Raw genomic sequence first — 227853 nt, 5'->3', positions numbered from 1 at the left:
TGACGACGGCTGAGTCGTACGGGTGGTCGAGGGCCGCCACGACGTAGCCGCGGCTGGCCAGTTCCTCGGCCCAGGCGGTGCTTTGGGTGCGCACACCTCCGAGCCCGGGCGAGAACAGGACCACGGGGAACCGGCCGCCTCCGGCGGCCACCGGGGTGTCAGGCGCTGAGCGCGTGCGGGCGCGTGCCGCCTCGTCGAGGATGAAGCTCGGAAGGCCGAGATAGTCGGCCTCGCCGCGGGCGACGAGCCGTGCCTCCTGCGCCGTACGGCCCGAGTACCACGCCCGCCGGGCGGCAGGATCGGGCTGCGCGGGATACCAGAGCTGGACGACGACCGTCCGCTTGTCATCGGCCCGGGACGTGGCGGTTTCCGCTCGGTCGGGGTCGGTCCACTGCACGACGGTGGTGCCGACGGCGTGCGCGCCCGATGGCGTGGGGAACTCGGGCCGGGGTAGCGCCCACGCCGCCGCCGCGCCCGCGAGAATCAGAGCCAGACATGCCGCCGACCCCGGCAGGGCCAGCCACCACCGAGCCCGCCGTGCGGGCCGTCCGGCACGCCGCCTCGGCAGGGAGGGAACGGCGAACGTCAGCGCGACGGCCCCGCCCGCGAGGACGGGTATGAGCTGCCAGCGGATCCCGATCACGGCCAGCACGATCGCGGACACCGCGAGGGCTGCCGCACCAGCCCACGTCGAGGGCCGGCGTGCGCCGGGCGGCAACCAGCGGGCCACCACCAGCACGACGGCGGCCGCCAAGGCCGAGAGCTCTGCGAGGGACAGGCCGAAGAACACGGTCACAGTCATGTTGATCACCGTGGCGGAGTGACCTCAGCCGGACAACGGCCGCAATGTGGAGAGCTGTGCGCGACCTCGGTATGACCTCTCGCGACCGGTCTGCGACCGGGGTCGTAGGGCCCGGCAGTCCTGGCGCCTCCGGACGGACACTCGCCCGTCCTCACCTGGCGCCCAGGGCGCGTGGCGGGCTGGCACCACTCGGCCGGGAACGACCCACCCGAATGCGGCTGCAGCGCCACCCTCACCGTCGCCGCCCGCACCCGGCCGGCACCCGGCACCTTCCCGCAACCGGCGCTCGGCCTCGTCCTCGACACCCGCACAAACGCATCGGCGCCAACGCCATCACCACCCTCAACCCCCTGGCCACACCCAGCCTCCCTGCCGGTCGATGAGTTCTGGGCGCCGGCGGGGACGACGGGATGTCGGTGTCTCCGTCGTAGACCGCGTGTTGGAACCTTCGGTCTCCGCCTGGGCCCACCGGATCGAGCAGGACCCTGCACAGCGCGGAGTGGTCGTGGGCGTCGAAGTAGCAGCCTTCGGCCGAGTACTGGCCGCGTCGGCAGCGCTGTGCACGGGGGAAGAGGAAGTCGTCGATGGTCGCGCGGATGACGTCGCGGTCCTGGGCCCGCAGGACGACGGCGAGCTCGTCGGCCAGCATGGTCTTGCCGGCGGCGGGCGGCCCGTCGATGGCGACCCGCAGCGGGTGCACGGTCGTGATTGACCTGATCGCCTCGGCCAGCCAACTGATGAGCTCGTCGCGGGCCCCTTGCTCCATAGCTGCCTCTCTCACGGTGTGTCTCTGCTCAACACCGCGCGTCAGGCCGCGGTCGCTTTCTCGCGTTCGACGACTCCGCGACTGCCTCGGAATAGGCGGTTTCCGAGGTTGCCAGCACTCGCCGAGACTGCGACGATCCTCTGAATGAGCCCGATGAGATTGCTCGAAACCGCGTCCGGGAAGTTCTCACTGCTGCTGGACGCGGGAACGACCCAGGTGGACGAACTTATCGAGGAGTCCGGTCACGAGCCGAACGGATACTTCTGGGAAGGCGTCGCGCGTTTCCTCGTGAGCACGGAGGCACCGTCGCTCGAGGCACGATTCCAGTACGACTCGGAGGGCGGCATGTTCTGCGCCTACGGCACCGATCAAGAGGAACTGCGGCATCTGGGCGAGCTGATGAGCGCGGTCGCCACGGATGGCGACCGGGTGCGCGCGCTTGTCGCCGCGGCCGAGGCCGCGGGTTTCGAATTCGACGACTGATCCGCACACCGCCACGCCCCGGCGCCTCAACCTCCTTGGCGGCGACGATGTCCCCCTTCGCCTGCTCCGTAGCGGTGCTGGCAGGCGACTGAGCGCGAGAGCAGCTGGATAAAAGTGTTGATCTTGTTCACGGTGATGGCTGCCAGAACTCTGCGCGGACAACTTGCCGTGGCGGAGGAAGCACCACGGCCTCTGTCCATCACCCGCGAAACAGCCCTGGCCCTGTCCGCCCGCGACGACGAGCGCGAGGCGAAGGCCGTGCAGGGCGATCCAGCGCAAAACGAGAGGGGTCCATCGAGGCGGTGACGCTGCCGCCGCTGCGGGGTTCGCCGACAGACGGTGGCGCCGCCGGCCACTGCTCAGCGGCCGATGCGGGTCCGGGATGTGGTGGTAGCGCTGGACCAGCGGGACGATCGAGGGAAGGTCAAGTCGATGCGGTCGCGGCTGCTACGGCCGGCTGCCGACGGGTGGCCGGTGCGCTGCGAGGACGGCGCCCACGCGATCGCCCCGGGCGTGAACGGCAACGCCCCGGCTTGGGAGGGGAGTGAGCGGGTGGCCCCGTAAGAGCAGGGCGCTGCAGGCCCACCACACTGGCCCCACGCCCAGGCGGCTACATGCCGGCCACCGCGTACGCGTTGAGGACGATGGCGGCCCTGGCTCGCACCTGCTCCTCGGAGTCGTGTGCCTGGATCCCTTCCAGCAACGGCTTGAATTCCGGCCACTCGATGTAGACGACGGACGAGACGGCGATGTCCCGAACCCGGTATTCGCCATGTTCACGGGCAGCCTTGGCGAAGGCGGTGAAGAATTCCTGGTCGAACTCGCGCGGCGCCCCGAACGCGGCTCGTACCAGGGACTGGGCGAGGTGGCGCGGATCCTCGGCGTCCTGAATCGCTGCCAGCAATTCGGCGACGCTCTCGATTTCACCCTCCAGGTCGTCATCCATTTGCCGGATGACCCGCTCGGCGAGCCCGGAGTCCTTGCCGACGGCGACGATGCAGCAGTCGTTGGAGATGTGACCCTCTAGGTAGCCGAGCACCACGTCCCGCGTCACCCCCCAATTCACCTCGCGACCCTTGCCACGGTCGAAGTTCCGGTCGGCTTCGTACACGACAGGCCAGCCGTACGACTGCGCCAACTCGTTGATTTCGTCGGCCATCGGGGAGTGCCGTAGTACTCGCCGTCGTGTCCGGTAGATCATGTCCTGCCCCTTGCTTCGTTCCCGCAGCCATGTCCTCACTGTCCGTAAGGTCTTCCGTCTTCGCCCCAGCCGCCGGCAAGGTAGGAGACCCGGATCCACGGCTCACCGTACTTCTTCACGATCGCCGCCCCGCCCGTCGTGCCCTCCGGGAGGGCCGCCCTCTCGGAGCGGCCCAGCGAGGCGCGGAGCTCCCCTTGCAGAGCGGATCCAAGCACAGGCGGCACCATGGTTCGGCCGCTGGGTGAGCGGCTCGTTGCCGGGTGTCGGTGAGGTCGATCGTGGCGGGCCGGCCGGTCCGCGCTGGTGGAGGCGGTCGAAGCGGGGGCAGGTCAGCGATGGGGAGGCGCCTGCTGCTGTGACCCCCACAGCCCGACCTGAAGGCCGGCGAACTGCCGAGGATCTGCCACCAGCACACCCTCACCGTCCGCGAGGACGACCTCGGCCACCTCGACAAGTTCCGCCAGGACGTGGCCTACCTCGGTCCTGCCTGGATCGGCACCTACAAGTCCGTCCGAGCCAACACCGAGGGCCACAACGGCAGGCTCAAGGGACACCACCTTGATCTCGGCGACCCGAGAACCGACTCGCCCACATCCTGGGCGCGTTGCTCGTCGCGGTCGCCAACGACCACTTCCTCGATCAGTGGCGCCCCCGCAGGCCAGAGCAGGCCACCACCCCGCCGCAGAGCCTCGCTCACCGTCGGCTTCGCCATGCCCAACGGCCGGATCTCGGTCCTCCACCGGCGACCTGACACCGTCCGGGCCTTCCCAGACACCCGCCCCGCGGTCCCCAACCAAGGCGAACCCGATTCAGAAACCCCCGAAACGACAAGATCCCGCCTGATCTCACGATCAGACGGTCCCGTCAACTTCAGTCCAGCCGTTTCAAGAACGGCCCCCGGTGGGGTGTTCACGAGAGCCGATCACCTCGCGGAGCGGGCGAGCCTGAAGATCGCTTCCCGTGCGAACGTTGATCGTTTCCCGGCAGGTGTCAGGTCCAGGTCGCCGAATCCGGGTCGATGCCTCGATCGCGGGCATTGGCGTCGATGATGTCACGCAGCCAGATGGTCAGGCCCGGCTCGATTGCGTCGTAGTAGGCCGTGAAGCCAGGATCGGCGGCGTACTTCCTTCCCAGGCAGACCTGCATCGAAAGGGTGCAGTCGAAGTACGCGTCCATGGAGGCCCTGTGTCGTTCCGCCAGGGCGTTGGCTTCGGCGCTGCCTGGCCTGACGCCGGCGCGCTTGGCTGCTGCCAGGTCGTGCTCGAACACGGTGATGTTGTCGGCGATCTGCTGCCAGTCCTCGGGGGTCCTGCCCGCGGCGCGCTCGGCGTACTGCGCCCATTGAGCTGTGTCGCCCCACCGTTCACGTGCGCCCACGATCAGTGACGGCTGCCAGCGCTGCCCGAAGATCGCGACTTGTTCCTCCGGGGAGAGCAGGATGCCGGCGCGCACTGCTTCGATCATGCGATCGACCGCGTCGACCATTGCTTGCAAGCGGGAGATGCGATCGAGGAGTTGGGCGCGCTGTTGTCTCAGCGGCACGGTCATGTCGCTCGTCGGAGCATCGAGAAGTTCACCGATGTCGTCGAGCGACAGACCGAGCTCGCGGTAGATGAGCACCCGGTGGATGCGTGCGATGTCGGCCGCGGAGTAGAGCCGGTAACCGCTGGCGGTTCGCCCGGACGGGCGGACGAGCCCGACCCTGTCCCAATGATGGAGGGTACGGACGGTGACGTCCACGTGCAGTGCCGCAGCCCCGACGGTCAGCCCGCCGGGTTCCGCGGCATCGTCCATCGCGGTGTCGGTCACGCCGTCGAGTCTGACATGCGCGTCTGACATGCGCGTCTGACCTCCCGGTTTCACCCCTTGGGAAGCGTGAAGCCGTTTGCTTCGAGGTAGCGTGCCTCGGCACTGTCGAGGTCAAGGGGGCGAGCCGCTGTCATGATCACGCAGGCGTTCTCCGGCGTGATGACCTCCAGTTCCACGGTGTTCCATGGCGTCTGTCGCGGTCCCGTCGTGCATCCGGGCACCAGCGCGGTGCACGCCTGCGCGATCTCATCAACCTGGCTCAGAACGCAACTGACGCCGATGCTCACCGTTGCGGGGGCCGGCAGGGCGTCGGTCGGGACGAGCAGGACGTCTTGGAACGCCCACCGTCGAAGGTGTGTGACCTGGCCCGGGACGGTGAACAGGTCGATGAATCCGAGCCCGCGGGTCCAGAAATTTACGGATGCGGCCAGGTCCGGCGTCGGCACCCTCACGAACAACGGCATGCCGTAGATTCCCCGGTAGATCTCCGGTGGCGTCGCGTCGGGCCCGGGCGGAGGGACAGGACTGATCTCGAATGCCTCGTAGTAGTCGGCCATGTGATTCATCGTGGGCCCTGACGCAACGTCAGGGTCAAATCCGAATCAGCACTTGAACGCCATCGCACGAGCCCCATCGGGGTCTTCACGAGCTGGATGACTTGGCAAGCCAGGCCCTCTTGAGATCGCTCCCCGGCGTCCGGACGATGGCCTGACTGCGCCCGGCGATTCCGGGAAACGATCACTCCTCGCGTGAGAGGCGGTCTTTGGACGCTCCTGTTCCGCCTGGTCATCCGCTCCCGTGAACGCCTCAGGACGAGCAGGCGGTCTCAGACGTCCATGGCGTGCTCCGGCAGCAGGACGGTGATGTTCAGTCCGGCCGAACTCGCGCTCCCAGATCGGCCACTTGTCGCGCCCCACCTGGCCTCACGCCGGCCACAACCCGGTCCTGTTCCTCAACGCCAAGGGCGACGGCTGGCCGCCCGCGCCGCCCGCGGCATCATCGCCGCTGATGAAAGGAGGACCAGGCATCGACGGAGATCGACCTGGAGGATGCCGCCGTGGCGCGTACAGAGCCCAAGGACTCCGGCAGGGAGCTGGTCGAGCAGGCCCGCGCCGACGGGATGGAACTGGTCGGTGAGAACGGGCTGCTGGGCCGGCTGACCAAACTGATGCCTTGAGCGCTTTCGAAGGCCCGCCTGACCCCGACGCGCCGCCTGGGACCTCGGCAACACCGACACCCACCCAGACCGCGCTGCTCTCCGGCTCCGGCGTGCCCATCGAAGCCATCTCACGCCTGGTCGGCTACCGCACCACCACCGGTGACGGACAGCCCGCCCAGTTGGTCATGTGGCAGCGAAAAGGGCCGCTTCCACCACCCAGGAGCGGCCTTCGTCCTGGGTGAGTCCAATGGACGACCTGCTAAACGCGCAGTGCACGTGGTTCACCTGACGGGTGTCCCCCCACGGCCAGTACATCGGCCAGCAGTTCCGGAAGTCCCACGGGTCGTAGAGACTCCGTGCTCTCGGCTGCGACCAGTTCGCCCAGGGACCACCATCGGTGATCTGCAATACCCTGCTCTTCGCCCGGCTCCAGATAAGCACGGCTGATCGGCTCCGCACTGCGCATCCGCGCAAGGAAATACCGTTCGTGCATGTGCACAGGTTCACCGTGCCACAGGACGTCCGCATCGAGGGTCCACAGGCATGGTCCCCACTCGGCCTCCGTCAGCCCGGTCTCCTCCAGCAACTCTCTACGAGCGGCCTGCAGGAAGTCCTCACCCTCCTTCAACCCACCGCCCGGGGGGACCCAGAACAACGCCCTGACCGGAGACCCCGGGACCACGATGGCGCCATCGTCCCGGTGCTGGATCATCAGAACTCGATCGGCCTGGTCCAGCAGAACAACCCGGGCACCTCGTCGGGTCCGCATCGTCGGCTCCCATCCGGCGTAGTCACTCAGTTAGTCACTCGGCAACGCAAAAAGCCGCTCCCGATCACTCGGAAATGGCCTTTGACCCATGTCTAGAAGATCGCTTCCCGTAGCGAGAATAATCGTTTCCCAGGGCCAGGTTGTGGTGATCTGCGCAGCTCCGAGGCCATCCCACCGCTTATCTGGGGTTCTTGTCCTCTCCTCGCAGGTCAAAACGAGATGGTCTTTCCAGGCACATGAGGCACGTGGAGATCTACCGAGGGTGTCAGGTTCAGTGGCTGGTGAAGCGGATAGTGGCACCGGCTTCCCGCGCCGCCTGGTCGACAGGCTCGGCGGCCATGTCCTGCACGAGGGCAGGCCGCCCGCATCACCGCGAGCAGGCCGTCGGCCCGCCTCGCACCGTCAGGCTCGGCTCCCATGAGCCGGGCGGTTACCTGGCCATGACATGTCGGATGTAACCCCTTTGCTGGTTCTCGCCAAGTAGAGGCGAAATCGACGAAGGGAGCATGAGCGGTGCGTCGTAAACGGGCGGAGATCGCCACAGATCCTGTGGCCTTCGAGGCCTTCTACCGGCGGCACGTCGATGCGCTCACCCGCTTCCTCGCCCGCCGCGTCGACGACCCGCACACCGTCGCCGACCTGGTGGCCGAGGTGTTCGTGGCGGTGCTCGACTCGGCCCACACCTACCGGGCCGAGCTGGGCACCGAGATCGCCTGGCTCTACGGTGTGGCCCGCAAGACGCTCTCCGCCGAGCGGCGCAGAGCGTACAAGCAGTACCAGCTGACGGGCCGGGTGAGCGGGCGGCGCACGCTCGACATAGACGACATCGCCGAGCTGGAGCAACGTATCGACGCGGAGCGGCGCGCCAGGCAGGCGTTCGAGGCCATGGCCGAGTTGCCGGAGGGAGAGCGCGCGGTACTGGAACTGGTCGTCATCGATCAGCTCACGGTCACGGAGGCCGCGCTCGCCCTCGGCATCCGGCAGGGCGCCGCCAAGGTGCGCCTACACCGCGCCCGCAAGAAGCTCCAGAACCTGCCCTTCGTCATGAGTGGAGCATCGGAATGAAATACGAGGAGCAACTGCTGATGGAACTCAAGGCCGAGATCACCGACCGCGTCGAGCGCCGCCGCCGCCTCACCCACCGGCTCTACGCGGGCGGCGCGGCGGTACTCGTCGCCGCGGCGGCCGCGTTCGCCGTCCCGATGCTGACCGGGACGGAGAGGCCCGCGTACGCCGTAACCAAGAACACCGACGGCACGGTCAGGGTGGAGATCAACGAGTTCAAGGACGCCGACCAGCTCGAACGGGACCTGGCCGCGGCGGGCATCAAGGCCGACATCACCTATGTCCCGGCCGGCAAGCAGTGCAAGGCGGGCAGAGGACAGACGGGCGGCACGGCGCTGGGCGGCGAGCCGGGCTCCGGCGCGTCCTGGATGCGCGACGGCGGGGTGGAAATCGATCCGCGGCGCATCGGCGCCGACCGGACGCTGGTGCTGGAGTTCGCCGGAGACCATCAGGAGACGGCCGAGACGAAGGAGCGTCCCCTGCTGTGGCGGCTGACGGGTTCTCTGATCGTCGGCCAGGTTGCGCCCTGCACAGTGATCGATGACTCATCGTGGGAAGCCGGCGGCGGGAGCTGACGACCCCACGAGCCGGCGGTGGGGGATCGCGGGCCGGATCGGCCGCAATCCCCCACCGCCGGTTCAAGCGTTCTTCCGCGCTCTCACAAGCGCGATCGATTCCGTACAAGATCGCGAGCGCTCTACGATCGAGCTCGCCGCAGATCTCGCCCCGGCTCGTCCACCAGCCGCCGCATCATCGTCATCAGCTGCGCCAAGCTCGGCCTCGACCGTCCACCCCGTGGCCCTGGCAGTAGGACAAGCAGAGGCGATCGGGCCCGCGTACGTCTTCTCCGTGTTGAACGCCCGGCCCGCACCCCGCAGCCCCGCCAGATGCGCGCACGCCTCGACGTGCAGCTCCAGGTCCTCATCGACCACCACCCGCGACACCGACCCGTCAGCGGCCACCGCCCGCTCCGTCCGGAAGTAGTACCACCCGCAGGCCAGAGCAGGCCACCAGCCACCCCATAAGCCGCAAGACCCGCCACCCTGTCGCAGCGCCCCGCTCACCGTCGGCTTCGCCATGCCCAACGGCCGGATCTCGGTCCTCCACCAGCGGCCTGACATCACCCGGGCCTTCCCGGACACCCGCTCCGCGGCTCCCAAACCAGGACGAATCCGATTCGGAAACCCCTGAAACGACAAGATCCCGCCTGATCGCGATGATCAGACGGGATCCCGTCAACTTCAGTCCAGCCGTTTCAAGAACGGCCCCTGGTGGAGATGAGGGGATTTGAACCCCTGACCCCTTCGATGCGAACGAAGTGCGCTACCGGGCTGCGCTACATCCCCAAGGACTCGTCCAGATTAGCAAACTTCTGACGGTCCTCGCGCCATCTCAGTCCCCCACGGCGCGCTTCGGTGGTTCGGCGTACTGGTCGAACAGGACGTCCGGGTGCATCGGGGTGAGTTCGATCACCTCGGCGTCGGCCTGTTCGGCGGCGCGCTGCCGCTCGCGGGCCCGGCGCAGGCGCTCGGCGCGCGCCCTCCGGGCGCGTTCGCGGCGGTCCCTGTCCACCTGTACGGCCACGCGCAGGAAGCCGACGTACGTCAGCATGACGACGACGGACGGCGCGACGCCCCACCACGGGATCACGTCGACGGCGGCGGTCACGACCGAGGCGAGCACCAGCAGCGCCGTGAAGAACAGCAGGCGGCGCCGGCGGGCCACGATGATGGCGCGGCGTCGCAGCCGGAACTGGCGGACGTCGACCCTCTCGACGGCCTCGCCGGGGACGCCGTCCTCGGTCTCGCCGTGGGCGGACAGCTGGTCGAGGTCGGGGATCTGGTGCTCGCCGGTGTAGTGCTCTTCGAGTTCGGCGAGTTCGGCGAGGTTCGTCTTGTCTCTGCGCAGCCACATCGGGATGAGGACGCAGAGCCACATGACGACGATGGCGAGATAGAGGAGGACGCTGCTCACGACCACCTCCGCGCAGCACAAAGACGCGTTGGTGTTCGTCGCGCCTTGGATGTGCTCACGTCACGCACCGTAAGACTGTGTGTCACTGATTGACGAGCATTCAGTGCGGTGTGTCGCGAGATCGTCAAACCTCTTCGATGGGAGACCCACCGTGAGCTGCTGACTCACGCGCGCGACGCCATCGTACGAGCAGCCCGCCGGGGACGTCCTCGACGGTCAGCGCGTAACAGATGTGGTCGCGCCAGGCCCCATCGATGTGGAGTTGGCGCCGCCGAATGCCTTCTTCCCGGAATCCGAGCTTCTCAACCACTCTTCTGCTGGCGTGATTCTCCGGCCTGATGTTCGCTTCGAGGCGGTGCAGGCCGGTGGTGAAGAAGCAGTGGTCGACGGCCATGGCGAGGGCGGTCGGGGTGATCGAGCGTCCGGCGAGCGCGCCGTCGATCCAGTAGCCGACCTGGGCGGAACGCGCGGAGCCCCAGACGATGGCGCCGACGGTGAGCTGCCCGGCGAAGCGGCCGTCGTAGGTGATCACCCACGGTAGCGCCAGCCCCTGTCGCGCCTCGCGCCGCAGGGTGCCGACCATGGAGACGTACGGGCCGAGGCCGGTACGGAAGAGCGGCGTCTCCGGGTTGCTGGGCTCCCAGGGACGCAGCCAGTCTGCGTTGCGCAGGCGCGTCTCGCGCCAGACGCGAACATCGCCCAGCCGCAGCGGCCGGAGGCCCACCGGGCCCTCGGTCAGGGTCGCCGGCCAGCCACGAAGTCGATCCACCCCTTCATCATCCCCCCATCGGGCTCGCTGTCGCCACGAGAGGGGCGGAATCCAGGTCAGCGGGGGTGGTCGCCGCCTCTGATCTGGTCGACGGCGTGCCGCAGCACGGGGGCGAGCACGGCCACGCCGTCGCGTACGCCGCCGGAGGATCCGGGCAGGTTCACGATCAGCGTGGAGCCGGCCTGCCCTGCCAGCCCGCGGGACAGAACCGACGTAGGGACTTTTTCGCGATTTGCCAGCCGGATGGCCTCCGCGATGCCGGGGATCTCCCTGGAGATCACCCGGGCGGTCATCTCGGGGGTGAGGTCGGTCGGGGTCAGCCCGGTGCCGCCGGTCGTCACGATCACGTCGTACGCCGCGGCGACCCCGTCGCGCAGCGCCTGCTCGACGGGCTCACCGTCGGGCACCACCACCGGGCCGTCCACCGCGCACCCGGCCTCGCCGAGCAGGTCGGCCAGCAGCGGGCCCGACTTATCCTCGTACACCCCTGCCGAGGCGCGGTTCGACACGGTCACCACGAGCGCCCGGATCATGCTGGCTCGTCCCGCGTCCAGCGGCCGGTCTTGCCGCCCAGCTTCTCCTCCACCCGCACGTCCGTGATGACGGCGGCCGGGTCGACCGCCTTCACCATGTCCACGAGCGCCAGGGCGGCCACCGACACCGCGGTCAGCGCCTCCATCTCCACGCCGGTGCGATCGGCCGTCTTGACCCGGCAGGTGATGGCGACGCCCCAGTCCTCGACGTCCAGGGTGACCTTGACGCCGTGCAGCGCGATCGGGTGGCACAGCGGGATCAGGTCGGGGGTGCGCTTGGCCCCCATGATCCCGGCGATCCTGGCCACGCCGAGGGCGTCGCCCTTCGGCGTCTCGCCCGAGCGCAGCAGCTTCACGACGGCGGGCGACAGCAGCACGCGTCCGGTGGCCGTGGCGCTGCGCGCGCTGACGTCCTTGCCGGACACGTCCACCATGCGCGCCGCGCCCGTCTCGTCCACATGGGTGAGCTCGCTCACAGCCTGATCACCTCCACGGCGCCGCCCTCGGGCACCTCGGTCACGTCCTCGGGCAGCACGATCAGCGCGTTCGCCGCGGCCAGCGCGGCGAGCTGGTGCGAACCCTGCCCGTGCACCGGCGCCACCACGCCGTCGGCCCCGAGCACGCCGCGCAGGAACGAGCGCTTGCCCGCGGGCGAGCGCAGCGGCGCGGCGGTGCGCGCGGCGACCGTCGCGGGCGGACCGGGCGGCAGCCCGCGCATCCTGTCCAGCGCCGGACGGACGAACAGCATGAACGACACGAACGACGACACCGGGTTGCCCGGCAGGGCGAAGATCGGCACCCGGTCGTCGCCGAGGACGCCGAACCCCTGCGGCATGCCCGGCTGCATGGCCACCTTCTCGAAGCGCACCGTCCCGAGCGGCGTCAGCGCCTCCTTGACCGGCTCGTACGCCCCCATGGAGACCCCGCCGCTGGTGACGACCGCGTCGGCGCGGACGAGGTGGGTGTCGAGCGTGTCGAGGAACGCGGCCGGGTCGTCGCCCACGGAGCCGACGCGGAAACCGTCGGCGCCCGCCGCGCGCACGGCGGCCGACAGCGTGTAGCTGTTGGAGTCCCAGATCTGGCCGGGGCCCAGCGGGTTGCCGGGGTCCACCAGCTCGGCGCCCGTCGAGAGCACGACGACGCGCGGCCTCGGCCGCACCGTCACCCTGCGCCTGCCGACCCCGGCGATGATGCCGAGCTGCGCCGGCCCGATCACCGTGCCCGGCTTGAGCACCACCTCACCCGCCTGGACGTCCTCGCCCGCCCTGCGGATGGCGTTGCCGGCCGCCGCCGAACGCTCGATGCGGACGGACGCGGTGCCGCCGTCGGTCCACTCGACCGGGATGACCGTGTCGGCGCCCGCCGGCACCGGCGCGCCCGTCATGATCCGTACGGCGTGGCCGGGGCCGACGGCACGCAGCTCGTCCGACCCGGCCGCCACGTCGTCGATCACCGGCAGCGTGACGGGGACCGCCGCGACGTCGGCCGCGCGGACGGCGTACCCGTCCATGGCGGAGTTGTCGAACGGCGGGAGCGGCACCGGCGAGGAGACCTCCTCGGCCAGGGTGGTGCCCAGCGCCCCCTCGAGGTCGACCTCGAGGGGCGCCAGCGGACGCACGGTGGCCAGGATCTCGGCCAGATGCGCGTCAACCGATCTCATCGAGGAACTCCCGCAGCCACGGCACGAACTCGGGGGCCAGATCCTCCCGGTCCGCCGCGAACTTCACCACCGTCCGCAGATAGTCGAGCTTGTCACCGGTGTCGTACCTGCGGCCTCGGAACAGCACGCCGTGGACCGGGCCGCCCTCCTCCGAGCCGCGCCCGGCGAGGGTGCGCAGCGCGTCGGTCAGCTGGATCTCGCCGCCGCGCCCCGGCGGGGTGTTCTCCAGCACCTCGAAGACCGCGGGGTCGATGACGTACCGTCCGATGATCGCCCAGTTGGACGGCGCCTCGTCCGCAGGTGGCTTCTCCACCAGGTCGGTCACGCGGACCACGTCGTCCTCGTCGGTCGCCTCGATGGTGGCCACGCCGTACAGGGAGACCTGCTCCTTCGGCACCTCCATCAGGGCGATCACGCTGCCGCCGTACGTGTTGCGCACCTCGATCATGCGCTTGAGCAGCAGGTCACGGCGGTCGATCAGGTCGTCGCCCAGCAGACACGCGAACGGATGCTCGCCCACGTGCTGCTTGGCGCACAGGACCGCGTGCCCGAGCCCCCTCGGCTCGCCCTGCCGCACGTAGTGCAGCGTGGCGAGCGACGCGGGCTCGCGAACCTGGGACAGCCGGTGCTCGTCGCCCTTCGCCTCGAGTGCCTCCTCCAGCTCGAACGCGCGGTCGAAATGGTCCTCGATGGACCGCTTGTTCTTGCCGGTCACCATGAGGACGTCGAGCAGGCCCGCCGAGGCGGCCTCCTCGACGACATACTGGATCGCGGGCTTGTCGACGATGGGCAACATCTCCTTGGGTGTCGCCTTGGTCGCCGGGAGGAACCGGGTGCCCAGACCCGCGGCGGGCACGACGGCTTTCGTCACAGGGTCGAAGTCAGCCATGAGTAGACCCTAGTGGAGGTACCTGTGGACAAGGTGAACCTGCGTCGCCGGTTGGCGTCGGCGCGCGCGTCGCTCTCCCCCGAGCAGCTGCGCGCGAACGCCACCAGGGTCCGCGAGACGCTGCTGGAGCAGCCGTGGGTCCAGATGGCCGGCCTGGTGGCCTGCTACTGGTCCGAGGGGCACGAACCCGCCACGCACGGCCTGGTGCTCGCCCTGTGGAAGCACGGCGCGACCGTGATGCTGCCGGTGCTGCGCGACGACAACGACCTCGACTGGGCCGTCTACGACGGCCCCGACAGCCTCGCGCCAGGACGGTTCGGGATCATGGAGCCCGTCGACACGCGGCGCGGCGTCGACGCGATCCGCACCGCCGCCCTGGTCATCGTGCCCGCCCTCGCCGTCGACCCGGCCACCGGCGTGCGGCTCGGCCGCGGCGGCGGCTCGTACGACAGGGTCCTGTCCCGGGTGGGTCCGAACGTCCCCACGGTGGCCCTGCTGCACGACGGTGAGCTCGTGGAAGGGGTGCCGGCGGAGCCCCACGACCGCCCGGTCCGCTTTGCCATGACCCCCTCAGGACTCACTAGTCTTATGTAACCGCAGGGACGAGAGGGGGCCAGATGACGCTTGATGTCTGGCTTCTTCTCGGCGCCGTCATCGTCATCGCGGCCATCGTCGCCGTCCGCGTCGCGCACCGCAGCGGCCTGCCCAGCCTCCTGCTGTTCCTCGGCTTCGGCCTGCTGCTGGGCGACGCCGGTCTCGGCATCCAGTTCGCCGACCCGCAGGTGGCCCAGCAGATCGGCCTCATCGCGCTCACCGTCATCCTCGCCGAGGGCGGTCTGACCACCAACTGGTCGCACGTACGGCGCTCGGTGCCGCTCGCGATGGTCCTGGCCACGATCGGCGTCGCCGTCAGCATCGTCGTGGTCGCCGTCGTCGTGCAGGCCCTGCTCGGCATCGACAGGAACACCGCGCTGATCCTCGGCGCGGTGCTCGCCTCCACCGACGCCGCCGCCGTCTTCTCCGTGCTGCGGCGCCTGCCGCTGCCGCCCCGCCTGGCCGGCGTGCTGGAGGCGGAGTCCGGGTTCAACGACGCCCCCACCGTCATCGCCGTCGTGCTGCTCAGCAGCGGCACCGCCTCGACCGCCTCCATCGGAACGTTCCTGTTCGAGACCGCCGTCGAGCTGGTGATCGGCGCCGCGGTCGGCCTGGCCGTGGGCCCTGCCGGGGCGTACGCGCTGCGCCGCATCGCGCTCCCCGCCTCCGGCCTGTACCCCATCGCCGTCCTCGCCCTCACCTTCGCCTCGTACGCGGGGGCCGTGCTGCTGCACGGCTCCGGATTCCTCGCCGTCTACCTGTCGGCGCTCATCCTCGGCAACTCGCGCCTGCCGCACCGGGCCGCCACCAGAGGCTTCGCCGAAGGAGCCGCGTGGCTGGCGCAGATCGGGCTGTTCGTCATGCTGGGCCTGCTGGCCAGCCCCAAGGAGATGCCGTCGGCCGTGGTCCCCGCGCTGATCGCCGGGAGCGTCCTGGTGGCCGTGGCCCGTCCGATGTCGGTCATGGTGAGCGCCGCCGTGGCCAGGGTGCTGCGGCTCGGCCGGGTGACATGGCGGGAGCAGGCGTTCCTGTCATGGGCCGGGCTGCGGGGCGCCATCCCGATCGTGCTCGCCACCATCCCGTGGGCCGCCGGCGTCGAAGGCTCCAAGGAGATCTTCAACCAGGTCTTCGTGATCGTCATGGTGTTCACGCTGATCGGCGGGCCCACGCTGCCGTTCGCCGCGCGCACCCTCGGCGTCTCCGCCCCCGGCGAGGCCCACGACCTGGAGGTGGAGTCGGCCCCGCTGGAGGAGCTCAACGCCGACCTGCTGCAGGTCAAGGTGCCGCAGGGCTCGAAGCTGCACGGCGTCGAGATCTTCGAGCTGCGGCTCCCCTCGGGAGCCGCCGTCACCCTCGTCGTACGCGACGGCAAATCGTTCGTGCCCGCCACCACCACCCGGCTCAGGATCGACGACCAGCTCCTCGTCGTCACCACCGCTGCCTGCCGTGACCAGGTCGAACGCCGCCTGCGCGCCGTCAGCCGCAGCGGCAAGCTTGCCGGATGGTACGGCGAGCGGGGGTTGGAATAGGCGTTTGAACCAATCGGTTACCATTAGCAGTCGCATCGCTCGAGTGCCAGAACCTGAAGGAGGAGCGCGTGCCGACCTACCAGTACGCCTGCAACGACTGCGGTGAGCAGCTCGAGGTCGTGCAGAAGTTCAGCGACGATGCGTTGACCGTCTGCCCCAAGTGCGAGGGCAACCTGCGGAAGGTCTTCTCCGCCGTCGGCATCGTGTTCAAGGGGTCCGGCTTCTACCGGACCGACAACCGCACGTCCTCGTCCTCCACCTCCTCTTCGACCTCTTCGTCGTCGTCGAAGTCCTCGGAGAGCAAGTCCTCCTCCGACTCTTCGTCCTCGACGACGTCGTCGTCGGCCCCGGCCCCCGCCGCCGCGTCCAACTGATCCGGCCCGGCGGGGCGCCCCACCACCCCGCCACCGGCCTCACCGGCCCATAACCGCCAGGCGTCCACGGCGCCTCACGACGTCGTCCTGACGGCAGCGCGATGCCGCCGAGCCGCGCCAGCCTGCCCGACGCCCACCACGACCACCGGACACTGGCCGCCACCGGCCCGCGCACCCTCACGGACGGGCAGCCGGACCCGCAGCCCGTCAGACGTCCAACGCGCCCCACAACGACGTCCAGACAGCAGCGCCATGCCGCCGAGCCGCGCCAGCCTGCCCGACGCCCACCACGACCACCGGACACTGGCCGCCACCGGCCCGCGCACCCTCACGGACCCGCAGCCCGCCAGGCGTCCACGGCGCCCCACGACGTCGTCCTGACGGCAGCGCGGTGCCGCCGAGCCGCGCCAGCCTGCCCGACGCCCACCACGACCACCGGACACTGGCCGCCACCGCGCCGGCCGCGGCGATCGCCTTGCTCGTCACGCCCACGGACTGGAACGGCCCCTGGCCAGGGTGCTCACAGCCTCGCTGCGTCTGGCCGCGTTCGCCCTCACCCAGGTCATGACCTGTCGGCCCGGCCGCCCCCTCGGTTACGCGGTACGGACATGGCCAGGAGCAGCGCCAAAAGGCACGGGAGCCTCTTGGGGGTCCCCGCACCAATGGCAAGGCAGAACGCCTCAACCACACCCTGGCCACGCATGGGCCGACCGGCGGCCCTACACCGGCAACCAGCAGTGCGCCCAAGCCCTCGATCCATGGCCGGAGCACCACGACACCGCCAGACCTCAGCCCTCGGCCGACCGGCCACCCACACTCAACTGCCACCAAGGGCATGACCCCGTACCACTAGGGCGGCCGGTCGCTGTCCACGCCCAGGAACTGGGGTGCGATGCGGTCGCAGAGCTGGTCGAGGCGTGGGTCCGGCCCCCAGTCCCCGACGAGCCTCGCCAGCCCCTCGCGCGAGCAGGCCAGCAGCCGCAGCGCCACCTGCTCTCCTTCCGGCGTGAGCCGCAACGACTCGCCGTCCTCGGACCGGTGCGCCAGCCCGTCGGCCACCAGCCGGTCGGCGTACGGCCGGCCGTACTCCCTGCTGACCCTGGCCCGTTCGGCCAGTGTGTCCGCTCTGACCCACCCCTCGCCACCGAGCCTGGCGATGATCCACACGGCTTGGGGCGGCAGGCTGTCCAGCCCGGCCAGCGCCCCGAGCCTGGCGTAGTAGCCGCGCCGCAGGTCGGCGTCGGCGAGCCTGACCAGACCGCGCTCCACCTCTGCCAGTGACGACCGCTCCGCGGACGCGGCCCCCAGGCTTTCGCCCAGGTCGGCCGCCTTGGTCGTCTCCCTGAGCCGCGTCTGCGGGATGAACCAGCTCAGCACGAACGCCGCGAACATGATCGGCGCCGCCACGCGGAACACGGCGGCGATGGCGGAGGCGTACACGTGGATGAACTCGCCCGCGAGGGCGGGCGGCAGCCGGCCGAGGACGGCGGGATCGCTGCGCACCCGCGCCGGGTCGAACCCGGGCGGCAAGCGCGCTCCCGCGAGCACCCGCTGGAGTTCGGTCCCCAGCGTGGCGGTGAAGACCGAGCCCAGCGTCGCGACGCCGAACGATCCGCCGATCGACCGGAAGTACGTGGCCCCCGACGTGGCCACCCCCAGGTTCTCGAAGCCGACGGCGTTCTGCACCACGATCACGAGCACCTGCGTGGTCATGCCGAGCCCCACGCCCAGCACCAGCAGGTACGCGCCCATGGCGAGCAGGCTGCTGTGCTCGTCCATCGTGGACAGGAGGAGCATGCCGCCGGTGGCGACGCCCGTGCCCGCGATGGGCAGGTACCGGTACTTTCCGGTCCTGGTGATGATCTGCCCGCTGACGATGGACATCGTCAGCATCCCGGCCATCATGGGCAGCAGGTACAGGCCGGACACGGTCGGGCTCACGCGGTGCACGACTTGCAGGAACAGAGGCAGGTAGGTCAGCGCGCCGAACATGCCGAACCCGACCACGAACCCCACCACCGACGCCATCGCGAACGCCCGGCTGCGGAACAGCCCGAGCGGCAGCACCGGCTCGGCCGCCCGTCGCTCGGCGAGCACCCATCCGGCCAGCAGCGCCACGGCCGCGATGGCGAGCCCGGCGATGACCGGGTCGCCCCAGGGGTAGAGGGTGCCGCCCCACGTGCTCACCAGCACGAGGCAGGAGGTCGCTCCGCCGAGCAGGACGACGCCCGCGTAGTCGACCCTGGGCCGGTCGATCCGTTGCCTGCCTGCCCTGCGGTCGGCGGGCAGCACCGCGGCGATCACGAGCAGCGCCACGGCCCCCAGCGGCAGGTTGACGTAGAACACCCAGTGCCAGGACAAATGGTCGACGAACAGGCCTCCGAGCAGCGGGCCGACGATGCTGGCCACCGCGAAGACGCCGCCGAAGAACCCCTGGTACCTCCCCCGTTCCCTCGCGGAGACGACGTCGCCGACGATGGCCTGCGCGAGCACCATGAGCCCGCCGCCGCCCAGCCCCTGCACGGACCTGAACGCGATGAGCTGCCCCATGTCCCCGCTCAGCCCGCACAGCGCGGACCCGGCGAGGAAGATGACGATCGCGCCGACGAACAGCCTCTTGCGGCCGTACTGGTCGCCCAGCTTGCCCCACAGCGGCGTGGAGACCGTCGAGGCGAGCATGTAGCCCGTCACCACCCAGGACAGGTGCTCCAGCCCGCCCAGGTCGCTCACGATGGTCGGCAGGGCCGTGGACACGATCGTCTGATCGAGCGCCGCCAGCAGCATGCCGAGCATGAGCGCGATGATGATGAGGCCGAGGCCCTTCTGCCGCATGCGGCGATCCTACTCTTCGAACTGGTGTGCTCACTCTCCGCAGTCGAGTTATCCACAGAATGGGGTTCTGGTTCGCGGGCCGCGCCTGCCGGGCGGCTACTCTCTGCGCCATGGTCACTCGCGCAGACATCGGCGTCATCGGCGGTTCCGGCTTCTACTCCCTCCTCGACGACGCGGAGGAGATCGAGCTCAGCACCCCTTACGGGCCCCCGAGCGACGTCGTCACCGTGGGCCGCATCGGCTCCCGTTCCGTGGCGTTCATCCCCAGGCACGGCCGGGACCACCGCTTCCCGCCGCACCGCATCCCCTATCGCGCCAACCTCTGGGCCCTGCGCTCCCTGGGCGTCCGCCAGGTGCTCGCCCCGAGCGCCGTCGGCTCGCTCCAGGCCCAGTACGGCCCCGGCGCCATCGTGGTCCCCGACCAGCTCGTCGACCGCACCTCCGGGCGGGCGCAGACGTACTACGACGCCGGCGGCGCCGTGCACGTGTCGTTCGCCGACCCGTACTGCCCCTCGGGCCGGGCCGTGGCCGTGTCCGCGGCCCGCGAGGGCGGCTGGCACACGGTCGACGGCGGCACCCTGGTCGTCATCGAAGGGCCGCGGTTCTCCACCCGCGCGGAGTCCCAGCGGTTCGCGCGCAACGGGTGGACGATCGTGGGTATGACCGGCTTCCCCGAGGCCGTGCTCGCCCGCGAGCTGGCGCTCTGTTATACGTCCCTGTCGCTGGTCACCGACCTCGATGCGGGCGTGGAGGCGGGGGAAGGCGTCACCCACGACGAGGTGCTGGAGTTCTTCGCCCAGAACGTCCACCGCATGCGCACCCTGGTCGCCGACGCCGTGCAGGCTCTGCCCGAGGCTCGCATCTGCCCGTGCGCGTCGGCGCTCGACGGCATCAAGCTCCCCTTCGAGCTACCGTGATCCGCGCCTGGCTGGCCCGGTGCGGCCGTCGCCGCCGCCTCGTCGCGGCGGCGCTGGCCGCCGTCGCGGTGCTCTGTGGGTACGCCGCCGCGCGCCCCGCCCGCGGGCCCCAGGTGCTGGTCGCCGCGCGCGACCTGGCTCCCGGCGTGCTGCGGCCCGGCGACCTGCGCGCGGTGGCCCTCGACCACCCGCCCGACGGCGCGCTGCGCTCGGGCGCGGTCGGCCAGGTGCTGGCCACCGCCATGCGCAGGGGCGAGCCGCTCACGGATGTCCGCCTGCTCCGCTCCTTCCGGCTGCCGCCTGGTGCGATCGCCGCGCCCGTACGCATCGCCGACCCCGACGCCGCGCAACTGGTCTCCCCCGGCTCCACCATCGGCGTCCTCGCCGCGTGGGACGACCGGCCGGCCGAGCTCATCGCCGACGACGTCACCGTGGTCACCGTGCCCCCGGCCGAGGACGACCACGGAGCCCTCGTCGTGCTGTCGGCGACCCCCGAGCAGGCGGGCCGGCTCGCCGCCGCCCAAGCCGGAGGGCGTCTGTCGATCACCATCAAATCTCACTCACAGTGATCATTCAGATACGATTCCTGCCCGTGAGCGGATTCAAGAAGTTCCTCATGCAGGGGAACGTCATCGACCTGGCCGTGGCCGTCGTCATCGGCGCGGCCTTCACCTCGGTGGTGCAGTCGTTCGTGGCCGACCTCCTCACGCCGCTGATCTCGGCGTTCGGCGGCCTGCCCGACTTCTCGTCGCTGAAGGTGACCGTCGGCCGGTCCGACTTCATGTACGGCAGGTTCGTCAACGCGGTCCTGGCGTTCCTGATGGTCGCCGGGGTGGTGTACTTCCTGGTCGTCAAGCCGTACACGCACCTGCGGGCGCGTACGGCGGCGAAGGTCGAAGTCACCACCAAGGAGTGCCTGGAGTGCCTGTCGGAGATCCCGAAGGCCGCCTCGCGCTGCGCGTTCTGCAGCACCCAGGTGGCCGCCGCCTGAGCGCCGTCAGCCCTGGGTGTCGAGCTTCGGGTCGTACTCCCAGTGCCACGGCTCGAAGGGGCTGCTGTACGCCCACGCGGGGTGGAACCACCCGTACCGCTTCGAGTTCTGCTCCATCCACACGAACTCGGCCGAGCGGAACCGCTCCACGCCGCCACACAGGTCCACGGCCAGGCCGAGGCCGTGGTTGCTGCGGCCGGGCACGGCGGCGAACCCCGGCCGCCGGTAGTACACCGCCTGCTGCTCGGCCAGGCTGCGGTAGGCGTCGGTGACGCACATAGGTCTCCCGAACCGTCTGCGGTAGGCCTCGTTCAGGCTGACGAAGGCGATGGCCGAGTCCGCGCGGAGACTGAACCCCTTCTGCTGCAACGGACAGAGCATGCTCTTCGGGATCAGGCCGTTCGGGTACTGCGTGGCGGTCGCCGCCCGGAGCGGGTTGCAGCTGAGCGCGGCCCGCCCCACCTTGTCGATCTTGATGCCCAGCTTGACCAGGGCCGCGGTGAGCGACTTCACGATCTTGTCCGACCGCTCCCTCAGCGAGTCGATCTGCACCGACATCTGGGCCTCGGCCAGCAGGTTCGACGCCCGCAGTTCCTGCGCCTCGCCCGCGATGCGCTCGGCGTCCTTGTACAGGACCCTGGTCTGCTCCACCGCCTGCTGCCGTACGGCGACGATCTGACTGACGTCGGAGAGCGCCCGCAGCGTGCCCACGTTCGCGTCACCCGACAGGAACGGCGCGACGCCGTCGGCCCCGATCGGCTGCTGGTACAGCAGTTGCGCCATCTGCGACACCGGCTGGCGCATCACCGCGAGCTTGCGCTCCAGTTCCTGCAGCGCGGTCAGCTTCTCCTTGAGCTGCTTCTCGGCGGCGGCGATGGCGGCACGGCGCTTCTCCAGCGCCTTGGTCGCCTCCTCCAGCTCCCGCGCCGACTGCTCGGCCTGCCTGCGCAGCTCGGTGAGGTTCTTCGGGTCCGGGGCCCGCTCGGCGTCGGCCCGTGCCGGCATCAGGAAGAGAGAAGCCAGCATCATGACAACCGCGATCAGACCCGCTGATCGAGGGGCTGCCACGTTCGACTCCTCCGTTTGCACACTCGTTACCCGGGTCAGGCACGCACGTTACTACAGCCCCCTGAGTGTCCGGACCGAAGTCGGGACACCCGCTATGAGAGAAAAAACGCACTATGTACGCCCAGCCCCCTCCCCACCGAGGAGGCACACATGAGGCACCACGCCCACCACAAGCAGGGAAATCCGGGCAGTAACCACTGCGGGAGGCATCACAAGAGAACCAACGAGGGCAACGCGGGGCGCGAGGGACTCCTAGACACCTTTGCCCGACAACGCGGCCGAGTACCCGGTCGATGTGACATCGAGGACGACCGACGACGAACCGTCGTCCCCCTCCACCTGCTCCCCTTGCGGTAGCTGCTGCTGAAGCCGCCCCTGCTCGAACTGCCCGCCGGAAGACCCGTCCTGCGAGAGCTCGCCCTCCGGCGCCTCCTGCCGCTGCTGCTGCCCGGCACCGCACAGCTCACCCAGCCAGCTACCGTCCCACTCCCCGGGGCACCCCGTGCCGGCCGCCTCCACCGGCTCAGGAGCGTACGGATCGACGGCGACCACCTCAGGGACCTCACGCTTGCGCGGCGCCACAGGACGCGCCCTGGGCCGCGGCTCCGGCCGCACCCGCGCGGCCACGGGCCGGCGCATCGCCACCCGCACCGGCACCCGCACCCTGGCCCCGTACCGCCGATCGGGATGCGCGGGCTCCGGCACCGGCACCGGCCCGAACGCCGCCCACACCGGCGCCTCCCGCACCGGCCCGCCCAGCGCCCCGCTCATCTCCAGCCCCTGCATCTCCCCCGCCAGCAGCCCGCCGGCCAGGATCGCAGGCGCCAGCAAGGCCCCGAACAGCACCGCGGGCCGCCGACGCGCCGCCCGGCCACATCCCCTCCTGGTCACAGCCAGAAGCTAGCCGCGTACGATGCGTGTGACTCCGCTCGCTTGTCATGCCTTTACCGCAGCTCAGAGCACCCATAACCCGTCCCCGCCAAACTCACCCCGGCCCGGAGTCACACGCACTGCCATACTTTCGCTAGGCTTAGCAAGGTCCGCCTCCGTAGCTCAGGGGATAGAGCACCGCTCTCCTAAAGCGGGTGCCGCAGGTTCGAATCCTGCCGGGGGCACCAGTCTCTACCAGCAGCAAAACGCCCTTGACCAGCAACAACGCTAGTCAAGGGCTTCTTGATGTGTCCGGTGCTGTACGGCTGACACTGATCGTTTGCGGCTGATCCTTCCCAATGCCTTCCCAACCTGCAGCATGATCGTCCGATCCAAGGCAGATAGAAAGCCCGCCGCTTCGTCACGAGCGCTTCGGTGGCGCCTTCGGAAGGCTGATCAGCACATCAAGGTCCAGATGTTCCCTGCAAAGGTACTTGAGCTCTTCGCACTCGATGATCCGCATGCGCCCATGACGAGCAGCGAAATCACGACTATCCGTGCCCACCCATGACGTAGTGACAAGGATGCCCTTCGTCGCACGCTTGTCCTCCATGACGCCGGCCAGCGCCCGCACGGCCTCGATGCCGACCGCCTTGCTGTAACGCTTGGCCTGGATGATGCAGAGCCCCCCGAACATCGGGTCCTCGCTGATGGCAACCGCGTCCACGCCGTCATCGCGCGAAGCCTGGGTCACCCAGGACTTCATACCCATCGCCTCGAAGAGCTGACGCACGAAGTGCTCGAATTCGCCCGGCGTCAGCCCGAGCAGATCGCGCCTGCTGTCCAGCCCCGCCACCGCGTCGATCCCCTCGACGAACTTGTACTGCGCGAGCAGCGCCTCGAAGTCCACCACCGGCCGCACCGCTTCCAGGTCGTAGGGGTGCGGGGAGACGAGCGCGTTCAGCTTCTTGAGGGTGTAAACCGGGTCGAGATCAGCGAGTACGAAGGTGGAGAAGAGTTCGCGCTCGGCGCTGACGTCGATCAAGTACGGACGCTCGGGCAAGCCGGTGGCCTTGTCCTTGACCGAGACACGGCCCTTGAACGTGGCAACCGTGACAAGCTCAGCGGGGTCTGCGGTGAAGATCTCATGCAGAGTCCGAATGGCAACCTGCGCGATCAATCTCGCATAGCGCGCATCGATCTCTTTCTTGGACGCCGGGATGGCATCCATCTCATCCCTTGTTTGTACGTACTTGTATCCCCGCACCGTCGGAACGATTTTCAGCGGCGGAAGCTCGTAATCCACAACCAGTTCCCGCGCCTCAGGCCGATAGATGGCACGAGTCTGGTGAGGGAAGTCATCGGGATAGACCGCGGCGTCGAGGGCCATCGTGAAGTACTGTGCGACCGGCTCTGGCTCCCCTGCACGAACAGCGCGCTCGAACTCGTCGATCTCGCCGTTGTGGCGATCTACCTGGGCCTTCTCCTGGGCGATCCGTTGCTGGTGGGCACGGTAGCGCTCATCCAGACGGCGATGCCGCTCAGCATCGCGAATGTCGTATTCAGCACATGCTTGCTCATAGAGGCGACGCTGCTCCGCCTCCTTCTGCTCGTATCGGGCCCCACCGAGAAGACGTCCGAACATGCCTGGCGGCCGTGGCGCGAATTGTGCCCAGGAAGGCCGTGGATCTGGCTGGTCGAGGCCACCAGGATCAAATGGCGGGGCGTCATATGTACGCCTCAAGGAGCTGAACGTCACGGAAATCCGCTGGCCGATGCCGGCGATCAACACAGAATCCAACGTCTTGATCGTCTCGGCGACGTCTGCCGTCATCTCGGCCGCTTCAGCCTTGCGGCCTTCGACGTACAGGCGCTTGCGCTCTCGTTCCGTGGCTGCGGCCTTTTGCGCGGCGGCTCGTTCGGCGCGCTGCCGCTCCCGCTGCGCCTTGAGCTCGGCTTGCGCTCGCGCTCGTCTTGCCTGCTCCGCCAGACGCAACCGCCTGGCACGCTCCCTCTGCCGGTCCGTAAGTTGCCCGCGGCGCTTGGCCATAGCTTCCTCCAAACGGTAGGGAGCTGAAGCATCCAAGACGAAGCTCTACTGCACGTGATCGTAAATCGAGTGGGCAGCTCTCTGCTAATGGACTGAACAGATCTCGGGCAGTAGGCCGTCCCAATCACGTCACCCTTAGAGACGCAGGAGGGCGGGACCAGAAGCACTCGACGGGGATGCCACGTGAGGATCTGCATCGACGCGCACGTATCCCCATCCGCGACGTAGCAATCCGCACACCTCATGCAAGTTTGGAGCGTAGGCCGTTTACGCATGACGCTTCATCGTCTATCGTCGATGCTCGATGAATGAAGCGGTGGAGCCTCTGCCGCGTGCCGAGGCCGAGGAGTATGCGAGCTGGTTCAAGGCCCTGGCCGACGCGACCCGCATCCAGATCGTGTCGTTGCTGGCCCGGCGGCGCGAGCCGATGAGCGTGGGCGAGATCGTGGCCGCTTCCGGAGTGGGGCAGTCCACGGTGTCGCACCACCTGAAGATCCTGTCCGAGGTGCGGTTCGTCCTGGTGGAGCGGCAGGGGACGTCGAGCCTGTACCGCATCAACGAGAACTGCGTGAGCTGCTTCCCCACCGCCGCCGACGTGGTGATGGGCAACCCGGCGCCGGCCGCGCCGACCTGTGACTGAGGAGATCTCATGGCGCACGACGAGATCGTCGACCACTACTCCGCCCTCGCTCGCAGCGCGCTGAGCGGGCAGCGCATCGCCGACTGCGATCCCGTCGCCTTCACCGATGGCGGCTTCGGACCGGCGGGTTACGACGACAACGCCGCGCTCCCCGACGGGGCGCTTCGAGCCAGCCTGGGGTGTGGCAACCCGGTCGCCGTCGCCGAGCTGCGTATGGGTGAGACGGTGCTCGATCTGGGCTCTGGTGGCGGCATCGACGTGCTGCTGTCAGCCCGCCGCGTCGGCCCGCACGGCACCGTCTTCGGCCTGGACGCCAGCCCCGCCATGGTGGAACTGGCCCAGCGCAACGCCGAGCAGGCGGACCTCCACAACGTGCAGTTTCTCCACGGCACGATCGAGGCGATCCCGCTGCCCGGCCACACGGTCGACGTGGTCATCTCCAACTGCGTGATCAACCTGTCCGACGACAAGGCAGCAGTGCTGGCTGAGGCGTTCCGGGTGTTGCGGCCTGGCGGACGGTTCGGCGTCAGCGACGTCGTCACCGTCCAGGTGCTCGACGAGCAGGCGCGACAGCGGGCCGAGCAGCGCATCGGCTGCGCCGCCGGGTCGCTCAGCGTGCAGGAGTACCGGGATCTGCTCGTCGCGGCCGGCTTCGTCCAGATCGCCATCACGTTGACCGCCGATCACGGCGACGGGGTCCACTCGGCCATCGTCCAGGCGGTGAAACCCGCCATCGGGCCCGGCCTGGAGATCCGGCCGATGCGCGAGAGCGACGCCGCCGAGGTGCTGGCGATCTACCAGGCTGGGCTGGACACCGGCCAGGCCAGTTTCGAGACCACTGCGCCCAGTTGGGAGGGGTTCACCGCGAGCCGGTTGCCGCACCTGCGGTACGTGGCGGTGGATGCCGATTCCGGCGAGGTGCTCGGCTGGGTGGCAGCCTCGGCGGTCTCGTCCCGTCCGGTGTATGCGGGCGTGGTCGAGCACAGCATCTACGTTCACCCCGGCTGCCAGGTTCACGGCATCGGTCGCGCGCTGCTGGCGGCGTTCATAGCCGCCACCGAGGACGCCGGCGTCTGGACGATCCAGTCGGGTGTCTTCCCCGAGAATGCCGCCAGCCTGAGCCTGCACCAGGCGCTCGGTTTCCGCGTCGTGGGCACCCGCGAGCGCATCGGCTGTCACCACGGTCTCTGGCGGGACGTGCTGATGATCGAGCGCCGTAGCACCTTGACCGGGGCCTGAGTCGCCGCTCGGGACGGTGGCCGGGAACAGGGATGGCCGTCTGATGGTTACATCCGTCGTGGCCGGTGTGCCCAGTGTCCCCGGGCCTCACCTATCGCCTTCGCGGACTACCGTTCGGCTGGAGCCGCGTTGTGCCCTTCGCCGAGAGGCGACACGCACACCGGTACGCACACGTGATGGCTGAAGGCCCTCGCCGAGTCGGCGAGGGCCTTCATCGTTACGAGATCTCACCCAAGCTCCGCGGGCTCCTTTTGGCTTTGATGTGTGTCAATATAGAGAGACATCGATTTCGATGGCTGTCTATACGGAGTAGATGTGGAACCTCTGGACCTCTTGGAGTGCAGCCCGCCGCTGATGCGCGAACCGCTGGACGCCGAGCAGGCGGCCGGGGTGGCGCGGGTGTTCAAGGCGCTGGGCGACCCCGTGCGGCTGCGCATCCTGTCCATCGTGGCCAGCCGCGCTGGCGGCGAGGTGTGCGTGTGCGACATCACCGGCGCATTCGAGCTGTCCCAGCCGACCATCAGCCACCACCTGAAGGTGCTCAAGGAGGTCGGGCTGCTGACCTCGGAGCGGCGCGCCTCCTGGGTGTACTACCGGCTGGTTCCCGAGACACTGGGTGAGCTGTCGGCCCTGCTCGACGTGCCCGCCACCGTCTGAGGATCAGCACGATGCCCTCTTCCACGTCCCCAGCTTCACCGGCCTCGCCGGCCGCCGCGCCCGCGCAGGGCGTCATCGCCGGCCTGTCCACGCTCGACCGCTTCCTGCCGGTGTGGATCATCGCGGCGATGGCCGCCGGGCTGCTGCTCGGCCGGCTGGTACCGGGGCTGAACACCGCGCTGGAGGCGGTGAAGGTCGGCGAGATCTCGCTGCCGATCGCGCTCGGGCTGCTGCTGATGATGTACCCGGTGCTGGCCAAGGTCCGCTATGACCGTCTGGGCGCCGTCACCGGTGACCGCCGCTTGCTGCTCTCCTCCTTGGTGCTGAACTGGGTGCTCGGCCCGGCCGTCATGTTCGCGCTGGCCTGGATCCTCCTGCCGGACCTGCCCGAGTACCGCACCGGCCTGATCATCGTCGGGCTCGCGCGGTGCATCGCCATGGTCCTCATCTGGAACGACCTAGCGTGTGGCGACCGCGAGGCCGCCGCCGTCCTGGTCGCGCTCAACTCGGTCTTCCAGGTGGTCGCGTTCGGCGCGCTGGGCTGGTTCTACCTGCAGGTGCTGCCCGGCTGGCTGGGCCTGGCGCAGTCCGCGCTGGAGGTCTCGGCCTGGGACATCGCCCAGTACGTGCTCATCTTCCTCGGCATCCCGCTGGCCGCCGGCTACGCCTCCCGCAAGCTCGGCGAACGCGCCCGCGGCCGGGACTGGTACGAAAGCCGTTTCCTGCCACGCGTCGGCCCGCTGGCCCTGTACGGGCTGCTGTTCACCATCGTCATCCTGTTCGCTCTGCAAGGCGGCACGATCACCTCCCGGCCCGGCGACGTCGCGCGCATCGCGCTGCCGCTGCTGGCCTACTTCGCGCTCATGTGGGGCGGATCGTTCCTGGCCGGCAAGCTGATCTGCCTGAGCTACGAGCGCTCCACCACGCTGGCCTTCACCGCCGCCGGCAACAACTTCGAGCTGGCCATCGCCGTGGCGGTCGGCGTCTTCGGCGTCACCTCCGGCCAGGCGCTGGCCGGAGTGGTCGGCCCGCTCATCGAGGTTCCCGTTCTGGTCGCCCTGGTCTACGTCAGCCTGGCCGGCCGCCGCCTGTTCACCCCCAAGGAGGCCGCCCGTGCCTGAGTCCGTCCCTGGTAAGCCCTCCGTCCTGTTCGTGTGCGTGCACAACGCCGGACGCTCCCAGATTGCCGCCGGGTGGCTCACCCACCTGGCAGGCGACCGCGTCGAGGTCCGCTCGGCCGGTTCCGCCCCGGCCGAGCAGGTCAACCCCGTCGCCGTCGAGGCCATGGCCGAGGTCGGCATCGACATCACCGCCGCCCGGCCCAAGGTCCTGTCCGTCGACGCCGTGCAAGCCTCTGATGTGGTCATCACCATGGGCTGCGGCGACGCCTGCCCCATCTTCCCCGGCAAGCGGTATGAGGACTGGAAGCTCGACGACCCGGCCGGGCAGGGCATCGACGCCGTGCGAGTCATCCGTGACGACATCCGCGCCCGCATGGAGAACCTGCTCAGCGAGTTGTTGCCTGACTGAGCCGCCCGCACTGAACGACCGCGATGGCCGCCCCCTGCACAGGGGCGGCCATCGCCCATTTCACGCCGGTACATACGGCAATCGGCTGGCTACCCTGTCGGGATGCAGATCCGCAGCCAGGTCCTCAAACTGATGGCCACCCCACACGCCGACACCCGCTTCCACGACGCCTGCCTGCCCCAGTCCATCCAGGCAGCCACCGGCTGCCGACCACACGAGGCGTGGGAGACGTTATGGGCTCTGCTCGCCGACGGCCTCATCTACCTGGACCCCGAACGCCAACCCGCCAGTGACAACTGGCGGTGGAAACTGTCCGAGCGAGGCCGCAGAGCGGTCGAGGGCGGGCCGTGGGAGCCTCACGACCCCGAGGGGTACCTTCGCCGGCTGCGCCGCCAGGTGCCGAACTTGCATCCGGTCGCCTACCAGTACATGCAGGAGGCCCTGCAGTCCTTCAACGCCGGCTGCTACCTGGCCTGCTCGGTGATGCTCGGTGTCGCGGCTGAGCAGGTCTTCCTCGGCGTGGCCGAAGCCATGGTCGCCGCCCTCGGCGCCTCGGCCGAGAAGCTGCGCAAGGAACTAGACAACCCCAAGAGCTCCCAGAACGCCCGCTTCCAGGCGCTGCGCGCCCGGCTGGAGCCGATGCGACCCGCATTGCCCGACGACCTGGGCGACAACCTGACCATGGACGCGGTGGCCGACCTGCTCAGGATCACCCGGAATGAGGCGGGCCATCCGCGCGGGCGAGCCGTCGATGAGGACACGGCCTACACCCACCTGCAACTGGCCGCCCGCTACCTCGGCAAGATGACCGCCCTTACCGAGCACTTCACCCAGCAAGCTGCCGCCCGATCATCGGCCAGCGGCGCCTGAGCACCACATTTCCGCGCGGGTAGGCCATCAGGAGCTGGTCAGACCGAGGTCTGGACAGCCAGCAGTCCGACCGACGCGACCAGCAGTCGCGCGGCCGCCACGAGGGTGTCTGCCTCGACGCGGTCGGGGGTTTCGGCGGGGGTCTGGTAGCCGGGCATGCCCACGCCGATGCCGATCGCGGCCAGGCCGACGGCAGCGTAGCGGCGGTTGTCAGACGCCATCGTGCCCGCTCGCAGCGGCACGCCGGTCAGGCGGGCGGCCTGATCGAGGGTGGCCAGCAGGGTATGGGCGGGTCCGCCGGCCTCGACCGAGGCGGCCTGGTGCAGCTGCGCGGCGCCGTCGAGGTTGATCACCAGCGTGTCGGACGGCAGGGCGGCTGCGTGGTGGGCCGAGCCCCATGCCCCGGTCTCCTCGGCGTCCAGGAAGGCCACCGACAGGTCGGCCCGGGTGGCCGGGTCTGCTGTCAGGACGCGGGCGGCCTCCAGGACGGCGGCCACGCCGGAGGCGTTGTCGGCGGCTGCGGGAAACCGCATGCCGGGGTCGTCGCCGACGCCGACGTAGTGCGCGGCCAGCAGCACCCGCGGCCCGCTCCCCGCTCCCCCGGCGTGAGGGAAGCGGGCGTGCACGTTGCGGCCGTCCGTCGAGATCTGCCGGAGCGGCATCGACGCGGTCACCCGCACCGGCCCGGCGGCCAGCGCGTCGGCCAGGCGGGCGTGCAGGTCGGTGCGCAGGGCGATGATCGGCACGGCTCGGGTGGCCGGTCCGGCGATCATCTTGGGCATCCACCCCTCGGCGTCGGTGCCGCGCGCGGTCAGCACTCCGGCCGCGCCGTGGGCCTCGGCGCGTTCGCACGCCCGCGCCCAGTCTCCGGCCTCGGCCAGCACCCATCGGCCGCGCAGGTCGGCCTCGGAGGCGGCGGCGAGCGGCGCGGTGCGCGGGTCCGGCGAGTCGGCGGTGGCGAGGTGCTCGACGAAGTCCCGGCGGTGTTCCAGGCGCAGTGCCTGGCCGCCTGCGCTCCATTCCAGTACCGGGGTGGCATACAGCTCCCGCACGTCGGTGACGGGGAAGGAGTCGAGTTCGACCTCGGCACCCAGCTCGCGCAACTGCTCGGCGAGCCACGCGGCGGCGGCACGGCCGCCGGGCGTGCCCACGCGCCGACCGGCGTAGCGGCCGCGGGCCAACTCGTGCACCGCGGCCAGCATCCGCGCCGCCGACACCCGCTCCACGACGGCGGCCAGGCCGGGCGCCTGCGGGAGGTCCGGCATGGTGGAGGTCATCCGCAGCAGCCGGTGGAGGCTGCCTCGGCCGGCGTGGCGGCGGGGGCCGGCGCCTGACCGCAGCAGCCGGCCTGGGCGGCCTGCTGGGCGGCGGACGTGCTGCCGCAGCAGGCGGTGGCGACCGCATCTGCCTGCTGGGCCGTGTCACTGGCCGGGGAGGGGGAGGCAGGAGCTCCGCAGCAGCCGCCGGCGGCGGGCGGTGCGAAAGCCTCGGCCAGGTCGCCGATGAAGCCGCCGCTGGTCTGGTTCGTCGTCATGGTGGTTGCCCTTCTGCCGGTGCGAGGTCGAGGCCATCAACACTTAGATGCATGTCGAATCAGGAGTCACGATCTCATGTTGTTTAGATGTTCGTCAAGATAGACGTGGGTCGAATCAAAGTGTGAATGTCACCGAAGTGCGTGCGCCTAGAGCTGGGCGATGACCTCTGCGGCCAGCTGGCGGGCGGTGCGGCCGGCGCCGATGAGGGTGGCCGAGGCCGCGCCGGTCCAATCGCCATAGCCGAGCAGATGCAGGCGCGGTTCGGCCAGGGCGCGGGTGCCGTCGGTGCCGATCACGCCGCCGGGGCCGCGCAGCCGTAGCGGGGCCAGGTGAGCCAGTGCAGGACGGAAGCCGGTGCACCACACGATCGCGTCGAATGCCGCTGTGCTGCCGTCGGCCCACGCCACGCCGTCGGGGGTGATGCGGGAGAACATGGGCTCGGCCTTGAGCGCGCCGCGGTCTCGGGCCTCGCGCACGGGCGCGACGGCGACGATGTCGCCCAGGTCGCCGATGCTGTCGGCGTTCTGTCCGGCCAGGGCGGCCTGGTGGCGGCGGGTGGCCAGGTCGAACAGGGCGCGGCCGTCGATCTCGTCGGGCAGTAGCCGGGGCGGGCGCAGTGTCGCCCAGGTGGTCTGGGCGACCTGGGAGAGCTCGGCGAGGATCTGCGCGGCGGAGTTGCCGCCGCCCACGACCAGCACCCGGCGGCCATGGAAGGGCTCGGGGCCGCGGTAGCCGGCGGTGTGCAGTTGCTTCCCGCGGAAGTCACCGATGCCGGGGTAGTGCGGGACGTAGGGGCGCCACCAGGTGCCTGTGGCGCTGACGACGATGCGGGCGCGCCAGGTGCCGGCGCTGCTTTCCACGGCGAGGCGGTCACCGGCACGTCGCACGGCCTGCACGGCGGCGGGGCGGACGATCGGCAGCCGGTAACGCTGCTCGTAGTCGGTCAGGTAGGCGACGACGTGGGCGGCGTCCGGATAGCCGCCGTCGGCAGGGATCGGCATCATGCGGCCGGGCAGGGAGCTGTATTGCGCGGGCGAGAACAGCCGCAGGGACGGCCAGGCATGCTGCCAGGCTCCGCCGGGCGTCTGCTGGGCGTCCAGGATGACGAAGTCGGCACCTGCCCGCCGCAGGTAGTACCCGGCCGCCAGCCCGGCCTGTCCGGCGCCGATGACCACGACATCGGCCAGGCGGGCCGCGTCGGTCATGCGTTGAGGAGTTCTACGTCCACCGGGCCGTTCTGCGCCTTGGCGGGGGCGGCGAGCGGGGCGAACAGCACGCCCAGCTTGTTCACCGCCTCGGGGATGATCCGGTAGTAGACCCAGGTGCCGCGGCGTTCGCCGTCGATGAGCCCGGCGGTGCGCAGCACCTTCAGGTGGTGGGAGATGGTGGGGGCGGTCAGGTCGAAGACGCCGGTCAGGTCGCACACGCACGCCTCGCCGCCGGGGTGGGAGCCGATCATCGACAGCAGGCGCAGCCGTACCGGGTCGGCCACGGCCTTGAGCAGCGTGGCCAGTTCGGCGGCGTCGGCCTCGCTGAGCGGCTCGCGGGCGATCGGCGCGCAGCACTGGATCGTCACGGCGGTCATCCACGGCTCCTTAATTCGACATTCGTCTAAATTATACGCGATGGTAGGCGACCAGGGACAAGGCGGCGGTGACGCAGACGGCGGCCACCGCGCTCATCACCCAGGTGTAGCCGACGGCCTGGGCCAGGGCGACCGCGCCGAGGGGAGCCAGGGCCTTGTCGGCGACGGAGAAGAGCGCGATGCGGCCCGACAAGGTGGCGTAGGCGGCGGTGCCGTACCGCTGCACGAGCAGGTGCGGCAGCGTGATGGAGCCGATGCCGAAGCCGAGCCCGAAGAGCAGGACGCCGCCGATCGCGCCCGCGACGCTCGCTCCCAGGACCGGCAGGAGCAGCGCCGCGACGCCTTGCAGCGCATAGATCGCAGCGGCGATGAGCGCGGCGGGCAGACGGGTCTGCAGACCGGTGGTGACCAGCCGCCCAGTGACCGACAGGACGCCGAGCAGTCCGGCGAGCGTGGCGGCCAGGACCGGGCTGTGGCCGAGGTGGATGAGGTAGGTGACCAGCACGACGGCGACGACGGCGACCGCGCCGCCGCTGGCGGTGAAGGCGATCACCAGCAGCCAGAACGGACGGCGGCGCACGGCGGCCCTGACCAGGTCGGCGCGTTCCCCGGCGGCCTCGGGTGTGCGAGCGTGGGCCGGGCGGCGGCGGATCACCAGCGCGTGCAGCGGGATCGCCGCCAGGCCGTAGACGAGACCGAGGACCACCAGGGCCTGGCGCCAGCCGTAGGCGTCGACCAGCAGGCCGGTGAGCGGGATGAAGATCGAGGAGGCGAACCCGGCGACGATGGTGAGGGCCAGGATGCCTCGCGCACGGCCTCGCGCGTCGGCGCCGTACCAGGCGATGATGACGGCGAACGCGGCCTCGTACAGCACCATCGAGCAGGCGATGCCGATGGCGGCGAAGACCAGGTAGAGCTGCCACAGCGCGCTGACCTGCGACCAGGCCAGCACCGCCCCTGCGCCGAGCAGCGAACCGAGCGTCATCAGGGCGCGCCCGCCGTGGGCGTCCAGCCACCGCCCGGCGAGCGGGGCACAGACGGCGGTGATCAGCACGGACACCGTGAGCGCGGCGGCGACCTGGGCGTTGGTGGCGTGCAGGTCGTGGGCCATCGGGACGAGGAAGACCGAGAAGGCGTAGTAGAGCACGCCGTAGCCGATGGTCTGGGTGACGGCCAGCGCGGCCACGACCCGCCGGCCATGCCGGGAACGCGGCGGACCGCCGCCCTGCTGGTCGAGGGCGGCGGTCTCGGCGGGGGAACTCATGCTGGACAGGCGATCAGCGCGCGGCCCTCGGTCGTGGTCGCCCAGTCGCCCGCGAGGGTTTCGGCGATGAAGCCCTGGGCCTGCAGCCGCCAGGCGAGCGTTCCGGCCATCCGGGCGATCGCCGGGCCGTAGCCGGGGTTGGTGCTGGGCTTGCGGGCGGCGACCAGTTCGTCGGCCAGCCGGTGGGCGGGCATCGGCTCGTGGTCGCAGATGAGGCGCAGCGCTTCCTTCTGGGCGGCGGTGGGGTAGCCGTCAGACATCGGGGTGCTTCCTTTCAGCCGCAGCAGCTGCCGCCGGACTCGGCCGACGCTCCGACGGTGGTGAGCGGGAGCGGGGCCGCCAGCAGGCCGCCGGTGATGCCGGTGGCCAGGCCGACGCGCTGCTCTTGGGCCTCAACCAGGTTGGAGGAGCACACGCCGGTCTCGGGCAGGTCGAGCTGCACATCCCGGGCCGCTTCCCAGTCCCCGGCCAGCGCCGCCACGACCGAGCGGACCTGCTCGTACCCGGTGGCCATCAGGAAGGTCGGGGCGCGGCCGTAGCTCTTGACCCCGACCGCGTAGTAGCCGGGCTCGGGGTGGGCGAGTTCGTCCACGCCGTGGGCCGGGACGGTGCCGCAGGAGTGCCGGTTGGGGTCGATCAGCGGGGCCAGGGCGCGGGTGGAGCCGAGCACCGGGTCCAGGTCCAGGCGCAGTTCGGAGGCGATGGAGTGGTCGGGGCGGTAGCCGGTCGCGCTCACGACCTGGTCCACGGTGACGCTCTGCTCGTGGCCGGACGGGTCGCGGCTGATCACCTGGATGCCCTGGTCGGTGGCGTCGACGCGGTGGGTGAAGAAGCCGGTTAGCAACTGAATGCGGCCGGATTCGACGTGGACGCGCAGCCGGGTGCCGAGCGCGCCGCGAGCCGGGAGAGCGTCGGCCTCGCCGCCACCGTAGGTGCGGCCGGCGTCGCCGGCGCGGATCGCCCAGGTGATCGGCGTGTCCGGCAGCTCGGCCAGCGCGAGCAGGGTAGTGGCGGCCGAGTGGCCCGCGCCGACGACCAGCACGCGCTTGCCCTCGTAGCGGTCACGGTCTGCGCCGAGCACGTCGGGCAGGGCGTGGTCGACGAACACCTCGTGCTCGCCGTGGGCGGGCAAGCCGCTGGCGCCGAGCACGTTCGGGCTGGTGTAGGTGCCGGAGGCATCGATGATCGCTCGCGCCTGCAGCTCGGTGCCATCGGCCAGGCGGATGAGGAACGGCACCTGTTCGCGGCCTGTCGTGCGCACGCGGTCGTAGCCGAGGCGGCTGATCGCGGTGACCTTCGTGCCGAGCCGCACCTTGTCGCCGAACAGCTTGGCCAGCGGGGCGAGGTAGTCGTCGATGAGTTCAGCGCCTGTCGGCAGCCAGTCGGAGTCCGGGGCCGTCCAGCCGTCGGCCTCCAGGAGGCGGCGGGCGGCGGCGTCGATGTTGTACCGGTACGGGCTGAACACCCGTACGTGCCCCCACTGCGCGACCGAGGCGGCAACCCGGTCACCGGCTTCCAAGAGGAGGAAGTCGAGGCCACGCTCGGCCAGGTGGGCGGCGGCGGCCAGCCCGACCGGGCCGGCCCCGATCACGACGACCGGCAGATCGTTCGCCGGCCCGGAGGCGGCCTGCTGAGGGGTGGCGAACTGCTCGATCTCGACGGCAACGGTGCCGCAGCAACTGTCACTCATGACGGCTCTCCTGATGGCGCGCGGGTTAGCGGAAGGACAGGGACGACAGGGCGGAGGCGCGGGCGCGCTCGATGGCGGCGTCGGCGCGGCAGGTGCGGTCGCACACCTCCGAGGTCGCCTCGTTGAAAGTGAAAGCCGAGACGTCGGCGGGGCGGCGCAGGCGGGTGAGCAGAGCGCGCATCGCGCACCTCCTGAATAGAAACTTATCTAAACAGCTCAGAGTCTGAACCACTGATTAGAGGAATGTCAAATTAGATGAGTGCCTAAGCCGAAGGGTGCGGCCCAGCTCCTGCCCAGTCAGCCACACCCGCCGACCGAGGGCGTATCGCCTGGCGGGCAGCACGCGGCCAAGGCGGCCTGCAGGTCGGCCAGCGCCCGCCGCGCCCCGTCGGGGTTGGCGCGGTAGTAGACGGTCTTCCATTCACGTCGAGAGGTGAGCACCCCGCCGTCGCGCAGCGTCGCCAGGTGCGTGGAGGTGGCCGACTGGGCCAGCGACAAGCGCTCGGCCACCTGGCTCACGGTCAGCTCCACCCCGCCCTCGAACAGGAACAGGATCTGCTGGCGGGTGTCGCTGGCCAGGGCCTTGAGAAAGCCGCGTGCCGCGTCGGTGAGCTGGATGCCGCTGCCTTCCGTCTGCATGGCATGACTCTACCGTATTGTCATTTCTGGATATGAGGATATGATCCGGCGGCATGGACACCATCGTCATCGGCGCGGGCCAGTCCGGCCTGACCGCCGCCCGCGCCCTGCTCGACGCCGGCCGCACCCCCGTCATCCTCGAAGCCGGGCACACGCCCACCGGCTCGTGGAGCAGCTACTACGACAGCCTCACCCTGTTCTCGCCCGCCCGGTACAGCGCCCTGCCCGGCCAGGACTTCCCCGGCGACGGCGACCACTACCCCACCCGCGACGAAGTCGTCGCCTACCTGCAGCGCTACGCCGATGGCCTGGACGTCGAGATCCGCACCGGCACCCGCGTCACAGCGGTGGAAGCCGACGGCGCGGGCGGCTTCCACGTCCACACCGCCGTCGGGGACACCCTGCACACCATGGGCGTCATCGCAGCCAGCGGCTCCTTCGGCAACCCCTACGTCCCCGCCCTTCCCGGCCAGGACGGCTACACGGGACAAGCGCTGCATGTGGCCGATTACCGCAACCCCAAGCACTACGCCGGGCAACGCGTCGTGGTGGTCGGCGGCGGCAACTCCGCCATTCAGGTCGCCTACGAATTGGCGGCGGTGGCCGACGTCACGATCGCCTCACGCCAGCCACTGCAGCTCATGCCGCAGATCGTCGGCGGCAGGGACGTGCACTACTGGCACACCACCACCGGCTTCGACCAGCTCCCGCCCGCCTGGCTGGCCCGCATCGCCACCGGCACTCTGGTCATGGACACCGGCGACTACGCCGCCGCCCTGACCGACGGCCGCCTGCAGCGCCGCCCCATGTTCACCGCCTTCGACGGCGACCACCTCATCTGGGTCGACGGCGAACGCGAGAGCGTCGACACGGTCATCTACGCGACCGGCTACCTGCCGCACCTGGACTACCTCGCCCCGCTCGGCGCCCTCGACGAAACGGGGCTGCCCTTGCACGTCGGCGGCCTGTCCACCACGCACCTCGGGCTTGGCTACGTCGGACTGGAGTTCCAGCGCTCCTTCGCCTCCAACACCCTGCGCGGCGTCCACCGCGACGCCGAACACGTAGCGGCACCGATAGCCGCCTACGCCGGCGGAGTTCTGAGTGCTTACGGCCTTTGACCAGGCCCCTCGATATGGGGCACCTCAGGACGACCGCTCGGGTCGTTCACGTTGGGGCCGCCCCGAGCCAATCTCTCAGCGGCGACCGAACAGGCTCCTGCACACACGCGCCTTGAAGCCGTCGAACTTGTCGCACGGCCTGTGGTGTGCGTGATGGCGCCTGGTCCCCTTCCTGCGCTTCGCATGGTTGTGCGGGCGCTTGTGGTGGCTACCACGTCTCACATGTGTCCTTCTCTTGGCCACTGGCTGAGAGACCCGCTCAGCGGCTCCGCCAGCGGAGGCAGCGGCAGGCGGAGGGCTGACTGGGGATGGCGTGGGCGCGGAAGGTACGCGCGGAGCCGTTCCGAACGACATGGCGGCGATATTGGGGGGGCATCGGTCGTTCAGGGCGCTTGAATGCCTGTCCGGCAGAGAATCCGAGACCAACGCCGAACCCTAGGGTGCCTGCGAATGCAAGCGCCAACCACAGTCCCCTCCAGCTTCGATGGGGCGTGGAGGGCGTGCCACGCAAGAAGGCGGAGGGTGGAAGGTTGTTCATGATGACCCCCGAGATCAAGAACGGATAGTTAGTTGACGATCACACTGGGCTATTGGTTCGCCCGGCCGGGCTGCCATAGGAGCCCGGTACCAGGACCGGGCCCCTATGGGCCCTATTCGTCAAGGGCTTCGGCGATGCGTCGCTTGGCGGCCTCGTCCTGGCCCACGATGCACTTGGCGTAGATCCGTAGGAGCACGTCCACGCTGTGTCCGGCCCACTCCGCCACCTGGGGCGCCGGGACGCCAGCGTTGAGCCACATGGAGACGCAGGCGTGGCGCAGGTCGTAGGGTCGGGCCGCCAGCGGCGAGGCGAACTCCTTTTCCGTCAGGGCCGTCTTGCGAGCGGCCTTCCAGGCTCTGCGGTAGGTGATGAACGGCAGTTCGCCGACCTTGACGCCGTAGAACAGGCGGCCCTGCGGGCCCTTGTCGAACGTGTCGAGGTGAGCGCGAAGAATGCGCACCAGCGGTGGCGGGATAGGGACAGTGCGGCTGTGACCGGCGGCGCGATGTTTGAGTGCGCGTTCCTCGCGTGCCGTGCCGCTGTCCGTCCAGTCACGGCCGGCGTACGGGGCGGCCTTGAGGAGGTGGAGTTCTCCCCAGGCGTCGGCTGGCTCTTCCAATGCGCCCGTGCCTTCATTCCGGATCAACGGGGGAAGGAAGACGTTGTCGCGGCGTAGGTTGACGGCCTCCTCGGGACGCAGTGCGGCGTAGTACATGAGGGCGAAGAAGGCCACGAGACGTTCGCCGCTTGGCTTCTGGGCGGCCACGGCGGCGAGGAGTGCCTTGGCCTGGGTGTGGTTGACGACGCTGCGCCGGTCGACCTCGTAGGCGTTGGCCGGCGGCTTCCACTTCAGCGTCTTGAGCGGGTTGGCGGGCAGGAGCTTGAGTTCCGTGGCGTAGTCGAGGGCGTTGGACAGGAGCATGCGGTGCTTGCGGACGGTGCTGGGGGCGGCGCGGTTGCCGTCCAGCAGGGAGGTGGCCGCCTCCAGCAGGTCGCGGACGAGCCCGGGGTCGTCCATGAGGGCGGAGATGGGTTTGGTGTTGTCGGCGAGCCATTCCAGGGCGGCGCTGGCTTCCTCTGGCGCTTCCTGACGTTGCTTGGTGTTGAAGCCCCACCGGTGCATCGCCGAGCGCAACACGCGGTCATCCGGCTTGCCGCGCGTACTGGCGTACATGACGGGCGTTGCAGCGGTGAGAGCGCGGGCGATGTCCTGGCGGTACTTCGGGGCCGCGCTCTTCCACTTCATGTCGGCGAACTTGCAGGCGAAGTCGTACCAGCTCATCTCTGGGCGGTCGGTGCGGGCCCAGGAGACGGGTTCGCCGGTGAGGGTGCTGAAGGCTTCGCCGTTGCGGGCGGCGGTGAGCAGGGCGCCTCGGAAGGTGTCGGCCTGGGCGGCGAGCTTGAACGAGCGCTTCCAGGTCTTCGTGGTGGTCTGCCAGGCCACGCGGTAGGAGGTGACGTTGCCGACCGCGTTCTTCCTCGTCTCGATGGCGTAGACGCGGACGTTGTAGGTGATGTCCTTCATCAGGCGGCCTCCTCCATCGTGGCGAGCCAGCGGTCCAGGTCGGCGCGGCGGATACGGAGGTCGCCGTTGGGCAGCTTGAGGCAGCGCGGGGCGCGGCCCTTGGCTCGCCAGTCGTAGAAGGTCGAGCGGGAGATCTGGAGTTCGGCGCAGAGGTCGGCGAGGGTGAGCATTCCTCGCTGGGTGGTGCCGGTTGCCAAGTGCGGCTCCTTGTGGATCAGGTGGTTGGGTGTTCGGCCCCGTGCTTGGTGGCTGTGGGCCGGGAGTTGATCAGGACGAAAGAAGAAGAAAGAACGGGTCGATGCGGTGGAGCCCCGATGGTGGTGATCGACTTCGTTCGTGGCCTACGAAGAAAGGGCCGTCCTCTTTCGCTGCTGCTTGCTGGGCTGCGTAGGTCATGAGGTCTTGTTTCTTCTTTGTTCGTTCGGGCTGGTGCGGCGGTAGCGGACGGACGGGCGGCCGCCTGTGGGCGTGGTGAAGGTCTCGTACTGGCCGGTGGCCGTGAGGCTGGTCAGGAGTTCGTCGAGGGTCTGTTTGGGGACGTTGCGGGAGAACAGGGCGCTGATCTCCGAGCGGGTCAGGCCGGTGTCGGCGGTCTGGTCGAGGGCGCGGCGGATGCGGTCGATCTTCGGGTCGCGCATCTGCTTGTCCAGGACGAAGACGGCTGAGGCGATGGAGTAGCGGACCAGGGCGGCGGCGGCTCCGAGGTCTTCTGTGGTGATGTGGGTTCGGGCGTCGAGGGCCGCGTAGAGGGCGGCGATGCGCAGGCAGTACGGGGCCGAGCGCCGGGTGAACTCGGTCCAGGCGTGGTCTTCGTCGTCGGCGGCGGTGAACTCCTCGTACAGCTCCGTCGACCACAGAGCGCGAGCGTCCTCGTCAAGGGCGATGCGCTTGATCTGGCGGGCGGCCTTGACGGCGTCGTGGAGCCGGCCGCTGAGGCTGGCGAGGACGTCGGGGGCGACTCCTTCCGGGATGGGCAGGCGCTTGGAGCGCTCGACGTAGATGGGCAGGAAGCGGTTGTAGGAGCCGCCGGCCATGTCCGCCTCGGCCAGGCGCATGCGGAACTCTTTAGGTGTGATGTGGCCGATGATCGCGATGTGCGGGTTGGAGGCCCGGTACGCGTTGCGGGTCAGTACGGCGAGCGTGCGGCCGTCCCATGCCTGGCGGAGCATCGTGCCGAGCGTGGAGCCCTCGCGCTTGGCGCGGGCCATGACAGTGGAGAACTCCGGCTCGGTGACCGACAGGCGCTTGTCCATCGTGCCGCCGGGGTCGTCCGGGCTGTCAGGGTCACGGATGCGCTCGATCAGCCCTTCACCGGAGGACAGGCCGGTGACGCACAGGTCGCCGTAGCCGATACCGGCGTGGTGCAGGAAGATCTCGGCGGTGTCGGTGGCCTGGCCTTTCCGGCCGGAGCCGGTGCGGCCGAACAGCAGCGGCCAGATCAGGAGCGGGTGGCGGGTGTTGCCGATCTGGACGTACGGAGCCGGGCCGATGACCGCGCCGCAGGCGGACAGCGCAGAGACCAGCACGCCGACCGGGTCGGCCTCGGTGGACGGGTCGGCAGCCCTCACCAGTTCCCCTGGGAGGCCGTAGAACATGGCTGGGTCGGCGGCCGGTGGCGGGACCGGTAGGCCGAGGGTCAGGTCGCCGGACTGGTCGCGGTGCAGGCGGGTGATGGTCGCATGGGCGTCGAGGTTCTCCAGGATGGTGTTGGCGTCGAGTGGGTTGGTCATGCAATCCCCTGGCGTGGCTGGCGGGCTCCGGCAGTCAGGCCGGAGCGGATAGTGGCAGCGGCTTCTCGGGGGGACAGGCCGGTGGCCTGGGCGGCGGTGTGCAGGGCGTCTTCGGTCAGGCGGTGCGGCAGCAGCCCGGCGGCGACGAGCTGGCCGAGGGCGAACGCGGCGGCGTTCAGGGTGTGGTTGCGGGTGCCCGGCCTGGCGTCGAGCACCTGCTGCAGCTCGTTGCGGAGTGCGGTCGTCGCGTAGCCCGCGGACTGGTTTCCGAGGGCGGCCAAGACGTCGGAGACATGAACCGGCTGGCGGTCGTAGTTCGATTGGGTAAGTCGTTCCGCCAGCCAGGACGGCAGTGGCGCAGGCTCGGTGGTGTGGATGGCGTCGTAGGTTCCGGTGCCGTCCGGGAGGTCGACGTAGCTGCCTGGCGCGACAACGTAGCCGCCGCTGGCGCGGGTGTCGATCAGCCAGCCGAGTCCTTGGCCCTTGGTGCCGGAGGTGTTGCCGAGTGTCAGCCCTTCTGGAGCGGTGAAGTACAAGTGGGTGCCGCCGCGTCGGGTTCGGACCTGGAAGGTCTCCAGCGGTAGCGGGTGGCCGGCCTGCTCGCACAGCAGGGCCAGGACGTCTGCGCCGTCGTTGACGCCGGGCTGGTTCCAGGGTGGCGGTGGCTGCTCGCCGTTCTTCGGGGTGTCCAGGTCGATGGCGACCAGTTGGGACGGGCCGGTGGCGATGCCGATGTTGTACGGCGTACCGGTCCAGAAGCGGCGGATGGTGTCGGGGTCGGTCGTGTTGTGCTCCTTCCACTTCCAGCCCTTGGGCGGCACCTTGTCCCCCGGCGTGAGCGGGAAGACGTGCCAGCCTCGGGCGGCGGCGGCCAGCGCGTAGGGCAGCGTCTGGCGGGGCGGATGAGGTGTCATGCTGGTGGCTGCTCCTTGAGTCGGCCCTGCGGGCCGGTGATCGGTTGGGGCACGGGCCCCGGCGTCGTGCTTGGTGGCTGTGCGCCGGGGCCCTTCGTGGTCAGCGGTCGTGGTGCAGGCGGCGGACGTAGTTCCACAGGTGGCGGCCGAGGCGTAGGCGCAGGCCGGTGGCGTCGCAGCGCCGGCAGTAGCGGACGCCTCGGCCGATGCGGTGTGGGATGCGGCCTTTGCCCTGGCACTTGCGGCAGCGGCCGAACGGGCTCATGTAGCACGTCGAGACGTAACAGAGCGTGCTGATGATCGTGGTGATAGCGACGAGCAGGACAGGGAGCACAACAGCCTCCTGGGCCGGGTTTCGGGCGTGGTCGAGGAGGGCCGCTAGCGTGCTAACGGCCTGGCCAGGGCGGATTTCTGGTGCTAGCGGGGCTGCTAGCGCTAGCAGGGTCGGCTACTAGCGCTAGCAGGGTCGGCTACTAGCGCTAGCAGCCCCGTGACGGCTCAGCCGGAGCGCTTCTGACGGTTACGCTCGGCGATGGCCTCAGTGAGATCGTCGAGGCGGATGCCGCGCCGGGTGACGGGCTTGCCGTCGATGCGGCGGCCGATGTCGCCGACCCGCAGGCCGTGCGGCTTGAGGGCGCTGGTGAGCTGCTCGGACTTCCAGCCGGCGTAGACGTCGGGACGGAGCTCGGTCAGACGGGCGCACAGGGCTTCGTTCCAGGCTGCCGTCTCCCCGGCGGGCCAGACCTCGGCGAGGTCGGCCAGGACGTCGAAGACCGGTGCGTCCTCGCGGGCTTGGGTGCCGGGTTCGGGCAGGGTGCCGGCCAGGCCGCGGAGCCGCTTGGCGCGGGCGACGACCTTGTCGGCGTCGTTGGTGTCGAGGTAGTACGAGCGACGGGCGGCGGGCTTGCCGAGGCCGGCGAGGATGCCCCAACCGGCCTCCATCACCGGCTGGAACACTGTGGCGCGGTAACCCTGCTTGTACATCGAGGTGCCGAGGATCATGTCGTTCGCGGTCTGGTCGGCGACGCTCATGCAGTAGCGGGTGTTGACGTTGCGGGTGATGCCGGTCGGCAGGCTGTCCTTGTCCGGGATCTGGGTGCCCAGGAGCAGGATCACGCCCAGGGCGCGGCCGAGCTTGATGACCTTCTCGCAGACCTCGCCGGCTTCCTTGCCGTACTGCGGGTGCAGGAACAGCTCTTGGATCTCGTCCACGGCCACGATCAGCGGGTGCAGGCCCGAGCCCTTGAGCGAGGCCAGTTCGGGCGTGACCTTGTTCTCGGGTGCCTTGCCGAGGGCGTGGTAGTGGGCGATGCGCTTGGAGCGGCGTTCGCACTCCTTGTAGAGCCAGGCGAACATCGCGGCGCAGCGGGCGATCGTCTCGTCGTCGAAGCCGTTGCCGTACTCGGTGCAGACCGGTTCCAGGACCTTGAAGTCTCCTACTCCCTTCAGTTCGTAGATGCGCAGCTCGGCGCGCGGATCGAGGGCGGCGGCCAGGACCGCGAGCCTGAGCCCGAACGTCTTGCCCGAGCCGGGCTGCCCGCCGACGAGCCAGTTGCGGAACACCAACTCGGCGTTGACGGTCTCCATCCGCGGGGTCGTGGCGAACGGGAACGGCTTGAACACGTCCACCTGGCCGTCACGAAGCAGCGGCCAGGGCGGCTGCTTCATCTGGGAGGCGGGTTCGTAGCCGACCCACAGGGCGAGGCGGCCGGGGTGGCCGGCGGCCGGTTCGGGCCAGACCTGGTCCAGCGGGAGCCGCATGGCCGAGGCGAGGCGGCCTCGGCGGGCCACCACCTCGGCGGCTTCCACGCCGAACGGCAGGTCGACGATGGCCAGGTGGCCGGGGCCGTCTCGGTGGATCTCCTGCGGGAAGCTGATGGCGTTCGGGTCCTTTGAGACTGCTTGTGTGATGCCGGAGATGCCGCAGTGGAGCAGCGCGCGGCGTACCAGCTCGGCGGTCAGCTTGCGGTAGCGCGGTGCCTCGTTCACGCGGTCCGTGATCGGGCTGTCGGCCGGGCGTCCGGCTCGGGCCAGCAGCGGTATGGCCAGGACCAGCGCGCCGAGGCGCGCCCAGTCAGGCAGGTCGGCCACCAGGAAGACCAGCAGGCCGGCCAGAGCCGCGACGGTCAGCACCAGGACGACCGACCAGCGCCAGCGGGACTGGCGCTGGCGCTGCCTGTCGAGCTTGAGCCACATCTCCGGGTCGTTGCGGTCGGCGGCGTACTGGCGGAGCGCCCAGTTGCCCTCTTCCGCGGTCGCCCAGTGCAGCAGGCGGCCGATGGAAACGAAGACGCCGGGGATCGCGTACCAGAGCGTCTTGACCAGGTACTTCGGCGAACGTACGCAGTGGTAGCCGAGGGCATAGGCGGCGTCACGAGCCTGCCAGGCGATCATCGCGCGGATGGACTGCCAGGTGCGCAGCCATGCCGGGATGATGGGCGCGCGGCGCTGGGCGGTCCGGGCTACGACCGGTACGGCGTCCTCGTCGGACGGGTCCACCGGTGGGCCGAGGACGCGGTCGGTGACGGCGACGGTCTCGTGGTCGAAGAACTCGTCGTCCGTGTCGTCGACCGGCCGAGGACGGCGACGAGAATCGAGCGGTACGACCTCGGCGTCGCCCCTCTCGTCCTGGTCGCGTTCGGACCACTCGAAGTCGTGCAGCTCCTGGCCGGGCGTGGGACGGCGGTCGGGTTCGTTCGGGGTGTGGGTCATGATGAGTACACCTCGTGTGCCTTGGCGGTAGCGGGGTGGCGGGGCGCGGCCACTGTTCTTGGCGGAGTGGAGGCCGCGCCCTGCTCTTCTGACTTGGCGCGGTCGGACCGCGCTTCGTCCGGTCGGTCGTCTGCGGTCGGACTGTGCGGTCCGTCCGCCTCGTCGTCGGCGGTCCGTCCGGCGGTCGTGGACCGCTCGGGCGGGGCCTCGGTCCGCAGTCGGGACAGGAGGGCTCCGGCGCGGTCGGTGGAGATGGACTGACCGGTCTGCCGGATGGCATCGCGGAGCCGGTCACGAGTGAGCGGGACCTTGCGCGTCTCGTGGTCGGCGGCGATCTGCCAGCCGAGCGTCATCAGGTCGTCGACGTCGGCGCGCGGCCGGACGCTCTTCTTGCTGATTCTGGGCTTGGGCTTCGGCGGGAGTGCCGGCCGCTCGGGCACGGGTGCGAGTGCGACCCGTTCGGGAGCGAGTTCGCCCAGCCGGTACAGCGCACGTTCGCGGCGGGTGGCCTTGAACCGCCACAGCCTGCCGTACCGGTCCTGAAGGTCAGTGCGGGCGAGGATGCGGTCGCGTTCCCGATTGAGTGCGTTCGGATACGACCGGATCTCCCACAGCACCATCCGCCGCCATAGGGCGAACGTGGACGGGAAGGCCAGGAGCCACCGCGAGAGCCGGATGGACTCTATGTGGTCGGGCCTGGTCAGGTCGGCGCGCTTCCGGATGGCGTACGCACCGACCTCCACCGCCACCACCCACAGGCCGGGAAGCATCGCGTGGGCGATGATCCCGAACAGGGTGTCCTCGGCGGCCACGTTGAGGTAGACCGTGGCGGCCGTCAGCGCCCAGGGCACCAGCCGGAGCAGGCGAAGGCGCATGCCGAGCCGGGCCAAGACGATGTCGAGCGCCGAGAAGACGGCGATGCCGAGGTCGATCCCGAGTGGAACGATCCAGGCGAACCATCCGAAGGACGGCGTGGCGGCCTTCGCCACCGTGGCGAAGCTGATGACGAAGCCGAGCAGACCTAGGCTCGCCACCGCAGCGGCGGTGACCGAGATCGCGGTCTGTTCGCCCTCGCTCAGCGGCCGAGGTCCGTAGATGGTGGCGGTCATCGGCCCCACCGTCCCCAGCACCGCGGACAGCCGGGCCGGTCGCACCAGTTCGAACGATGGCTGGACCAGATCCGGAGCACCTTGTCAGGCGATCCGGCGGCAGTGACGGTGAAGCGTACGGCCTGGCGGATTCGGAAGCGCTCCTGCGCGATCCGTACGAGATCGCAGGACACGAAGCCGGCGGCGAACACCACCAGGTAGATCAGGACAGTAATCACAGGGTTCTCCTGAGCGGGGCGTGGGTCTCGTGGTCGAGGTCGGCGGCGAACACCGTGCGGCGGCACGGTGCGCAGTAGAACTGGACGGGGCCGCCGTCGAGCTGCGTGCTGCAGCGCGGACAGCAGGTGCCCGGCCACGGCGACAGGTGAATGGCGTTCATGTGACCTCCCTTCAGATGCCCGACTGTGAGCGGGCGAGGATGCGGCACATGGGGCAGCCGGGCAGGCATCGCGTGCCGTGAGCCGTACAGACCTCGACCTGGCGGCGGACACCGCACCCACGGCACCCGAACGCGCTACGGGAGCGCCTGCCGCAGTCGGCGCACTGGAAGCGAGCCATCAGGCGGCCACCTCCCCCAGGTCCCGGAGCTCCTCGACGGTCAGGCCCGCCCAGATGCCGGCCTCGGGCGCCACGGCCAGCGCGTACGCCAGGCAGGCCGCGCGGGCCGGGCACTCGGCGCACAGGGCCTTGGCCTTCGCCTCGCGCGCCTCCCGGACATCGTCCGGCTCGGACTCGAACAGGTCGGGACCGGTGAAGAGTTCGGCGTCGCCGCTCTCGCAGGCCGGGTCGGCGTTCAGCAGGTCGTCTCGGAGGTCGGACAGTTCCTCGTCGCTCAGGACGCCGGCGGCCGGCTCACTCATCGACGCACCCCCAGCAGGGTCGCGAGGGCCTCGGCGACGGCGAGTCGGTGGCAGGACGGGCAGATCGGCGGAGTGGGAGCCTCCTCCTCCGGGTCGATCTCCTCGGCGCCACCGCACACGAGGCAGGTCCACTGGACAGAGGACCAGGTCACGGTGTGCATGGGCAGGTCGAGGTCGGACGTGGGCTGTGTGTTGCTGGACCCGTGGGTCATAGTTGAGACACCTCTTCTAAGGGGTGCCGGGGCGCGGATCAGGTTTGGCGACTTTGGGCCGCGCCCCGGCTTCTTCCGTTTGGTGTGGTTCAGCCGAGACCGTTGCTGAAGACGGTCAGGGCTTGGACGATCTTCTGTACGGCGTCCACGCCGGTGTTGACGGCGACCGCGGCCTTGTGCGGCTGAGTGACCACGAAGAAGGCCGCGAGGATCATCAGCACCGTGGGCAGGAAACGGCGGGGTCGGAGAGCAGGCATCGGGCGTGATCCCTTCTGGTCGTCGCGGAGCCTGTCTCTCCTGGTGACAGCCCCTCTCACGAGAAGCTGTCCTGTACAGGTATAGAACAGGCTTGGCGGGTCCGTCAAGGTCCTTTCGGGGCCCGCCGTGTTCGTGGCACCAGAAAACCGCGCAGGTCAGGGGGTACGGCAGCGTTCAAAAGACGGTGCAATTGAGCGAAGGGGGGTGCACTGCGGCCTGGAGGGGGTGCAAACTGTCCGCGACAGTTTGATCACATAGGGTTGCGAACCCGTTGCGCGACGGGAGGGCCATGAAGCTCCGAGAGCCGAACCACCAGCTCGCAGCGGTCATGGCGAGAGCCGCATGCTCCAACAAGGCCCTGGCGCGACGGGTGCAGGACGTGGCCGCAAGCCACGGCGCCGACATTCGCTGCGATCACGTGTCGGTGAAACGCTGGCTCGACGGAATGCACCCCCGCGGACTGACCCCGCACTTCATCGCCGAGGCCCTCACGCGCAAGCTGGGCGAGCGAGTGACCGTTCGCGACATCGGCATGATGTACGCCGAGGCGACGCCGTTCACGACCAGTTCGCTGAAGCAGTCCGATTGCCTGGCCGATGACGTGACCGTCCTCGTCTCCGGAGACCTGTCGGCCAATCCCCAGGTGGTGGAGAGCGACATTTCCGCAGACTCTTGGAACGACTCCATGGTCACCTGGCTGATCAACCCCGTACCGCCTCCGAAGCCGCTGGCTGAAGGCCGGTTGGTCACCGCTTCCAGCGTCGAGGCCGTACGGGAGACGACGGCGATGTTCGCGAAGCTCGACTACCGGTTCGGCGGCGGGCACGCCCGCTCCACGGTGGTCCAGTACATCGCCATGGAGGTGGAGCCGCTTCTCAAGCACGTCAGGTCCGACACGGCGCTCGGCAAGGAGTTCCTCTCGGAGACGGCGGCCATGCTGCGCTTGACGGCCTGGATGGCGTACGACACCGGCCGGCACGGCCTCGCCCAGCAGTACATGACGAAGGCCCTCCACCTGGCCCGCGAGGCGGGCAACCGGATGCTCGGCGGACGCATCCTCGCCGGCATGAGTCACCAGGCGAACTACCTCGGGCACTACGCCATGGCGGTGAACCTCGCACGAGCAGCGCAGATGGGTGCCATGGGTGCGGCCACACCGACAGCCATGGCGCTCTTCAGCGCCATGGAGGCGCGAGCCCTGGCCTCACAAGGCGACAAGGTCGCATGCAGCCGGGCCCTCGGTGAGGCCGAGCGCTGGTTCGAGCGGCGCGTCCCGGAGGAGGACCCCGTCTGGCTCAAGTACTTCGACGAGGCGGAGCTGGCGGCGGAGTTCGCGCATTGCTTCCGAGATCTGGGCCAGCATCACCGAGCCCGCGACCGGGTGCTGGAGAGTGTGGAACTGTCCGAGAGCCTCTACGTCCGCAGCCTGTCCTTCGTCCGTACCATCCTGGCCACGAGCCATGTGGCCAATGGCGACCTCGATCACGGGCTCGCCGTGGCGCGGGAGGTCGTGACGACTGTGGCCGACCTGCGGTCGGCCCGCACACGACGATACGTACGTGAATTCACCAAGCAGCTCGCACGCTATGGGAACGATCCACGGGTACGCGAGTTTCAGACATTCGCCGAGACAAGGCTCGTTCGCGCCCGATTGGAAGCAGGCGCAGCACGATAGGCGGCCCGCCGGACTGATTCGCCTGCTACATCCTCAGGCTCCGTGTAGCCGATTCAATGCGGTTACTCAGAAGGGACGCCAGGCGCGTGGCAGATCGTCATGCCGTAGCGACGCCACGCGCCGATCGAACTCCGCCCGGATCTCCGGGCTGTGGCCGACGTTCTGCATGAGCCACGTCGTCATCGTCGTCTCACGAATGCGGCGCAACGTGTGGAAGCCGGGCCACTCGGTGATGTCGAAGCCGTAGGCGTCCACAGCCTGTGCGTACTCCTCCCGTGACAGCCATTGGAACCCTCTGAAGGGAATCCCAACCGCCGTGCTGAGATCCCACTCGCGTGGGCCGAAGCTGAACGTCTCGAAATCAAGGAGGATGACATTTCCGTCCGTACGACGGAGAAGGTTGCCTCTATGAGCGTCGCCGTGGATATGGCCGGCGGGCAACGCGAACTCCAACGCGTTGTACTCGGCGTACAGCTCCTTGAGGCGCCCACGGAGGAACTCGATGTCCTCGTCTGGAACGCCTTGAGCAGCGTCCAAGCGGCTCTCTACACGGCCCAGAGGATCGAACAGCGGCAGGACGAGGTCCACAGGCTTGTGTAGCGCGTGCAGCTCTCGCAGCATCGCCGCCAGGTCCTGGAAGCCAGGAGCCTGGTCGGCGCTTTCCACATGGCGCCAGAACGTCACCACCCTGCCCTCATGCACCAACCCCTGGGGGCAGCCGTGGAAGAGCCGCACGCCGGGGAAGCCGGCCTCTTCCAGCCATCGCCCGATGGCCACTTCCTTCTGGACATCGGCGAGGAGATTCACACTACGAGCGATTCTCACTACCACCGGGGCGGACGCGAGGCGGAACAGGATGTTCTCTCCCACTCGCAGAGGAACCGCGTCGTGGCTGTCCAGCCCGGCCTCCTGGCAGGCCGCCGTCAGCGCCCTTTGGGCGTCCTGCAGAGAGAAGCCTCGCGCGGTGTGGGACTCCGTCATGAACTAGCCCTCGCTGTTCGTATCAGAAGGTGGTGGCTTGGTGGCCACGAACCGGCCTTTGCTGGGGATGACGACGATCAGGCCCTCCTGCTGAAGCAGTTCCAGGGCCTTGCGTACCGTTATGCGTGCCGTGCCGAACCTTGCCGCCAGGACAGGTTCGCCAGGCAGGCGGACGTCCGGCGCGAACTCGCCAGCCTTGATGGCGGCGCGGAGCTGGTTCGCCACGTCTTCGTAGCGGGTGCTCGGCTGTACGTCCGGCGCGGCTTGGCCGTGCACCCTGCGGCCTCGTCCCATCTGGCTGACGACCAGGCCCTCGCGCTCCAGCTCCGCGAGCGCCTGGCGGACAGTGCCGCGAGCCACGCCGAACTCGGCCATCAAGGCCGCCTCCGACGGGATCATTCCGCCTGGCGGGTACTCCCCCGTGGTGATCCGGCGGCGGAGGTCGTCGGCCAGCATGGCGTATGTGGGCTGAGCTTTGCCTTGCGTCATGGGGCTCCCTCGCGAGCAGCAACAAGACTCAAGGCTAGGACGACGGGGCCTGAGCGGGTTCCGTGTCGCTTCACAGTGGCCGTCAGGGACATAAGCTCACCTCGCCCGAGAGGAGCTGCGCCCAGATGTCACCCACCGCCTTGCGGCGCCATGGGCCGGCGTACATCACGCGAGGAGGTGCCGTCCGCTCCGTTCGACGGATTCGATAGCTGCCGCCGCATGCCAGTAACTCGTAGACGATGGGCTGGCATGCACACGTGTAGTCGAGCGTTCGGGACTGAGCCGGCGTGTCCGTGGTCCAGGTGAGGGACGATGTCCTGCCGTTGGCCAGGCATGGCGGATGCGGAGCAAGCCCCGGACATGGCCACCCGTCCTCGTCTGGAACCGGCGGCTGAGGAGGGGTACCGGCAGGCGCCCTCCCGGTTCTTCTGGGGCTATTGGAGGGCATCCATCACTCCAGCTCTCCGGCCGAGAATCTGGTCAGCGCGGCGGCGTTGCTCATCGAGGATGCGCCTCCTGGTGCAGGATGTGCCGGTAGGGCTCGCCGAACCAGATCTTGAAGTCGGCTGCGGCGTCGGCGGGACTGTCGCTGGAGTGGACGAGGTTGCGGATGAGCCGCCCGTCGGCGGCGGCCTTCTCGGCGCTGTCGTCGCCGTAGAAGCCGCGAATCGTTACGGACGGAGCGCGAGACGGGTCGTAGTGACCGAGCAGGTCCCGTACCTGCTGGGCGGTGTCGTTCGTCTCCCCGCGCGCGAGTGCCACCGTCACGGTGGAGCCGACGTAGTGATCGATGAGATCGGCACGGACGTCGAACGGGAAGCGATGCCGCAGCTCCAGCATGTCGGCGTAGTGCGCGAGGATCTGCCGGGCGGTGACGATGACTTCTCGGGTCCGGACGATGGTCACGGTGCCAGCGATCCATTCGAGGATCGGTTCGACGAGTCTGCGGTCCGTCGCGTCGGGCTTGCACATCACGACCGTCCAGCGACCCCACCCGCCTGGCGGCTCATCGAAGGTACGCGCCGTCACGCCCCCGCCTGCGACCGGAGTAGCACGCGAGGTCATCGGGCAGATCGGTACAGAGTTGCCGGCTTCCAGACCCGTCATGAATGGCCGCATCATCCGGCCCTCCGTAGTGACTCGGAACGCTGTGCTGAGCCGATGCGCGGCTGCCAAGCCGCAGCATCGTCGACATGGTCGCTACCCAGATCCACGAGAGGACGTAGGGGGTCGAACGCGAGGATGCGTTCCTAAATCCCTTGAGGAGTAAGGGCTTTGCGGTACCCACCGTCCTCGGCCGTTTCGCCGAGGTATACGGCAGTGAAGTGCTGGCTGCCAGATTCCCAACGCACGAGCCATTGGCCATCGGCGTGGTGTTGCAGGTAGACGGCCCACGCCCATCCAAGTTCGTCCGGGACGAACGGCAGGGCGCTCGCAAAGGATGGAGGGTCGGTGGTCATGAAGCCTCGGCAAATGTCATGGGGACGGAAGCTGATGTGAGAGGCCCATCTGCGGGAGCTGGCCGTCGCTGCGCAGCGAGACGACCGGCGGCGTGTCCGCGGCGGGCGCTTCGCCCTCGTCGACAGCCCACACCTGCGCCTGCCAGACCACTTGGGTGACGCCCTCATTGGCCGACGTACTCATCGCGGTCATGAGGAAGAGCCGCGCGACGGCGTCGTACCGGTCGGTGGGCAGGTCGAGTGTGCCACTCAGCCGCCATGTCTGGCCGGCATCGCTCGACACGAGAAGAGCGAGCAGCGCCGAGCGCCTCGGTAACACGGACGCCTCGGCCGGCTGCTGGAAGGCGGGACGGAGGGCCGCATTAAGGGCCTGCATCGTGTTCTGCTCCTCACGTACGGTGATGGTTCTCTTCCACCTTGGACTCGTACGACTCAGCCGGGAACACCAGCGAGGCAGGCAGTCAAGAGTCAGACCGCGGTCAGATCTCGGTCAGTTAGGCGGGGCCGCGGACGCACCACCATGCGACGATGCGCACAGAGGGAGGCAGCCAATGTCAGACCCGAATCTGCTCTTGCAGCAGGCGCGAGAGCGATTGCCGTCCCCTGCGGACCCTGGCGAGCACGCCTCGCGCCAGGAGCTGGCAGACCTGGTCAACGCCTGGTTGTTCAAGAACCATCACCGGCAGGGCGGCCTGACTCAGGAGTACATCGGAAAGTTGGAACGCGGCGAAGTCCGCTGGCCCAATGCCGACTACCGGAAAGCGTTCCGCGCCATTCTCGGCGCCGAACATGACAGGGACCTGGGATTCAACAGATCCCGACGTTCAAATTCGGTCGTTACCGTGACAGATGTGGATCGCAAAGGCTTCATCCGTACTGCGCTCGGGGCAGCCGCCGCCATCCCCCTCGCCGAGCTGGCCCTACCTGCCCAGGCCACCGCGGCACCGTCCGTCATCCAGCCATCAGACATCGCCGAACTCCGCAACATCGCCCATGTCTTCACCACCTGGGACCACACCTACGGCGGCGGGCTGGTGCGCGAGGCCGTCGTCGGGCAGCTGCGTTTCGCGGTCGGCCTCCTGAAGCAGTCCCGCTGCCCGTCCAAGCTGCATGCTCCCCTGTACGCCGCAGTCGGCTGGCTTGCCCACGCCGCTGCGTTCATGGCCTTCGACGCCTACGCCCACGAGGACGCCCGCAGAATGTTCGCCCTCGCACTCACCTGCGCTGAGGAGGCCAACGACTGGCACCTCCGAGCCAAGGTGCTCTCCTCGATGGCGCGACAGTCCATCTGGTGCGGCGACGCCGACAACGGGCTGACCTTGGTGGAGTTCGCGATGGTGCGAGCCGACCGCCTGACCCCGGCCGAACGAGCCATGCTGCGCGGAGCCCAGGCACGCGCCTTCGCCAAGCTGGGCCGGACACAGGAAGCATTGAAGGCCGTCGCAGAGGCGGACACGGAATACGACCACATCCGTCCCGGTGAAGAGCAGCCCTGGATGCGGTACTACGATGCCGCCCAGCACTCAGGCGACACCGGCCACGCCCTGTTCGACCTGGTCATTCTCGACAGGACAACAACCGGCAAGCCGGCCAGCGACGCGATCGACAACAGGTACCTGGGCGAGGCGTCGACGAGGCTCGCGAACGCTGTGGCCGGCCACACCCCGGCTTACGTCCGCTCCCGCGCCATCAGCGGCATCAAACTGGCCTCCCTCACCATGGCGACCGGAGATCCCGAGGAGGCGGCCTCCATCGGAGGGCGAGCCGTCACCGACGCCGGCACCGTGCGCTCCCGCCGCGCCCAGGACGACATGAAGGAACTCGCCAAGTTCTCTCTCCCCCACAAGAACCGGACACCCGTGGCCCTGCTCCGCCACCGCATCCGGGAGGCCGTCCAGACATGACCCAGACCAGCAACGCCGAGGCAGCCGCCTGGACCGTCCTCGACGCAGCCAGCCGCCGCGCCGGCCTCGACCCGTCGGGCGCCGAGCTGATGCGACTCGGCGAAAACGCCCTCTTCCGACTCCCCGGCGGCATCGTCGCCCGCGTCTCCCGCCCCGGCCAGCTCGCCGCCGCAAAACGCGAAGTAGCAGTGGCACGCTGGCTCGGAGCCAACCACGTACCCGCCGTCCAGACATGGCCAGACATCGACCAACCCATCGAGGTCGACGACCGAGCAATCACCTGGTGGCAAGAACTCCCACCCCACCGCCCCGGCACGGCCCTCACGGTCGCTACCGCACTACGCCGCCTCCACGACCTCCCCCCACCGACCGACTTCGACATCGGCCGCTTGGACCCGTTCGTACGACTCGCCGAGCGGATCGACCGTGCCACCACCCTCACCGAAGCGGACCGGGCGTGGATGCGCACCCACCTGGCTGAGTTGAAGACGCGTTATGCAGCACTGCCCGAGGGCTTGCCACAGACAGTGGTGCACGGCGACGCATGGATCGGCAACGTGGTGAGCACTAACGACGGCAAAGTCGTGCTGCTCGACCTGGAACGCTGCTCGATCGGCCCACCCGAATGGGACCTGACCTCCACAGCCGTGAAAGCATTCACCCTCGCCGGAATCACCAGCAAGGACTACGACATCTTCGTTCGCACATACGGGCACGACGTCACATCATGGGCCGGGTTCGAGACGCTCCGAGACACCCGCGAGTTCCGCATGACATGCATGGCCGCCCAGGTGGCAGCCGAAAACCCCGCCCGGCTCGACGAGGTGCTGCTGAGACTGGCCTGCCTGCGTGGCGAGCATGGCTCAAGACCGTGGATCTGGACAGCCGTTCCGTAGCGGCCTAGTCCTGGTTAGGTCGACTTTGTGGTCCCAAATGGCGGCCGACACCTGGCGAAGGCTTCGTGCGCGATGCTGGATGCGCTGCACCTCTTGCCGTAAGGTGTTCGTTCGGCTGCCTAAATCTCTCTCGTGACACCAAACAAAAGCCCGACACTGCAGAAGCGAGATCTGCTACGGCCCGAAGTAGATAGTTCCGTTCGCCGTCAACTGGCTATTGCGCCTATGCAACAGCGTTGCAAGGTCACCAGGTTCCGTGAGTGTGCGTAGGTCATCTGTTGTAATAACCAGGATGCGAATATGCCTGATGAGCGCGGCCGCCCCGATAGCGTAGGCGCGATCGCGATGCTGCCGATGGCCAGTAATCCCGTTAGCTGCAGCAAGGACTCCTAATGAGCAGCCTCGATCCACCATGACATTGACGAAGTATCCAAGAGTCGTACTATCGACAGGTTTCGACCAATTCTTGCATTCGACGAGGAAATTTTCTGGCAAGAGAGGCAGCCCTTGCTGTAGACGCATGTTGCTGACCGCCAGGTCAGCTTCCTCCGTGCCGTAGTGGTTCAGTGCATTCCGCGTCACCTCACACCCGGGAATTGATGATATCAGATAGGCAAGTAGGTTCTCGTAGTTACGTCCACGCCCCTCGTTCGTGCCTGCACCGCCTGCCCGCCTAAGATACGCTGCGATCCGCGCTTGATATATCCAGCTCATAGCACTGAGCCGCCATGTACAATCGCGTTCCGTCTGTTGCGCAGCACAGCCGCCAGCGTCTGCCCGCGCAGCAACTGTATGAGATCGGTGATCTCGAAACCAATGAGCAATGGCCATGGACTATCGGGCCATCGAACGGGACCAGGATCTATCGAGAAGCAAATTATGACGCCGAAGCTTGCACCCCGTTTGGCGATTTTGCCCGCCAGCTCAGCAAGGATTTGCTGCGCGACTCGCGGCTCTCGCAACAACTTGAATTCAAACAAAAGCGGATCGGGGAAGATGGTCTCTGTGCCACGAACCCATCCAGCCGCGTCGTATCCCATATCTTGCTTATTGCCCGCCTCTACGTCAGCTCCGCCGGCCCGCAACAAGCGCAACGCAATCTCCTCAAACAGGTACGCGGACTGATCCGATACAAGCTGCTGTTCTCGTAGGACCTCGAGATCGCGACTAATGGCGTCGAGCATATGATGATCTACCCTTGGCGGATCTTCCCCTACTGGCCTGAAGTCATTACTGATAACGCTGATAAACTGCTTGATTCGGGCAGCAAGCGTTGGCTGGTTTGTGAGAGAGACCCTCGCCAAAGGCAGCGGCGCCAGCGACGAGTCCACCTTCCGTGGCGGTTCCGCAATGAGCAGGACGGGGATATGTTTCCCGATGGCGACGCCGATGTCGAGGAAGAGTGCCGATGGTGTCTCCCAGCCGGAGCGGGCTGGGAAGACTGCCACAACAAAGTCAACATCGGGGAGCCAGTAGCCCGTCGCGTCTGCAGGCGGCGCCTGAAGGGCTCTCTCAGGGGTGACAACCTCCACGTTCGCCTCGTGTAGTGCTCTGTGAAGGGCCGATAGGTCACAGTGGTACTCGACTACCAGGTAGCAACGCACCAGAGCAGCATAGGTGTGTCCGCTGACAAAAACATACGGAAGCGACGATGCGGCGTGTGCTGCCAAGGCGTTCGGTCACTCAGGCGATTCAGCTGCACCGTCACGCAGTTCTACATGTAGTAGGCGTAGCGGGTGGCGATCCGGGCGTCGAACGGCACATGCTTGAGAATGGACCCGACCCGATAGGCAGTACGCAAAGTCAGCGGGTCACGTTCATCCAGCTGAGCGTTGTTCCAGTTCATCTTGGACAGGGCAAGGATGTCGGTGCCAGCGAGCAGCAGATCCGTGCCCCGTGACGCAGGCCGGATCAGCAGCGGTTGAGGGACGTACATACCGGGATAAGTGCGGAAATACGGCACCGAGCCGCGGGTGTACAGCAGCAACGAACGTGCGTCCAACTGCACCGTGGTGCCACGCAACGGCGGGAGTTGTCCCGTGCGATACAGGTGCGGGGCCCCGCGCCTCTGGATCCACAGCATGTCTACATGATCGATATCGCGCTCGTCGGCAGCTTCGTGGAATCCGTCGATTTCTCCCGGCGTGAAGCTGGAGGTCTTGTGCACAACGATTCGCGCGGGCTGGTGCCCATGAGTACTGCGGTATTCGGCCAAGGCGTCCAACAACAGCCGCCGGGCGTCGGAGAGCACCAAGTGTGGCTGGCGGTCACTCTTGGAGATCTGCGCGGTCCCGCCACGTACGACGACGCCGTCACCGCGCTCGTTGAAGACCTGGGCAACGGCGGTGTGCAACTCCTCGCCGCTCGCAGCGCGGTAGAAGCTTACGCCGATGTAGCAGGTGGCCAAGTCCGAGCTGTGGCGCTTCATGCGCCAGGGTGTCCCTCCAGCCTTGTAGTACAGGGCGGTATGGAGATTCCAGGCTCTGGTGGCTTCGTCTTGCAGGAGTCGAACGCCCTGGCCACCGGTCCTAGTCGGGATCCCGGTCCAGGTCTCCCTGCGCATCAACTGCAGCGGCGCCGGCAGCGTGAGCGTGGCGGCTTTGAGCAGGTCGTGGAAATCGCCTCCGGCCTCACGCTCTTCCGGCTCCTCCTCGTTTTCGCCCGTGCCATCCGCCGACAGCCGTAGGTTTTCACGGTCATTGAGCTCCTCGGGACGGGCACAGATCACGACGCGGCAGCGCCCGGTCTCGGCCAACGATCGAGCGGCATCCGCGTAGATCTCGACCGCATCGGTGGTAGCAGAGACAGCGTCGGCGCGGGACAAGCGCCGTAGTTGGCGTTCTGGGATCTCGCGGATAAGAGCGTCGTCGAAGACGAGCTCAGCGCCGAACTCGGAGTCGAGGCTGAAGCCCGGAAAAGGTTGGTGCAGGTTCTCCTGCCCGGGCTTCGTCTCCTTGGCCTCGATCGGCCCCTGGCAGCGCTGCAGCCAGTTCCGTATGCCATCCATCGCCTGAGCAGAACCGACCAGGGCGACTGAGATCTGGTGCGGCGCAGACGGGGAGTCAGCGTCGGCCGGACCGAATACGCTGATGCCGTGGCGGGGATCAATGTGGCGGTTTCCGGCACGGAACTCCAACTCTGGCTCGTGCAGGACGTGCGCTTTCATCGCGGCAGCTCCCACAGCCCCTCGGTCAGCCCGTTCACGGTCGGCTGAGGAGTGGGTTCTTGGGGAATCCAGATCATCTCGTCGATCGCGGCATCACAGTCCAGCTCCAGCAGCTGGCCGAATCGAATGCGCTCATCCCGTCTGCTGAACAGAGTGTCCTCACCTTGCAGGTAGTCGGCCCAGGCCCGCACGAGTTGATAGACAGCGTTGTTGCGTTCCATGCGCTTGATCTTTTTGACGTACTCGGCGTCGTACAGCGAGTCACGCCGACCGTCGGTGGTGAAGTGATAGGTAGGGTTGATCTCCAAATACCACTGCTCGCTCCAGCGGCGGAAGTACAGGCCAGCAGCGTAATGGCGACAATAGCTGATCTTAGTTTCGTCATCCTTACCGAAGTAGGGGGTAAAGAAGCTGCGTCCGCGGCTGCCCCGATAGCGACCCTTGATCTTCCGGTTGGAGCGGTCTGGCGGAGCTTGCATGAAGACGACCTTCTTTTTCGGATGCCAGACCAGTTCTTGATGATGCGCCGAACGCAGCGTGAAGTTCAGCAGCGATACGAAGCGCCGTTGCAGGTCGTGATCCTCGGTGCTTGCCCAAGTCTCGGTCGGGACGGATCTCACCGGACCGTCGCACAGCACGGCCAGCGGGCCTTCATCCAGTCGAGAAAGTGAGAAGACCCGCCCAGCTGCCAGGTAGAAGCCGCCCTCGAAATTGTTGCCGTTCGAGCGCATCCGCTCCCAGGCTTCACCGCGGTCGCGGCATGGCGTCGATGCCTCATAGATAAGCGGAGCGAACCCCTCGACAGTGAGCAGGTTCGAGACGAGTTGCTCACTGCCCTCAAGCCGCGGCAGCGGCTCCCCGGCCGGCACACCCATGGCCGACAGCCGGCTGAAGGCGTTGGGGTCGAAGCGATCCGCAGTCTTGTCGAACTGCACGATGCGCCGCACCCTGCGCTCGGGGTCGGCGAACCACGTATCGATACGTTTCCACCACGCCTCCTGGATACGAAGGTCCACACAGATCAGCACTACTGGGCGGCCCAGTCGGAGCCAGTAGTCGATGTGGTCGGCCTTGCACGGGAACTTGAACCCGGTCGCCGTCTCGCCCGGAAACCCGACTTCCGTGGCCTTCACCTGAGCTAGGACGGCGACCCCGGTGACCTCGCGGTCAGCAGCCACGAGCTCGATCTGACCGTCGATCGCGAAGTCTCGCCGAGTGTCATTCCACACGTGGCCGGCATCGGAGACGGCCTTATCAACGAAAGCTTCGCCTCGGTATCCGGCCCGCTGCTGGTCGCTGCGCTTCGGCACCTGATTACCGCTTCGACACGGGCGCAGGTGTACACGCCGTCTGGTTGAATCCGGTTGACCGACGTCGCCTCGCATCAAAGTCCCACGCCATGCGCTGATCCTTCGCTGTCTAGCTGATGGGCTCGGCCCACAGCATAGGAGACCCCACTGACAATTACGGATGGCAAAGGCGGCAGCCGACAGAGGGACGAGCGGCAATCGGCTGGGTCACCACGTCGGCAGCCGAGTAGTGCCACCATCATGAGGATGCATTAGTGTCGCGCACACTCCACAGGCATCGGAATCCGCTATACTAGCTGCTTTGGCGCCCAATTGCCCCAAGGGATGCCACCAGTCGCCAGGGACACGAAAACGGCATATGTGTCGCATCCGAAGCATAGAGGCAGCCGTTATGTGGGAATTTTCCGGCGTTAGCTGTTGCGCTGGCGATCCGCGCCATACGGCAGAATAACGTCCTCGCGAGCAAGAACGTCGGCAAGGTTCAACATGAGTTCCACGAAAATCCTGCGCGAATCGATCGAAGCCGCGTCTGCGATGCCCCAATCCTGCATCAGGCGTCGCGTCATCTCCCTGTCTTCAGCGCTGGCGATATTCAGTTTCAGCTTGAGCAGAGATGCGTAGGTTTCTGGAAGTGCCCTCAAACGCAGCTCCATCCGCTGATTTGCCGTTCGGCTTTGCGGCGTGTGTTCCTCGGCGATGGTCAGGGCATAGAGATCCCCAATCTCCTGGAGCTGACGGATGACGAAGTCGCGACGTTCCTGTCGTCGCTGCTCGTCTCGCTGCTGCTGTAGTCGTGTGTCGGCTGTGGCCCGTTCTTCGCGCAGACGCCGGTCGGCGTCCTCGCGATCCTGCTCACGCTCTTGGTCGCCGGCTTCCTTGTCCGCCACTCTTCGAAGTGCTTCCACGCGCCAGCCGACGAGCGCGATGACGAGGGCGGCGATGACAGCAGCAACGGTGCCCCAGCCCTGCAGATGATCCGTGAGAGGTACCGGATCCGGATCCTTAACCACTGTGATGGTCACAGTGGCGGTGGGCTGAGGCGCGCTCGACTGCTTAAGGGTCGTGGTCACGCTGGGCAACGGTGACGATGGCGCGGCGGGAGTCACTCAGCACCTGCACTTTTGGTCCCGGCCGGGCGGCCACAAGCTTGTCCTAAGTCATTCACCGGTTAGCCTCCTTGCCTAAGCGTAGGGCGGGCCTGTATTGGTTAATGCTCCGATAACGCCGACCACTCCCACGACCATGGGGCCTACCCGTTCCATGCCCTCGCCCCCAGTATGAGGGCGCCTGCGCACGACTTTCACCGAGAGCGACCGTGTCTGACACTCGTAGCGTTTCCAGCGGACCGGAACCCGCGCTCGTTAGGCGGCGCGGCGGCCTGTCAGCCGGCGAAGCGCTCAAGCATTGCCTACTGTCGGTGGGGCGCCTCAATCCAGTCGTTGACACAGTGATCGTTCCCAATGCGTCCCCAGCGAAAGCCAGGAAGCACGACGTCGGTCATAAAACTGCAGGTAGATGGCATGATAGCCCCCTGTCGCTCATCGGACTCCTAAAGCGGGTGCCGCAGGTTCGAATCCTGCCGGGGGCACTCTTCAGATCAAGCATTATGGCCTCTGACCTGCGGCTCCTCAGCCGCAGGTCTTTTGCTTACTGGACCTTGATAGGTCGCCGAGCGCCCCCATGTGCAGCCGTAGGACCATGATCAGGGGACAGACGGGGGACGATCTTGAGTGCCTTCCTCCAGACCAGGCCCTAATTCTGGGGGCATCAGGCCTCCGGCAACCCGCTATGGCTGCCGGCGCCGCTTGCCTTTGGGGCCAGGAGGGCGCGGATGATGGCGGCGCGATGGTCTCAGTACAGTGTCGGAGTGGCAGGTGAGCAACTAAGCGCTCGGGTGGATGCCTGGATCTGGTCGGTGCGGCTGACCAAGACTCGCTCGATCGCGTCTGATGCCTGCCGGGGCGGTCACGTCCGGGTCAACGGGGTGCGGGTCAAGCCCGCGCAGGTCCTCCGGGTCGGTGACGAGGTCCGGCTGCGGCACGAGGGCCGAGAACGCATCGTGGTCGTCTCCCGAATCATCACCAAGCGCGTCGGCGCCGCCGCGGCCGCCGAGTGCTACGTCGACAAGAGCCCTCCTCCCCCTCCCCGTGAGGAGGCCGTGACGGTGGCCGTCCGTGCTCGTGGCGCGGGTCGTCCCACCAAGCGCGAACGCCGCAGCATCGACAAGCTGCTCGGGCGCCCGGCAGTTGAGGAGCGACGCCGCCAGGCTCGCCCCGAGTGAGCGGCATGCCGCATGGGACTGGATGCGCGAGTTCTTCGCACCCACCTCACCGGCGCTGTTATCTGCCGATCTTCCGCCGTCAGGAACAGCGCCGCCGAGTTGGCGCTGACAGTGTCGCCGGAGCCCTCGAGGCGCCGGGGGGCCGGGTTTCTATACCGGAGGAGTAACGGGCCCAGCTTCGTCGCGCCGGGCACACGCCCGACGCATCTACACGACGTGCTTGAGCACCTATTCGGGGTCGTGCAGTGCAGCGGACAGGTTTCCGGTGCGTAGCTCTTGCTGTTCGACCCATTTCTTTCCCTCGGCGGCGATTCCTTCCAGAACGTGGAGGGTGTGGGGAAGGCCTGCGGCGTCCAGCGACACCTCGGACACCTCGCCAGGTTTCTCGCCCTGCTGTAGCTCCTCCATCCCTGAACTCACCTCGACGCGGATCTCATCGCCGTTGACGAGGGTGAGCTGGAAGGTGCGCTCGTCGTTGTCCGCCTGGCTGACCCGTACGGAGGCGACCGCTTCGAAGCGGTAGTTGAGCCGCTGCCGGTCGTGGAACGTACCCTTCAAAAAGTCGAGCGTGACGGTGAGCTGGCGCACTCCTTCCTGGGTGACGAGGAAGACCAGGAGTTGGTACTTCTTATACCGCCACGGCCCCTTACTCAGTCGTGCACGTTCGCTTGACCGAGCGGGAGCCTCGATGAAGGCGTGGGCGATGACACCACTCATGGTCAGCCTGTAATGCCGCAGCGCCTCCTCAAGGAGCACTTTCCTGTCGCAGTCCAGCCAGGTGGCCATTTCCTCGTCCCGCGGCTTGTCCGCCAGCCTCTCCCGCCACCTGGCATGGGCATGCATGTCGGTCTGCCAGGTCCTGATGTTTTCAGCCTCCTCTGCGGCGTATCGGCGACGCTCCAGAACGATGTGAACCCACGCGCGGGTGCCGATCCAACCGGAGATCAGCAGGAGGAGAATCGTGCCCATCGCGCGCAGAGGCTCGACAAGCACGGCACCGCTCATCGCCCAGCCGCCTCCACTTGCGAGAGTTAGGAGTCCGAGTATTGCCAGAGCCTTCGTGCGCCCAGGGGTTGCGAGTTCCTTGCGATAGCTCCACAGCGTGCCTTTCTTGCGGCGGGCACTGGCGTCGCTTGCGCGATGCCGAATGAGCCAGGCGATCTTCTCGACGCCCCCTGATGTACCTCCGTAGACCGCTGTGATCTCGTCACGCAGGCTCTGGCGGATGCCTGCGGTTTCGGCCCGCCAGTTGTCACGGTCCACACCAGGCGGAAGGTATTTAGCGAAATAGAAATTGATCCGGTGCTCGGCCCTTTTCGCGAAACTGCCGCTCTCGGCCTTCGTCTTAGGCCCCAGGTACTCCCAGTCTTTGGCGCGACGGCGTACGACGCGGAAGCGCCAGTCCACGGCGTTCCGTACGCCGACGTAACCGCCGGCGATGCTCAGCACGGAGGCGAGCATGAGGAGAATGCGGCCGCTCTGCAGGATCAGGTAGCCGAGGTGGGCTGTCGCCGTGATCAGCACAGCGGTCGCCGTCACAGCTTGGGCCCAAGTCCTTATAGGGGTATCGGGCGGATGTGGGGCTCGGGGCAAGGGCTTCGCCGGCGCCGGATGGAAGAACTTCCAGATCCGGTCCTTTCGTTCGCCGGCCATCTGCTCCGTCTTCGCCTTCGTCAGCGCGCGGCGCCACAGGTGGTCTTCGATTGGGCCGTCGAGGTACAGCTCCAAGTGCTCCAAGATCAGGCTGCGTTGCGGTTCGCGGAGCGCGTCGAGGTCTTTGATGACGACGCGGATGTCCTCCTCAGCCTTACCCGCCGACTCCAGAAGACGGTCAATGATGCGTACGCCGTCCCGCCAAGGATCCTCGCCCGAGAGCCGCATGATGGCGTGCCGGTCTCGTAGCTGGACAGTCTCCTCTTTGGTCAGCTCGTGGCGCGTCCGGCCGCTCACCATGGCGAGCAACCAGAAGAAGTAGACCTCGTTGGTGGCGTAGCCAACCATGGCCTCGCGGATAAGTTGCCGGGCAGGTCCCGGCATGCGGCCTTTCAGGAAGGAGACACCAGCCCGGAACTTGATCTCGGGTGGATCCTGCGGTGTCGTCATGTAGATGGTGTCGACGTGTACTGTCCCTGCCTGAACTCCCACGTAGGAGTCTGTGGCCACGTTCTTGATGCGGTGCCCTGGATCTGTCATGACAGGGATTGGGCTAGGGCGATGATGACGGTAAGCTCCGCCGCCAGTGCGGCCACGTCGCCTACCAGCCCGCGAAGCTTCTTCAGTGCCAGCATCAGCGTGTTCTTGCGATCCGGCGTCTTCGTCTCCAGCGCCTGGTCGACCGTGACGAGCTCTGCCTCGGCCGCCTTGTACGTCGACTCGTCCAGATGTCCATCAGCCCATGCCTGCGAGAGCCGCGTACGGAAATCGGCCAGCGCCTCGGGCAAGTTCGTCGGCCGGGACGTCTCAGGGGTGATCCAAACCCCGCCGTGCACGGTGCCCGCCTGCACTCCCACGCGGGCGTTCCCCGTAGCGATGTTCCTGGTGGTCTCGGGCATGGTGGTGCTCCTTGTCGTGGATTCTTCGGTGGACAACTCCTCGGCCAGAGCCGCGGCAAAGGTGGCTGCGTTGGCGACAGCTCGCTGCTGCCACTGTTCGCGGTCTGTGGCTTCTTTGGTGCCGTCGGCCCGGTCGCTGATTCCCCGGATGACGACAACGGGCAGCGCCCTGTTCAAGTGGCCGGCCTGCGCCACGCCGGCGCCTTCCATCTCGATCGCTCGTGCGTCGTTGAAGTGATCGTCGATCCAGTGGGCATGCCTGGAACGCCGGGAGTTCAGAACCACCTCCCCCGCGGCGATTGGCCCGAAGTGCACGTTCGGGCGCGGGTCGAGATCCCTAGCCCAGTAACCTGTGCGGTGCAGGTGCCGGGCGATCTGGTCGGCGGCGTGCGAGGTCTCCCAGACGCGGGGACGGCTCTTGCTGCCGTCGTCTTGGTCGGTGCCGCCATGGAAGGCGTAGATGTGCGTGGCCACCACGACATCTCCGAGGGCGATGTGTGCCTGCAGTGCCCCGGCGACGCCCACAAAGAGGAGAGCCGCCGGTCGGAACTCGGCGATGGCGCGTTCGGCCAGCACCGCAGCGGAAAGGTTGCCCTTGCCCACGTGTGCCAGGACTACCTGGCATCGCCCGGCAGCCAGCCGGCCCACCTCGAAGCGGGTGCCTTGGGGATGCCGGTGCGGGCGCAGGTCGACCAGTTTCTCGCGGACCGCCTGGTATTCCACGTCTAGGGCTGTGAGGATCACGACTGGGCTCACTGCACCGGCTCCTTTCCGTTCGGGGAGTCGACGGGACGGATCATGGGGGGGTAGAGGACCTCTCGAGGGCCGGCTCTGAACAGCCGGGCCGGTCGCCCGGTCGCAGCCTTGCGCGCTGAACCGGCCGGGAGGATGAACCCATCGGTTTTCTTGATCTTGCGGTAGAAGTTCCGCGGGTCGAGCGGCATGCCCCACACCGCCTCGTACACGTCCTGAAGCTCGGTGATCGTGAACGTCGGCCCGCAGAAGGCCGTTGCGAGCGCTGAGTGCTCGAGCTTTGCTCGGGCGCGCTCGATGCCGTCTGCGACGATGCGGCGATGATCGAAGGCGAGCCGCACATCGCCGGAGAGCACCCGGTCGGTGGGATGCCAACCGGCGTCGGCGGCGTCCGTGCCAGCGGTCGGCTCGGGCAGCCTTGGGGCGATGGCCAGGAAGGCGACGCTCACCACGCGGCCGCGGGGGTCACGGTCAGGGTCGTCGTAGACGCCTAGCTGCTCCAGCCGAAGGGTCTCGACGTCCAGGTCGGCCTCCTCCGCCAGCTCCCGATGAGCCGCGGCTACAAGACCTTCCTGTGAGTGCTGCAGAAAGCCGCCCGGTAGCGCGTGTGCGCCCTTGTACGGCTCGATGCCGCGCTCGACGAGCAGCACATGCAGCCGCGAATCACGCAAGGTGAGGATCACCAGGTCAACGGCGAGCAATATGGCGGGCGGCTCCCATCGGTCGTCGCTCATGGCCAGACTCTATGTTTTTGTCAAACTGACAAAAAGTAGCGCCGTGGTTAGCTTTAGCCACCCACCGGTGATGCCGGCTGTTGCACTCTTGCGACTGTGGACCGTGCTGGTCACCCGGGACAGACATACAGAAGCGCCTGCTTCATGCCGCGTGCTGCGCTTCGGGTGTTGATCAGGCCGTCATGGTAGGCCGCCCCTCCGACATTTCAGTGTCAGCCGTGCTGGTGTTCCAGCCGGTAGGTCCTGGGAGTAGGCGAGTGCCCCTGCATCGAGTCGCCGACGTACGTAACTGCGGCTTTCGGACCGAACAGCCGAGAGCCTCAGCCGCGGGCGGGCGTGCGGAAGACCTGGCGGCTGTGCCAGCCGATGTGTTCCGCTTCGACAGGGTCCATGCCGGGCTGGGGATTTCGGGTGGGCTGCCCTGCCAGGGAAAGCACCATGTCGAGGGAAGACTGCGAGCGGCCGACGAATCTGGCCGAGACGGCAATGGTGTGCTCCGCGGTCAGCCCAAGAACGCCCTTGTCGAACAGTTTGTGGTGGATTGCGCATAGGCACAGGCCGTTCGCCACGTCGTCGGGCCCGTCGAAGGCCCACCAGCGCACGTGCGCCGCGTCCAGGCCCACCACCGCGCCATCCAGCCAGCCGTCATAGGAGCAGAATGCGCAGCAGTACTCGTACGCCATCAGCACCCGGTCACGGAAGCCAGGGTCACGACGTACAGCCGACTGCTTCCTGATTTCTCCAGTCGTTTCGAGCGCCTCCAGGTCCAGACCGGCCAGCATGCACAGGTCTGCATGCAGGGACGGGGCGAAGTTGGCGTCCAGCAGGTAGCGGGCGATCCGCCCCAACAGGGCAGGCTCGTCCGACAGGGCGCGGACCAGGTCGGGGTGGAGGCGGCCAGTAGCCTGACTGTCACGCAAGCGGCCCAGTTCCGGGCCCGGACTGCCCGTGCCATGGCGGGTCTCGACAAGCCAGAGGCCGTCGTTCGTCAGGTGGTGGAAAGGGTAGCCAGGGCTGGTATCGCGGGGCGGCCCATATTCCTTGAGCAGTTTCCTGAGCTCGGCCTCGGCGGCGCTGAACGGGATGGGGCGATTGCCGTGCTGCTGGAAGCGTCCCAGGGCGTACAGGAGGAGGAGCGGTTTGTGCGGCGCCCGCTCACCGCCTCTGGTCCAGCGCCGGATCTCGGCAACCCGCTCGATCCAGTCCACCATGGTCGGCCAGTGTAGAGCGATCTGGCGGCCCAAGTCAGCAGAGATCCCGCCGGCTGGCTTTCAGACACCCGCGCTCCTTGATGCAGGCGTCTGGGCTTTCGGAAGCTCCAAGCTGAGCCGAGGCGGACCCCACCCGAGCTCTTGAGGGCTTTAAGCTACCCTCAGGTCAGCCGCGAAATCGCGTGGAAAAATGCCACTCGAAGTAGCGGCGGCTGTTCTCTGAGAACGAAAGACACGGGCGCCCCGCGAGGTCCGCAAGACGCTCAGCAAGCGTCCCATTTTCCTCTATCGCAGACGACACAATCCTGCCATCCGGGCCAACAGAGATATAGCCCGCTTCATAAAGGGCATCACAACCGAACTGACATGCCGGCATCGCTATATTGACCAGATCGCGACGTTCTTCGTCAGTACAGAGACTCCGCATCTTGATATGTGCGGCGACTAGAAAGCGGACCGGGTAGGCATCACCGCAGAGAGCACATGTTGCAACAGTGGCAGAGCCAAAAAGAAGCTGACGTAAGGTGGATTGTTCACGGCGCTGCGCGGCAGTCACGGGGCGACTCAGATCGCCCTCGAAAGTGATGGGCTCTTGACGTTCTGCAGGCGCATCAGAGGTAGTAAGAGAGCGCACAGCAATGACTGGCGGCGTCCCATCTACCAGCTCAACTCCTGGGAGAGTGAGCAGGACTGCTCCGATAAAGGAACTACGGTGTCCAACCTCGGCCGGATGAATCTCCACACGACCTGTGGTACGGAGAGTTACGAGCGCAGCCTCTACTTCAGCGATTGGCACTCGTTGCCCGTTCGGCGAGCGTTCCGTTACCACGACGACATGCAAGGACTGCACGTCAATGATGCGATTACGCCGTCCATGAACCGTTAGAATGTCGCGGCCAAGTAGCCGTCGGAGAAGTTCAGCGGCGCCATCTTTCGCCTCAGCGGGTAGCACGACAGGCGCGTCTGAAAAAAGATCACCATAACGTTCTATGAACCGCTTGAAAAAGCCATCGTCTACCCTAAATAAATACCCTTGCTTCACACCGCCGTCGTATTTGAATGGTCCATCCGACGAGTGGCCGGTGCGCCAGACTTCGGGAATGTTTGATAGTCGAACTACCTGCAACGCCTCCCGATAGACGGTCCGCACAAGTCTGCCGTCCCCACTCCAGAGACCGGGGATTTCCCGAGGGCGTCGCGCAGGAATTGCGGCGGTTGTTACCAGACTAAGCGCTCTCACTTGGGAGGCATAGTGGATAACCGTGTCGCCTGGACGCACCTCCGTCATTGTTTCCCAGTGCGATTGGCGTCTACCGGCCTGGGTACGGGTAGGCGCCCAGAGGATCCCAGCCTCTAGCTCCTGACGGAACGAATGACCTTGATTGACCCACCAGTACGCCATACATCGGGTCCCTTCTCGATCGCCGGATCCCGCCCGAAGCCCGATCAGATGGGAGGCGGTTTGAGATGATCTTGAGAGCTGTGGCCGATTATACGGTGATTCGTGACAAGTTGGCGGACCATGAGCTGGTCGTCCAGTCGCTGTCCTTCTTGAGGAGGAACGCTTCATCTCTCGCCAGAGACGTCGGTTCACAGCCCAGATCCGCCAGCAGCCAAGAGATGGGGGACTCAGCTGATTGGGAGGAACTGAGGGCCACTCACCAATGATCAAGTTGGTGCGCGCGGCAGCGCTTCCACAGGATGGCCGAGCCTTCGGTGATGGATGCAATGGCACCCCGGCCGCGGTCGCCTGCCGCATCCTGACACTCTCGGTGTCCGGCTACTCCGCCTGTCGGGACCCAACGCCCCGCCGCGCGTGATCCGCCACGTCTGGCTGACCGGTCTTATCCCGGCAGACCCGACAGCAGCTACAGCGCCTACCGAGCATCTTTATGGTGATGCTGTGCAGCCTCTCGCTCTCTTTGATCTCGACCGGACTCTTATCGACCTCGACGCAGCCTTCCTCCGGTGGGCTAACGAATTCGCCGAGCAGCACCGGCTGGGCCACGAGGGCGCCGACTGGTTGGCAAACTTGGATCGAGCAGGCCACCCGCACAGGGACGTCTTCTTTGGCAAGGTGCGCGAGCACTTCCGCCTGCCCGAGACGACCGAGGAACTGTGGGCGGCCTACCGCCGACGGATGCCGCACCTCGTACGGTGCTACCCGGGTGTCATGGATGGACTGGCCGAGCTGCGCGCGTCGGGGTGGCGTGTAGGCATCGTCACCAACGGCACAGCCGACAACCAGCTCGGGAAGCTCCGCCACACCGGCCTCGCCGACGCCGTGGACGGCTACGCGGTGTCCGGCGTCGAGGGCGTCCGCAAGCCCGACAGCCGTCTGTTCCACCTCGCTGTCCAGCGATGCGGCGCCACCCCCGCCGAGGGTGGCTGGATGGTCGGGGACAACCTCGTCGCGGACGTCGAGGGAGCACAGGCGGCCGGCCTGCGCGCTATCTGGATCAACCGCGGAACCTGGCCAGGCCACCGCCATAAGGCCGACCACACCGTTTCGGACATCGCTGAAGCCATCGCCATCATCCGGCAAGCGCACGAGTGAGCCCATGCCGCTTTGGCAGTTCTGCTCGACGGGCCCCAGATCGCCGCTTATCGTCACATTGATTCCACAGACAGTCGTCCTCAACGATCCAGAGGGTCTCGGCGACGATGGCGACACAGGAACAGATCAACGCTGCCCGGCGCACGATCGAGCAGCTACACGACCAGCACGCCTCCGACGTGCGAAGGCTCATCGGCCTACTCGAAAGCGGGGCGATGAAAGGCAAGGCCGCCGACAAGCTGATCGCCGACTGCCACGCTTGGGAAGCGGCCTACAAGGGCGTCTTCCGCCGGGCATTGGCGCTGGTCGAATCCATGCCCGCACAGCCGGAGACCGCGGAGCAACGCTCTGATCCGCTGGGGCTGGGACCTGGCCGATTACCCTCGCAGACATCCGGGACGCCCTACCGATGAGCCCACCTCCAACCTGCATCGGCATCGACCCGACCCTGATGACCCAGCTCATCAACGAGATCAAACGCCTACAGCAGTCGTGGGCAGAGGTCGACGCCCGGATCAACAGCGCGTTGCAGGCGGTCGGCACGAGTATGTCCGGGCCAGGCCTGCTGAAGGACATCGGCGCGCAGATCGCAGAGCGCGTCCCCGACCTGCAACGGCGCCTGGACCTCATCATCGCCACCCAGAAGATCAGCCTCGACAAGGGCGTCATCTGGGCGGACGAGTCCCTGTGGGTCTCGTACACACCGGCCGGCGGTGCGGCTGCCGCTAAGACGGTCGCCGACGAACTACGCCAAGCTCGGCAGAACTTCCCGTTCCTGCAGCGACCCCTCAGCGACAAGACCCTGGACGAGCTGGAGAAGCATCGAAACGACCCATACTTCGCCGTCGCATTCGCCAAGGAGATGCCGCCAAAGGAACTCAAGGCGCTCCTGACGGACCTCGATCGTGCTCAAGACAGCAACCAGGATCATGACGCCACAACGGATGTCGGCCGGCTGATGAAGGCCGTTGGATCCATCTTGGGAACCGCATCCCGGGGCGTCGGCGACATGAAACTGCCCAAGGACTACGTCGATCAGCTCATCGCCAACGAGGATGCGCGGCACAGCCGTATCGTCAACGACCTGCTGAGACACGGGACCTTCGACGACGCCTTCCTCCTCGACCTGGCGAGAAAGGTCTACGACAACGCGCAACAGGATCGAGCGAACCAGACAGACATCATCACCTTCCGCTCCGGACTGGCCGCAGCCCTGGCTAACAACCCCCGCGTCGCGCAGGACTTCTTCGCCGACCCGGCACGCAAGCCGCTCGCCTTCCTCATGCGACAGAACAACTGGGCCGGCGGCAGCCGAGACCTCGGTCGCGCAATCGAAGCGGCCACCATGACATACCGGGACAACACCCAGCCTCCGGAAACTTCTCGCGGCTACAAGTCAGCCCTGATCGCATCCTGGGCCGTCCACTTCTGGTCAGATCCGAAGGCTCAGTGGGTTCTCCCCGACACGCGCCAGAGCGCTGCTAGGGTACTCGCGGCCTATATCAGCGATGTCCAGCGTGTCCCTGGGAACACGGGTAAGGAAACCATGGGCGTCACTCCCTTGGCAGATCCGGACCCCAACCTGGCCGGCAAGCAACCGTACGGCGCACTGTTCGAAGCCGCCACCATGAAAAACATGATGACGTGGGCATTCACGGACCCTGAGGCGCTCAAGACAGTCGTCGAGGCGCAGGGAAGATACAGCCTGATGGTTCTCGACGCCCAAGCGGCCGAAATCAAGGCCGCAAACGATCAGGCACTACGGAAGTGGATCCACGAAAACCCGGGCGCCACGAAGACCGAAATTTCGGCACAACGTCAGAAGATTCTAGAAGATAGCATGACCAGCGGTGGCGCTGAGGAGTTCAAGGCCAAGGTACTCGCTCTCAGCCAGTCGCTTCACCTCGTCGTTGACGCCGGAAACCTGGCCGACATCAAAGAGGCAGACAGGAAGGACAAGGCGCGCGAGGCGTTCAAGGACGCGTTGGCGAGCACTTTGAAACTTGTGCTGACACCGGCGGGTGATGCGACAGTAGCCGGATACGAGTGGATCGAGAGCAACATGGGCGACCGGATCAAGTTCGAGGACGGCAAGAAGGCGCGCGAGATCGCCGAGAGCACCCTTATCGAGAGCCAGAACCTCTTCAAAGACCTGACGGCTGGCGCGATGATGCGACATGGGCTGTTTGGAGATGAATCGTCTCCCGGAAGCACACATCCACATGCCTTCGAGAACTACGCCAAGGGATCGCCTGGAGATTTTCTATCGGCCACAGGACAGCTCATCCCACGAAGTGCCATGAACGCCACACAAGAATATGCGTATTTGGAATGGTTACAGCACTCCAAGGCGTCACGTATATTTCACGACACAGACAACGCCGTTCAAAGTGGATTCAGGCCACCAGCCCATTCTTATCCCGAGGCTGACGAATGAAAACACGATCAATGGCCTCGCTCACGCTGGCTGCCGCTTTGCTCATAGTAGGGTGCTCATCTCCTCCCCCGCCTCCGCCGGATCGGCGCCCCTTGGGCGACATCATGGCGGAGCCCCGTGAATGTGGAGTGATCTCGCACGACGTTATCGCCCTGGCGACGGGGATGAGCGAGTTCTATGCAGACGGAACGGAGTCCGTGGAACACTTCGCCTACTGCATGATCAGTAGATCCCCAAGTGTGTCCGAGCCGACCCGCATGCTGATCGAACGACGCGCCCCATCGACTTCCACCCTCCAAGGGCTTGAGGCAAGAAGGATCAGCGACAAGGGCACCGCCCTACCGCCGGAAATAGGTCCTGGATTCAGCGCGCCGATAAAAGGCAAGGACGGCGAATCCGTGGGAGCCTACGCGATTGCTTGGACGCCCGACGGCGGCAAGACCCTGACCGTTTCGATCGCCCGTGGCGCTCCAGGTCGCGATCACCAAGCTGACGCTGTCGAGCTCGTGAGACAACTAAGGCCGGTTCTGCTCTCTTCACCGCGCAACTGAACTCGATCCGCCCGCCCAACGGCGTCCGTTAAAGGGAACGACCCCAGCCGTAGCCGGGGCCGCATCACCAACCATGACGTTATACGTCGAGGGCGCTGTGAATCTTGCTGTTGACGTGGTCTTGTTCGCCGTCGATGCATTTGGCGTACACGCGCAACAGCACGTCGACGCTGTGCCCCGCACGCTTGGCAACCTCCGGCGCTGGGACGCCGGCGTTCAGCCAGAGGGACACAGCAGCGTGCCGCAGATCGTACGGCCGGGCCGCCAACGATGAGGCGACCTGTGCCGGAGTCAGCGCCAGCCTGCGAGCTTCCTGCCAGACGTAGGAGTAGGCCGAACTGGAGTACGTGCCACCGGTGCCCGTCTGGAAGATCCTCCCGTCCTCGGCGGTCCCGTGCTCGGTGATGTGTTCGCGGAGCATGGCGACCAGGACGGGCGGGATCGGGATCTCTCGCGTGTCCTTGTCCGCGCGGTGCTTCAAGCTCCTCGACTCGTGGGTCTCGCCGGAGTTCGACCAGCGCTTCGTGCCTTGAGGACGTGCCCGCTCCAGCACGATCAGGCCCCATCCGGACTCCGGCAGGTTGCAGTTCCTCAGCCGAAGGTCTGCCGCTTCCTCTGGCCGCAAGGCGGCGTAGTACATGCAGGCGAACAACGCCTTGAGCCTGCGGCCACGCTTGCGCCCGACCTTCGCGACCGCCTCCAGGAGCTGACGCGCCTGGGCCGGGCTGACCACCGTGCGCGGGTCGACGACCGTCACCGCTTTCGGAGCCGTCCATTTGATCTCGTCCAGCGGGTTGCTGGGGAACACCTTCAACTCGACCGCATGCTCCAGCAGATGGTGCAGGACAGCCCGCTTCCGGCGCACCGTGTTCGCTCCCGCGGGAGAGCCGGCGAAGGTGACGGCGATGGCGTCCAGGGTCCCTCGCAGGATGCGGGCCTCCCCGAGGGACGCCAGTGAAAGCGATGCCTTCTCCAGCCACCGCAAGGCCGCGGCCTGTTCTCCGGTTAGAGGGGACCGCCGCTTCTCAGGGAGGAGGGCATGGTTTCTGAGGACGTCGCGCAGTTCCTCATCACCAGGCCGTCCCGGAATGTCAGCCACCAGCGCGGGGATCAGTGACAGGAGGGCATAAGCGTCGGTCTCGCGCGTTCGGGCCGCCGAGGCGTTCCAGCGGCGGAGTACGTACGTCTGGGCGAACTCCAGAAAAGACGGCCCACGGGACTCCTGTGCGAGCATCGACGCTGGCAGCCCGGTGGCGATGTCGAACTCCTCCCCCGACTTGGCCGCCTGGCGGAGGTCCGACAGGAAGGCGTTGGCCAGTCCCTTAGTCCGAAAGCTCTTGGACCTGGCCTTGCCCGCCACCCGCCAGCGCGCCACGTAGATAGGGGTTGCCCGGTCGGCGCGGTACTGGACGCCGCCGAGTTTCACGTCGTACGTGGTGCTCATGCGACCTCCCGCCGCGACTCGAGCCAGGCCAGGAGATCGCTGCGCCAGACGCGGAGCTCGTCGTTGGGCAGTCGGACGCAGGCGGGTGCGCGTCCAAGCTCCCGCCATCGGTAGAAGGTGCGGCGGGAGACCCCGCCGAGCTCTTCGAGGACCTGACGAACCGTCAGGAGTTCGTCGCGCCTGTTCATGACGGATCACGTCCCTCCACGAGGAGCGGCGTACGGGTGATGGCGGCGGCGAGGAGTTGGTCGCCGAGTGACAGGCCCTTGCCGGCGTACTGCCAGTGGGTGATCACCAGGACGGTGTCCTCGTCGAAGAGTGGGAGGCGACCGGTCGTCACCTCTTCCGTTCGCATGTGGTCCTGGCGGGCGGCGCGGAGGGCGCCGAGGGTGGTGGAGTAGCGGCGGCTCTTGGTGGAGAAGTGGCCGCGGAAGCCGAGCATGTGGGCCCATTGGGTGAGCCGGAGGTCGGCCAGGTCCTCGCGGGCTCCGAGGTGGAGACATGTGGCGATGAGGCGACGGGCGTGGTCGCGGATGGGTAGGGCGTCGAGGTCGTCCAGGAGGTTGATGCGGCGGTCCAGGGTGCCGACGCATTCGGCGGCTTTGGTGGCGTACTTGGCGATGTAGGCGGCGACGGCTTGTTCGGTGAGTTCGCCGTCGAGGGTGATGGGGCGGGCGTCGAGCTGGTCGCCCCAGGAGAAGGTGCGGTTGAGCGCGTCCACGGTGACGGTGATCGCGGTGGCGGCGTGGTGGACGGCGTCCATCAGGGTGTCGGTTGTGGTCCAGGCCGGTGGTGGTGAGGTTGGGCCGGTGGGGCCGTCGAGGCGGATGACGGCGTGGAAGTGGACGACGCCGCGCCGCTGGTACTCGGCGACCTTGGCGAAGGAGATCGTGAGGCGTTCGCGCAGCTCTTTGAGGGTGAGGCCGCAGAGGCGGGCGACGCGGCGGCGGAGGGCCTCGGTGAAGCGGCGCCACAGCTCCGGGGACACGGCGTTGAACAGGACCGAGCCCTCGTAGTCGTAGCAGTCCGGGCAGAGGGGTTCGCCCAGGTGTGGATCGTCGGCGGCGTGGCGGGTGGTGCAGGACAGGACGCGGCCGTGCGGGCAGGTCTGGGCGTCGCGGCGGGCGTGGCAGGGCAGGACCTTGCCGTTCTTCTCCCGGCGGCTGTGGACGGCTCCGAAGGACGGCGCGGTCAGCGTGACGAACAGGCACGGGTGAGCCGCGACCGTCTCCGGCACGCCCTTGCCGCCGACGAGTCCGGCGCGGACGAGCTGGTAGGTGTCGGCGCGGTAGACCTCGGCGCAGGCCGGGCAGCGGGAGGCTCGGCGGGTCTTGCACGGGACGTGGAGCACGCCGTCCGGTTCGGTGCGGGTGGTGTAGCGGTGCAGGAGCCGACCGGTGGCGCGGTCGTAGTGTTCGACCTTGCCGCGCAGGTGGATGGGCTGACGGCAGCCGCCGGTGCGCTTGATCTGGCAGGCCCAGCGGTCGTAATCGGGCCGGTTGAGCCGGGTGATGAGTCCGGCCATCGCGTGTGGATGGGTGAGACGGGGCAAGATGGGTTCGTCCTCTCCAGGGTTCCTGGTGTGGATGGCCCCCGGCCTGGCGCGGATCTTGGCGGATGTGTGGCCAGGCGGGGGGCGCTACGGCTATGCGCCGTGGTTGTCGATGCCGGTGCCGTGGCAGTCGGCGCAGGTCTGGTCGTCGTAGAGGCCGGTGCCGTTGCAGGTGCAGCAGCGGTGGCGGACGATCAGTGGCTCTTCCACGGCGGTCACCGCTCCGGGCGAGGGGCGACGCGGACGTAGAGCCGGTAGGTGCGCGGGTGGGCGCGGTGCGGGTATGCGCGTGACACGTCGGTCACGGTGAAGACGTGACGCAGGCGGATCATGCCGAGTGCGAGCTGGACGCGGGTTCCTTCGAGACGGATGCGCATAGGGGTTTCTCCTAGTTGTTGTCGCGGTGGCTGTTCTGGGCGTCGTAGCGGGCGCGGGCCGCGGCGAGGATGGCCACGGCCCGGTACTCGACGGGGCCGAAGGAGATGGACGTGGTGTAGTGGCCGTACGGGAGGTCCGCCTCGTCGATGGCGGTGCCGAGACGGGCCGCGATCCGGTCGATCTCGGCGCGGAGTTCGGCGTCGTCGTCCCCGTCGGCGATGTAGCGGGCGGTGACGCTGGCGGTCACCGGGAGGTCCGGGTTCGCCACGAGGAAGACGGCCAGGTCGATGAGGCCATGGACGAGGGCGGTTCGGTCGTCACGCATGGTGCTGCCTTTCATGTGGGTTCCGCTGCGGTCCGCAAGGTGCGGAGCAGGTCGGAGGCGAGTTGGTCAGACACGCCCAGGCGGGCGCGCAGGAGGTCGGGTGTGATGGGTGTGCCGTGCTTGGCGTGGTGTTCGTCGGCGACGCGCCGGGCGTAGTCGACGAGGGCGGGCGCCGGCCCTTCGTCCTCCGTGGCTGGAGCCAGTGCCGGGCGGTCCGGGGGCGCGACGGCTTGCGCCTCAGCGTGGGTCGCGGACGCTTCCGGACGGCTGGCGGTGACGCGGCGTTCGAGCATCGAGACGGCGACGAGGAAGGCGCCGGCCGGGGTTGCGGCGGTGATCCAGCCCCAGACGGTCGGCTCGGCCTGCTGCAGGTTGGCGGCCAGCGACAGGACGACGCCACCGCTCAGGACCAGGACGGGCCACGACACCGGGCCGCGTCGCACCCGGCCGGTGCGCCGGTCGCGTTGCCGTTCCCGGGCGGCCATGACGCAGGTCAGGTCGATGCAGACGGCCACCGCCCAGGACATCCAGCCGGGCTGCCCGTGCTCGGTCGCGGTGTCGCGGATGTGGGTGAACGATCCTGCCCCGGCGATGAGGGCCAGGACGACGACCGGGCCGGTGTCCAGCAGCCGGTGGGCGAGGCGGCGCATCTCCTGTCCTTCCTGTTCGAGGCCGTTCAGGCGGCGGGCGCTTCATGTGGTTGGGCGCTCATGACCTCCGACCAGGACGGTGCGCGGTCGGCGTAGACCTGGGCGGCGTGCTCGGCCGTCTGCTCGCTGACATAGAAGGAGCGGGCCCGGTACCACTGGCCGTCCTGCGAGGCGACGATGGCGACGCCGGGTGTCTCGGCGGCGATCGTCCGGGCCGAGGCCAGGGCCGCTGGGTCGAGGTCGCCCAGGGTCATGACGGCGGTCTCCGGGTCGTTCACCCGGTGGCAGATCCGTCCCGAGCACTGCGCCCGCAGCGCCGTCACGCCCGGACCGAGGTCGGAGCCGATCCGCTGGCCGCAGCAGAACAGGTAGATCCCGAAGGCCCGCCCGAGCTGGGCCACCCGCAGCAGCGCCGTCGAGGTCTTCGCGATCTCGTCCTTCTCGCTCTTGTCGGCCATCAGGTACAGCTCGGCCAGCTCGTCGATGAGGACCACGATCGGGACCGGACGCACCCCCGGCGGAAGCTGCCAGATGTTGCGGGCCGAGGCCATCCGGCACACGCCCATCCGTTCGGTCATCAGCGCGACCAGGTCGTCCAGCAGATCGCCGCACTCCGCCCTGGTGGTGGCCAGCGCGGACAGGCGGGGCGCGTACGGGGTGAACTCGACGCCGCCTTTGAGGTCGAAGCCGACCAGCGCGACCGGCTGCGGGGCCAGGCCGACGATGAGCGCGTTGGCGAGGTTGGATTTGCCTGACTGGGTGGCACCGGCGTTGATCCAGTGCGGGACGGTGCGGAAGTCGATCTCCCACCGGCCGCCGGTCTCCAGGCGGCCCACGGTGACCTTGAGCAGTTCGGTGGACGGTGGGAGGTCCTCGACGGTGACCAACGGGTCCTGGATGGTGACGGACAGCCGCACTCGTCCCGGCTTGTCGGAGGAGACGCGCACGGCGTGCACGCCCCAGGAGTGCGCGAGCCGGTCGGCGACCTGGGCGTAGTCATCCGGGATCTGCCCTTCCAGGGTCCACAGGGTGACCCGCCAGCCGTTGCGGGTCGGCATCGGCCACCACATGAACGGCTTGACGTCCACGGCGATGCGCTGGAAGCGGCGGCGGACCCGGACGACGCCGGTCGAGGAGATCAGGCCGGGCACGGTGGTGAACCAGAAGCGCTGCCGCTTCTTGGTCAGGTTGCAGCCCAGCGCGACCTTGCGCCAGGTCGCCTTCACCCGGACGGACGTGAGGGCGTACCCGATGACCAGCCAGTACGACGGGTAGTGCCAGTGGCGCCAGGCCCCGAGGCCGGCCGCGGCGGCGGCCAGGCCTCCGAGCACGACGAACACGACAAGCTGGTCAGACACCGGCGGCCTCCCGTAGCGGGAGCAGTGCGGAGGCCCGGTACGAGATGCCCCAACGGCCGGCGATCTCCCAGACGTAGCCGAGGAGACCGACCGCGTTGACGGCGTCGCCCGCGCCGATGGGCGGTTCGCCGGTAGTGGCGATCTTGACGAGTTCGATCCGGCCGAACTCGTCCTCGACGGAGACGGTGACCTCGAAGACGGTGTTGCCGTTCCGGTCGGTCTTGATCTCGCCGGTGTCCTTGTTGAGCACACGCGGGCGCGGGGCCTTCACGCAAGTGATCGTGAGCTTGCTGGTGTCCACAGGGATCGGGACGGAACGCATGGTGGATTCCTTCGGTAGTCGTGATGTGACTCTTAGTACTCATGGAACACTTGGCATTCTAAGTTGTCAAGGGATTCCACGAAGACTTGGTTGGCATGTCACGGCGGGTGTGCTGAACTAGAGGCCAGGCGACCTCGTGAAAGGCATGGGATGGTCGAGAAGACCGGGCGTCCCGGCTACCTCCAGATAGCCGACGACCTGCGCAGCCAGATCAGAACGGGAGCCCTCCCGCCCGGCGGTGCCCTGCCCTCGACCGCGCAGCTCTGCCAGCGCTACGACGTCTCGACGAGCGTCGTGAAGGCGGCCATCAGCGTGCTTCGCACAGAAGGGCTGATCATCGGCCAGCAGGGCAAGGGCGTCTTCGTCCGCGAGGGCGTCGCGCCTGCCGCTGAGGAGCCGGCCTCCTCCGAGGTCATGGAGCAGCTCGCTCAGATGAGGAGCGTTCTGGCCGATCTCGGCGACCGGATCGCCGACCTTGAGCAGGCCGTCTTCCAAGAGCGGAAGCGAGCTCGCTGACCCGGCAGGCCAGCTCCTCCATCTCTGAACGAATGGCCTGAAGCTCGGCCAGAAGCCGCTCGTTTTCGGTCACCTCGGCATCCTTTCCGGGGGTGGGCGTTATCCCTGCTCGGATGCCTTCAGTTCACCGCGCGCACGCTCTGTTGAGTATCACGGAGCGTTAGCTAAGCTTCATCACTGCTGCCTGCACAGCGGTTACACATGCGCTTTCACATGTGTCCTTCTCCGGCCCTGTACAAAGTGCACAAAAGGACGTGATGAAGACAATTCACCGACCGGGATGGCGACCAGCCGTCCTCCGTCAGCACCGCGAGGCGCACGGTCTCAACCTCGAAGCCGCAGGTGAACGACTACGCCACGTCGCCCATAACCATGGACTGACGGCACCAGCCGCCAATTTCCAGACCCTCTGGGCACACGAACACGGAACGGTATATCCCGGACCTCACTACCGCCGGGCGTATTGTCTCCTTTATCGGTCAACCGAGCCCGGCCTTGGTTTCCGCCTTCCGCTTCCCGGCGAAATACCCGGCGTGGAAAAATCCATCTCGGAACTCCCCCTTCCCACGGATCCCGCCACCGACAACGCCGCCGCCCAGGTCATCGAGGAAACGCTGATCAAGGTCTCCGGCTCCCCCTCGAACACCGAGCAGAACGCGCTGCTCAACCGCGTCGTGGACGCCTGGCGGCGCCGCCACGGCAAGGGCAGCCCGAAGCCGATCCTCACCCTCGTCGGCGGCTACGCCGGATCCGGCAAGACCGAGTTCTCCCGCTTCCTGTCCGACATCACCGGCTGGGCCTTCCTCGATAAGGACTCCCTGACCCGCGCCATGGTCGAGCGCCTGCTCACCTCCCTCGGCGGCGACCCGCACGACCGGCACACCGAGCTGTACCTGCGCGAGGTCCGCCCGCTGGAGTACCGCTGCCTAATGGAGACGGCCTTCGACAACCTACGCGTCGGCACCTCGGCCATCCTGGCCGCGCCCTTCATCGCCGAGCTGATGGACCCCGCCTGGGTGCACCGCCTCACGAACCGCTGCGCCGCGATGAGCATCGACGTCGCCGTGGTGTGGGTGCGCTGCGACGTCGAGTCGATGCGGGAGTACATCGAGTTCCGCGGCGCGGCCCGCGACGGCTGGAAGCTCTCCAACTGGGAGACCTACACCAGCACCCTCAACACCGAGACCAGCCCCTCCACCGCCCACATCACCGTGGACAACCGGCTGGGCTCCGCGATCAGCCTCGCCGACAAGACCCGCGACACCCTGAAGCGGATCCTCGCATGAGGGGCATCGTCCTGTACGGGCCGCCGGCCAGCGGCAAGACCACCACCACCGCCGCCCTGACCGCGCTCGATCGGAGGCTCGTCCTGCTGCGCAAGCTCAAGGCCGGCAGCAGGACAGGTACCGAGTACGACTTCGTGGATTACGAGCGGCTGGCCGAGCTGCGCGCCGCGGGCCGGCTGCTCGCCGAGACCCACCGGTACGGCAACGTCTACGCCGTCGACCGGCTCCAGGTCGAGCAGATGGCCCAGGCCGGGCGGACGCCCATCGTGCACATGGGCAACATCCCGGACATCCGCCGCCTCACCCAGACCGGTGCCTGGCTGCCCGTCCTGCTGTGGGTCACCCGCGACGTCTGCGCCCGCCGCTGCCGGCTGCGCGGCAACCTCGACATCCACGAGAGGCTGCGAGCCTGGGACGAGACCATGGCCGACCTACGCGCCCACGACGACGGCCTGTTCGAGGTACGCGTCTCCACCGCCGAGGCGGAGCCCGAGGAGGTCGCCCGGCTCATCACCGGCGTCTTCTTCCAGCACGTCGGCTACGACGCCTGACCGCTGAGAATCCGCTCCCACAACCGCTGCGCCACCGCAGCGCACACCCACTCGCTCTCCGCGATCTCCACCGAGTCACTCACGGACAGGCGGCGGACGAACCACAGCCCGCCGCCCGAGCACAACTCGAAAACCGGAGTCCGGCACATGCACGTATGCGCGCGAACCCGGACCCGACAACCCCGCGCAGAACTGGGCCGCCAGTCGATCGCCTCACAGCCCGGCTGCGGTTCAGCCGCATGCAGCCCGTGATACTCGGCCACCAGATCCTTCACGTCGCCGCAGCCGCGCTCTGCTCGTGCAGCCGCTCGACGAACGTCGCCAGGTCGTCAGCGCACACCGTCTGCTGCAGCCCGAGATCAATCGCCCGGTTGCTGAGCCTGACTCCGCGCCTGGTCCCGTAAAAGACGCCGGCGTCACTGCGGAAGCAAACCCAACCCGGGAAGGTCGCCCGGACAGCATCGAGATCGTAGCCACCTGTTGCCATGCCGCCAGGTTAAGAGGCGCACCTCGCGGCTGTCTACCCTTGTCTATAGACGTAGGCGAGCGTAGGCCGTTCGGGACCGTTTCCTACCGTTGCCTCATGTTCGAGTTCGAGCCAGACCGGCCGAGGTGGCAGCAGGTTGCCGACGTGGTACGCCAGCGCATCAAGTCCGGGACCTATCCACCCAAGTACCTGGTCTCCGAACTCTCCCTCGTCCAGGAGTTCGGCATCGCCCGCGACATCGCCCGCGACACCGCCCGCAAGGCGGTACGCGCCCTGCGTGAGGAAGGCTTGATCTACACCGTCCCGCACCTGGGCAGCTTCGTCAGTCCTCCCAAGGACACGGAAACCCCGGAGGAGCCCTCCCCTGCCGAGTAGGCTCGCCCTCGTGAGCCGCCGGATCGACTTCTACAACGACCCCGACGCCCCAGCCCCGAACAGCCTCGTCCCCTCCGTCAATGTGGCGGTCACCAACGAGGCCGGCGAACTACTGCTGATCCGCCGCACCGACAACGGCAACTGGGCCCTCCCCGGCGGCGCCATCGACCTCGGCGAGTCGATCCCAGCCGCCGCCATCCGAGAGACCTTGGAGGAGACCGGGGTCCTCTGCGAGATCACCGGCATCGTGGGCACGTACAGCGACCCGAACCACGTCATCCTCTACACCAGCAACGGCGAGGTCCGACAGGAGTTCTCCCTCGTCCTGAAGGCCCGAGCCGTATCCGGCGACCCGACCCCCAGCTCAGAGTCCAGCCAAGTCCGCTGGGTCGCGCAGCCAGAAGTACAGGACTACGAGATGCACCCCTCCATGCGCCTGCGGATCACCCACTACCTAGAGGGCCAGGACCCATACATCGGCTGAGCCAGCCAACAGCTGACAGACGGCCCTGGACACAGCCGCAACCACCAAGATCAGCCATAGCCATAGCCGTGCCGATGAGAACTTTCTCTACGTCTTCAAGGCAGCCCGCCTGCGGCGGCCTGCTGGGCGTCGGGCGGTCGCTGGCCGCGCTGCGGCTCTCCGGCCGGTCGCGGCCAGCGCCGCCACGCCCTAAATGTCCTCATCGGAGCCGCGCGGCCGTATGGCGGCGATATCTAGGACAAGCCTGCTACAAGGGGCCTCGCCTACGACAGACGCTCCTCCTCGCACAATCACCTGCGTGATGCCCTCATCCAGGTCATCGACGACGTTGGCGAGACGAGACACCGGCGATACGTCGCCTCGTAGACAACCCACGCTTAACCAGCGGGTCACGTTTGTCATTCGCAGTCCTCAACCGCCGGTCTCACTGAGCTCGAGCAGGTTCCACCAGCCGAGAACGCTAATAACCTGCACGAACGCAAAGTTCGACACCTCCATCGAGGCACTGTCCGATTTACTGGACATACCCTCCATCGAGGCATCAAACACGGCAATTCCGGCGTCCTTGGGTGGGCCGGGCCGATTACGCAGCAAAGTTGCGATGCCGCTGCCAACGGGATGCGCGCTCTTCAGGAGCAGAACCGTCGAGCTTGTTCGCAGAACCGATTTGCTCTCATATGATGTTCAGTACCCGGAAGGCGCGACATATCCGTACGCGGAGTGAGCAAAAGTGACTGCGGCCGAGGCGAGGGGGTACGCCAGTGGATCCTTGGCAGCCCTTGCAGGCCGAGGACCCAAGCGAATGCGGCGGATTCCAGCTCACGCACTTTCTTGGGCGGGGCGGCTTCGGGGCGGTCTTTCTGGGATTCCGGCCTGATGTTTCGGGAGCCGCGGCCGTCAAGATCTTCAAATCGGACCTCGCCACTTCCCCAACCTGGCTGGCCCGATTCCGCCGGGAGATCGAAGCTATCCGGGACATGGGCGGCGTACACACCGCCGCGCTGCTGGACGCTGGCGCAAACGACGATCCCCCGTGGGTCGCCACCCGTTACGTCCAGGTACCCTCGCTGTACACGTTGATCCGCAGCTGCGGTCCGATCGATTCGATCGGCGGATGGTGGCTGGCCGCGGGGCTCGCCGAGGCGCTGACCGAGATCCACGCGAAGGGCATCGTCCACCGCGACCTGAAGCCGCAGAACATCCTCATCGGGCCGGAGGGCCTGCGCGTCATCGACTTCGGCATCTCCCGCTATCTGGGGGAGACCGGCGTCACGACGGCAGGCACACCCTTCTTCGGCTCCCGGCAGTTCGCCGCCGTGGAGCAGCTGATCGACCCCCGTGATTCCGACGAGCGGACGGATGTCTTTGCGCTGGGTGGTGTCCTGGTGTATGCGCTCACGGGCCGTCCGCCGTTCGTCGATGTGACGGACGGCCAGCGCCGTCAGGGATGGTCACCCGATCTGGACCTGATGCCGGACGAGATTTACGAGATCACCGAGGCATGTCTCGCGTTCAATCCGGAGAACAGGATCCGCTGCTCCGCAGTGCTCACGGAGGCGGTGGACCGGCTCACAGATTTCGCCGTCCCGCTGGTTGCCGAGACAGGACCACCTCTGCCCACCGCCCATCGTGGCCTCATAGACCTGTGGGCCTCCGCGGCGCTGCCCAATCCTTTCGGGTTGCCGACAAGCGGCGGGGTGTGGCTGGATACGAGTGGTACGTCTGGCCCGGACGGTGGAGTTCTTGTCTCCAGTGGCTCTGGTACGGGTTCCGGCTCTGGCGGGGGGCGAGACCGGCAGAGCTACGACAGCGACTGGCTGCAGCAATGGCATGGTACGGCGAAGCGCCGCCGGGACCAGTACGGAGGCTGAGCAGCCTTGGATCGGTCGCGAAGTTAGGGGTGGAAATCATTAAGGGTCGAAGGCCAGGTGAATCGATGGATAACGGTACGGCCATGGGCGGACAGCGGTTCGCTTCAGGGATGACCGTGCTGGTCCGTGGCGAGGAATGGCTGGTCACCGAGGCCCACGAGCTGCCCGGACCAGAGGACGCCGCTCCGGTGACCCGCCTGGTCGTGACTGGAACCTCCCCGCTCGTCCGCGACCAGACCGCGATCTTCTTCCATGCGGAAGGACTCGACAGGATCAAGCCGCTCCTTCCCGAGCACACCTACCTCGTCAAGGATTCCACGGAGGGCTTCCGCCGTTCTCGTCTGTTCATCGAGGCACTGCTGCGCAAGACGCCGCTCCCGCAGGGAGAACAGAGGCTGGCCACTGTCGGTTCCCACCTGGTAGACGACCTGCTCTACCAGCGGGAGCCATCGAAACGCGCCTTCGCCAACCTGCGTCCTCGCCTCCTCATTGCAGACGCGGTCGGGCTCGGCAAGACCCTGGAGATCGGTCTGCTCCTCTCCGAGCTGATCCGCCGCGGCCGCGGAGATCGAATCCTAGTGGTGACCCCGCGGCACATCCTGGAGCAGTTCCAACACGAGCTGTGGACGCGCTTCGCGATCCCGCTGGTCGCGCTGGACTCAACGGGGATCGCGCGGATGCAACAGCGCCTGCCCGCCGGCCGCAACCCCTTCGACTACTACAAGCGGGTCATCGCCTCGATTGACACGCTCAAGAGTGCCCGCTACCGCGAGCAGTTGCGCGGAGTGGAGTGGGACGCCGTCGTCATGGACGAGTCGCACAAGCTGATCAGCAAGACCTCACGGAATAACCAGCTCGCCCGGGTGCTCGCCCCGACCACACACGCGTTCATCTTGGCCTCGGCCACCCCGCACAACGGTGACGACGAATCCTTCAACGAGCTCATCAGTCTGATCGACCCTACGGCGATAGTGGACGTTAAGCAGCGCGCGACACGTGAGCAGCTCGAGCATCTCTACGTCCGCCGGCACAAGATGAGCCCGGACGTCGCGGCACAGATCGGCGCGGAGTGGGCGAAACGCGCCCAACCGAAGTTCGTGGACTGCCCGGCGACCAAGGCAGAGGAAGCGGTCCTCGATGAGCTGTACGAAACCTGGATCAGACCCCCGGATGGGCGGACCGCTCCACTCACCGGGCAGGGCAGCCAGCTCTTCCCGATCACGCTGCTCAAGGCGTTCCTCTCCTCGCACACGGCACTGCTCGCGACCATCGACGAGCGGATCAACGAAGTCGGGAAACGGATCAAGAAGGACCCAGGGCGCACCGGCCAGTACCTCCTCGAACGTGAGGCACTCGAAAGACTACAGACCCTTGCCGAGGTGGTCAGATCCGAGGCGGCAGCGGAGGGCAGTCCCGATCCCGCGAAGCTGACCGCGCTGGTGAAGGAGCTGAAGGAGATCAGAGTCGGCCCGAAGTCGCCGACGCGGGTAGTGATCTTTTCCGAGCGGAAGGCCACCATCGACTGGCTGTACGAGGTGCTGCCCGGCAGGCTGGACTTTGAGCAGCCTGTCGCGGTGGGCAAGGAGAAGGGTGTCACCGGCCCGATCCGCATCCTGCACGGCGGACAGTCCGACGACGCCCAGCAACGCATTGTGAAGGACTTCGCCTTGGAGGACAGTGATGTGCGCGTCCTGCTAACCAGCGACATCGCTGCCGAGGGCGTGAACCTGCACCGCCAGTGCCACAACCTTGTGCACTACGACATCCCGTGGTCGCTGATCACGATCGAGCAACGCAACGGTAGGATTGACCGGTACGGCCAGCGGGCCTCACCGCAGATCAGGGTGTTGATCCACCGGTCGGCCGATCCGGCACATGATGCCGACGAGACCGTCTCGAAGGCGCTGGCGAGGAAAGAGGACGCCGCGCACCGCACGCTCGGTGAGGCCGGTGCTCTAATGGGCTTCCGCGACGAGGAGCGCGAGGCCGAGAGCATCGAGAAGGCCTATCTCGCCGGTCGGGACATCGATGAGGTCGTGCCCGACAAGCCGGACGACGAAGACGACATCTTCCTCGCCGCGGCTCGGTCCGTCGCGGCGGACGCCGGCGTTGCGAGGTCACGGTCCGAGGACGAGGTGCTGCGGCAGTCACGGCTTTTCCCCTCTATGAAGGAATTCGTGAAGGACGCCTTCACAGAGGCGTACGGTGATCCGTCCGCGGCCATCGGGCTGACCTGGTTAGAACCCGCCGACTACCCAGATACCTTTGAGTTCGAGCTGAATCGGGACACCGGCCGGTTGTCCGATTTGCAGCGCCGCCTTAGCGCGCTGCCCCAGTCGTATCTCGACGAGCGCCAGGTGCTCATGAAGATGACGTTGACGTTCTCCGCAGACGTCGCTCGGCGGCGGCTGGAACTCGCCCGGAAGAACAGCGGTGAGAAGCCCAAGCGCAAAGGTGCGGCGACCAAGGAGCAGAAGGCGCAGGAGTCTGGCTGGCCGGACATCTCCTATCTCACCGATCAACACCCCGTAATCGAGTGGCTCGTCGACAAAGTGCTCGCGAGCAACGCGGCGGAGAACGCCGGGACTCACAGGCTGACCGCGCCGGTCATCGCGGCCCACGTCCCCGAGCCGGTCTTCCTAGTCAACGGCCGCTACTCCAACCGGCAGGGTAAGCCGACCGTCATGGCATGGATGGCGTTCCGGGCACTGCCGACCGGGTTCGCCCTTGATCCCCGTGAGTTCGTCCAGGTGCTGCACGACGCGCACGTCAACGGTGAGATGCATCTGCGCGACGTGGGTGATCTCACCGCGCTCCAGGCCCGGGTGCCCGCCGCGATCGAAGCCGCCCGGGCTGAGATGCGCCGGCGGCGCGCCGCCGAAGAAGACCGGTTAATGGCGCCTCTGCAGGAGTACGCGGAACGGCTTGCGGTGTGGGAGAAGGAGAACGCGGTGCGGTTCGAGCAGTTAACGCTCATCGGGGTTCGCGCAAGGGCTGAGAAGCGGGTCAGGAAGACCGCGACGGCACTCAAGGAACTGATCGAGGAGCTTGCCACCGACGGTGAGCCGATGCTCCGGCTGATCGCCGTACTCGTCCCCGTTCAGAAGGGGGAGTAGAAGCGCCATGACGTTCAAGTCGATCGTCAACCAGGGCGAGTACATCTCCTCGCACTACCTGGCTGCCCTACTCAAGAACGACCTGGAAGGTCTTCGCAAGCGCTGGCGCCAAGCCGAGAAGACCGGGGCAGAGAATTCGGCTGTAGGCCCGTTCAGCTCAGCGCAGGGGCTCAAAGGGTTCGGCAAGCGGTTTTTCGAGCACCGTACCCGAATCACCGAGCGGCTCGGAGATAATCCCGGCTTTGACGCGCTGCACGATCCGTTGGTCATCGAACAGATCCGAGAGCTGAATAACGAGATCCTCCGGGCCCTATGCTTCACCGCACCGGACGGTGACCCTGAAGGCTGGCTACGCCGAACGGACCTGGACCTCGTCTTCCTCGATCAGCAGCGTCAGGTGCCGGTAGCGCTAGCAGTGGCCGGCCCGTCCGGGCTTGAACTCATCGCGCTCGACGCCACCTGGGCCACCGACCCGGAGGGGATCCTCGACAAGGACGGCGGATGCCGCCTTCTCACCCCCATCCGGCTTGACGGCAGCGAGGAGATCGACCACGCGGGCAAGGCCGTCGAGTTCCTCTTCGGCTGCGAGGAAGCACCCCGCTATGTGCTGCTGCTCGCGGGCAACGTCGTCCTTCTCGCCGACAGTAAGGCCTGGCCGGGTGGATACTTGGCGGTCGACCTGAGCCAAGCGCTGCACGCCAAGGACGACACGCCGGGCGGGGAGCTGGAGACAGTTGCCGCGTTGTTCGGCGCGGAGTCCCTGATCACTCATGACGGGCAGAGCGCCCTCGCCGACCTGGTGGGCAATGGGCGCAAGCACGCGGTCAGCGTCTCCAAGGAACTGCGCGAAGCGCTGCGCCAATCGGTGGAGCTGATCGCGCAGGAGATCCTCGACCGGGTCCGTGAGCAGGAGGCCGACCATGAGGACCTCGGTGACGATCTTGCCCGGCGGCTCACCGAGCAGTCACTGCGGTATCTCTACCGGATCCTCTTCCTGTTGTACGCCGAGGCCCGGCCGGAGCTCGGCATCCTGCCAGGCAAGAGCGAGGCGTACAAGGAGGGGTATGGCCTTGCGCGGCTCGGCGAGACCGTCAGCTACGACCTGCCCGAAGAGGCAGAACACGGGCTCTACCTCCACGACTCTCTGGCGCTGCTCTTCTCCCTCGTCGACCAGGGGTACCAGCCGCCCACTATGCCGGGGCCAGTCCTCGACGAGGATGGTAACCAGATCCCCCTCGGCCGCGAGGGAATCCGCTTCGAGGCGTTGAAATCGACCCTGTTCGATCCTGGCAGCACACCGCTCATTGGAGACCGTGTCCGGGTCGGCGAGAAGGTGGTGGACACCCGGCTTCGGAACAAGTGCCTGTGGCGGGTGCTCAACATGCTCATGCTCAGCCCGGAGTCCCGACGGGGCAGGAAGAACGGCCAGCGCGGGTTCATCTCCTACGCACAGCTCGGCATCAATCAGCTCGGCGCCGTCTATGAAGGGCTGATGTCCTACACGGGGTTTTTTGCTCCCGAGGACGTGAACGAGGTCGCCCAGACGGTGAAAATCGCGGGCCGCACCGGAGCCGAAGACGAGAAAGAGAAACCCGACCCGTCGAAGGGCACCTGGATCGTCCCGATCGGGGAGTCGAGCCGGTACGCCAAGTACATCGTCAAGCGCCCCGACCCAGTCACCGGTGAGCCGAAACCGATCGTCCACGACAAAGGCTCGTTCGTCTACCGGCTCTCCGGCCGGGAGCGGCAGCGCTCGGCCTCCTACTACACCCCCGAGGTACTCACCGAGTGCACCGTGCGGCACGCTCTGGAGGAACTGCTCACCGAGGCAACCGATCCGCGAGACATCCTCGACATCACCATCTGCGAGCCGGCGCTGGGTTCAGGAGCGTTTCTCAATGAGGTCATCAACCAGCTGGCCGACCGCTACATGCGGCTCGCGCAAAACAGGCAGGGCGTCAAGCTGCTGCCCGAGGAACTGGAGCGGGAGAAGCAGAAGGTCAAGGCCTATATCGCGCTGCACAACTGCTATGGTGTCGACCTCAACGCCACCGCCGTCGAGCTCGCCGAGGTCTCGATCTGGCTCAACGTTATGCATCAGGGCCTCGAAGCGCCCTGGTTCGGGCTGCATCTGCGGCGCGGCAACTCACTGATCGGCGCCCGCCGGGCCGTCTACCACATTGACCAGCTCAAGACCGGCACCTGGCGGACGACCCCGCCCCTCGACCGGGCGCTGACCTGCGACCTAACCGACGAGGACGACCCCAACCAGGTGATCGACCGGCTCAACGAGGGTGAGGTCCACCACTTCCTGCTGCCGTCCGAGGGCTGGGCCGCGATCGTCGACGCGAACCAGGCCAAGGAGCTCGCCTCGGACGAGCGGGACCAGCTCAGGGAGTGGCGGAGATCGATCCGGCCCTCAATCAGCGACGCAGCGACACAGAAGCGGCTGATCGCGCTGGCCCAGCGTGTGGAGCGGCTCTGGGAGCTGACCCGCAAGCGTATCGCCGCCTCGGAGGATGAGATCCGGCGGCGGATCCCCATTTGGGGGCTCAGACCCGAGGACCGCCCTTTACCCGCACCGGCCTCCGGGACGGTGACCCGCGACGAGGTCGTCAGGGCGCTGTACGAGGACTGGGAGTCGCCGTACAACCGTCTGAAGACCGTGATGGACGCCTGGTGCGCCCTCTGGTTCTGGCCAGTCGGCCAGGACCTCGACGTCGCGCCGCCGACGCTCGGCCAGTGGCTCGACTTCTGCGAAGCCGTCCTCGGCATCCAGCCGGAGAAGGCGAAGCCGCGCGGGAAGAAGGGCAACGCGCACATCGACGACGTCTACGGGCTGTTCACTCCGGCCCCTGGGTTCGCCTCCCGAGCAGAGGAGGACGCTCAGGACCGGTTCATCGCCCGATGCAAGCCCATCGCGGAGATCGCCGTTGACGAACGGTTCGCATGGTGGGCGGTTCTAAACGAGATAGCCAAGCGGGAGGGCTTCTTTCACTGGGAGCTCGAGTTTGCCCAGGTCTTCGCTAAGGGCGGCTTCCACCTCCAAGTGGGAAATCCCCCATGGAGAAGGCCGGAGTGGACTGAACCGCAGTTCCTGGCGGAATATGAACCACGAGCCTCGCTGGAAATGTCTAAAGGATCGTCAGACTTTCTCTCACTGCGAAGAATGTTGCTCGCTACCCCAAATATCAGAAGAGAATTCTTGATGGACCTGGGAAGCAATGAGGCGACCAGAAGGTTTATTAACGATAAGTGCTTGTGGCCAGACCTGGAAGAGGACCAGGCCAATCTATATCTTTCCTTTATTGAGCTTACTAGACGAAATTCCATACAGTCGGGAATCGTTGCACTTATTCACCAGGATGGCCACATAGAAGGGGTTTCCGGGTCAACCTATAGAGAGCTTTGCTATCGGCGGCTGCGGAGGCACTTCGCCTTTGTAAACCAGGCGTACCTGTTTGAGGACCTTGGGAATACAGAAGAATTCTCGGTCAATATTTACGGGAGTCCGAGGGCCATTAGTTTTGTGCATGTCTCGGGAATTCATTTAGCACAGACGCTGGATGGATCGTTCAGTAGTGACGAAGGGGGGGATCTTCCTGGGGTTAAACTCCTCAATGGAAATTGGGATCGCAGGCCTCACCCAGAGCGACGAGTTACCGTGAGTGGCCATGTCCTCTCCGTCTGGAGCAGATTCCTAGGATTGGATTGGCGGAAAACAAGTCCAGGACTGTTGCGCCCCATATCGACCTTCGATGCAAGAATGATTGAGGAGATTACCTCTCATTCGAGACGATGTGGAGATCTTGGCCTTTCAGCCAGTAGCGGATTCACTGAGACCTCCGCCAAAGCGAAGGGGTACATTAGAAAGCGGACTCATCGTCCAAGATCTTTGAGGGATGTTATATTTCAGTCCCCATTCATTGGAATCGCTAACCCCTTCGCAAAGGAGCCAGGTCCGCTCGGAAAGAATCATCGCGACTACATCAAAGTCGACGCGAGCAAAATCGAGCAAGACTTCACTCCTCGAACCAACTTCGAATTGCTGGATCGTTCCGCTGCGCGCAAAAGCCATGCAGCAGAGGGGCGGTCTGACATGTGGTACGCATGGCGTGTTTTGATACGAGAATTCGTTGACGTGAACATGGAAAGGACTCTTTCTCCCGCACTCTTGCCTCCGAACGTGAGCCATGTTCACATGTGTCGTTCTCTTGCAGCATCAACCGATGATGATAGCGTTCTCCTTGCTGGCCTACTCTCGTCGATGCCTTACGACTTTATGCTCCGAGTATCCGGCGTCGAACATATTACTAAAGCAGAAATTGATAGACTTCCCTTGCCTGTTGACTTGAGGCTAATTCGTCCACTGAAGCTTAGGGTGATGCGTCTTAACTGCCTCACCGCGGACTATTCCCCCTTGTGGGAAATGTTATTCGATCCTGCATGGACGAAGGATTCTTGGACACAGGAAGATCCATTTGAGGTTGCACTCGGAGATGTTAGCGGCTCCTGGACTGGAGACACTCCTCTTCGAGTCGATTTTCATCGTCGATTGGCGTGCCTGGAGATTGACGTTATCGTCTCAATGATGCTTCGTATTAAGATAGAAGATCTATGTACGATGTATCGGACTCAATTTGGGCTCATGCGGCGATACGAACAAGGTCTTCTCTTCGGTGACGATGGTCATGCGGTCGCTGCCGAAGCTGCCCCCAGCGGGGCGGCGCAGACCGCAGCGGAGGGAGAAGTAGCAAAGAAGTGGAGGGCCTTCAAGCTTGGTGAGTCCGAATCCCCCGTGATTCCAAACGGGTGGGTCGTGCCTGACAGGGAGAAGGAGATGACTCGGGCGTACGAGGAGTTCCAGCGCCGTCTGGAGGCGGGCGAGTATCCCGAGGTGACCGAGCCATGATCCCCTCACTCGCCGTCGAGGACCTCAAGAAGAGCCTCATCCAGTACCTCACCACCTCATTCGCGCTCGCCGACGACGATGTCCGCACCGAGCTGGAACGGTTCCTCAATGACGAGAAGAACGGTGTATTTCGTGGGCCGTACTTGAGGGTACGGGCTGGGTTCAGGCGCGCCACGGGCGCTTATGCAAAGGCCCTCGACTGGTGCCCGGAAGATTTCGCGCCGTTTCTGCACCAGGAGCGTGCATGGATGCGGCTCTCTTCCAAGGGCCAGGTGCCCAGGCCGACGATCGTAACAACCGGAACCGGGTCCGGTAAGACCGAGTCGTTTCTCATCCCGATCATGGACCACTGCGTGCGCGTGCGCGACCGGAAGGGCCTCAAGGCCCTGCTGCTCTACCCGATGAACGCGCTCGCCGACGACCAAGCCCGCCGGATCAGCGACCTGCTCAACCGCGACGCCCGACTCGCCGAGGTGACCGCTGGCATCTACATCGGCGGCAGCCCCAGCGGACGAGATAAGCAGGGCGGCAACGACTCCGGTGATGAGAACCCTGGCGAGTTCGCTCGGGACTATGGGTCGTCGAACCTCCCTGACCACGAATCGGTCCGGTTGCTGCGCGACCGGGAGGAAATCCGCGCCAACCCACCGGACATCCTGCTCACCAACTACAAGATGCTGGACCTACTCCTGCAGCGAGTTCCGGACCTCGGCCTGTGGCGAAACCACACACTTCAGTACGTCGTGCTCGACGAATTCCACACCTACGACGGCGCCCAGGGAACCGACGTGGCGATGCTGCTGCGCCGCCTGGGCGCGGCGACCGGAATGAACGAACCGGGCCGACCCCTGGGTCGGATCACGCCGGTGGCCACCTCCGCGACGCTCGCCAGTGAGCACGCGGCGGACGTCGGTTTCGCCGAGCAGGCGGCCGAGAGTGACCAGGACAAGCTGCTGAGGTTCGCGACGAGCGTGTTCGGGACGCCGTTCGGCGAGGACTCGCTGATCGGCGAAGAGCGGCTGACCCCGGCGGAATTCTGCCCCGACATCGACTTCGAGCTCCCGTTCCCTACGCCGGACGAACTGGCGAGAGTCTCCGACCCGCTCGGCAGCGATCGGGACCTGGACGAGATTGCCATGCTGACGGTCGGAGTCGGTACCGGCGATCCGGTGGAGCTGGGTAACAGGCTCCGCAGCCACATCCTGGTGAAGGCGCTGTTGGAGTCGGCGTCCGACGCCCCGATGACCATTGAGCAGATAGCCAGGCCGTTCGCGGTGCACGGCGGGGGGCCGGCGTGGGCGGCACGGCGCGACGGGATGCCCAAGCCGTCCTTCGGCCCTGCGCTGTTGCGCCTCCTCGCTCTGGTTTCAAAGGCGCAGAAGCCCGACGGCTCGCCGCTGCTGAAGGTGGAGGCTCAGCTCTGGGTACGCGAGATCACCCGAGTGATTCGCGCGGCGACCCCCGAGGCCCACTTCCGCTGGTTCGACGATGACGGTCCGACCGGTGACAGCAAACCCAACCGGCTAAACCTCGCGGTCTACCAGTTGCGCGAGCGTGACGCCGCAGCGGAGGACAGCGACGCCGATACCGACATTGAGGCTCTTCCCCCCGCTCCACTCCGCTGCCACCTCCCGGCCGTGTACTGCCGCAACTGCGGGAGGTCTGGATGGGCTGCGCTCTCTAAGGACGCGGCCATGGACTGGCAGGAGCTCAAGACCCGGCCGCTGGAGATCTACCGGGCGGCGGCTCGGCGCGAGGGCAAGGTGCGGTGGATGCTCCGCGCCTCCGTGCATGAGCCGCACGTCCTCCACCTCGACGCCGAGGGCTGTCGATTAGAACGCAACCCGAACAGCCGGACCGTTCCGGTCATCACCGGGGAGGGACCGATCAAGAAGGGCGGGGACACCTGCCCGTCCTGTGGCCTCGACGACGGGATGCGCTTTTTGGGCGCTGGCACGGCGACACTCGCGTCGGTGACGACCACGCAGCTCTTCTCCGAGCGACACCTGGGAGGAGAGGAACGCAAGCTCCTGGCTTTCACCGACTCGGTGCAGGATGCCACCCACCGGGCTGGGTTCATCGCGCACCGGTCATTCTCGTTCACCTTCCGCGGGCTGCTGACCGCCGCTCTTTCGGCCTCGGGGACGACTGCCGTACACGAGTTGGCGCTGGACGCGGCCGAGTCCGTGGTGAAGGAGCACGCGAACGTCGGCATGACCGAACGGCTCGCCTCGCTGATCCCGCCGGACCTGCGGCGACTGCCCGAGATGTTCCGGTTGCTGGAGGGGGAGCCGGTGCAGGCGGCGATGGACATGCTCCAGGATCGGCTTATCTTCGCCACCCAGCTGGAGTTTGGTCTGCGCTCACGGCTCGGCCGCACGCTGGAGTTGACCCGTACGGCGGCAGTCGGAGTCGACATTCCAGACCTAGACGCGCTGGGCGCGCTGCTGCGAGAGGCGCACGGCCATATCCCGGGCAGGGTGACGCTGCAGGACGATCCGGAGGCCTATGTCATTTACGCGCGTGGTCTGCTGGAACGGCTTCGGCTTAGGGGCGGGCTCTACCATCCGTGGCTGCGCAGGTACATCGAGCAGTCCGGGACGCGGCGGTGGCCGATCTGGGGCGGTCGGGAGACGGGCATGCCCGCCTTCCCTCGGGGGGTCGCCGCGCCCCTCTTCTTCGTCGACGGAGGACATGGCGCCACCGGGTTCGACTCACTTGCTAAGCGGCAGACCGCCACCTGGCTGACCGACTGGGCGCAGCGGACGGTCGCGGGTAGTGCCGAGGAGGCGGCTCAGCTGAATCGGCGGGCGCTGCGCATCCTCGCGTTGCAGGACATCGTCGACGAGTACCGGACCGAGAACGGCGGGACCGTGTACGCGCTGGCCCCTCGGCGGGTCCTGGTGCACCCGCTGGTCGGCGCGGACGCTGACGAGGTGGTCGCCGAGTGCGGGGTGCGCTGCCGAACGTGCACTTGGCAGCAGACCATCCCTCCTGGCAAATCGGACGCCTGGGTGGGCATGCCGTGCCTGCGGTTCCACTGTGACGGTCGATTCGAAGCCGACCCGCGGCCCGAGGCGCGTGACGACTTCTATCGCCGGCTATACCACCGCGACCGTCCGGGCAACGTATTCACCGCAGAGCACACGGGGGCGCTGTCGCGGCGGGACCGTGAGCGGGTCGAGAAGGCGTTCAAGGACCGGCCCCACCCGTACGACCCGAATGTGCTGGCCTGTACGCCCACGCTGGAGTTGGGCATCGACATCGGCGAGCTGTCGGCGGTGCTGCTCACTTCGGTGCCGCCCGGCCCGGCGCAGTACGCCCAGCGGATCGGCCGCGCCGGCCGTGCCACTGGCAACGCACTGGTGACCACGTTCGTGCCGCGCGATGCGCGCAACCATTACTATCTGCACCGGCCGACGGCGATGCTGGCCGGGCGGATCGTCCCTCCGGCCTGCTACCTGGACGCCGTCGAGATCCTGCAGCGGCACTACTTCGCCTATCTCTTCGACCGTGCCGCCGACGGCTCACTGTGGCAAGGTACCTCAATGCCCTCCCGGCCGCGGCCTCGATGGATCGGTGAGCTGTTCCAAGCCGGCCTAGACGACGCGGACGGGTGGCTACGCCGCCTGCTGGAGGTGTCGGTCGCGCGGCACGAGGAGCTGTCCACCGCGTTCATCGCGCTCTTCCCCGAGATGGACGCGGCATTCCTCCGCCGGTTCCCGGACAAGACCGCCGAGGACGGGGCCGCGCGGCAGGCGGTGCGCCGTTTCGCCGCTGGGGGCATTCACACCGAGGTGGGCAAGGCCGTCCAGGCATGGCGGCGGCGGCGTGCAGAACTGCAGCAGCGCCTGGCGGCCATCAACAAGGCATTCGATGCCATCCCGATGCACACCACCGAGCACGACAGGCAGGAGGACAGGCGGGCGCTGTTTGCCGAACTGCGTGCGGTACGCCGGCGTCTGGACGACCTAGTGAAGGAGGACTCCCTCAACGCTCTCGTCCGGCTGGGCCTGCTGCCCAACTACACACTGCACGACGACGCAGGCTGGCTGGAGGCGTCGCTGTGGTGGCGAGATTCCGACGGCGAGTACCAGGAGGAGAAGGCCGAGTACGGCCGGGCGCCCAGATACGCGCTGACGGAGTTCGCGCCCGGCAACACCTTCTATGCTGCCGGGTCCAAGTACATCGTGGACGTACTGGACATCGGGACCGCGAGTTATGAGGCTTACACGACGTGGCGGTTCTGCCGCGGCTGCGGATACGTGCAGCCCGACGCGGAGCAGGCCGTCATCGACCGGTGCCCGCGCTGCGGTGACGGCGGGATCTCCGATCCGGCGGCCTCCGGGCTGAAAGTCCTGCGCCCGGAGCGGACCTACGCCCGGGAGCGACGAGAGGACGCCCGTGTCACAGACGAGCGCGACGAACGCGAACGGCAACATTATGAGGAGTTCACACTCGTCGACATTGACCCGGCGCAGCCGCAGGGATCGCGCGCATGGAAGGCGGGCCGGTTCTTCGGCGTGGAATTCGCCCGGGAGGCGGTGATCCGGCGGATTAACTTCGGCCCCCGCGGGGTGGCCGGAGCGGACTTCACCGTCGCAGGTGAGCAGGTCACCACCCCTGGGTTCCAGGCCTGCCAGGACTGTGGCGCCGTGCAAGGCGTCCATCCCGCCGCGTACGACCGGGAGGCGCAGCGGATCGGCACGCGGCACTCCCGCTGGTGCCTGCAGCGAGACAAGGGAGTACTCAAGGAGCGACCCATCAGGCTCATGACTGGGTATGAGCTGCGGACGCAGGCGCTCCGGGTGCTCCTACCGTTCTCCACCACGCTGGTGCCTAGACGACTGGTGTCCTTCAGAGCCGCACTGTTGCTGGGTGTCACCAAGCACTTCGGCGGAGAACCGGACCACCTCGACGTGGTTGTGGCGACTATGCCGGGTGAGGACCGGGACGTGCCGCGTCGGTTCCTGGTGCTGCACGACATCATGCCCGGCGGCACCGGTTACGTGGAGCACCTGGCCGACGAGGACACGATGCACCGGGTACTGTCCCTCTCCCTGGCTCACATGCGCGCCTGCCTGTGTGGCAAGGAGGACAGGCAGCCCTGCCACCGGTGCCTGCTGCCGTTCGTTCGGCCGGACGAGTACGAACTGGTCTCCAAGGACACGGCGATCGAGCTCCTGTCCGATCTCGTCGAAGAGTGGGACGTCGAGCCGGTCGACACGCTGGCTGACATCTCGCTCGATGCACTGGCTGACAGCGAGCTGGAGCGGTTGTTCGTCGAGACCCTGCGGTCCAAGGCGGACAAGGCGCAGGAGGACAAGGCCGAGCGGGACCGGTTCTCCCTTGTCCCCAGGGCAGGGTCACGTGGCGTCGAATTCGAGCTGAAACTCAAACCGCGGCACGGTGAGGCGGTCCGCTGGCGAATGCGTGACCACGTCGTCGAGCATGCCGCAGTACGCAGTGAGCCCGACTACGTGTTCGAGACCGAGAATGGACCGAAGGTGGCGGTCTTCCTCGACGGGTTCGATTACCACGCGAGCCGGAAGAACAACGAAATCGCCGTCGACGCGGCGAAGAGGTCGTCTCTCCGAGACGGAGGGACCTGGGTCTGGCAACTCACCTGGGATGACGTCAAGGCCTGGGCGAAGGCCGTCGGCGAGGGGGTCCATGTCCGCGCGGAGCGGCCAGTGCTCCTGACGAGTCAGGGGCTCGACAACGCCCTCGCGCAGTATCAGAAGCTGAGCCAGAAAGACGAGTCTTCCTCAGGCCAACTGGACGACGCCCTGCTCAATCCCGTGGAATCGCTCCTGGCTTTCTTGGAGAACCCCGAACCGGAGCAGTGGGCGAACCGCGCGATCGCGCTGCTGAGTGGGCTGATCGGGAGCGGGAAGGTCACCTTGTCGTCCAGGAAGGAGATCGGAGCACACCTTCCCGACCTGCTCTCCGGGCAGAAGAACGCGCCTGGGGCCTCGGGCACGGATGACGTCGTTGTGCTGGAGGCCGCGACTCCCACCGGCTGCCGTATCATCGGCTTCCGCGACGACAGACCCAGCTCCTCGGGCAGAAAGGACCCGCGGGCATGGTCGGTGTTCACCTGCCTGGACGATCGACCGGAGGCGCTCGGTGAGCACGACCATCGCGCCCGCTGGGCCGAATGGCTCGCCTGGTCCAACCTGCTCCAGTTCCTCACGGGCCCGCGCCGCTACTTCGAGCAGACCGCACTATCCCAGACCGGGATGCTCGACCGGCACCGGGTGCCGCTGCTCTCCGCGGTCGTGGCAGAGGACGACGTGCAGAAACTACCACCGGCCTGGGCCGATGTGGCGGAGCTTGCCTCGTCGGTACTGGAAGGAATGCTCCGTGCTCTCGCCTATGCACAGGCGCCGCTGCCGCAGGTGGGGTACGAGCTTGGTGATGAGGCATTCCTGGCCGAGCTTGCCTGGCCCGACAGGCGCATCGCCGTCGTGGTGGACATTGATCCAGAAAGGGACGAAGCTTACGGCCTTGCGGGGTGGCGGGTCCACCACGTGGAGCCCGATCGTGTCCCTGACCCTGCCAATCTCATCGAAGAACTGAGGAGCCTCGGTGGCTAAGGCCAATGTCCTGTTCGCGGACAGTTTTGAGAAGGCATACCAGGGTCTGGACGCGACGATCCAGCGGAGAGTCATCGATTTCATGCTGAAGCTCCGCAAGGATCCCGACGGCAACGGCCTGAACCTCAAACAGCCGCAGGGCGCGTTGAGCAAGGAGATCTGGACGGCTCGGGTCAACGACAACTTCCGGGCCGTGTTGTTCCGCCCTACCGCCGACACGTTCTACTTGGTGACGATCAGACCCCACGACGACGCGTACACCTACGCAGCCCGTATCGTCTGGGACATCAACAAGGTCACCGGTGGCGTGGACTTTTGGGACCACGGAGCCATCCGGGAGATTCTGGTCCGCAGTGGCGACACCGACCCCGGAATCACGACCAAGGGTTACTTCGACGCGATCTCAGATGCGGACTTCGGAAAGCTCGGCGTCAATGCCTCGCTCGTCCCAGTGCTCCGTGAGATCCGCAGCGAGGACGCGCTACTCGGCATCACCGAGACCATTCCCAAACTCGCCGCGCAGGTGGTGCTGGCGCTCGCCGATGGCCACACCGTCGATCAGGTCTGGGAGGACATCGTCGCGGGATCGAAAGCCGAGGATGAGATCGATCCGGAGGACTACAGCGCCGCCGCGGAACGGCCCGCGACTCGCGAGACATTTGCCATCGTTACCGATGACACCGAAGAACTGGAGCGGATGCTGCTCAAGCCGATGTCGGAGTGGCGGGTCTACCTCCACCCTGAACAACGGAAGATCGCCTACCGGGCGAAGCCTTACAACGGCCCAGTCAAGGTCACGGGTGGCCCTGGCACAGGAAAAACCGTCGTCGCGCTGCACAGGGTCAAGGCGCTAGCCGATCGGATCCCGGCCAGCACGGGGAAGAGGATCCTGCTGACAACCTACACGAACGCCCTTTCCGACCTGCTCGGGCGGCTCCTCGACGACCTCGGAGGGCCGGAGCTGACCGGCAAGGTCGAGGTCCTCAACATCGACAAGGTTGTACGCGATGTGCTGCGTCGGGACTCGGAATCCCAGTGGGCGGGAGTTGAAGTCCTCGGTGACGCCGCCATCGCCGTCCGGTGGGACGACGTTGTGGCCACCTCCGGTCAGACGAGCTTCGACCGGCTTTTCCTCATCAGTGAGTGGGAACAGGTCATTCTCGCTCAGAACATCCGTACCCGTGACGAGTACTTTGCGGCGCGCCGATCCGGACGCGGACGGCGGCTCACTCGTGCCGAGCGTCTCCAGGTGTGGAAGCTCGTGCAGGAGTTCGAGCGCCGTCTGGACCGGGACAAGGCCATCGGATTCAAACAGGCCGCGGTCAAGGCCAGCGACGTCGCCGCAACCTGGAGCGAGGCGGACCGGCCGTACCGGCATGTCGTCATCGACGAAGCCCAGGACCTGCACGCCGCACATTGGAAGCTGCTCCGTGCCCTCGTCCCCGCCGGCCCCGACGACATGTTCCTCGTCGGTGACACCTTCCAGCGGATCTACGACAACCGGGTGACACTCGGCAAGCTCGGCATCGACGTCCGCGGCGGTCGTTCCAAACGGCTCACTCTAAACTACCGCACCACCCGGCAGATTCTCGCCGATGCTCTGAAACTCTCCGGCGACGAGCTCCCCGATGACCTCGACGAGGGTTCGGCGACCCTAAAGGGGTATCGATCAGTGCTTCAGGGCGGGAAACCGGACATCAAGGGATATCCATCCACGGCCGCCGAACTGGCCGGGCTGAGAGAAAGAGTCCGTTCCTGGCATGACCGTGGGATCCCACTTGAGGAAATCGCGGTCTTCGCCCGGACGGGTGCGGCGGCGTTGGCCGCAGCCGATGCGCTCAGCGCCGCTGGAATCACCGCCACGCTCGTGAAGTCCGGGCAGAAGCCGGCCTCGGCCGCAAGCGTCCAGACCATGACCATGCATCGTGCCAAGGGACTAGAGTTCCGTGCTGTGGCCATTATCGGCGCCGATGCTGTGCATGTCCCGCTTGGTATCGCGGTCACAGCAGAGACGGTCGACCACCTCGACCGCAGGCGCGATCTACAGAGGGAACGGTCGCTGCTGTTCGTCGCTGCCACTCGCGCTCGAGAAGCGCTCTCCATCACCTGGGCGGGTCAACCGAGTCCATTTCTTGAAGGGCTGCTGGCGTAAATGATGGATGGGGGAAGAAGGCGTATTACCGGCCTTCCCCCTTCTCTGAGCTATACAACTCTCTGAGGACCGCGCCTCGTCCTAAGGATCGAAGTCGAGATCCAATTGTTCATCAGCTAAGCCTTCGAGGTTGCTTTTATGACTTCAACCTCCTTGGGGAAGCGCTCTGGCTGAGATGATACGACGCGATAGTCCCCACACGCCTACACGCCTACACATCCGCGACGCCTTCCATACGCGCCTGTCCATGGTCTCGATCAGCCGAGCAGGGTGATTGCTCCGCCTGAAAGGCGGAAGATCAGGCTGTGCGTGCCAGTGAGAGCGACAAGGCATCACGACGGTGGATCTGACCGTCCACGGTTCTCAGGGGATATTCCACCGGGCACGATAGCTGCGGACGTATTGAATGCCGATGTTGTGGAGGGGATGGCGGGTCAGGCGGCGAAGTTTCTCTCCGTTGGCGGCGTTGATCACTGCCGCGGGGCTTCCGTTCCTCGGGCCTGGCGGCCCTGCGGTACGGGTCCCCTTGCCATCGGATGACGTTGTGGTGCTGTCCCGCTCGGGCTAGGGATATACAGGGGATGATCTTCGCCGACACGGGTCGCCTGTAGAACGTTCACCCAGGTCAACATGCCTGTGGGGTCGCAGAAGCGCACGCTCTCCTAATGTGGGCGCCTGTACGCGAGTAGTGCTGTGCAGTCCTCCACCGACGCGACCGGGGGCCGGGGCCGCGTGCTATTACAGCATCACTTGAGGCTCATTCATCTCCCTGACGGCAGAGCGCTGGTCACAGCGTGATCGCGAGCTTGGCGATCGCCTGACGACGCAAGAAACCCCTGGTAGATGGATTGATCACCACATCCAGATCCGTCACAACCAGGCGCCTCGGATGCTGTTCTATCGTGCTGTGTCGATTTGTCGCGTTAAACGCTGGACTACGTCGCCGGAGTGATCCGCCGGCACCGTAAGGCGATCAAGTCGGCCTGGCGGCTGCTCAACCCGGGACAGCAGGCCCTGCTGGTGTTGGTCCACCTGCGCAAGGGTGAGACGTTCACCGAGCTCGGGGCCGGGTTCGGTGTCTCCACCGCGACCGCCTGGCGGTATGTGGAAGAGACCGTGATGTTGCTGTCGGCGCGTTCGCCCAAGCTCGGGCAGGCGCTGCGCGAGGCCCGCCGGGACGGACTGCACTACCTGGTGCTGGACGGCACTCTGATCCGCACCGACCGGATCGCCGCCGACCGTCCGTACTTCTCCGGCAAGCACCGCGTCCACGGGATGAACGTCCAGGTCATCGCCTCACCGGATGGGGCGATCCTGTGGACGTCGGGGGCGCTGCCGGGCAGGACGCACGATCTCAGCGCTGCCCGGATCTGGGGCGTCCTGAGGGAACTGGAACCGGCCGGGATCATCGTCTTGGCGGACAAGGGCTACCAGGGCGCCGGTGGTCCGGTCATCACCCCCTACAAGGGCAGAGATAAGCCCGCCTCCCAGAAGCAGGCCAACCGCTCACACGCCCGCCTTCGCCGTCCAGGCGAACGCGCCAACGCCCAGCTCAAGACCTGGCGCATCCTGCGGAAGCTCCGCTGCTGCCCACGCAAGACCGGCCACCTCTGCAAGGCCATCGCTCTTCTGCAGAACTACGAAGTCGCCCAAGGATGAAAAGAGATCACTGACCGCCTGTCGCCGTCTGGCCCGCGACTACGAACGGGACCGGAAGGCCCCGGCCATCAACCGCTGCGCCACCATCGAAGCCTGCATGGCCGCCGCCTCACCCGTAGAGGTTCCGCCCGGCGACAGGCCGAAGTCGCCGCGACCGACGAAGATCACCGATCTCAGATGCTCACCGACAGAGCTCCACAAGGCCATGAGCTGGACGAATGTGATTCGGCGGAGGGTGGGTCCACGCGATCTGTGATCACGGAGCATCCCGTTCCCGATACTGAAAACGATCTTTACTTCTAGTTTACCATCATGTGATGATCGGGGCTGTTTTGCTACTTTTTCGAAAGGTTGTGCATGAACGCACGCCGATTAGCGCCCGGCTTGTCCACCCGAACGCGCCGCCGCGGCGCCCTGATCGCGGCTCTGACACTCCCGCTCTCGCTCATGAGCGCGCCCGCGATCGCCCAGGGCCCCACGCCACCCCCGGCCACGGCATCCGAGACAACAGCCGGCACCACGGAACCAACACTCAAAGCGGCCTGGGACCAGGCGGCCAAGACCGGCAAACCCGTCGAGGTCCCCACCCACTCCACCGAGACCATGAAGGTCTGGGCCAACCCCGACGGCAAGAACATGCGAGCTGAGCTGCACACCCGGCCCGTCCAGCTCAAGAACGCGGCCAGCGGCACCTGGGAACCCATCGACACCCGCATCGTCACCCGCGACGGCAAGCTGCAGGCCACCCGGGTCAAGACCCCGCTCACCTTCGGCGGACGCGGCGCCAAGCAACTGGTGTCCGCCCCCGGAAAGCACGGCGAGATCGGTTTGGGCGTGACCCGCGCGCTCCCGGAACCCAAGGTCTCCGGCAACGCGGTCACCTATCCCGACGCCGTCGCGCCGGGCGCGGATCTGGTGGTGCTGGCGCAGGCCGACGGTTTCATCTCCCAGGTGGTCTTCCGGCAGCGGCCGGCCGGCCCGGTCACCGTACGGCTGCCGCTCACCCTGCCTGAGGGCACCACCTTCGGAAAGACATCGCAGGGGCTGCCGCAGCTCAAGGACGCCAAAGGTAAGGCCAAGGCCGCGCCGATCGTGCTGACCGCGACGGACGCCAAGGTCGAGGCCGCCCCCGACCAGGGCCGAACCCACTCGGTCAAGGCGCAGGTCGAGACCACCGGGAAGACCTCGGAGCTGGTGTTCACCCCGGACGAGAAGTTCCTGGCCGATCCTGCGGTGACCTACCCGGTGACCGTCGCCGCGTCCTCCACCTGGTTCGGCGGCGGCGCCCCCGACGACGCCTGGATCAGCAAGAACGACCCCTACAACAACAACTCCGCAGCCGGGTACCTCCGCGCGGGCACCACCTCCACCAGCGCCGACATCGCCCGTGTGTACCTCAAGTTCAACACCAGCGACCCGGTGCTGAAGGGCGCCACCGTCAACGACGCCGACCTGCGGATATGGAACTACAAGTCCGGCGGACCCAACGGACAGCTGTGCGGGGAGACCATGGGCGCGGGCATCCAGGCCGCACGCGTCACCTCCGCCTGGAACCTGAACGGCACAGTCGACAGCCTGGACTGGTACAACCAGCCCTCGAGCACGGCCCCGGAGACGGTGAACCGGGCCGGCTACAACTACGACGCCGACCCCGCGACCTGGTGCGCCAAGGACGAGGAACTCTTCTACGAGGTCACCGCCATGACCCGCGCCTGGATTCAACAGGGCGAGGCCAACCACGGGATCGTGCTGAAGGCGGCCAGCGAGACCGCCGCGATCAACTGGCGCCAGTACTACTCCAGCCAGTTCGGCGGCGGCAGCCCTTACCCCGGCTACCGTCACCCGCCCGCGCTCATCATCACTTACACCCCGGCGCCCACCCACCCCGAGGGCCACACCCTTTTGTCCGACTCGCCCATCGACATGGACACCCTGACCGACGCGGAAGCGAACGCCATGGTGACCCAGGTCTCGACCGTGTCGCCCGAGGTGCCGGCTACGACGACCGAAGAGAGCTCCGCGGTCCGAGCGGAGGCCGAGAGCCCCTTCAACGTCCTTCCGGAGGGCTCGCTGCCGCTGGATGAGGAGACCTGGGAGGACATGGATCCCACTCCCGGCCAGCCGCCTACGGTGACACAGCAGATACCGGGCAAGGATGCCACGGAGGTCAACCCGGGGACGCTCATCGCGGTCCAGTTCGACGAGCCGGTGACCGACACGCAGATCTCGGTCAAGGATTCCTCCGGGACAGCGGTGGCGGGGACGATGTCCGCGGATCCGCAGGCGACGTTGGCGACATTCACGCCGGCGCAGAGGTTGGCCGAGAACATGGCGTACACCGTGGAGGTGACCGGCGCGACCGACGTCGCCGGCAGCACCATGGCCCCCTACTCGTGGACGTTCACCACCGGTGGGGCGGACACGACAGCGCCTTCTGTCGCCGGCACCGACCCGGCCGACCAGGCGACGAACGTTCCTCTGAACACCGAGATCAAGGTGACGTTCAACGAAGCGGTGTCCGAGGTTCAGATCACGGTCAAAGACGCTTCGGACACGCCCGTGCAGGGCACCGTTGCGGGCGGTCCCTCACGATGGACGTTCAAGCCGGCCTCGCCACTCGCCGCCTCGAAGGCGCATCGGGTCGACGTGAGCGGCGCCAAGGACGCCTCTGGCAATGTCATGGCGCCCTACACCTGGTCGTTCACCACGGGCGCGGACACGCCGCCGCCGGTTCCTGGCCTGGTGGCCGCCTACGGCATGAACGAGGGCTCGGGCACGAGCGTGGCCGACTCCTCCGGGCAGAACAACCCCGGCACGGGCAGCAGCACCGCCTGGGCCAACGGCAAGTACGGCAAGGCGCTGTCGTTCGACGGCTCATCCAGCATGGTCACGGTCGCGCATGCCGCGTCGCTGCGCCTGACGACCGGGATGACGTTGTCGGCCTGGGTCAACCCCACCACGGTGACCGGCGCCGCCTGGCGCAGCGTGGTGACCAAGGAACTGAGCTCCAACGGCGCTTCCTACGCCCTCTACGCCGCCAACGGCGGCACAGTCCCGTCCGGCTGGGTGCAGACTGATCCTGACACCTCGGCGACCGCCGACGGACTCTCGCCGTTGCCGGTGAACAGCTGGAGCCACCTGGCGCTCACCTATGACGGCGCCGCGCTACGGTTGTTCGTCAACGGCCAGCAGATCAACCAGACCTCGCTGAGCGGCAGCCTCTACGACGACGGCAACCCGCTGCGGATCGGCGGCAACGTCGCCTGGAACGAGTACTTCAGCGGCCTGATCGACGAGGTGCGCATCTACAACCGCGCCCAGACCGCCGCCGAGATCCAGACCGACATGACCACTCCGATCGGCCAGGCGGCGCCGCCTGACACCCAGGCGCCGACCGCGCCCGGCTCGCTCGCCGCGACCGGCGGTTCCGGAGGCGCCCAGCTCACCTGGACGGCCTCGACCGACAACGTCGGCGTCACCGGCTACCGTATCCACCGCTTCACGACGCCGGGATTCACCCCGTCGGCCGCCAACCAGGTCGGCTCGGTCACCGCCAGCACCTTCACCGACGGAGGCCTTGCGGCGGGCACGTACTACTACCAGGTGCTGGCCACCGACGCGGCCGGCAACCTCAGCCCGTCCTCGAACGAGGTCTCGGCCGCCGTCACCGCCCCGCCGGCGACCCCGGGCCTGGTGGCCGCGTACGGCATGAACGAGGGCTCGGGCTCCATCGTCGGCGACTCCTCCGGGCAGCACAACACCGGAGCGGCCTCCGACACCACCTGGGCCAACGGCAAGCACGGCAAGGCCCTGTCCTTCAACGGCGCCTCCAGCTGGGTCACCGTCCCGCACGCCCAGTCGCTGCGCCTGGCGAACACACTGACGCTCTCGGCGTGGGTCCGGCCGGCGGCTGTGGACGCCTGGCACACGGTGCTGATGAAAGAGAACGCCTCTGGTCCCGCCTACGGGCTGTACGCGTCCTACGGTGGGGTTCCCCTGGGCTGGCTGAGTAACGCCACGACCTTCAAGTCGGTGGTCGGCGACGATCCGCTGCCGATCAACGAGTGGAGTCACCTGGCCGTCACCTACAACGGCACGATCATCACCCTGTACCTGAACGGCACTCAGATCGACCAGACCCCGATGACCGGCAACCTCGCTGACGACGGCGGTGTCCTGCGCCTCGGCGGCAACAACATCTGGCTGGACGAGTTCTACAGCGGCCTGATCGACGAGGTACGCATCTACAACCGCGTCCAGACCGCGGCCGAGATCCAGGCCGACATGAACGCCCCCATCGGCGCCGCCGCGACGAGCACGGCAACGCAGCAACAGCGTCTCAACGCCGCTACGGATCCTGCTCCCGCCATCGACAGACTGACGGTAGACGGCGGTCGCACCGTGGACGGGGCCACCCTCGCCTCCACCCTCACCCCCCGCCTGACCACCTGGCTGTCCGCCGGGCGCGAGGGCGATGCGAAGGTGGAAGTGGAGATCGCCGGCAAGCCCACCAAGTCGGCCAAGGCGGGCGAGGCGCGCACGGACCGGCGGCTGATCTGGTCGGGTGAGGTCACCGCCAAGCCCGGCGATACCCGGGTGTCCCTGCAGGTCCCCGAGGGCAAGTTGCGGGACGGCGAGAAGGCTCGATGGCGAGCCCGGATCGTCACGGATCAGCAGACCGAGGCAGGCGGATGGACGGCCTGGTCGCAGTTGGCTGTCACCACCGCGGCATCTCAGGAGCCGGCGAAAACCTCCGCGGCGATCGCCTCGGAAAGCGCGCAGGCCATGCTCGCCCCCAGCGACTTCCCCTACGATCCCATCACCTTCGCCCAGTGCTGGCAGAACATGAACCGGGCTTCCCGGGTGGGGGGATACACCAAGAACTCGTTCAACTGGTGCGGGTCCTGGTATCTCCATCAGACGCGCGAGAGGGAAAGCAAGATCTTCGGTTTCGTGGAGGTGGAGCAGAACACCGGGGTCGTCGGATATCGCTTCAGCTACGCCATTCGCACTGCCGTCGGAAACAAAGTGGCCGACAAGAAGGGCGACTCGGACACGGTCAAGGCCCAGAAGCGGGCGAACGCAGAGGTCGGCGCCAGGAATATCGAAGTCTGGGTGATCATCGACCAAGTGAAGCCCTTCGACAACCTGCCCGACTCCGCCGCCATGCATGCGAACGGGAAGCTCACCGTCGACTTCCAGATAAAAGGCGACCCTGGCGGCTCGTGCAAACCGCTGGCCGGTCATGACAACAGCGCGGTGACCCGTACCCTGCAGAACTGGAACAACTACTCACACCACTTCCGGTTCACCTCCGACAAGCTGGCGTCCACCGGCGCGAACCGAGTGTCGACCTGCACACTGATTCCCCGCCTCTACTATGAGGGATCCCTTGAGGGAGAAGAGGACGGATACATCTACAACAAGCGCGACGAGGTCGGCGTCATCAAGAAATCATTCCGATGCGACACCTCGGAACTCGTCCTCATGTATTACGGTGGGTGCATCTTCCCGGAGATCACTCCAGTGCTGGGACTGAGCACAGCCGACCGGCTCCTCTACAAAGGACGCATGATCGACAACAAGGCCAAGCTGCACGCCGTACACATCAAGGAGGCGATGACTTCCGGGAAGCGGATACCCGGCAGCCCCGACAGGATCGCACAGAATCCCCTGAGTCCGACGCCTCTCACCCGGGCCTGGCCCGGGAAGAACGCGGGCGAAGTCGAATACGAGAACCGGCAGGTCGTCAACAGGACGTGCACGGAGCGTTTCGGCCCCGGGTGGTACGAGGCCAATAAGGAACACTGTGACGAGTATCCCTTCGCCAGCACATTGGAGGGGGCGGCCAATGACGACTTCGACTTCTCGGTCAAGCTGATCCCGGAATGCGCGAACTGCGCGGCCGGTTCAACCCAGAGCATCTTCTGGATGCGGTACAGAGTGCTCCCTGGAGACACGTTCTATGTGAAGATCTATGACGGGCAGCCACCCGCCCAGTAAGCGCTGAGCCGGTGGGCGTTCCAGGACGCCCGCCGGCTCCACACGATGGAGACCGCGGCATGAGGGAAGACGACTTCACCCATTACGAGGGACTCGTCTCCGCGTGGTTCTCCGATCCCACCTGTCTGACCTGGTGCGAGGCATCGGGGCTGGACGACGTGGCGCGAGCCTTCGGCGCCGACCTCGCCGCAGCCGAGTCTATGAGCTTCGAGGACGCCCAGCTCGAGCAGTACAACGCGGACATCCCCGGCATCCTGCCCAGTCTGGTCGCCGGGACGATCGGCGACTGGACGCTGGTCGTCGAACCGAACGGGTGCGAGGGCGCACGACCCGAAGTGCTGAAGGTGTTGTCGGCCCGCGGCCGAGCGGTGAACGTTCTGCTCGACGGAGGCCAGTACGACCGGCTCAGCTACGCCGCAGCCGGACGCTTGCTCGCCGTCCGCCTGACGTCCTCCCCGTCCCGCTCCGACCGCCTTCCGGGTGACGCCGACGCGGTCATCGACGCGGTCGGCACCGATGATGTCATCGGGCTCCAAGCCGCCACGCTCCTGGCGGCGGAGCACATCACCGGTGTCCGCCTCACGGAAGAGTGGCTACTGGACGGCGCCCTCACGCGCCTGCTCGTCGAGAGTCCGCTCCCCGACGACATCGTCCCCGATCAGTTACGCGACCACCGCGTACTGAACCGACCCGAAGTACGAGCCATCCTCGATGATCTGTCGCCCGACAAGGTGGCTCCCATCCGCTACCTGATGACGGAGGCGGTGGTCCAGGGTTCGCAGCTGTCGCACCCCGCAGTGGATGAGGCGCTGGAGTTCCTGCGTGGCGACGACGACACCACCCGGCGGCGGGAGGTCCGCCGCCAGGTCGCCCTATTGAGCGACGACGTCGCACGAGAACCTGGCTCGGACTGGACACCGCGCCGTGCGGCCGTGAAGGTGCTGCTGGACGCGCTGGGAGACGACCTCACCGAATCCGCGGACGCGGTCGCGGGCCACGCATACATGGGGCATCTCACCGACGATCACAAAGCCATCGTCGTCATCATGAAGCGGTGCCTGCATCGCATCAGCCGCACAGCGTCCTGAACGCGCAACCGTTCGGGTTACGTCCACGGGAGTGGTGTACGAGCTGGCCTGCTGACGGCAGCATCCCGGTCGGCTGAGCCCGGCCCTCCAGCAGGGAAGGAGCGGCGGGATAGTGGCCGCCCGGTCGGGACGGGCCGCGGCCAGGGCCGGACCCAGGAGGAACGCCGGTCGCGCAGGCCGGCGTCGACGGCGCCCTGGACCTGTCCGGCGTGGCCGCCGCGCGCCGCGTCCGGGAGCATGCTCTGGCGGGCATGCAGCGGGCCTCCACCCGGCCACAAGTCGCAAGCGGGATCCTCCTCGGCCCCATGCGCGTGAACAAGATCGCCTGGTCGGCCGCGATGCTCGCGGTGACCGTCGGATTCACCACATCCGCCGCACCCGCCGCGGCGGCGCCTGCCATCACCGTCAAGAGCGACTTCACCGCCGACGGCTACAACGACATCGCCGTCGGCATGCGTCTCTATCCGAGCTACGCCGGCGCCGACAACAGCGACATGATCGCCGTCCTGTACGGCGGCCCGAACGGTCTCAGCGGCGCCAAACAGTCGACGGCGATCGGCACCGTGAACGGCGACGACATCATGGAAGCGATGGTGGCGCTCGCCCCACCTACGGCTCGACCAGCCATGAGCTTTGGTCCATCGACAGTCTGCGCGACTCGGCCACACCCCCATGCTCATGGGCAACAGGGCGCCCTGCGACAACCCCGACGCAACCAAGCCCGCCTGCACCAGGAACGACTCCCAGCTCGGCCTCGGCGACGTCAACGGCGACGGCCGCGGCGAGATCGCCATCGGCCTGCCCAGAGCGACCGTCGCGGGCAAGGCGGCCGCTGGGACCGTGGCGCTGATCCCCGCACCGCCTCGGGCCCGGACGTCTCCGCTGCCCGGATCCTCACCCAGGACGGCATCGCCTCACCCCGCACGGCGTCTTCGGTAGCTCCGATCGCCGAGGAGTCCGTGGCGGACGACCGCATGGGCGATCTGTGCCCCGTCCTCTGCGCAGTCCGTGCACGCGATCCCACCGGAGTGAGCGCCGCGGATGCCCGCTTCGGCGCCATCATGTTGAGATAGCCCACTGCGAGCGACGTCGATCCGGCGGTGAGGAACAGCGGGACAAGCAGTAGTGGTACGACTGTTCAGCATGTCAGGGCGATATAGGAGGAGAGTGCCATGCTCAGCCTTTCCGGCTGAGCATGGCTGCGTTGCGCAGCACAACGGCATGATCTACAGCTGCGCGCTACCTGTGGAGAACCTTCGTCGCCTCGGCGCTGGTGGTCCTGCTCGGCCAGATGCTCGGTGTCGCCGCCGGCAACCTGGTGGTCGGACGGCTCCTCGACCTGGGCCAAGCCTGGGCCTGGACCGCGCTCGCAGCGGCGGGAGTGGCCGGCGCGCTGGGCGTCTGAAGGCTCACGTCCAGCAGGTTCCCCGTTGAAGGACGTCTGAGCCGCATGACGTCCACAAGCACACCGCCTTAAGACGTGCCGGACTGGGAGCGATCGGACGTCCCGCCGACGGTTCGCGGACGGCAGTGGGAGAACTACACGCGGGCCGACTGCGACTGTCATCGCGAGAGTGAACCGTCTGTCAGCCTGTGCTCACTGACAAGTGCGTGAACGTAGACGCGGAGATTCTCGGCTTGAAGCTGCGTCTGCCAGCGCTCGAAGCCCAGGCGTGTCCCGGCACGGTCGCCATGGCCATCGCGATCGCCGCTGCCCTGGTGACGACTGCGGTCGCCGGCGCCCGAACCGAGATCACGCAGGACCAGGGGGCTCCCGAGTGGGGGCGGCAGCACGGTCAGGACACGCCGGGCCTGGCAGGGCCGATCGCCTCGGTCGGCCCGCGGTGGCGGTCGGAGATGACCTGCTGGACGCCGTACAGGCGCCCTGTTCGCGCGGGTCGCCCCGCCCGCGCGCCCCGCGGTTGCTCAGCTCTGGCGGGGTGCGTCGTTGAGGGGGATGCCGCGGAGGGTCAGACAGAGGAGGAGGGCGGCGCCTGTCGTCAGGGCTATGTCCGCGACGTTGCCGACGAAGAGGCCGGCGTAGTCGATGAAGTCCACGACGTGGCCGTGGGCGAAGGCGGGTGGGCGGAAGAGGCGGTCGAGCAGGTGGGAGGTGGCCCCGCCCAGGAGCGTGCCGAGGACGGCGGTCCAGGCGGTCGAGCGCAGTCGCCGTCCGGCGTACAGGATGCCGGCGACCGCCCCTGCCGTCGTCAGGGTGAACAGCCAGGTCATGTCCGAGCCGATCGAGAAGGCGGCGCCGGAGTTGAGCAGCAGGCGTAGCTGGATCAGCCGCGGGATGACGGTGATGCCGTGGCCGTCGGACAGCGCCGAGGTCGCCCAGAGCTTGGAGGTCTGGTCCGCCAGGAGGACGGCTGAGGCGAGCGCGAGCATCCACCCGTACAGGTTTCTCCGGCGTCCGCCCTGTGGGCTTGAGGTGTCGGGCACGCTTCCTCCACGGTCCCTGTTCTTGGTGCGGTCGAATGTATCGGGTCTCAGAGGAGTCCGGCGTCGCGGACCTTCATGGCGACCAGGACGGGGTTGTCCGCGCCCGGTTCGGCGAAGACGCGGGTGATGTTCGCCTTGACGGTGACCACGCTGACATGGAGAAGTTCGGCGATCTCGGCGTTCGTGCGGCCGCGCGCCAGTTCGATCGCGACCTCGCGTCCGCGCTCGGTGAGCCGGGCGAGCCCTTCAGCACGAAGCCGCCCGCGCCCAGCCGCAGCCCGCAGCACCAGCTCGTCGGCGTCGAACGTGGTGAGCACGAGGACGCGCGGCGGGTCCGGCTGGGACAGCAGGAGTTCGGTGGTGGTGAGCCCGTCCTGGACGGGCGTCCTGATGTCCATCAGCACCGCGTCCGGCCGAGCTCGCGGATCACCTTCATGGCCTGCCGTCCGTCGCCGGCCTCGCCCGGGAGGTCGAGGTCGGGCTTGCCGAGGATGAGGCGCAGGCCGGTGCGCACCATCGGGTCGTCGTCCGCGATCACGACGCGGATCATGTCAGGCCTCCCACGGCAGGCGGGCGTCGGCTACGAATCGGAGCGTGCCGGGCACGGCCCGCAGCTCGGTCAGCGACTGGTGCGCGTTCTCCTGGCTGGCCTGCGCGACCGCGCGGGTCTGCTCGGGGGCAGGTCCGTGCGGTGGGCGAGGCAGTGCCGGTGGGCCGCAGTGCGGTCGTCGCTGCCCCCTTGACGCCGGGGACCTATGATCGGGTTAGTTGTCTTCGTCCCTGCCAGGAGTCTTGTGCCGGACATCCAGCCTCTCAGGCCTGATGATCCCAGGTCCGTGGACCGGTACCGGATCGCGGGCCGGGTCGGCGAGGGTGGGCAGGGGACGGTGTTCCTCGGGGTCGACGACGAGGACCGGCAGGTCGCCATCAAGATCCTGACGTCCGTCGACGCCGCCGACATCGAGTCCCGGCTGCGGTTCCAGCGGGAGATCGAGGTCGCGTCGAAGGTGGCCTCGTTCTGCACGGTACGGGTGCTGGGGCACGGGATCAGCGACGGCCGGCTGTACATGGTCAGCGAGTACGTGCCCGGCGAGTCGTTGCAGCAGCACGTCGTCTCCCGGGGTGCGCTGGACGCCTCGGCGCTGGTCCGGCTGGCGGTGAACACCTCCACGGCGCTGGTGTCCATCCACAACGCCGGCATCGTCCACCGCGACTTCAAGCCCAGTAACGTGCTGCTCGGGCCCAACGGCCCGTACGTGATCGACTTCGGGGTGGCGCGCGGGTTCGACGACAAGACGGTGACCGTCACGGGGGTGCTGGGCACTCCCGCCTACATGTCTCCGGAGCAGCTCGCGGGCGAGCGGGTGACGCCGGCCTCGGACCTGTTCAGCTGGGGTCTGACGATGACGTTCGCGGCGCGGGGACGGCCGCTGTTCAGCGGCAGCACCATCGCGGCCATGGCGATCACGGTGGGTCAGGAGGAGATCGACCTGAGCGGCATCGACGAGCCGTTACGCTCGATCATCGCCGCCTGCCTGGTGCGCCGCCCTGAGGCGCGGCCGACCGCGCGCCAGGTGCTCAACGCCCTGATCGGCCTTCCCGCTGAGCCCGGTCCTGAGCCGTTTGCGCCGCCATGGCCGGGGCCGCCGGCGCGGGTGACCTCCACTACGCCGGCCGCTCCACCAGCCACGCCGCCGGCCGAGGCCTTCCCGCCGCCGCACTCCGCCGCACCGCCGGACTCTGCCTTTCCACCACCGCACTCGGCCCCGCTGCCAGACCCGACCCCGCCGTCGGTTGCGGCGTTCGCGCCGCCGGACTCGGGGCCGGTCGCCGTCCCGCCGGGCCGCGAGGCGTTCCCCGAGGCGTTCCTTGAGGCTTCGCCCGAGGCGTTCCCTGACGTGGAGGTCTCGCCGGCGACGGGCGCGACCGCTCCGGCCAGGCCCGTCCGGCGGAGGGTCCGGCGGTTCACCCTGGCCGGGGTGCTGGTGGCGGCGCTGGTCGGCGCGGGGGTGGCGGTGGTGCCGGGGCTGGTCAGGGTGCCTGCGGCGCCGCCGGCCGCGACGCCGTCCCCCGCGGGGTTCGGCACGCCGATCGGCTGGCGGCCCTCGGGGCACTTCGCGGCCGTCACCGCGGTCGGTACGGCTGAGGTCGCCGGGCGGCCGGTCGTGGTGACCGCCAGCGAGGACAGCACGCTGCGGCTGTGGGACGCGCGCACGATGCAGCCGGTGGGCGGGCCGATGGCGGGCCACGGCGACTGGGTGCGGGCGATCGCCACGGCCACGGTGGGCGGCAGGCCGATCGCGGTCACGGGGGGCGACGACAAGACCGTACGCACCTGGGACCTCACCACCGGCCGCCCCGCGGGCCCCCCGCTCACCGGCCACACCGGCGTCGTCCTCGCCGTCGCCACCGCCACGGTGGGCGGCAGGCCGATCGCGATCACCGGCGGCGACGACAAGACCGTACGCACCTGGGACCTCACCACCGGCCGCCCCGCGGGCCCTCCGCTCACCGGCCACGAGGACGCGGTGCTGGCCGTCGCCGCCGCCACCGTCGACGGCAGGCCGGTCGTGGTGAGCGCGGGCAGGGACCGGGTGCTGCGGTTCTGGGACCTGGGGACGGGCGAGCCCGTGGGCCGGGCGCGGGCCGGCCACACCGACTGGGTGCGGGCGCTGGCCGTGACGCCGGACGCCGTCGTCTCCGCCTCGGACGACAGGACGATCAGGATGTGGGACCTGCGCTCCGGCCGGGTGAGCACCGTCCACGACCTGCCCGACGTCGTGGTCTCGCTCGCGGCGATCAGGACGGGCTCGTCCTGGACGGTGCTGGGGGCCGGCCGGGACGGCGTGATCCGCTGCTGGGACCTTTCGGGCAAGCCGGTCGGGACGCCGCTCACCGGGCATGCGGGACCGGTCATGGCCGTCGCCGCGGGGGCGGTGGGCGGGGTGCCGGTGGCGTTCTCGGGCGGCGCCGACAAGTCCGTCCGGACGTGGGATCTCAACGCGTGGGCCGCCGCCGGCGTGGCGGCCGGCAATCCCGGCCATTCGGCCCAGGTCAGGGCGGTCGCGCTGGTGAACGTGGGCGGGCGGACGGTGACCGTCTCGGGCGGCGCGGACAGGACGGTCCGGATGTCGGACCCGGCGACCGGCGCTCCCGTGGGCGCGCCCCTGCTCGGGCACGCCGAGCAGATCACGGCGATCGCGGCGGGCACCGTGTCCGGCCATCCGGTGGCCGTCAGCGGTGACGCGGGCGGCGAGCTGCGGATGTGGCGGCTGGACACGGGGGCGGCGCTGGGCAAGCCGATGGCCGAGGGCCGCGGCGGCGTGAACGCCGTCACCGTGGTCGAGGGAACGGTCGTCTCCGGCGGCGCCGACGGGCGTCTGTACCGGTGGGACGCCGCCACGGGCAGGCCCGCTGGCCCGCCGCTGGCCGGGCACCGCAAGCCGATCAGGGCGCTGGCCTCGGCGGTCGTCGGCGGCCGGCCGGTGGTGATCTCCGCGAGCGAGGACCACGAGCTGCGCCTGTGGGACGTCACCGGCGGCAGGCAGATCGGCGCGCCGCTGACCGGCCACCGGGACGCGGTCCTCGCGGTGACCGCGACGGTGGCGGGCGGGCGGCCCATCGCGGTGTCGGCCGGCGTGGACGGGACGCTGCGCCGCTGGGACCTGAACACGGGCACCGCCATCGGCTCCCCGCTCACCGGCCACACCGACTGGGTGCGGGCGCTGGCGGCCGACGGGGAGCGCGTCGTCTCGGCCGGCGACGACCGGACGCTGCGGGTGTGGAACGTGAGCACCGGCGCGGCGGTCGGGCGTCCGATCACCGGGCACGCCGGCCCGGTGTACGCGGTGGCGGCCGGCAGGGCCGGCGGCGCGCCGGTGGCGGTGTCGGCGGGCGCCGACTGGACGGTACGCACCTGGAGCGTCGCGGGCGGCTGACACCGGTCGCAGGCGTCCCCTGGCTACCGCACGGTGTCCACCGCGTTTCCTGGGCCTCTCCGCTTGACGTAGTCGCGGGCGCGGTCCGTCCTGAGCGCTTCGCTCAGCGCGCGGCTCCTGCGCTCGTCCAGGTAGACGACGCTCTGCGCGCCTTCCATCCCGGTCCCCTTGGTCGGCATCGTGAAGAAGCTGGAGGAGTCCAGCCGGGCCAGGTCGAGCAGGCGGCCGCGCAGCAGGTCGAGGGTGACGCGGTCGTCCACGGTGATCGACGCGGTGACGGCCCGCAGCAGCCGGTCGACCTTGACCGGGTCGGTCAGCGTGTCGGCGCTCAGCACGCGGTCGGACAGCGCCTTGAGCAGGGCCTGCTGCCGCTTGATGCGGTCGAAGTCGCCGCCGGGCAGGTTGTAGCGCTGCCGGACGAACCGCAGGGCCCGCTCGCCGTCGAGGTGGTGGCGGCCGGCCGTCCAGGTGACGCCGCTGTTGGTGTCGCGGACGGTCCTGGCCACCTCGACCTCGACCCCGTCCACGGCGTCGACGGCCGCGGCGAACCCCTTGAAGTCGATGGCGGCGTAGTGGTGGACGCGGACGCCGGTGAGCCGCTCGACGGTTTTGATCAGCAGGGGCGGCCCGCCCCAGGAGAACGCCGCGTTGATCTTCGCCCGGCCGCGGCCGGGGATGTCCACCCAGGAGTCGCGGGGGATGGACACGACGGCGGCGTGCTTCCGGTCCTCAGACAGGTGGGCCAGCATGATGGTGTCGGTGCGCTGCGAGCCGGGCCGCCACAGGGCCTCCTTGGCGCGGTCGCCCGTCGTGGCCTCGTCGGCCCGCCGGTCGGTGCCCACGAGGAGCCAGGTCTCGCCGAGGCCGGGTGCGGGCTGCGGACGCTGCCGCTCCTCCGCTTCTGAGGTGGGCAGCGCCGCGGGTAAGCGGGCGATGTCGCGGTCGAGGCTGGCCTGGTAGAGGGACAGCCCTCCGGCGCCGAGGGCGCCCAGCAGCAGCAGGGAGGCCAGGGAGATCCAGAGCAGGCGGCGGAGACGGCGCATCCGGTCGGTACCTCCGGAGATGGGTCGGTGGACGTTGCAGCTAGTTGCCGGGAAGCGCCTTGCCGTCGAGGTAGCCGAGCCAGCGCTGCTCGATGGCGCGGTATCGGCCGCCGGTGATCGCGTTCAGCGCGGAGAGCTGGGTGACGTGCAGGGAGTGGTAGCTCCAGCGGGCCGGGTTGGGGGCGGTCGCCGGGGTGCGGGTGTAGTGGAGGAGGTCGTAGCTGGTCCTGGATGACAGGTCGTAGAGCGGCAGCATCCGGTCGAGGGTGGCGAGGCCCCGGCGGAACATGTCCTTGGCCGCCGCGTCGCCCGTGAGCTCGCCCACGTCGTGGACGCCGATCAGGGCGAACAGGTGGCCGTTGAGCACGTGCGTGGGGGTCGGTGTCGGGTACTCCTCGAACCAGTCGAAGCGGTCCTCGAACCTGCGCAGCACGCCGCCCCGCGCCACCTCCGTGCGCAGCGGCCGGAGCGCGCGCAGCGCCGCGTCGCCGTAGCGGGTCTCGCCGGTCCTGGCGCGCATCTTGGCGAGGAAGGCGGCGCCGATGCCCTGCGCCATCCCGGAGTACCAGCCTGCGCGCAGCTCGCCGGCGAGTCCTTCCCGATAGGAGTACGCGAAGGGGACGGGCCAGCCGCCCGCGTCGTCCTGGTGTTCCAGCAGCCAGCGGGCCACCGTCTCCGCTTTGGCGCGGTAGCTCTCCTGGCCCGTGGTGACCCATTTGCTGTAGTTCTCCATGCCGTACTGCGCGACTTCGACCGGGTACTGGAAGGTGCCGAAGTCGTACGTGCTGAGCGGGATGCCGTCGGGGCCGATGGAGATGCGCCGCCAGGTCGTGACGTCCACCTGGGCGAAGTGCAGCCAGGGGCCGCGGGGGTCGTGCCGTTTGACGAGCGGGGTGTCGTCGGCGACGTACCCGGCGCGGACGACGCCGTCGGGGCCGGTGGAGACGTCGAGCCCGAACCGTTCGCGCAGGGCGCGCAGCGGCAGGTAGAGCTCCTCGCCCGCGCGCAGGCCCGGGACGGTGGCGCGGAAGAGGCCGATGGGGGCCTGGGTGGCCGGGACGGCGGCGGGTTCGCCGGAGGTGGAGGCTGAGGTGGAGACGCAGCCTCCGAGGGAGCAGAGGGCCGCCACCAGGACGATGAACTTTCGTAACAAAGGCACCATCACACCGCCCTTAACGGATATTTCGGGAAATGGTAATGTCAGCCCCTCACTGATCATCCCCCAAGGGTCGCTGCCCAGATGAACCATGATCGCGTCCATTTAGCCTATAACGGGATAGACGTCGACCCCGAGACCCAGACGCTGACCAGGAACCGCCTGCACTGGCTCCTGGACCACCTCCCCCCGGGGCGGATCCTCGACCTGGGCTGCTCCCAGGGGACGCTGTCCGTCCTCGCCGCCCGCAGGGGCGACCGGGTGACCGGCGTCGACATCGAGGAGGACGCGCTCGCGTTCGCCGCCGGGCTGGCCGCCGAACTGCCCGCCGACGTGGCCGCCAGGCTGGCCTTCGTCAGGGGCGACGGGGCGCGGCTGGCCTTCCCCGACGGCTGTTTCGACGCGGCGGTCGCCGGCGAGCTGCTGGAACACGTCACCGACCCGGGGGCGGTCCTCGCCGAGCTGCACCGGGTGCTGGCGCCGGGCGGCACCCTGCTGGCGTCCGTGCCGCACGGGCTGATGCCGCACCACGACCACCGCCGCACGTTCTACCGGGCGGGCCTGCGCCGCCTGCTCGACCCGCTGTTCGAGATCCGCGAGCTGACCGTGCTCGACCGGCACGTCGCCGCGGTCGGCGTCCGGCGGGAGGAGCCGCTCGGCGAGCCCGCGTTCCTGCTCAGCCAGGAGGAGGCGGACTTCCTCCAGCGCGAGGAGCTCGCGGAGCGGCAGGCGCAGGGGCTGCGCGACCGGCTGGAGCGGGCCAACCACCTCTACCGCGAGGTCACCGCGGCCAACGCCGAGCTGAAGGCGCAGCTCGGCGACCTGCGGGCGCGGCTCGGCGGGAGCCGGGCGGAGGAGGACGTCCTCGACCGGCTGGCGGCCCTCCAGGACAGCGTGCGGCACCTGTCCACGAGCCTCACCGACGGCGCCGCCGCCGACCGCGAGGACCTGCGGGAGCGGCTGCGCGAACGCACCGAGGAACGCGACGGGCTGCGGGAGCGGCTGCGCGCACAGGACGGGCTGCGCGAGCAGTTGCGCCTGCGGACCGAGGAGCGCGACCGGCTGCGTGCCGACGCCCGCGCCGCCGAGGCCGAGATCGCCCTGCTGCGCGAGGCGGTCGCGGCCGCCGAGGCGGAGCGGCGCGGCCTGCTGGAGTCGGCTCACGGGCTGCGGACCTCCCTGGAGGCGCTGCGCGAGACCGCAGGATCCCTGACCGCCGAACGGGACGAGCTGCGCGAGACCGCCGGCGCCGTGACCGCCGAACGGGACGAGCTGCGCGCCCTGGTCCGGGACCAGGCCGAGGACCTGCGGACGGCCGAGGCCGCCCACGCGTCCGCCGCCCGGGAGCTGCGCGCCCGGATCGCCGCGCTCGACGAGGAGCTCGGCGCGGAACGGGCGGCCCTGGCCCGGCTGCGTACCGTCTACAACGGCGAGCGGCACCGGCACGAGCTGACCCAGCACCGCCTGGGCAAGCTGGCCGCCTCCGAGGACCGGCTGCGGCAGGAGAACGACCGGCTGCGGGCCCGGCTGGAGACGGTGACCGGCCGGCTCGCCGACTACCGCGAGCAGATCACCCGCATCCGCTCCTCCCGCGCCTGGCGGATGCTGTCGGTCTACCGGCACCTGCGCAGGCCGGGCCGCCCCGACCCGGCTCAGCCCCGCCCGGCCGGCGTCCGGCCCGTCGCCGCCTCCGGCGCGCCGACCCGCACCATCGTCATGCGGCCCGCGCCGGAGGCCGCCCCCGCGGCGCGGCCTGCCGCCCCCCGCACCACGGCGGCCCCGGTGCCGCTGGACGAGGTCAGGACCGGGCTGAGGGAGTGGGTCGAACGGGCCAGGGCGGCCGAGGGCGACGAGGTGGTGCTGATGTTCTCGGGCACCACCTTCGTGCAGGAGGCCAGGGGCAACCGGCCCATCCGGCTGACCCGCGTCTACCTCGGGCGCGGCTGCCCGGTCTTCTTCAACTACTACCGCTGGCGCGACAGCGAGCCGCTGCCCTCGCACCCGGACCCGCTGCTGTTCCAGAGCCCGATCGACATCACGCCGCACCTGCTGGACGAGGTGCTGGGCGCGGACTTCGGCGGCAAGCGCAAGCTGCTGTTCGCCTCGTTCCCGCACGAGGTGATGGTGCGGACGCTGACCCACGCCGCCGCGCGCGGCTGGGTGACCGTCTACGACGCGCGCGACGACTGGGAGGAGTTCGCCAAGGTCGGCATGGCGAAGTGGTACCACCCGGGCCACGAGCGTTACCTGGTGGCGCACGCCGACGTGGTCACGGCGGTGTCCGCGCCCCTGGCCAGGAAGATGGAGACGCTGGGCGGCCGGCCGGTGAGCGTCAACGCCAACGCCCTCGACCCGGACTTCCCCACCCCCTCCGTGCCGCGCCGCGCGGACGCCTCGAAGGTCGGCTACTTCGGGCACCTGACCGACAAGTGGTTCGACTGGGACCTGCTGCTGCGCGCCGCCCGAGCCCACCCGGGCCTCGTCTTCGAGCTGGCGGGCCACCAGCAGCCCGACCTGCGGCTGCCGGAGAACGTCCGGCTGCTCGGCCTGCTCGGCCACCGGGAGCTGGCCGAGCTCAGCGCCGGCTGGGCGCTGGCGCTGATCCCGTTCAGGAACGGCCCGCTGGCCGACGCCGTGGACCCGATCAAGGTCTACGAGTACCTGCATCTCGGCCTGCCCGTGCTGGCGACGTACTTCCCGCAGTGCGCGGACTACCCGGGGGTGCGGGTGACCGAGTCGGCGGCGGAGTTCGTGGCGGCGATCCCGCAGGTCGCCGGGTCCGCGCCGGACGCCGCGCGGGTGCGGGCCTGGCTCGCCGCCAACACCTGGGAGTGCCGGGTGGAGGCGTACACGGAGCTGGCGGAGCAGGTCGTGCGCAAGGGCAGGGACGGCCTGCTGACGCTGCTGGAGTCGCGATGAAGGTGCTGTTCTGCTACCGCTACGGCGTCATCGGCGGGGTGTCCACGCAGTTGCTCAACCGCTACACGCACTTCTCCGCCGAGTTCGAGATCGGCGTGCTGTACGAGTCGGACCATGGCATGGTGGGTCACTTCCCGCCGGGCGTGGCGCGGGTGGCGGGCACCGACGAGGCCCGCGAGGCGGCGATCAGGGAGGCGGAGCCGGACGTCGTCGTCGTGATCGACAGTCCGGGCTTCCTGTCGGCGTGGCGGCGCGCGGGCTCCCCCGGGTCGCTGGTGCTGGAGGTGCACACGACCACCGCGAACCTCTCCTACCTGGACGAGCTCGTGGTGCGCCCTGACCATGTGGTGACCGTGAGCGAGTACATGCGGGAGAAGCTGGCCGCGCTGGGGCTCTCCCCGATCAGCGTGGTGCCCAACTGCCTGGACGAGCGCTGGTACGCCGAGACCGTCCCGCCCGCGCTCGGCACCGCGCCGGTGGCGTGGATCGGCAAGCTGGACGGGCACAAGCGCTGGCGGGCCGCGGCCGATCTGCTCGACCGGATCGCCACCGCCCGCCCCGGGGTCACGCCGCTGATCGTCGGCGGGTACACGGCGCCGGCGAGCGAGGTGGCCGCGCTTACCACGAAGCTCGCCACCTCGCCCGCGCTCGGCGCGGCCCGCTGGCTGCCGCGCCTCGACTACGACCTGATGCCGGGCCTGTACTCGGCCGTCGCGGCCAACGGCGGGCTGACCGTCTCGACCACGACCGACGAGAGCTTCGGCATGTCGGTGGCAGAGGCGCTGGTGCGCGGCTGCCCGGTCGTGGCGCCGGCGGTGGGCGCGCTGCCGGAGATCCTGCCGGAGGAGGCGCTCTACCCGCCGGGCGACTGGGCGGGGGCGGCGGAGCGGGCGCTGCGGGGGCTCGCGGACCCGGACTTCAGGGCCGCCCTGCTGAGCACGGCCGAGGCGGTCAGGGAACGCACGCACGCGGAGTACGCCCTCGCGGCCTTCCGCGAGGTGCTTCAGCGGAGCGCGAAGTCGTCGAAGGTGGCCTGACCGGGCGCGGTCAGCACCAGGCCGAAGCTGACGTTGGCGGCGCCGTCGCGCGGCGGGGTCCAGGTGGCCTGCCGCCAGGTGGGGGCGGCGGGGAACTCGGGGCTGTGGGACCAGCGCGACCACACCCCGTCGGCCGTCCTCGTGCTGTAGGTGAAGCGGACGGGGACGGTCGAGGTGTACCACACCGACAGGCGGCCCGGCCGGGGCGCGCACTCGCCGTCGTCCTGCTTGACGGCCAGCCTGAGCCGCTCCGGGTCGCCGCCGGTCACCTGGACGCGCACCGCCCAGCGCCCGGTGCGCGCCTGCGGCACCCGGCCGAACGTGGCCTTGCCTGACCTCCCGTCGAGCTGCCAGCAGTCGGGGACGCCCTCCTTGCCGAAGTAGTTCTCCAGTGAGGCGTTCAGCACGATCGACGGGGCCTTGAGCGGCGGCACCGGCCTGGTCTCGCCGCCGATGACGTCGCCGACGGTGCGGACGGCGACCGGGCGGCCCTTCAGCCAGTCGAGGAACGCGGTGAAGACGGCGGGCTTGACCCCGAGCGGCCCGCAGTCGTCGCAGTAGTCGTGGAAGACCAGGATCGCCCAGCCTTTGCGCTGCTCGGCGGCGAGCACGTACTGCTGCATCTCGGGGAGGGTGGTGCGCGCGCCGACGGCCAGCGGCGTGTTGAGGTCGTAGGGGTCGGCCGGGGTGGTGCGCTCGGCGGCGACGCCCGCCTTGCCGCGGCCGCTGTTGTAGCCGCACTCGCGCACCGCGGCCTCGGCGGCGGCGTTGACAGCGTGGAAGGGGTAGGCGAACGACCGTGGCGTGAAGCCCATCGCCTCCAGCGCCGAGCGGTCGCCGCACACTTCCCTGCGCTGCTCGTCCGGGTGCAGTTCGGGCAGTCTGGCGTGGGTGCGGGTGTGGCCGCCGATCTCGTGCCCGGCCTGCGCGAGGCGTGCCAGGCGGGCCTGGTCGAGGTAGCCGGGCGCCTGGACGCGGGTGCCGAGGACGTAGAAGGTGCCGGTCATGCCGCGCGTGGTCAGCTCGGCGGCCATGTGTTCCTGGCGGGCCAGGCCGTCGTCGAAGGTGAGCGACACGACACCGCCTGCCTGGCTCGGGGTGGCGCTCGGGCGCGGCGCTCCCTGGCTCGACGCGGCGCCCCGGCCGCTGCAGCCGGCGGCCAGCACCATCATGACGATCAGTAACACGCGACGCACTCGTCCGCTCCTCCCGCCTCGGCGGCGGACATCCTCCCATGGGCGGCGGGTGCCGCGCAGCAGGCGGCAGCGCCGATTTCGGAAACCGGCGAGACGCGCACGAGCCGGTCGCCGGGCCCCCTTGACAACGACGGCGACAAGTGATGACCGCCGGCCGCCGCGCCCGCCAACCCGGCATTCCACCAGTATTGACGCGCTTTGTAGTGCAGTGCTTACATTTGGCCCCACAGGCAAGATCTATAAGCAAATATCCGGCGAAAATGGGGTAAACGTGAGCAACTTACGTCGGCGCTCGGCGGCCGTACGCGGCGCACGGCGGCTGCTGGGAGCATGAGGCCGGTACTGGAGGCACGCAGCCTGACGAAGCGGTACGGCCGGGCCGTGGCCGTGGACGACGCCAGCTTCGCCATCAGGCAGGGCGCCATCACCGGCTTCCTCGGCCCCAACGGCGCCGGCAAGTCCACGATCCTGCGCCTCTTCCTCGGCCTCGTGCACCCGACGTCAGGCTCCGCCCTCATCGACGGCAGGCCCCTCCGCGAATGGCCCGCGCCCAGCCGCAAGGTCGGCGCGGTGCTCGACACCCAGTGCGTCCACCCCTCCCGGCGGGCCGTCGAGAGCGTGCGCTGGGCGGCCCGCCTCGCCGGGGTGCCCGCCTCCCACGCCGAGGAACTCCTGGAGCGCGTCGGCCTGACCGCGGTGGCCCACCAGCGCACCGGCAGGTTCTCCGTCGGCATGCGGCAGCGCCTCGCGCTGGCGATCGCGCTGGTCGGCAACCCCGAGATCGTGATGCTGGACGAGCCGATGAACGGCCTCGACCCCGCGGGCATCGCCTGGCTGAAGGACCTCCTGCGGCACTTCCGGGAGCAGGGCCGCACCGTGCTGGTCTCCAGCCACCTGCTGGCCGAGCTGGAGGACCTGGTGGACGACCTGGTGGTGATCGCCCGCGGCCGGATCATCGGCAGCGGGTCGGCCTCCGCGTTCATCGACCGCTTCCAGCCCCAGACCATCAGCGTCCTGTCGGACCGGCCCGAGCCGCTGAGCGCCGCCGTGGTCGAGGCCGGCGGGGAGGTCATCGAGATCCAGGGCCAGCGCATGGAGATCAGCGGCCTGACCTCGGTCCAGCTCGGCGAGATCGCCCGCGACGCCGGCATCGCGCTCCTCGGCCTCACCGAGGAGCGCACGCTCAAGCGGGCCTTCTCCGAGGCGACCGCCCGCCTGGGCGAACCGCCCGCGTCAGAGGGCGGGCGCGGGTGACTAACGCGCCGCGTGCCGGGTGGCCTCGCCGGTGCCGTTCAGGAAGGCCCTGGCCCGGCGCGCCCGGAGCGCCGTGCGCGTCACCCCGGCCGCCCTGGCGATCTCCTCGGCGGTGACCAGGTCGTCGTAGGCGGCCCTCGGGTCGCCCAGCAGGATCCGCGTGGTGCCGAGGTCGAGCAGGACGTCCGACAGCACGACCCGGTCGCCGATGAACGTGGCGATCTCCAAGGCCCGCAGCAGCTCGGGATAGGCCTCCTCAGGGGTGCCCGTCCTCGCGGCCCGCATCGCCGCCCCACGCCGGATCTGGGCCTCGCTGCGCAGGCTGCCGCCCTCGCGGCACAGGACGAGCGCCCGTTCCAGGCACGCCCGCGACGCCTCCCGCTCCCCCGCGCCGTCCAGCACCAGCGCCAGCCCGCCCAGCGCGTCGGCCTCGCCCACCGGGTCGCCGCTCCTGCGCAGCACCTCGGCGGCCTCCTCGTACGCCTTGCGCGCCCGGTCAGGCTCGTGCCGGATGCGGTCGAGGTCGGCGAGCAGCCGCAGCGCAAGGCCGCGGCCGTGGTCGTCGGCCAGGTCGAGGAAGATCCGTTCAGCCGTCTCCAGCCGCCGGGCCGCGCCGACGTAGTCGCCGACCAGCAGCGAGCGGTGGCCGAGGGAGTACTGCAGGGCCGCCTGCCCGCGCAGGTCACCGGCCGCCCGCACGCTCGACAGGGCCAGTTCGTGGGACTCCAGCCACACGTCGAAGTGCGCGCCCGCCTCGTAGCGGGCGAGCGGCGCGACGGCCAGCTCCCAGCACGTCCCAGGGAAGGGCGTCGCGCGCCGCACGGCCGCCAGGACGGCGTCCAGGTTGTCGTCGAACCACGCCGACCCGTCGCCCGACCAGGCCGCCGCGCCCAGGGGCCGGTGGCGCGGGGCCGTGCCGCGCGGGATCGCGTTGTCCCGGCCGCGCATCGCGGCGTGGGCGTCGTCGGTCAGTGCCAGCAGGGCGCCGAGCGCGCGCAGGACGGCGGCGTCCAGCTCCGGCTCAGAGTCCTCGGCCCGCGCCCGGTCCGCGCCGAAGCCCAGCAGCAGTTCGTGGCAGCGGAACCGGTCGCCGTCGCCGGTGGTGACCATGAAGTGGCTCTCGGCCAGCTCTTCCAGGAGGTTCTCCGCCGCGTCCACCGGCACGTCGGCGAGCGCGGCGGTGGTCGTGGCGGTGATCTCCGCGCTGCCGTAGAAGCCGATCCGGCGGATCAGTGAACGCGGCCCGGAGGGCAGCGCCTCGTAGCCGCGCGCCAGCGTCGGCACCACGCTCAGCCCGTCGTGCTCCAGCTCGCCGAGGATCCTGGACGGGTCGGCCAGGCGCTCGGCCAGGCGGGCGAGGGTCCAGTGCGGGCGGGTGGCGAGCCTGGCCGCGGCGATGTGCAGGGCCACAGGCAGCCGCGCGCAGAGGTCCACGACCCGGTCGGCGGCCTGCGGCTCGGCCGCCATCCGCTCGGCGCCCGCGCCCGTGGCCAGCAGCGCGCGGGCGCCGGCCCGGTCCAGCGCGGCCACGCCGACCCGGACGGCGCCCCGCAGCAGGGCCAGCGGCGAGCGGCTGGTCACGATGACGGCGCAGCCCGGATGGCCGGGCAGGAGGGGTTCGAGGCGGCGCACGCTGCTCACGCCGTCCAGCACGATCAGCACCCTGCGGCTCGCCAGCAGGCTGCGCAGCAGCGCGGCCCGCGCCCCGGCGCCCTCGGGGACGCGGTCGGGGGCGACCCCGAGCGCGGCCAGGAACCCGGCCAGCACCTCGGCGGGCTCGCCGGGCTCCTCGGCGTAGAGCTGGCCGTCGGGGTAGCGGCCGGCCACGCGGTGCGCGGCCTCCAGGCACAGCGCGGTCTTGCCCGCGCCGCCGGGGCCGGTGATCACCACGACCGGTGACGCGCCGCCGTCCTCCAGGACGCCGGTGATCCGCCGCAGCTCGGCGTCCCTGCCGACCAGGACGCCTGCGCGGGCGGGAAGCTGCCTGGGCACGGGCGCGGGCCGGCGCGCGGGTCCGGGGACCGGCTCCCCCGCCGGGGCGGGCGCAGGCGTCTGGCGTGCCCGTTCGAGCACGGAGTCCTGGCGCAGGATCCGCGTCCTGAGGTCGCGCAGTGCGGGGCCGGGGTCGGTGCCCAGCTCGTCCCTGAGCCGCTCCTCCAGGTCGGCGAACGCCTGCAGCGCCTCGCTGCCCCGCTGCGACCGGTACAGCGCGAGCATGAGCTGCCCGCAGAACGCCTCCCGCAGCGGATGCTGCTCGGTGAGCCGCTGCAGCTCGGCGATCACCTCGCGGTGGCGGCCGAGCGCGAGGTCGGCGTCGATCCTGGCCTCGGTGGCGGCGAGCATGCGCTCGTTCCACACCACCGCCTCGGCGAGGAACGCCTCGCTGTCGAGGCCGGCGAGGGCCGGGCCGCGCCACAGGTCCAGGGCCTCGCTCAGGGTGCGGGCCGCGGCGGCGTGGTCGCCGTCGTCGGCCTCGGCCCGCGCCCGGTCGCACAGGCGCAGGAAGACGTACGCGTCCACGTCGTCGTCGGCGGCCTCCAGCCGGTAGACGTTGTCGTGCACGTCGATGGTGACGCCGTACTTCCTGAGCTCCCCCACGCCCCGGTGCACCTGGTTCCTGGCGCTCTTGGTGGGCGTGTCCCCGTAGATCGCGTCCATCAGGCTCTCGACGGAGGCGGAGCGGGCGGGGCTGAGCAGCAGGTGCGCCAGGACCCCGCGTGATCGTCGAGTGGCGAGCCTGATCTCCTCGCCGTGCTGCCACATTGCCGGTTGGCCCAGAATCCCGAAGCGCATCAGCGGCAAATCCCCCTAGTTCACCCCCCGATTATTCACCAATAAAACAAACCTGTCCTGATCAGGCCGCCTCAATTTACTCGATTGTCACCTGAGCCCCTTGAACCCCAAAGTCAAGGGACTGGTGAAATGTCAGGAGATATCGCGGCGCTCGACGAGGAAGAACGCCAGCCCGACCACGATCGCGACGTACACCCCGAAGATCACCAACCCCAGCACCGGCCCCGGCCCCTCGGGCAGCAGGCCGGGCCCCGCGCCGATCATCATGAACGGCAGGTACGGATCGACGTCGTCGGGCAGGACCACCGACAGGAGACCCTCACCGGCGAACGCCCAGACCAGCAGGATCGACAGGGCCCCCGCGGTGCTCCTGACCAGCACGCCCACCGCCACCCCGAGCGCGGTCACCAGCGGCACGCTGCCCAGGAACGCCAGGATGACCGACGTCCCGCCGTGGGACAGCGGCGCGTAGGGGGTGCCCGAGGCGGTGATCAGCGACGACCCGTACGCGATGAGCAGCCCGATCATGGTCACGGCCAGGCTGATCGCGGCGAGCGTGACCATCTTGCCGCCGAGCACCAGCGTCCGCCACGGCGCGATCGACAGGGTGACCCGGAAGGTGCCGTTCCTGATCTCGTTCGTCGCGGACAGCACCCCGAGGATCATCATCGAGAACATGACGAACTGCATCGGCGAGGCGACGGCCTGCGAGCCCGGCCCGCCCTGCACCAGGTTGCCGGACGGCCCGATGTTGGAGCCCATCAGCAACCCCACGAGGGCCACCCCGACCAGGGCGCACGCCACGGTGATGCGGTTGCTCAGCAGCGTGCGGAACTTGACCAGTTCCGCCGCGCACACGTTGGCGAAGCTCATCGCTAGCCGACCTCCCCCTTGATGCCTGACCTGTCCCTGGTGGCGTGCGCGAAGGCGTGATGGAGGCTGCGTTCCTCCCGTAACTCGTAGAGCGCCACCATGGCGTCCCTGGCGATGCTCCCGACCTGCCCCGACGCCAGGCCGGTGACCTCGATGCCGTGGCTGCCGCTCGCCTGCACCCGGCCGCCCGCCTTCACCAGGGCGGGGGCCAACGCCTTCGGGTTCTCGCAGCGCACGGTGACCTTCTTGACCTGGAAGCGCTGCATGAACGCCGCCGCGGACCCGCTGCCCACGATCTTGCTTTGTGCGATGACCACGAGGTCGTCGACGAGGTCCTCCATCTCGGCGAGGAGGTGGCTGGAGACGAACACCGTGCGGCCCTGGTCGCGGAACTGCCGCAGGAGGTCCTTCATCCAGGCGATGCCGTCGGGGTCCAGCCCGTTCATCGGCTCGTCCAGGACGACGATCTCGGGGTTGCCGATCAGCGCGATCGCCAGGGCCAGCCGCTGCCGCATCCCCAGCGAGAACCGGCCGACCCGCTGCGCCGCCACCTCCGACAGGCCCACCCGCTCCAGCATCACCTCGCCCTGCCTGGGGTCCACGCCGATCATCCTGGCGACCCAGCGCAGGGTGTCGATCGCCCGCCGGCTGGGGTGTGCGCACTGCGTGTCGAGAGCCGCCCCGATCTTCCTGGCCGGGACGGGCCACTCGCCGATCGGCTTGCCGTCGATGAGCGCCTGCCCGCTCGTGGGACGGTCGAGGCCGAGGAACATACGCAGGGTCGTGGACTTCCCCGCGCCGTTGGGGCCGAGGAAACCGGTGATGGCGCCGGCGCGGACCGAGAAGCTGGCGTTGCTCACCGCCAGCACCGGCCCATATCGCTTCGTCAAGCCGACTGCTTGCAGAACTGTCATGTGTCGCGTCCCATGTGTTGCGTCATTCCTCTGCCGACTCGATGAACTGCGCCAGCAACCCCGGAACCGCCTCGTCGGCCACCGCCAGGCCCTCGCCGTAGCCGACGTCGCGCATGGTGTAGGCGCCCAGCGTGCCCGCCGCCGTCGTCGCCGCGATGGTGGCCAGCCCCGACCTGCGCTGCAGCGGCGAGCGGGTGACGGTCCAGCCGATGACGCCCTTGCGCTGCAGCGCGACCGTACGGCGCCGCAGCACGCCCGACCTGATCACCAGGTAGGCCCCCGCCAGCGCGTGGCCGAGCGAGCGGTAGGCGTCCACCGCGAGCAGGACCGACACCGGAACCGCCAGCAGGCCCGTTACCGCCGCCGCCCACCCGGCGGAGCCGCCCGCCAGCGCGGCGAGCGTCGCCGCCGCCGCGACGGCCGCCCCGCTCGCGAGAGCGGCGCGCAGCAGCCGCCGGCGCAGCGCGGCGCGCGGGTGGGGGCGCAGCCGTGCGGGCAGCAGGGGGCTCTCCCGCTCGCGCAGCACCGACGCCGCCGTCGCGTGCGCCACCCGCAGGGGCGCGGGAGGCAGCAGGGCGCCGGAGCCGCCGCGCGGGCCGTCGAGCGTCTGGCGCAGGCCGCTCGCGACCGCCTTGAGCCGGGCGCCGCCGCCCCAGCGCAGCATGACGGGCTCGATCAGCTCGGCACCCCGCAACCGGCGCTCCTCCAGGGTGAAGGAACGGGTCGTGAGCAGGCCGCGGCCGACGCGGAGGGTGCCGGTGCGCTGGTCGCGTTCCAGCCGGAAGCGCCACCACGCCTCGGCGAACAGCAGCACCGTGCCGACCACGCCGGCGACCAGCACCAGGGCCGCGAGCACGACGAGCAGCCAGCGGGGGACCGAGCGCAGGAACGCGACGGCCCCGAGCACGGCCCCGCCGAGGTCCACGGGGATGCCGAGCCGCTCGGCCAGGTTGTACGCCTGGCTCAGCGGGGCCAGGCCGATCACGAAGACGAGCGGGCTGAGGGGGGCGTACCGCACCCAGGCCGGGTCGAGGCGGGCGATCTCCTCGGCGGGCGTCACGGTGGACGCCGCCGCCTCCTGGGGAGGGGCGGCGGGCCGGGAGCGGGGCAGGAGTTCCTCGCGCAGCCGCTCGGCCTCGGCCACCGCGACGGCGTCCAGCTTGACCTGGTCCCGCCGGTCGGTACGCAGCGCCTGCCCGGTGCCCATCGTGACGATCGCCAGCCCGAAGACCCGGTGCACCGGACCCGACGTGAGATCGACCGTGCGGAGCCGGTCCCTGGGGATCGCGACGTGCCGCCGCCAGAACAGCCCCGACCGGATCTCGATCTGCTCGTCGCCCACCCGGTAGCGAGTCGTCCGCCATCGGACGATCTCAGCCGCGGTCAGGTAGACGAACAGCAGCGCCGAGACGATCTGCAGCTTGTGGTCCTCCCAGTTCACCCCGCCCGACGCCACCGCGGTCAGCGCGATGATGCCCAGCGGCGGCAGCAGCCAGCGCAGGTTGACCAGGGCCATGCGGGGATCGAGCGGGCGCCAGCCGGCCGTCTCCACCGCCAGGTCCTTCACCGTCACGTCGCGTCCCCGGGGGTCGCCTGCGTCACCCGGTTGAGCCGGTCCACCAGCTCCCTGGCGAACTCCTCGTCCAGGCCGTCGATCCGCAGCGGCCCCATGGCCGAGGCGGTGGTCACGGTCACCGCGGACAGCTTGAAGAGCTGGTAGAAGGGGCCGCGGGCGGTGTCGACCGTCTGGATGCGCGACATCGGCGCCACCCGGTGCTGCTGCCACAGCCACCCCGAGCTGGTGTAGACGGCGTCCTCTGTCACCTCCCAGCGGTGCACGGCGTACCGCCAGCGCGGCACCACCACCGCGTAGCAGGCGCCGGCCAGCGCCGTCAGGAAGGCGAGCACCGCGAAGAGCGTGCCCGCCCCCTCGACGAACGCCGCGAGGCCCGCCAACGCCAGCGCCACCAGCCCGTACCCCACCGCGGCCCGGACGGTCCACATCCTGACCGCCCTCGGGTGCACGGCGTTGCGCGGCGGTCGCAGGCGTAGCCCGCCGGCCTTCTGCGCCACGATCACGCTCCTTCGATCTCGGTGACCTCGCGCTCGATCTCGTCCGTCAGCCAGTGCGCCTCGACGTCGCCGACGACCGTCGCCGGCAGCGGCATCCGCCCGTACGTGGCGGTGGCCGCGGCGACGACCTCCTCGGCGGTGACCTGACCCAGCCGGTCGTAGAGCCGGGTGAGCAGGTCGGGCCCCTGGCCGAGCGAGAGACCGATGCGGACGAGGTCGGCGATCTTGGCGGGTGAGTCCAGCCCCCACAGCATCTCCATCACGCAGTACTCCCTGGCCCGCTCCAGCTCCTCGGGGTCCGGCGCGGTGGCCGTGAGCTCCGGCAGGCGGTCCAGCACCTCGGTGAACAGGTCGGGCACCTGCTCCTTCGGCCGCTTGAGTTGGATGAAGGCCCTCGGGAAGTCGAGGAGGACGTCGCGGCCGAGGAACGCCTCGTAACCGCTCGCCCCCAGGCCGGTGGTGCCGGGGGCGTCGCGGATCGAGCGGTTGCGGTGGTAGCGGCCGAGCACGGCGGTGGCGAGGTAGCCGGCGACGTCCTGCGGGCCGCCTGGCGGCTCCGGCGCGTTGAAGGTGACCAGCACGTTCGACAGGTCCTCGCGGGGGACCAGCAGGACTCCCCCGCCTTCCGCGAGGGCGGGCACCGGCTCCGGCCGGCCCTCCCACCAGCCCAGGGCGTCCTCTAGACGGGACAGCAGCCCGGCGGGCTCGACGTCGCCCACGGCGACGAGCGACGCGCCGCCCGGCACGACCACGCTCCTGTGCGTCTCGTCACGGCCGCCAGGCTCGGCCGGCGCGGGCCCGAGCAGGTGGCCGCGCAGGGCGTCGTCGGCGATCCGCGCGGGCGGGCCGCCGTGCGGCAGGGACCGGCCGGGCGCCGCCTGCCCCGCCGTGGGGGCAGGGCGAAGGACCTCGGACAGGACCGCGAGCCAGTCGTCCAGCCGGTCGGTGGTGGCGTAGCCCGCGAGGTCGAGCCACTGGCCGTCGGTGCCGACGGTCAGCTCGCCGCCCGCGCCGCGCTCGTGCACGCCGAGGCGGGCGCGCCGGCCCAGCGCCTGGGCCAGCAGCTCCAGCCGGTCGGGACGCCGCCAGCCGGCGGGGCCGGCGGGCAGCCGGAGCCGGAACTCCACCACGGGCGCGCCGCCGGCGCGGACGGCGACGGCGCGCAGGCCGTTGCCGAAGGTCGATTCCGCGTGCTCGCCCAGCACGGGCCTGGGCTGCTCCTCGCGGGGCGGCATGGCGCGCGGCGAGGTCGCCGCCGTGGGCAGGCGGGCGCCCCGGGCGGGCCCGCGGTCCTCGGCGCGCTGGGTGGGCGCGGGCTTGGGCCTGGTGCGGCGGCGGCCGGGTTCGATCGTCATGACGGCGCAGGCCGCGCCGTGCAGGCGCGCCGCCGCCCTGGCCACCTGCGCCGGGGTGACCTCGGAGAGCAGCCGGGGCAGCTCGTCGAGCAGCTCGGCCCGGTCGAAGAGGGTCTCCAGGCGGCCGAGGGCGCGGCAGCGCGTTTCGAGGTCGTCGTGGTCGCGGTGGTGTTCGGACACCAGTTCGCTGACGGCGGCCGACACCTCGCCTGAGATGTCGCCCTTGGCCCACATGCCCCATTGCGTGCGGATGGCGCCGACCATCTGCACGGCCGGGGTGGCCGGCGGCACGAGGGTGGTCAGCAGCAGCGCGTCCGGCGCGCGGGCGTCGAGCGGGCCGAAGAACCCGCAGCTCGTGCTGACCGCGGGCAGGCCGTCGGGGGTGACCTGCCGGGCCATCATGCGGGCCAGCACGACGTGCGCGAGGTAGCCGGGCAGGTCGGCCGCCGGATCGGGCAGCCACTGCCCGATGGTGATGGCGGTGGCCGGGACCCCCGGCTCGGTGAAGGAGGCGGTCTGGTCCATGAAGAACCCGGGCTCGGACAGGTCCGGCTGCGCGGCGGCCTCCCGCGCGCGGATGTCGCCGAAGTGGCGCTCCACGCGCTCGGCCACGTCGTCGGGGTCGACGTCGCCGGCCACGGTGAGCACCGCGTTGCCCGGCGTGTAGTAGCGGTCGAAGAACTCGGCGCAGTCCTCCACGGTCGCCTGCCTCAGCCGGTCGGGGTCGCCGTAGCCGTCGTGCGCGTTGGCGAAGGAGGTGTAGAGCAGGCCCGCCAGGTACGGCCACGGCATGCCGCCGTAGGGCCGCTCCACGACCATCTCGCGGATCTCGGCGGCGACCCCGGCGAGCTGCTCGTCCAGCGCCTTGTCGGTGAAGCTGGGGGCGCGCATCCTGTCGGCCTCGGCGAACAGCGCCTGGTCCAGCGCCGAGCGCGGCACCACCTGGTAGAACTCGGTGTAGTCCTGGTGGGTGCGGCCGCTGGCCAGGCCGGCGGTGTCGCGTACGTGGTGGAAGAACGCGCCGTCGGGCAGGCTCTCGCTGCCGAGGAACATCAGGTGCTCGAACAGGTGGGCGAAGCCCTCCATGCCCGGCGGCTCCACGCGGAAGCCCACGCGGTAGTGGACCGCGACGGCGACCCGGGAGGCGCCCGCCACCGGGGCGACGAGCAGCCTCAGCCCGTTCGCCAGGGTGCTCCTACGAATTCCGGGCATGCGGCGATCCTCCATCGAGATTGACGAGAAAATCAAGGAATCCGGCGTACGTGGCCACCAGCGCGGCGTCCAGCCCGACATAGGCGGATATGTCGTGCAGATGGCGGGCGATCCCCAGGGCGACCAGCCGGTTCGCGTCCTCGCCGAGGTCACGGCCGTACCCCTCGAACAGCGCGTCGAGCAGGCGCTGCCACAACTGCGGGCTCCCCTCGTGGAGCCAGCGCATCTCCACGAGCTCCCCCGCGACCCAGGCCAGGTCGTGGTACCAGGGGGCGGCGCACAGGTCCTCGCCGATCAGCAGGTCGCCGCCGCCGTCCGGCGACACGACGAGCGAGCCCAGGCCCGGCGCGCCGTGGCTGAGCACGACGGCGGGGTCCGCGTCCTGCTCGGCGCACCAGCCGCGCAGCCGGTCCCAGGACTTCGGCCCCAGCCGGTCGGACAGCGCGGCGGCGGCGGCCGCCGCCGGCGCGCTCGGCGAGTCGCCGGCCAGCCACTCCCGGAGCCTGCGCCGCGCCCGCGGCGGGCCGCAGACGCCGCCCGGCGGGAGCGCGTGCAGCTCGCGCAGCGCCCGCCCGAGGCCCCGCAGCAGCCGCTCCATCGGCTCGCCCGGGCCGTCGCGCAGCAGGACCCGCGCCGCCGGCTCGGCTCCCGCCACCCGGTAGACGCGGGAGCCGCCGTCCACCTCCCCCGGGACGAACCGGACATCGGCGCCGTCGAGCAGCCCGGCGAGCGTGCCGTTCAGCCCGGGGTCCACCGGCGTGAACGGGCTGTGCGCCAGCGGGCCCGGCCTGCGCCGCCAGGCGAACCCGCCCCCGTCGGGCGTCACGTCCACCAGCAGGTGCCCGGTGCCGTCGGCCCCCGGTTCGCCCGCGCGGGCGTGCTCCTCCCAGCGCGCCTCCGCCGCCTCGATCGCCTGCGCCAGCGTGGACAGCCACGACTCCGGCCGCCCCGTCGCGGTGCTGACGCCGGGACGCGGCGGCACGACCACCACGTTGGGCCGGGCCCGCAGGGCGGTCCAGTGGGCCTGGTAGGCGGCGCTCTGCACACCGCCGGGCGGCAGCGCGGGAGCCAGGCAGACGAGCGCGCGCGTGCACTGGACGGCCAGCAGCGCCGGGCTGTCGGCCAGGCCGCCCGCCAGCCGGCCCATGAAGTGGAGCGTCATCGGATAGACCACCACGACCTGCGCCCACTCGGCCCACTCGACGTGGCGGGCCCGCGCCGCGTCGTCCGGCCACTCGTCCGCCAGCACCTCCTCCGCCTCGGGCGCGAGCGCCGCACGCGTGACGAACCGCTCCGCGCTGCGCGTCACGACCACCCTGACGCTGAGGCCGGGGCGGGACTCACGCAGCAGCGTCAGCGCGAACGGCAGGTTGCGCGCCGCGAGCGAGCCCGTGACCACGAGCAGCAGCCGGGAGAAGCCGGGCGGGGACGGCGGCGGGGCGGGGGGCGGCGTGCTCACGGCGTGGCCTGGCCCAGGATGGTCTCCAGCTCGACCAGCGCCGCCTGCGGCCCGTACGCCCCGGCCACCCCGGTGAGGTTGATCACCACCTCGTCCACGCCCGCGGCGTGGAACTCGCCGATCTGCCGGCCGAGCTCCTCCGGGGCGCCCGTCAGGAACGCCCCGCCCGCGATGACCCGCTTGACGGTCTCGACCGGCTGCTGCGGATCGATCTCGATGCCCGCCCTGGTCAGCATGTCGACATAGTGCGGCAGCATGAGGTGGCCGGCGTTGGACTGCAGGACGAGGCGGGTCGGGTCCCGGTCGGGGTCGGCCACGAACATCGGCACCATCGCCACCAGCCGCGGCAGCGGCCGCCCCGCCCGCTCCGCGCCCTCACGCAGCGCGGGGACGATCACGTCCCGCAGGTAGGAGGCGGGCGTCAGCCAGGTGATCGCGACGTCCGCGACCTCGCCGGCCAGCCGCGCCATGCCCGGCCGCAGCACGCCCAGGCCGATCTCCACGGGCGGCGTCGGCAGGGGCGGCAGCAGGTCGTGGACGGTGAAGTGGTCGCCGTCCAGGTTCACCTCCTCGCCGTCGAGCAGGCCGCGCATGGCGGTCACGTACTCCCTGACCGCGGTGAGCTGGCCGGCGTACGGGGCGCCGATGATGCTGCGCTGGAAGTCGATCCCGCCCGGCCCGATGCCAGCCACGAACGGATGTCCGCTGGCCACGGCCACGGAACGGGCGTGCACCGCCGCCTCGTGCGGGTGCCGGAGCGGCATGAGCGAGACGCCCGAGCCCATCGGGACCCGGAACCCGGCGGCCGCCGCGAAGACGAAGCCGTGGTGGGGGTCGAGCGCCAGGGCCTGGCCCTGCCACAGGCGGTGCGCGCTCGTCCACTGCACCAGGGCGGCGAAGGACAGGATCTGCTCGTGCCGCGTGGGCATCATCGGCAGCAGGACGGACAGGCTGGGCATCATCACTCCTGTTCAGCCCAGCCGGACGGAGTCGGCCGGGCGCAGCATCTGGCCGCGTACCAGTTCGGCGTAGGGTTCGCTCTCGCTCATCAGCGCCTCGTGCGTGCCCTGCGCCAGCACCTTGCCCTGGTCCAGCAGGATGACGTGCCGGGCGTGCTGGACGGTGGACAGCCGGTGCGCGACGACCAGGACGGCGCGGTCCTCGGCGAGGCGGTCGACGACCTCGCGCAGCCGGCCCTCGTTGAGGCTGTCGAGCTGCGACGACGGCTCGTCGAGCAGGACCAGCAGGGCGTCGCTGAGCAGCACCCTGGCGAGCGCGAGCCGCTGCCGCTGCCCGCCCGACAGGTCGCTGTCCCCGCCGATGCGGGTGTCCAGCCCCGCGGGCAGGGCCGCGATCTCGTCACGCAGGCCGACCTGCTCCAGCGCGTCGAGCAGGACCTCGTCGGGCACGCTCGCGTCCAGGCCGAGCAGCAGGTTGTTGCGTACGGTGTCGCGCAGCAGCGTGAAGGACTGGTCGACGTAGGCGATCCGGCCGCGCAGCTCCGGCAGCGGCCAGTCGGGCAGGTCGCGCCCGAACACCGCGATCCGGCCCGCGTCGAGGTCCATGAAGCGCTCGACGAGGCCGAGCACCGTGGTCTTGCCGGCCCCGGACCGGCCGACGATGGCGGTCAGGCCGTGCCGCGGGACGGTGAAGCCGACCTCGTCCAGCACCGGCCGGCCCTCCTCGTACGCGAAGCCGACCCCGTCCAGGACGACGGCGGGGGCGTCGGGCACCGGCGTGGGCCTGCCGTCCGTGGCCCGCTCGTCCACCTGCTCGTACGGCAGGGAGAAGACGGACTCGAAGCGCTGCTTGGCGACCAGGCCGGCCTGGATGGCGCCGGCCGCCTGGATGGCCATGACCAGCGGGGCGGCCAGCTGCAGCAGCAGGAGCAGGAACGAGACGAGGTTCGGCAGCGTGATGTCGCCGGCGACGTAGCGCACGCCGCCACCCATGATCACGACGACGAGGGCGACCTGCTGGGCCAGGGTCATCACCGGCACGACCATGGCTTCGAGCCGGGCGGCGGAGATCTCCAGCCCGGCCAGGTTCTCGGCCCGCTCGGAGAAGCCGCGCACGAGCCGGCTCTCCGCCCGGTTGGCCTTGACGACGGTGAGGGCCTCCATCGTCGCGACGAAGTCGTCGGACAGCTTGCCGACTCCCGTCTGCAGCGCCTCGAACCTGCGCCGGATCGCCTTGATCACGAAGGCGACGCCGACGATCGCGACGAGGAACGACCCGACCGTCATCAGCAACAGCATCCAGTCGAGGAAGCCCATGATGACCAGCGTCAGCACCACCTGCAGCGCGGCCATCGGCAGTTGCAGGGGCCCGACCTCCGTCAGGCCCCTGATCTGGGAGGAGTCGGAGGTGAGCCGGGCCGCCAGGTCCCCGGTGCCCTCCCGCCTGGCGACCTTCAGCGGCAGCCCGAGCGCGTGCTTCATCGTGCGGACCCGCAGCTTGGTGACGAGCTCGATGCCCAGCCTGGACAGCAGGTAGCCGGACAGGGTGCCGGTGATCGCGGCGGCGAGTCCCGCGGCGACCATCCAGAGCGCGGCCGACGTCACCGCGCCGCCGCCCTTCTCCAGCTCGGCGACGAAGACGCCGCCGATCAGCGGCAGGGCGAGCGTCGTCACGGTCGACAGCAGGGCGAGCACCACGACCGCGGCCACCCGGCCCGCCTTGCCGGCCGTCATCTCGCGCGAGAGCGCGAGCCGCTCCGCGGGCGCCTGGGCGGCGGACGGCCGCGCGGACGCCGGCTCCTCGGCCTGCGCGGCCGTCTCTCGCGCCGCGGCCGGCTCCTCGTCGGGAGCCTGCGCTGTGGGGGGCTGCTCTTCCACTTCTCACCTGTCCAAGAACGTGCGGGTCGATGGGCGCGTCAATGGGCGCGGAACTCCAGCAGGGTCCGCCTCCTCGTCGTCGGGCCCTCCCAGGAGAGGTCGAGGCCCGCCGCCGCGCCGAGCCGCTTGACCTGCTTGAGCGTGCGCACGGGCACCGGAACCGTGCCGGTCAGGAGCAGGTTCATCCGGGCGGCGTCCGGATCGTCGTCGTCGTAGACGAGGTTCATGTCGGCCACGAGCACGCGCCCGTCCGTCCCCGCCGCCTCCCCGCAGCGGCGCAGGATCTTGACCGCGTCGTCGTCGGGCCAGTCGCACAGGATCGCCGACAGGAGGTACACGTCGTAGCCCGGCGGGATCGGCTCCAGGAAGCTGCCCTCGATGGCCGCGCACCGCCCGCCCAGGCCGTGCTCCTCGATGCGCCGCGCCGCGGCACGCGCCATCCCCGGCAGGTCGAGCACGGCGCCGCCCAGGCCGGGGTGGGCGCGGGCGAGCTCGATGAGCAACGTCCCGTTGCCCCCGCCGACGTCCAGCACCCGGCGCACGCCGGACCAGTCGTAGCTGTGCACGATCAGCCGGCCTTCGCCGTCCAGAACGCCGGCGACCTCCTCCGCCAGCACGTTCGCGTCATCGGGGACGTCGCTCACGTCCTGCCAGAAGTCCCGGCCGAAGGCCGCCCGGTACCCGGCCTCGCCGGTGCGCACCGTGTGCGGCAGCCCGACCAGGCCCAGCTCGGCCAGGCCCAGCAGGCCGTCCATGCTGAGCCGCCGCCGTACGCTGCCGGGCGCGTCGTCCAGCAGCGGGGCGCCGAGCTCGGTCACCTCGTAGCCGCGCTCCTCGCTCCAGCGGAAGACGCCGCGCGAGACGAGGTAGCGCAGCAGCTTCTTCAGGGTCGGCGGGTGGGCGCCCACCCGCCTGGCGAGGCCCGCCCCCGTCGTCACCCCGGCGGCCATGTGGTCGGCCAGCCGGAGCGTGGCCGCCACCCGGATCGCCAGCGGGCCGAGCAGGTCCGCCATCGCGGCCAGCTCGTCGGCGTTGGGATCGCGCATTCATCTCCTCGCAAGTGAAGGGCCGATCGACGGGGTGTGGGCAGGCGCCCTGCATAAATCGCCTGCCCACCCTTTTCATCCGGCGTTCAGCAACCGAAGATGAACGTCCGGTCCCAGGCCTTGCGCGCGATTCCGCTGACCACGTAGCTCGTGGCGAAACCGCCGAGTACGAGAATCGTCACCGGAGTCGCCGCCGGAGCCTCGGATTCGGCCGGCAACGTGAATTCGGAGGCGTCCGCGTAAGCGTCGTAGCCCGCCGTGAGTTCCATAATCGCCGCCGTCTTCGACGGCCGCACGACATCGTGCATTTCCCCTCCCTCCGTCAACTCGTGAGGAAAGCTGGAATGGCCATTTCCTAGCGGTTGAGAATCCAGCCGGAAACGGCGCCGGACGCGGCCGAGGCCCAGATCGCGCACTTGGCGGAACTCACGCGCACGCCGTAGCTGATGGCCCAGATCGTGAACCACAGCTCGGGGGCGTCGGAGACCGCGGAGACCTGCAGCTCGCGCGCGTCGGCGTACGAGTCGTAGCCCGCGACGAGCTCCATGATGGCCGTGCTCTTCGTCATGCTGTTCACCTCCTCTCCACATGGGTGCCGGAACCTGGTGCCGGAGCGCGGGTGCCGCCGCTCTCCGTCATCGCCTGAGGCGACGTGTGGTTGCGTGCGAGGTCGCACGGGTCGATGTTGGCCTCGGCCAGGCGGGCGGCGGCCACCTCGGCCGCCGGCCTGCCGCCCGCGGCGGCCTCCACGAGCGCCTGGCCGAGCACGCCGGCGCGGTGCTGCCCGAAGCTCATGCCCCTCATGACCGGCCTGCGGTCGTCGGGCTCCCACGCGGTGGCCACCCCGGGCCCGAGGGCGCGGGCGAAGGCTGAGGTGTCCGTCCCCACCCCCGGCACGCCCTCCACCAGCGTGGCGAGGCCGGCGGCGAGGTCGCGCGAGCGGGCGGCGAGGTAGACGACGAGGCCGTCGCGGCGCGGGTACAGCAGCGGCGAGCCGAGCACCTTGGCGCGGTACTCCGCGCGCCGCTCCTCCAGGTGGGACAGGACCAGGCCCCAGACGGCCGGGGCCAGGTCGGGCGCGGCCAGGTGGACGTACACGCGCAGGATGTCGCCGCGCATGTCGCCGGGGGCCGAGCCGTGCACGAAGAAGAAGCCCGGGGAGAGCGCGGGCCGCATCGGCGACAGCGCGACGGACACCCGCTGTCCCGCCGCGAACGGCGGGCGGTCCAGGATCCGGTGGCGCGGCACCCAGACGCGCGGGCCGCCGCACACCACCAGGACGTCCGCGTCCTCGGGCAGCCCGGCGGCGACCGGCTCCGCGATCACGCCCTCAGCCACCGTCGTGTCATGCGGGACCTGCTCCGCCAGCGCCTGCTCGAACTCCTTGTCGCGCAGGTGGAACGGCAGCCCCTGGCCGTCGTCCGAGCGCCGCCCGGTGTGCAGCACCTCGTAGAGCGCCTGGGAGAGCTTCACCGCCAGCTCGGCGGCGCTGCCCGCCTCCACGTCCACGCCGGCGACGCTCGCGCGCAGCGCCTCGGGATCGACGGTCACCGCGTTCAGCACGGCGTCCAGCCCGGGGGCGACCCCGCCCGGCGCGGCCAGGTCGGCGACGCTCATTCATCCTCCAAACCCAGGGCGATGGTGAAGCGGGCGGGGGCGAGCAGCGCGGTGCGGCCGATGCCGGCGGCGGCGCGCTGGATGCCGGTGAGCCTGGCGGAGCGCGCGCCGGAGGCCAGCAGGCGGTCCATCATGTGCCAGCCGGCGAAGGCTGTGGCGCGGACCGCGAAGTCCTCGTCCAGGCCTTCCCTGACGGCGCGGTAGCCCTGCCAGAAGGCGTGGATGCGCGGCCTGAGCCGCTCGATCTTCTCCGCGCCCCGCCGCAGCACCATCTCGTGGGTGAACTCGGCCGCCTCGAAGACCATCTCGTCCCCCCGCGCGCTGACGATGTCGAGGATCGAGCGGAAGAGCCACTCCCCGGCGAACGCGCCGACGTCCCTCGCCGGGTCGCCGAGGCGGAAGTCCTCCCAGTCGGTGATCTGGAAGCCGCCGTCGTCCGGCAGCAGGATCTGGTCGACGCGGAAGTCCCCGTGGACCGGCACCTTCGGCGCCGCGTCCTCGCGCTCGCACAGCGCGACGATGCCGCGCGCCAGCTCGGCGTCGCCGTGCAGGATGCTCCAGCTCTCCAGCTCGCCGTAGCTCAGGTGATGCCACATCTCCAGCGGCAGCCCGCGCAGCAGCCGCAGGTCCGGCAGCGGGAAACGGCCGTCGTCCAGCTCCTCGCCCGCCCGCGGCGCGGCGTCGTGCAGGTGGCCGATCGCCTCGCCGACCCGGCGGGCGAGCTCGTCGCCGAACGTCTCCTCGATCATGGATTCCGCGCCGTTCCTGGCCTCGTCCATGAAGTCGAACGCCACCAGGCCGGCGGCCTCGTCGGCGCCCAGGAAGCCGGGCGTCCGCAGCCGGTCGGCGAGCTCCGGGCGGGCCGCCCTGAAGCGCTCGAAGGCCAGGACGCGCCGCAGCCGCGGCGTCACGTCGTCCCCTCCGACGAGGCGCTTGACGAAGACCTTCCTGCCGCTCTCGGTGCGGCCCGCCCACACCTCGTTGCGCCCAATGGGCGCCACCAGGGTGGACCGGTCGAAGCGGCCGTGGCCGAGCCGGTCGAGGAACGCCTCGACGTCGGGCACGCGATCCAGATCGATCGGTGCCATCCAGCCCTTGGCCGTGTAGTTCTCCCCGTCTGTCAGCGCCGTCATCGTTCCCCCGTCCGTCGGCGAGCGTGGCGCGCGAGCGTCCTGGCGAAGTTCCCCCGGAGTTCCCCCGAACCCGCTGCGGGCCAAGCTAACAACCGCCGCTTCCTCCCCGCTTCCTCGCCGCTTCCATGGGCGTCGTCGCAGGTCGGAGCGCTTGTCAAGAGCCACATGACGAATGTCACATCGAGCCGATGACATCGGGGTCTACGCGGCCCGCCGGTCCCGGGTGACACTCACGGCATGTCCAGTGAACAGTTGACGTTCGCGGAAGAGCTGATCCTGCTCGCCCACCGGGAGACCGACGGCAAGCAGTTGATCCCCAACAACGTGCTCAACGTCAGCCTCACCGCCGCCGAGCTCGCTGACCTGGCCGAGCTCGGGAGGGTGGAGCTGCGCGGCGCGAACCTGGCCGTGGCCGACCGGCGGCCGGTCGGCGACCCCGAACTGGACGCCGTGCTCACGCGCATGGTGAAGGTGGGCAAGGAACTGACGCCCAGCCGCTGGCTGATCATGATCAATCCTGTGCGGAAGTACCGGCACTACCTGCGGCGGCTGGCGGAGCGGGGGGTGTTCGGCGCCGCCAGGTCGCGGACGCTGGGGCTGATCCCCGTCGAGCGGTACGAGTACGCCGACGTCGCGCCGCTGCGCGAGGTCAGGGCGCTGCTGGGCAGGGTGCTGCGCGGCCACGAGCCCGACGCCCGCACCGTCACCCTGCTCGCCCTGGCCCACCGCAGCGGCGTGCTGGGGCACCTGTTCGACCTCGACGGCGGCAAGCGCGTCGAGGAGCTCGTCCGCGACGACTGGGCGGGACAGGCGGTGAAGACCTACGTCGACAAGACGACGAAGAAGCCGGGCGACCTGGCCGACGGCATGACGCTTCTCTCCTCCGGCGGGTCATAGGATCGGGACAGCACGGCCGACGCCGGATTCCTGCATAGTCCGGCGCCGGCCGTGCGTGTCGAGACGCCTGGCCCGCGAGGGGCGTCAGGCGGCGAAGTACCTCTTGGCGCTGTCGGTGAAGAGCAGGCCGACGAGCAGCGCGGACAGGATCAGCGAGATCCCGTTGGAGAGGTAGTCCGTGGTGAGCAGGGAGGTGACGATGCTGACGACGGCGCTGACGACGAAGAGCCCGATGATGCCGGTCCGCGTCGCGGCCTGCCGGCGCGGGATCCTGATCACCAGCACGAGCTGCGCCACCACGAGAACGGCCGAGATCAGCAACAGGCCCCACATCACCCCCATCGCGGGCAGCGCGGATGCCGCCTGAGCGATCTCCGGATCGCCGGCGAGTGCGTTCACCGCGAGCAGGCTCAGCGCCCCGACCAGCAGCAGGATGACTCCCAGCACCACGCTGATCCACATGAAAATCTGGACGGCCCTGACAGTTCCCGGCATGCCGGGGATTAACTCGTTGTTGTGAGCCATATACCTTTCCTCTCTGGGACCGTCGAAAGCGTAAGCGAGCCGACGGTCAATCTCCAGGGGGTAAAAGTCACAGAACAAGTGCAAAAGTGGCAGGGCGCCGCATTGTTTGCTCCCCATCATGAGGATTGCTCGAATCATCCCATTAATACCGACAAAGCGGACATTGGTCGCTTTGGCGGCAAAACCCACTGAGTCTGGTTTCGCATCTTCAATCTTGACAAGTCTGCATGTACGTTGTTATTCGTGGAATGTCCTGCGGGCAGTTGATGCGCATGGAGTGCGGACGGGTGTGAGGCATGCACGGCGGGCCGGATGAACAGTCTCAGGGAAATGCCGACGAGCAGCGCAAGGGTGGGGTGAACGGGGAAACCTCCTTCGATCCGGATCTGACGCGTACCATCCGGTTCCCGCCGCCCAACAGGGCGACCGGCGCGCGCGCCGCCGAGAAGCCGCCGCCACCGCCGCCGTCGGGGCTGTGGTCGCAGCAGGACCGCGAGGGCTCCGAGCCGCCCTCCCCCTTCCTCGGGCAGGGGCCCTTCGAGATGTGGACCCCGCCCAGCCCCGTCTTCCGGCCCAGCCCTTCGTCCTCAGGCGAGGACGGGCCAAAGGACGGGCCAGGCGGCCCGCGCGACGCCGTGACCGACCCGCCCGCCCCCGGGAGCACCGGGGAGACCGGCACCGGGGACGCCGGCCCCTGGGGGCTCGACGCCGGCGCCCTCGACGCCGGGGTGATCGGCGCAGATCCGGTCGGCGCAGATCCGTTCGGTGCAGGCTCGGTCGGTGCAGGGCCGGTCGGTGCAGGGCCGGTCGACGACACGCCCCCCACCGCGCCGATCGGCACCGGTTCGAACGGCACGCCGTTCACGCGGCCCGATGGCACACCCTCCGCCGGTCCCGCATCGGACGCCGTGGCCCCCGGGCCACTCGGCCCTCCCCTCATCGACCCCCTCAGCACGCCTTTCGCCGTCCCCTCCGCCGACGCCTTCGGCGCGCCGTTCGCCGGCCCTCTCGGCGCGCCGTTCGCCGGGCCCGGGGCGGGAGTCCCCGGCGGCGGCGCGCCGCGGGGGCCCATGCCGCCCGAGGCCGCGGCGACCGAGGCGGGGATACCCGAGCCTCCGCCGGCCGGGGCGGCGCCCAGGCCGGCCCCGCCCCGCGCGACCGCGCCGCCCTCCCGGCCGGTGCGCGTCTTCCCGCCGCCCGGCACTCCCGACCTCCCGCCGCCCGGCGCCCCGGACATCCCGTTGCCCGGTCCTCCCGGCGTCCCGCCTCCCGGCGCCCCGTCGCCCGGAACTTCCGGCGTCCCACCGACCGGCGCCCCCGACATCCCGTTGCCCGGCAGTTCCGACCTCCGGTTACCCGGCGCCCCCGACATCCCGTCGCCCGGCAGTTCCGACCTCTCGTTGCCCGGCGCTCCGGGCGTCCCGCCGCCCGGCCTCTCACCCATGCCGCCGCCCGGCGCCCCGCATGTCCCCCCGCGGCCGCCCGGCGGCGTGCCGGTTCCCGAGGCGGCGTTCGCCGACGCGGCGACCACGTCCGAGAGCCTGCGTCCCGACCGGTTGCTGCGCACCCGCCGGCGCCCCCCGTCCGGCGGCTGGCGCAAGGTCGTGTACCAGGCGACCGGCGGACTCGTACGCCTGCCCGACTCCAAGGCCGAGCGGCGCCGCCAGGAGCTGATCGAACGCATCAGGCGCCCGGTGGCCGCGGGCCACTTCCGTATCGCCGTCATGAGCCTCAAGGGCGGGGTGGGCAAGACCACGACCACCATCGGCCTCGGCTCCACGCTCGCCCACCAGCGGGGCGACCGGGTCATCGCGGTGGACGCCAACCCCGACCGCGGCACCCTGTCGGAGAAGCTCCGCCTGGAGTCGCCCGCCACGGTCCGAGACCTGCTGAACGACCGGGGCGGCATCTGGCGCTACGCCGACGTCCGCTCCTACACCTCCCAGGCGCCGTCCCGTCTGGAGGTGCTGGCCTCCGACCGCGACCCGGCGATCTCGGAGGCGTTCAACGCCGAGGACTACCGGGCCGTCGCCCAGATCCTGGAGCAGTTCTACTCCATCTCGATCACCGACTGCGGCACCGGCATGCTGCACTCGGCGATGAGCGCGATCCTGGACATGGCCGACCAGATCGTGCTGGTCAGCCCGGTCACCGTGGACGGCGCGAGGTCGGCGTCGGCCACCCTCGACTGGCTGCAGGCCCACGGCCACCAGAAGCTGGCCAGGGACGCCGTCGTGGTCCTGTCGGCGGTCAAGAACACCCGCCGCAACCCGATCAACATCGAGGAGCTGAAGGGCCACTTCGCCAAGCGCTGCAGGGCCGTCATCGGCGTCCCGTTCGACCCGCACCTGGAGCAGGGCGCGGAGGTCGACCTCGACCTCCTGCGCACCGCGACCCGCGACACCTATCTGGAGGTGGGCGCCACCATCGCGGACCGGTTCAGCCAGCGAGCGGACGCATGACGCCGTTGCTCGACGTCACCGACCTCAGCAAGGGCCAGGTGCTGGAGGAGGTGTCCTTCACGGTGGAGCGCGGCGAGATCGTCTGCGTGGTCGGGCCGCCGGGCAGCGGCAAGACGGCGCTGATGGAGTGCCTGGCCGGCGCGGCGGAGCCGGACGCGGGCGGCGTCGAGATGCTCGGCCGCACCGTGGGCCCCGGCGACCCGCTGCCGCCGGGCGTCGCCGTGAGCCTGGGCGACGAGAGCCTGCCGGACCGGATGAAGGTGGCCGAGGTCCTGTCGCTGTTCTCCCGCCTGTACGGCACCCGCGGCCTGCCGCCGCGCCTGCTCGACCTGCTCGACCTGGAGCCGCTGCTCCCCCGCCGGTTCAAGGCGCTCACCGACGGCCAGCGCAGACGGGTCATGATCGCGCTGGCCCTGGCGGGCAACCCGGAGCTGGTGCTGCTGGACGGGCCGACGACCGGGCTCAAGCCGGGCAGCAGGCAGCGGATCGAGCAGGCGCTCGGCGAGCTGCGCGACGGCTACGGCGGGGTGTGCGTCACCCTCGACGACCTGGCGCAGGCGGAGCGGCTGGCCGACCGGGTCGTGCTGCTGCGCCGGGGCCGGGTGCTCGCGGAGGGCTCGCCGTCGCGGCTGATCCGGCTGCTCGGCTCCGTCTTCGTGCTGCGGGTGCCGTCCCACATGAAGGTGGGACGGCCGCGGGAGGTGCGCGTCCTGCCCTACGCCAGCTCCACCTACCTGTACGGCTCCCGCCCGGCGCTGGAGGCCGCCATCCAGGAGCTCGCCCCGCTGAGCGGCGACCGGATCTGGTCGATCCGCCCGCCCACGCTCAGGGACGCCTACCTGACCCTGGCCGCCGTGCCCGAGCCCGCGGCCCTGGAGCGCGGCCGGTGAACGGCCACCTGTGGGCGATGGTCCGGGTCGAGCTGATGCTGCTCGCGCGGTCCCCGGCGGTGCTGCTGTCGGCGGTCGTCCTGCCGTTCGCGGTGCTGCTGCTGCTCATGCTGTTCATCGGCTTCTCGTTCCCGACGCTTGAGTTCGGCGCGATGCCGGGGGTGCGGGTCATCGACCGGCTGCTGGCGGAGATGGCCGGCACGGTCGCCGCCTCGGTCGGGATCACGGTGCTCGCCACCCACGTCGCGGACCTGCGCGGGCGGGGGACGCTGCGGCTGCTGGGCCGCGCGCCGTCGGGGGCCGGCCGGTACGTCGCCGCCCACGCGGTCGCCGCCGGCCTGCTGGTCGCCGGGTCGGTGGCGCTGTTCGCGGGGGTGACGTTCCTGCTGTACGGCCCCCCGAGGTCCTGGCACCCGCTGGGCATGGCGGGCGCGGCGCTGGCCGTCACCTACTGCGCGTTCAGCACGGGGCTGCTGCTCGGCGGCCTGCGGATGCCGCCGGCCGGGGCCCGGGTGGCGGCGACGCTCTGCTTCGTCCTGCTGTTCGCCGGGAGCGGCCTCGGCGTCCCGAGGGAGGGATGGAAGGGCGTGGCGCCCTGGTTCTACGAGATCACCACCTACAACCCGCTGGCCCAGCTCAACGACTTCGTCTTCCACGCGTCGCTGGGGCGGCTGTCGGAGACGTGGCCGGCCGTGGCCGGGCTGGTCGTCGCGGCGGCCGTGGTGAACGTGGTCACCCGGCGCGTCTTCGACTGGGACGGCCGCCCGTGACCAGGACCCTCGCCGCGCTCGCCGCCGCGCTCCTCGGCCTGGCGGCCCTGACCGGCTGCGCCCAGCGGGACGAGCGCCACCCCATCGCGATCGCCATCATGGGCACCCCGGCCGCCTCGGCCAAGGCGGCGTCGGCCGCGCCCAGGCCCTCGGCGTCGGCCTCGGCCGGCGCGGACGACGCCATGCTGAAGCTCACCCAGTGCCTGCGCCAGAACGGCATCGACGTGCCCGACCCGGGCTCCCCCGAGGAGCGCACCTGGAAGTACGAGGGCGACCAGGCCACGCTGGAGAAGGCGGTGAAGGCCTGCGAGGAGTACGCCTCTCAGATCCCGAACCCGCTGGACGACCCGAAGATGCGCGACCAGCTCGTCCAGGTCGCCCGGTGCATGAGGGAGCAGGGCTTCGACGTGCCGGACCCGCCCCAGGAGAACCCGAACCTCGACATCAACGACCCCAAGTTCCAGGCGGCCGGCGAGAAGTGCGCGCGGCAGCTGCAGGGCGAGGGTGGTGCGCAGTGAGCGGGCGGCTCAAGGGGGTGCTGGTCGCGTTGTGCACGGCCGCGGCCGGCAGCGCGGTCACCGCGGCGGGCGTCCACGCCTCGGCGGCGTTCTTCGACGCGGGGCCGCGGGCGCGGCCGGCCGCCACGCCGACCCCGACCAGGGCGGTCACCGCCACCAAGCCGATCACCCGGGGCGACCTGGTCGACAAGGAGAGCGTGAACGGCACGCTGACGTACGCGGGCGAACGCACGATCAAGGCGGGCGCGGGCGGCACGATCACCAGCCTCCCGGCGGAGGGCAAGGTCATCAAGCGCGGCAGGGCGCTCTACCACGTCGACCGCCGGCCGCGGATCCTGCTGTACGGCAAGCTGCCCGCGTACCGGACGCTGAAGGAGGGGGTCAAGCGCGGCCCCGACGTCGAGCAGCTCGAACGGAACCTGCGCGCCCTCGGCTACCGCAAGGGCATGACCGTCGACACCCGTTTCACCGCCGCGACCCGGAGGGCGGTCCGCGCCTGGCAGAAGGACAGGGGGATGGAGCGCGACGGCGAGGTGTCGCCCGCCGACATCATCTTCCTCGCGGAGGAGGTGCGGGTGAGCGAGACGAACGTCGAGATCGGCGACCAGATCCCGGCGCAGCGGCCGGTGCTGAAGGTCACCGGCACCGACCGCCTGGTGCGCATCGATCTCGACGCCGACCGGCAGGACATCGCCAAGGTCGGCAGGAAGGTCACCGTCAAGCTGGCCGACGGCAGGAAGGCCACCGGCAGGATCTCCCGGGTCGCGAAGGTGGCCAAGGTCGCCAAGCGGTCGGACAACCAGGAGAGCGGCGCCACGGTGGAGGTGGAGATCAAGGTGTCGGCCAGGTCGCTCGGCTCGCTCGACGAGGCGCCCGTGACCGTCGAGCTGGAGCGCCGCCGGGCCGAGAACGTCCTCACGGTGCCGGTGGAGGCCCTGCTCGCGCTGCCGGAGGGCGGGTACGGGGTCGAGGTCGTCGAGCCGGGCCGCCTGACGCGGGTCCCCGTGAAGACCGGCGCGTTCGGCAACGGCCGGGTGGAGGTGAGCGGCGCGGGGCTCGCCGAGGGCCTGCAGGTCTCGGTGTCGGGCCGATGAACATCCTGGAGATCCGCGGCGTGAGCAAGAGCTACGGCAAGGTGATGGCGCTGCGCGACGTGGACCTGGTCATCCGCCGGGGCGAGATGGTGTCGGTGGTGGGCCCGTCCGGCTCGGGCAAGTCCACGCTGCTGCAGATCGCCGGCACCCTCGACCGGCCCACCGCCGGCACGGTGCGGGTGGCCGGGCACGACGTGAGCCGGCTGTCGGACAGCCAGCTCTCGGCGCTGCGCGCCCGCTACATCGGGTTCGTCTTCCAGCAGTTCCACCTGTCCCCCGGCGCCTCCGCGCTGGACAACGTGGCCGAGGGCCTGCTCTACACGGGCCTGTCGAGGAGGCAGCGGCGGGCGCGGGCGGCGGCGGCGCTCGAACGGGTCGGCCTGGGGCACCGGCTCGGGCACCGGCCGCACCAGTTGTCCGGCGGGCAGATGCAGCGGGTGGCCGTCGCCAGGGCGGTGGCGGGCGAGCCGCCGCTGCTGCTGGCCGACGAGCCGACGGGCAACCTCGACTCCGAGGCGGGCGCCGAGGTCATGGCGCTGTTCAGGAGGCTGAACGCGGCCGGCATCACCATCGTCATCATCACGCACGACACGGAGGTGGCGATGGCGTGCCCGCGGCGGGTGCGCGTCCGCGACGGACTGGTGAGGTCGGAGATCTCATGACGGCGCTGCGCCCGGCCCGGCTGCGGCCGTCGGACCTGGCCCGGCTCGGCACCTCCGGGCTGCGGGCCCGTCCCATGCGGGCGATCCTCGCCGCGCTCGGCATCTCAATCGGGATCGCGACCATGGTGACCGTCGTCGGCATCTCCGCCTCCAGCCAGGAGCAGTTGCTGCGTCAGCTCGACGCGCTCGGCACCAACCTGCTGCGGGTGCAGCCGGGCGACAGCCTCTTCGGCGACAGGGTCAGGCTGCCCAAGAGCGCCGCGGACATGGTCAGGCGCATCGACGGCGTCACCCACGCGAGCCAGACCGGCGAGACGGGCGTCACCGTACGGCGCAACGACCTCATCCCCAGCGGCGTCTCGCTCGGCATCACCGTCCAGGCCGCCTCCCTCGACCTGCTGGACACCCTCGACGGCCGGGTCCGGGCGGGCACCTGGCTGAATGCGGCCACCGAGCGGCAGCCCGTGGTGGTGTTGGGCGCGGTGGCGGCGGAACGGCTCGGCCTGACCGGCCCCGACGTGCAGGTGTGGATGGGCGACAGGTGGTTCACGGTCATCGGCGTCCTGGACCGGATGCCCCTGGCCGAGGAGATCGAGCGGTCCGCGCTCGTCGGCTTCCCCGCCGCCAAGGACTTCCTGAACCACGACGGCCACCCCACCACCGTGTACGAGCGTTCGGCGGACGAGGCCGTCGAAGGGGTCCGGGCGGTGCTGGCCCGCACGGTCAGCCCCGAGAACCCGAACGAGGCCAAGGTCAGCCGGCCGTCCGACGCGCTCAAGGCGAAGGCGGCGGCGGCCGGGGCGTTCACCGGGCTGATGCTCGGCCTGGGCGCGGTCGCGCTGTTCGTCGGCGCGGTCGGGGTGGCCAACACGATGGTGGTCGCGGTGCTCGAACGGCGCAGGGAGATCGGCCTGCGCAGGTCGTTCGGCGCCACCAGGGGGCAGGTGCGCGCCCAGTTCCTGGTGGAGGCGGTGCTGCTGTCCGCCTTCGGCGGCGGCGCGGGCGTGCTGCTCGGCGCCCTGGCCACCATGGGGTACGCCCGGATCAACGGGCTGCCCGCCGTGGTGCCGGTGTGGGCGCTCGGCGGGGCCCTGGCCACGACCATCCTGATCGGAGCGCTGGCGGGGCTCTACCCGGCGCTGCGGGCGGCCCGGGTGCCGCCGACCGTCGCCCTCAGCGGCCAGTGAGCCCGGCCGCCCGCTGGTGGCTCGTACGGGGATCAGCGGGGCCGGGGCGCGCGGGGCTCAGTGGGGCGGGTCGTTCGACGGGGGCGGGGTGCCGACCCCCTCGGCCGTCTCCCACTCGTCGAGGTTCATGAGCAGCAGCTCGAAGTAGTCGCGCAGCTTGCCGCGGTACTCCCGGCTTGTGGCGCGCAGCCGGACGGCCTCGCGCTCCCACGACTCCTCCGCCGGGGAGCCGGGTTCGGCGCCCGCCTGGGACAGGAGCTCGCGCCGCCGGGTGCGGGCGTCCTCGATCAGCTCGCGGCTGTAGCGCTGGGCGTCCTTGATGTACTGGTCGGCGGTCTGCTGGGCCTGCGAGAGCAGGCTCGCGGCGTACACGTGCGCCTCGTGGATCCGGCCCGCCACCGCCTGCGACTCCGCCGCGCCGGCCGGCTCCACCCGGCTCAGCCCGCTCCCCCGCGCGGCGGGCCCCGCGGGCGCGGCGGGCGCGGCGCCCGTCGCCGCGGCTCCCCCGGAAGGCTCCTGCTGCTGTGGCAGCGCGCCCGAGGCCGAGTCGGCGATGTAGCCGCGCAGCAGCTCCAGCTCGCCCGCGAGCGCGTTCCTCTCCTGGGTCAGCCGGGTCAGCTCCTCCTCGACCCGGTCCAGCAGGCTGTTGACCTGGTGCTCGTCCAGCCCGCGCTTGCCCAGCGGGGCGCGGCGGAAGACGATGCCGCGCAACTGGCCGGGCGTGAGCCGCTCGCCGGAACGTCCCTGCGCCGGGGAGTCGGCCTTGCGGGGCTCGTCCCACTGGGGCTCCTCCCACTGCTGCTCCGACCACGCCCCCTCGGCCGCGGCGGCGCCCGGCTCGTGCCAGCCGTCGGCGGCGTCGCCGGGCTCGTGCCAGCCGTCGGCGGCGTCGCCGGGCTCGTGCCAGCCGTCGGCCTCCGCCTCACCGGCGCCGTTGACGGTGTCGCCGTTGACGATGAACCCTCCGCCCGCCGGGGGCCGGCCCGGCTCTCCGATGTGGAAATGCTGCACCGCGTCATTCATATGGCGAACCTCTGTGTCGGAGGGGCCGCGAGGGCGAACCTCTCCAGGCGTATGCGATTGTCGCTGAACCCGTTCTCGCGCAGCATGCTCACGGTGTCCTCCACCATCGCGGCCGGGCCGCACACGTACGCGTCGTAGCCGCCCCACCGCCCGTACCGGCTGACCACCTCGGCCACGGTGCCGGACGCGGCGACGTCCGGAGCCGGGATCTCCGACAGTGCGGCCCGGACGCTGAGCCAGGAGTACCGCTCGGCCCAGGAGCGGACGCTGTCGAAGTCGTACAGCCCTTCGGGCTCGCGCGCGCCGACGAACAGGGAGACCCACGGCGGCACCGGCAGCCGGATCACGTGCTCCAGGAGCGCCTTTATCGGCGCGAATCCGGTGCCGCCCGCGATGAGGAGGATGTTTCGCTCGGTGTTGGGATTGAGGGTCAACGTCCCGACCGGCCAGCCGAGTTTGACGGTGTCCCCTTCGCGCATCTCGCGGACGAGCGTCTGACTGACGGCGCCGTCGCCTTTCACATGGAATTCGATGGTGTTGTCCTGCCGGGGCACATTAGCCATCGAATAGTAGCGCCACATATTCGGCCATTTCTCGACCTCGACGGGCGCCGACTGTCCGGGGACGTACGGGAAGGGCTCGTCCACCAGCAGCCGGATCACCGCGGTGTCGACCGCCCGCCGCTCATGGCTGATGATCTCGGCGGACCAGTGGGGCGGCCTGGTGCTCCCGTCCTGCCGGGCCGCGTCGATCATGACCTGGGACACGGCGGTGAGGAAGTCGCGCCACTCGCGTTCGAGCTCGTCATCCCAGGCGCTGCCGGAGAAACGCCGCATGGCGTTCACGACGCTCACGCTCCACTGGGCGTAGTGCTCGGGCCTCGCGCCGAACTTGCGGTGGCTGCGGGCGAGGTGGTGCAGGTAGGGGGTGATCGCGGCGAGGTCGCCGGCGTGCTCGACGGCGAACGCCAGCGCGCCCATGAGCCGCTCGCGCTGGCTTCTCATGTTCACGGGAAACATTTCGCGAAGCTGGGGCACCCGGAGAAACAGGTCGGAGAACAGGTAGAGCGGCACGCCGTCCCCGTACTTGGCGACCAACTCGAAATTGTCCCTGACACGCTGAAAGCCCAACAAGGCCCCCCCAGCAGCGCTGCGCACTCTGAGAAACAAGTTCTCGGAGTGAGTCTAGACATAGCCGCTTGTGATGTCTATTAATCCTGGTAAGTAAGGTTTTCTCCAGTCAACCAACACGTCAGCCGCGACCCGGCCACAGCCCACCCGGCACCAAGCTCCTACCGGCACCCCCGATCGCGACCCGGACCCCCTGGCAGACCGCCGGCGGCGGGTGTAGAAACACCGTTGTGATCGCGCCGCTGAGTGACGACCTGGACAGCCGGATACGTACAGCGGCCATGGCGTGGCTTCGACGGCGCTGCACTCCCCAAGATCCGGTCGTCCGGCGGGACGAGCTGCTCGGGTTCCAGTTCGAAGGGGAGACGTTCCCCCTCATCGACAATCAGCTCGGCATCAGGAAACCCCGGGGGATGTCGGCCGCTCTCTCCATCCTGACGACGTACACCTCGGACGGCACTCGCGCACCCTACGAGGACGCCGTGGGCGATGACGGACTGCTGCGGTACAAGTTCCAGGGCAACCCCCGGCACTACACCAATGAAGGGTTGCGGGTCGCCCACGCGCGCCAGGTTCCGCTGATGTGGTTCTTCGGCGTCAAGCAGGGCCTCTACCTGCCGTTCTTCCCGGTGTGGATCGTGGCCGTCCAGGAACGGCTGTCCGAAGTGGCCGTGGCGCTCGACGACGCCCAGAGGCACCTGCTCAGCGGTTCCGTGAGCCCCATCGAACGTCGCTACTCCGAACGCATCACCCGGCAGCGCCTGCACCAGCCGGTGTTCCGCCAGCGAGTGATCCAGGCCTACGAAAGCAGCTGCGCCATGTGCCGCCTGCGGCACCGCGCCCTGCTGGACGCGGCCCACATCATCCCCGACCGCGACACTCGCGGCGTTCCCGCGGTCTCCAACGGGCTGGCGCTCTGCAAGATCCACCACGCCGCTTACGATCAGAACATCCTCGGAGTCCGCCCCGACCACGTCATCGAGGTGCGAGCGGACATCCTGGAGGAAGTCGACGGGCCGATGCTCAAGCACGGGCTGCAAGAGATGCACAGCGTCTCGCTCACGCTGCCTCGCCGGCGCGCGGACCGGCCTGACCATGACCTCCTTGAGGAACGCTACGAGCGGTTCCGCGCCGCGGTCTAGCACTCGGCCTCAGGTGCCCGTGGGCGTCGGCTGGGTGGAGGTCGCCTGCGACTCGTGGCCTGGCGGCAGGGTTTGCCCGGTGCCGGGCGTGGCTTCCGGCGTTTCGGGTGTTCCCGGTGTCCCCGGCGTTCCTGGCGTTCCTGGCGTTCCTGGCATGCGCGGGACGCAGGGCATGCCTTGGTGGCCGTACCACTGGGTCAGCCAGTGGCGCATCCGCCTGACCTCCGCCCACTGGTCGTCGCGTACCTTGCGGGCGAAGGAGGCGACCTGGGGGTGCTGGGCCAACTGGTGCCTGAGGAGCTGCTGCGACATCATGATCGCCATCAGGTGGTGCGGGATCATGTACTGCAGGAACGTCTTGTCGAGCTGATCCCCCGACAGGGCGGAGAGGTCGGGCATCATCGTGTGCGCCGGGGTCGGAGCCGGCGTGGGGCTCTGCGGGTACCAGCGGGCCAGCCAGCGCTTCATCTGGTTGATCTCGGCGGTCTGCGTCGTGACGATCGACTGGCCGAGCTGCCGCAGTTCGGGACGGTTCGAGCGCCGCAGTTGCCTGGCCGCGGTGACGGCCTCCTGGTGGTGGGGGATCATCTGCGACAGGTAGTCGTACTCGCTGGTGACGCGGTGCATCATCCCGGGACAGGGCGTCGGCGACGGCCTCGATGTCGGGGTCTGCGTGGGTGTCGGCGTGGGTGTCTGGGTGGGTGTCTGGGTGGGTGTCGATGTCGGCGTCCGCGTGGGTGCCGGCGGAGTCGGGGCGGCTGCCACCGCACTCGCGGTGACGGCGGCCACGGCTGTTACGGCTGTTACGGCGGTTACGGCCGTCACGCTGGTTACGGCGGTCAGGAGCGCTCCGGCCGCGGTCGCGAGACTCATGGAGTGTCGCCTCATACGTCCCCCCCAACGCTGGTTCGACATATCCCACGGTAACCACATATGTCCAAAAGGTCCGCTTCTGGGGTCCCCATCTGAACCGGCTCACCATGGCGGAGCAGCAGGCCCGCAACCTGCGAAGAAGCGGCCGTCAAACCCGGCGAAAGGTAAAACATTGTCGCCGGAAACCCCTGCCTCATAGGGGTTTCGTTGGACGAGCAAAGGGCCCCGTTTGCACTGCTCTATACGCTTCACTTACGTTGGATGCATCGAGGCGCACAGACGTCTCTTCGTACTGCCGAGACCGCGTCGACCTGCAGTGACCATGACTGTCCGATGAGCAGGGGCGCGGCCGCCGAATCCGCCACAGATCGCGGAACCGGGGACCCACTCTTTCCTGGGGTGAATCGGAACCGCCGTCCCGACGACGGCCTTCCGTAGGGCACTTCCACGCCCGAATCCGTCAGCTAACCCGGTAGGCGGCATGGAAGCAAGGAGTAGACCTCAGCATGACCATGCACGACCGTCGCCGTACCCTCGTGCCCGCCAAGCTCGCCTGCCTCGCCCTGGGCGCGGCCGTCACCGCCGGCGCCGCCTTCGCGGCGACCCCCGCCTTCGCCGACAGCAGCTCCTCGGCCCACGCCGGGACCGTGAGCGTCCACGCTCAGCCCGCGAACGCCCGCGCTCACGCGGTGGACGCCCGCCCGCAGGTCGTCAACAAGCCCGCCCAGCGGCCCGCGCCCGTCGCGCGGCCCGCGACCGCGGACACCCTCCTGAAGATCGCCAAGTCGCAGGTCGGCGTCACCGAGAACGCCGAGGGCGGCGGCACGCCGTTCCAGCACTGGTACATGTCGTCCCCGCGCGCCGCCCAGACCGCCGCGCGCGACGGCGGCACCATCGCCTCCTACGCGAACGCGCCGTGGTGCGCCATGTTCGTCTCCTGGGTGGGCGAGCAGGCCGGCATGCGGTCCACCGTGGGCTGGGACGCCTACACCATCACGTACGCCAAGTGGTTCCAGGCCAACAAGCACTGGGGCGACACCCCGAAGCCGGGCGCGGTCGTCTTCTTCTCCTGGCACGGCAAGAGCATCGACAGCATCGACCACGTCGGCATCGTCGAGAAGGACAACGGCGACGGCACGATCAGCACGGTCGAGGGCAACACCGGCAACGGCAAGGTGGAGCAGCGCGTCCGCCCCACGTCGCAGGTCGTCGGCTACGGCTACCCCGCCTACCGCGGCTGACCGAGAACGACGCGAACACCTACACCACAGCAGGCTCCCCGACACGGGGGGCCTGCTGCTTTTTACGGCGGCTCCACCTCCTGCGACCGCTCCACCTCCTGTCACCGCTCCACCCTCCCCGGCCGCTCCGCCCCCTCCTGCAGCCGCTCCGCCTTCTGCGGACGTTCCGCCTTTTCCGGCCGCTTCCGTACGGCCTCAGACCCCCGGTCGAAGGACGCCGCCCGCTTCCTCCTACGTGCCTCAGGCCCCAGATCGCAGAACGTCGGCGGCTTCCTCGTACGTGCCTCAGGCCCCAGATCGCAGAACGTCGGCGGCTTCCTCGTACGTGCCTCAGGCCCCAGATCGCAGAACGTCGGCGGCTTCCTCGTACGTGCCTCAGGCCCCAGATCGCAAAACGTCGCCCGCCTCCTCCTACATGCCTCAGACCCCAGATCGCAGGACGTCGGCGGCTTCCTCGTACGCCCGCGCCGCGCGGTCGAAGTAGTCGAAGAGGACGTCGAGCTGCTCAGGCGAGTAGCCGGCCAGGATCTCGCCGACCTTCTGCCGGGCGGGGGCCATGACCTGGTCGAGCCCGGCCGGTTTGCCGACCGGTTCGACGATCACCTTGCGGCGGTCGTCGGACGCGGGCACGCGGCGGACGTAGCCGGCCTGCTCCAGCCGGTCGATGAGCCGGGTGGTCGGCCCGGTGGTCAACCCGGTGCGGGCGCCCAGTTCGCCGGGGGTCATCGGCCCGGACAGCTCCAGGACGTTCAGGGCGTACAGGTCGGTGGCGCCGAGGTCGCACGCCTTGGCGCTGGCGTGGCCGTGCAGCATCACCGCGCTGAGGTAGCGGCGGTAGAGACGGCCGGCGTCCGGCTGTCCCGGTGTGGTTGACACGCGGTCCTCCCGTTCCTACTCTCTTCCTTGAAGAAGATAAATCTTTAAGGAACAAGCTTCTTCTATGAAGCTATCATGAGAGGGGCCAGCATCGTGACCGCCAGCACCGCCGACATCGCCGCCATCCGCGCCGTCCTCCAGCAGAGCCAGGACGCCTGGAACCGCGGAGACGGCACCGCCTACGGCGCCTGCTTCACCGACGACGCCACCGACGTCACCTTCGTCGGCACCGTCTACCACGGCGGCGCCGAGATCGGCCGGGCGCACCAGGCGCTGTTCGACAGCTTCCTCAAGGGCACCCGGCTGGCCATGGAGATCGTGGAGATCCGCCGCTACGGCGCCGACGCGGCGGTCGTCGTCACCCGCGGCGAGGTGGTGAAGGGCACGCCGAAGAAGCTCGGCAAGCTCGCCACGTACACGCTGGTGCGCGAAGCCGACGGCCGGTGGCGCATCGCGGCGGTCCAGAAGACCAAGCACAAGGCGCTCATGGAGGCCGTCTCCTTCAGATTCCAGCCCGCCACCCGGCCCACCACCGGGCCCGACGCCGCTCGCTGATCCGACCGCACCGTAGAGGAACACCCCCGTGACCTCCATCGCCGTCGTCGGCGCGGCCGGTCGCACCGGACGGATCGTCGTCGAACAGGCCCTGGCCGCCGGGCACCACGTCACCGCGATCGCCCGCCGGCCCGGCGCGCTCCGCCCGGCCGGGCCCGGACTCACCTTCCGCGCGGCCGACGTCCTGACCCCCGGCTCGCTCCAGGGGCTGCTGGACGGCCACGACGCCGTGATCTCGGCGCTCGGCGCCGTCGGCCGCGGCCCCACCACCGTCTACTCCGCCGGCACCGCCGAGATCGTCTCCGCGCTCAGGCCCGGTGCGCGGCTCCTCGTGATCTCCTCGGCCGGGCTCGGTGTCCCCGCCGGCGCCGGGCCCGGCGCCCGCCTGGCCGCCCGTCTCCTGCACCGCCTCATGCGGCACACCTACACCGACATGGCCCGTATGGAGGACCTGCTCGCCGCCGGCAGCCTGACCTGGACCTCCGTACGCCCGACGCGGCTCACCGACCGGCCCGCCACCGGCCGCCCCCGCGTCTGCGTGGACGCCACCGCCAAGGTCGGCGCCCAGACCTCTCGTGCAGATCTGGCCGCCTTCCTGCTGGACGCGATCGCCGACCCGCGTACCTTCCGCACCGTGGTCGCCGTCTCCTCCTGACCCCTGGCCGCCGCCGGCCGAGGAACCCTCGTGCGGTTCAGCCTTCCTCGGACAGGACCTGACGCAGGGTGACGGCGAAGCCGTCGGGGTCGCCCTTCATGCCGAACTCACCGCCGAGGAAGCCCCCGTGGTGGCTGGGGAACGTCACGGGCGAGGCACCGAGACGCCCGGCGACCGCCACACCCGCGCGGTGGGCGAGCTCGCCCTCCGACTCGGCTCCGACGCCGACGACGATGCGGGTCGGGGCGGCGCGGAGCCCTTCGAAGTCGTGCTCGTAACACGTACAGGTCACGAGGTTCTGCCCGAACAGCGGGTCGTCGCGGGAACCGTCGTCCTCCGCGGGCAGACCGAAGTCGGCCGGGCTCTGGACCGGCAGGTCGGCGAAGTCGCCGGGGACGTCGCCGCGCAGGCTGGTCAGCGCGATGAACTTCACCATCGCCGCGCCGAACCCCTGCCGCTCGTACGTCCGCCGGATGTCGTCGACCGCGGCCAGCGCCTGCTCCCGGTCAGGCAGCTCCTGGGCGGCGGGAGGCTCGTGCGCCACGAGCGTACGCACCTGCTCCGGATGCCTGGCGACCAGCGCCAGCGCGTTGACGGCGCCCCCGCTGCTGGCGAAGACGTCGACCGGCCCGCCGCCGAGCGCCGCGATCAGCCGGTGCAGGTCGTCGGCGTGCAGGTCGGGCGTCGACTCGCCGGCGTCGCCGGTGCGCGTGCTCCGCCCGATCCCGCGCGGGTCGTAGGTGACCACGGTACGGTCGCGGAAGTGCTCGGCCAGGGCGGTGAACCCGCTGGCGTCCATCGGCGACCCGATCATCAGGAGGGTGGGTGCGGCGCCCGGTTCGGCCTCCCGTACGTCGTAGTGGATCACGGCGCCTGGCACCTCGATGGCGTGGGTCCTGGGCTCGGTCATGGGATCGCTCCTTCGGGAGGGCTCGTACGGGAGAAGCGGCGCACATCCGTGGATCGAACACCTCTTCGAGAGAAGAGTAGGCCTCGGCCGGCCACGGCGTCAGCGGAACCGTCCTTTCCGATGACGCCGCGTCACGGCTGATCGAGGTAGGGCTCCACGACCGCGCGGGCGTCCGCGCTCTCCACGACGGGAACGATCTCGAACGTCACGCCCAGACCACGCCACTGCAGGACCCACTGCTGGAGAAGCCGCAGGTCGTCGCACTCCATGAGCTGGAAGCACCGGCCGAAACCGGGCTCGACCCAGCTCCCGACGTACGTCAGCCCCTCGGGTAGCAGGCGGCCCCGGTCGCGCACCTGCCGGTAGACGGGGACCATGTCGTCGTCGCGGAACCGCTCGATCACCATGAACAGCATCGGGCCCCCTCTGTCACCTGGACTCGGCCCCCGGCGGCCGCGTCCGAGGGTTCGCGAGGGCCGGCAGGACGGTGGCGCGCAGCAGGTCGGGGACGGCCGCCGGGGCGAGCCGCCCGCTTTCTGCCTCGTCGGCGGCCGCGTGGACGAGGCTGAAGACGGCGGTGATCATCCAGTCGGCGGGGAGGTCGGTGCGGAAGACGCCCTGCTCCTGGCCGCGGGCGACGACCGCGGCGAGGCGGTGCCGTATCGGGTCGTGCTGTCGGTCGAGCTGTTCTGGGCCGAGTTCGGCGAGGGCGTGGACGCGCAGCTTCCTGTAGCGGTCGAGGACGCGCCAGGCGGCGGCGAGGAGCCGGCCCAGCACCAGGTCGGCGGGCTCGGACGGGTCGGCGGGCCGCGCGTCGATGACGTGCTCGGTCTGCTCGATCGCGTGGCGTACCAGCGCGTGCAGCAGGTCGGCCCTGGAAGGGAAGTGCGCGTACAGGGTGACCCGGCCGACGCCCGCCGACTTGGCGACGTCGGCCATGCTGACGTTCCCGCTCCGGCCGAACAGCTCCAGCCCCGTGGCGATGATCGTGGCGATGTTGCGCTCGGCGTCGGCGCGGCGGGGCGTGCCGTCGTCCCGCCTGGCCGGTGCCGTGCCGCTGTCGCGTGCCGAACCCATGGGCGAAGCCTACGGCCGCTCCGCCCGCGGGTCGAAGACCGCCGGTTCAGTGCACATGCGCGCCTCCCGTGCGGTGCGGCCTGCCCGCGGGGATCACGGCGAAGGCCGCCACCGCCGCCACGGCGGCGGCGACCGCGCCGGTGGCGAAGACGGTGTCGTACCCGGCGAGGGTTTTGTGCTCGATCCCGGCGGCCGCGAGGGTGGAGACGACCGCGACGCCGAGCGAGCCGCCGACCTCGTGGAAGGTGTTGACGATGCCGGAGGCGAGCCCGGCCTCGTGGTGGGAGACGAAGCCGAACGCCGTGGTGGTCGCGGCGACCAGGGTGGCGCCGGCGCCCGCGGCGCCCAGCACGAAGCCGGGCACCAGGCCCGTCCAGACGTCGTCTCCGCTGCTCAGACCGGTGAGCAGCCAGGCGCCTGCCGCCGCGAGCGCCAGGCCGGCCGCCCCCACGAGGCGTCCGCCGACGACGCCGACCAGCCGTCCGGCGAGGTGGGCGCCGACGCCGGTGGCCACGGCCACCGGCAGGAAGGTGAGGCCCGTGGCCAGCGGGCTCAGGCCGCGGACGTCCTGGAGGTAGACCGATCCGAGGAAGAACAGCGCGATCAGCAGGGCGGTGGCCGCCAGCATGAGGAACGCGCCGGCGACGACCGGGCGGCGGGTGAGCATCCGCAGGTCCATGAGCGGGACGCGGGCGGCCCGCTCGACCAGGGCGAAGGCCAGGTAGAGCACGGCCGACACGGCGAGTGCCGCCAGGGTGGGGGTCCCGTTCCAGCCGCCGTCCCCGGCCTTGACCACGCCGTAGATGAGGGCGGCGGTGGCGCCGGTGACCAGGAGCGCGCCGGGCAGGTCCACCCGGGCGCGTCCGGACGCCCGCGCGGCGGCGGGGACGGTCAGCGGGAGCGCGATCAGCACGGCCACCCCGACCGGGACGTTGACGAAGAACACCCATCGCCACCCTGGCCCTGCCGTCAGCGCGCCGCCGACCAGCACGCCGGCGGCGGCCCCGAGGCCGCCGAGCGCGGCCCACACGCCGAGCGCCCTGTCGCGTTCGGCGCCGTGGAACGTGGTGGTCACGACGGCCAGCGCGGCGGGCGACAGCAGGGCCGCCCCGGCGCCCTGGGCGACGCGGCCGGCGACGAGCAGGGCGCCGTCCCCGGCCAGGCCGGAGGCCAGGGAGGCGAGCGTGAAGACGGCGAGGCCGGTCAGCATGAGGCGGCGCGCGCCGAAGGCGTCGGCCAGGCGTCCGCCGAGGAGCATCAGGCCGCCGAAGACCAGCGTGTACGCGGTGACGACCCAGGTCAGCGCCTCCCTGTCGAGGCGCAGGTCGGCGGCGAGGGCGGGCAGGGCGACGTTCACGACGGTGACGTCCAGGATCAGCATGAACTGGGCCACGCAGATGAACGCGAGCGCGGCCCAGCGACGCCGGTGAGGCCGGGCGGCCGGTACCGGGTGGGTGGTGGTGGCTTGGTGACTCATACGGCGGCCCCTCGGTGATAACTCGAACATCGGTGTACGGGTTAGCGTACGCCCTAATCCGTACAGATGTGTACGAGTTATCTCGGGATGGACCAGCGGGCTTCAAGCCGATCACAAGTGCGGGCGGCTATCTGTAGGGGTGTTCGATTCGCGTTTCGTCTCCGGAGTTCCTCTCGTGCGCCTGCTCGCCCTGCTCACCGCCGCCGTCCTGCCCCTGGCCGCGGCCGCCCCCGCCTCCGCCGTCCCGACCGTCTGGAACTGGCGCGGCGGCCACTCCACCGACGGCAAGGCCAGCGCCTGGGGCAAGGTCTACATCCACCAGATGGGGTACCTCGTCGAGGGCAACCTCAAGGACACGCAGAGCTACGGCTGCAGCTGGGTGATCCTGAAGGGGCAGGACACGCGCAGCGGACGCTGGAAGAGCCACGGCTTCTACAACTGCATCGCCGGGACGGGCACGTTCAAGAAGGACTACCGCAACGTCCTCAACGTCAAGGTGCAGGTGTGCCGGGGCGACGCCGACCGTCCCACCGGCCAGTGCTCCGCGTGGAAGCCCATCATGAGGAACGGCGGCCCGGCCTGACGAACGCCGAGCGACCCGGCGCACTGGACCGACGCATCTGCCAGAGTTCCTTCGGTACACCGTCCCGATCGGGAGGAGGACCCGAAGGTGCAGGCAGTCAGGGGAAGGGCGGCGAGGCTGTGGCGGCGGGCCGCCGCGGCGCTGGCCGCGTTGCTCGTCGCCGCCGTGGCGGGCGTGGCGTTCGCGTACCCGTCGCTCGCCGCGACCACCTGTCCGGGCTGTTACGGCCTGAGCGAGCTGCAGCCCGACGTGTACGCGGAGAAGGGGCTGTCCGGGGAGCAGCGGGCACGCGTCGGCGGCGTCGTCGAAGCCGCCCGTGCCCGGCTCGCCGCCTTCTACGGCGGCGCGGTGAGCCGGCCGCGCCTGCTGGTCTGCGGCACGGAAGACTGCTACCGCCGCATCGGCGGCAGGAAAGAGCGCGGCGTCGCCGTACTCAACCGGTCGGTGATGCTGTCGCCCCGCGGCCTCGACGCGGTGATCGCGTCGCACGAGATGTCGCACGTCGAGCTGCACGCCCGGCTCGCCTCGGGGGTGGAGGTGCCGCAGTGGTTCGACGAGGGCCTGGCGGTGGTGGTCTCCGACGACGCCCGCTACCTGGCCCCGGTCTCCTCCGCCGACCGATGTACGGCGCGGCCTGACGGCCCGCTGCCGGAGACCCTGGACGCGTGGCTCGGCACCGCGAGCAAGGACCCGTCCACGTACGCGAAGGCGGCGTGCCAGGTGCACCGCTGGCTGCGGGCCCACGGCGAGCGCCAGGGCCTCCTGACGTTGGTCGAGCGCCTCAACGCCGGCGACTCCTTCGCCGCAGCCGCAGGGCTCTGAGCGTGTCCGCGCCTGGGCGGGAGGGCTAACCGGGCTGGCCGGAGCCGGGGGTGGGGGTGAGCGGCGTGTGCGACACCGGGGTCGAGAGCACCATCGTGCTCGACGGGCGTCCGTACGCGGCGAGCCTGTCGATCAGCAGCTCGAAGGCCGTCATCGACGGAGCCGACACCTTGAGGACGCTGCACACGTCCCCCGTGACCCGGTGGATCTCGCGGATCTCCGGCCACTGCGACACGGCGGGGTCCTGGAGCACGCAGCGTGGGCCGTAGCAGGACATGTGGATGAACGCGGTGACCGTCCAGCCGGCGCGGGCCGGATCGACGCGGGCGTGGTAACCGGTGATGACCCCGCGTTCCTCCAAGCGCCTGACCCGCTCGGCCACGGCCGGAGGCGACAGGTGCACCCGGCGCGACAGCTCGTTGTAGGACAGCCGGGCGTTGTCCTGCAGCTCGCGCAGGATCTCCCAGTCCATGGCGTCCACCAGGCGCTCCTCTCGTTCGTTAAGCAAGGAGGCTGATATATCACGAAAGTACAGGCCCAGGGTGCTCAGGGCCGTTGGGACGTCATTCCATCACCAGGTATGGCCACGCCAACATAAAGGCATGGACAAAGCGCACCAAAAGGTGAAAGTACGGCCGACCACCGCGCGCCGGCGTGCGGAGCGAGCGGCGGCCACCGGTGGCGCGCCCATCCTCGACTTCGCCACCCCGACGCCGTACGACCTCTACGTCCGCACCAACACCCTGCACCGCCTGCAGCACCCCCTCACCGACGACCCCGGCGAGATGTCGTTCCTCGTGATCTCACAGATCATGGAGCTGTACTTCAAGCTCGTCGACTTCGAGCTGCGCGACGCGCAGCGGCTGCTGCGCGCCGACGACCTGTGGGCCGCCCTCGCGCCGCTCCGCCGCGCCGCCCTCCACCTGGAGGGGCTGAACGGGAGCTGGCAGGGGCTGCGCTGGATGACCCCCGCCGACTTCAACCGGTTCCGCGACCAGCTCGGGGAGGCGTCCGGGATGCAGTCCGCGATGTACCGGCACCTGGAGTTCCGGCTGGGCCTGAAGACGGCGTCCCTCACCAGGCCGCACCGCAAGCAACCCGAACAGCACCAGGCGCTCCTCAACACCCTGAGCGAGCCGAGCATCTGGGACGACGCCATCGCCGTCCTGGCCCGGCACGGCCACGACATCCCCCGCGAACTGCTTGAGCGAGACTTCTCCGTCGAACACCAGCCACACCCGGCCGTCGAGGCGGCGTGGACCGAGGTCTACCGCGACGGCGGCCCCGGCAACCTGCTCAGGCTGCTCGGCGAGGCGCTGACCGAAGTGGCCGAACGGTTCGGCGAATGGCGTTACCGCCACCTGAGCGCGGTGCGCCGCGCGATGGGCGCCAAGGCCGGCAGCGGAGGCTCGGAGGGCATCGGCTGGCTCGAACGCAGCATGGCCCGAACGGTCTTCCCGGAACTCTGGTCGGCCCGCACCCACATGTGACCCCCACCCGTCGCAGGGCGTCAGGAGTGCGGCGAGAGACGCTCCAGCGCGGACGCTCTCCAGGGGCGCCCAGGGGCGAGGTAATCGGCAGGTCAAAAGAACGTCTCTGGTGGGCTGCGCGGAGCTAGGCGGACGCCCCTGCGGGAAGTTGAGGCCAGTGCCGCTCGTGCAGGGCTCGCTCGCCTACTGAAGCGGCTCGCACAAGGCCTGCGAGCGGCGAGCCGGGCAGAGGGAGGTTGGGAGTACGGGGAGGGGGTCGTGGATGGCGGGCCGTCCTGGGCGGTTGCTCGCGATGGTGTCGCGCCGCGTCAAGCGCTGGACGGGGCGGCGGTGGCGTCACGGGGTGGCCGCGTACCGGGAGCGGCATGTCCGGCCTCCGGTGATCGAGGAAGGCGTCCGGTACGGCGGGTTGTGGTCGAAGCGGACCGCTGTGCGGGTCGCGGGCGCCGTGCTGACCTTGTGGTTGCTCTTCTCGCTGTTCATGGTGTTGAGCAGGTTCACGCGATTCGCGGAGCTGGGGGCGCATTTCGCGCGGCACACGACGGGCCTGTGCGGCGACGGCTACAGCGTCTACTGCACCGCCGTCATCAGCCTGATGACCACGGTCCTGTACGCCGCGCTGCTCTACGCGATCTTCCTTGCGGTGTCGTACGAGCGGGTGACGCGTGCCTACCGGCAGCGGGCGTGGGCGGATCCGCGGTCGCTGGTGCAGACGGTGGGCAGCATCCTCGGCGACGTCGTGGGCCGGGACCAGTTGTGCGACGTCCTGATCGCGAACATGCGCACGCGCAAGATCCGGCGCCCGCAGATCCTGGTGGGGCCGATCGGCGCGGGCAAGACGGCGGTGCTCGTCAAGGTGGTGGAGATCCTGGCGCAGCGCGGGATGATCCCCGTGGTGGTGCGCCTGCGCGACACCGAGCCGGGGGTGAGCATCCAGACGATGGCGCGCAGGAGGTTCGAGGAGCTGGTCGACAACGACATCAGGTCGGCGGGCGAGGCGGACCGGGTGTGGCGGCAACTGCGCGCGGAGAACCGCATCATCGTGCTCGGCGACGGCCTGGAGGAGGCGCTGGCGTCGCACGCGTCGCCGGAGCGCGGGGAGGGCCCGCGGGGCCACGAGCAGGAAGGCCTGATGGACCGGGACTCGGCGCTGCGGCAGGCGATCCGCCGCGTCATCGACGAGGACCTGCCCCTGCTGATCACCTCGCGCCCGTACGACCCGCTGAGGGGCATGGAGGCGACGATCGTCGAGCTGGAGCCGCTGGGCGAGGGCCCGGCGCTGGAGTACCTCTGCAGCGAGGACGGCGACGGCGACGGCAGGGTGACGTTGCAGGACGTCCAGCGGTTGTACCAGCTCGTGCAGATCGCGGACGTGGTGGAGTCGCCGCTGTACCTGCAGATCATCAAGCGGCTCAACATGGTGGGACGGCTGTGGCAGACGTTCCCGGCGGAGCTGGTGGCGCGGGGCGACCGGCAGCGGCTGGACGCGACGGGCCTCGACCGCGCCGACCTGCGCAGACGGCTGCTGGACGGCTGGCGGGACGCCCTGGTCCAGGGGTACGACCACGAGGACTACGCCCTGGAGGAGGCGTGCCGCGAGGCCGTCGTGGACGTGCTGGGGGCGCTGGCCTGCGTCGGGTTGAAGCAGAACCGGCTGGAGGTGAGGTTCGGCGACCTGGCGGGGCACGCGGTGCCGTACGAGTTCGACTCCGGAGGGGCGAAGACCCCCAAGCCGGGCGTCCCACCGCATCCGGAGGTGTGGCAGGAGCTGCGCAGGAGGCTCGGCCGCACGCGTTACGCGGAGCTCGCCGACAACCTCGGCATGGCGGCGACGCTGGGCCAGGAGCTGGGCATCGTGGAGGCGCACGAGGACCGGGTGCGGTTCCGGCACAGCCTCATCCAGTCGTACTTGGGGGCTCTTTTCCTGCGCGTCGCGTTGGAGGACGAGAAGTACCTGCACGAGGCGTTCTACGACCCGGGCAGGGAGTTCCTGCTGGCGCTGGTGTTCCACGCGGCTTCCCTGCGGGGGGACGCCGGGGAGCACGACCGGTTCGCCGCCGGGATGATCGACCTGCTGATGGAGAAGTCGGCTCCGGAGAACGCGCGGAGCGCGGCGACCGTCCTCGACATGTTCAGCGCGGCTCTGGAGATCGACAGCGGCACGACCGCGCCTGACCCGGCGGCGCTGATGCGTAAGTTCTCGCAGCGGTGGCAGAGCGTCAGGAAGGACCGTGTGCGCTTCGACCAGGCGTTGTCCGAGGCGAAGACGCGTTTCGTCAAGGCGTCGTGCACGGCGACGCGCATCGCGGTCGCCCGCAGGCCCGCCGGCGCCGGCTCGGACGCGCCGCGCGAGGTCTACCGGTGGCTGTACGAGATCGCACGGGGCGAGCACGAGTACCGGATCAGCCTGTCGACCGCGCAGGCGATCGGGGCGGGCGGCGACGACGCGTTCGCCGTTCTCGGCAAGGAGTTCGACCGGGTGTTCCGGAGCGTGGCGTCGGGGGCCGAGCCGGACGAGGAGGACAGGCGCGAGCGCGCCATGTGCGCGTGGCTGGCTCCGATGCTGTACCGCTCGGCCCGGTCGCCCGACGGTTCGCCCGGCGGTTCGCCGCGTGGATCGCGGGACGGCTGGTACGGCGGCGCGCCCGCCGGGGAGGGCGTCGAGGAGCACCGCCACAGGCAGGCGCCTCCGCAGGAGGAGCACGGCGACCGGCGGCCGCATGCGGACGAGGCGAACCACGGCGAACCGGCTCACCCGCGCGAGGAGCACCTCGGCGAGCCGACCGACCCGGACGAGGCGAACCTCGACCGGTGGATCGGACTGATCGAGCACCAGGACGACGAGCACCCGCTGATCTCACTGGAGATCGCCCTCGCCCAGGGCTTCAAGCACGCCGCGAACCAGCGGGACCAGTCCCCCGGCACCGGGTACGACCGGGCACGGCTCATCGAGAAGACCGAGTGGATGCTCAAGCACTCGCGGTACTGGTTCACGCATCTGACGCTCATCCAGGCGCTGACGCTGTGTTCGCTGCCGGAGGATCCGGAGGCCCCCGTCGAGTACCAGGGCCGGGGCTCGGACCCTCAGGAGCTGGTGAGGTACTGGCTCGGCATCGCCGGCAGCCTGCGCCGGGAGCCGCGCCGGCCGGGACCGGGAGGGCTGCACCCGTTCGTCAGGGAGGCGGCCGACCTGTGCGTGCTCGCGCTGTCCACGCGCCGTCCCGCCGAGTACTGCTGGATGGACGAGAGCGCCGTCGCGGCGCAGGTCGGCTCGTACAGCGCCTCACGCGCCAGTCAGTACGGCCAGGACCGCTGGATCATGAGCTCGGTGGGCTGGAGCACGCTGCACCCGCGCGCGCAGCGGCTGGTCGCCGACATCCTGATCCTGCTGAACCTGGCCGAACGCGGCAGGCAGCAGTCGCAGATCGAGGCGCGACTGTCGAGGGCGGACCGGGCGGACCTGCCGCCGTGCATCGTGTCCGACCGCCGCCCGCTCGACCTGGAGCGCACGATCGGCGCCGCCGAGACGGCCCACCCGGGGTCGAACTGCCTGGACGGCTGCCCCTTCCGGCTGTGCCCGTACCCGCCGCAGGGCGACGTCCTGCGGTACGCCGAGTTCAACGAGAGCTTCTGCAACCAGCAGGCGGCGCTGGCCCGCAGGCGCGCTCCCTGGCAGGAGCTCTCCCATCGGGAGCTGCGCCGCTTCTGGCTGGGCATGGCGGGCCGCGCCCGTCCGAAGTCCCCCGACCGGGGCGACGCCTGGCCTGCCCCGCGTCTCTACCGCTGACCGGGCCTGGCGGCGCTCAGAGGCAGGCGGTGAACCGGGCGATGCCCATGCCCACGTCGGTGCCGGTGTACGGCTCGATCACGGCCTTGACGCGGACGCAGGAGCCGGGGGCGAGGGGCTGTCGTACCGGGCCGGCCGAGCGTCTCCCCGCTCCGTCCGCCGCCGTCACCCTCACGCTCCTCGCGCTCCCCGCGGGGACGCAGCGCGAGCCCTGCTCCTCGCAGCGGGCCACCGACACGCTCATCTTCTTCCGGTACGGCCACAGGGACCGCTTCACGGTGAGCTCTGCGCAGACGCCGCCCTCATCGGAGTGAAGCCGCAGGTAGCCGTACGTCTCGGACTGGTCGCTGCGGATGGGGGCCCGCCGGAGCGGTTCACCCTCGCAGGGCGGCGCGAAGAGAGCAGGGGTCGCCTGGGCCGTCGCGGTGGCGGGCGCGGCCGAGAGCAGGGAGCCGCCGGCGAGGGTGAGTACGGCCAGGCAGGCTTTGATGGAGGTTCGGGTGTTCATGGACGCTTGGATGGCGGGCGGAGCGGATTGGTTCGCGCTCTGCCGCCGCCCGCACAATTCGGGGGGTGCAAATCCGGCCGTAGCCCTGCAATTCTCTCCGGATTTCCGGAAAAGGGCCACGACACGCGCGCACCTCCTCCTTGGGTGCCAAGGAGGAGGTACGTGGTGTGCGTTTCGGCGTTCTCCGATGACGGCGTGACGACCCGAGTCGTACGCCGGCCGGTTAGAGCAGCGTGGCGAAGGCGCCGCAGTTGCCGGGCCAGGCCGGGTTGCTGCCGGTGCCGGGCGTCGGGTTCACCTTGCACGAGGCCTGGCGGACGACGCCGGCGGCGTTCCGGACCGTGACGTGCAGGAAGTCACCCTGCACGGCGAGCGAGACGCCCACCGGGTTGGGCAGGTAGTTCGGCACCGAGGCCAGGCTGTGCCAGGCGGGCGTGGTACGCGGGTCGCGGACCTGGACCACGCCGTTCCTGATCTCGGCGACGAACTTGGTGTTGCCCTGGAACGCCGTGTCGATGCTGCTGACACCGGTCGGCGTCGGCGGCGTCGGCGTCGGCGGACGGTGGTGGCGGAACTTGTGGTGGAACGGGAACGGGAACGGCCGGTGGTGGAAGAACGGGAACGGGACCGGCCGGTTGACGATGAAGGGCACGGGGCCGCAACGCGGTCCCCAGCATCCGCCTCCCCAGCCGCCACCGCAGTGGCCCCGCCAGCACCTGCCACCGCGCAGCGGCGGCTTCTCGTTCGTGGCCACCGCCGGACGCACCGAGTGGGTCGTCTGGGCCGAGTCGGCGAGAGCGGTCGCCGGGCCGAGAGGAGCGAGAGTGGCGGCGGTCGCGAGAGCGGCTAGCAGCGCGTGCGGCGGCGATAGGCGACGGCGATTCTTAGCGCCCATTGTCTCTCCGTTTCATGGACTTATCTGCCGGAAGGCCAGAAGCATCCCGGGACGCTCGGACGACTCCGACATACCCCGGTACCAATTCGCCGCTAGCCTGCATTTTCGCAATCAACAATTAAAGATCCGCGACCCGTGGGGGCATATTCGAATATGCCCCTTTTGGGCGCGGTACGCGCGTTTTTCCGGTCAAATACTCTTTCGCTCTGAAATCTCGGGCTAATCGGGCAAATGTGGTGCCCAGCGGAGAACCGCCGTGCGCGCGGCGTGTGGGCGCCGAGGGCGTCCCACAGTGGGCGGGGGTGCCGAGGGCGTCCCAGGGTGGGCAGGGGTGCCGAGGGCGTCCCAGAGTGGGCAGGGGTTCCCCTGCTGTTTCAGGGCGGACAGCGGGGAAAGGGTGCGGCCATGGCCGTGGCGGGGTGAACCGAGGCGGGGCGCCGCGCCGGGCCTGGAGGGAGAGGCATGAGCGACGGGTACGACCAGGTGGCCATCGTCACGGGCGCGGACTCCGGCATCGGCAAGGCGACCGCAGTCACGCTGGCCGAGCAGGGGTTCGACGTCGGGATCACGTACCACTCGGACGAGGACGGCGCGAAGGACACCGCCGAGCAGGTACGCGGCCTGGGCAAGGCGGCCGCGGTGCGCCGGCACGACCTGACCGACCCCGAGCGGGCCGCGTCGGTCGTGGACGAGCTGGCCGAGGAGCTGGGCGGCGTGGGCGTGCTCGTCAACAACGCGGGCACGGGCAGCGCGGAGCCGCTGATCGACATGGGGTACGGGCGCTGGCGCGAGGTGCTGGCCGTGGACCTGGACGGCGCGTTCCTGTGCGCGCAGCGCGCGGCCCGCCGCATGATCGCCTCGACCCGGGGCGGCCGGATCGTGAACGTCACCAGCGTTCACGAGGAGTACCCGAGGGTGGGCGCGGGGCCGTACTGCGCGGCCAAGGGCGGGCTCAGGATGCTGAGCAGGGTGCTGGCGCTGGAGCTGGCGGAGTACGGCATCACGGTCAACACGGTGGCGCCCGGTGAGATCGCGACGCCGATGACCGGGCAGGAGGACCAGCCGCCGCGGACCGGCAGCAGGCCGGGCTACCCGGTGCCGCGTCCCGGGCACGCGAGGGAGGTGGCGGCCGTGGTCGCGTTCCTCGCCGGCCCGGCGGCGTCGTACGTGACGGGGAGCTCGGTGTTCGTGGACGGCGGGCTCGGGCTGATGGGGCCGCAGGCGGCGGGGGCGCTGGGCTCGGGAGACTGGCGCAGGGGCTGAGGCTCCTGCCTCCGGATGTCAGGAGGTGGCGGGGCCGGGTTTGTCGTGGGGGGCGAGCGGGAGCATGACCTCGACGCGGGTGCCGCCCCCGGGGGCGCCCGTGATGACGCAGATGCCGCCCAGTTCCGCCGCCCGTTCCCGCATCGAGCTGAGGCCGACCCCGGCGCTGGGCCGCTCGGGCAGGCCCTGGCCGTCGTCGACGACCAGCACCCGCAGGGTGCCGGGTTCGCGGCGCAGGACGACCGTCACCCGGTCGGCGCGGGCGTGGCGCTGCACGTTGGTCAACGCCTCCTGGACGATGCGGTAGACGGCGACCTCGGCGGCCGCGGGCAGGTCGGACAGGTCGCCCTCGACCTCGACGACGATGCAGGGGCCCGGCGAGTACTGGTCGGCCAGTTCCCGCACGGCCTTGGCCAGGCCGAGGTCGTCGAGGGCGGGCGGGCGCAGGCCGTAGACGAGTTCGCGGATGTCGTCGGTGACGGCGCTCATGCCCTCGTGCAGTTCCTTGAGGAGGGCGTCGGCGGCCTGGGGCGAGTTCTTCATCCGCATGCGGGCCATCGTGATGGTCATGGCCATGGCGGTCAGGGTCTGGCCGAGCCCGTCGTGCAGGTCGCGGCGCAGGCGGCGGCGTTCCTCCTCGCGGGCGCTGAGGATGCGTTCCCTGGAGCGTTGCAGGTCGGCCGCCATGCGGACGGCGTGCGCGACGTCGGCGGCGTACGGGCTGAGCGTGGCGAGGACGCGCTCGTTGTGCGCGGCGGGGAAGCGGCGCGGGCCGGGAGGGCCGACGAGCAGGCGTCCGACGGGTTCGCCGTGCCAGACGAGCGGCACCTCGCGCGGGTCGGGGCCGACGCGGCCGCTCTCGACGTAACGCGGCTCGCCGTCGGCCACCTCGACGGCGACGCCTTCGACGGCCAGGCCGTCGCGCAGAACGCCGACGACGGAGGTGAGCGCCTTGGCGGGGTCGCCGCGCCGTACGGCCTGGGTCAGGCGTTCGGCCAGGACGGCGGGGTCGCCGACGCTGCCGTACAGGAGGCGGTCGACGGTGCGCTGGAGCGCCCGGCGCAGCGGCTGGAAGAAGGCGCCCGTGAACAGGGCGGCGGCGAGGCCGGCGACCTGCCCGTAGCCGGAGACGAGCAGGCTGGACAGCGCGCCCACTCCGAAGTACACGGCGCTGACCACGGCCACCAGGCCGGCGGCGACGAACGTCCTGCTGATGACGGTGTCGATGCCGTAGAGGCGGTAGCGCATGACGGAGAAGGCGATGGCGACCGGGATCAGGGCGGCCCACGCGAACGCGAACCAGTGCAGCGCGGGCGCGAAGATCCCGGCGACGAGGAACACGATGTACCCGGCGAAGGCCAGCAGCGGCCAGCCGATCTGGCGGCGCAGCACGGGGTCGGCGCGCCGCATGCGCAGCGTCAGGGAGAGGGCGGCGAGCGCGAGCGAGGTGTAGATGAGCGTCCAGTTCGCCGCCTGCAGGGAGAGGTTGTAGGGGGCGAGGGCGCCGATCTGCAGCGGGTTGGGGATGACGGCGGGGTACGGGTAGTCGGCCGGGGGCGGCGTGGGCCTGACGATGGCGCGGGTCATCTCGGCGGTGAGCGCGGCGGTGCCCAGGGCGAGGACGAGCCGCCAGCGGGGGGAGGGCAGCCGGCCGTCAGGCGAGTACAGCGGCAGGAAGACGGTCAGCGCGATCCCGCACGCGGCCCAGGTGACGTGGCTGGCCCAGCGCAGGTAGCCGGCCGCGTCGAGGTGTCCGGCGGCGGCGACGTGGAGGGTCAGCGCCTGGGCGAAGACGCTCAGCCCGGCTGCCAGGCCGCCGGCGGACATCAGCCACGCCATGTTGAGCCTGGGACGGTGGAAGACGAGGAACGCCCCGACGGCGGGGAACGTCAGGGCGGCGGCGGTCTGCGGGTCGATGCTGTCCTTGGGGCGCCAGGCTTCGGGCAGCGCCGCGAACACCAGCACGGACAGCACGGCGAGGACCGGTGAGATCACCGCCACGGCGAGGGCGACGCCGCGCGCGGCTCTCCTGCGCGCCGTCCCGTTGGCGGCCGTGGACATCAGCCCGCCTTCCCGCCGACGCCGACTCCGACACCGACTCCGACGCAGCCACGAACGCCGGTGGCGCGCGGTGTTCGCCTGAGGATCGTTGTGGCCATCGTGTCCCCGCCCCTTCCAGGTCACGGGCGTGCCTGCGACCTGGAAGGATTATGGCCCTTTTGCGGTGATTATCCGCACGTCGTGGCCGGGCCGTTATCCCGCCGGCCCGGCCACGACCGCGGTCACTCCACCGTGACCGTCGCCTTGGCGGCCACGGTGGTGCCCTGGATCTGGCCGGTCACCTCGAAGGTGCCCGGGGTGGCGTACCGGGAGGGGTCCACCTGCTGCCAGGTGACGGCGACGCCGCTGTCCTTCGAGCCGTCGTTGTACGTCGCCACGACCGTCGCGGGCAGCGCCGGCGCGACCCCGGCCCGGGTGCGCACCGCCTCCTCCGCGACGGAGGTGACGGTCACCGCGGACGTGGTGCGCACGTACACGGTGGCCTGCACGGGCCGGCGGACGCCCTCGGCGAGCCCGGTGACGGTGAAGCTGGCGCCGCCGGTCCTGACCTGGTCGGCCGTCACCTGCTGCCAGGTCACGGCGGCCGTGCCGCGGGTGCCGTCGGCGTAGAGGGTCTCGACGGTGGCGGGGAGCCTGGGCAGCTCGCCGGCCAGGGTGGGGACGTGGACGTCGCGCACGGAGTCCGGCGGCACGGCGTACGCCTTCCACTCCAGCAGGCCGACGGACGCCTGCCCGGACACGAGCTGGACGCGCAGCTTCGACGTGGTGACCGTGTCGAAGGAGACCGTGTTGTACGTGTCGGGCGCGGCCGGGTAGGACGTGACGCCGGTGACGTCCTCGAAGGAGTCGCCGTCCCACTGCTGGATCTTCCACGAGGCGGGCACGCGGACGCCGCCGCCGTCGTCGAAGAAGTACACGTCGGACTTGTTCACCCGTACGGGGCTCGGCCATTCGAGCTGCACCCACTGGGTGCCCTGCTGCGGCCAGGTCCCCCAGCGGGGGTTGGCGGAGTCGTTGGAGCGGGGCGGGTCGATGCCGTCGTTGACGGCGGTGACCTTCTCCCAGGGCGAGGTGTAGGAGGCGGTCAGGGTCGCCGAGGGGGCGACGTTCGCCTGCTCGCCCTGCCCGCCGGCCGTGACGGTGACGGTGGCGGACGTGGTGAGCGCGCCGTCGTCGGCGGTCAGCTTCAGCCGGTACGTGCCGGGTTCGCTGAAGGAGACGACGGTGCCGGTGCCGGTCGGGTCGGTGAAGAACGCCTCGCCGGGGCCGTCCACCTCGGACCACTGGGTGGTGAGGGCGCCGGAGGGCAGGCCGTCGTCCTTGACGACGGCGTCCACCTTGGCCTGGCCGGGGCGGCCGAAGGCGGGGTCGGGCACGGCCAGCACGTACGGCGCCCGGTTGGCCGCCTCGGGCGCCTCCGCGCCCGTCGCGTACGCCTGGACCTCCTTCAGCCCGGTGGCGTGGCCCGGCCGGTGGGTGACGAGCACGCGCAGCTTCTGCGCGGTGACGGCCGGGAAGCGCACCTCGTTCAGGTTCGCCCGGGGGTAGGCGGGCTGGTGGGCCTGGCCGGGGACGTCCTTCCACTCCGAGCCGTCGAGGTACTGGACGGAGTAGAGGGCGGGCTCGGCGTACCCGCCGGGCTTGCGGTCGTCGAGGAAGTACAGGCGGACGAGGTCCACCGGCCGGGCGGAGCCGAGGTCCACCTCCAGCCAGTCCCGCGCCTTGCCCGAGCCCTTGCTGCCCCAGTACGGCTCGTTGATCGTGAAGCCGTCGACGGCTCCCGCGGGGTCGCCGTGGGAGGCGGCGGCGCTCCTGACCAGGTTCGGGCTGGTGGAGGTGATGTCGGCGCCGGCCTTCTGGAACAGGTCCTCGACGCGGTCGCCGCGCAGCTCGACCTCGGCGGGCGCCTTCATGAAGCGGGCCGCCTCGGCGTGGACGACGGTCCCGCCCTCGACCTGCCCCGTGGCCGGGTCCCAGACGGCGTGCTCCAGACCCGAGAGGGTGACCTTGCGCTTGCCGTCGACCAGGATGGAGTAGCCCTCGGGCACGCCCGCGTAGTGGGTGGCGCCGTCACCCGGCTTGTCCCAGACGATGGTGAGGTCGCGGCCTCGATAGTCGACGCCGTTGACGGTGAAGTGGTCCCAGCCGATGTCCACGGGCCACAGCTCGACCTTGCCGTCGGAGCGCGGGCGCAGGCCCATCACGTCCTCGATGACGGTCCAGTTGCTGCTGCCGAGGATGGTGTGGTGGATCCACGACCGGTAGTCGATGGTCTTGGTGGCGGGGTTCCAGTTCGCCCAGAACTCGTTGGCGTCGGGGTAGCGGGTGTCGCCGCCGACGTACTGCGACCAGGCGTTCCAGTAGAGGAGCTGCTTGTACTGGTCGGCCGTGATGTACGGCGAGGCGTAGTCGCGCAGCGCCTTGGAGAACAGCGCGAAGTTGCGCGTGGAGTTGATCTGGGAGAAGTTGTTCGACCCCGGCTTGCCCTGCGCGGCGGCTTCGGCCTTGTCCTTCTGGTTGGCCGTGTACGCCGGGAAGATCGGGTACTCGGCCGGGTCGGCCCACAGGCGCAGCGCCTCCCGGTACTTCGGGTCGTCCGTCGGGACGAGCCCCGTCGCGTACGGGATGTAGTTGTTCGACTCCTTCCAGGGGATCAGCTTGCCCGTCTGCAGGTCGCGGTGCTTGAACAGCTTGTCCTGGTCGTCCCAGAGGAGCGACAGGATGCCGTCGCGCACCTTGGCGGCCACGCCGCGCAGCTCGGTTACCTTGGCGCTGTCGCCGATCAGCTCGTACGCCGTGGCCGCCGCCGTCGCGTTGGCGTAGACGTAGGCGCCTTCCAGCCGCTCGTTGGCCCGGTCGTAGTAGTGGAACGACACCGCGTCGGCGTCGTTGCCCGTCATGGCCTCCCAGTCGTACTCGATGACCCCGTTGCCGTTGGAGTCGTACGCCTTGAGCTGGCCGTAGACGTCCTTCTCTGCGTAGCGGGCGAGGTTGCGCAGGATCGCGGGCTGGCCGCCGTGGATCTGGTAGCTCTCCAGCGCCGCTGCCGAGATGTACTGCGTGTAGCTGTTCGACCAGTTCTCCGGGTCGCCGGGGTTGTCGGTGTACTTCGAGTTGCGCGACACCTCCCCCGCCGACACCCACGGCCCGTACGAGTAGATCGGGTCGCGCAGGTACTTGAGGTCCTGGATGAACATGGGCACGGTCAGGACGATGGCGTTGTTGTACCCGAGCGCCCCCTCGACGGACGTCGGGAACTGGAAGTCGTTGCCCGGGATGTCGGCGTCGAGGTAGTTGAAGCGCATCAGCCACCAGCGGTAGTAGACGAACTTCTTGATGTTCTCGTCGGGGACGTCGATGTACGGCAGGTTCTCCGCCCACCAGGCGTTGTAGTCCTGGAGCTGGCGGCGCAGCGCCTGTTCGGGCGAGCGGCCCTTGTAGCCGTCGTACTCCTCGCGCGAGCCGGGCAGTTCCTCCGTGACGAAGCCCATCTGCACCTTGGTGCGCACGGTCTGTCCCGGCTCGACGGTCAGCGTGCCCTTGAGCGCGCCGTCGGCGGCCTTGAGCCCGTCGCCGCTGAGCCTCGGGAAGATCGTGGTGAGCTTGTTCTTCGCGGCGACGACGCCGGTCAGCTCGCGGTCGCCGTCGGCGGTCCTCGCGTAGGGCGAGGTGACGGTGACCGGCACCGAACGCGCCTGGTCACCCTTGTTGGCGATCTCCAGGACGGTCACGGCGACGTTCTCGCGGGTGACGAACTTCCTGACGGTGACGTCGAGGCCGTCGCCGCCGTAGTGCCCGACCCAGTGGCTGGGCATCTGCAGCCGCCGCGCGACGTCCTCGGCCAGCTCGGAGCCGAGCGAGATGTCGTACGCGCCGCGGCCGTCGATGCTCTCCCAGTAGGCGACGTCGCCGCCGAAGCCGATGACGCGCGGGTCGTGCTCCTTCATGAACAGGGCCCGGCCGCGCGACATCAGCCATGTCCCGGCGGGGTCGTCACCCGGCCTGGCCAGCATGCGGTCGATCCAGTACGAATCGCCGCCCTTCTCCTTCTTGTAGATCTCCTTCATCATCCGGCGCGGCTCGTAGCCGACGGGCTCGTCCGGCACGGGGTCGGATCCGGTGAACACCGGCATGCCGAGGGGGTCGGCGGCGGTGACAGTGGCGGTGGCGGTGGCGGTGACAGTGGCGGTGGCGGTGGCGGGGGGTGACGCGGCCAGCGACGCTGTGAGCGCTAACACCAGCACGCCGGCGAAGCGTTTACGCACGGGCGATTCCTCCTGGGGGGTGAGACGTGATCGTTCGGCAGGGTGGTCAGACGGGGAGCCAGACCCGCATGGTCGCGGGGCCGCGGTTGCCCCAGCGGTGGTAGGGCACGAGCCGCAGCGCCGCCTCCTGGCCGTCAGGGGCCTCGCCGGGCGCGGCGGCGTACGGCCAGCCGCCCCCGTCCGGCACGCCGAGCCGCGCCCGCACCTCCAGCTCCACCGCGCCGTCCACGACGTGCTCCCGCGGCGGCTCGACCGCGGCGGCGAGGTCGCCGAGCGGCGGCTCGTCCGCCACCGACTCCGCGCAGTACACCAGCGGGCCGCGCTCCACGGCGGCGGTGCCGCGCAGGGCGTCCACGCGGCGGTCCGGGAACGTCCAGCGGGCCCGCATCGGCAGCTCCAGCCGCAGCTCGTCCCCCGCCCGCCAGGGGCCGTCGGCCTCGGCGTACCCCGGCGCCACCGGGCGGACCACGCCGTGGTGGGCGAACGTCGCCTCCGTGCCGTCGGCCCAGGCGGGCACGCGCAGCGCGATGCGGCCCTCGCCGTCCTCAAGGACGGTGACCGTCACCGCGCCGTCCCACGGGTAGCCGGTCTCCACGCGCAGCGCCAGGCCGCCGTGCCGGATCTCGCCCGGCGTGTGGTGATGGACGCGCACGCCGTCCCGGTCGGCGGCGGCGACGTACGCGGGCAGCGACGCCAGCGTGCGGGCGATGTTGCTCGGGCAGCACGACACGTCGAACCAGGGCGAGCGCAGGCCGCCCTCCGCGGAGTGGTTCACGCCCTCCACCGGCACGGCGGGCACCCGCACCCGCAGCGGGTTGGCGTAGAAGAACGACCGGCCGTCCAGGGCCAGCCCCGTGGCCAGCACGTTGTAGAGCGTCCGCTCGGCCAGGTCGGCATGGCGTACGTCGCCGGTGGCGAGCAGCAGGCGGTGCGACAGCATGATCGAGGCGATGCCCGCGCACGTCTCCGAGTAGGCACGGTCCGGCGGCAGCTCGTAGTCGTCGCCGAACGACTCGTCGGCGTGGCGCGAGCCCATGCCGCCGGTCAGGTGGGTGCGGCGGGCGACGGTGCGCTCCCACTGCCCCTCGACCGCCTTCAGCAGCTCCTCGTCGCCGGTCTCCACCGCCACGTCCACGGCTCCGCACGCCAAATACAGCGCGCGCACGGCGTGCCCTCGAAACGCCTGCGCCTGCCGCAACGGGACGTCGTCCTGGAAGTACGCCCGGCCGAAGGGGATCTCGCCCAGCGCCGGAAGCCCGCGCCGGTCCACGAAGCGGCGGGCCATCTCCAGGTAGCGCTCGGCGCCGGTGGCCCGGTACAGCTCGACCAGCGCCATCTCGATCTCGGGATGGCCGCAGGTCTCGGTGGTGGTCATGAAGCGGCGGCAGACGTGGTCGGCCGCGCGGACGGCGACCTCGGTGAGGACGTCCTCGCCGTGGGTGCGCAGCCTGGCCACGCCCGCCTGGATGAGGTGGCCGTAGCAGTACAGCTCGTGGCCCCACTCGAAGTCGGTGTAGCGGCTGCCGCTCCAGCGGGTGTTGAGGTAGCCGTCGCCCTCCTGGGCGCGGGCGACGGTCTGCGCCAGCTCGGGCAGGGCCGGGTGGTCCGCCCAGGCCATGGCCTCCAGCAGCTTGTAGATCTCGGAGTCGCTGAACTCGCGCCCCCTGCGCGGGCGCTCGCCGCGGAAGTTGCCGATCCAGCCTTCGCGTTCCATCCATTCCTGGCAGTGGGCGATCGTGACCTCGCGGTTCAACGCGATGCGGTCGCCCCAGAAGCCCGGGGCCGGCCGCACCGCGTCGAGGCCGAGTGGGGACAGCACGCCCGAGGAGGGCAGGACAGGGTCAGCCACGCAATGCTCCTGACATGAAGCCGCGCACGTAGTGGCGCTGCAGGACGATGAAGAGGACGAGACACGGGACGGCCATGACCATGACGCCGGCCTGGAGCATGCCGTAGTCGATCGCGCCGAACGTGCGCTGCGTCATGCTGACGACGGCCACCGGCAGCGTGAACGACGCGCCGTCGTTGAGCAGGATCAGCGGCGCGAAGAAGTCGTTCCACGAGGCGAGGAACGCGAACAGCCCCACCGTGATCAGCGCGGGCCGCACGGCGTGCAGCAGGATCCTGGCGAAGGCGCGGAACGTGCCGCAGCCGTCCACCAGGGCGGCCTCCTCCAGCTCGCGCGGCAGCGCCTCGAACGCGTTGCGCATCATGAACAGCGCGAACGGGAGCTGGAACATGACGAACACCAGCGCGAGCCCCACCAGCGAGTTCTGCAGGCCGAGGTAGCCGAGCAGCACGTACAGCGGGATGAGGATGGTCGCGTACGGCACCATGAGGATCGCCAGCGTGGCGAGGAACAGCAGGTTCTTGCCGGGGAAGTCGAACCGGGCGAAGGCGTAGCCGCCGAGCGCCGAGACGACGAGCGTGCCGGCCACCGTCATCACCGAGACGAGCACGCTGTTCGTCGCGTACGTCCCGACGCCCTCGCCGAAGCGGGCCATCTCCAGGTAGTTCGACGGTTCCTTCAGCGACGCCCAGCCGCTCCACACCAGGGGGAACAGGAACAGCACGGCCAGGGCCGACAGCGTGACGTAGCGCTTCACCTGAGCCTCCGCATCATCAGCGCGTTCAGCCCGACGAGGGCGGCGAGCAGCACGACGGACAGCGCCGCGGCCCCGCCGAGGTCGAAGCGGAAGAACGCGTCGCGATAGATGACCATGACCATCGAGACGGTGCTGTTGTCCGGGCCGCCGTTGGTGAAGACGAAGAACTGGTCGAAGGCCAGCAGCGAGCCGGTGACGCTGAGGATCAGCATCAGCGCGAGCGTGGGGCGCAGCAGCGGCAGGGTGATCCTGGTGAAGATCTGCCAGCGGTTCGCGCCGTCGCTCCTCGCCGCCTCGTACACCTCGACGGGGATCGCCTGGAGGCCGGTCAGCAGGATGAGCATGTTGAACCCGGCGAAGCGCCACAGCACCAGCGTGATCGTGGAGAACAGCGCCATGTCGGGCGTGCCGATCCACTTGACCGGCTCGCTGGTGATGCCGAGCGCCTGGAGCATCGGGTCGACGGGGCCGAAGTCGTTGTTCAGCATGCCGTAGAACAGCAGCGCCGCCGCGGCGAAGCCGACCGCCCCCGGCAGGAAGAACGCGGTTCTGAAGAAGCCGATCCCCGGCCTGCGCTCCTGGACGAGCAGGGCCAGGCCGAGCGCCACCGCCGACAGCAGGACGGTGGTGATGGCCGTGTACTTCAGCGTGAACAGGACCGCGTCGAGGAAGAGCGGGTTGTCGGCGATCTTGGCGTAGTTGGCGGGGGCGTTGAAGGTGGCCTGCCCGAGCAGCGGCCAGCGGTTCAGCGACATCCAGACGACCAGCACCAGGGGCGCGAGGAAGAGCACGCCCACGATGACGGCCGTCGGCGACGCGTACAGCCAGCCCTGGACCTTCCTGCTCCGCCACCGGGCGGGCGGCGCGGTGCGCGCCGCCCGGCCGGTGCGGCCGAGTGTCATCGTCATTGCTGCAGCGACTTCGTGATCTCGGCGTTGAGCTGGGGCAGCTTCGACACGTCGCCGAAGACGGCCTCGCGGGCGAAGCGCAGCCACGGCCCCTGCGGGTCGTTGAAGGTCTGGCCGAAGCGCAGCGCGAACGGCGTCTGGCCCTTGGCCACGAGGGAGTTGACGAGCACCACGCGCGGGTCCTGCGCCGAGTACTTGTTGCTCGACAGGTCGGTGCGGGCGAGCACGTCCTTGTTCTTGGCCATGACCTCGACCTGCGCCTCGTCGCCGACGGACCAGGACAGGAAGTCCCAGGCGGCGTCGGGGTTCCTGCTGGTGGCCGAGATGCCGATGGAGTCGCCGCCGACGAAGGTGGACTCGCCGCCGTCGGGCCCGGCGATCGGCGCGACGCCGATCTTCATGTCGGCGGGCATGGAGCCGAGCGTGGTGGACGGCATCGGCATGACGCCGATCTCCCCCTTGGGGAAGAAGCCGGTCCAGGTCGGGCCCTGCTCCTCCTTCGCGGTCGGGCCGGTGACCTTGTTCTCGTAGAGGCTGCGGTAGATCTTGAAGACCTCGGTCATGGCGGGCTGGTCGTTGAGCGAGGTGGTGCCCTCGGGGTTCATGACCTGGCCGCCGGCGGCCCAGACGGAGGGCCAGAAGGTGAAGACGTAGCAGCCGCCGCAGTTGCCGCCGAAGAACGTGCCGTGGACCTTGCCGTCCTTGCCGAGCTTCTCCTGGACCGTGGTGGCCTGCTCGGCGAACTCCTTCAGCGTCGCCGGGCCCTTCTCGGGGTCGAGCCCGGCCTTGCTGTAGAGGTCCTTGTTCCAGAACCAGACCGACAGGTCGAGGGTGTGCGGGACGGTGTACTGCCGCCCGTCGAGCGTGCCCAGTTTCATGTGGGAGGGCGCGAGCTCGTCCTTGAACGGCAGGGCGGCGACCCTGTCCGTGATGTCCATGAACAGGCCCTGGGAGGTGTAGTTCGGGACGAAGATGACGTCGGCGGCGAACAGGTCGGGGAGCTGCTTGGCGCCGGCGGCCGCCGCGATGCGGGGCTGGTAGTTGTCGGTCGGGATGACGGTGAGCTTCACCTGGTTCCTGTGCGTCTTGTTGTACGCCTCGACCAGCCGCTCGCTCTGCGCCTGGGTGGCCGCGCGGGTCCACATGGTGATCGTCGCCGGACCGTCCGCGGGCTGCTGCGCGCCGCTGCCGCCGCCGCTGCCGCACGCCGCCGCTGTGAGCGTTAACAAACCGAGGAGGGAGAGCCCGGCCAGCCGTCGTCTCATGGTGTACTCCTGGACTTAAAGGTTTTCGGAAACGTAGAAGAAACCTGAGGGCCTGTCAATGGGTGCTAGGGTCTCCAGCAGCTCACAAATCACCGAAAAGGGTTTCGAAGATGGCGGGTAAGCGAGCGACGATCAGCGACGTGGCCTCGCTGGCGGGGGTGTCGATCGCCACGGCGTCCAAGGCGCTCAACGGGCGCCACGACGTGCGGGCCACGACCCGCGAGCGGGTGCTCGCGGCGGCGGCCGAGCTGTCCTTCCAGCCGAACGCGCTGGCGAGGGGGCTGCTGTCGGGCCAGACGCGGACGGTGGGCCTGCTGACCTCCGACAGCGCGGGCAGGTTCGGCATCCCCGTGCTGCTCGGCGCCGAGGACGCGTTCGGCGCGGGCGAGATGGCGGTGCTGCTGTGCGACGCGCGGGGCGACGCGATCAGGGAGCAGCACCACCTGCGCGCGCTGCTGTCGCGCCGCGTCGACGGCCTGATCGTCGTCGGCGAGAGCACCGACCCGCGCCCGTCCGTCAGCAGGAACCTCCCGGTGCCCGTCGTGTACGCCTACGGGCCGTCCGACGACCCGTCCGACGTGTCGTTCGTGCCCGACGACGTCGGCGGGGCCGCCATGGCCGTACGGCACCTGCTGGCCATGGGCCGGCGCAGGATCGCCCACGTCACCGGGCCCATGCACTACAAGGCGGCGCGCGACCGCGAGGAGGGGCTGCGCCTGGCGCTCGCCGAGGGGGGCGTCGAGCAGGCCGGCGAGACGCTGTCGGGCTCCTGGTCGCAGCGCTGGGGGCGGCACGCGGCCGAGATGCTGCTGATGGCCCGGCCCGACGTCGACGCGGTGTTCTGCGGCAGCGACCAGGTGGCGGCCGGGTTCGTGGAGACGGTCAGGGAGCGCGGCCGCCGGGTGCCCGACGACATCGCGGTGGTCGGCTACGACAACTGGGAGGTGCTCTCCGCCGAGACCCGCCCGCCGCTCACGACCGTGGACATGAACCTCGAACTGCTCGGCAGGACCGCCGCCCAGCACCTGTTCGCCGCGATCGACGGCAGGGCCACGCCCGGGGTGCACAGGATGCCCTGCCAGCTCGTGATCCGCGACTCGACGGCCCCTCCTGCCGCATCCTGACGTCGCTGGAGGGGCGCCGACCGAGCGCGGGGGATATGTCCGGTAATCCGGATTAGCACTGCGGGAACTCTTGACACCCGTGAAACGTCCGGCGAACAATCATCGGCATCGACTCACGCGCTAATGCGCATTAGCTGAGGATCTCCGATGCCCCCCGACCCCTCGCGCCGTCTCACCCAGCGCGACATCGCCCGGCTGGCCGGCGTCAGCCAGACCACCGTCTCCCTCGTCCTGAACAACCGCGCCGACGCCGAGTCCCGCATCCCCGCAGAGACGAGGGACCGCGTCCTGCGCGTCATCACGGAGACCGGCTACGTCGCCGACCCCGCCGCGCGCCGGCTCGCGGCCGGCCGCAACCGCATCCTCGGCGTCTTCACCTACGAGCCGGTCTTCCCCAGCGCGACCGGCGACTTCTACCACCCCTTCCTCGTCGGCATCGAGGAGTCGGCCGAGCACCGCGGCTGCGACCTGCTGCTGTTCACCAGCGCGCCCGTCGTGGACGGCCGCAAGCGCGTCTACCACCAGGACCACCGCCTCCGGCTGGCCGACGGCTGCGTGCTGCTCGGCCGCGAGCTGGACAGGGAGGACCTGACCCGGCTGGTGAGCGAGGGCTATCCGTTCGTCTCCGTGGGCCGCCGCGACGACGCGGGCGGACCGGTGCCGTACGTGGGCGCCGACTACCGGGCCGCCGTGCGCGAGCTGGTCGACCGGGCCCGCGCGCTCGGCCACGAGCGCGTCGCCTACCTCGGCCAGGGCACCGGCCCCGAGTCGTACGTGGACCGCCACCGCGGCTACGCGGAGGCCGTGCCCGCGCCCGTGCTGGTCGCCCCCGGCGACCCGGCCGCCGCGCTCGACCGGCTGCTCGCCGCCGGCGCGACCGCCGTGCTGTCCGAGGAGTACGCCGACGCGGTCGCCCTCGCCGGGCAGGCGCGCGGGCGCGGCCTGTCCGTGCCGGGCGACCTGTCGATCGTCACGCTGGGCGACCCGACGCGGCCGGTGCCCACCGACATCGACTTCACCGGCTTCCTGATCCCCCGCCGCGAGATGGGGCGCCAGGCGGTCGAGGACCTGACCGAGCTGATCGAGGGCGGCACGCCCCTCCAGCGGCTGCTGCCGTGCGAGTACGCGAGGGGCGCCACCCTGGCCGCCCCCACGCACACGAGAGGACCACGCGCATGACGGGAACCCGGAGGAGCCCCGGGGCGCCGCGCGAGCTGAGCACCGAGGTGCTCGTCGTCGGCGGCGGCCTCGGAGGCGTGGCCGCCGCGCTGGCGGCCCTGCGGGCCGGCAGGACGGTGGTGCTGACCGAGGAGTACGACTGGCTCGGCGGGCAGCTCACCAGCCAGGCCGTCCCGCCGGACGAGCACAGCTGGGTGGAGCGCTTCGGCGTGACCGCGAGCTACCGGGCGCTGCGCGACGGCATCCGCGCCTACTACCGGGAGCACTACCCGCTGACCGGGGCCGCCCGCGCCTGGCGGGAGCTGAACCCGGGCGCGGGCTGGGTGAGCCCGCTCTGCCACGAGCCGCGCGTGGCGCTGGCCGTCATCGAGTCCATGCTGGCCCCCTACCGGGGCGGCGGGCGGCTGACCGTGCTGCAGCCGTACCGGCCGGTGGCGGCGGACGGCGACGGCGACCGCGTGACCGGGGTGCGCCTGGCCCACCGCGACGGCGGCGACGAGGTCTGGGTGAGCGCGCCGTACGTGCTCGACGCCACCGAGACCGGCGAGCTGCTGCCGCTGACGGGCACCGAGTACGTCACCGGGTTCGAGTCGCAGGCCGACACCGGGGAGCCGAGCGCCCCGGCCGCCGCGCAGCCGCTCAACATGCAGGCCGTCTCGGTGTGCTTCGCGATCGACCACGTGCCGGGCGACCACACGATCGACCGTCCCGCCGGGTACGGCTTCTGGCGGTCGTACGAGCCGGACTTCTGGGGCGGGCCGCTGCTCGGCTGGCGCAGCCCCAACCCGCGCACGCTGGAGACCGTCGAGCGGTCGTTCACGCCGAACCCCGACGACGACCCGCTCACGGTGCGCGCCGACCAGCGGCGCAACCCGGGCGACGGCAACCTGTGGACGTTCCGCAGGATCGCCGCGCGCGGGCTGTTCGCGCCCGGCGCGTACGGCAGCGACATCACGCTGGTCAACTGGCCGATGATCGACTACATGGAGGGCCCCGTCATCGACGTGCCCGACGCGGCCACCCACCTGGAGCGGGCGCGCGAGCTGTCGAGGTCGGTGCTGTACTGGCTGCAGACCGAGGCGCCGCGCCCCGACGGCGGCACCGGCTGGCCGGGGCTGCGGCTGCGCGGTGACGTCACCGGCTCCCCCGACGGGCTGGCGCAGGCGCCGTACATCCGCGAGTCGCGCCGCATCCTGGGCGAGTACACCGTCGTCGAGCAGGACCTGTCGATGGCGGTGCGCGGCGACAAGGGCGCCGTGCGCTACGCCGACTCGGTGGGCGTCGGCATGTACCGCATCGACCTGCACCCCTCCACCGGCGGCGACAATTACCTGGACGTGCCGAGCAGCCCGTTCGAGATCCCGCTGGGCGCGCTGCTGCCGCGCCGCGTCGCCAACCTGCTGCCCGCCGGCAAGAACCTCGCCACCACCCACATCACGAACGGCTGCTACCGCCTGCACCCCGTCGAGTGGAACATCGGCGAGGCGGCGGGCGCGCTGGCCGCGTTCTGCCTCGACAGGTCCGTCTCACCCCACGCCGTGCGGAACCACCCCGGCCTGCTCGCCGACTTCCAGGCCCGCCTGGAGGAGCAGGGCGTCGAACTCCACTGGCCGGATGTCTCCGGCTACTGAACCACCCCCCTCTGAGGAGCGCCGATGCGCATCACCACGGCTGCCACCGCCGGCCTCGCGGGCCTGCTCGTCCTGACCGCCTGCGGCTCGGGCGGCGGCGACAAGGGCTCGGCCGGGCCGGTGTCCCTGCGGATGACCATCTGGACGGGCAACGCCGACCATCTGAAGCTGCTCGACTCGATCGCCGACGAGTACCTCAAGACCCACAAGGACGTCGCCTCGATCAAGTTCGACACCCTGCCCATCGAGAACTACACCACCACCCTCACCACGCAGATGGCCGGCGGCAACGCCCCCGACCTGGCCTGGATCCTGGAGAACTCGGCCCCCGACTTCGTCGGCTCGGGCGCGCTCGCCCCGCTGGAGACCCTGGTCAAGCCGGAGGAGCTGGCCCCGTCGACGACGAAGCTGTGGCAGAAGGACGGCAAGCTGTACGCCTACCCGTTCTCCACGTCGCCGTTCGGCGTCTTCGTCAACGAGGACCTGCTGAAGCAGGCCGGGCAGGAGCCGCCCAAGGCGGGCTGGACCTGGCAGGAGGCCGTCGAGAAGGCCGCGGCGGTGAGCGCGAGAACGGGGAAGGCCGGCCTGGTCGTCCGCGACTTCGACTACAAGGGCTGGGACAACCTGGCCACCGTCTGGGGCGGCTGGGGCGCCGAGGCGTGGAGCGAGGACGGCAGGTCCTGCGGCTTCGCCAAGCCCGAGATGGTCGAGGCGATGACGTTCCTGCACAAGGCGATCTTCGAGGACAAGGCGCTGCCCGCGCCGGGCGCGACCGCCGACTTCTTCGCCGGCGAGGCCGCCATGACCATCACCCAGATCTCCCGCGCGTCGCTGCTGAAGGACGGCGCGTTCGACTGGGACCTCGTGCCGCTGCCCGCCGGGCCGAAGGGCGCCTACAGCGTCATCGGCCAGGCCGGGATCGGCGTGGTGAAGAAGAGCCCGAACGCCGCCCAGGCCGCCGGCTTCCTGTCCTTCATGACCGACCCCGGCAACTCCGCGAGGCTCGCGCAGTACTTCCCGCCGCCGCGCACGCCCCTGCTCACGGCCGAGGGCCTGGCCAAGAGCAACCCGCTGCTCAAGCCGGAGCAGCTCCAGCAGGTCGTCATCGACGGCATCGCGAAGGGCAGGGTCAAGCCCAGCCACTCGGGCCAGGCCGAGCTGGCGCAGGCCGTGCGGGCCGGGCTCGACCAGCTCTGGCAGCCCGGCGCCGACGTCGCGGGGACCCTCGCCGGGGTGTGCACCGCCGTCCAGCCGCTGCTGGCCAAGTGATGGCGCTCGGCCTGCGCGCCGCCGCCCGTACGGCCAGGGAGGGTCGTACGGGCTGGTGGACCGCGACCAGGCGGGACCACCTGGTCGGCTACCTGTTCGTGGCCCCGCAGGTCGCGGGCAGCCTGCTGTTCGTGTTCCTGCCGCTCGCGCTGGTGCTGTGGTACAGCCTGCACGAGTGGAACGTGCTCGCCGACACGTTCGGCTTCGTCGGCGCGGACAACTACCGGCACCTGCTCGCCGACCCGAACGTGCCGAAGGTGCTGACCGCCACCGCGCTGTTCTCCGCCGGGCTCGTCGTCGTCAACCTCAGCCTGGCGCTGCTCCTCGCGGTGCTGCTCAGCCAGAGGCTGCGCGGCACCGTCGTGTTCAGGACGCTGTTCTTCTCACCGGTCGTCGTCTCGCTGGTGGCCTGGACGATCGTGTGGGGCTTCCTGCTCCAGCGCGACGGCGGCGTGAACGCGCTGCTCCAGGCCGTCGGCGTCGAGGGGCCGAACTGGCTGCGCACCGGTCCCACCGCGATGGCGTCGGTGATCGCGGTTCAGGTGGTCAAGAACGTCGGGCTGAACATGGTGCTCTTCCTCGCCGCCCTGCAGGGCGTGCCCAAGGAGCTGTACGAGGCCGCCACGCTCGACGGGGCGGGCGCGTGGACCAGGTTCGCCAGGATCACGCTGCCGATGATCAGCCCGACCGTGCTGCTCACGTCGATCATCACGGTGGCGGGGTCGCTGCAGGTGTTCGCCCAGATCGCGGTGCTCACCCAGGGCGGCCCCGGCACCTCGACCACGGTGCTCGTCTACTACCTGTACCAGCAGGCGTTCCAGTTCCATCACTTCGGATACGGCGCGACCCTGTCGGCGCTGCTGTTCGTGATCGTGCTCGCCCTCACCGTGCTCCAGTGGCGGCTGCGCAGGAGGTGGGTGTTCCTTGAGTCGTAAGACGCTCCTGTACGGCGTGCTCTGCGTCCTGTGCGTGCCGTTCGTCTTCCCCACCTGGTGGATGGTCACCTCGTCGCTGAAGCCGGTCAGCGAGATCCTCGCCTTCCCGCCGTCGCTGCTGCCCGCCAGGCCCATGCTGGACGCCTACCGGCAGGTGTTCGAGCTCCAGCCGTTCGCGACGCAGTACTGGAACAGCCTGTACATCGCGGCCGTGGTCACGCTCGGCACGCTCGCGGTGTCGGCGCCCGCCGGGTACGCGTTCGCGCGCCTGCGCTTCCGCGGGTCGAACGCGCTGTTCCTGATGATCCTCGTCGGGCTGCTGATCCCGAGCGAGGTGACGATCGTGCCGCTGTTCCGGATCTTCCACACGGCGGGGCTGACCGACACGCACTGGCCGCTGATCCTCGTCCCCGTCCTGGGCGCGCCCAGCGTGCTGGCGACGTTCATCATGCGGCAGTTCTTCCTGACGCTGCCGAAGGAGCTCGACGAGGCTGCGGCGGTGGACGGGCTGGGCCGGGCGGCCGCGTTCTGGCGGATCGGGCTGCCGCTGGCCAGGCCGGCGGTGGGCGCGGTGTCCATCTTCACGTTCCTGCACAGCTGGAACCTGTTCCTCGAACCGATCGTCTTCCTGTCCACGCCCGAGCGCTTCACGCTGCCGCAGGCGCTCACCCAGTTCGTCGACGCCTACGGCGGCCCGATGTGGAACGTCCAGCTCGCCGCGGCGTCGCTGACGGCGCTGCCGGTGCTGGTGGTGTTCGTGCTGGCGCAGAAGCAGTTCGTGGAGGGGCTGGCGCACACCGGTCTGAAGGGGTGATTTGCTGGACCCATGCCTGAACCGGATCTCCTCGTGGACGGCGGCGACAAGCTCTGCGTCCAGCTCCTGATCGAGCTGCGCGGGCACGTCCGCGCCGCCGGGCCCGGCGCCGTGATCCACCTGGTCGCGACCGACCCGGCCGCGCCCGTGGACCTCCCCGCCTGGTGCCATCTGACCGGCCACGCCTACCTCGGTCCCGTCCCCGGGGCGGAGCGGCCCACGTACGCGCTGCGGGTCTCGGGGGCCGCCGCCGAGACCCAGGACGCGAGACCCTGGCACGTCACCCCTACTTAAACGGTTAAGCTGGGTCCTTCCCAGGGTGCGGGGTCATCGGGTTCAGAGAGGGAGTCCGTGAAGCGACCGACGATCGCCGACATCGCCAGCCGCGCGGGCGTGTCCAAGGTGGCGGTCTCCTACGCGCTCAACGGACAGCCGGGCGTGTCCGAGGCGACGCGGGCCAGGATCATCGCCATCGCCGACGAGATCGGCTGGCGCCCCAACAGCGCGGCCCGCGCGCTCAACGGCGCCAGGGCCAACTGCGTCGGGCTCGCGCTCTGCCGCCCCGCGCGCGTCCTCGGCGTCGAACCGTTCTTCATGGAGCTCATCAGCGGCATCGAGGACGTGCTCGCCGAGCGCTCGTACGCGCTGCTGCTGCAGGTCGTCACCGGCCACCGGCAGGAGATCGAGCTGCACCGGCACTGGTGGGGCGAGAGCCGCGTCGACGGCGCGTTCCTCGTGGACCTGCACCACTCCGACCCGCGGGTGCCCGAGATCGAACGGCTCGGCATGCCGGTGGTGGTCATCGGGCACCCGTCGGAGTCGGGCTCGCTGTCGGCCGTGTGGTCCGACGACGGCGAAGCCGTGCGCGAGACCGTGGCCTACCTCGTGGCGCTGGGGCACCGGCGCGTCGCCAGGGTCGCCGGGCTGCCGGAACTGGTGCACACCGCCGTACGCGACCAGGCCTTCGCCGACGCCTGCGCGGGCGTGGCAGAGGCGGTCACCGTCCACACCGACTACACCGGCGAGGAGGGCGCGAGGGCGACGCGGCGGCTGCTCAGCGCGCCCGACCGGCCCACCGCGATCGTCTACGACAACGACATCATGGCCGTCGCCGGGCTGTCGGTGGCGCAGGAGATGCGCGTGGACGTGCCGCGCGACCTGTCCATCGTGGCCTGGGACGACTCGCCGCTCTCCCAGGTCGTCAGGCCGCCGCTGACGGCGCTGACCCGCGACATCCCCACGTACGGCGCGCACGCGGCGCAGCGGCTGCTCGCGCTGATCGCCGGGGAGACCGTGCCGCCCTTCCAGGATTGGGCGGCCCGCCTCACGCCGCGCGGCAGCACCGCCGCCCGCCCCCACGCCTGAGTCGCAGGACGCCGAACCTCATCCTGCCGCTCCCACGTACCGGACGGCGGCCCCGCCTGCTCCGCGGACAGGCACATCCCGCCCCTCGCGTTCGACCGCGCCGACGGGCGGGTGTCCGGCAGGTGCCGCCGGGCCGGCGGGCGGCTGGCAGACCGCCCGTCCGGCCCGGGGCACGCGCCGTCCCCTCCTCGCGGCACCCCGCCCGGCCGGGCCGGCCTCGGGCGGGGACATCCCCCCGGTGTGACAGAGCGCGGAGGGGCCCGCCCTGATACGCCGGCCGCCGGTCTTTCTCGCGCGTCCCGCCGCCGGCCTCACCATGTCACGGGCAGCTCCAGCAGGCCCCCGGTGAGCGCCCCCGTACGGAGCCGCAGCTCCTCCACGGCGACCGCGAGCCGCATCTCGGGGAAACGCGGGACGAGCTGCGAGAAGACCGCCTGCAGCTCGACGCGGGCCAGCGGCGCGCCGATGCAGTAGCGCGCCCCGTGCCCGAACGACAGGTGACCGTTCTCGTGCCGGGTGACGTCGAACCGGTCCGGGTCGGAGAACGCCGCCGGGTCGTGGTTGCCCGCCCCGACGTCCAGCAGCACCAGCTCCCCCGCCCGCACGCGGACGCCCGCGATCTCCAGGTCGGTGCGCGCGTACCTCGGGATGCCGCCGGACCCGGCCTGCGGCGCGCGCATGATCTCCTCGATCGCCCCGGGCAGCAGGGCCGGGTCGTCGCGCAGCGCCCGCCACTGCCCCGGGTGGGCGAGGAGGTGCAGCGCGCCGAGGCCGATCCGCACGACGGTGGTCTCGTGCCCGGCGAACAGCAGGTTCATCGAGCTCCTGGCCACCTCGTCGTCGTCGGCGTCCGGCCAGTCGCACAGGCGCGAGATGACGTCGTCGGCCGGCTCCCGCCGTTTCCTCGCCACCAGCTCCTTGCCGTACAGGTAGAGCTCGGTCAGCCCGGCCAGCGACCGGGCGTGGTCGCGGGTGTCGGCCGCGGCCTCGGTCCAGGCGCGGAAGCGGTCGCGGTCGCCGTACGGCACGCCGAGCAGCTCGCAGATGACGAGGATGGGCAGCGGCAGCGCGAGCATCCGGTGGAGGTCGGCGGGCGGCCCGTGCCGGTCCAGCTCGTCGAGGAGCCCGGCCGCGAGCTCCTCGACGCGCGGGCGCAGGGCGCGCATCCGCCGGGGCGAGAAGTGCGGCTGGAGCATGGCGCGCATCCGGGCGTGGTCCACGCGTTCGGTGTCGAAGTCCCCGACGGGGCCGCCGAACAGGGCGGAGTCGCCCGTCCTGGCCGCGCTGGGCGGGTCGGGGTGCGACCGGCCCAGCCTGTCGTCGTCGAGCAGGGCCCTGACCTGCTCGTACCCGGTGACGAGCCAGGCGTCGTGGCCGACCGCGGTGAGGACGCGGTGCACGGGGCCCTCCGCCTGGAGCGTCCGCAGCAGCGGCGCGGGGCGGAGCGCGTCGGGCGGCTCGAAGGGCAGCTTGTTTACTCCCATGTCAACAAAGCTAGATGTACACTCGCGAGTAAACAAGAGGGAGTCAGGCATGGAGACCGCCCGGCGGCTGCCCAGGGCCGAACGGCGCGAGCAGATCATCGACGCCGCCACCCGCGCCTTCGCGAGGAGCGGGTTCGACGCGACCGGCCTCGACGACGTCGCCGCCGAGGCGGGCATCAGCCGGGTCATCCTCTACCGGCACTTCGCGTCCAAGAGCGACCTCTACCGGGCCGTGCTCGGCCGCGGCCAGGCGCGGCTCGTCGAGCGCGTGGGCCTCGGCGGCTACGGCCCCGGCACCCTGCCCGCGCTGCTGGAGGCCGCCGCCGCCGACCCCGACGGGTTCCGGCTGCTGTTCAGGTACGCCGCCCGCGAGCCCGAGTTCCGCGACCTCGTCGACTCGTTCACGCAGGAGTCGCTGGAGATCGCCCGCAAGGAGCTGGGCGACAGGATCGCCGACCCGGCGTGGGCGGCCTGGGCGGCGCGGCTCACCTTCGCCGTCGCCGTCGAGGGCGTCATCGCCTGGCTGGACGCCGGGCGGCCCGACCCTGACACGGCGGCCGAGCGGCTCGTGCGGGCCGTGCGCGGGGTGATGGCGGCGGCCTCCTGGGGCGGGGCGCCGCCGGCCCCGTGAGGCCACCCGGCCGGGCCAGGCGAACGCGCGGAGAGGCCCCGGGCCAGGCGAACGCGCGATGGGGCCCGGGTCAGGCGAACGCGCGATGGGGCCCGGGTCAGGCGAACGCGCGGTCGAGCCAGCCCTGCCAGGCGCGTTCCACCGCCGCGCCGTCGGCCGGGACGTAGACGTGCCGCTCCACCACGGCGTTGCCCTGCGCGTGGAAGAACAGGTAGAGCGCGTCGCCGGTGCGCACGCCCACGCAGCCGCCCTCCGCGTCGGTCCACTCGACCACGCCGGGCTCCGGCTCCAGGCCCTCGACCGCGACGGTGACCTCGTCGCCCGCCCGCGCCTCGCCCGCCAGGCCGAGCACCCGGCCGATCTGCGACCTGAACGCGGCGGCGCCGACCTCGGGGTGGACGAGGAACAGGTTGTGGGTGGAGTGCCGGCCACCGAAGTGCCGCACGTACGTGGCCAGCTTGCGGAGGTACTGCAGGTCGCCGATCTCCAGCGCCTCGTACTCGGACTCCCAGTCGTCGCCGAGGAAGCCGCTGTGGACGAGGCGGACCACGGTGGTGCCGGAGCCGCTGCCCTCGACGAGGTACTCGAACGCCATGAAGGCGCCTTCGGGGCTCGGGGCGCCGCGGTAGGCCAGCCTGCTGCCGGGCTGCCAGGCGGTGATCTCCGCCTCCTCGGTGAACCCGCCAGGGAACGTCTGCCTGACCTTGCCCCCCACGCCGGGCTCCAGCTCGGTGCGGCCCATGAACCAGGAGTCGATGCCGGGGCCGTCGGCGATGGCCTGCCAGACCTGTTCGGGCGTGGCATCGACGGTGACCTCGCGGCGGATCTCGAACTCTTGCGGCATGGATGTCTCCCTCGTCGTCGCGCTGCGGCCACCCTGTCACCGACAAATATGGTTGTCAAGAACTCCCGGATTGTCGGATTGGTGGGCCCGGCGGGTGAGCGGCTCGCCCGTGAGAGGGAGCCCCAGGATCGCCCCTCCCGGCGATCCGCCGGGAGGGGCCGCGCCCGGAGGATGGGGGCATTCCCCACCGGCCCCTCCGAGGAGCACCTCATGCCTGCCCGCATCGCGTTCGTCGCCGCGCCCCTGCTCGTCCTGGCGTACGGCCTGCTGAGACTCGTGGACGGCCTGGACGGCAGCCGTGGCCCGGGACCCGCCTGGACGGCCGGCCACCTGGCGTTCCTGGGAGCCCTAGCCCTCTTTACCCTGATATTTCGGGAGATGTGGCGGATGCTGGGGCGCGGCCCGCTCGCCACCGCCACGATGGTCGCGGGCTTCGCCGGCGTCGCGGCGGCGTCCGCCCAGTTCGCCATCGACATCGCCGTCGGCTTCATCGCCGCCGACCACGACGCCATGACGCCGCTGTTCGCGCAGGTGAAGGCCGTGCCCGGGATGTCGCTCGCGGTCTACGACGCCGGGCCGTTCCTGTTCTTCATCGCCCAGTTCGCGCTCGTCGTCCAGCTCGCCGCCCGCCGCCTGGTCGCCCTCTGGACGCCGGTGCTCGTCCTGCTCGACCTCACGCTGCCCCTCGTCAGCAAGGACCTCATCCCCGTCGGCGCGCTGTTCCTGCTCGTCTCGTTCTGGCCGCTGGCCCGCGGGAGCGCCCGGAGCACGCTCGTCCATGCATGAGGAAAGATGGAGCCCTGTGTCCGATCTGCCGGTTGTCGTGGTCCTTCGGCGGAGGTTCCGAGCGCTCCCCCACCTGCTGGTCGACGGCGTGCTCGCCGCCGTCGTCACCCTGGTGCAGCTCTGGCCGCTGATCTCGCGTGACGACCCGCAGGGCGGCCACTGGCACTGGTGGGGCTACACCGTCGCCGTCGGCGCCTCGCTCCCGCTGGTCTGGCGGCGGCGGGCGCCCGTCACGGTGCTCGTCCTCGTGCTCACCCTGCTCTCCACGTACGACCTCGCCGACGACGTCGCCCGCCAGCCCATCTGGTACGGCGGCCTGGTCGCCCTCTACACCGTGGCCGCGTACGCGCCGCCGTGGCGCCGCGTCACCATGCTCGTCCTCACGATCGTCGGCGGCCTGGTCCTCGTCGGGTCGTCGGAGACCGCGCTGCGCGGCATCGTGCTGTTCGCCGCCGCGTACGCCATCGGCAGGGCCGCCGCGACGTCCCGCGCCCACGCGGCGGCGCTGGAGGAGCGCGCGGCGAGACTCGAAAGGGAGCGCCGGATGGAAGCCGAACGCGCCGCCGAGCGGGAGCGCGCCAGGATCGCCCGGGACATGCACGACATCCTGTCGCACGCGGTGAGCCTGATGGTGGTGCAGGCTGAGGCCGGTCCCGTGGTGGTGAGGAGCGACCCGGCCAGGGCCGAGGCCGTGTTCGACGCGATCGCCGCCGCGGGGCGCGACGCGATGACGCAGCTCCGGCGCATGCTGGGCGTCCTGCGCGACGGCGGGGACGAGACGTCCGGCGACGGCGGGGACGGCGGGGACGCGGCGCCGCGCGTGCCGCAGCCCACCATCGCCGACCTGCCCGTGCTGGCCGAGGGGATCGCCGGGGCGGGCCTGCGGGTGGCGTTCACCGAGTCGGGCCGCCCCCGCCCGGTCGCCCCCGACTGCGCGGTGGCCGCCTACCGCATCGTGCAGGAGTCGCTCACCAACATCGTCAAGCACTCCGGCGCCGCCCGCGCCGACATCCGGCTCACCTGGGAGGACGACACCCTCATGATCGACATCACCGACGACGGACCCGGCGCGGGCAGGGCCCTGCCCTCCGGCGGACGCGGGCTGATCGGCATCCGCGAGCGGGCCGCCGCGTGCGGGGGCTCAGCCACCGCAGGACCCCGCGACGACGCCCCCGGCTTCCGGGTGACGGCGCTGCTCCCGGTGGCCGCGTCATGAGCGTGCGCGTGGTGGTGGCCGACGACCAGGAACTGGTCAGGGGCGGGTTCGCGATGATCCTCGACGTCCAGCCGGACATCGAGGTGGTCGCCGAGGCGGGCGACGGCGTCGAGGCCGTCGCCGCCGTGCGGGCCCACCGGCCGGACGTGCTGCTGCTCGACATCCGCATGCCCAGGATGGACGGCATCGAGGCGGCCAGGATCGTGTGCGCGGAGACGACCTGCAAGGTGCTCATCCTCACCACGTTCGACCTCGACGACTACGTCTTCGAGGGGCTGCGGGCGGGCGCGAGCGGGTTCCTGCTGAAGGACGTGCGCCGCGACGACCTGGTCAACGCCGTGCGGGTGGTCGCGGCGGGCGAGTCGCTGCTCGCGCCCACGGTCACCAGGCGGCTGATCGCCGAGTTCACCTCCAGGCCCGCCGTACGCTCGGCGCGGGCGCTGGACGTCCTCACCGCCAGGGAGCGCGAGACGCTCCAGCTCATCGCCCGCGGCCTGTCGAACGCCGAGATCGCGCGCGCCATGGTCGTCAGCGAGCACACCGTGAAGACCCACGTCAGCAACCTGCTCACCAAGCTGGGCCTGCGCGACCGGGTGCAGGCCGTCATCGCCGCGTACGAGTCGGGGCTGGCCGTGCCGGGGGCGTAACGCCGGGCCGGGCGGGTAGGCGGGGCGCATGAGTGAGGCTAGTGAGGGTTTCGACACGGAGATGCTCTGGGACGAGTTCCACCGGGTGGTCAACATGAACTCGGAGGAGCTGCGCGCGTTCCTGCTCGCCGACGCCTCGGACGAGGAGGGCTTCCCGCCGGACCCCGATCTCGGCGTCGACGAGCTGGGACGCGCCGTGCTGCACGTCCTGGCCAAGCGGAAGGGCGATCTGACGAAAGTCGATCTGGAGGTGATGCGGCAGGTCGTCGAGCTCGTCGAGACGATGCACGACAGGACCGACGACGAGTCGCGCCACGAGCTGATGTCCGTCGGCCACGACCCGCTGAGAGGGTAACCGTCCAGGTGCGGCGGCGGGCGCCGCGGCGATTCACCGAATGGTGGATCCGGCGCCGGTCCAGGTGATGCAATGGGCCGCACCGTCTTCACCCGAGGAGATCCGTTGAGAGACAACCTCGACCTCGCCGCGAGCGCTCAGGAGCTGGCCGAAGCCGCGCCGACGGGGTCGCTCGACCACGCCGCCGCCTCCTCCGTGGCGATCACGCTCGCCACGACGCGCGACATCGCCGACGCCAGGAAGGCGCTCGACGGCGTCACGCCCGAGGACGTCCGCAGGGCGGCCCTGGACCTGTTCGACCGGCTCTCCGCCGAGGCCTGACGCACCCGCCCGTCTCCAGGCGCCCCAGACGCCCGGGTCCCAGACGCCCGGGTCTCAGGCGCCCGGGTCTCAGGCGCCGGGTTTCAGGCGCTCGGTGTCAGGCGTTGGGCTTCAGGCGCTCGGTGTCAGGCGTTGGGTTTCAGGCGTTGGGTTTCAGGCGTTGGGTTTCAGGCGTTGGGTTTCAGGCGCCCAGTTTGGCGCGTACCGCCCGGCGGGCGCGCGCGGGAGCCTGCGGGTCGCGGTGCAGCTGGACGGCGTGGTTGGCCGCCATGACCACGCCCATCAGCTCGAACGCGAGCTGCTCGGGCTCGGTGCCGTCCGGCAGGTCCCCGGCCTCCGCCGCGCGCCCGGCCTCCTTGACCAGCCGCCCGCGCCAGGCGTCGAACCTGGCCTCGACCGCGTCGCGCACCGCCCCCGGACGGCCGTCGAACTCGTGCGCCGCCGCCACGAAGAAGCACCCGCCGGGGAAGACGCCGCGTTCCAGGTAGGAGATCCACTCCTCGCAGAGCGCGCGCAGCCGGGGCAGGCCGGGCGGCGTCGCCCGCACCGGCTCCCACACCTCGGTGCGGAACACCTCTCCCGCCCGGTCGAGCACGGCGAGCTGCAGCGCCTCCTTCGACCCGAAGTGCCCGATCACGCCGGATTTGCTCATGCCCAGCTCGGCGGCGAGCCTGCCGATGGTCAGGCCCTCCAGCCCCTCGGCCGACGCGATGGCGACGGAGCGGTCGAGGATGGCGTCGCGGGTCTGCATCGCCTCGGCGGCGGAGTGGCGCGGGCTCATGCGCCCCACCTTAGCGTCCGAACGTTCGATTGCTATAGTCCGCCGCATGAGCGGATCACGACTGGTCGCCACCGGCCACTACCAGCCCGCCAGGGTGCTGACGAACGAGGAGCTGGCGACGATGGTCGACACCAGCGACGAGTGGATCGGCAAGCGGGTCGGCATCAGGGAGCGGCGCGTCGCCGCACCCGGCGAGACCGTCACCGACCTGGCCGCGCAGGCCGCCGCCAAGGCCCTCGCGGCGAGCGGCCTCGACCCGTCCGCCATCGACCTCCTCCTCGTCGCCACCTGCACCCAGACGGAGCGCGCGCCCAACGTGGCCTCCCGGGTGGCCGCCAGGCTCGGCGTGCCCGCCGCCGCGCTCATGGACGTCGGCGTCTCCTGCTCCGGCTTCACCCACGCGCTCGCGCTGGCCGACCACACCATCCGCGCCGGAGCCGCCACCCGCGCCCTCGTCGTGGGCGCCGACATGATGACCGCCGTCACCGACTGGACCGACCGCACCACCTGCGTCCTCACCGGCGACGGCGCGGGCGCCGCCGTGGTCGCCGCCGCCCCCGAGCCGGAGATCGGGCCCGTGGTGTGGGGCTCGGCGCCCGAGCTCGGCACCGCCGTACGCATCGAGGGCACGCCCACCCGCTTCGCCCAGGACGGGCAGACCGTCTACCGCTGGGCCACCACCCGGCTCCCCGAGATCGCCCGCCTGGCCTGCGAGCGCGGCGGCGTCGCCCCCGAGGACCTCGCCGCCGTCGTCCTCCACCAGGCGAACCTGCGCATCATCGAGCCCATCGCCCAGAAACTCGGCGCGGTCAACGCGATCGTCGCCCGCGACGTGGTGGAGTCGGGCAACACCTCGGCCGCGAGCGTGCCGCTCGCGCTCTCCAAGCTGCTGGAGCGCGGCGAGGTGGAGCGGGGGGCGCCCGTGCTGCTGTTCGGGTTCGGCGGCAACCTCTCGTACGCGGGGATGGTGGTGCGCTGCCCGTGACAAGCCGCCGGTGACGCGCGTCGCACCGGGTCAGCCGTGGACGGTGAGCGCCTCCCGAAGGTCAGCGGTGGACGGTGAGCGCCTCCCGGAGGTCAGCGGAGGTCAGCGGTGGGCGGCGAGCACCGCGCGCATGTCGGCGACCGCCCTGAGCGTGCCGCGTACCGTGCCCGTGACCTTGGAGCGCCCGGCGCGGGGGTGGTAGCGCACGTCCCGCTCGGTGACGCGCCAGCCCGCGGCGGCGGCCCGCAGCACCGTCTCCAGGGGGTAGCCGAACCTGCGGTCCTCCACCCCCAGCCCGACCAGCTCCTCCCTGCGGCAGGCCCGCATCGGGCCGAGGTCGCGCACCGGCACGCCGGAGCGGCGCCGCAGCCGCCGCGCCAGGACGGCGTTCCCGAGCCGGGCGTGGGCCGGCCAGGCCCCTGCTCCGGCCGGCACCCTCCGCCCGAGCACGAGGTCCGCCTCGCCCGCGACGACGGGCCCGCTGACGAGCGGCAGCTCACGCGGATCGAGGGAGGCGTCGGCGTCCATGAAGCAGACGACGTCCGCGACGGCCGCCATCAGCCCCGCGTGGCAGGCGGCGCCGAACCCGCGCACCGGCTCGCGCACCACGGTCGCGCCGTACGCGGCGGCCACGTCGGCCGACCCGTCCGCCGACCCGTTGTCGACGACGATCGGCCGGTAGCCGGGCGGCATCCGCTTGAGCACCCACGGCAGCGCCAGGGCCTCGTCGAGGCACGGCAGCACGACGTCGATCACGCGGTCACCCGTGGGTCGCATCCCGTCTCCCCGTCTTCCCGCTCTCACCGTCTGCCCGCTCTCCCCGTCTTCCCGCTCTCACCGGACGGCGACGCGGGCGAACTCCGCGACGCCGTCCTCGAACCCGACCCGCGCCGCGAAGCCCAGCTCGCACGCCGCCCGCTCGGGCGAGGCGACGACGTGGCGGACGTCGCCCAGCCGGTACTGGCCGGTCGTGACCGGCGCGGGCCCGCCGGTGGCCGCGGCCAGCGCCCGCGCCAGCTCGCCCACCGTGCGTGGCACGCCGCTCGCCACGTTGTACGCCCTCAGCTCCCCCGCGCGCGACGCCTCCCCCAGCGCGGCGAGCGCCAGGACGTTGGCCCTCGCCACGTCCCGTACGTGCACGAAGTCGCGCCGCTGGCCGCCGTCCTCGTAGACGCGCGGGGCGCGGCCCGCCAGCAGGGCGGACAGGAAGATCGAGGCCACCCCCGCGTACGGCGTGTCGCGCGGCATGCGGGGGCCGTAGACGTTGTGGTAGCGCAGCGACACCGCGGCTCCGCCGGTCTCGCGCGCCCAGCTCGCGGCCAGGTGCTCCTGGGCCAGCTTGGTCGCGGCGTACGCGTTGCGCGGGTCGGGCGCGGCGTCCTCGGAGACGTCGGCCGGCGCGAGGAGGCCGCCGCAGCGCGGGCACAGCGGCTCGTAGCGGCCTTCGGCCAGGTCCCGCTCCAGCCTGGGCCCCGGCCGCACCCAGCCGTGCGTGGGGCAGTCGTAGGCGCCCTCGCCGTACACCACCATCGAGCCGGCCAGCACCAGCCGGGCGACCCCGTGCCTGGCCATGGCGGCGAGCAGCACGGCCGTGCCGTAGGCGTTGGCCGAGGCGTAGGAGGGCAGGTCGCCGACGTCCACGCCGAGCCCCACCTTGGCGGCCTGGTGCACGACCGCGTCCACGCCGGGCAGCAGGCGGTCGAGCGCCGCGGCGTCCCGCACGTCCACGCCGCCGCGCAGGTCGGCCTCGACCACCTCGTACCATTCGCGGCGGAGCGCCTCGGCGACGTGCCCGCCGATGAACCCCGCAGATCCGGTGAGCAACACGCGCATGCCCCGATCAAACCCCGGCGGAGGCCGCCCGGATCTTACGAACCGGGAACGGCACACGGCCCAGGGACGACGCGCGGCAAAGGGGCTAGGGGGCGCCGGTCGTGAGGATCTCGCCGATGACGCCGAGGTCGTCGAACACCTCCGGCGTGCGCGGCCGCGGTCTGCCGTGTCGCTGCCGCCGTCCTGTCGTCGTCTGTCGTCGTGCTGTCGTCGTGCTGTCGTCGTCCTGCCGGCCGCTGTCGTCCCCTGCCGCCTCGCGGCGGGGCGGGGGTCAGGTCTGGGGTGAGGACTCGCGTTCGAGGCGGGCGCGCAGGCCGTCGCGGCGCCGTTCGAGGTCGGCGATCAGCTCGCCCTGCTCGTCGGCCAGGGCGATGAGCGCGGAGATCTCGACCTGGTCGGTCGCGCCCATGTTCCTGACCTGCTCGCGGATGTCCTTGTTCTCGGCCTTGAGCCGGGCCAGGTCCTCTTCGACCTGCTGGAGTTCGTCCTTGATACTCATTTTTGCCCCATACCCAACGAGGCAGCGGAGCATTACAGAATGCTGGCCATGAGGACTCCCTCGCCGAGCACCGTCGTGTCGGCGGGCGTCGTCGCCGTCGTGCTGGGCGGCGCGCTCGCCGGGCACCTGGCCCGTGACGGCGTGTCGCCGAACGCCGTGGACGTGCTGTCGCCGCTCGTCGCGGGCGCGGCGCTGATGCTCCGCCGGCGGTTCCCCGTGCCGGTCCTGGTCGTGATCATGATCTGCACGGCGCTCTACTATCCGTTCGGCACCCTGGACGGCCCGATCATGCTGTTCGCGTTCGTCGCCCTGTACACGGCGGCCGACCAGGGGCACCTGGTCGCGGCCACGACGGTCGGGGCGGCGGCGCTGCTCGCCATGGGGCTGGGCGAGACCGGCAAGGTCAGGCACGTCAACGACAGCCTCTTCCTCATGATCGCCGGCTGGGTGGTGGCGGCGGTCGCGTTCGGCGGCGTCACGAGGAACCGCAGGGCGTACCTGCTGGAGGCGGAGCGGCGGGCGCTGGACGCGGAGCACGGCAAGGAGGAGGAGGCCAGGCGGCGCGCGAGCGAGGAGCGGCTGCGCATCGCGCGGGAGCTGCACGACGTGCTCGGCCACAACATCTCCATGATCAACGTCCAGGCGTCGGCGGCGCTGCACGGGCTGAAGAAGCGCCCCGAGGACGCCGAGCGGGCCCTCAGGACCATCAAGGAGACCAGCAAGGAGACGCTGCGCGAGCTGCGCACGACGCTGGGCGTGCTGCGCCAGGTGGACGAGGACGCCCCGACGGCTCCCGCGGGGAGCCTGGCGCGCCTGGACGCGCTGGTGTCCGCCTCGGGGCTGACCGTCCGCACGCGGGTGTCCGGGCCGCTCGACGGGCTGCCGACGGAGGTGGACCTCGCGGCCGTCCGCATCGTCAGGGAGGCGCTGGCGAACGTCTCGCGCCACGCGGGAACCGGGGAGGCCGCCCTGTCCGTCAGCAACGCATCAGGACATATCGTGATCGAGGTGGAAGATGATGGCCCTGGCGCCGTCTACACCGACGGCACCGGCTTCGGCATCCAGGGCATGCGCGAGCGCGCCGCGGCGCTCGGCGGCACGCTGCAGGCCGGGCCGCGCCCCGAGGGCGGCTTCCGCGTCGCCGCCCGACTCCCCCTGAACGGAGCCACATGATCCGCGTACTCCTCGCCGACGACCAGACCCTGGTCAGGGCCGGTTTCCGCTCCATACTCAGCGACGAGGACGACATCGAGGTGGTCGCGGAGGCGGCCAACGGCGCCGCGGCGGTGGCGGCGGCCCGCGAGCACCGGCCCGACGTGGTGCTCATGGACTTCCGCATGCCCGAGCTGGACGGCCTGGAGGCCACCGCCAGGATCGCCGGCGACGACCGGCTCGACGGCGTCCGGGTGATCATCCTGACCACGTTCGACCTCGACGACTACGTGTACGGCGCGCTGCGGGCGGGGGCGAGCGGCTTCCTCGTCAAGGACACCGAGCCCGCCGAGCTGATCCACGCGGTCAGGGTGGTGGCCAGGGGCGACGCGCTGATCGCGCCCTCGGTCACGCGCCGGCTGATCGCCGAGTTCGCCGGCCGGGTCAAGCCGCCGGAGCCCGGCCCCCGGCTCAACGCGCTCACCGAGCGCGAGCGCGAGGTCATGACGCTCGTCGCGGGCGGCCTGTCGAACGACGAGATCGCCGCCCGGCTCGTGCTCAGCCCGGCGACGGCGAAGACGCACGTCAGCCGCATCATGACCAAGCTCGGGGTCCGCGACAGGGCCCAGCTCGTCGTGATCGCGTACGAGGCCGGGATGATCACGCCGGGCTGGCTTACATCCTGAGGAGTACGCCGGGCCCCGCATGGGGCCCGAAGTCGTACGGGCGATGCCCTCCGGGGCAGGACGCGGCGGGGCGGACCGTGCCGCCATGCTCGGCGGAATGGAAACCGTGGACCTGGCTCGGCTGCAGTTCGCGCTCACCGCGGGCGCGCACTTCCTGTTCGTGACGCTGACGCTCGGCCTGGCGACGCTCGTCGCCGTCGTCCAGACGCGGGCGACGTTCTCCCGCAACCCCGTGCACCTCCGGATGACCCGCTTCTGGGGCCAGCTGTACGTCATCAACTACGCCATGGGCATCGTCACCGGCCTGGTCATGGAGTTCCAGCTCGGCCTGTCGTGGAGCGGGCTGACGGAGTACGCGGGCGACGTGTTCGGCGCGTCGCTGGCGATCGAGACGCTGGTGGCGTTCTTCCTGGAGTCGACGTTCCTCGGCCTGTGGATCTTCGGCTGGGACCGGCTGAACCGCTGGGCGCACCTGGCGCTGATCTGGGTCGTCACGCTGACGGCGTACGCGTCGGCGTTCTGGATCCTGGTGGCGAACGGCTTCCTGCAGAACCCGGTCGGCTTCACCGAGAGCGGCGGCGCGCTGCACCTGGCCGACCTCGGCGCGCTGGTCGCCAACCCGCCCGCCCGGGTGGCGTTCTGGCACGTCCTCGGGGCGGCGCTGGTGACCGGCGGGTTCTTCATGGCCGGGGTGAGCGCGTTCCACCTGCGCAGGCGCACGCCCGAGCAGGACCTGTTCCGCAAGTCGCTGCGCGTCGGCGTCGGGGTGGCGCTGCCCGCGCTGCTGTTCACCGCGGCGTCCGGCGGCATGGGCTTCGAGACCATGCAGCTGCCCAAGATCGCGGCCTGGGCGGGCGACGCCGACCGGCTGGCCGAGGCGCAGGCCCAGCTCGCCGCCGTGCACGGGCCCGGCGACCACCTGCCGCCCGTGGAGGTGGTGCGCGGGGCCGGGCTGGCGATGATCCTGCTGTTCGTCCTGATGCTGGCGGTCGCGGCGGCCAGCTTCCTGCTCATGGTGATACGTCCGGCCGTGCGGGGGTTCCGGCTCTGGCACTGGTGCCTGACCCTGATGATCCCGGTGCCGTTCGCCGCGGTGCTCGCCGGGTGGATCTTCCGGGAGATGGGCCGCCAGCCCTGGGCCGTGTACGGGCGGCTGACCACGGCGGAGGCGATGTCACCGGTCACGTCCGGGCAGATGGCGCTGTCGCTCACGGCTTTCACCGGCGTGTTCGCGGTGCTGATCGGCGTGAACTACTGGCTGCTGGCCAGGGCGGCGCGGCGCGGCCCCGAGGGCGCGGCGCTGGGCGCCGACCGGCCCGCCGACGTCCCCGTCCCCGTCCCGGCGTTCTGAAGGAGCCGACGTGGAGCTGTTCATCCTGGCCTTCTTCACCCTCGGCTACCTGGTGCTCGGCGGGGCCGACATCGGCGTGGGCATGCTGCTGCCGTACCTGGGGCGCTCGTCCGAGGAGCGGCGCGAGGTGATCGCCGCGATCGCGCCGTTCTTCCTCGGCAACGAGGTGTGGCTGGTCGCGGCCGCGGGCGTGCTGGCGGGGCTCTTCCCGTCGGCGGAGGGCGGGCTGCTGGCCGGCAACTACGCGATGATCGTGGCGCTGCTCGTGTCGTGGGTGGCCCGCGACATGGGGCTGTGGCTGCGCGGCAGGCTGCCGGGCGCGCGCTGGCGGCTCGGCTGCGACGCCGTGACCGTGGCGGGGAGCTGGGGCCTGGCGCTGAGCTGGGGCGTGCTGCTCGGCCACGTCCTGCTCGGCATCGAGGGCCCGCTCGGGCTGCTGCCCGCGCTGGCCGTGACGGCGCTGTTCGGCACGCACGGGCTGAGCTTCGCCGCGCTGCGGCTGCGCGGCGGGCTGCGGCGCCGGGCAGCGGTGCTGTCGGGCGGCTCGGGCGAGGTGCGCACGTACGCGCTGACCGCGTCGGCGCTGGTCGCGGTGGGCCTGCTGGCCGGGCTCAGGCTCAGCCCCGTGCCGGGCACGGCGGCGGCGACGCTCGCGCCGGTGGTGCTGGCGCTGATCCCGCTGCTGGTGGGGTCGCAGGCGTGGGTGTGGTGGACGTTCAGGCACCGGGTGACCGGACCGTCGTACCTGTGAGGAATGTACTGTTCCGATCATGACGGTACGCGAGCTGCGGCTGGTCGTGACGGCCGAGGACTACGAGCAGGCCCTGACCTTCTACCGGGACGTGCTGGGCCTGCCCGAGCGCGCCGCGTTCGCCTCGGAGGGCGGCCGGGTGACCATCCTGGAGGCGGGCAGGGCGACCCTGGAGATCGCCGACCCGCCCCACGCGGCCTACATCGACGAGGTCGAGGTGGGCCGCAGGGTGGCCGGTCACATCAGGGTCGCCTTCGAGGTGGACGACGCGGCGGCCGGCACGGCGCGGCTGGCCGAGGCGGGAGCCGAGGTGGTCGCGGAGCCCACTCGGACCCCGTGGAACTCGCTCAACTCCCGCCTGGAAGGGCCTGCCGGGCTGCAGCTCACCCTGTTCGAGGAGCTGGGCGGCAGCGCCTAGGACGCTGCCTAGAACAGCGGCCGGCCGTCGCGGGTCAGCTTCCAGTTGGAGGCGGCGAAGTCGGCCGGGTCGATCGTGCCCTGCGCCGTGGCGTACTCGATCAGGGCCTGGCGGATCTCCACCTGGGCGTTGTAGAGCACGGGCGCGGTGGTGACGTGCGGGAAGCCGCCGCCGCCCGACTGGCGGTAGTTGTTGATGGCGACGACGAACTCCTTGTCGGCCGGGATCGGCGCGCCCTCGTACGTCAGGCCGGCGATGCGCTGCCCGGCCGGCTTGGCCACGTCGATGTCGTACGAGACGCCGGAGAGCTGGTCGTAGTTGTAGTCGGGCGTGTTGCCGGCGTTGGTCAGCTTGGAGACGTCCACGGGGTCACCGGGGGCGAGCTGGTTGAAGTACCTGGCGGAGTGCTCCAGGTAGTCCTTGATCTGCGCGCCGGTCATCTTGATCGCCAGCAGCGTGTTGTCGTAGACGTACAGGCCGGCCACGTCGCGCACGCGGACGTCGCCCGCGGGGAAGACGGCGGTGCGGCTGAACGGCGCGGCGATCGACAGCACCGGCAGGGTGTTGCCGGGCAGCGCCTGCTTGACCGTCTCGGTCTGCACCTTCTGGATGTAGTCGAGGATCGGCGTGTCCTTGTACGGCGACTCGGCGGCCGACAGCTCCTGCGACGACTTGGCGACGACCTTGTTGACGTAGCCCACGGTGGTGTCGTGCTGCGGCTTCAGCAGCTCGACGATCTTCGGGTCCTCCTGGACCGTGTTGGTGTTGAGCGTCGTGGAGGACTTGCCTGTCACGGTCCAGCGGCCCTGCCGCTTGGTGAGCTGGAAGTCCATGACGGACAGGCGCTGGCCCCACTTGCCCGGCTCGGTCAGCAGCACCTGCCGGCCGGTGACCTTGTTGGTGACGAAGCGCTGCGCCACCTCGTTGTGGGCGTGCCCGAACAGCACCGCGTCCACGCCGGGCACCTGCTCGGCGACCATGGCGGAGGCGTTCTCCACCGGCAGGTCGCCGCCGTACGACGACAGGCCGCTGTCGCCGGCGTGCGCGGTCACGACGACCACGTCGGCGCCGAGGCCGCGGATGACGGGCACCCACTTCTTGGCCGACTCGACGAGGTCGGTGAAGCGGAGCCTGCCCTCGACGTTGGCCTTGTCCCAGATGGCGACGCCGGGGTTGGTCAGGCCGAGCACGCCCACCTTGATCGGCTTCTCGCCGGCCACATTCATCGTCTTGATGACGAACGGCTTGTACGCGGGCAGGCCGCTGCGCTCGTACACGGCGTTGGCGCCGAGCACCGGGGCCTTCATCTGCCGCACCCAGGTGGCCAGCAGGGGCAGACCGTAGTTGAACTCGTGGTTGCCGAGGGTCACCGCGTCGTACCCGATGGCGTTCATGGCCTTGGCCATGGGGTGGGTGTCGCCGGTCGTGGTGATCGGCTCGACCTTGGCGTAGTAGTACGCCAGCGGGGTGCCCTGGATGGTGTCGCCGGAGTCGAACAGCAGCGTGTGGTCCGCGCCCCGCTCGGCACGGATCTTGTCGACCAGGGACGACACCTGGGCCAGGCCGACCTTGTTGCCGGCCTTGTCGGCGTAGGCGGCGTCCTTGAAGTAGTCCCAGTTGAGCACGTTGCTGTGGAGGTCCGACGTGCCCATGACGGTGACGGTGACGGTCTTCTCACCGGCCGCCGCCTGCGCGGAGGGCGCGACCAGGGCCAGCGCGGTCAGCGCGACGGCCCCGGGCAGGACGAGTCTGTTGGTCTGCATGTGCCTGGAGAGTAACCAGGACAAATTACTCGCCGATTACGATTCGCCGCACTGTTCACCGTCGATGAAGTGTCGGATCAGGGTCACGACCTCCTCGGGACGCTCGTGCAGGACGACGTGGCCGCTGTCCAGCTCGGCGTACTCGCTGCCGGGGATCGCCGCGTGCAGGGCGCGGGCGTGCTCGACCGGGACCAGGTGGTCGCGCGTCGCGCCCACCACCAGCGTGGGCGCGGTGATGCGCGGCAGCAGGTCCCTCACGTCCACGCGCAGGTCGAGCTCGATCTGGCGGACCGTGCCGCGCGGGGGCTCGCCCGCCGGCATCGCCTTGACGCCCTCCTCGCCCAGCCCGCTCACGTACGAGGGGCCGAAGGCCATGAGCGGGCCGTACGCGGCGAAGCGCGGCCGCCCCGCGGGCTGCCTCGTCATCTGCGCGGCCGTGAACTGCGGCTCCGACTCCGCTGAGGGGGAGGAGCTGCTGCGCGGCCTCAGGAATGACGCCAGGGCGGCGCTGAAGCGGCGCATCGACGACGACCTGGCCACCGGCCTGCTCCCACGCCATGACGCCCGCCCCCGGCGGGAGGCCGGCCGGTCCTCACTGGGACTTCACGGACGCGTCCTCCGGCGGCACCTCAGGAGGGGCGGCGCGCAGCCAGCGGCAGCCGTGCGGGTCGAGCGGCAGCCGCACCCCGCCCTCGGGCGACACCTTCACCGTGCCGTCCACCAGGAGATCGGTGAGCCGGTACGACTCCAGCCCCGGCAGCTTCAGCTCCACGTCCACGGCGGTGTCACAGAGGTTGTGCGCCACCACCACCGACGCCCCGTCGGCGTCGCAGCGGTGCGCCATCACCGCGGGATGGCCCGTCTCCAGCACCGTGTACTCGCCCCACGCCAGCTCGGGGCACTCCCGGTAGCGCTCGATGAGGAGCTGGAACCAGCGCAGCAGCGAGTCGGTGTCGCGCTTCTGGTCGGCCACGTTCACCCGGTCGGGGGCGAAGGAGCCCTCGGGGATCTCCCGCACCGGCCGGTTCCCCTGCGTGAAGCCGCCGTCCTCCGACCACTGCATCGGGATGCGCACCGCGAGCCTGCCCTCCTCCTCCAGGTTCTCGCCCATCCCGATCTCCTCCCCGTAGAAGATCACCGGGGTGCCGGGCAGCGAGAACAGCAGGCTGTAGGCCATCTTGATGCGCCGCAGGTCGCCGCCCAGCATGGTGGGCAGCCTGCGGCGCAGGCCGCGGCCGAAGATCTGCATGTCCTCGCGCGGGCCGAACGCCTCGAAGATCTCCTGGCGTTCCTCCTCACTCAGCTTGTCGAGCGTCAGCTCGTCGTGGTTGCGCAGGAACATCGCCCACTGGCAGTCCTGCGGCGGCTTCGGCCGCTCGCGTAACGCCTGGCCCAGCGGCTCGGCCTCGCCGCGCGCCATCGACAGCCAGGCGTGCTGCATGCCGATGAAGTCGAAGCACATGGTGAGCTGGTCGCCGAGGCCCTTGCCGAAGTACCGCATCAGGTCCGGGTACGGCACGTTCACCTCGCCCAGCAGGATCGAGCCGCCCTTGCGCCGCGTCATGAACGCCCGCAGGTCCGCCAGGAACTCGTGCGGGTTCGCCAGCTTCGGGTTGACGTTCTCGATGAGGAACGGCACCGCGTCCACCCGGAAGCCCGACAGGCCGAGCTCCATCCAGAAGCCGAGGATCCGGGTGATCTCGTCCCTGACCTCCGGGTTGCCGACGTTCAGGTCGGGCTGGTGCCGGTAGAAGCTGTGCAGGTAGTACTGGCCGCTGCCCTCGTCGTACTCCCAGATGCTGTTCTCCTTGTCGGGGAACACCACCTGCTTCGGGTCGTCGGGCTCGGGGGTGTCGGACCAGACGTACCAGTCCCGGAGGGGGGAGTCCTTGCTCCGCCTGGCCTCCTTGAACCAGGGGTGCTGGTCGGAGGTGTGGTTGACGACCAGATCGGCGATCACGCGCAGGCCGCGGTCGTGGGCCGTGCGCATGAACTCGACGAAGTCGCCCAGCGTCCCGAGCCTGGGGTCGATGGCGTAGAAGTCGGTGACGTCGTAGCCGTCGTCGCGGTTGGGGGTGGGGTAGAACGGCATGAGCCAGAGGCAGGTCACCCCGAGCCCGGCCAGGTAGTCGATCTGCTGCGTGAGGCCGCGGAAGTCGCCGATGCCGTCGTCGTTGCCGTCCTTGAAGGTCTCCACGTCGAGGCAGTAGACGACGGCGTTCTTCCACCACACGTCCGAGGTGTACGTCAGTCGCATGACCCCGGAGCTACCCCCAAGCCCCGGACAAATACCCGCAAAGGAACCGTCAAAGGGTCAGAGGAGGGTACCCCGGCCGGGCGTGGTTTCAGGGGGTGCGCAGGCCCTCGTCGTGCTTCGCGGTGAGCCGCCAGACCATCAGGATCGCCACCACGCCGAAGAACGCGTCCAGGACGTATGCGACGGACATCGCATTGGACACCGGGATCAGATCCGTGCCGACCGTCGCGCGATCCCCGCTCGCCTCGATGTCGAAGGACAGGTCGAGCATCTCCCACGCCAGCCACCGCGAAGCCATCGTGAAGAACAGCTCGTCGAGGATGCCGACGACTCCCCACACGATCACGAGCACGGAGGCCGGCCCTGGACGCCGTGGATGGCCGAGCCGCCAGATCTCGTTGACCATGACGATCAGCAGGATGTGCGTCACCAGGCCGAACAGCGTGGCCGGAAGGAACAGAACGGGCAGCACGAAGCTGGCGAGTTCGAGCGCGATGGGCGCGACGAACACCGCGACCAGGGTCTCCTTCTTCCACTGAAGCCTTCCGGGCGTGCGCAGCTCGATGTTGGCCCGCATCCGCAGCAGAAGGACGATCCAGATGCCGATCGTGCCCCAGTTGAGCAGAGTGGTCGCCCATCCCAGCGCGCCGAGCTGCGCCAGCCGGTCGGTCGCCTCGCCGGTGGTGAGTTCCTCGACATCGCCGCGCAACGCCTGCCACTGCGTGACGCTCACCAGGTCCAGTACGGAGCTCACCGCGATGGCGAGGTCGACCACGACGGCCAGCCGGATGACCGGTCCGAGACGCGGCGGCGTATGAGGATGCGACTGCTGTGGCGGTCCGTACGGCTGCTGGCTCATCTCATGACTCCAGAAGTCGCGGTCCTGATGCCCGGCTCCATCCGCCCCGCGCCGCCGTTCCCGCCGTCGGATCGACGGCCGTCCTCGATGACGGTGATGCGGAACCTCAGGTACCCGCTGTTGTCCTTCAGGCAGTTGTCGCCGTCGTTGATGCGCAGCTGGAACTTCATCCATCCGGTGGCCGCGGGCCGCACCGTCCACGTCTCGCCGAGCGTCTTGGCCTCGCGGCCGGTCATGTACATCAAGCTGCCGTACGGCGCGTCGGGCTTGTACTTGCAGCCCTGCCAGATGCGCGAGTCGGTGGCGGCGTCGTATCCCCTCGGGCCGACGGGGGCGTACCGGTCGCCGTCGACGCTCCAGCCCGGGCCCGCGTAGGTGAAGCGGAGCTTCTGCCTGTCGGTGACGTAGAAGTGGTAGCTGCGCCAGCCGATGTCAGGGCTGACATAGATCATGCTCGGTACGGCAGTGGCCTGGGCGGGGGACACGGCGGCGAGCGGGGTGACGATCGCCGTCGCGAGCGTGAGGGAGGCGGCCATCGGGCGAATGCGCATGAGAACGCTCCTGGAGAAGGTGTGCTGGATGACAGCAGTTTGCGGAGCGAGCGGGAGCCATTTCCATGTTCGGCGGGGATCGTGAAGATCGACGTTCGTTATCCCAGCTCATCCGGATGTTCATCGATGTTGCCGAACAATGGTGAGCACCGGATGAGCGTGAGGGAGGAACGGTGGGGCGCACCCCGAATCCACTGGAAGGAGAGGGACCCGTCGTCGAGTTCGCCGACCGGCTGCGCACATTACGCGGAGAGGCGGGCCTGACCCAGCGCACGCTGGCCGCCAAATGCCACTACGCGCCGAGCACGATCTCCATGGCGGAGAGTGGCAAGAAGGTTCCGTCATGGGAGGTCGTGGAGACCTTCGTCAAGGCCTGCGGTGTCGCCGACCTCACCGAGTGGCGTGAGGCCTGGCACGCCGTCCAGGAGACGGCCACCGTGGCGGACGCTCCTGCCGGGACAACTGATCCCCAGGAAGAGGCGTCGGGGCGGAGATGGCCGCGGGCCTGGGGTGTGCCGGTGATCGTGGCGATCGTGTCGTCGGCACTGACGTGGGCAGTGGCGCTGATGGTGCTGCAGCCCCGTCCCGGCTCCATCCCCTCCGCTCGGGCCACTCCCGCCGCGACCTACCCCTCGGGCAGGGACCCGATGCCGACGCAGGCCTGCGGCGGCACGACCTTGGGCTACGACTGCCGCGGCAAGTCCCCGCGCATGTGGGGCTGCTGGGACCCCGCGAACGCCGTCATCGGCAGCATGAAGGAGATCACCACCAGATACGGCAAGGCGTACCTGGAGAACTGGTATTCCAAGACATGCGGTACGAACTGGGCCAGGCTGAAGATGCCCGACTCCTGGTCGGCCAGGGTCGAGATCGCCTCCAGGGAGGCCAGGCTCTGCCACCCCGCCGACTGCGTCAGCTACGACGCCACCATGCCGCCCCTGTACACCGACATGATCTTCGGTATGAACACCCCGATCACCGCCCACGCCTTCATCAAGCTGCCCTCGGGCGAGGAGAAGAAGGTGACGGCGGACACCACAGCAGGCTGACAATCGCCCAGTCGTGACAAGTCATGGCATTCCTCGACGCGTTGCGGGAAGTCGCCACTAAGGTCTGACGCTGATACGGATCTCCAGGGAAGGGTTCCCCCGATGAACGACTACGCAGTCACCTTCGACCTGATCGACGCCGACAACGACGGCCGCATCTCGGCCACCGAGCTGGTACGGCTGATGGAGGTGCTGGGACAGCCGATCACCCTGGACGCCGCCCAGGAGGGCGTGCGCAAACTGGACAGGGACGGCGACGGCCTGATCGACGTGAGCGAGTTCGCCGCCTTCCTCGGCCGCTGACCCCGGGGACGTCCCCGCTCAGTCGCCCTCGTCGCGACGCCGGTCACCGCGCCGGTCACCCCGCCGTTCACCGTGCCGTTCACCCTGCCGGTCACCCCGCCGTTCACCGCCCCGCCCGCGGCGTCGATCGCGGCGGGGGCGCGGCGGGTGGACGGCCTTGCCGAGGACGTCACGCGCCTCCCATTCCATGCCGCCGGGCAGTTCCCACCCTCGCCGGTAGGCGACCAGCCGCAGCGCCGTGCCCGCGACGACCGCCACGGGCGTGGCCACCACCACGGGCACGCCGAGCGCGGAGCAGATCACTTGCAGGCCCGCGACCAGGGCCGCGACCGACGCGTACAGGCCGTTGCCCCCGAACACGGCCGGGACGCGCTGCACCAGCAGGTCGCGCGTGGCGCCGCCGCCGACCGCGGTGATGGTGCCCAGCAGGATCGCCGGGAGCCAGCCGAGCCCGGCGGCCAGCGTCCGCTGCGCCCCCGCGACGGCCCACACGCTGAGCGCGATCGCGTCCAGCACGTAGAAGAGCCGGTTCCACTCCCGCTCGGTGAACTTCAGCAGGAACGCCACCCCGGCCCCGGCCAGGGCGATCGGGATGTAGAGGGGGTTGGTCAGCGCGAGCGGCGGCCCGTGCTGCAGCAGCACGTCGCGGATCAGCCCGCCGCCCAGGCCGGACACCACGCCGATCACGACGTAGCCGAACAGGTCCAGTTCTCGGCGGCGTGCCACCGAGCCGCCGAGCAGGCTGTTGATGAACACCCCGACCAGGTCCAGCGCCGTCGTGACCGTCTCGACCCGCACAGTCAGGAGCCTAGGGACGGCCGCGGGTGACCGGCCCGGGTCCAGCGGAGGGGTGGCCGAACATTTGCGGCCATTTGGAGTACTCCGGAGTCATATCCGGAAAGCATCTGCGGGTGAGGCCGAGGGGAGCAGCCCATGTCCGCGCGACTGTCCGTCGATACCGTGCTGGCCGGGCTTGACGGCATCAGGTCCGACCTGGAGGCGTTCTACCGTGACCTGCACGCCCACCCCGAGCTCGGGCACCAGGAGACACGCACCGCGGCCCGCGCGGCCGAACGGCTGCGGGCGTACGGTTACGACGTGTCGGACCGGATCGGCGGCACCGGCGTGGTGGGCGTGCTGTCCAACGGCGACGGCCCGTGCGTGCTGTTCCGCGCCGACATGGACGCCCTGCCGATCGAGGAGCGCACCGGCCTGCCCTACGCGAGCACGGCCGTCGACGGCGACGGCCGGCCCGTCATGCACGCCTGCGGGCACGACGTCCACGTCACGGCGCTGCTGGGCGCGGCCCGGCTGATGGCGCAGGCCAGAGCCGCCTGGAAGGGCACCCACATCGCGCTGTTCCAGCCGGCGGAAGAGTCCGGAGAAGGCGCCCGCGCCATGATCGCCGACGGGCTGGCGGACCGCATCCCGAAGCCTGACGTGTGCCTGGCCCAGCACGTGCTGCCCTATCCGGCGGGCCAGGTGCTCACCCGGCCGGGGCCCGCGCTGTCGGCCACCGACAACTACCGCATCACCGTGCACGGCCGCTCGGCCCACGGCTCGTCCCCCGACCGGGGCGTCGACCCGGTGGTGATGGCCTCGATGCTCGTGGTCCGCCTGCAGACGGTCGTCTCCCGCGAGGTCAGCCCGCTCACGCCGGTCGTGCTCACGGTGGGCAGCATCCACTCCGGCGCCAACCCCAACAACATCCCGGAGACGGCCGAGATCCAGCTGAACGTGCGCACCTACCAGGAGGAGGTGCGGCAGCGCGTCAAGGACGCCATCGTCCGCATCGCCCACGCCGAGTGCGCCGCCTCAGGTGCCCCCCAACCCCCCGACATCGACCATTTCGGCACCCTTCCCCCCACGATCAATGACGAGGAGACCACGCGGAGGGTCGCCACGTCCTTCTCCGCCTTCTTCGGCGAACGGGCGAGGGAGCTCGGGATCCAGACCGCCAGCGAGGACTTCAGCGAGATACCGAAGGCGCTCGGCGTGCCGTTCACGTACTGGGGCTTCGGCGGCACGGACCCCGCCCTGTACGCGCGGGCGGCCGCGAAGGGCACGATCGCCACCGACGTCCCCACCAACCACAACGCCGCCTTCGCCCCGGTCGTCCAGCCCACCCTGGACACCGGCGTGCAGGCGGCCGTGGTCTCGGCACTGGCCTACCTGGGGAACGGCGCCCGCTGAAGAGCCGCGGGCCGATTCGGCGGCCCGGCTAGGCGCGCAGGTAGACCTGGCCGAAGACCTCGGCGAGGTTCTTCAGGTCGGTGGCGCTGTCCACCTCGGGGTTGGCCGGGTCGTAGACGGTGGCCAGCCGCTCCCGGACCGAGCCGAGCTTCTTCAGCTGGTCCCAGGTGGCGTTGGCGGCCCACTTCTCGCCGAACGCGCGGTGGACCTGCCCCTGGTCATCCACCCAGCGGGTCCACAGGGTGACGGTCTCGGCGGCGTCGTCCCTGAGGGGCGTGGCGACGCGGTCGGTGATCGCCTGGGCGGCCTGCTCGGCGGTGAAGGAGGGCGAGCCGGGGGCGGCGGAGAAGCCGGCGTCCTCGGCGGCGATCTGGGCGTAGGCGTCCCAGGCGCGGGCGCGCACCTGGATCCACTGGTTGCGCTGCGCCTCGGCGGCGTCGATCTTCCAGGTGGAGTAGCCGGAGGCCAGCAGGCCGCTGTCGAGGGTGAGCTGGTCGAGCAGGCCCTTGGAGAGCCAGGCGCCGACGCGCTCGGGGGCGAGCAGCGGGTACTTCTTGGTCATCTCGGCCTTGCAGGCGTCGTTGGCGCCGCAGGCCAGCACGGGCACCACGGTGTGGGCGGCGAGCTTCTTGCCGGGGGCCAGCCTGCGCAGTTCGGCGGTGGCCTCGGCGAGGAACTTGTCCACGTCTTCGGCGGCGGTGAACGTCTGGTTGAAGCCGAGCTGCGAGGTGAACCTGATGCCGACGACGCCCTGCTGCACGGCCAGGGCCGCGATCTTCTTGGCGGCCTCGGCGAGGTGGCCCGCCTTGTAGTCGTCGGCCAGCTCGGTGTCGATCCAGGTGCGCATGCCGGTCTGGGCGGACGTCTGGGTGGCCTTGCCCGCGGTCGTCTCCCGCGCGGCGGTCCTCTCGGCCTGCGAGACGGCGTCGGGGTCGACGTAGCACTTCTCGCCGTTCTGGCACTCGGGGGTGCCGCCGTCCTCGGTGCCGTCCACGTCGGGGCCGCCGACGTCGTGCATCTCGCCGTCGCCCTCGGAGTCGGTGGCGCACTCGTTGCCCGCCTCGGAGCAGTCGACCACGACCTCGCCCATGGGGCCCGAGTCGCGCATGTTCTGGCCGTCGTTGTCGAGCCAGAACCTCGCGATGTCGTACGCCTCCTCCGGGGTGGCCATCCACTTGCAGACGACGTAGGCGGGGGTGTCGGCGGACAGCAGGTCGTTGCAGCTCCGCGGGTCGTCCTCCGACCAGGCCGGGACTCCGACGCCGAGTAAGGAGAGGGCGAGTCCGATGACGAGAAGCTTCCGCAGTCGCATGGCGCCTTTACTCCAAAGTGATGATCGTGGCCATCTGGCACAATATCCGGACGATCAATTACGTTCAATGAGATCGCGACATTCTTCACGCGGAATTCCACGCCCCGTAGCCGCCCGAGTCGGGACGACCTCCGCTCCCCGTACACCCCCGAAAATTCGGACGACACGGACGCCGATGAACGGGAGAATGGGGCGGCTGGTCGAGGGGGTCATCTGGTGCACGGTTTCGTCGGCGATCTCGGGCTGCTCCGGGATCGGCGCTTCGCGCTGCTCATGTCCGCCAGGACGATCTCCGTCCTCGGCACCGCGTTCGCACCCGTCGCCCTGGCCTTCGGCGTCCTCGCCCTGCCCGGCGCCGACGCCTCCACCCTGTCGGTGGTGCTGACCGCGCAGTCGCTGCCGCTCGTGGTGTTCCTGCTGGTGGGCGGCGTCATCGCGGACCGGTTCCCGCGCCACCTGGTCATGACGGCCGGCGAGTCGATCAACGCGCTGTCCTACTTCGCGCTCGCCGCCATGCTGCTCACCGGCTGGACGCCGCTGCCCGCCCTGGCCACGGCCGCCGCCGTCTCCGGCATCGCCACGGCCGCGCTGTACCCCGCCCTGACCGGCATCATCCCGGAGGTCGTGCCCCCGGAACGGCTCCAGTCGGGCAACGCGCTGCTGGGGCTCGGGGCCAACACCTCGCGCGTGGCCGGCGCCGTCATGAGCGGCGGCGTCGTCGTGCTGTTCGGCGGCGGCTGGGCGCTCGCGGTGAGCGGGCTGATGTTCGCCGTGGCGGCCGTCCTGGTGGCCGGGCTGCGCCCGGCGCGGGCGGGCGGCGAGGGCGCCGGCTCCGGGGCGGAGGCGGCCCGCGAGGCCGGTGGGTCCGTGCTGGCCGACCTGCGCGACGGCTGGCGCGAGTTCAGCTCCCGCCAGTGGATCTGGGTGGTGGTCGCGCAGTTCTCGGTGCTGGTCATGGCCATGCAGGCGGGGCACGGCGTGCTCGGCCCGCTGTGGGCGAAGGAGAGCCTCGGCGGGGCGCCCGCCTGGTCGGCGTTCCTCGCGGGCGAGGCCGTGGGCACCCTGGCCGGGGTGGTGCTGTCGCTGCGGCTGCGGCCGAGGAGGCCGATCCTGCTGGGCGTGCTGCTGTGCTTCCCCACGGCCCTGCCGTACGCGCTGCTCGGCTCCGGCGCGCCGCTGTGGCTGACCGTGGCCGGGGCGTTCCTCATGGGCGTCTGCTTCGACGTCTTCGGGGTGCTGTGGGCGACCACGATGCAGCGGGAGGTCCCGCCGGAGTCGCTGTCGCGGGTCGCCTCCTACGACGCGCTCGGCTCGCTCATGTTCGGCCCGATCGGCCTGATGCTGGCCGGGCCCGTGGCGCACCTGATCGGCACGCAGGCCGCCCTGCTCTGCTGCTCGGCGATCGTGGTGGCGACCACGACGGCCGCGCTCCTCTCCCCCGGCGTGCGCAGCCTGCGCGCCCCCGAGCCCGACCCGGCCGTGCCTGCCGCGAGCTGACGGGGCCGCGCCGTCAGCGCGCCTCGCCGCTCGTCCGCAGGCCGCGCGCCGGGGTGCGCGGGTGCAGCCCGAAGCGCGGCTCCGGCGGGTACGCCCCGTCGAGCACGCCCGCCACGTACGCGGCGAAGGCGGGCGCGTGCTTGAACCCGTGGCCGGAGTCGCCGCCGAGCAGCCAGACGCCCGGCGACGCCTCGGCGACGACCCATTCGGCGTCGGGGGTGAGCGCGTACTGGCAGACCTGGGTGAACACCAGCGGCGCGGCGGCCAGCGAGGGGAACCTGCGCCGCAGGTAGCCCCTGGCGAGGTCCACGCTGGACGGGTCCACGGTGCGCGAGCCGTGCTCGGGCTCGTAGGGGCCGCCTTCGGCGTCGGAGGTGGCCTTCATGCCGACGCCGTCCACGTCGCCGTGCCCGTACGCGGCGGCGCCGTGGTCCACCCAGGCGGGCGTCTCCGGCACCGACCAGGCGGGCGGCACGGCGAAGTGGAGGGTGTCCTGCTTGGTCACGGTGATCGGGACGTCGAACAGCGCGGGCAGCCAGGCTCCGCACGCCCACACCACCTGGTCGGCGGTCAGCGTCTCGCCGTCCACCTCGACGGCCGGCAGGTACGCCCCCTCCTCCCCCGTGACGGGCGTCGCCCTGCCGGTGACCAGCCGGACGCCCGCGTCCTCGGCGAGCCGCGCCGTGACCTCGGTGGCGCGCCTGGCCCTGATGACGCCGGCGTGCGGCTCCCAGAGCAGGAAGCTGAGGTCGTCGCCGCGGTAGTCGGGGAAGAACCTGGCGCCGTCGGCCGGGTCCAGCACCTCGCAAGGGATGCCGAGGTTCTTCAGCGTGCCGGCGCTGGCCTGCTCCCAGCCGCCCGGCGTCCCGGCGAACCAGAGCAGCCCGGACTCCAGGTACAGCGGCTCGCCGGCCCGCTCGCCGAGCCGCCGCCACTCGTCGCGCGCCTGCCAGGCGAGGCGGCTGTACCACTCGTCCGCGCCGTGGGCGCAGCGCAGCAGCCGTGTCTCACCCGAGCTGGACTGCCGGACGTGGCCCGGCCTGTGCTGCTCGACCAGTGTCACGCGCCGGCCGGACTCGGCCAGCCGCAGCGCCAGTGACGACCCCCAGATGCCCGCTCCGACCACGATGACCGATGCCATGAGTCCACCGTGACCGGAATGCCCGGCTTGCCGCAAGACTCAGACGACGATCAGCCGGACGACGACGCCCGCGCAGTTGCCCGCCACGCAGACGCGCACCGGGATCTCGGAGATCCCCGCGGCCTCGGGGACGCCGCCGACGTGCCCGTCGGGGCCGACGGCCACGCCCTTCGGCACCTTGGCGTGGTCGGTGACGGTGAAGGTGGGGAGCACTCCGCCCGGCCCGCCCTCGACGCCGATCTCGCCGTCGAGCGGCGTGCCAGGTCTGCCGAAGAAGGTGAGCTGCCGGGGCTCCCAGGGGACGTTCTGGAGCACGATGAGGCGGACGTGCTCCTCCTCGCACAACTGGCCCGAGCACACGCGCACCGGGGCCGCGTACGTGCCCGAGCGCTGCGGCGCCCCGGTGAGCCTGCCCGCCGCGTCCACGCTGACGCCCGCGGCGAGGTACCCGGCCTGGAACGTCACGCCCTTGTGCAAAGGGAGGAGGTTCTCGCTCGCCTCGATGCCCTCGGTGAGGTAAAAGGTGTCCTCGACGAGGAGGTCGTCCTCGGGTACGAGCGGGGTCTCGCCCGCCAAGTAGGTAATCTCGGACGTCGCTCGTGGCAGAGCGGGCGCCAACGCGCACATGGTCAACCCGGCAAGCAGTATCACCCACTTTTGCCGCATTTTTACCCCCCGACGCTTCTTGACCGTTACGTACCCCCTTCGCTGCTCTCAGTCACTAGATAATCGTTTCCATGGCCGCTGAATCAGCTCAGACCCTCGAACGCGGGCTCCGCCTGCTCAGGCTGCTCGCCGACGGAAAGGGCGGCCGGACGCCCACCGAGCTGAGCGCCGAGCTCGGGCTCAGCCGCCCGGTCGTCTACCGGCTGCTGACCACGCTGCTCGCAGAAGGCTTCGTCCGCAGGGACTCCGAGGGGCGCCTCCACCTGGGCTTCGGCGTCCTCGTGCTGGCGCAGGCCGTGCAGCCGCTGCTGCGCGCCGCCGCCCTGCCCGTCCTGCGCCGCCTGGCCGAGGACGTCGGGGCCACCGCCCACCTCACCGTCGCCGAGGGCGGCGAGGGCCTGGCGGTCGCCGTGATGGAACCGTCCTGGACCGACATGCACGTCGCCTACCGGGAGGGCTCGCGCCATCCGCTGGCGAAAGGCGCGGCGGGGCGGGCGATCCTGGCCCTGCGCGAGGGGCGCGGCGACTATCTCCTGTCGGAGGGGCAGTTGCAGGAGGGGGCGCGGGGAGTCGCCGCGCCCGTCGTCGGGCTGCCGTGGCTTGAGGCGTCCGTGGGGGTGGTGACGTTCGGGACGCTGGCCGAGTCGGTGGGGCCGCGCGTGGTGAAGGCCGCGGCCGAGCTGGCGTCCGCGCTGGGTTGACATCTCCTGGCCGATGGCGGACGGTAGTTCACACATAAAGGACACTTCCGTCCGATAAGCGGACATCATGGAGGGGCGGATGCCGTACTACCGGGTCGTGGGAGAGGTGCCGCGCAAGCGGCACGTGCAGTACAGGCGGCCGGACGGCGGTCTCTACGCCGAGGAGCTGATGGGTGAGGAGGGCTTCTCGTCCGACTCCTCGCTCCTCTACCACCGTCACCTGCCCACCGCCATCGTCAAGGCCGAGGCCGTCACCCCGGTCACCGAGACACGGCTGACCCCCAACCTGCCGCTGTCGCCCCGCCACTTCCGCACCCAGGACCTCACCAGCGCGGGCGACCTGGTGAACGGGCGCGTCCTGCTGGCGGGCAACAACGACGTCCGCCTGTCGTACGCCACCAGCGACCGGCCCAGCGAGCTGTACCGCAACTCGATGGGCGACGAGTGCGTATACGTGCAGCGCGGCCGCGTCCGCTTCGAGTCCACCTACGGCGCCATCGAGGCGGGCGAGGGCGACTACGTCGTCGTGCCGACGGGAACGATCCACCGCTGGGTGCCGCAGGGCCAGGTGAACGTGCTGGCCATCGAGGCGTCCGGCCACATCAGGCCGCCCAGGCGCTACCTGTCGCAGTACGGCCAGTTCCTGGAGCACGCGCCGTACTGCGAGCGCGACCTGCGCGGCCCGTCGGAGCCGCTGCTCGCCGAGGGCGAGGAGGTGCCGGTGCTGGTCCGCACGAGGGGCGGGCTGACCAGGCTGGTCTACCGCCACCACCCGTTCGACGTCGTCGGCTGGGACGGCTGCCTGTACCCGTACGCCTTCAACATCGACGACTTCGAGCCGATCGTGAAGAAGACGCACGCGCCGCCGCCCGTGCACCAGACGTTCGAGGGCCCCGGCTTCGTCGTGTGCTCGTTCTGCCCGCGCCCGCTCGACTACCACCCCGAGGCGATCCCGATCCCCTACAACCACCACAACGTCGACTCCGACGAGTTCATGTTCTACGTCGGCGGCGACTACTCGGCGCGCAGGGGCTCCGGCATCGACGTCGGCTCGGTGTCGCTGCACCCGGCGGGCTTCACCCACGGCCCGCAGCCCGGCGCCGTCGAGGCCGTGATCGACGCCATGGGGCGGGGCGTCACGACCACCAGCGAGATGGCGGTCATGGTCGACACGTTCCGCCCGCTCGACCTCGGCCAGGGCGCGCTGTCCTGCGAGGATCCCGGCTACGCCTGGACGTGGGCGCGATGACCGGCCAGGCGAAGGTGCGCGTCGGCGCCCTCTACACCGACCTGGTGGACGACGCGGGCCTGTTCCCGCCGACGTCCCTGCACATGGACCAGGCGCTGGCCCGGCACCGGCGCGACGCGGAACAGGGCAACCCGGTGCTCACCCACCGGTTCCTGTGCCCGGCGAGCAGGCTCGACCGGCTGCGTGAGGCGTCGCTGCGCCCGGACCGGATCGGCCTGATCGTCGACACGCCCGAGATCCCGCCCTTCGGCGACCTGCCCGTGGACTTCGTCGAGGTGCGCATGCCCGACGACCGGCCGGTCAGCACCTTCACCTCGCGGCTCGACCTGCCCGAGCGGGTGCGGCTGTTCGTGGAGGTGCCGCCGCGCAAATCCGTGGCCGGCGTGCCGGAAGGGGTGGGGCTGAAGATCCGCTGCGGCGGCGCGGAGCCCTCCGACTTCCCGCCCGCCGAGCACCTGGCCGCGTTCATCAAGTTCTGCGTGGCCCAGCGCATCCCGTTCAAGGCCACCGCCGGCCTGCACCACGCGGTGCGCCACTTCGACCCGTCGCTCAGCGTGGACCGGCACGGCTTCCTCAACCTGCTGGTGGCCGTCTGCGAGGCGGTCGAGGGCCGCGACCCGCTGGCGGTGCTGCGCATGACGGACGTCGGCCACGTGGTGCGCATGGCGAAGGCCGTGCCCGAGGAGACCGCCGAGCGGGCCAGACGGATCATGGTGAGCTACGGGTCGTGCAACACCCACACGCCGCTGGAGGACCTGCGGACGCTCGGGCTGATCGAGGAGGATCTGTGAGCTGGGGAGTGGACAACCTGCCCTACGGGGTGTTCTCGCGCGGCGGCGAGGCGCCCAGAGTGGGCGTGCGGTACGGCGACAGCGTGCTCGACCTGGCCGCCGCCCTGCACGACGAGGTCTTCGCCGCCCCCTCGCTCAACCCGTTCATGGCGCGGGGCCGGGCCGCCTGGAGCGACACCAGGAGGCTCGTCCAGACCAAGCTGACCGAGGACCTGAGCGTCACCGAGCAGCACCTCGTGCCGCTCGACCAGGTGCGGCTGCACCTGCCCTTCGAGGTGGCCGACTACGTCGACTTCTACTGCTCGCTCGACCACGCGAGCAACGTCGGCAAGATCTTCCGCCCGAACTCCGAGCCGCTGCCGGCCAACTGGCTGCACCTGCCCATCGGCTACCACGGCAGGGCGGGCACCGTCGTCGTGTCGGGCACGCCCGTCAGGCGGCCCCAGGGGCAGCTGCGGGCCGGGGAGTTCGGCCCGTGCCAGAAGCTCGACATCGAGGCGGAGCTGGGCTTCGTCGTGGGCGTGCCGTCCCGGCACGGCTTCCCGGCCGGGCCGCTGGAGGAGCACGTCTTCGGCGTGACGCTGCTCAACGACTGGAGCGCCCGCGACATCCAGGCGTGGGAGTACGTGCCGCTCGGCCCGTTCCTCGGCAAGTCGTTCGCCACGTCGATCTCGCCGTGGGTCACCCCGCTGGAGGCGCTGCCCAGGATCCCGGGCCGCGCCCAGGACCCCGAGCCGCTCGACTACCTGCGCAGGCACGGCGACTGGGGCCTCGACATCCAGGTGGAGGTCTGGCTGAACGGCGAGCTGGTGTCCAGGCCGCCGTACTCGTCGATGTACTGGACGCCCGACCAGATGCTCGCCCACATGACGGTGAACGGCGCGTCGCTGCGCACCGGCGACCTGTTCGCGAGCGGCACGATCTCCGGGCCGGAGCGGGAGCAGCGCGGCTCCCTGATCGAGCTGACCTGGAACGGCACCGACCCGATCAAGCTGGCCGACGGCCAGACCAGGGCGTTCCTGCAGGACGGCGACACGGTGACGCTCCGCGCCACCGCGGCGGGCCTGACTCTGGGAGAGGTGTCGGGCACCGTCGTGTAGGCCACTCGGTGTGCTTGCGTGCTCACTCCTCGCTACCCTGGGTGCTCCCTCTCCCTCTGAGCCCTTCGGAACGCAGGAGTCTGCCATGCGGCCCGCCATGGCGATCGTTCTCGCCCTTCTCCCGGCCGGCGCCGGGGCGTGCGCCGCGGAGACGGCGGCGGCCCCGGCCACGCCCGCCGTGGTGCGCGTCCAACCGGCGTTCGACGCCAGGCGGGCGCGCCCCGACCGCGGCCTCAGGGTCACCGCCGAGGGCGGCAGGCTCACCAAGGTCCTCGCCTACGTCGAGGGGCAGCGCGTCCGCGGGCGGTTCGACGCCGCCCGCACCACCTGGCGCTCCGACTGGACGTTGAAGCCGGGCGCCGAGTACACCGTGACCGCCACGGCCGCCACGGCCACCGGCCCGGTCACGGTGGCGTCCGGGCGGTTCCGCACCAGGCCCGCGTCCCGGCCGCTGCGCGTCGCGGCCGTCGCCCCGCTGCCCGGCGAGACGGTCGGCGTCGGCATGCCGATCGTCGTCGACTTCGACGCGCCCGTCCGCTACCGGGCGGCGGTCGAGCGGGCGCTGGAGGTCAGGTCGGCCGGGCCGGTCGAGGGCGCGTGGCGCTGGGTCGGCGACACCCGCGTCGTCTACCGCACCAGGACGTTCTGGCAGCCGCGGCAGCAGGTCACGTTCACCGCCCACCTGGCCGGGGTGCGCGCCGCCCCCGGCGTGTACGGCGCCGACGACATGACGCTCGCGTTCACGGTCGGCCGTGCCCGGATCGATGCCAAATCGCTGCGCGGTGACCCCGTAACCATCACCGCGACCGGTCGCGAATACACAGATGACAACGGCTGGGGTTTCTGGCGGCTGCCGTGGGACGAATGGCGTTCAGGGAGCGCCCTTGACGGCTCTTCGCCGGTGCCTTAACCGGAATGCGGGGATTACGGTAGAGAAGGGGGAACCAGTCGTGGATTAGGCCCGTTGTCCCCCTCAGGAGGGCCGGAGCATGGATGAATGGGTCATCTGGATAATCCTCGCAGTCGTCCTGGGCGTGGCTGAGCTCTTCACCGTCACGGCCTCGCTCGGCGTCCTGGGCGTCGCCGCCCTCCTGACCGCCCTGACCGCCGCCGTCGGGCTGCCCGTGCCCGTGCAGCTCGTCGTCTTCGCGATCGCGTCCGCCGCCGGACTGCTCGTCGTACGGCCGATCGCGATGCGCCACATCAGGCAGCCCCAGCTCCAGCGGTTCGGCGTGGAGGCCCTGGTCGGCAAGTCCGGCTACGTCGTCTCCGAGGTGACGGGGCGCGACGGGCGGGTACGCATCGGCGGCGAGGAGTGGTCCGCGCGCGCCTACGACGAGAGCCTGGTGATTCCCACGGGGGCGACCGTCGACATCATCGAGATCGAGGGGGCGACCGCCCTCGTGTATCCCCGGGAGTGACCATGGATCCGGTTTTGATAGTCGGACTGCTCGTCATACTCTTCGCGGTCTTCACCGTGCTCAAGGCCGTGCGCATCGTCCCGCAGGCCAGAGCGCGCAACGTGGAGCGGCTCGGCCGCTACCACCGGACGCTGAAGCCCGGACTCAACTTCGTCATCCCGTACATCGACCGCGTCTACCCGATGATCGACCTTCGCGAGCAGGTGGTCTCGTTCCGGCCGCAGCCCGTCATCACCGAGGACAACCTCGTCGTCGAGATCGACACCGTGCTCTACTTCCAGGTGACCGACCCTCGGGCGGCGGCGTACGAGATCGCCAACTACATCCAGGCGGTCGAACAGCTCACCGTCACCACGCTGCGCAACGTCGTCGGCTCCATGGACCTCGAGAAGACGCTGACCTCGCGCGACACGATCAACAGCCAGCTGCGCGGCGTCCTCGACGAGGCCACCGGCAAGTGGGGCATCCGCGTCAACCGCGTCGAGATCAAGGCCATCGACCCGCCCAAGACCATCAAGGACGCGATGGAGAAGCAGATGCGGGCCGAGCGTGACAAGCGGGCCGCGATCCTCACCGCCGAGGGCCAGCGCCAGTCGCAGATCCTCACCGCCGAGGGCGACAAGCAGAGCCGCATCCTGCGCGCCGAGGGCCAGCGCACCGCCGCGATCCTGGAGGCCGAGGGCCAGTCGCGGGCCATCGACCAGGTCTTCCAGGCGGTGCACCGCAACGACCCCGACCCGAAGCTGCTCGCCTACCAGTACCTCCAGGTCCTGCCGCAGCTCGCCCAGGGCCAGGGCAACACGTTCTGGGTCATCCCGAGCGAGGTGACGTCGGCGCTGCAGGGCGTGTCGAAGGCGTTCACGGAGGCGCTGCCCCGCTCGGCGGCCACCCGCGAGGAGACGCCGGAGAGCGCCATGATGGACGAGGAGGTCGCCAAGGCGTCGGAGGCGGCGGCGGAGGCCGTGGCCGACGCGCAGGAGGCCGAGAGCCCGCGCGGCCCGCGCCAGATCACGCAGGCCACGCCGTCGCCGTCGCCGTTCCCCGAGATGGACCGCGAACTGGACCGCGAGCCGCACGGCACCCGCGACCCGAACCAGTGACGCGCCGCCCCTGACGCCGTGCCTGTGACGCCGCGCCTGTGACGCCGCACCTGTGACGCCGTGCCGGGCGCACCCCGCGCCCGGCACGGCGCCTCTCAGGAAGAGAGCCGCGCCGGGTTCCCGGTCAGGGCTGGCCGGCGTCGAAGTACGCGGTCAGGCCGGGGTCGAGAGCCGGCACGTCGTACGGGGCGCCGCCGTCGCGCAGCGACATCGTGGCCATGTAGCCGGCGGCCACGCTCATCCTGGCGGCCACCGGCGAGGTGTCGGTGACGCCGCCCTCCCGGACGAACCGGCAGAACTCGCCGATGATCTGCGCGTCGGCGCCGCCGTGCGACCCGGTCGCCTGCGGCACCCGGTAGGCGATGTCGCAGTCGTCGCGGTAGCCGGTGGGTCCGGTGTTCCACACCTTCACCGTGTCGCCGGGCCCGTCGCCGAAGTTCTCCAGCCGGCCCTCGGTGCCGATGACCGTGTAGTTGCGCACGTAGTCGGGGCTGAAGTGGCACTGCTGGTAGGCGGCGATGACCCCGTTGTCCAGGCGCATGTTCATGACCGACACGTCCTCGACGTCGATGACGTGGTGCAGGTCGCGCCGCGCCGTCGGCGGCCAGTCGAACTCCTTCAGCCACCCGTCGGGCCGGGGCGTCTCGGGCGCGCGGCGCGGCAGGTCGCCGTAGACCATGAGGTCGCCGAACGCGTTGACCCTGGTCGTGTAGCCCCCGGCCAGCCAGTGGATCACGTCGAGGTCGTGCGCGGCCTTCTGCAGCAGCAGGCCGGTGGTGCGGGTGCGGTCGGCGTGCCAGTCCTTGAAGTAGTAGTCGCCGCCGTACGCGACGAAGTGGCGCACCCACACGGTCTTCGGCTCGCCGATGACGCCCTTCTGGATGATGTCGCGCATCAGCCGGACGACGCCCATGTGCCGCATGTTGTGCCCGACGTACAGCCTGGTGCCGGTGTCGCGGGCGGCGCGCAGGATCGCGTCGCAGCCCTCCACCGTGATCGCGAGCGGCTTCTCCAGGTAGACGGGCTTGCCGGCCCGCAGGCAGTCGATCGCGATGCGCTCGTGGGTGTCGTCGGGAGTCATCACGATCACCGCGTCGACGTCGTCGCGGCGCAGCAGCTCGCGGTAGTCCTCGGTGAGGATCCGCGCGTCGAACACGGCGGCCTGCTGCTTGAGCGCCACCGGGTCGATGTCGCACAGGGCCGTGACCACGGAGCCCCTGCCCGGCCGGTGCGCGGCGAGGGCGAGGCTGCTGCGCAGCCCGATGCCGATGACGCCGATACGCAGGTCTTCCACTACTGTCCTTTCACTTCGATCCGGTGAACGCGATGCCCTGGATCAGCTGCTTCTGCATGACGATGAACACCACGATGATGGGCGCGCTGGCCATCAGCGACCCGGCCATGAGCACGGGGTACTCGGTCATGTGCTCGCCCTGCAGGGCCGACAGGCCCGCCGAGAGCGGCATCTGCTCGGGATCGGTGTTGACGATGAGGGGCCACATGAGGTCGTTCCACGACCACAGTACGGTGAGCACCCCGAGCGCGAGCAGTCCTGGCCTGGCGAGCGGGAGCATCACGCTCCAGAAGATCCGCAGCGGGTTCGCGCCGTCGAGCCTCGCGGCCTCCTCCACCTCCGCCGGCAGCGTCATGAAGAACTGCCGCATCATGAAGGTGCCGAACGCGCTGAACATGCCGGGCGCGATCAGTCCCGGCAGGGTGTTGAGCCAGCCGAGCCCCTGGACGATCTGGTACTGCGGGATGAGGAACAACTGGCCCGGCACCATCAGCACCGACAGCAGCGCGATGAAGATGACGTTCCTGCCGGGGAAGCGCAGCCGGGCGAACGCGTACGCGGCGAGCGAGCAGAACAGCAGCTGGGCCAGGGTCCGCCCGACGGTCATCACGACCGTGTTGCCGAACTGCTGCAGGAACGGCCCCTCCGCCAGCACCTTGGCGAAGTTGGACCACTCGAACGACGGGATCCACACGGGCGGCGTCCTGGTCGCCTCGGTGAACGTCTTCAGCGAGGTGAGCACCTGCCAGAAGAACGGCATCACCATCGCCGCCGCGCCGACGGCGAGCAGCAGGTGGACGGGCCACAGCCGGCCGCTACGCATAGTGCACCCACCTCTTCTGCATGCGGAACTGGACGACGGTCAGCAGCAGCGTGATGAGCATGAGCACCACCGCCATGGCGGCGGCGTACCCCTTGGCGCCCTCCTCGAAGGCGCGGGAGAAGAACAGCGACACCACGGTCTGGGTGTCCTCGCGCGCCGGGTTGCCCTTGCGGAACATGAGGTAGACGAGGT

Annotated in this window: 204 protein-coding genes, 2 tRNA genes, 2 pseudogenes and 1 riboswitch (2 of these 209 only partly in view); of the genes and pseudogenes, 93 read left to right on the top strand and 115 right to left on the bottom strand. The window is 69.9% G+C overall.

The window, feature by feature from the left end; translation table 11 throughout:
- Positions 1–802, bottom strand: partial view of an alpha/beta hydrolase family protein gene (locus BMX74_RS01495; protein WP_091098054.1) — the 5' portion only. The gene continues 629 nt to the left of window position 1, outside the view; only the first 802 of its 1431 coding nucleotides appear in the window; the start codon lies at positions 800–802; its stop codon lies off the left edge, out of view.
- A 505-nt stretch (positions 803–1307) separates the two neighbouring features.
- On the opposite strand from BMX74_RS01495, the gene BMX74_RS43715 reads away from it, so the two are divergent.
- Together BMX74_RS43715 and BMX74_RS01485 are read left to right on the top strand one after the other, a co-directional pair.
- Positions 1308–1514 carry a hypothetical protein gene (locus tag BMX74_RS43715; protein ID WP_176573549.1) on the top strand — a complete coding sequence of 69 codons (207 nt, stop codon included), beginning with the start codon at positions 1308–1310 and terminating at the stop codon, positions 1512–1514.
- Between the two features lie 207 nt (positions 1515–1721).
- The gene (locus BMX74_RS01485) at positions 1722–2051 is read left to right on the top strand and encodes an Imm51 family immunity protein (RefSeq protein WP_063792299.1); all 330 of its coding nucleotides are present in this window, start codon (positions 1722–1724) and stop codon (positions 2049–2051) included.
- Positions 2052–2661: 610 nt separating this feature from the next.
- Here BMX74_RS01485 and BMX74_RS01475 read toward each other — a convergent pair.
- The 3 genes from BMX74_RS01475 to BMX74_RS01460 form a co-directional block, all read right to left on the bottom strand.
- The gene (locus tag BMX74_RS01475; RefSeq protein WP_055507988.1) at positions 2662–3210 is read right to left on the bottom strand and encodes a hypothetical protein; all 549 of its coding nucleotides are present in this window, start codon (positions 3208–3210) and stop codon (positions 2662–2664) included.
- A 1032-nt stretch (positions 3211–4242) separates the two neighbouring features.
- Positions 4243–5061, bottom strand: a complete 819-nt coding sequence (locus BMX74_RS01465; RefSeq protein WP_236715072.1) for a MerR family transcriptional regulator — start codon at positions 5059–5061, stop codon at positions 4243–4245.
- Between the two features lie 50 nt (positions 5062–5111).
- Positions 5112–5618, bottom strand: a complete 507-nt coding sequence (locus BMX74_RS01460; RefSeq protein ID WP_055507983.1) for a VOC family protein — start codon at positions 5616–5618, stop codon at positions 5112–5114.
- Between the two features lie 479 nt (positions 5619–6097).
- Here BMX74_RS01460 and BMX74_RS46560 point away from each other — a divergent pair.
- Positions 6098–6232: pseudogene (locus BMX74_RS46560) on the top strand (IS256 family transposase); the annotation flags it as partial.
- A gap of 247 nt (positions 6233–6479) precedes the next feature.
- Here the strand turns inward: BMX74_RS46560 and BMX74_RS01455 are convergent.
- Complete coding sequence (locus BMX74_RS01455) at positions 6480–6989, bottom strand: NUDIX hydrolase (RefSeq protein ID WP_063792298.1); 510 nt, start codon at positions 6987–6989, stop codon at positions 6480–6482.
- Between the two features lie 513 nt (positions 6990–7502).
- On the opposite strand from BMX74_RS01455, the gene BMX74_RS01450 reads away from it, so the two are divergent.
- A complete protein-coding gene (locus tag BMX74_RS01450; protein WP_176573548.1) occupies positions 7503–8054 on the top strand; it encodes an RNA polymerase sigma factor in 552 nt (183 codons plus the stop codon).
- A complete protein-coding gene (locus tag BMX74_RS01445; RefSeq protein WP_055507979.1) occupies positions 8051–8629 on the top strand; it encodes a hypothetical protein in 579 nt (192 codons plus the stop codon). The genes BMX74_RS01450 and BMX74_RS01445 overlap by 4 nt, the downstream gene beginning before the upstream one ends.
- A 694-nt stretch (positions 8630–9323) precedes the next feature.
- Here BMX74_RS01445 and BMX74_RS01435 read toward each other — a convergent pair.
- The 7 genes from BMX74_RS01435 to galU form a co-directional block, all read right to left on the bottom strand.
- A tRNA-Ala gene (locus tag BMX74_RS01435) sits at positions 9324–9400 on the bottom strand.
- 46 nt (positions 9401–9446) lie between these two features.
- Complete coding sequence (gene sepX, locus BMX74_RS01430; protein ID WP_063792315.1) at positions 9447–10028, bottom strand: divisome protein SepX/GlpR; 582 nt, start codon at positions 10026–10028, stop codon at positions 9447–9449.
- 124 nt (positions 10029–10152) lie between these two features.
- Complete coding sequence (locus tag BMX74_RS01425; protein WP_055507974.1) at positions 10153–10797, bottom strand: GNAT family N-acetyltransferase; 645 nt, start codon at positions 10795–10797, stop codon at positions 10153–10155.
- A gap of 56 nt (positions 10798–10853) precedes the next feature.
- Positions 10854–11330, bottom strand: coding sequence for a MogA/MoaB family molybdenum cofactor biosynthesis protein (locus BMX74_RS01420; protein ID WP_055507972.1), 477 nt, complete (start codon positions 11328–11330; stop codon positions 10854–10856).
- Positions 11327–11806 carry a cyclic pyranopterin monophosphate synthase MoaC gene (moaC, locus tag BMX74_RS01415; protein ID WP_055507970.1) on the bottom strand — a complete coding sequence of 160 codons (480 nt, stop codon included), beginning with the start codon at positions 11804–11806 and terminating at the stop codon, positions 11327–11329. Before moaC ends, BMX74_RS01420 begins: the two co-directional genes overlap by 4 nt.
- Complete coding sequence (glp, locus tag BMX74_RS01410) at positions 11803–12990, bottom strand: molybdotransferase-like divisome protein Glp (RefSeq protein ID WP_055507968.1); 1188 nt, start codon at positions 12988–12990, stop codon at positions 11803–11805. Before glp ends, moaC begins: the two co-directional genes overlap by 4 nt.
- Entirely contained in the window at positions 12977–13879 is a 903-nt protein-coding gene (gene galU / locus BMX74_RS01405; RefSeq protein WP_055507966.1) for a UTP--glucose-1-phosphate uridylyltransferase GalU, read from the bottom strand. The genes glp and galU overlap by 14 nt, the downstream gene beginning before the upstream one ends.
- A 24-nt stretch (positions 13880–13903) precedes the next feature.
- On the opposite strand from galU, the gene BMX74_RS01400 reads away from it, so the two are divergent.
- The 3 genes from BMX74_RS01400 (at position 13904) to BMX74_RS01390 (ending at position 16376) form a co-directional block, all read left to right on the top strand.
- On the top strand, positions 13904–14473 hold the full coding sequence (locus BMX74_RS01400; RefSeq protein WP_055507964.1) for a 5-formyltetrahydrofolate cyclo-ligase: 570 nt from the start codon (positions 13904–13906) through the stop codon (positions 14471–14473).
- 23 nt (positions 14474–14496) lie between these two features.
- Positions 14497–16002, top strand: coding sequence for a potassium/proton antiporter (locus BMX74_RS01395; RefSeq protein WP_055507962.1), 1506 nt, complete (start codon positions 14497–14499; stop codon positions 16000–16002).
- A gap of 68 nt (positions 16003–16070) precedes the next feature.
- A complete protein-coding gene (locus BMX74_RS01390; protein WP_082535522.1) occupies positions 16071–16376 on the top strand; it encodes an FmdB family zinc ribbon protein in 306 nt (101 codons plus the stop codon).
- 849 nt (positions 16377–17225) lie between these two features.
- Here the strand turns inward: BMX74_RS01390 and BMX74_RS01385 are convergent.
- On the bottom strand, positions 17226–19208 hold the full coding sequence (locus tag BMX74_RS01385) for an MDR family MFS transporter (RefSeq protein ID WP_055507958.1): 1983 nt from the start codon (positions 19206–19208) through the stop codon (positions 17226–17228).
- Between the two features lie 110 nt (positions 19209–19318).
- Here BMX74_RS01385 and BMX74_RS01380 point away from each other — a divergent pair, with 110 nt between their 5' ends.
- Genes BMX74_RS01380 through mscL form a run of 3 tightly spaced genes read left to right on the top strand, consistent with a single transcriptional unit; the run spans position 19319 to position 21116 of the window.
- Positions 19319–20125, top strand: a complete 807-nt coding sequence (locus tag BMX74_RS01380; protein ID WP_091097703.1) for an S-methyl-5'-thioadenosine phosphorylase — start codon at positions 19319–19321, stop codon at positions 20123–20125.
- The gene (locus BMX74_RS01375) at positions 20122–20694 is read left to right on the top strand and encodes an SAF domain-containing protein (RefSeq protein ID WP_091097701.1); all 573 of its coding nucleotides are present in this window, start codon (positions 20122–20124) and stop codon (positions 20692–20694) included. Before BMX74_RS01380 ends, BMX74_RS01375 begins: the two co-directional genes overlap by 4 nt.
- 23 nt (positions 20695–20717) lie before the next feature.
- Positions 20718–21116 (top strand): large conductance mechanosensitive channel protein MscL, encoded by a 399-nt coding sequence (gene mscL, locus BMX74_RS01370; RefSeq protein ID WP_055507954.1) that lies wholly within the window; start codon positions 20718–20720, stop codon positions 21114–21116.
- A gap of 6 nt (positions 21117–21122) precedes the next feature.
- Here the strand turns inward: mscL and BMX74_RS01365 are convergent, their stop codons facing one another.
- Both BMX74_RS01365 and BMX74_RS01360 read right to left on the bottom strand, forming a co-directional pair.
- Positions 21123–22145, bottom strand: a complete 1023-nt coding sequence (locus BMX74_RS01365) for a M15 family metallopeptidase (protein WP_256256721.1) — start codon at positions 22143–22145, stop codon at positions 21123–21125.
- 291 nt (positions 22146–22436) lie between these two features.
- A complete protein-coding gene (locus BMX74_RS01360; RefSeq protein WP_143078521.1) occupies positions 22437–23075 on the bottom strand; it encodes a hypothetical protein in 639 nt (212 codons plus the stop codon).
- A 151-nt stretch (positions 23076–23226) separates the two neighbouring features.
- On the opposite strand from BMX74_RS01360, the gene BMX74_RS01355 reads away from it, so the two are divergent.
- A tRNA-Arg gene (locus BMX74_RS01355) sits at positions 23227–23302 on the top strand.
- Between the two features lie 173 nt (positions 23303–23475).
- Here BMX74_RS01355 and BMX74_RS44830 read toward each other — a convergent pair.
- Positions 23476–25104, bottom strand: a complete 1629-nt coding sequence (locus BMX74_RS44830) for a restriction endonuclease (protein WP_218153841.1) — start codon at positions 25102–25104, stop codon at positions 23476–23478.
- Positions 25105–25408: 304 nt separating this feature from the next.
- On the opposite strand from BMX74_RS44830, the gene BMX74_RS01345 reads away from it, so the two are divergent.
- The 6 genes from BMX74_RS01345 (at position 25409) to BMX74_RS01315 (ending at position 30040) form a co-directional block, all read left to right on the top strand.
- The gene (locus BMX74_RS01345; protein ID WP_091097695.1) at positions 25409–25744 is read left to right on the top strand and encodes an ArsR/SmtB family transcription factor; all 336 of its coding nucleotides are present in this window, start codon (positions 25409–25411) and stop codon (positions 25742–25744) included.
- A 9-nt stretch (positions 25745–25753) separates the two neighbouring features.
- Positions 25754–26983 (top strand): GNAT family N-acetyltransferase, encoded by a 1230-nt coding sequence (locus tag BMX74_RS44825; protein WP_218153840.1) that lies wholly within the window; start codon positions 25754–25756, stop codon positions 26981–26983.
- A 315-nt stretch (positions 26984–27298) separates the two neighbouring features.
- The gene (locus tag BMX74_RS01330; protein ID WP_091097693.1) at positions 27299–27640 is read left to right on the top strand and encodes an ArsR/SmtB family transcription factor; all 342 of its coding nucleotides are present in this window, start codon (positions 27299–27301) and stop codon (positions 27638–27640) included.
- Positions 27641–27651: 11 nt separating this feature from the next.
- Positions 27652–28761, top strand: a complete 1110-nt coding sequence (gene arsB / locus BMX74_RS01325) for an ACR3 family arsenite efflux transporter (protein WP_305728604.1) — start codon at positions 27652–27654, stop codon at positions 28759–28761.
- Complete coding sequence (locus BMX74_RS01320) at positions 28754–29170, top strand: arsenate reductase ArsC (protein ID WP_091097691.1); 417 nt, start codon at positions 28754–28756, stop codon at positions 29168–29170. Before arsB ends, BMX74_RS01320 begins: the two co-directional genes overlap by 8 nt.
- 102 nt (positions 29171–29272) lie before the next feature.
- Entirely contained in the window at positions 29273–30040 is a 768-nt protein-coding gene (locus BMX74_RS01315) for a hypothetical protein (protein WP_091097688.1), read from the top strand.
- A gap of 38 nt (positions 30041–30078) precedes the next feature.
- Here the strand turns inward: BMX74_RS01315 and BMX74_RS01310 are convergent, their stop codons facing one another.
- The 9 genes from BMX74_RS01310 to BMX74_RS01275 form a co-directional block, all read right to left on the bottom strand.
- Complete coding sequence (locus tag BMX74_RS01310) at positions 30079–31317, bottom strand: M28 family metallopeptidase (RefSeq protein ID WP_091097687.1); 1239 nt, start codon at positions 31315–31317, stop codon at positions 30079–30081.
- Positions 31314–31574 (bottom strand): hypothetical protein, encoded by a 261-nt coding sequence (locus BMX74_RS43710; RefSeq protein ID WP_091097684.1) that lies wholly within the window; start codon positions 31572–31574, stop codon positions 31314–31316. The genes BMX74_RS01310 and BMX74_RS43710 overlap by 4 nt, the downstream gene beginning before the upstream one ends.
- Positions 31575–31721: 147 nt before the next feature.
- Positions 31722–32780 carry an ArsO family NAD(P)H-dependent flavin-containing monooxygenase gene (locus tag BMX74_RS01300; RefSeq protein WP_091097683.1) on the bottom strand — a complete coding sequence of 353 codons (1059 nt, stop codon included), beginning with the start codon at positions 32778–32780 and terminating at the stop codon, positions 31722–31724.
- Positions 32777–33160: an ArsR/SmtB family transcription factor gene (locus tag BMX74_RS01295; RefSeq protein ID WP_091097680.1), complete on the bottom strand. Its 384-nt coding sequence runs from the start codon at positions 33158–33160 to the stop codon at positions 32777–32779. The genes BMX74_RS01300 and BMX74_RS01295 overlap by 4 nt, the downstream gene beginning before the upstream one ends.
- Before the next feature lie 31 nt (positions 33161–33191).
- Positions 33192–34424, bottom strand: coding sequence for an MFS transporter (locus BMX74_RS01290; protein ID WP_091097679.1), 1233 nt, complete (start codon positions 34422–34424; stop codon positions 33192–33194).
- Entirely contained in the window at positions 34421–34684 is a 264-nt protein-coding gene (locus BMX74_RS01285; RefSeq protein ID WP_091097676.1) for a hypothetical protein, read from the bottom strand. The genes BMX74_RS01290 and BMX74_RS01285 overlap by 4 nt, the downstream gene beginning before the upstream one ends.
- 14 nt (positions 34685–34698) lie before the next feature.
- Positions 34699–36114 (bottom strand): FAD-dependent oxidoreductase, encoded by a 1416-nt coding sequence (locus BMX74_RS01280; RefSeq protein ID WP_091097675.1) that lies wholly within the window; start codon positions 36112–36114, stop codon positions 34699–34701.
- A 25-nt stretch (positions 36115–36139) separates the two neighbouring features.
- The gene (locus BMX74_RS43705) at positions 36140–36295 is read right to left on the bottom strand and encodes a hypothetical protein (RefSeq protein ID WP_177227152.1); all 156 of its coding nucleotides are present in this window, start codon (positions 36293–36295) and stop codon (positions 36140–36142) included.
- Positions 36296–36411: 116 nt separating this feature from the next.
- Positions 36412–36753, bottom strand: a complete 342-nt coding sequence (locus BMX74_RS01275; RefSeq protein WP_091097672.1) for an ArsR/SmtB family transcription factor — start codon at positions 36751–36753, stop codon at positions 36412–36414.
- 53 nt (positions 36754–36806) lie between these two features.
- On the opposite strand from BMX74_RS01275, the gene BMX74_RS01270 reads away from it, so the two are divergent.
- Positions 36807–37874, top strand: coding sequence for a flavin-containing monooxygenase (locus tag BMX74_RS01270; RefSeq protein ID WP_091097670.1), 1068 nt, complete (start codon positions 36807–36809; stop codon positions 37872–37874).
- Positions 37875–38524: 650 nt separating this feature from the next.
- Here BMX74_RS01270 and BMX74_RS01265 read toward each other — a convergent pair.
- From BMX74_RS01265 to BMX74_RS43695, 11 genes are all read right to left on the bottom strand, one after another.
- A complete protein-coding gene (locus BMX74_RS01265; protein WP_091097667.1) occupies positions 38525–39937 on the bottom strand; it encodes a tyrosine-type recombinase/integrase in 1413 nt (470 codons plus the stop codon).
- Positions 39937–40134 carry a helix-turn-helix transcriptional regulator gene (locus BMX74_RS01260; RefSeq protein WP_337959829.1) on the bottom strand — a complete coding sequence of 66 codons (198 nt, stop codon included), beginning with the start codon at positions 40132–40134 and terminating at the stop codon, positions 39937–39939. The genes BMX74_RS01265 and BMX74_RS01260 overlap by 1 nt, the downstream gene beginning before the upstream one ends.
- A 195-nt stretch (positions 40135–40329) precedes the next feature.
- Complete coding sequence (locus BMX74_RS01255; RefSeq protein ID WP_091097663.1) at positions 40330–41667, bottom strand: DUF3987 domain-containing protein; 1338 nt, start codon at positions 41665–41667, stop codon at positions 40330–40332.
- Positions 41664–42581 (bottom strand): bifunctional DNA primase/polymerase, encoded by a 918-nt coding sequence (locus tag BMX74_RS01250; RefSeq protein ID WP_091097661.1) that lies wholly within the window; start codon positions 42579–42581, stop codon positions 41664–41666. Before BMX74_RS01250 ends, BMX74_RS01255 begins: the two co-directional genes overlap by 4 nt.
- A 100-nt stretch (positions 42582–42681) precedes the next feature.
- Positions 42682–42915, bottom strand: a complete 234-nt coding sequence (locus tag BMX74_RS01245; RefSeq protein WP_091097659.1) for a hypothetical protein — start codon at positions 42913–42915, stop codon at positions 42682–42684.
- Between the two features lie 164 nt (positions 42916–43079).
- Positions 43080–45293: a cell division protein FtsK gene (locus tag BMX74_RS01240; RefSeq protein WP_218153839.1), complete on the bottom strand. Its 2214-nt coding sequence runs from the start codon at positions 45291–45293 to the stop codon at positions 43080–43082.
- The gene (locus BMX74_RS01235; RefSeq protein WP_091097657.1) at positions 45290–46402 is read right to left on the bottom strand and encodes a DUF2637 domain-containing protein; all 1113 of its coding nucleotides are present in this window, start codon (positions 46400–46402) and stop codon (positions 45290–45292) included. Before BMX74_RS01235 ends, BMX74_RS01240 begins: the two co-directional genes overlap by 4 nt.
- A 214-nt stretch (positions 46403–46616) precedes the next feature.
- Positions 46617–46781, bottom strand: a complete 165-nt coding sequence (locus BMX74_RS43700) for a hypothetical protein (protein ID WP_177227150.1) — start codon at positions 46779–46781, stop codon at positions 46617–46619.
- A 178-nt stretch (positions 46782–46959) separates the two neighbouring features.
- Positions 46960–47262: a WhiB family transcriptional regulator gene (locus BMX74_RS01225; protein ID WP_091097652.1), complete on the bottom strand. Its 303-nt coding sequence runs from the start codon at positions 47260–47262 to the stop codon at positions 46960–46962.
- Positions 47259–47474 carry a hypothetical protein gene (locus BMX74_RS01220; protein ID WP_091097650.1) on the bottom strand — a complete coding sequence of 72 codons (216 nt, stop codon included), beginning with the start codon at positions 47472–47474 and terminating at the stop codon, positions 47259–47261. The genes BMX74_RS01225 and BMX74_RS01220 overlap by 4 nt, the downstream gene beginning before the upstream one ends.
- A gap of 89 nt (positions 47475–47563) precedes the next feature.
- On the bottom strand, positions 47564–47731 hold the full coding sequence (locus tag BMX74_RS43695; protein WP_177227148.1) for a hypothetical protein: 168 nt from the start codon (positions 47729–47731) through the stop codon (positions 47564–47566).
- Between the two features lie 290 nt (positions 47732–48021).
- Between BMX74_RS43695 and BMX74_RS01215 the strand changes: the two genes are divergently transcribed.
- Complete coding sequence (locus tag BMX74_RS01215; protein WP_091097647.1) at positions 48022–49407, top strand: NsdA family TPR-like regulatory protein; 1386 nt, start codon at positions 48022–48024, stop codon at positions 49405–49407.
- 66 nt (positions 49408–49473) lie between these two features.
- Here the strand turns inward: BMX74_RS01215 and BMX74_RS01210 are convergent, their stop codons facing one another.
- From BMX74_RS01210 to BMX74_RS01195, 4 genes are all read right to left on the bottom strand, one after another.
- Entirely contained in the window at positions 49474–50388 is a 915-nt protein-coding gene (locus BMX74_RS01210) for a phosphotransferase enzyme family protein (protein ID WP_091097645.1), read from the bottom strand.
- A gap of 3 nt (positions 50389–50391) precedes the next feature.
- Positions 50392–50844 carry a GntR family transcriptional regulator gene (locus BMX74_RS01205; protein ID WP_256256720.1) on the bottom strand — a complete coding sequence of 151 codons (453 nt, stop codon included), beginning with the start codon at positions 50842–50844 and terminating at the stop codon, positions 50392–50394.
- 531 nt (positions 50845–51375) lie between these two features.
- Positions 51376–51984 carry a nucleoside-diphosphate kinase gene (locus BMX74_RS01200; protein WP_256256719.1) on the bottom strand — a complete coding sequence of 203 codons (609 nt, stop codon included), beginning with the start codon at positions 51982–51984 and terminating at the stop codon, positions 51376–51378.
- Positions 51985–52353: 369 nt separating this feature from the next.
- The gene (locus BMX74_RS01195) at positions 52354–52713 is read right to left on the bottom strand and encodes a hypothetical protein (protein WP_091097639.1); all 360 of its coding nucleotides are present in this window, start codon (positions 52711–52713) and stop codon (positions 52354–52356) included.
- Positions 52714–52888: 175 nt separating this feature from the next.
- On the opposite strand from BMX74_RS01195, the gene BMX74_RS01190 reads away from it, so the two are divergent.
- Positions 52889–54241, top strand: a complete 1353-nt coding sequence (locus BMX74_RS01190; RefSeq protein ID WP_218153838.1) for an NsdA family TPR-like regulatory protein — start codon at positions 52889–52891, stop codon at positions 54239–54241.
- On the top strand, positions 54238–55137 hold the full coding sequence (locus BMX74_RS01185; protein ID WP_091097636.1) for a phosphotransferase family protein: 900 nt from the start codon (positions 54238–54240) through the stop codon (positions 55135–55137). The genes BMX74_RS01190 and BMX74_RS01185 overlap by 4 nt, the downstream gene beginning before the upstream one ends.
- A 174-nt stretch (positions 55138–55311) precedes the next feature.
- Here BMX74_RS01185 and BMX74_RS46555 read toward each other — a convergent pair whose 3' ends face one another.
- The 5 genes from BMX74_RS46555 to BMX74_RS01170 all read right to left on the bottom strand — a co-directional run bounded on the left by BMX74_RS46555 (position 55312) and on the right by BMX74_RS01170 (position 60683).
- Positions 55312–55851, bottom strand: a complete 540-nt coding sequence (locus BMX74_RS46555) for a restriction endonuclease (protein WP_177227147.1) — start codon at positions 55849–55851, stop codon at positions 55312–55314.
- Positions 55848–56669: a hypothetical protein gene (locus BMX74_RS43690; protein ID WP_177227145.1), complete on the bottom strand. Its 822-nt coding sequence runs from the start codon at positions 56667–56669 to the stop codon at positions 55848–55850. The genes BMX74_RS46555 and BMX74_RS43690 overlap by 4 nt, the downstream gene beginning before the upstream one ends.
- Positions 56670–56851: 182 nt before the next feature.
- The gene (locus BMX74_RS01180; RefSeq protein ID WP_091097633.1) at positions 56852–58303 is read right to left on the bottom strand and encodes an argonaute/piwi family protein; all 1452 of its coding nucleotides are present in this window, start codon (positions 58301–58303) and stop codon (positions 56852–56854) included.
- Positions 58300–59613, bottom strand: coding sequence for a DUF4365 domain-containing protein (locus tag BMX74_RS01175; protein WP_177227143.1), 1314 nt, complete (start codon positions 59611–59613; stop codon positions 58300–58302). The genes BMX74_RS01180 and BMX74_RS01175 overlap by 4 nt, the downstream gene beginning before the upstream one ends.
- Before the next feature lie 410 nt (positions 59614–60023).
- Entirely contained in the window at positions 60024–60683 is a 660-nt protein-coding gene (locus BMX74_RS01170; RefSeq protein ID WP_143078519.1) for a hypothetical protein, read from the bottom strand.
- Positions 60684–61480: 797 nt separating this feature from the next.
- On the opposite strand from BMX74_RS01170, the gene BMX74_RS01165 reads away from it, so the two are divergent.
- On the top strand, positions 61481–61894 hold the full coding sequence (locus tag BMX74_RS01165; protein WP_256256718.1) for an RNA-binding S4 domain-containing protein: 414 nt from the start codon (positions 61481–61483) through the stop codon (positions 61892–61894).
- A gap of 228 nt (positions 61895–62122) precedes the next feature.
- Here the strand turns inward: BMX74_RS01165 and BMX74_RS01160 are convergent, their stop codons facing one another.
- The 5 genes from BMX74_RS01160 to BMX74_RS42745 form a co-directional block, all read right to left on the bottom strand.
- Positions 62123–64087, bottom strand: coding sequence for a hypothetical protein (locus BMX74_RS01160; RefSeq protein WP_143078518.1), 1965 nt, complete (start codon positions 64085–64087; stop codon positions 62123–62125).
- Complete coding sequence (locus tag BMX74_RS01155; RefSeq protein WP_091097625.1) at positions 64084–65202, bottom strand: 5'-methylthioadenosine/S-adenosylhomocysteine nucleosidase family protein; 1119 nt, start codon at positions 65200–65202, stop codon at positions 64084–64086. The genes BMX74_RS01160 and BMX74_RS01155 overlap by 4 nt, the downstream gene beginning before the upstream one ends.
- Positions 65199–65933 carry an NUDIX hydrolase gene (locus BMX74_RS01150; RefSeq protein ID WP_091097624.1) on the bottom strand — a complete coding sequence of 245 codons (735 nt, stop codon included), beginning with the start codon at positions 65931–65933 and terminating at the stop codon, positions 65199–65201. Before BMX74_RS01150 ends, BMX74_RS01155 begins: the two co-directional genes overlap by 4 nt.
- Positions 65934–66253: 320 nt before the next feature.
- A complete protein-coding gene (locus BMX74_RS01145; protein ID WP_091098037.1) occupies positions 66254–67141 on the bottom strand; it encodes a phosphorothioated DNA-binding restriction endonuclease in 888 nt (295 codons plus the stop codon).
- Between the two features lie 169 nt (positions 67142–67310).
- Positions 67311–68294 (bottom strand): hypothetical protein, encoded by a 984-nt coding sequence (locus BMX74_RS42745; RefSeq protein WP_143078517.1) that lies wholly within the window; start codon positions 68292–68294, stop codon positions 67311–67313.
- Positions 68295–69047: 753 nt separating this feature from the next.
- Here BMX74_RS42745 and BMX74_RS01140 point away from each other — a divergent pair.
- The 4 genes from BMX74_RS01140 to BMX74_RS42740 all read left to right on the top strand — a co-directional run bounded on the left by BMX74_RS01140 (position 69048) and on the right by BMX74_RS42740 (position 72689).
- On the top strand, positions 69048–69701 hold the full coding sequence (locus BMX74_RS01140) for an HAD family hydrolase (protein ID WP_091097621.1): 654 nt from the start codon (positions 69048–69050) through the stop codon (positions 69699–69701).
- A gap of 107 nt (positions 69702–69808) precedes the next feature.
- Entirely contained in the window at positions 69809–70114 is a 306-nt protein-coding gene (locus BMX74_RS01135; RefSeq protein ID WP_091097619.1) for a hypothetical protein, read from the top strand.
- A 38-nt stretch (positions 70115–70152) separates the two neighbouring features.
- A complete protein-coding gene (locus BMX74_RS01130; RefSeq protein ID WP_143078516.1) occupies positions 70153–72138 on the top strand; it encodes a hypothetical protein in 1986 nt (661 codons plus the stop codon).
- Between the two features lie 128 nt (positions 72139–72266).
- Positions 72267–72689 carry a hypothetical protein gene (locus tag BMX74_RS42740; RefSeq protein ID WP_143078515.1) on the top strand — a complete coding sequence of 141 codons (423 nt, stop codon included), beginning with the start codon at positions 72267–72269 and terminating at the stop codon, positions 72687–72689.
- 79 nt (positions 72690–72768) lie between these two features.
- Here the strand turns inward: BMX74_RS42740 and BMX74_RS01125 are convergent, their stop codons facing one another.
- The 8 genes from BMX74_RS01125 to BMX74_RS01095 form a co-directional block, all read right to left on the bottom strand.
- Complete coding sequence (locus tag BMX74_RS01125) at positions 72769–74133, bottom strand: tyrosine-type recombinase/integrase (RefSeq protein WP_091097614.1); 1365 nt, start codon at positions 74131–74133, stop codon at positions 72769–72771.
- Positions 74130–74321 (bottom strand): helix-turn-helix transcriptional regulator, encoded by a 192-nt coding sequence (locus tag BMX74_RS01120; RefSeq protein WP_091097612.1) that lies wholly within the window; start codon positions 74319–74321, stop codon positions 74130–74132. The genes BMX74_RS01125 and BMX74_RS01120 overlap by 4 nt, the downstream gene beginning before the upstream one ends.
- Entirely contained in the window at positions 74318–75658 is a 1341-nt protein-coding gene (locus BMX74_RS01115) for a replication initiator (protein WP_091097610.1), read from the bottom strand. The genes BMX74_RS01120 and BMX74_RS01115 overlap by 4 nt, the downstream gene beginning before the upstream one ends.
- Before the next feature lie 242 nt (positions 75659–75900).
- A complete protein-coding gene (locus BMX74_RS43685; protein WP_177227142.1) occupies positions 75901–76062 on the bottom strand; it encodes a hypothetical protein in 162 nt (53 codons plus the stop codon).
- Positions 76063–76073: 11 nt separating this feature from the next.
- Positions 76074–76388, bottom strand: coding sequence for a hypothetical protein (locus tag BMX74_RS01110; RefSeq protein ID WP_091097607.1), 315 nt, complete (start codon positions 76386–76388; stop codon positions 76074–76076).
- A gap of 11 nt (positions 76389–76399) precedes the next feature.
- Positions 76400–77038, bottom strand: coding sequence for a DUF2637 domain-containing protein (locus tag BMX74_RS01105; protein ID WP_091097606.1), 639 nt, complete (start codon positions 77036–77038; stop codon positions 76400–76402).
- A 26-nt stretch (positions 77039–77064) separates the two neighbouring features.
- Positions 77065–78396 (bottom strand): FtsK/SpoIIIE domain-containing protein, encoded by a 1332-nt coding sequence (locus BMX74_RS01100; protein ID WP_091097604.1) that lies wholly within the window; start codon positions 78394–78396, stop codon positions 77065–77067.
- Entirely contained in the window at positions 78389–78718 is a 330-nt protein-coding gene (locus BMX74_RS01095) for an SCO3933 family regulatory protein (protein WP_177227140.1), read from the bottom strand. The genes BMX74_RS01100 and BMX74_RS01095 overlap by 8 nt, the downstream gene beginning before the upstream one ends.
- A 150-nt stretch (positions 78719–78868) precedes the next feature.
- Between BMX74_RS01095 and BMX74_RS01090 the strand changes: the two genes are divergently transcribed.
- The 3 genes from BMX74_RS01090 (at position 78869) to BMX74_RS01080 (ending at position 81071) form a co-directional block, all read left to right on the top strand.
- The gene (locus BMX74_RS01090) at positions 78869–79234 is read left to right on the top strand and encodes a winged helix-turn-helix domain-containing protein (RefSeq protein ID WP_091097599.1); all 366 of its coding nucleotides are present in this window, start codon (positions 78869–78871) and stop codon (positions 79232–79234) included.
- A gap of 533 nt (positions 79235–79767) precedes the next feature.
- Complete coding sequence (locus BMX74_RS01085) at positions 79768–80520, top strand: P-loop nucleotide/nucleoside kinase family protein (protein WP_256256717.1); 753 nt, start codon at positions 79768–79770, stop codon at positions 80518–80520.
- Positions 80517–81071: a nucleoside/nucleotide kinase family protein gene (locus BMX74_RS01080; protein WP_091097593.1), complete on the top strand. Its 555-nt coding sequence runs from the start codon at positions 80517–80519 to the stop codon at positions 81069–81071. Before BMX74_RS01085 ends, BMX74_RS01080 begins: the two co-directional genes overlap by 4 nt.
- Positions 81072–81342: 271 nt before the next feature.
- Here the strand turns inward: BMX74_RS01080 and BMX74_RS01070 are convergent, their stop codons facing one another.
- Positions 81343–81558 (bottom strand): hypothetical protein, encoded by a 216-nt coding sequence (locus tag BMX74_RS01070; RefSeq protein WP_091097588.1) that lies wholly within the window; start codon positions 81556–81558, stop codon positions 81343–81345.
- A gap of 96 nt (positions 81559–81654) precedes the next feature.
- Here BMX74_RS01070 and BMX74_RS01065 point away from each other — a divergent pair, with 96 nt between their 5' ends.
- From BMX74_RS01065 to BMX74_RS46830, 11 genes and pseudogenes are all read left to right on the top strand, one after another.
- Positions 81655–81933, top strand: a complete 279-nt coding sequence (locus BMX74_RS01065) for a GntR family transcriptional regulator (protein WP_091097586.1) — start codon at positions 81655–81657, stop codon at positions 81931–81933.
- A 10-nt stretch (positions 81934–81943) separates the two neighbouring features.
- Entirely contained in the window at positions 81944–82417 is a 474-nt protein-coding gene (locus tag BMX74_RS01060) for an NUDIX hydrolase (RefSeq protein WP_091097583.1), read from the top strand.
- A gap of 761 nt (positions 82418–83178) precedes the next feature.
- Positions 83179–84288 carry a serine/threonine protein kinase gene (locus BMX74_RS01055; RefSeq protein WP_177227138.1) on the top strand — a complete coding sequence of 370 codons (1110 nt, stop codon included), beginning with the start codon at positions 83179–83181 and terminating at the stop codon, positions 84286–84288.
- A 110-nt stretch (positions 84289–84398) separates the two neighbouring features.
- Positions 84399–87404: a helicase-related protein gene (locus BMX74_RS01050; protein ID WP_091098035.1), complete on the top strand. Its 3006-nt coding sequence runs from the start codon at positions 84399–84401 to the stop codon at positions 87402–87404.
- Between the two features lie 7 nt (positions 87405–87411).
- Entirely contained in the window at positions 87412–92316 is a 4905-nt protein-coding gene (locus BMX74_RS01045) for a DNA methyltransferase family protein (protein WP_091097578.1), read from the top strand.
- The gene (locus BMX74_RS01040) at positions 92313–98915 is read left to right on the top strand and encodes a DEAD/DEAH box helicase (RefSeq protein ID WP_091097575.1); all 6603 of its coding nucleotides are present in this window, start codon (positions 92313–92315) and stop codon (positions 98913–98915) included. Before BMX74_RS01045 ends, BMX74_RS01040 begins: the two co-directional genes overlap by 4 nt.
- The gene (locus tag BMX74_RS01035; protein WP_091097572.1) at positions 98908–101067 is read left to right on the top strand and encodes a UvrD-helicase domain-containing protein; all 2160 of its coding nucleotides are present in this window, start codon (positions 98908–98910) and stop codon (positions 101065–101067) included. The genes BMX74_RS01040 and BMX74_RS01035 overlap by 8 nt, the downstream gene beginning before the upstream one ends.
- An 889-nt stretch (positions 101068–101956) precedes the next feature.
- Positions 101957–102726 (top strand): annotated as a pseudogene (locus tag BMX74_RS01030) (transposase family protein).
- A 357-nt stretch (positions 102727–103083) separates the two neighbouring features.
- Complete coding sequence (locus BMX74_RS01020; RefSeq protein WP_091097568.1) at positions 103084–108729, top strand: LamG-like jellyroll fold domain-containing protein; 5646 nt, start codon at positions 103084–103086, stop codon at positions 108727–108729.
- Between the two features lie 59 nt (positions 108730–108788).
- Positions 108789–109817: a DUF6461 domain-containing protein gene (locus tag BMX74_RS01015; protein ID WP_091097566.1), complete on the top strand. Its 1029-nt coding sequence runs from the start codon at positions 108789–108791 to the stop codon at positions 109815–109817.
- A 305-nt stretch (positions 109818–110122) separates the two neighbouring features.
- Positions 110123–110890, top strand: a complete 768-nt coding sequence (locus BMX74_RS46830) for a hypothetical protein (RefSeq protein ID WP_256256716.1) — start codon at positions 110123–110125, stop codon at positions 110888–110890.
- A gap of 853 nt (positions 110891–111743) precedes the next feature.
- Here the strand turns inward: BMX74_RS46830 and BMX74_RS01005 are convergent.
- From BMX74_RS01005 to BMX74_RS46455, 3 genes are read right to left on the bottom strand one after another with little or no spacing between them, the layout of a single operon-like run.
- Positions 111744–112262 carry a signal peptidase II gene (locus BMX74_RS01005; protein ID WP_201784756.1) on the bottom strand — a complete coding sequence of 173 codons (519 nt, stop codon included), beginning with the start codon at positions 112260–112262 and terminating at the stop codon, positions 111744–111746.
- A gap of 47 nt (positions 112263–112309) precedes the next feature.
- Positions 112310–112660, bottom strand: a complete 351-nt coding sequence (locus tag BMX74_RS01000; RefSeq protein WP_337959827.1) for a LuxR C-terminal-related transcriptional regulator — start codon at positions 112658–112660, stop codon at positions 112310–112312.
- Entirely contained in the window at positions 112660–112812 is a 153-nt protein-coding gene (locus tag BMX74_RS46455) for a helix-turn-helix domain-containing protein (protein ID WP_337959826.1), read from the bottom strand. Before BMX74_RS46455 ends, BMX74_RS01000 begins: the two co-directional genes overlap by 1 nt.
- A 286-nt stretch (positions 112813–113098) precedes the next feature.
- Between BMX74_RS46455 and BMX74_RS00995 the strand changes: the two genes are divergently transcribed.
- Positions 113099–116200, top strand: a complete 3102-nt coding sequence (locus BMX74_RS00995) for a WD40 repeat domain-containing serine/threonine protein kinase (RefSeq protein ID WP_177227135.1) — start codon at positions 113099–113101, stop codon at positions 116198–116200.
- Between the two features lie 23 nt (positions 116201–116223).
- Here the strand turns inward: BMX74_RS00995 and BMX74_RS00990 are convergent, their stop codons facing one another.
- The gene (locus tag BMX74_RS00990; protein ID WP_091097560.1) at positions 116224–117243 is read right to left on the bottom strand and encodes an LCP family protein; all 1020 of its coding nucleotides are present in this window, start codon (positions 117241–117243) and stop codon (positions 116224–116226) included.
- A gap of 40 nt (positions 117244–117283) precedes the next feature.
- Positions 117284–118396, bottom strand: coding sequence for a D-glucuronyl C5-epimerase family protein (locus BMX74_RS00985; RefSeq protein ID WP_143078512.1), 1113 nt, complete (start codon positions 118394–118396; stop codon positions 117284–117286).
- Between the two features lie 87 nt (positions 118397–118483).
- Here BMX74_RS00985 and BMX74_RS00980 point away from each other — a divergent pair, with 87 nt between their 5' ends.
- Together BMX74_RS00980 and BMX74_RS00975 are read left to right on the top strand one after the other, a co-directional pair.
- Positions 118484–121318: a methyltransferase domain-containing protein gene (locus tag BMX74_RS00980; RefSeq protein ID WP_091097555.1), complete on the top strand. Its 2835-nt coding sequence runs from the start codon at positions 118484–118486 to the stop codon at positions 121316–121318.
- Positions 121315–122355, top strand: a complete 1041-nt coding sequence (locus tag BMX74_RS00975) for a glycosyltransferase family 4 protein (protein ID WP_055507908.1) — start codon at positions 121315–121317, stop codon at positions 122353–122355. The genes BMX74_RS00980 and BMX74_RS00975 overlap by 4 nt, the downstream gene beginning before the upstream one ends.
- On the opposite strand, the gene BMX74_RS00970 is transcribed toward BMX74_RS00975, so the two are convergent.
- Positions 122322–123551, bottom strand: coding sequence for a polysaccharide deacetylase family protein (locus BMX74_RS00970; RefSeq protein ID WP_143078511.1), 1230 nt, complete (start codon positions 123549–123551; stop codon positions 122322–122324). The two genes, BMX74_RS00975 and BMX74_RS00970, sit on opposite strands and share 34 nt — an antisense overlap.
- A gap of 330 nt (positions 123552–123881) precedes the next feature.
- On the opposite strand from BMX74_RS00970, the gene BMX74_RS00965 reads away from it, so the two are divergent.
- Positions 123882–124805: an ABC transporter ATP-binding protein gene (locus tag BMX74_RS00965; protein WP_055507904.1), complete on the top strand. Its 924-nt coding sequence runs from the start codon at positions 123882–123884 to the stop codon at positions 124803–124805.
- Here BMX74_RS00965 and BMX74_RS00960 read toward each other — a convergent pair whose 3' ends face one another.
- The 14 genes from BMX74_RS00960 to lxmK all read right to left on the bottom strand — a co-directional run bounded on the left by BMX74_RS00960 (position 124806) and on the right by lxmK (position 142117).
- Entirely contained in the window at positions 124806–127598 is a 2793-nt protein-coding gene (locus BMX74_RS00960) for an AfsR/SARP family transcriptional regulator (RefSeq protein ID WP_143078510.1), read from the bottom strand. It lies immediately after the preceding gene.
- Positions 127599–127730: 132 nt separating this feature from the next.
- A complete protein-coding gene (locus BMX74_RS00955; RefSeq protein WP_055507900.1) occupies positions 127731–128471 on the bottom strand; it encodes an ABC transporter permease subunit in 741 nt (246 codons plus the stop codon).
- A 2-nt stretch (positions 128472–128473) separates the two neighbouring features.
- Positions 128474–129361, bottom strand: a complete 888-nt coding sequence (locus BMX74_RS00950; protein WP_176573542.1) for an ABC transporter ATP-binding protein — start codon at positions 129359–129361, stop codon at positions 128474–128476.
- A 46-nt stretch (positions 129362–129407) separates the two neighbouring features.
- Positions 129408–130958 (bottom strand): PH domain-containing protein, encoded by a 1551-nt coding sequence (locus BMX74_RS00945; protein WP_091097551.1) that lies wholly within the window; start codon positions 130956–130958, stop codon positions 129408–129410.
- Positions 130955–131461, bottom strand: coding sequence for a PH domain-containing protein (locus tag BMX74_RS00940; RefSeq protein ID WP_420538113.1), 507 nt, complete (start codon positions 131459–131461; stop codon positions 130955–130957). The genes BMX74_RS00945 and BMX74_RS00940 overlap by 4 nt, the downstream gene beginning before the upstream one ends.
- Entirely contained in the window at positions 131461–134025 is a 2565-nt protein-coding gene (locus BMX74_RS00935) for a M16 family metallopeptidase (RefSeq protein WP_177227133.1), read from the bottom strand. Before BMX74_RS00935 ends, BMX74_RS00940 begins: the two co-directional genes overlap by 1 nt.
- The gene (locus tag BMX74_RS44820) at positions 134009–135484 is read right to left on the bottom strand and encodes a flavoprotein (RefSeq protein WP_218153837.1); all 1476 of its coding nucleotides are present in this window, start codon (positions 135482–135484) and stop codon (positions 134009–134011) included. Before BMX74_RS44820 ends, BMX74_RS00935 begins: the two co-directional genes overlap by 17 nt.
- Positions 135481–136443, bottom strand: a complete 963-nt coding sequence (locus BMX74_RS00925; RefSeq protein WP_091098032.1) for an LLM class flavin-dependent oxidoreductase — start codon at positions 136441–136443, stop codon at positions 135481–135483. Before BMX74_RS00925 ends, BMX74_RS44820 begins: the two co-directional genes overlap by 4 nt.
- A gap of 12 nt (positions 136444–136455) precedes the next feature.
- Positions 136456–138321, bottom strand: a complete 1866-nt coding sequence (locus BMX74_RS00920; RefSeq protein WP_218153836.1) for an ABC transporter ATP-binding protein — start codon at positions 138319–138321, stop codon at positions 136456–136458.
- A 38-nt stretch (positions 138322–138359) separates the two neighbouring features.
- Positions 138360–139367 (bottom strand): methyltransferase, encoded by a 1008-nt coding sequence (locus BMX74_RS00915; protein ID WP_091097547.1) that lies wholly within the window; start codon positions 139365–139367, stop codon positions 138360–138362.
- An 86-nt stretch (positions 139368–139453) separates the two neighbouring features.
- Complete coding sequence (locus BMX74_RS00910; RefSeq protein ID WP_055507887.1) at positions 139454–139675, bottom strand: LxmA leader domain family RiPP; 222 nt, start codon at positions 139673–139675, stop codon at positions 139454–139456.
- Positions 139676–139722: 47 nt separating this feature from the next.
- Positions 139723–139935: an LxmA leader domain family RiPP gene (locus tag BMX74_RS00905; RefSeq protein WP_143078509.1), complete on the bottom strand. Its 213-nt coding sequence runs from the start codon at positions 139933–139935 to the stop codon at positions 139723–139725.
- Positions 139936–139940: 5 nt separating this feature from the next.
- Positions 139941–140984: a T3SS effector HopA1 family protein gene (locus BMX74_RS00900; RefSeq protein WP_091097544.1), complete on the bottom strand. Its 1044-nt coding sequence runs from the start codon at positions 140982–140984 to the stop codon at positions 139941–139943.
- Positions 140981–142117 (bottom strand): class V lanthionine synthetase subunit LxmK, encoded by a 1137-nt coding sequence (gene lxmK, locus BMX74_RS00895; protein ID WP_201784754.1) that lies wholly within the window; start codon positions 142115–142117, stop codon positions 140981–140983. Before lxmK ends, BMX74_RS00900 begins: the two co-directional genes overlap by 4 nt.
- 237 nt (positions 142118–142354) lie before the next feature.
- Between lxmK and BMX74_RS00890 the strand changes: the two genes are divergently transcribed.
- Positions 142355–143014 carry a GOLPH3/VPS74 family protein gene (locus tag BMX74_RS00890; protein ID WP_091097542.1) on the top strand — a complete coding sequence of 220 codons (660 nt, stop codon included), beginning with the start codon at positions 142355–142357 and terminating at the stop codon, positions 143012–143014.
- Between the two features lie 84 nt (positions 143015–143098).
- Here the strand turns inward: BMX74_RS00890 and BMX74_RS00885 are convergent, their stop codons facing one another.
- Positions 143099–143509, bottom strand: a complete 411-nt coding sequence (locus tag BMX74_RS00885; protein ID WP_143078508.1) for a hypothetical protein — start codon at positions 143507–143509, stop codon at positions 143099–143101.
- 386 nt (positions 143510–143895) lie between these two features.
- Here BMX74_RS00885 and BMX74_RS00880 point away from each other — a divergent pair, with 386 nt between their 5' ends.
- Genes BMX74_RS00880 through BMX74_RS00850 form a run of 7 tightly spaced genes read left to right on the top strand, consistent with a single transcriptional unit; the run spans position 143896 to position 151122 of the window.
- The gene (locus tag BMX74_RS00880; protein WP_256256715.1) at positions 143896–146001 is read left to right on the top strand and encodes a nucleotide-binding protein; all 2106 of its coding nucleotides are present in this window, start codon (positions 143896–143898) and stop codon (positions 145999–146001) included.
- On the top strand, positions 145998–146891 hold the full coding sequence (locus BMX74_RS00875; protein ID WP_055507877.1) for an ATP-binding cassette domain-containing protein: 894 nt from the start codon (positions 145998–146000) through the stop codon (positions 146889–146891). The genes BMX74_RS00880 and BMX74_RS00875 overlap by 4 nt, the downstream gene beginning before the upstream one ends.
- Complete coding sequence (locus BMX74_RS00870) at positions 146888–147661, top strand: ABC transporter permease (RefSeq protein WP_091097540.1); 774 nt, start codon at positions 146888–146890, stop codon at positions 147659–147661. The genes BMX74_RS00875 and BMX74_RS00870 overlap by 4 nt, the downstream gene beginning before the upstream one ends.
- Positions 147658–148179 carry a hypothetical protein gene (locus tag BMX74_RS00865; protein WP_055507873.1) on the top strand — a complete coding sequence of 174 codons (522 nt, stop codon included), beginning with the start codon at positions 147658–147660 and terminating at the stop codon, positions 148177–148179. The genes BMX74_RS00870 and BMX74_RS00865 overlap by 4 nt, the downstream gene beginning before the upstream one ends.
- On the top strand, positions 148176–149273 hold the full coding sequence (locus BMX74_RS00860; RefSeq protein ID WP_256256714.1) for an efflux RND transporter periplasmic adaptor subunit: 1098 nt from the start codon (positions 148176–148178) through the stop codon (positions 149271–149273). The genes BMX74_RS00865 and BMX74_RS00860 overlap by 4 nt, the downstream gene beginning before the upstream one ends.
- Positions 149270–149935, top strand: a complete 666-nt coding sequence (locus BMX74_RS00855; protein ID WP_091097537.1) for an ABC transporter ATP-binding protein — start codon at positions 149270–149272, stop codon at positions 149933–149935. The genes BMX74_RS00860 and BMX74_RS00855 overlap by 4 nt, the downstream gene beginning before the upstream one ends.
- The gene (locus tag BMX74_RS00850; RefSeq protein ID WP_055507869.1) at positions 149932–151122 is read left to right on the top strand and encodes an ABC transporter permease; all 1191 of its coding nucleotides are present in this window, start codon (positions 149932–149934) and stop codon (positions 151120–151122) included. The genes BMX74_RS00855 and BMX74_RS00850 overlap by 4 nt, the downstream gene beginning before the upstream one ends.
- Before the next feature lie 57 nt (positions 151123–151179).
- Here the strand turns inward: BMX74_RS00850 and BMX74_RS00845 are convergent, their stop codons facing one another.
- Together BMX74_RS00845 and BMX74_RS00840 are read right to left on the bottom strand one after the other, a co-directional pair.
- The gene (locus tag BMX74_RS00845; RefSeq protein WP_143078507.1) at positions 151180–152133 is read right to left on the bottom strand and encodes a DivIVA domain-containing protein; all 954 of its coding nucleotides are present in this window, start codon (positions 152131–152133) and stop codon (positions 151180–151182) included.
- Positions 152134–152141: 8 nt separating this feature from the next.
- Positions 152142–153218: a globin domain-containing protein gene (locus tag BMX74_RS00840; protein WP_337959834.1), complete on the bottom strand. Its 1077-nt coding sequence runs from the start codon at positions 153216–153218 to the stop codon at positions 152142–152144.
- Positions 153219–153505: 287 nt separating this feature from the next.
- Here BMX74_RS00840 and BMX74_RS00835 point away from each other — a divergent pair, with 287 nt between their 5' ends.
- Complete coding sequence (locus tag BMX74_RS00835; RefSeq protein WP_201784753.1) at positions 153506–154417, top strand: HNH endonuclease; 912 nt, start codon at positions 153506–153508, stop codon at positions 154415–154417.
- A 9-nt stretch (positions 154418–154426) separates the two neighbouring features.
- On the opposite strand, the gene BMX74_RS00830 is transcribed toward BMX74_RS00835, so the two are convergent.
- Positions 154427–155047: a DUF305 domain-containing protein gene (locus tag BMX74_RS00830; RefSeq protein ID WP_091097532.1), complete on the bottom strand. Its 621-nt coding sequence runs from the start codon at positions 155045–155047 to the stop codon at positions 154427–154429.
- Between the two features lie 583 nt (positions 155048–155630).
- Positions 155631–155784: riboswitch (cyclic di-AMP (ydaO/yuaA leader) on the top strand.
- A 12-nt stretch (positions 155785–155796) separates the two neighbouring features.
- Here BMX74_RS00830 and BMX74_RS00825 point away from each other — a divergent pair.
- Complete coding sequence (locus BMX74_RS00825; protein WP_055507861.1) at positions 155797–156531, top strand: CHAP domain-containing protein; 735 nt, start codon at positions 155797–155799, stop codon at positions 156529–156531.
- A 420-nt stretch (positions 156532–156951) separates the two neighbouring features.
- On the opposite strand, the gene BMX74_RS00820 is transcribed toward BMX74_RS00825, so the two are convergent.
- Positions 156952–157407: a MarR family winged helix-turn-helix transcriptional regulator gene (locus BMX74_RS00820; RefSeq protein ID WP_256256713.1), complete on the bottom strand. Its 456-nt coding sequence runs from the start codon at positions 157405–157407 to the stop codon at positions 156952–156954.
- 75 nt (positions 157408–157482) lie between these two features.
- Here BMX74_RS00820 and BMX74_RS00815 point away from each other — a divergent pair, with 75 nt between their 5' ends.
- Complete coding sequence (locus BMX74_RS00815; protein WP_091097530.1) at positions 157483–157962, top strand: SgcJ/EcaC family oxidoreductase; 480 nt, start codon at positions 157483–157485, stop codon at positions 157960–157962.
- A 28-nt stretch (positions 157963–157990) separates the two neighbouring features.
- Positions 157991–158617 (top strand): NAD(P)-dependent oxidoreductase, encoded by a 627-nt coding sequence (locus BMX74_RS00810; RefSeq protein WP_091097528.1) that lies wholly within the window; start codon positions 157991–157993, stop codon positions 158615–158617.
- 37 nt (positions 158618–158654) lie between these two features.
- Here the strand turns inward: BMX74_RS00810 and BMX74_RS00805 are convergent, their stop codons facing one another.
- The 4 genes from BMX74_RS00805 to BMX74_RS00790 all read right to left on the bottom strand — a co-directional run bounded on the left by BMX74_RS00805 (position 158655) and on the right by BMX74_RS00790 (position 162081).
- Positions 158655–159527: an alpha/beta fold hydrolase gene (locus tag BMX74_RS00805; protein ID WP_091097525.1), complete on the bottom strand. Its 873-nt coding sequence runs from the start codon at positions 159525–159527 to the stop codon at positions 158655–158657.
- Positions 159528–159658: 131 nt separating this feature from the next.
- Entirely contained in the window at positions 159659–159943 is a 285-nt protein-coding gene (locus BMX74_RS00800; protein ID WP_055507853.1) for a DUF3303 domain-containing protein, read from the bottom strand.
- A 13-nt stretch (positions 159944–159956) separates the two neighbouring features.
- Complete coding sequence (locus BMX74_RS00795) at positions 159957–160604, bottom strand: TetR/AcrR family transcriptional regulator (RefSeq protein ID WP_091097523.1); 648 nt, start codon at positions 160602–160604, stop codon at positions 159957–159959.
- Positions 160605–160650: 46 nt separating this feature from the next.
- Positions 160651–162081 carry an MFS transporter gene (locus BMX74_RS00790; protein ID WP_091097521.1) on the bottom strand — a complete coding sequence of 477 codons (1431 nt, stop codon included), beginning with the start codon at positions 162079–162081 and terminating at the stop codon, positions 160651–160653.
- A 175-nt stretch (positions 162082–162256) separates the two neighbouring features.
- On the opposite strand from BMX74_RS00790, the gene BMX74_RS00785 reads away from it, so the two are divergent.
- Together BMX74_RS00785 and BMX74_RS00780 are read left to right on the top strand one after the other, a co-directional pair.
- Positions 162257–162664, top strand: a complete 408-nt coding sequence (locus BMX74_RS00785; RefSeq protein WP_055507847.1) for a hypothetical protein — start codon at positions 162257–162259, stop codon at positions 162662–162664.
- Between the two features lie 87 nt (positions 162665–162751).
- Complete coding sequence (locus tag BMX74_RS00780; RefSeq protein ID WP_091097518.1) at positions 162752–163486, top strand: hypothetical protein; 735 nt, start codon at positions 162752–162754, stop codon at positions 163484–163486.
- Between the two features lie 25 nt (positions 163487–163511).
- Here the strand turns inward: BMX74_RS00780 and BMX74_RS00775 are convergent, their stop codons facing one another.
- Positions 163512–163958: an Lrp/AsnC family transcriptional regulator gene (locus tag BMX74_RS00775; RefSeq protein WP_201784770.1), complete on the bottom strand. Its 447-nt coding sequence runs from the start codon at positions 163956–163958 to the stop codon at positions 163512–163514.
- A 130-nt stretch (positions 163959–164088) separates the two neighbouring features.
- On the opposite strand from BMX74_RS00775, the gene BMX74_RS00770 reads away from it, so the two are divergent.
- Together BMX74_RS00770 and BMX74_RS00765 are read left to right on the top strand one after the other, a co-directional pair.
- Positions 164089–164976: a tryptophan 2,3-dioxygenase gene (locus BMX74_RS00770; RefSeq protein ID WP_091097516.1), complete on the top strand. Its 888-nt coding sequence runs from the start codon at positions 164089–164091 to the stop codon at positions 164974–164976.
- A 262-nt stretch (positions 164977–165238) separates the two neighbouring features.
- Positions 165239–168763 carry an NACHT domain-containing protein gene (locus BMX74_RS00765; protein ID WP_143078505.1) on the top strand — a complete coding sequence of 1175 codons (3525 nt, stop codon included), beginning with the start codon at positions 165239–165241 and terminating at the stop codon, positions 168761–168763.
- A 16-nt stretch (positions 168764–168779) separates the two neighbouring features.
- Here the strand turns inward: BMX74_RS00765 and BMX74_RS00760 are convergent, their stop codons facing one another.
- Positions 168780–169271 (bottom strand): hypothetical protein, encoded by a 492-nt coding sequence (locus BMX74_RS00760; RefSeq protein ID WP_091097512.1) that lies wholly within the window; start codon positions 169269–169271, stop codon positions 168780–168782.
- A gap of 223 nt (positions 169272–169494) precedes the next feature.
- A complete protein-coding gene (locus tag BMX74_RS00755; protein WP_055507835.1) occupies positions 169495–169923 on the bottom strand; it encodes a hypothetical protein in 429 nt (142 codons plus the stop codon).
- A gap of 705 nt (positions 169924–170628) precedes the next feature.
- On the opposite strand from BMX74_RS00755, the gene BMX74_RS00750 reads away from it, so the two are divergent.
- Positions 170629–171429, top strand: coding sequence for an SDR family oxidoreductase (locus BMX74_RS00750; RefSeq protein ID WP_055507833.1), 801 nt, complete (start codon positions 170629–170631; stop codon positions 171427–171429).
- Between the two features lie 18 nt (positions 171430–171447).
- Here BMX74_RS00750 and BMX74_RS00745 read toward each other — a convergent pair whose 3' ends face one another.
- The 6 genes from BMX74_RS00745 to BMX74_RS00720 all read right to left on the bottom strand — a co-directional run bounded on the left by BMX74_RS00745 (position 171448) and on the right by BMX74_RS00720 (position 182534).
- Entirely contained in the window at positions 171448–173490 is a 2043-nt protein-coding gene (locus tag BMX74_RS00745; protein ID WP_091097510.1) for a sensor histidine kinase, read from the bottom strand.
- A 221-nt stretch (positions 173491–173711) separates the two neighbouring features.
- On the bottom strand, positions 173712–177755 hold the full coding sequence (locus BMX74_RS00740) for an Ig-like domain-containing protein (RefSeq protein ID WP_091097508.1): 4044 nt from the start codon (positions 177753–177755) through the stop codon (positions 173712–173714).
- Positions 177756–177801: 46 nt separating this feature from the next.
- Positions 177802–179604: a glycoside hydrolase family 127 protein gene (locus BMX74_RS00735; protein WP_091097505.1), complete on the bottom strand. Its 1803-nt coding sequence runs from the start codon at positions 179602–179604 to the stop codon at positions 177802–177804.
- On the bottom strand, positions 179597–180361 hold the full coding sequence (locus BMX74_RS00730; RefSeq protein ID WP_091097503.1) for a carbohydrate ABC transporter permease: 765 nt from the start codon (positions 180359–180361) through the stop codon (positions 179597–179599). Before BMX74_RS00730 ends, BMX74_RS00735 begins: the two co-directional genes overlap by 8 nt.
- On the bottom strand, positions 180358–181269 hold the full coding sequence (locus BMX74_RS00725) for a carbohydrate ABC transporter permease (RefSeq protein ID WP_091097500.1): 912 nt from the start codon (positions 181267–181269) through the stop codon (positions 180358–180360). Before BMX74_RS00725 ends, BMX74_RS00730 begins: the two co-directional genes overlap by 4 nt.
- Entirely contained in the window at positions 181266–182534 is a 1269-nt protein-coding gene (locus BMX74_RS00720) for an ABC transporter substrate-binding protein (RefSeq protein ID WP_091097498.1), read from the bottom strand. Before BMX74_RS00720 ends, BMX74_RS00725 begins: the two co-directional genes overlap by 4 nt.
- A gap of 110 nt (positions 182535–182644) precedes the next feature.
- On the opposite strand from BMX74_RS00720, the gene BMX74_RS00715 reads away from it, so the two are divergent.
- The 8 genes from BMX74_RS00715 to BMX74_RS00680 all read left to right on the top strand — a co-directional run bounded on the left by BMX74_RS00715 (position 182645) and on the right by BMX74_RS00680 (position 190851).
- On the top strand, positions 182645–183658 hold the full coding sequence (locus BMX74_RS00715; RefSeq protein ID WP_091097495.1) for a LacI family DNA-binding transcriptional regulator: 1014 nt from the start codon (positions 182645–182647) through the stop codon (positions 183656–183658).
- Positions 183659–183805: 147 nt separating this feature from the next.
- Complete coding sequence (locus tag BMX74_RS00710) at positions 183806–184837, top strand: LacI family DNA-binding transcriptional regulator (protein WP_055507817.1); 1032 nt, start codon at positions 183806–183808, stop codon at positions 184835–184837.
- Positions 184834–186468 carry an FAD-dependent oxidoreductase gene (locus BMX74_RS00705; protein WP_218153835.1) on the top strand — a complete coding sequence of 545 codons (1635 nt, stop codon included), beginning with the start codon at positions 184834–184836 and terminating at the stop codon, positions 186466–186468. The genes BMX74_RS00710 and BMX74_RS00705 overlap by 4 nt, the downstream gene beginning before the upstream one ends.
- Before the next feature lie 24 nt (positions 186469–186492).
- Positions 186493–187737, top strand: a complete 1245-nt coding sequence (locus BMX74_RS00700) for an ABC transporter substrate-binding protein (protein WP_091097493.1) — start codon at positions 186493–186495, stop codon at positions 187735–187737.
- A complete protein-coding gene (locus BMX74_RS00695; RefSeq protein WP_091097491.1) occupies positions 187737–188672 on the top strand; it encodes a carbohydrate ABC transporter permease in 936 nt (311 codons plus the stop codon). The genes BMX74_RS00700 and BMX74_RS00695 overlap by 1 nt, the downstream gene beginning before the upstream one ends.
- Positions 188662–189486 (top strand): carbohydrate ABC transporter permease, encoded by an 825-nt coding sequence (locus BMX74_RS00690; RefSeq protein WP_055507809.1) that lies wholly within the window; start codon positions 188662–188664, stop codon positions 189484–189486. The genes BMX74_RS00695 and BMX74_RS00690 overlap by 11 nt, the downstream gene beginning before the upstream one ends.
- A gap of 12 nt (positions 189487–189498) precedes the next feature.
- Positions 189499–189780 carry a sulfurtransferase TusA family protein gene (locus BMX74_RS00685; RefSeq protein WP_055507807.1) on the top strand — a complete coding sequence of 94 codons (282 nt, stop codon included), beginning with the start codon at positions 189499–189501 and terminating at the stop codon, positions 189778–189780.
- 57 nt (positions 189781–189837) lie between these two features.
- Positions 189838–190851: a LacI family DNA-binding transcriptional regulator gene (locus BMX74_RS00680; RefSeq protein WP_091097489.1), complete on the top strand. Its 1014-nt coding sequence runs from the start codon at positions 189838–189840 to the stop codon at positions 190849–190851.
- Positions 190852–191162: 311 nt separating this feature from the next.
- Here the strand turns inward: BMX74_RS00680 and BMX74_RS00675 are convergent, their stop codons facing one another.
- The gene (locus tag BMX74_RS00675; RefSeq protein ID WP_055507803.1) at positions 191163–192335 is read right to left on the bottom strand and encodes a cytochrome P450; all 1173 of its coding nucleotides are present in this window, start codon (positions 192333–192335) and stop codon (positions 191163–191165) included.
- Between the two features lie 49 nt (positions 192336–192384).
- On the opposite strand from BMX74_RS00675, the gene BMX74_RS00670 reads away from it, so the two are divergent.
- Entirely contained in the window at positions 192385–192966 is a 582-nt protein-coding gene (locus BMX74_RS00670; RefSeq protein ID WP_091097487.1) for a TetR/AcrR family transcriptional regulator, read from the top strand.
- A gap of 97 nt (positions 192967–193063) precedes the next feature.
- Here BMX74_RS00670 and BMX74_RS00665 read toward each other — a convergent pair whose 3' ends face one another.
- The gene (locus BMX74_RS00665; RefSeq protein WP_055507799.1) at positions 193064–193810 is read right to left on the bottom strand and encodes an SRPBCC family protein; all 747 of its coding nucleotides are present in this window, start codon (positions 193808–193810) and stop codon (positions 193064–193066) included.
- Between the two features lie 210 nt (positions 193811–194020).
- Between BMX74_RS00665 and BMX74_RS00660 the strand changes: the two genes are divergently transcribed.
- The 5 genes from BMX74_RS00660 (at position 194021) to BMX74_RS00640 (ending at position 197135) form a co-directional block, all read left to right on the top strand.
- Positions 194021–194596 carry a hypothetical protein gene (locus BMX74_RS00660; RefSeq protein WP_091097484.1) on the top strand — a complete coding sequence of 192 codons (576 nt, stop codon included), beginning with the start codon at positions 194021–194023 and terminating at the stop codon, positions 194594–194596.
- Positions 194597–194612: 16 nt separating this feature from the next.
- Positions 194613–195812 carry a sensor histidine kinase gene (locus BMX74_RS00655; protein WP_218153833.1) on the top strand — a complete coding sequence of 400 codons (1200 nt, stop codon included), beginning with the start codon at positions 194613–194615 and terminating at the stop codon, positions 195810–195812.
- Positions 195809–196459, top strand: coding sequence for a response regulator (locus tag BMX74_RS00650; RefSeq protein ID WP_055507793.1), 651 nt, complete (start codon positions 195809–195811; stop codon positions 196457–196459). Before BMX74_RS00655 ends, BMX74_RS00650 begins: the two co-directional genes overlap by 4 nt.
- Before the next feature lie 28 nt (positions 196460–196487).
- Positions 196488–196814, top strand: coding sequence for a DUF3140 domain-containing protein (locus BMX74_RS00645; RefSeq protein ID WP_055507790.1), 327 nt, complete (start codon positions 196488–196490; stop codon positions 196812–196814).
- Positions 196815–196919: 105 nt separating this feature from the next.
- The gene (locus BMX74_RS00640; RefSeq protein WP_055507788.1) at positions 196920–197135 is read left to right on the top strand and encodes a hypothetical protein; all 216 of its coding nucleotides are present in this window, start codon (positions 196920–196922) and stop codon (positions 197133–197135) included.
- Positions 197136–197316: 181 nt separating this feature from the next.
- Here BMX74_RS00640 and BMX74_RS00635 read toward each other — a convergent pair whose 3' ends face one another.
- On the bottom strand, positions 197317–197916 hold the full coding sequence (locus BMX74_RS00635) for a TetR/AcrR family transcriptional regulator (RefSeq protein WP_055507786.1): 600 nt from the start codon (positions 197914–197916) through the stop codon (positions 197317–197319).
- Between the two features lie 46 nt (positions 197917–197962).
- Here BMX74_RS00635 and BMX74_RS00630 point away from each other — a divergent pair, with 46 nt between their 5' ends.
- Entirely contained in the window at positions 197963–198901 is a 939-nt protein-coding gene (locus BMX74_RS00630; RefSeq protein WP_091097480.1) for a beta-ketoacyl-ACP synthase III, read from the top strand.
- A gap of 102 nt (positions 198902–199003) precedes the next feature.
- Here the strand turns inward: BMX74_RS00630 and BMX74_RS00625 are convergent, their stop codons facing one another.
- From BMX74_RS00625 to BMX74_RS00615, 3 genes are all read right to left on the bottom strand, one after another.
- On the bottom strand, positions 199004–199678 hold the full coding sequence (locus BMX74_RS00625; protein ID WP_091097478.1) for a glycosyltransferase family 2 protein: 675 nt from the start codon (positions 199676–199678) through the stop codon (positions 199004–199006).
- 57 nt (positions 199679–199735) lie between these two features.
- Positions 199736–200734 carry an NAD-dependent epimerase/dehydratase family protein gene (locus tag BMX74_RS00620; RefSeq protein WP_091097475.1) on the bottom strand — a complete coding sequence of 333 codons (999 nt, stop codon included), beginning with the start codon at positions 200732–200734 and terminating at the stop codon, positions 199736–199738.
- 271 nt (positions 200735–201005) lie between these two features.
- Positions 201006–201233, bottom strand: a complete 228-nt coding sequence (locus tag BMX74_RS00615; protein WP_055507779.1) for a hypothetical protein — start codon at positions 201231–201233, stop codon at positions 201006–201008.
- Positions 201234–201281: 48 nt separating this feature from the next.
- Here BMX74_RS00615 and BMX74_RS00610 point away from each other — a divergent pair, with 48 nt between their 5' ends.
- The 5 genes from BMX74_RS00610 to BMX74_RS00590 all read left to right on the top strand — a co-directional run bounded on the left by BMX74_RS00610 (position 201282) and on the right by BMX74_RS00590 (position 205591).
- Positions 201282–202406, top strand: a complete 1125-nt coding sequence (locus BMX74_RS00610; protein WP_091098017.1) for a sensor histidine kinase — start codon at positions 201282–201284, stop codon at positions 202404–202406.
- A complete protein-coding gene (locus BMX74_RS00605; protein WP_091097473.1) occupies positions 202403–203071 on the top strand; it encodes a response regulator in 669 nt (222 codons plus the stop codon). The genes BMX74_RS00610 and BMX74_RS00605 overlap by 4 nt, the downstream gene beginning before the upstream one ends.
- A 97-nt stretch (positions 203072–203168) precedes the next feature.
- Entirely contained in the window at positions 203169–204422 is a 1254-nt protein-coding gene (locus BMX74_RS00600; RefSeq protein WP_091097471.1) for a cytochrome ubiquinol oxidase subunit I, read from the top strand.
- 10 nt (positions 204423–204432) lie between these two features.
- Positions 204433–205173 carry a cytochrome d ubiquinol oxidase subunit II gene (locus tag BMX74_RS00595; RefSeq protein ID WP_091097468.1) on the top strand — a complete coding sequence of 247 codons (741 nt, stop codon included), beginning with the start codon at positions 204433–204435 and terminating at the stop codon, positions 205171–205173.
- Positions 205174–205192: 19 nt separating this feature from the next.
- On the top strand, positions 205193–205591 hold the full coding sequence (locus BMX74_RS00590; RefSeq protein ID WP_055507772.1) for a VOC family protein: 399 nt from the start codon (positions 205193–205195) through the stop codon (positions 205589–205591).
- An 8-nt stretch (positions 205592–205599) separates the two neighbouring features.
- Here BMX74_RS00590 and BMX74_RS00585 read toward each other — a convergent pair whose 3' ends face one another.
- The 5 genes from BMX74_RS00585 to BMX74_RS00565 form a co-directional block, all read right to left on the bottom strand.
- The gene (locus tag BMX74_RS00585; protein ID WP_091097466.1) at positions 205600–207354 is read right to left on the bottom strand and encodes a bifunctional metallophosphatase/5'-nucleotidase; all 1755 of its coding nucleotides are present in this window, start codon (positions 207352–207354) and stop codon (positions 205600–205602) included.
- A 36-nt stretch (positions 207355–207390) separates the two neighbouring features.
- Positions 207391–207894 (bottom strand): alpha/beta fold hydrolase, encoded by a 504-nt coding sequence (locus tag BMX74_RS00580; RefSeq protein WP_256256712.1) that lies wholly within the window; start codon positions 207892–207894, stop codon positions 207391–207393.
- A 52-nt stretch (positions 207895–207946) separates the two neighbouring features.
- Positions 207947–209611 (bottom strand): alpha-amylase family protein, encoded by a 1665-nt coding sequence (locus BMX74_RS00575; protein WP_091097464.1) that lies wholly within the window; start codon positions 209609–209611, stop codon positions 207947–207949.
- A gap of 88 nt (positions 209612–209699) precedes the next feature.
- Entirely contained in the window at positions 209700–210470 is a 771-nt protein-coding gene (locus BMX74_RS00570) for a hypothetical protein (protein ID WP_091097462.1), read from the bottom strand.
- Positions 210467–211021 carry a hypothetical protein gene (locus tag BMX74_RS00565; protein WP_143078504.1) on the bottom strand — a complete coding sequence of 185 codons (555 nt, stop codon included), beginning with the start codon at positions 211019–211021 and terminating at the stop codon, positions 210467–210469. The genes BMX74_RS00570 and BMX74_RS00565 overlap by 4 nt, the downstream gene beginning before the upstream one ends.
- Positions 211022–211194: 173 nt before the next feature.
- Between BMX74_RS00565 and BMX74_RS00560 the strand changes: the two genes are divergently transcribed.
- Entirely contained in the window at positions 211195–212070 is an 876-nt protein-coding gene (locus BMX74_RS00560) for a helix-turn-helix domain-containing protein (RefSeq protein WP_091097457.1), read from the top strand.
- Positions 212071–212172: 102 nt separating this feature from the next.
- Positions 212173–212373, top strand: a complete 201-nt coding sequence (locus BMX74_RS00555) for an EF-hand domain-containing protein (RefSeq protein ID WP_055507760.1) — start codon at positions 212173–212175, stop codon at positions 212371–212373.
- An 18-nt stretch (positions 212374–212391) separates the two neighbouring features.
- Here BMX74_RS00555 and BMX74_RS00550 read toward each other — a convergent pair whose 3' ends face one another.
- Positions 212392–213171 carry a trimeric intracellular cation channel family protein gene (locus BMX74_RS00550; protein WP_218153832.1) on the bottom strand — a complete coding sequence of 260 codons (780 nt, stop codon included), beginning with the start codon at positions 213169–213171 and terminating at the stop codon, positions 212392–212394.
- 135 nt (positions 213172–213306) lie between these two features.
- Between BMX74_RS00550 and BMX74_RS00545 the strand changes: the two genes are divergently transcribed.
- Positions 213307–214566 (top strand): amidohydrolase, encoded by a 1260-nt coding sequence (locus tag BMX74_RS00545; protein ID WP_091097452.1) that lies wholly within the window; start codon positions 213307–213309, stop codon positions 214564–214566.
- A gap of 28 nt (positions 214567–214594) precedes the next feature.
- Here the strand turns inward: BMX74_RS00545 and BMX74_RS00540 are convergent, their stop codons facing one another.
- Positions 214595–215878 (bottom strand): hypothetical protein, encoded by a 1284-nt coding sequence (locus BMX74_RS00540; protein WP_055507756.1) that lies wholly within the window; start codon positions 215876–215878, stop codon positions 214595–214597.
- Positions 215879–216094: 216 nt separating this feature from the next.
- On the opposite strand from BMX74_RS00540, the gene BMX74_RS00535 reads away from it, so the two are divergent.
- Positions 216095–217375 carry an MFS transporter gene (locus tag BMX74_RS00535; protein ID WP_091097450.1) on the top strand — a complete coding sequence of 427 codons (1281 nt, stop codon included), beginning with the start codon at positions 216095–216097 and terminating at the stop codon, positions 217373–217375.
- A 13-nt stretch (positions 217376–217388) separates the two neighbouring features.
- Here BMX74_RS00535 and BMX74_RS00530 read toward each other — a convergent pair whose 3' ends face one another.
- Both BMX74_RS00530 and BMX74_RS00525 read right to left on the bottom strand, forming a co-directional pair.
- Positions 217389–218516, bottom strand: coding sequence for an NAD(P)/FAD-dependent oxidoreductase (locus tag BMX74_RS00530; protein ID WP_091097448.1), 1128 nt, complete (start codon positions 218514–218516; stop codon positions 217389–217391).
- 39 nt (positions 218517–218555) lie between these two features.
- Positions 218556–219092: a hypothetical protein gene (locus tag BMX74_RS00525; protein WP_091097446.1), complete on the bottom strand. Its 537-nt coding sequence runs from the start codon at positions 219090–219092 to the stop codon at positions 218556–218558.
- A gap of 161 nt (positions 219093–219253) precedes the next feature.
- Between BMX74_RS00525 and BMX74_RS00520 the strand changes: the two genes are divergently transcribed.
- The 7 genes from BMX74_RS00520 to BMX74_RS00490 all read left to right on the top strand — a co-directional run bounded on the left by BMX74_RS00520 (position 219254) and on the right by BMX74_RS00490 (position 225544).
- Positions 219254–219883, top strand: a complete 630-nt coding sequence (locus BMX74_RS00520) for an IclR family transcriptional regulator (RefSeq protein ID WP_055507750.1) — start codon at positions 219254–219256, stop codon at positions 219881–219883.
- Between the two features lie 79 nt (positions 219884–219962).
- The gene (locus BMX74_RS00515) at positions 219963–221132 is read left to right on the top strand and encodes a homogentisate 1,2-dioxygenase (protein WP_055507748.1); all 1170 of its coding nucleotides are present in this window, start codon (positions 219963–219965) and stop codon (positions 221130–221132) included.
- Positions 221129–221923 carry a hypothetical protein gene (locus BMX74_RS00510; protein WP_055508575.1) on the top strand — a complete coding sequence of 265 codons (795 nt, stop codon included), beginning with the start codon at positions 221129–221131 and terminating at the stop codon, positions 221921–221923. The genes BMX74_RS00515 and BMX74_RS00510 overlap by 4 nt, the downstream gene beginning before the upstream one ends.
- Entirely contained in the window at positions 221920–223023 is a 1104-nt protein-coding gene (gene fahA, locus BMX74_RS00505) for a fumarylacetoacetase (RefSeq protein WP_055507746.1), read from the top strand. The genes BMX74_RS00510 and fahA overlap by 4 nt, the downstream gene beginning before the upstream one ends.
- 85 nt (positions 223024–223108) lie before the next feature.
- Complete coding sequence (locus BMX74_RS00500; protein ID WP_091097444.1) at positions 223109–223933, top strand: Ig-like domain-containing protein; 825 nt, start codon at positions 223109–223111, stop codon at positions 223931–223933.
- Between the two features lie 79 nt (positions 223934–224012).
- Complete coding sequence (locus BMX74_RS00495) at positions 224013–224444, top strand: NfeD family protein (RefSeq protein WP_055507742.1); 432 nt, start codon at positions 224013–224015, stop codon at positions 224442–224444.
- Between the two features lie 2 nt (positions 224445–224446).
- Positions 224447–225544: an SPFH domain-containing protein gene (locus tag BMX74_RS00490; RefSeq protein WP_055507739.1), complete on the top strand. Its 1098-nt coding sequence runs from the start codon at positions 224447–224449 to the stop codon at positions 225542–225544.
- A 124-nt stretch (positions 225545–225668) separates the two neighbouring features.
- Here the strand turns inward: BMX74_RS00490 and BMX74_RS00485 are convergent, their stop codons facing one another.
- The 3 genes in view from BMX74_RS00485 to BMX74_RS00475 are tightly spaced (at most 10 nt apart) and all read right to left on the bottom strand, a layout consistent with a single transcriptional unit that may run on beyond the window.
- A complete protein-coding gene (locus BMX74_RS00485) occupies positions 225669–226838 on the bottom strand; it encodes a Gfo/Idh/MocA family protein (protein ID WP_091097442.1) in 1170 nt (389 codons plus the stop codon).
- Positions 226839–226848: 10 nt separating this feature from the next.
- Positions 226849–227661, bottom strand: coding sequence for a carbohydrate ABC transporter permease (locus BMX74_RS00480; protein ID WP_055507735.1), 813 nt, complete (start codon positions 227659–227661; stop codon positions 226849–226851).
- Positions 227654–227853: the 3' portion of a carbohydrate ABC transporter permease gene (locus tag BMX74_RS00475; RefSeq protein WP_055507733.1), read on the bottom strand. 739 nt of this gene lie beyond the right edge of the window; 200 of the gene's 939 nt are visible here — the last part of the coding sequence; its start codon lies off the right edge, out of view; its stop codon occupies positions 227654–227656. Before BMX74_RS00475 ends, BMX74_RS00480 begins: the two co-directional genes overlap by 8 nt.

Origin of the sequence: Nonomuraea pusilla (assembly GCF_900109355.1) — a bacterium.
Lineage (GTDB): Bacteria > Actinomycetota > Actinomycetes > Streptosporangiales > Streptosporangiaceae > Nonomuraea > Nonomuraea pusilla.
This window is presented reverse-complemented; position numbering and strand designations above follow the sequence as displayed.

Bases quoted from the DNA above. Each gene is read 5' to 3' on its own strand.
- BMX74_RS01485 (WP_063792299.1), top strand. From the start codon at position 1,722: ATGAGATTGCTCGAAACCGCGTCCGGGAAGTTCTCACTGCTGCTGGAC.
- BMX74_RS01475 (WP_055507988.1), bottom strand. From the start codon at position 3,210: ATGGCCGACGAAATCAACGAGTTGGCGCAGTCGTACGGCTGGCCTGTC.
- BMX74_RS01460 (WP_055507983.1), bottom strand. From the start codon at position 5,618: ATGGCCGACTACTACGAGGCATTCGAGATCAGTCCTGTCCCTCCGCCC.
- BMX74_RS01455 (WP_063792298.1), bottom strand. From the start codon at position 6,989: ATGCGGACCCGACGAGGTGCCCGGGTTGTTCTGCTGGACCAGGCCGAT.
- BMX74_RS01445 (WP_055507979.1), top strand. From the start codon at position 8,051: ATGAAATACGAGGAGCAACTGCTGATGGAACTCAAGGCCGAGATCACC.
- BMX74_RS01420 (WP_055507972.1), bottom strand. From the start codon at position 11,330: ATGATCCGGGCGCTCGTGGTGACCGTGTCGAACCGCGCCTCGGCAGGG.
- glp (WP_055507968.1), bottom strand. From the start codon at position 12,990: ATGAGATCGGTTGACGCGCATCTGGCCGAGATCCTGGCCACCGTGCGT.
- galU (WP_055507966.1), bottom strand. From the start codon at position 13,879: ATGGCTGACTTCGACCCTGTGACGAAAGCCGTCGTGCCCGCCGCGGGT.
- BMX74_RS01395 (WP_055507962.1), top strand. From the start codon at position 14,497: ATGACGCTTGATGTCTGGCTTCTTCTCGGCGCCGTCATCGTCATCGCG.
- BMX74_RS01385 (WP_055507958.1), bottom strand. From the start codon at position 19,208: ATGCGGCAGAAGGGCCTCGGCCTCATCATCATCGCGCTCATGCTCGGC.
- BMX74_RS01380 (WP_091097703.1), top strand. From the start codon at position 19,319: ATGGTCACTCGCGCAGACATCGGCGTCATCGGCGGTTCCGGCTTCTAC.
- BMX74_RS01365 (WP_256256721.1), bottom strand. From the start codon at position 22,145: ATGATGCTGGCTTCTCTCTTCCTGATGCCGGCACGGGCCGACGCCGAG.
- BMX74_RS44830 (WP_218153841.1), bottom strand. From the start codon at position 25,104: ATGGCCAAGCGCCGCGGGCAACTTACGGACCGGCAGAGGGAGCGTGCC.
- BMX74_RS01345 (WP_091097695.1), top strand. From the start codon at position 25,409: ATGAATGAAGCGGTGGAGCCTCTGCCGCGTGCCGAGGCCGAGGAGTAT.
- BMX74_RS44825 (WP_218153840.1), top strand. From the start codon at position 25,754: ATGGCGCACGACGAGATCGTCGACCACTACTCCGCCCTCGCTCGCAGC.
- arsB (WP_305728604.1), top strand. From the start codon at position 27,652: ATGCCCTCTTCCACGTCCCCAGCTTCACCGGCCTCGCCGGCCGCCGCG.
- BMX74_RS01315 (WP_091097688.1), top strand. From the start codon at position 29,273: ATGCAGATCCGCAGCCAGGTCCTCAAACTGATGGCCACCCCACACGCC.
- BMX74_RS01310 (WP_091097687.1), bottom strand. From the start codon at position 31,317: ATGACCTCCACCATGCCGGACCTCCCGCAGGCGCCCGGCCTGGCCGCC.
- BMX74_RS43710 (WP_091097684.1), bottom strand. From the start codon at position 31,574: ATGACGACGAACCAGACCAGCGGCGGCTTCATCGGCGACCTGGCCGAG.
- BMX74_RS01300 (WP_091097683.1), bottom strand. From the start codon at position 32,780: ATGACCGACGCGGCCCGCCTGGCCGATGTCGTGGTCATCGGCGCCGGA.
- BMX74_RS01295 (WP_091097680.1), bottom strand. From the start codon at position 33,160: ATGACCGCCGTGACGATCCAGTGCTGCGCGCCGATCGCCCGCGAGCCG.
- BMX74_RS01290 (WP_091097679.1), bottom strand. From the start codon at position 34,424: ATGAGTTCCCCCGCCGAGACCGCCGCCCTCGACCAGCAGGGCGGCGGT.
- BMX74_RS01285 (WP_091097676.1), bottom strand. From the start codon at position 34,684: ATGTCTGACGGCTACCCCACCGCCGCCCAGAAGGAAGCGCTGCGCCTC.
- BMX74_RS01280 (WP_091097675.1), bottom strand. From the start codon at position 36,114: ATGAGTGACAGTTGCTGCGGCACCGTTGCCGTCGAGATCGAGCAGTTC.
- BMX74_RS43705 (WP_177227152.1), bottom strand. From the start codon at position 36,295: ATGCGCGCTCTGCTCACCCGCCTGCGCCGCCCCGCCGACGTCTCGGCT.
- BMX74_RS01275 (WP_091097672.1), bottom strand. From the start codon at position 36,753: ATGCAGACGGAAGGCAGCGGCATCCAGCTCACCGACGCGGCACGCGGC.
- BMX74_RS01270 (WP_091097670.1), top strand. From the start codon at position 36,807: ATGGACACCATCGTCATCGGCGCGGGCCAGTCCGGCCTGACCGCCGCC.
- BMX74_RS01265 (WP_091097667.1), bottom strand. From the start codon at position 39,937: ATGAAGGACATCACCTACAACGTCCGCGTCTACGCCATCGAGACGAGG.
- BMX74_RS01255 (WP_091097663.1), bottom strand. From the start codon at position 41,667: ATGACCAACCCACTCGACGCCAACACCATCCTGGAGAACCTCGACGCC.
- BMX74_RS01250 (WP_091097661.1), bottom strand. From the start codon at position 42,581: ATGACACCTCATCCGCCCCGCCAGACGCTGCCCTACGCGCTGGCCGCC.
- BMX74_RS01240 (WP_218153839.1), bottom strand. From the start codon at position 45,293: ATGACCCACACCCCGAACGAACCCGACCGCCGTCCCACGCCCGGCCAG.
- BMX74_RS01235 (WP_091097657.1), bottom strand. From the start codon at position 46,402: ATGACCGCCACCATCTACGGACCTCGGCCGCTGAGCGAGGGCGAACAG.
- BMX74_RS43700 (WP_177227150.1), bottom strand. From the start codon at position 46,781: ATGAACGCCATTCACCTGTCGCCGTGGCCGGGCACCTGCTGTCCGCGC.
- BMX74_RS01225 (WP_091097652.1), bottom strand. From the start codon at position 47,262: ATGAGTGAGCCGGCCGCCGGCGTCCTGAGCGACGAGGAACTGTCCGAC.
- BMX74_RS01220 (WP_091097650.1), bottom strand. From the start codon at position 47,474: ATGACCCACGGGTCCAGCAACACACAGCCCACGTCCGACCTCGACCTG.
- BMX74_RS43695 (WP_177227148.1), bottom strand. From the start codon at position 47,731: ATGCCTGCTCTCCGACCCCGCCGTTTCCTGCCCACGGTGCTGATGATC.
- BMX74_RS01215 (WP_091097647.1), top strand. From the start codon at position 48,022: ATGAAGCTCCGAGAGCCGAACCACCAGCTCGCAGCGGTCATGGCGAGA.
- BMX74_RS01210 (WP_091097645.1), bottom strand. From the start codon at position 50,388: ATGACGGAGTCCCACACCGCGCGAGGCTTCTCTCTGCAGGACGCCCAA.
- BMX74_RS01205 (WP_256256720.1), bottom strand. From the start codon at position 50,844: ATGCTGGCCGACGACCTCCGCCGCCGGATCACCACGGGGGAGTACCCG.
- BMX74_RS01200 (WP_256256719.1), bottom strand. From the start codon at position 51,984: ATGACGGGTCTGGAAGCCGGCAACTCTGTACCGATCTGCCCGATGACC.
- BMX74_RS01195 (WP_091097639.1), bottom strand. From the start codon at position 52,713: ATGCAGGCCCTTAATGCGGCCCTCCGTCCCGCCTTCCAGCAGCCGGCC.
- BMX74_RS01190 (WP_218153838.1), top strand. From the start codon at position 52,889: ATGTCAGACCCGAATCTGCTCTTGCAGCAGGCGCGAGAGCGATTGCCG.
- BMX74_RS01185 (WP_091097636.1), top strand. From the start codon at position 54,238: ATGACCCAGACCAGCAACGCCGAGGCAGCCGCCTGGACCGTCCTCGAC.
- BMX74_RS46555 (WP_177227147.1), bottom strand. From the start codon at position 55,851: ATGAGCTGGATATATCAAGCGCGGATCGCAGCGTATCTTAGGCGGGCA.
- BMX74_RS01180 (WP_091097633.1), bottom strand. From the start codon at position 58,303: ATGAAAGCGCACGTCCTGCACGAGCCAGAGTTGGAGTTCCGTGCCGGA.
- BMX74_RS01160 (WP_143078518.1), bottom strand. From the start codon at position 64,087: ATGACAGATCCAGGGCACCGCATCAAGAACGTGGCCACAGACTCCTAC.
- BMX74_RS01150 (WP_091097624.1), bottom strand. From the start codon at position 65,933: ATGAGCGACGACCGATGGGAGCCGCCCGCCATATTGCTCGCCGTTGAC.
- BMX74_RS01135 (WP_091097619.1), top strand. From the start codon at position 69,809: ATGGCGACACAGGAACAGATCAACGCTGCCCGGCGCACGATCGAGCAG.
- BMX74_RS01130 (WP_143078516.1), top strand. From the start codon at position 70,153: ATGACCCAGCTCATCAACGAGATCAAACGCCTACAGCAGTCGTGGGCA.
- BMX74_RS01125 (WP_091097614.1), bottom strand. From the start codon at position 74,133: ATGAGCACCACGTACGACGTGAAACTCGGCGGCGTCCAGTACCGCGCC.
- BMX74_RS01120 (WP_091097612.1), bottom strand. From the start codon at position 74,321: ATGAACAGGCGCGACGAACTCCTGACGGTTCGTCAGGTCCTCGAAGAG.
- BMX74_RS01115 (WP_091097610.1), bottom strand. From the start codon at position 75,658: ATGGCCGGACTCATCACCCGGCTCAACCGGCCCGATTACGACCGCTGG.
- BMX74_RS43685 (WP_177227142.1), bottom strand. From the start codon at position 76,062: ATGCGCATCCGTCTCGAAGGAACCCGCGTCCAGCTCGCACTCGGCATG.
- BMX74_RS01110 (WP_091097607.1), bottom strand. From the start codon at position 76,388: ATGCGTGACGACCGAACCGCCCTCGTCCATGGCCTCATCGACCTGGCC.
- BMX74_RS01105 (WP_091097606.1), bottom strand. From the start codon at position 77,038: ATGCGCCGCCTCGCCCACCGGCTGCTGGACACCGGCCCGGTCGTCGTC.
- BMX74_RS01095 (WP_177227140.1), bottom strand. From the start codon at position 78,718: ATGCGTTCCGTCCCGATCCCTGTGGACACCAGCAAGCTCACGATCACT.
- BMX74_RS01090 (WP_091097599.1), top strand. From the start codon at position 78,869: ATGGTCGAGAAGACCGGGCGTCCCGGCTACCTCCAGATAGCCGACGAC.
- BMX74_RS01080 (WP_091097593.1), top strand. From the start codon at position 80,517: ATGAGGGGCATCGTCCTGTACGGGCCGCCGGCCAGCGGCAAGACCACC.
- BMX74_RS01070 (WP_091097588.1), bottom strand. From the start codon at position 81,558: ATGGCAACAGGTGGCTACGATCTCGATGCTGTCCGGGCGACCTTCCCG.
- BMX74_RS01065 (WP_091097586.1), top strand. From the start codon at position 81,655: ATGTTCGAGTTCGAGCCAGACCGGCCGAGGTGGCAGCAGGTTGCCGAC.
- BMX74_RS01050 (WP_091098035.1), top strand. From the start codon at position 84,399: ATGACCGTGCTGGTCCGTGGCGAGGAATGGCTGGTCACCGAGGCCCAC.
- BMX74_RS01045 (WP_091097578.1), top strand. From the start codon at position 87,412: ATGACGTTCAAGTCGATCGTCAACCAGGGCGAGTACATCTCCTCGCAC.
- BMX74_RS01040 (WP_091097575.1), top strand. From the start codon at position 92,313: ATGATCCCCTCACTCGCCGTCGAGGACCTCAAGAAGAGCCTCATCCAG.
- BMX74_RS01020 (WP_091097568.1), top strand. From the start codon at position 103,084: ATGAACGCACGCCGATTAGCGCCCGGCTTGTCCACCCGAACGCGCCGC.
- BMX74_RS01015 (WP_091097566.1), top strand. From the start codon at position 108,789: ATGAGGGAAGACGACTTCACCCATTACGAGGGACTCGTCTCCGCGTGG.
- BMX74_RS46830 (WP_256256716.1), top strand. From the start codon at position 110,123: ATGCGCGTGAACAAGATCGCCTGGTCGGCCGCGATGCTCGCGGTGACC.
- BMX74_RS01000 (WP_337959827.1), bottom strand. From the start codon at position 112,660: ATGGACATCAGGACGCCCGTCCAGGACGGGCTCACCACCACCGAACTC.
- BMX74_RS46455 (WP_337959826.1), bottom strand. From the start codon at position 112,812: ATGATCCGCGTCGTGATCGCGGACGACGACCCGATGGTGCGCACCGGC.
- BMX74_RS00990 (WP_091097560.1), bottom strand. From the start codon at position 117,243: ATGCGCCGTCTCCGCCGCCTGCTCTGGATCTCCCTGGCCTCCCTGCTG.
- BMX74_RS00980 (WP_091097555.1), top strand. From the start codon at position 118,484: ATGAACCATGATCGCGTCCATTTAGCCTATAACGGGATAGACGTCGAC.
- BMX74_RS00975 (WP_055507908.1), top strand. From the start codon at position 121,315: ATGAAGGTGCTGTTCTGCTACCGCTACGGCGTCATCGGCGGGGTGTCC.
- BMX74_RS00965 (WP_055507904.1), top strand. From the start codon at position 123,882: ATGAGGCCGGTACTGGAGGCACGCAGCCTGACGAAGCGGTACGGCCGG.
- BMX74_RS00960 (WP_143078510.1), bottom strand. From the start codon at position 127,598: ATGCGCTTCGGGATTCTGGGCCAACCGGCAATGTGGCAGCACGGCGAG.
- BMX74_RS00955 (WP_055507900.1), bottom strand. From the start codon at position 128,471: ATGAGCTTCGCCAACGTGTGCGCGGCGGAACTGGTCAAGTTCCGCACG.
- BMX74_RS00935 (WP_177227133.1), bottom strand. From the start codon at position 134,025: ATGCCCGGAATTCGTAGGAGCACCCTGGCGAACGGGCTGAGGCTGCTC.
- BMX74_RS00925 (WP_091098032.1), bottom strand. From the start codon at position 136,443: ATGCCCAGCCTGTCCGTCCTGCTGCCGATGATGCCCACGCGGCACGAG.
- BMX74_RS00915 (WP_091097547.1), bottom strand. From the start codon at position 139,367: ATGCGCGATCCCAACGCCGACGAGCTGGCCGCGATGGCGGACCTGCTC.
- BMX74_RS00910 (WP_055507887.1), bottom strand. From the start codon at position 139,675: ATGCACGATGTCGTGCGGCCGTCGAAGACGGCGGCGATTATGGAACTC.
- BMX74_RS00905 (WP_143078509.1), bottom strand. From the start codon at position 139,935: ATGACGAAGAGCACGGCCATCATGGAGCTCGTCGCGGGCTACGACTCG.
- BMX74_RS00900 (WP_091097544.1), bottom strand. From the start codon at position 140,984: ATGAGCGTCGCCGACCTGGCCGCGCCGGGCGGGGTCGCCCCCGGGCTG.
- lxmK (WP_201784754.1), bottom strand. From the start codon at position 142,117: ATGACGGCGCTGACAGACGGGGAGAACTACACGGCCAAGGGCTGGATG.
- BMX74_RS00890 (WP_091097542.1), top strand. From the start codon at position 142,355: ATGTCCAGTGAACAGTTGACGTTCGCGGAAGAGCTGATCCTGCTCGCC.
- BMX74_RS00885 (WP_143078508.1), bottom strand. From the start codon at position 143,509: ATGCCGGGAACTGTCAGGGCCGTCCAGATTTTCATGTGGATCAGCGTG.
- BMX74_RS00875 (WP_055507877.1), top strand. From the start codon at position 145,998: ATGACGCCGTTGCTCGACGTCACCGACCTCAGCAAGGGCCAGGTGCTG.
- BMX74_RS00855 (WP_091097537.1), top strand. From the start codon at position 149,270: ATGAACATCCTGGAGATCCGCGGCGTGAGCAAGAGCTACGGCAAGGTG.
- BMX74_RS00850 (WP_055507869.1), top strand. From the start codon at position 149,932: ATGACGGCGCTGCGCCCGGCCCGGCTGCGGCCGTCGGACCTGGCCCGG.
- BMX74_RS00830 (WP_091097532.1), bottom strand. From the start codon at position 155,047: ATGATGCACCGCGTCACCAGCGAGTACGACTACCTGTCGCAGATGATC.
- BMX74_RS00825 (WP_055507861.1), top strand. From the start codon at position 155,797: ATGACCATGCACGACCGTCGCCGTACCCTCGTGCCCGCCAAGCTCGCC.
- BMX74_RS00815 (WP_091097530.1), top strand. From the start codon at position 157,483: ATGAGAGGGGCCAGCATCGTGACCGCCAGCACCGCCGACATCGCCGCC.
- BMX74_RS00805 (WP_091097525.1), bottom strand. From the start codon at position 159,527: ATGACCGAGCCCAGGACCCACGCCATCGAGGTGCCAGGCGCCGTGATC.
- BMX74_RS00800 (WP_055507853.1), bottom strand. From the start codon at position 159,943: ATGCTGTTCATGGTGATCGAGCGGTTCCGCGACGACGACATGGTCCCC.
- BMX74_RS00795 (WP_091097523.1), bottom strand. From the start codon at position 160,604: ATGGGTTCGGCACGCGACAGCGGCACGGCACCGGCCAGGCGGGACGAC.
- BMX74_RS00790 (WP_091097521.1), bottom strand. From the start codon at position 162,081: ATGAGTCACCAAGCCACCACCACCCACCCGGTACCGGCCGCCCGGCCT.
- BMX74_RS00775 (WP_201784770.1), bottom strand. From the start codon at position 163,958: ATGGACTGGGAGATCCTGCGCGAGCTGCAGGACAACGCCCGGCTGTCC.
- BMX74_RS00770 (WP_091097516.1), top strand. From the start codon at position 164,089: ATGGACAAAGCGCACCAAAAGGTGAAAGTACGGCCGACCACCGCGCGC.
- BMX74_RS00765 (WP_143078505.1), top strand. From the start codon at position 165,239: ATGGCGGGCCGTCCTGGGCGGTTGCTCGCGATGGTGTCGCGCCGCGTC.
- BMX74_RS00760 (WP_091097512.1), bottom strand. From the start codon at position 169,271: ATGAACACCCGAACCTCCATCAAAGCCTGCCTGGCCGTACTCACCCTC.
- BMX74_RS00750 (WP_055507833.1), top strand. From the start codon at position 170,629: ATGAGCGACGGGTACGACCAGGTGGCCATCGTCACGGGCGCGGACTCC.
- BMX74_RS00745 (WP_091097510.1), bottom strand. From the start codon at position 173,490: ATGTCCACGGCCGCCAACGGGACGGCGCGCAGGAGAGCCGCGCGCGGC.
- BMX74_RS00725 (WP_091097500.1), bottom strand. From the start codon at position 181,269: ATGACGATGACACTCGGCCGCACCGGCCGGGCGGCGCGCACCGCGCCG.
- BMX74_RS00720 (WP_091097498.1), bottom strand. From the start codon at position 182,534: ATGAGACGACGGCTGGCCGGGCTCTCCCTCCTCGGTTTGTTAACGCTC.
- BMX74_RS00715 (WP_091097495.1), top strand. From the start codon at position 182,645: ATGGCGGGTAAGCGAGCGACGATCAGCGACGTGGCCTCGCTGGCGGGG.
- BMX74_RS00710 (WP_055507817.1), top strand. From the start codon at position 183,806: ATGCCCCCCGACCCCTCGCGCCGTCTCACCCAGCGCGACATCGCCCGG.
- BMX74_RS00705 (WP_218153835.1), top strand. From the start codon at position 184,834: ATGACGGGAACCCGGAGGAGCCCCGGGGCGCCGCGCGAGCTGAGCACC.
- BMX74_RS00700 (WP_091097493.1), top strand. From the start codon at position 186,493: ATGCGCATCACCACGGCTGCCACCGCCGGCCTCGCGGGCCTGCTCGTC.
- BMX74_RS00695 (WP_091097491.1), top strand. From the start codon at position 187,737: ATGGCGCTCGGCCTGCGCGCCGCCGCCCGTACGGCCAGGGAGGGTCGT.
- BMX74_RS00685 (WP_055507807.1), top strand. From the start codon at position 189,499: ATGCCTGAACCGGATCTCCTCGTGGACGGCGGCGACAAGCTCTGCGTC.
- BMX74_RS00675 (WP_055507803.1), bottom strand. From the start codon at position 192,335: ATGGGAGTAAACAAGCTGCCCTTCGAGCCGCCCGACGCGCTCCGCCCC.
- BMX74_RS00670 (WP_091097487.1), top strand. From the start codon at position 192,385: ATGGAGACCGCCCGGCGGCTGCCCAGGGCCGAACGGCGCGAGCAGATC.
- BMX74_RS00665 (WP_055507799.1), bottom strand. From the start codon at position 193,810: ATGCCGCAAGAGTTCGAGATCCGCCGCGAGGTCACCGTCGATGCCACG.
- BMX74_RS00660 (WP_091097484.1), top strand. From the start codon at position 194,021: ATGCCTGCCCGCATCGCGTTCGTCGCCGCGCCCCTGCTCGTCCTGGCG.
- BMX74_RS00650 (WP_055507793.1), top strand. From the start codon at position 195,809: ATGAGCGTGCGCGTGGTGGTGGCCGACGACCAGGAACTGGTCAGGGGC.
- BMX74_RS00645 (WP_055507790.1), top strand. From the start codon at position 196,488: ATGAGTGAGGCTAGTGAGGGTTTCGACACGGAGATGCTCTGGGACGAG.
- BMX74_RS00635 (WP_055507786.1), bottom strand. From the start codon at position 197,916: ATGAGCCCGCGCCACTCCGCCGCCGAGGCGATGCAGACCCGCGACGCC.
- BMX74_RS00630 (WP_091097480.1), top strand. From the start codon at position 197,963: ATGAGCGGATCACGACTGGTCGCCACCGGCCACTACCAGCCCGCCAGG.
- BMX74_RS00625 (WP_091097478.1), bottom strand. From the start codon at position 199,678: ATGCGACCCACGGGTGACCGCGTGATCGACGTCGTGCTGCCGTGCCTC.
- BMX74_RS00620 (WP_091097475.1), bottom strand. From the start codon at position 200,734: ATGCGCGTGTTGCTCACCGGATCTGCGGGGTTCATCGGCGGGCACGTC.
- BMX74_RS00615 (WP_055507779.1), bottom strand. From the start codon at position 201,233: ATGAGTATCAAGGACGAACTCCAGCAGGTCGAAGAGGACCTGGCCCGG.
- BMX74_RS00610 (WP_091098017.1), top strand. From the start codon at position 201,282: ATGAGGACTCCCTCGCCGAGCACCGTCGTGTCGGCGGGCGTCGTCGCC.
- BMX74_RS00605 (WP_091097473.1), top strand. From the start codon at position 202,403: ATGATCCGCGTACTCCTCGCCGACGACCAGACCCTGGTCAGGGCCGGT.
- BMX74_RS00600 (WP_091097471.1), top strand. From the start codon at position 203,169: ATGGAAACCGTGGACCTGGCTCGGCTGCAGTTCGCGCTCACCGCGGGC.
- BMX74_RS00590 (WP_055507772.1), top strand. From the start codon at position 205,193: ATGACGGTACGCGAGCTGCGGCTGGTCGTGACGGCCGAGGACTACGAG.
- BMX74_RS00585 (WP_091097466.1), bottom strand. From the start codon at position 207,354: ATGCAGACCAACAGACTCGTCCTGCCCGGGGCCGTCGCGCTGACCGCG.
- BMX74_RS00575 (WP_091097464.1), bottom strand. From the start codon at position 209,611: ATGCGACTGACGTACACCTCGGACGTGTGGTGGAAGAACGCCGTCGTC.
- BMX74_RS00570 (WP_091097462.1), bottom strand. From the start codon at position 210,470: ATGAGCCAGCAGCCGTACGGACCGCCACAGCAGTCGCATCCTCATACG.
- BMX74_RS00565 (WP_143078504.1), bottom strand. From the start codon at position 211,021: ATGCGCATTCGCCCGATGGCCGCCTCCCTCACGCTCGCGACGGCGATC.
- BMX74_RS00555 (WP_055507760.1), top strand. From the start codon at position 212,173: ATGAACGACTACGCAGTCACCTTCGACCTGATCGACGCCGACAACGAC.
- BMX74_RS00545 (WP_091097452.1), top strand. From the start codon at position 213,307: ATGTCCGCGCGACTGTCCGTCGATACCGTGCTGGCCGGGCTTGACGGC.
- BMX74_RS00540 (WP_055507756.1), bottom strand. From the start codon at position 215,878: ATGCGACTGCGGAAGCTTCTCGTCATCGGACTCGCCCTCTCCTTACTC.
- BMX74_RS00530 (WP_091097448.1), bottom strand. From the start codon at position 218,516: ATGGCATCGGTCATCGTGGTCGGAGCGGGCATCTGGGGGTCGTCACTG.
- BMX74_RS00520 (WP_055507750.1), top strand. From the start codon at position 219,254: ATGGCCGCTGAATCAGCTCAGACCCTCGAACGCGGGCTCCGCCTGCTC.
- BMX74_RS00515 (WP_055507748.1), top strand. From the start codon at position 219,963: ATGCCGTACTACCGGGTCGTGGGAGAGGTGCCGCGCAAGCGGCACGTG.
- BMX74_RS00510 (WP_055508575.1), top strand. From the start codon at position 221,129: ATGACCGGCCAGGCGAAGGTGCGCGTCGGCGCCCTCTACACCGACCTG.
- BMX74_RS00500 (WP_091097444.1), top strand. From the start codon at position 223,109: ATGCGGCCCGCCATGGCGATCGTTCTCGCCCTTCTCCCGGCCGGCGCC.
- BMX74_RS00495 (WP_055507742.1), top strand. From the start codon at position 224,013: ATGGATGAATGGGTCATCTGGATAATCCTCGCAGTCGTCCTGGGCGTG.
- BMX74_RS00490 (WP_055507739.1), top strand. From the start codon at position 224,447: ATGGATCCGGTTTTGATAGTCGGACTGCTCGTCATACTCTTCGCGGTC.
- BMX74_RS00480 (WP_055507735.1), bottom strand. From the start codon at position 227,661: ATGCGTAGCGGCCGGCTGTGGCCCGTCCACCTGCTGCTCGCCGTCGGC.